Source organism: Pseudomonas frederiksbergensis (assembly GCF_001952935.1).
In the GTDB taxonomy this organism is placed as follows: Bacteria; Pseudomonadota; Gammaproteobacteria; order Pseudomonadales; family Pseudomonadaceae; genus Aquipseudomonas; species Aquipseudomonas frederiksbergensis.
On the sequence record NZ_CP018319.1, the window covers coordinates 4,734,353 to 4,957,730 of the forward strand.

Here is a 223,378-nt window from a genome sequence, read left to right on the forward strand (position 1 = left end):
GAACTTCGGCGGACTTGATACCCAGCTCTCGAAGCTCGCGGATCAGTTCATCGAGGTGTCCAAATGACTCAATTTCCTCATTGTCATTGACCAGGAAATAGCTTCTCCCGGCTTCCTTTTTGAAAAGAATGATCCACTCGTGCGTATTGGCCGGGTTGGCTATCACGTGCGTGTCGAAGTGCATGCCTTCACCGTGTTTGGTTTTGACGTCTTCGCGTTTCATTCGGGGTCTCCGGGCATATGTTTCTGCGCTCTCGCCACTGTATCTACAGGGTCGCTGGTGTCGTACGAGGCTAGGCCAATTGCTTTACTATTATCACTACGTGTGAATAGTATGCACATGCCACCAGCGCGAGGCTAGTCATGATTGCCATACGAGAAGCTTGGAAAGCGGGCTTGTTAGGGCGCAAGCACTGGCTTCGAAATATCGTCTCGGGGGTCATCGTCGGTGTCGTGGCGTTACCCTTGGCCATGGCGTTTGCCATCGCCTCGGGCGTCAAGCCGGAGCAAGGAATCTACACGGCAATTGTTGGTGGCTTATTGGTTTCGCTTTTCGGCGGGAGTCGACTACAGATTGCCGGCCCTACTGGGGCGTTCATCGTCATTTTGGCCAGCGTGACAGCCAAGTACGGCGTTGATGGCTTGCAGATCGCGACAATGATGGCGGGTGCAATATTGTTACTGCTTGGCATCACCAAGCTTGGCGCACTTATCAAGTTCATTCCCGATCCCGTGATCGTTGGGTTCACCGCCGGCATCGGTGTGATCATTTGGGTCGGGCAGTGGAAAGACTTTTTGGGCTTGCCGAACATCAGTGGCGACCATTTTCATGAGCGGCTTTGGCACCTCATCCAGGCTCTGCCCGGACTCCATCTGCCCACGACCCTATTAGCCCTTTTGAGCCTGCTGTTGGTGATACTCGCGCCTAAAGTACCAGGCGTAAGGCGTGTTCCTGGTCCTCTGATTGCCATGGTCGTTGTGACGGCGTTGCATTCCTGTTTTAAGTTCGATGGCGTGGCAACGATCGGGAGTGCATTCGGGGGATTCCTCAAGGACTGCCCAAAATTGGCCCTCCTGAAATAACGCTGCCGCAGGTCATTGAATTGATTGGTCCTGCGTTCGCGATCGCGATGCTGGGGGCGATCGAGTCGCTGTTGTCTGCTGTTGTCGCCGACGGGATGGCCGGCACCAAACATGACTCCAATCAGGAGTTAATCGGACAAGGCATTGCCAACCTGGTCACTCCTCTGTTTGGTGGTTTTGCTGCGACAGGCGCGATCGCTCGAACAGCGACCAACATCCGCAACGGTGGCAACAGCCCCATTGCGGGTTTTGCGCACGCCGTCACGTTGATTCTATTGATCTTCTTCCTGGCACCTCTGGCTTCGGATATCCCGCTGTGCGCGTTGGCTGCGATCTTATTCGTGGTCGCTTACAACATGAGCGAACTGAAGCACTTCACACGCATGGTCAAACGAGCCCCAAAAGCGGATGTTGCGATCCTTTTAATCACTTTCAGCCTGACCGTTTTCAGCGATCTGGCGATTGCAGTGAATATCGGGGTCATTCTCGCCATGCTGCAGTTTATGCGTCGGATGGCTGCATCTGTAGAGGTGCAGTTAATGGTCGAAAAAGAGCTGGAGGCAGAGTTGCGCTTGAATGGGCATGTACATCTTCCACCCGGTGTTTTGGTTTACACCATTGAGGGGCCTCTCTTCTTTGGCGCAGCAGAAACCTTTGAGCGCGTTTTGGCTCAGACGCACACCGATCCCGGGACGTTGATTATTCGTCTGAAACGGGTGCCGTTCATGGATATCACGGGCTTACAAACGCTGCTCGAAGTTATTGAGCAGTTGCGTAAACGCAGCATCGTCGTGAAGTTGTGTGAAGCCAACGAAAAAGTCCTTGGCAAGCTCGATAAGGCAGGGGTTCTTCAGGCACTCGGCTCACAGCATTATCATGCTGACTTCAGTGGTGCACTGGGCAGCTACGCCGAGATCGACAAGCCCCAAGGCTAGAGATGAGGTGCAAGAGAGTAGAAGGAGCGATGAGCAGGCATTCGTCGTGCCCGCTCATGCGCAGATGAATCACTTACCATTGGGCGCAGTTTTGCTTTTGGTGGCGTAGGACACGCCATGCGTCTCCAGATAGTCCCGAATAAGCTGACGAACGACCTGAGAGGGCGTCAGATCCTGAGATGCGCACAGTTCTTCAAGTGCTTTTTTCTTGACGGGATCAATGAGCACAGTTAGTCGTGCAGTCTTATTTTCCATGGAATTGCCAGTACCTTAAAACGGTCGATGTTAATCAAATTGTAATGGTCGGGGATTTATTTGTCACCGATTAGGTTCGTTACAGTTAACTGGATTGACCATGATCAGAAAATGGCGACGGTACGTCTACCAGAAACGGGTAAAAGAAGGGATAGATGGCCTCGCCCGAATCAATTGCCGCTCTAGCCACTGCTCCAGCTACCCCCGAATGCAGGCGCCCATCCAACGGCTTGGGAATAATGTAATCCCTCCCCAGCACCGCTGCAGGCGAGTACTGCGTGGGTCCATACGAGATGAGTGCGCACCCACGTTCAGCAGCAGCCTCACACACTCGGTCGCCGCACGCTCGTTGCGGCTGATTACCTGTAAAGCGGTAAACGTCGTCCGGATTTTTGGCTATCGCCAAGCAGGGCTGCGCGACCCCTGGGCTGTACGCCATTGCCAGGTCACCTACCGTTTCGACCCGCACCCTTGATTCGACATTGGTTTTTCCAAGTGGATAACCCTGGTGACGATACGCGGCTGTGTTTTTTGCCCTGTATTCATTGCACGCCTCAATTGTACTTTTATTATCATATTATGATAATGTAATTAGACCTTGATGTGTGTCTTTGAGAGCGCTTCATTTCAAGAACTTCTCCCATTTGCAGTACAGGCTGGTTCCGTAGATGAAGGCTTACCACGCTGGTTGGGTGATTTATTACTGTGAGTTGTCAGGCGTTGCAGCCTTCGCAGTGACAGGCACCCTGATGGCAGGGCGAAAATCGTTGGACTGGTTCGGTGTAATCACCATCAGTTTAGTCACCGCTTTAGGCGGCGGTGCCTTGCGTGACGTACTGATGGCACATTATCCGATCGAGAGGGTTTCCAATGAGAATGGCTTTTTGGTAGGGGTTAGTGCTTCGCTAGGAACCATGATTTGGGCGAGGACCTTGAAAACCTTCAACGAGAAGGTGTTGTTGGTAGCCGATGCATTTGGATTGGCTGTATTTACGGTCAGAGGAACAGATATGGCTCTTCAGCAAAACCTCCCTCCCACCATCGCAGTGATCATGGGTGTAGCTACCGCAGTCGCTGGGGGTGTGATGCGTGATGTGTTGTGTAACGAAATACCGTTGGTGTTTAAGCGTGAGGTTTATGCATCCATCAGTATTTTGGGTGCCGTCGCCTACATCACGCTGTTGGATTTGCAGATTTCTCTTGAAGTGGCGTCTGCAATCGCCATTGCGTTCGTTTTTGTCAGCCGTATTGCCGCCATTCGTTGGAAATGGATGCTACCCAGGTTCCATGTAGTCGATTGATCTTGTTGCCTGGCCGACAAAGCTACGCTCTATAAGAAAACATGAGTGATGCTTAGTCATCTCTGCCCCCCCATCCTTGAGGCTGCACCTGCAGCCTTTTTTTTCCTTCGCCATTAGATGATTACGCGTCAAGGGAAGGGCTGAAAAGCTGCCGGCACGTTTACTCGACATTATCTGGTAGGCCCCAGATCACCGCCTTCGAATTCGAGTGCGCACGCCGTCATATACAAGCGCCACGTGCGGTAGGTGGCCTTGCTGACGAACCCCAGCAGCTGATCTTGATTCGCCAAATTACGGGTGTTGGTGTGCTGGCAGGTATGGCAGCAACCGCTCAGTTTCATTTTTCACGACGGCATAGCACTCGCAGCTCAGTTGCTCGAGTTGCGCTCGGTCTATGACTTTGACGTGACCGCGGCTGTACTCGATTACCCCCTGTCTTTGTAGTTTGCCGGCGGCCTCGTTCACACTTTCGCGGCGCACACCAAGCATGTTGGCAATAATTTCCTGGGTCACGGACAAGTCGTTGCCCGGTAAACGGTCGAGGTATAACAGAAGCCAACGACACAACTGCTGATCGATCGAGTGATGGCGGTTGCAAACGGCGGTCTGCGCCATTTGGGTAATAAGTGCCTGGGTGTAACGCAACATCAGCAGGAGCATGTCGCCATGCCGATTGAACTCATCCTTCAGCCGACGCCGGGGTAGCCGGTATGCATGCCCAGCACTTTGAACAATCGCACTACTCGGTGTGCTTTCACCGCCCATAAACACGGCGACGCCGATCATGCCTTCGTTACCCACTACCGATATCTCTGCCGTGGCCCCGCTCCCCATCACGCAAAGCAATGAGACGATGGCATCAGTTGGGAAGTACACGTGGCGCAAGGTGTCACCTGACTCGTACAACACATTACCTAGCGGCAATGTGACGAGTTCAAGATGGCGCAGGAGACGGCTCTGAACTTGCGCCGGCAATGCGGCAAGCAAATGATTCTGTTTTGGATTGGGGGAGTCGGACATTTACGTTCCTGTTCAAGGAAGAAATTTCTAGCCGCATAGAGAGTGGCTGCGGTGATGAGCTACTTTGCAGAGCGGTCTTGCACCGCTTCGTTATCAGTCAAATGTGCCAGGCAGCCTGTTTTTGACTTTGCGTGTGCTCAAATTTGCGATCTGATCCGCAACACCGTTGATCGTGAGCGTTTGGCAGAGATCCGAACCGAAAAGCACGCAGGACCAATGACCACCCTGTTTCCTCACGCAAGACATGCCCTCGACCAAGGCAACGATGAGGTGACTCAGTGCGCCTGGCAGGGAGGGCGAAATTTTAACCACGCTGTCAGGGTTCGACGGAGATATGCACGCTTGATTATCACTAAGTGTGCGTGATTTGTCTGTGCGATGCCGAACATAGTCTCAGTGGGGTCAAGGACAAAATGGGGCGTCTATGGTGAGGAAGGACGATTTTGAGCACTCGACAGCCGCAGGAGTACGAGTCGGGCAATTTTGGCCATAAAATGGGTTCCCCCTACTTTTACCCCCACAAAAACGTCGGCTCTTGATGGACGTTCCTGGACTCTCGTAGAGCCGAACACCGCTGGAGCTCAAGTAAATACTAGCTTAGAAAAATCCAGAGTAAAATTTTGGAGTCTTTCAAGAAGTATGAAAAAGGAGATGGGGTGCTAGGGGTCGAGTGTTCGAATCACTCCGTCCCGACCATATAATTCAGTGTCTTAGGCCAGTGTTAACAGCACTGGCCTTTTTCATGTGCGTGACTTTTGCGTGACTTCTCTAATTTTCACGCCTGCTTCCTCTTCAGAATTGTCAGTACCGGTCCACGCGAATCGGTTGCTGATACCATGTTCGCAGCTTCAATCAGATGCCCGAGCTCAGCGCCCGAATAGTGACTGGTGATGCTGCCGTTCTTGTGGCCAAGAAGAGTCTTGCGGTCTTCCGCGGTTACGCCTGGTGCGCGCAGCCGACGACCAAATGTGTGTTTGAGGTCATGGATCCTTATGGATGCATAACCTGGGTGAGCGGGGCGAAGGTTTTCCTCCTGCCAGAGTTTCGCCGCTCTCACCCGCGCCTTCTTCCAAACAGAGTCATTCATTCGATGCATCGCGGTGCCGTTGTAGGGAAAAACCCACTCCTTACTTACGCCGCGTTGTTTCTCGATGATGGACTTAGCCACGTTGTTGAGCACGACCAGCCGCTCGTCACCGTTCTTCACTCCAGACCGTTCGTGTCTGCCGCCAAAATCAGCCGGAATCAGAAACACGCTGATGCCGAGCTCCGGCACCGAAATCTCCCAATCCCATCGCAGTTTGCAAACCTCCTGCTCCCGGGTGCCGGTGTTCACCTTGAACAACGCCATCGTTTGCAGGTGGGCCGGCAACTCTCCAAATAGAATCGACTGTTCCGGCCACGACATCGGGTACGGCTTGCGACTCGACTTCTTCTCTTCAAGCTTTGTGAGCATCGGTACGCTATCCAGGCCACGGCCTGCGCTCATCATCTCGCCACTTCCTGGCACACAACGACAAAACCCGAACCACACGCTCGATCGAGATATTCACCGTCCTGTTGCTGACACCTTTCTTTACCTTGCCGCCCTCAAGCTTCTTTGTCGCCAGCCTGTCCTTGATGAACGGCACCAGGGCCTGATCATCGATGTGGGTCAGCGGTATGTCGCCTATGAACGGGTCCAATTGAGAAAGGTGGTGCGCCGAAAGCTTGATTGAAGGTTGATCCTTGAACTCCAGCGGGAAGCGAGTTGCCGCCTCCCGCCAGATCCTGACCCTCTTTACGCCGTACACCTTCTGTTGCCGGATCTGCTCCAGCCGGTAGATCAGGTAGCGCTCCGCTTCTTCCCGGTCACCAGTTCCAGTGCTTTCGTAAAGTCGTTCTCCATTGATTTTCTTGTCGATATGCCAGATGCCTTCCCTCTCGGAGAGGCCCTGTGATCGATTTTCGCGCCATGATTTATCTCCTTTCTGGCGCTCGCTGCGGGGCGATTGTTGCTCCGAAGCGCCGTTTTTATCAATTGCCTTTGCTGCGACGTAGGCCGTAGCCCAATCGTCGAGCTCTTCCCGGTCGAAGCCAACACCGCGCTCACCGATCGGGAACTCGCTGACATAAGGGCGGACGGTTTTGTCGAACTCGGCTCGGCACATGCCCAAGTAGATGGGCGCGGCACCGGCACGGATGAAGCGGGGAAGGATGCTTTCGCGTCGGGGCCGGGAGGGCGCCTGCGCCAGTTCTGCAGACATAAGTGCTCCATGCCGCGCGTGGCGGCAGAAGGTGGGGAGGGGTTAGCGCTTGGAGCCGCCAATGATGTCGCCGGACATCGTCTTGACACTGCCGCTGATCGCGCTGCAAGTCACATCGCCCGACATGGTCTCGACGTCGCCGTGTACATCGCCGCATCGGACGTCACCACTCATGGTCTTGACGCGCTCGGCGGTTCCGGTGATTTCGACCTTGCCTGACCCGGTCTCGACGGATTCGGCGTTTCCATTGACCGTCACGCTGATGGGGCCGACCAGAGTGCCAGCCTGCTCTACACCGTCGATCATGTCGCCTTTGATGCTGATGCTGCGACGGGTGAATGTGCGGCCATCGATGGTGACGCTGGAGCCGCCAGTGTTGATTTTCATGTGCAGAATTCCTCGCCCGCCGTTCACCGGCAGGCTGTATGTGGATTAATGGGATACGCTGGAAAGCGGGCGGCGTGAGAATGCAAACGATCTCTCATCACGGATGAAATCAAATGAAACTGATTTGGTTAGTGCTTGTTGTTGGTCTGTTGGCTTGGAAGTTTTCCCCTGACGTACAGTCATGGACTGAGGCGAGGCTATCGAATCAACAGGTAACCTCCAAAGTCATGACTGCGCAGAAGCCCGTTGCGGCTCGATTCAATTGCGATGGCCGCAAGCGCTGTTCGCAGATGACCTCATGCGCAGAGGCCAAAAACTTTCTGCAGAATTGCCCGGGAATGGAAATGGACGGAGACGACGACGGGATACCGTGTGAGTCGCAGTGGTGTCGCTGACCGTTCTCCGGCAGGCTGTTATGGTTTAATGAAAGCAATTATCAAGGAGGATTTGCTATGGAAAAGGCGTTTCGAAATCCGTTGTTTCTGACAGGGCTATCGCTGGCAATCTGTGGTTTTGTGGTTATAGCGCCTGGATTGTGGATTCCTGGGTTAGTGTTGATGGTGTGCGGATTGGCGGCCGGAAAGAAACAAGCCTGAGGTTATCGCCCTGGCCCCGAGTAAATGAGCCAGGCCATGTAGGCGAGGGCGGCTACAGGGACGATCATGGCGTCACCTCACGGCGTGCCCACCAGCAAACGGGGCCATCGTCGGTGTCATGGATGGCCAGGCAGAACCAGCCTTCGCCATCTGGGCGATCTGGCTCCCAGTAGCTGCAGTCAGGGTCATGGGATTCGAAGTAGCGGTTGGCAATCGCTTCGCCTGCATACTCAAGGCTAACCATTGCCACGGCCAGGCCCTGCTCAGCGATCCAAGCCTTGCACTTGTCGCCATCACCCTCTTCGAAATCCGGCATGTCAGGGTGTTGGAACATTCCGTTTTCATCCCGCCTGACCGGCCACGAACGTATCAGGCCGACACGATCCAGACGCTCTATCTCTGCCAACAGCAGCGCTGAATATTGCAGTGCCACGATATACAGGCGAACATCCGCTTGAGGGTGTTACCGAAAAAAGCACCTAGCGCATTCACAAAGGGTGTGAAAGCTGGCTTGATTCGTTGAAGTGGGGTATTTGTGTTCGGCCCGGCACGGAGCCGGATCAAGGAGATCGTAATGGTGTTAGTGGATAGGCCGTACCCAGTTGTTTATGAGCATCGAGGCGTTAAAGCGAAGATTGATTTCGAATGGGATAGCGACAGTGATTCTGTGCCAACAGGACTTAGAATCGCTGTAGAGAACAAAGAAAGCCGGGTTGAAGCAATTCGTGAAAATGCCAAGTACAACAGCTTCAATGAGGCGTTAGCCCGCGGAAAAGCATTGGCGAGGCTAGACATCGATTTGACTCTTGGGCCTGATCTTCAGCTTGAAAACAGCGCTCAGCGCAATAGGTAAGGGTGGGTCAGGCAGCTGCGCGCTTCAGTTGCTCGATGAGCTGAGTCGGCAAACCGCGCAACGTCAGCGTGCCGCCGGCTTCGTCGAACTCAACCTTCGAACCGAGCAAATGTTCTTCGAAGCTGATCGACAGATCATCGATCCGGCCGGTGAAGCGCCGAAATTTGTTCAGGGTCTTTTTGTCCGGCGGGAGCGAAGCCGAAAGGCCGTAATCCTTGTCGCGGATGAAGTCGGCAAACGCCTTTGGCTGTTCGTCGTCGAGTACTTCGGACAATTCGTCGAGTGTGAGCGGCTCGCCCAGCCTGGCCTGAGCCATCGCATAGCTGACCAAAGTGTTGGTCTTCTCGCGGGCTGATTCCTCGCCAAGGTCTTCGCTTTCAACGAAGTCGCTGAACGCATTGAGCAGGGTGCGGGTTTCGCCCGGGCCGTCAACGCGCCAATGCAATGAAATCGCGGAAGTACTCGTTGAGTCTGCGGCCCTGCAGGTTTTCTCGTAGTCAGTTTTTCTTGGCTTTCGCCGTAACCACCTCAATCAACTATTGGCTGGCCTACAACGTCTCCGGATACCAGTCCATCTATCTAGCCATGGTCGGAGGCTGGTTTTTCGGCATGATGTTCGTGAAATTCGAGCCCAATAAGTAATCGTCGAACGACGCGCTTCGTGCCAAAGCTCCTGCTCGCCGAGTTCCTGTCGTTTCTCGGTCAACTTGGCTGTTCGATCTTCTTGGGTCACAGCCATGGCCAACCTGTTCTAAGCCACTGGCCGGCAGTGCCAGCCAGGATTGTCGTTTGCGTTGCTGATCATGATCAGGCTCCTAAACGATGGGCTTTGCGCCCTGGCTTTGTCCGCGACTTCATCAACCATGCGATTCAGTTCCAGGTTGAACTGGACCAGCTCTTTGTGCAGGTTGGCGATGTAGTCTTCGTTGCGTTGAATCGTCTCGATGTAGAGCTGACACTCTTCATCTTGGCGAGAATCGAACGACAGGAAGTCCCACCATTTCCGTCCCGTAACGAACATGCAGCCCTGAACCTGAGGCATGTGTTCCTCGGGCATGCCTTCGAGCCAAGTCCTGACGTGTATCGCCTCGTTGAAAGGGCACTTCGACTCGGTGCCACCGTCATCGTTGATCCGTCTGGCGAGCAATCGAGCCAGTCGTACTTCGGGTGGACGATGAACTCTGATGGTATGGCGATGTTGCCGGTCAACATCTCGTAGGCGTCCTGAGCCTTCTGTTCTTCGGTGTGGCCCCACTTCATGGAAGCGCTGCTAACGTTGTGCTTGGACTTCTTTGCCAGTCGCTCGAAGCACAGTTCGCGCATGTATGAGGTGCGCGCGCCCATAGGCTCGCGCTTCCCATTTTTGTCAGGCTTTCCCCAGGCCATCACATCTTTAAACCGGCTGGCTGTCACTCGGCCAGATCGGTCTGCATGCCACTTTTCAGTGCCCTGAAGTTCCGTTCTCACTACGCCGCTTCTTCGACCTGAGACAGGCCGTCGTTGTTGCCAGTCATATCGGTAAAGTCGCCATCAACGGTTGCTGCCATGTTCTTTAAGCACTTGTGGGCACTCGTTGCAGCGAGCACCAGTAAAAACGGCCATTTCACAAGGTCTTACAGGGGTACTGCGTGCATAGGGTGCTAGGGGGCGAGTGTTCGAATCACTCCGTCCCGACCATATTTTTCAAGGGGTTGCGAAATTTTATCTCGCGATCCCTTTTTATTATTCGGCGTTTTTACCCCCATAAAACCACTGGCTCTGGGTGGGGCTTATGGTTAGATCGGTGACGACGAATTCAGCTTGCCGTGTTGAAGCTCCGATTAAATTCAACTACGTCGTGATGAGAGGGATTTTTGGCGAACAGGGCAGGGAGTTGCGCATTGAACGCCTCTCGCTTCTGCGCTGCGACTCCCTTGACTGCGGCATTCAACACGGGACGCATCTCATCAGCGGTGTAATCGCAGCAGTACGCTGGCGTACAGGGTTGTTGGCGCCATGAGTCCTCCAGGCTGCCACTGTCGACTGGCTCGAATCCAACTTCATTGACAAGTTGCATCACGAGACGCTTATGATTTGTATCGTCACCAGCAACGGCGACTCCCAGACGGTTTTCCGCACCTTTTGGCTTACCAAGATTCTCTAGCGAATAAGCCAGAATATTATTGAATGCCTTGATCACCGGTCGGCCAAGCTGCTCGCTAACCCAGACGCTCTCCGTTTGACCATTTTCCAAAGCAGCGATGCGCTCGTCTCTCAGGCCTGGGTAGTAATTGCTCGTGTCGATCACTGGAACTGAAGATGGCAATGCCGCCAGCAGGTTCTTGGGAAGAGCTGCCATGGCCGGTTGGGGAATGGAAACAATCACAGTATCGGCGCCGTCGAAGACATCGTTCAAATCGCAAGCAATAGCACCCGCTTCCTTGGCAAAAGTGCTTACCGAGTCTTTTCCGCGAGAGTTGGCGACGCTGACCTCATGGCCAGCAGTGACGAGCTTTCGGGCAAGGGTTCCGCCGATAGACCCAATACCAACGATCGCGATTTTCATAATGCCTCCAGAGATTCAAAGTCCGGATACGTTAGTATTCGCACTGCAGTTTCCGCAAGAACCGACGATTTAGTCTGTAACCCACCAAAAGGTAAGTATCGATGGCGCGTGAGTGGGAATGTGAGAACCCTTTACGACGGCAGGCCTGGTCTGCCGCTATAAACGCTACGCTTCGCGTTTTGGAAGGAAAATGGAAAATTGTGATTATCAATGAGTTGATGGCCGCTAAAGGCCGGCCGCTTCGGTTCTCCGAACTGGAGAAGCTCATTCCCGATGTCACGCAGAAGATGCTCATTCAGCAATTGAAAGGGCTTCAGCAGGACGACATCGTTCAGCGTACCGTATACCCAGAGGTGCCGCCGCGGGTGGAGTACGCGCTAACGGCGCTGGGGCATGCACTCGGCCCGGCTATGACTGCCCTTATAGACTGGGCTGAGCTTCGTCATCAGCACGAGGCAAAGGGCATAAACCTGTCTAGCGTTAGCGACAATGAGCTGTTGGAACGCTAATGCGCCATGTTGGGCTACCCAAAACGCCAGCTCGTTTCAAATCTGATCAGCTGTGGTTTCAAAACGTAGATTTGTGACTATATATTTATTTGGTCACATTGTAAGTCCTCGATAGGGTGAGTAAGCTATTTCCATGAATCAGCCATCAATATCTTCGCCTAGCCCCCGTGGCCCAATCGATCACGAGATTCGCGATCAAATTGTCGCGGCGGCCAACGAACACTTCAGTCAATACGGCTATGGCAAAACCACGGTTTCCGACCTGGCCAAGGCCATCGGGTTTTCAAAGGCCTACATCTACAAATTTTTTGATTCCAAGCAGGCGATCGGTGAAGCCATCTGCGCAAATTGTCTGGCAGAAATCGTCGTGGCTGTTGAGCAGGCTATCAATGTAGAAGACCTGTCGCCGACGGAGCGTTTTCGACGTTTGGTCAAAACGGTGATCGCTACAGGTGTGAATTTGTTCTTTAACGACCGAAAACTCTATGACATTGCAGCGTTCGCAGCGTCGGAGAGCTGGCCTAGTACGCAGGCTTATGAGGCACAGATCAAACGCTTCGTGTTGCAAATCGTGCGAGAGGGGCGAGAGATTGGCGAATTTGAACGCAAGACTCCGCTGGACGAGACAGTAGAAGCGATACATCTCGCGCTGCGGCCATTCGTTAACCCCTTGCTGCTGCAGTACAACCTCGATTTCGTCGAGGAGGCGCCCACGCTCACCTCCAACCTCATCTTGCGTAGCCTCATGCCTTAACCTTTGGCTAAGGTTTATCGCATATCGCGGGTACCCGTCAGAATCTTCAATGGCTTTTCACTTTGCCCTTCTTCCATCCGTCGAAGGGCATTTTATTTATCTGCGATGTGACCATTTGTCGATTTCGTCACATGAATAAACAGGGCGGTTCCTCTCTTCTAATGCTTCATCTCGTCAGTCAGTGAGCGAAGCCCGCTCTCGGGTTGGGTAGTAGCTGAAGAGGAGGGGGCGTGCATTAAGTGCCGCGTCATCCGGTTAAGTCATCGGGTCGCTACAGGCTGGGCGTCAGGCGGTTGCCAGCCGCCACCAAGCGCTTTGAATGCCGCGACCGCCGCCCGTGCCGATTCCGTTCGTGCTTGCGCCCTTGCATCGGAAGCCTGCAGCATCGTCTCGTCGGCATGAAGGACATCGATCAGGCTGGCCGTACCTTTCTGATAGGCAATGAATGACGATTGGCGAGCTTGCGTCAGAGACGCCTCTCCCCCGGTGAGGGTGGTTGCTTGAGCTTCCCGATTTACCAGTGCGGAGAACGCGTTCTCGACATCCTCGGTGGCGCGCAGCACAGACTGACGGTAAGCGGCCAGGGTTTCGGCTTCCTGTCCCTTGGCTTGGTCGATCTGGGCGTTTATGCGACCGAAGTCGAAGAGTCTCCAGCGTAGCCCCAATACGCCCGCCGACTGGCTGGCTCCGCCGGTAAAAAGGTTGCCTGCGGATACAGCCGTGGCACTGCCCAGCAATGCGCTCAGGGAGAATTTCGGGTAGTACTCGGCAATCGCCTCCCCGATGCGTGCGTTTGAAGCTGCGAGATGGCGCTCAGCAAGGATGAGATCTGGCCTGCGGCGCAGCAGATCGGCCGGCGTTCCCGTGGCCTTTATCTGCGGCGCTACAGGAATGTTCCCCATATTTGCCAATTGCGTGCGGTGAGTGCCTGGCGGCGTGCCGAGCATGACATCCAGTGCATTCATGGCAGCATCCAGGCCGGTCTGCAGGGCCGGCACTGTCGCTTGGACCTGCGATAGTGCCCCCTCAGTCTGACAAACCTGATAGTTGGCGGCGAGGCCCTTGCTGTAGAGCAATTGGACTTTCTCTAGTAGCTCCTGCTGCGTTTTGACTTGTCGGTTCGCAATGTCCAACCGGGTCTGCAATCCGCGGATAGTGATGTAGATATCGGCGGTCTGCGCGGCGATGGTCAGTCGTGTGGCAGCGACACCCGCTTCGGAAGCCTGGTACTCGGCCAGTGCAGCCTCGCGTCCGCGTCGCAATCCGCCAAAGACGTCCACCTCCCAACTGGCATCGAGGTTGACCTCGTAGGAACTTCCGTACCGATCATAGCCAGGCGTTGAGTTCAACACCTGGCCGAGTGGGGTCTCGATTGACTGGTAGGAACGCGCGGCTTGGCCGCTGATGTTTCCCGAGGGTAGTAAAGCGGCATTTGCGGCGCCTAGTCCTGCCCGTGCCTGCGTTACTCGCGCCGACGCCTGCGCCAGATCCAGGTTCTGCTCAAGTGCCTTGGAGACGAAGTCGGCGAGCAGTGGATCACCGAAGCCTTCCCACCAGGCGACAAGACTGGCAGGCGTCGCCCCAGACCTCTGTTCGACAGAAGGCTGACCCAAGTAACGGTCCGAAAGCGGGGCGTCCGGACGGTGATAGTCCGGACCGACCGCGCAACCTGTCATCAAGCTGGCACTCACCAAGAGAGCAACGGGACGGAGGGGAGGCATTGAGGTTCCTTCAATTGAGCATGTTTGTGACCATATTACGTTATGGTCACTTCCTGTCAATCGACGCTTGTTCAGCCACGTTTGAGATTTGCTCAGTGTATTCGGCGATTCAACCGCTGGGGATGAGGGGGCTTAGAGCTTTGTAATGTGTGACCATTGACATAAATAGTCACTAGGCTGAGAATATTACGCCTGTCCTATTTGTTTAAGTAAGGGAACCTATGCGCCGGCTTCGACCTTTCCCCATTGCCGCTTGCTTGTTGCCTCTCGTCCTGACGGCATGTGGCGACTCATCCACCGTTGACGATCCACGCACGCATGCCCCTTTGGTGAGGTCCACTGCTGTTCAGGCTTCATCCGACGTCTCGCGTTCTTTCAGTGGTGTCGTGGTTGCCCGCGTCCAGGGCGACCTGGGCTTTCGGGTATCAGGCAAGGTGCTTGAGCGTCTGGTCGACACCGGTCAGACCGTTAAGCGTGGTCAGCCACTCATGCGCCTCGACCCAATCGACCTGGGGTTGCAGGCGCGAGCACAGCAAGAGTCGGTCATAGCCGCCCGAGCCCGAGCCAAGCAGACAGCAGATGACGAGGCGCGATACCGCAGTCTGGTTGCCGCAGGGGCTATTTCTGCGTCGGCCTACGACCAGATCAAAGCCGCAGCGGATACTGCAAAGGCGCAGCTCGGCGCTGCAGAAGCGCAGGCTGACGTTGCCCGTAATGCTTCTGGTTATGCGGTGCTGCTTGCCGATTCCGACGGCGTGGTGGTGGAGACGCTCGCCGAGCCCGGACAAGTTGTCAGCCCGGGACAGCCCGTGGTTCGACTGGCGCGGGCAGGACAGCGCGAAGCCATCGTGCACCTGCCCGAGACGTTGCGCCCCGCAGCAGGATCCACTGCGCAGGCAACGCTTTATGGCAATACCACGGATGCTGTTACAGCGAAGCTGAGGCTGCTGTCTGACTCGGCCGACCGAATGACACGCACGTTCGAGGCGCGGTACGTGCTTGAGGGCTCGCTGGCCAATGCACCGATAGGCTCGACCGTCACACTTCGGATCGCTGAAGCCATCACGCAAGGGCAGGGGCTGCAAGTACCGATCGCTGCCGTTTATGACCCAGGCCAAGGCACGGGCGTGTGGGTGATCGCCGGTACGCCGGCGAAGGTGACCTGGCGACCAGTACAAGTCCTGGGCTTGAGCGACGACACAGTGCGAGTCGCGGGCGACCTCAAAATCGGCGAGCAGATCGTAGCGTTAGGCGCACATCTGTTGCGCGAAGGTGAAGAGGTGAGATTGCCGCAACAGGATGACGAAAAAGTTGCCGGGGGGCGTCCATGAGCGAGGGTCGCTTCAATCTTTCCGCGATCGCCGTTCGTGAGCGATCTATTACGGTGTTTCTGATCTTCCTGATTGCCGTTGCAGGCACCCTGGCGTTCTTCCAGCTGGGGCGTGCGGAAGATCCTCCGTTTACGGTCAAGCAGTTGACGATCATTACCGCGTGGCCGGGCGCCACGGCGCAAGAGATGCAGGATCAGGTAGCAGAGCCACTTGAAAAACGCCTGCAAGAACTGAAATGGTACGACCGCACGGAAACCTATACGCGGCCCGGTCTCGCTTTCACCATGGTGTCGTTGTTGGATCGCACGCCACCCTCACAGGTGCAGGAAGAGTTTTATCAGGCGCGCAAAAAGCTCGACGACGAAGCCACCAAGCTACCGGCGGGTGTGATCGGGCCATTGGTCAACGACGAGTATTCGGACGTGACGTTTGCGCTGTTCGCCCTCAAAGCCAAAGGCGAGCCGCAGCGACTGTTGGTGCGTGATGCTGAGGCGTTGCGCCAACAACTGTTGCATGTGCCGGGTGTGAAGAAAGTCAACATCATCGGTGAGCAAGCCGAGCGCATCTTTGTGTCCTTCTCCCATGACCGACTGGCCACCTTGGGCGTTTCTCCCCAGGACCTCTTTGCCGCACTGAATAATCAAAACGTGCTCACACCCGCCGGTTCGATCGAAACCAATGGGCCACAGGTCTTCCTCCGGCTGGATGGCGCCTTCGATAAGGTGCAGAAGATTCGTGACACACCCATTGCGGTTCAGGGGCGCACGCTCAAACTCGCAGACGTGGCGACAATCGAGCGTGGTTATGAAGATCCCGCAACGTTCCTGGTGCGCAATAAGGGCGAAGAGGCCTTGTTGCTGGGGGTCATAATGCGCGAGGGCTGGAATGGCCTGGACCTGGGCAAGGCGCTGGATGCCGAGACGACGAAGATAAATGAAGGCATGCCGCTGGGTATGACGCTGACCAAGGTCACCGATCAAGCCGTGAACATTGACTCGGCTGTCGGCGAGTTCATGGTCAAATTTTTTGTCGCGCTGCTGGTGGTGATGCTTGTCTGCTTTCTCAGCATGGGCTGGCGGGTAGGCGTCGTGGTCGCAGCGGCGGTTCCGTTGACGCTGGCGATCGTGTTTGTGGTGATGGCGGCCACCGGAAAGAATTTTGACCGTATTACCCTTGGTTCGTTGATTCTGGCGCTGGGACTGCTGGTGGACGACGCGATCATTGCTATCGAAATGATGGTAGTGAAAATGGAGGAGGGCTACGACCGAATCAAAGCTTCCGCGTATGCCTGGAGTCATACGGCCGCGCCGATGCTTTCCGGTACGCTGGTAACGGCGATTGGCTTCATGCCCAACGGTTTCGCCCAGTCCACTGCCGGCGAGTACACCAGCAACATGTTCTGGATCGTCGGCATTGCTCTGATCGCTTCCTGGGTCGTCGCGGTGGCTTTCACCCCTTACCTGGGAGTGAAGTTGTTGCCGGACATCAAGAAGGTCGAGGGTGGGCATGCGGCTATCTACAACACTCCCCATTACAACCGCTTCCGCCGGGTTCTGACACGCGTCATCGCCCGTAAATGGCTGGTGGCCGGCACGGTTATCACGCTGTTTTTCGTGGCAGTTCTGGGCATGAGCCTGGTGAAGAAGCAGTTCTTCCCGACCTCGGACCGTCCCGAGGTGATGGTCGAGGTGCAAATGCCCTACGGAACCTCCATCGAGCAGACCAGTGCCACTGCGGCAAAGGTCGAGGCCTGGCTGCAACAGCAGGAAGAGGCAAAAATCGTCACGGCTTATATCGGGCAGGGCGCGCCGCGTTTCTTCCTGGCGATGGCGCCAGAACTGCCCGATCCATCGTTCGCCAAGATCGTGGTGCTGACGGACAGTCAGGAGGCGCGTGAAACCCTCAAGTTCCGTCTTCGCGAAGCGGTCGCTGCAGGCCTCGCCCCAGAGGCCCGAGTCAGGGCATCTCAAATTGTATTTGGTCCGTATTCGCCATTCCCGGTGGCCTACCGGGTGATGGGGCCGGACCCGACGAAGCTGCGCGAGATTGCGGGTCGTGTACAAGATGTCATGCAGGCCAGCCCGATGATGAGGACGGTCAACAGCGACTGGGGCCCTCTGACGCCGACGCTGCATTTCAGCTTGGATCAGGATCGCTTGCAGGCGGTTGGACTGACATCCAGTGCAGTCGCCCAGCAGTTGCAATTCCTGCTGACCGGAGTGCCGATCACGGCGGTTCGTGAAGGCATTCGTTCAGTGCAGGTGGTGGGGCGCGCCGCCGGGGACATCCGGCTCGATCCCGCCCGGATTGAAGGCTTCACCTTGGTGGGCGCGGCGGGTCAGCGTATCCCTCTGTCCCAGGTCGGAGAGGTGGATGTGCGTATGGAGGATCCGATTCTTAGGCGCCGTGACCGCACGCCGACTATCACCGTGCGCGGCGATATTGCCGAAGGCCTTCAGCCACCCGATGTATCGGGTGTGATCGTCAAGCAACTGCAGCCGATCATAGACAAGCTGCCTGCCGGGTACCGGATCGAGCAAGCAGGTGCGATCGAGGAATCGGGCAAGGCCGGTCAGGCGATAGTGCCGCTGGTTCCCATCATGATTGCCTTGACGCTGCTGATTATCATTGTCCAGGTGCGTTCTATCTCGGCAATGATCATGGTGTTCTTCACCTCGCCGCTGGGATTGATTGGCGTGGTGCCAACGCTGCTGATCTTCCAGCAGCCGTTTGGTATCAACGCCCTGGTCGGCCTTATCGCGCTGTCGGGCATTTTGATGCGCAATACGCTCATTCTGATTGGGCAAATTCATCACAACGCGCAAGAAGGGCTGGACCCGTTTCACGCAGTGGTCGAAGCCACGGTACAGCGTGCCCGCCCGGTACTGCTGACAGCACTCGCGGCAATCCTGGCGTTTATTCCGCTGACCCATTCCGTCTTCTGGGGGACGCTGGCCTACACCCTGATCGGCGGTACTTTGGTCGGAACCATCATGACATTGGTGTTCCTGCCAGCGATGTACGCCATCTGGTTCAAGATCCGTCCTGACAATACGGGTCAAACCGAAACAGCGAATAAGCAAGCACGCCTGGTGGATAGGACGCCATCCCGTCCTCTCGCCGCTCACCTCACCACAAAGCTTTAGCCATAGGCCATAGCGTGGGCGTCGACTGAAAAATGAAGAGGGTTCAATGATTAATCTCGAAGGTCAAAAGCGAATCGTGGTCACGGGCGTCGGAATTGTCGGGCCTCTGGGGTGCGGAGTAGAGGAAGTCTGGAAGAGACTGCTGGCTGGGCGTTCTGGCATCCGTAACCTGCCCGACGATATTACTGAGGGTACGGGCGTTGCAGTAGGCGGCCAGGTGCCGTCTCTGGAAGAGGATGCCATCGCGGGTTACGACCCGGAGCGCATCATCTCGGCCAAGGATCGCAAGAAGATGGATCGCTTCATCGAGTTTGCTCTTGTGGCGGCGCACGAAGCTTTGGAGCAGGCAGACTGGCATCCGATGGAAGTCACAGACCAGGAGCGGACCGCCACGATCATTTCATCGGGCGTGGGTGGCTTTGGCGCGATAGCCGATGCAGTGCGCACCACCGATGCGCGTGGTCCTCGCCGATTGTCGCCATTCACTGCGCCGTCTTTTCTCGCCAACATGGCGGCCGGGCACGTATCCATTCGGAACGGATTCAAAGGGCCGCTCGGCGCTCCGGTAACAGCCTGTGCTGCTGGAGTACAAGCCATCGGCGATGCGGCCAGAATCATCAGAAGTGGTGAGGCGGATATCGCCATATGCGGCGGTACCGAAGCCGCGATAGACCGTGTAACCCTGGGTTGTTTTGCGGCGGCCCGCGCGCTATCTACTGGCTTTGCCGAGTACCCACAGCAGGCTTCACGTCCCTTTGATCGCGACCGTGACGGCTTCGTCATGTCCGAAGGAGCCGGGTTACTGGTGATCGAGTCATTGGAGCATGCGTTGGCTCGTGGAGCCAAACCACTGGCGGAACTGGTCGGTTACGGCACCAGCGCCGATGCCTATCACTTGACGGCGGGTCCGGAGGACGGCAGCGGCGCACGCCGCGCCATGGAACAGGCACTGCGCCAGGCGGCTGTGAGTCCTGCCGATGTTCAGCATATCAATGCACATGCGACCTCCACGCAGGTCGGTGACAAAGGCGAACTGGCAGCGATTCGTTCGATATTCGGGAGCGACTCAAGCGTCGCGATCAGCTCGACCAAGTCCGCCACCGGGCATCTGCTTGGAGCGGCTGGAGGCATTGAAGCTGTGTTCACCGTACTAGCGCTTCGCGACCAGGTGGTGCCGCCCACACTGAATCTCGATCATCCCGATGAGGCGGCCGGCGGCCTTGATCTGGTCGCACTCAACGCTCGGCAGTTGTCGATCACGCATGCGCTCTCAAATGGATTCGGTTTCGGTGGTGTTAACGCCAGCGTGCTGTTTCGCCGTTGGGATCCGGAGTCAGAAGTGTGACGCTCAAATGACGACAACCGGAGCTGAGCAGTGGGTGCAGGGGATCCAGACAGCTTATGTTCGTATTACGGCGATCTGGTTTGGCTACATTCTGTCGCACACACACACACACACACACACAAATCCGACCTCAATGGGTATTGAACATCTCGCGAATCAGGTTGGGCGTGCTGCCGGTCCAGCGTTTGAAGGAGCGCCGGAAGTTAGCTGCATCGTTGAATCTCAGATAGTCCGCCACTTGTTCATTACTGAATCCCTTTATCTGATACAGGTAAAGCGCCACGTGCTTGCGCACCAAATCCACCTGCTGTTGAAATCCTGTGTCGTGTTTTTGCAGTTTGCGCTTGAGCGTGGCGGGACTCATGGCGAAGGCCTGGGCGGCTTGTTCGAGGTTGGGAGCTTGGCGCACGTGGCTTTGCAGGTAGCGGTTAACACAGTCGATGAAGCTTGAGGCAAAGCCCAATTGTTCGATTTGTCGGTGGGCTTCCTGGCGGGCGACCTGGCCCGCGGTGGCCGAGGCGTCGGGCCAGGATTGGGCGAGAAATTCCCGGGGGATGCGCATGAGGTCCAGCGGGCGTTTGAACTGTGTGTGCTCGCCCAGGTGCACCCAGTACTGCTCGACATAACGCGGTTCGGCATGGCTGAAGCTGCATTCCCACGGCAGGCGCTGGCCGCTCTGTGACCGGCTCATGGCAACGATTGAGGTCATGCTCGCCTCCAGCAAAAAACGCCATTGCTCGCCCGCGCCGCAGCTGTCCAGCCAGTAGAAATAGGCGTGCTTTTCATCCAGCACCAGCCGCGGCGTGGCCAGCGGGCAGAGCACCGCCTGCTGTTGCACCAGAGTGTCGAGGGCCTGGTGCAGGTTTTGCGCGTGGCGCAGGGCGTGGCTGGCAGGGCCGTAATGCCCCGGCAGCAACCGCTGGCCGAACAAAAAACTGCTGTCATCGGCATCCAGCAAGCGCCGGCTATTGCCGATCAACCCTAGAAATTGTTGCGGGCTGAGACGAGTCTGGCCGGCCAGGATGTCCTCATGAAACAGTCCAGTCCCGCGCAGCAGGCGATGGCTGTCAATGTCCCGGGACAGCGCCAGATCAATCAGGGTTGCGGGTTGGTAATGCCCGGGAATGAAACGGCTGTCGGTTTCGAACCAGGTATTTTTCAGGGTCATGAGCGGGCCTCAGGCAATTTTTGCCAAGGGCTGTTTGGCCCGGGCCAGTGCCAGGTTGAGGCGTTTGAGCAGGGCGTCCGGCGCTTCTTCCACGGCCATGACCACTGCCGTGCTGGCCGACAGGTGTATGCGTTCGCCGTGTTGTCGGGTTTTGTGGGCCAACCCTTGTACTGCCTGTTGCAGTTCCAGCGCCAGCAGGCGTGCCTGGCTCTCACCGGTGTTGGGCAACAACACCACGAAACGATCGCCGGCCAGTCGGCAGAGCAGGTCCTGGCGGCGCAGGTTGAGCAGCAGCAAATGACTGAGCGCCTGCAATACGGCATCGCCTTCGGCATGCCCGAACGCCTGATTGATCGCCGCGAAGTTATCGATGTCCAGCGCCAGCAATGACAAGGGTTGCGCTTGACCCTGGCTGTCCTCAAGGCTGCTGATCAACTGGCGCTTGAGGTAATCGGCACCGCCCAAAGGGGTGAGTTTGTCGAACAGCCGGTGTTCGCGAAAGAGCCTTTCGCGCTTTTCCATTTGCGCGCTGATCGCCAGTTGTTCGCGGTGCCAGTGATAGATGCCGAGTGTCAGCAGAATCATGCCCACCGGCATCGGCCCGGACTCCAGCCAGTGGTCCCAGGTAATGCTGTCGGGCAGGCGGATGAACTCGTCAAGGCTATCGATCCACCAGGAAAAAAAGATGCAACTCAAGCCCAGTGCCAGGTAATTGGTGACGCGCCCGGCCGGACGACTCTTGAGCACCAGGCCCAGCCAGACCAGCGCGAGCAGCGCGGATCCCCCTTCGCCGATGATGTCCAGCCAGACCCATTCGCTGACACTTTTCAGCTCACCGCAGGCCAGGTGCAGCAGCAATCCCATGTTCGCCGCCAACAGCAGCAGCGCGAGTTTCCAACGATGGGGTTTGAGCACTGAAAACATGGCCGTGATCCTTTGGCGAAGAGGTAATGCGCGTCAGCACAGCAGATGTTTGTGACAGCGATGTGACCGGGGTTTGAGGTCGAATCAGCTCATGGCCCTGCGCAGTTTTCTGTCTGCCGATGCCCTGAATACCCTCACGCAGCCTTCGGCAGGTGCGGGGAGTTGAGTGGTGGCTGGCGGTGACAGGTCAAATCAGCTCAATGTGTGCCGCAATACCGGTAAAAACCCCGGTTTAAAGCGCTTCCCGCCAACCTGTGTCACAGGACTGTCATCCGTCGACCCTAGCGTGCCCTCCCAGTTGCCGGGCCACTTGCCTGGCGTTTACAGGACTCTGGGGAGGACCACCATGTACCAGCGCAGCAGCACCGCCGGGATCGTCAGCTTTACGCTCACCGCCTTGGCCATGGCAATGGCCAGCGAACGCCTGAGCGCCGCTGAAACCGCACCCATCACTGAACACGTCGAAGTGGTCGGGCAGGCTGCGAGCATCGATCAGGCACTGAAGGAACAGCGCAACTCCGACAGCATCAAGAGCGTGGTGCATGCTGACGGCGTGGCTCAATTGCCGGACGAAAACGTCGCCGAAGCGGTGCAGCGGTTGCCGGGGGTCAGCGTCGAGCGTGATCAGGGCGAAGGACGGTTTGTCAGCGTGCGCGGTCTGGGGCCGGACCTCAACAGCGTGACCATCAACGGCACGCTGGTGCCGTCGCCGGAAAGCGAACGTCGCGCCGTGGCCCTCGATGTGTTGCCCTCGGAACTGGTGCAGTCCTTGTCGGTGATCAAGACCCTGACCCCGGACATGGATGCCAACTCGCTGGGCGGCACCGTTGATGTGAAAAGCCTCTCGGCCTTCGATCACACGGGCCTGTTCTACACCGGCAGCAGCGAAGCCAGTTATGACAAGAACACCCACCAGACCAGCCCGAAGTTTTCCGGCGCCGTCAGTGACCGTTTCAGTCTCGGCGATGGCATCGACAACTTCGGTGTCGCCGCCGCGCTGAGCTGGCAGAAGCGCGACTTCGGCTCGGACAACGTCGAAACCGGCGGTGCCTGGGATTTCGAGCAGGGCGCCAAACTTGAGGAGTTCGAGCAACGTGACTACGACATCAGCCGCGAACGTGCTGGCGGTGGCCTGAACTTCGATTACAAGCCTGATGACCTCAGCAGCTATTACCTGCGCACGCTTTACAGCCGCTACAAGGACAGCGAAACGCGTAACTCCACCAGCTTCGAATTCGCCGATCCACAGGCCGCAGGCGAATTGGGTGACGCCGAAGGTTCGCGCAAACTCAAGCAGCGCGAAGAGACCCAGGAAATCCAGTCCTACGTTTTCGGTGGCGAGCGCATGTTCGGCCTCTGGACTGTCAGCAGCCAGGCCGGTTACAGCCGCTCCAGCGAAGACAGCCCGGGCCACATCGCCAATGCCAAATTCGCCGGTATTGATAACTTCACCGACAGCGGTTTCTACGACAACGACAAGCCACGGCCGATCATTGGCCAGGCCTTCTACGACCCGAGCAATTTCAGCCTCGACAAAGTCGACTGGGAAAAACAGAAAACCACCGACACCGAGAAAAACCTGCGCCTGGATCTCGCTCGCGACTACGACTTCAAAGGCTACGCGTCCCAGGTCAAATTCGGTGGCAAGGTCAGCCGGCGCAACAAGGACAACAACCTCGACGCCTGGGTCTATGAAGACTTCGACGATCTCGGTTTCAGTGATGACCAACTCAATCTGACGCAATTCAAGAAGGGCAATGTCGACTACCGTCTCGGCCAGTTCGGGCCGGGTATCAGTGGCAGTGCGGTCAAGCAGTTGATCGGCGGCCTCAATCAAGCGGATTTCTATGACGAGACCGAATCGCGGGTCAACGACTTCAAGATCAGCGAGGACATCAACTCCGGCTACCTGATGAACACCCTCGATATCGACGACTGGCGCTTTATCGCCGGCCTGCGTTACGAGGGCACCGAGTTCAAAGCAAAGGGCACCGGCGTGACCGACGGCGAGTTCCAGTCCACCGAGACCAAGCGCCGTTATCACCACTGGTTGCCGGGGCTGCACGCACGCTATCAACTGGACAAGAACACTCAGGTCCGTGCGGCCTGGACCAAATCCGTGGTGCGCCCGACTTTCGGCCAGCTCGCGCCCGGGTTTGTCATCGACGATGACGAGGCCACGTTTGGCAACCCGGAACTCAAACCGCTGGAGTCGAGCAATCTCGACCTCGGTATCGAGCACTACATGGGCCGCGCCGGCACCGTCTCGGCGTTCGTGTTCTACAAGGACATCAAGAACTTCGTCTACAACACCGACCTGGCAGGCTCGGGTGCCTGGGTCGATTTCTCCGAAGCCCACACGTTCGCCAACGGCGACAGCGCCAAACTCTATGGCCTGGAACTGGCGTACTCACAGAAATTCGACTGGTTGCCGGCGCCCTGGAACGGCCTGCTGATTGGCGCCAACACCACCTTCAGCCGATCGGATGCCGAGATCAAAGGCTTCGACGCTGCCAGCGGTATCAATCGCAAGCGCAGCATCGATTTGCCCAATCAGGCCGATACGGTCGGCAACCTGATGCTCGGTTGGGAGGACGACAAGCTGAGCCTGCGCCTGTCGGCCAACTACAAGTCGGATTACCTCTTTGAGCTCGCCTCGATCAATGACAAGGCCCACGACCTGCACGTCGATGCCCAGACCTTTGTCGACTTCAGCGCTCGTTACTCGCTGACCAAAAACCTCCAGGTCAGCTTCGAGGCGCAGAACCTCACCGACGAGCCCTATTTCGTTTACACCGGCAACCGCTCCTACAACGGCCAGTACGAAGAATATGGCCCGACCTACAAGCTCGGCCTGACCTTCACCCACTTCTAAGCCCCGTTGCAGCTCTCTTACGACAAGGACTTTGCCTGTTCATGAGTATTTCGTTTCTACCCAAGCGCCACGTGTTGGCTGCATTGATTTGCCTGACCACCGGCCAGGTGCTGGCGGCTGCGCCGACCCTGTCTCTGAAACCCTGGGCACCGAACCTGTCGGTCGACGCCGTGGCGTTTCTGCCCGCCAGCCCCGACGGCGAACGCCTCGCCGCCAGCGAGCGTGACGGCTTGCTCTTGCTGGATGCGCAAGGCAAGGAACAGCTGCGTTTGCAGGGTTCATTCAATGGCGTGGACAGCCGCGCCGCCGGCCAACAAGTGTTGGTCGCGAGCCTCGACAACAATCGTCAGCAAGCGATGTTGGTCAGCCTTGATCCGCGCAAGCGCACATGGGGTCAACCGGTTTATCTGCCGCCGCGCGATTACCCGGTCAATGGTCTGTGCCTGTACCGCGACGATGCGAGCAACTTGTTCCTGTTTCTTGTGGGCGAGGAGGGCAAGGGTGAGCAATGGCTGGTGGGCAAAGGCGCGACGCTCAACTCGCAGCCACAACGAGTGCGCGGTTTGCCCCTGCCGCCTTCGGCAACGGATTGCCAGGTCGACGATGGCGCCAATCAGTTGGTGGTCAACGAGGAAAACGTCGGATGGTGGGCCTACCCGGCGCATCCCGAAGCTGATGTCACGCGCAGCCCGGTGGCCATGCGTGAACCGTTCGGCGAGATCAAAAAAACCGCAGGCGCCATGGCGTTGGTGCCGGGTGGCATCGTCGCGCTCGACCCGAAAGCGGCGCAATTGCACCTCTATCAGCAGCAGGATGAACGCTGGTCAGCTCAGGCAATCCTGGCGCTGCCAGGCTTGAACGAACCGGAAAACCTCGCCCTGCGCCCGACCGATAAAGGCCTGCAAATACTGCTGCGTGACGATGACGACGGCCGACTGTATCAAGGCGTGCTCGACTGGCAACCTACGCCGATGCCGTTGACGCCAGTGCTGCCAAGCGTAAAAGCGCTGAGTCAAAGTGATCCGGTCGGGCGCCAGGGCGATGCGGCGGACGATCCGGCGATCTGGATTCACCCGCAGCAACCCTCCCTGAGCCGCGTACTGGGCACCAATAAAAAGCAGGGGCTGCTGGCGTACGACCTGCAAGGCAAGTTGCTGCAGGACCTGCCGGTCGGACGCCTGAACAATGTCGACGTGCGACCGAATTTCAAACTCGGCCAGCAGACGGTCGACCTCGCCGTGGCCAGCAATCGCGATCGCAACAGCCTCAGCCTGTTCAGCATCGACCGTCATAACGGCGAGTTGCGCGAAGCCGGCGAGATCCCCACGCCGCTCAAGGACATCTACGGCATCTGCCTGTTTCAGCCACCGAGTGGCGAGCTTTACGCCATTGCCAATGACAAGGACGGCACCTTCCTGCAATACGGCCTGAGCGCGCCGAACGGCACGGTGCTCGGTGAGTTGGTGCGTCAGTTCAAGGTCGATAGCCAACCCGAAGGGTGCGTGGCCGACGACCAGCGCCAACGACTGTTTCTCGGTGAAGAAGATGTCGGCGTCTGGGCGGTGGATGCCCGCGCCGATCAACCGGCGACATTGAGCAGCGTAATCAAGGTCGGGCCGCAACTGCAGGCCGATGTGGAAGGACTGGCGCTCTATCAAAGTGCGGCTCACGACTACTTGGTGATCTCCAGCCAAGGCAACGATAGCTACCTGGTGCTGGATGCCGAGCCACCGTTTGCTTCGCGCGGCGCCTTTCGCGTCGGTTTGAACGCCGAGCTCGGCATCGACGGCGCGGCGGAAACCGACGGCCTGGAGGTCACTTCGGTGAACCTCGGCGGACCTTGGAGTCAAGGCCTGTTGGTGGTGCAGGACGGCCGCAAACGCATGCCCGAGCAGACGCAGAACTTCAAATTTGTGCCGTGGGCCGAAGTCACCCAGGCCCTGAAGTTGCCTTGACCCGAGCTGTCATCAACGCGTCATCCGTTTTTCATCGAATAGCTCAACGGCCGTCGCGCATCGGCGGCCCGCGAGCATCAGACAAGGAGTTTCACCATGCAGGCCACACTCGAACACATGACGATCTGGGGGTTGATCAGCGACGCCAGTCTGTTGGTCAAAGCGGTCATGCTTACCCTGTTGCTGGCCTCGTTGCTCAGTTGGTACTTGATCATCCAGCGCAGTCGCGTGCTGCAGCAGCGCGAACGGCAGATGAACGCTTTTGTGCAGCGCTTTCGCGACACGACGGATCTGCTGCCGCTGTACCGGGAGACGGCTGACAGCGAGAACGGCGTCGAGGCGATATTTCACGCCGGGCTTCACGAGTTCAATCATCTTCATCAGCACACGGGCAATGCCGCCGACGTGGTGCTCGAAGGAGTGGAGCGCGCGTTGTACGTTGCCATCAGCGAGCAGGAAGTGCAGTTGGAGAAAAGCTTGCAGTTCCTCGCGACTGTCGGTTCGGTCAGCCCTTACATCGGCCTGTTCGGTACCGTTTGGGGAATCATGAACTCGTTTCTCGGCTTGTCTCAGGTGCAGCAAGCAACGCTGTCGACCGTGGCACCGGGCATCGCCGAAGCGCTGATCGCCACGGCCATCGGCCTGTTTGCGGCAATTCCGGCGGTGATTGCCTACAACCGTTTTTCCTCCCGCAGCCAGACCTTGCTCACCCGTTACTACGCCTTCGGCAATGAGCTTCAAGTGCGCTTGCATCGCACGTTGCACGGCAAGTCGTTGAACCTGGCCGCCGCAGCCTGAGAGGAGAATGAAGATGTTGGTCAGACCGCAACGCAAGCACGGGCCGAAGGCCGAAATGAACGTCGTGCCGTACATCGATGTGATGTTGGTGCTGTTGGTGATTTTCATGGTCACCGCACCGATGCTGACTCAGGGAGTGAAGATCGACCTGCCCAAGGTGGCCAGTGAAGCCCTCGCCACTGACACGCGTCAGCAAATCCTGACCCTGTCGGTGAAGGCCGAGGGCGGTTACTACTGGAACCTCGGCGGTGAACTCGATACCCAGCACCAGACCGACAGCGCCGTGACACTCGACGACATGCGGGCAAAGGTCGCGCAGATTGTCAGTGAGCGGCATGACACACAGGTCTTTATCCGCGCCGACAAGGACGCCGGTTATGGCAGTGTGGTCTCGGCGATGGCGGCGTTGCAGCAGGGCGGGGTCAGCAACCTCGGGCTGGTGACCGAGGCCCCGCAATGACGGCGATGATCATGCACACTTCGACCATTTCGCTGCAGCGCAGTGTTCGCAGCGGCTTCTGGCAAAACAGTTTGGCGGCGGGGCTGGCCGGGGCGCTGCACGTCATTGTCCTGGCCTTATTGGTACACGGCTGGTCGCTGGAAAAAACGCCAGCCACGCAGCCGACTGTGTTGAGAACCCAATTGGTGATGTTGCCGCCGCAGCCACAGACACCCGAACCGGTTCCAGCTTCAGCGGAGCCAGCTCCACCCGAGCCCGTTGCTGCCGCCCCCGTCGAGTCGATCAAACCTGCTGTCGATCCGCAGCTCCAGATACAAAAAAAACTCGAACAGGCAGCCTTGGCGCGCAAACGGGTCGACGATAAAAAACGCGAGCAGCAAGCCGAGCAACAGCGCGAGCGTCAGGAGACGCAACGACGTAACCGTGAGGCCGAACAACAGCAACGCGAACTCGCCCAGCAGCAAGAACAGCAAGCACAGCGCGCCGAGCAGGCCCGACTGGCTGCCGAACGCTCGCGCCAACTGGCCGCACAGAAGGCTGCCGACAGTCGTCAGTATTTGCCTTTGAGCAAGGAAGCGCCGGACTATCCGCAGCGGGCTCTGGACAAGAACATAGAGGGTGATTGCTCTGTGGAATACACCGTCAACCCGCAGGGCAAAGTCGAGAGTCCCAGAGTGCTTGAGGGTTGCCATCCGCTGTTTATTCGTCCATCGCTGGCCGCCGCCAACACCTTCCGTTACCAACCGCGAATCGTCGACGGTCAAGCAGTTCCGGTGCCGGCCGTGCGCAATACGTTTCATTATCGGATCAAATAAGAAGGGCGCCGCATCAACGCCATGTCATGCGCCATGGCTGGACCCTGTTTCTGGCTTTTATTAGTCCGCTCGGCAGGGTCAGGTCCCTTTAACGGATCAATCTGCCGCTGAGTCTTTACCTGATATACGATAAATCATATATTCGGAAAGCCGTATATGAGCTGAGACTTCATCATGTCCAACAAAGCCCCGTGTCCTGTTCAGGTAGATCCGCCTTCCGTCACACCCTTCACGAAATTCATGAGCGCATCAAGATGTTCGTCCAGGTCAAAAATAAACACTGAGAAACGATATGGCTGACCATCTGACACCGACCACTGTTTTCAAATGCCTGGCTGACGACACTCGGGTGCGCACCATGATGCTCATCACTCGTGAAGGAGAGCTTTGTGTTTGTGAGCTGACCTGTGCGTTGAATGAGAGTCAGCCAAAAGTCTCCAGACACCTGGCACAGCTGCGTAATTGCGGTTTGCTGTCGGACCGTCGGCAAGGCCAATGGGTGTATTACCGACTGCACCCGAATCTTCCTGATTGGGTCCATCAAGTGCTGACCACTGTGCTCGAAAGCAATAACCATTGGTTGAGCCCTGACGCCAAACGCCTTGATGAAATGGGCGATCGTCCTGAGCGGGCACTCGCCTGCTGTAAAAGCTAGATCGTCGAAGTGGTTTCACCTACCGATAGAAGACGATCAATCTCCCGGCGAAGCATTCAAAACCGCATGGACGCAGCACCATCCGCTTCTCAGCCAATTCATCGGCCAGTTCGACACTCAGTCGAACTCTCACTGACTACAGATACGGAGCACAACCACATGACCATCAAAGTTGGAATCAATGGCTTTGGTCGGATCGGTCGCCTAGCGCTGAGAGCAGCCTGGAACTGGCCGGAATTCGAGTTCGTACAGATCAACGATCCGGCAGGCGATGCGGTAACCCATGCGCACCTGATCAACTTCGACTCGGTGCATGGTCGTTGGCACAGCGAAGCCAGCGCCGAAGGCGATAGCGTCGTCATCGACAGTAAGCGGATCAAAGTAACGACGAACAAAGCGATTGTCGACACCGACTGGTCGGGTTGCGATCTGGTGATCGAGGCCAGCGGCAAGATGAAAACCGTGGCGGTGTTGCAGGCCTACCTGGATCAGGGCGTCAAGCGTGTGGTGGTCTGCGCTCCAGTAAAGGAAAAAGGCGCGTTGAACGTCGTCATGGGCGTCAACCATCAGCTGTTCAAACCGGATGAACATCGCATCGTCACGGCCGCTTCGTGCACCACCAACTGCCTGGCGCCAGTGGTGAAAGTGATCCACGAAAAGCTGGGCATTCGCCACGGCTCGATCACCACCATCCATGACCTGACCAACACCCAGAGCATCCTCGATCAGCCGCACAAGGATCTGCGTCGTGCGCGTGCCTCCGGCATGAGCCTGATCCCAACCAGTACGGGTTCGGCCACCGCCATTGCCGAAATCTTTCCGGAGCTGCGTGGGCGCCTCAATGGTCACGCCGTACGCGTACCGCTGGCTAACGCTTCGCTGACGGACTGTGTCTTTGAAGTCGAGCGAGCCACCACTGTCGAAGAGGTAAATCAGTTCCTCAAGGACGCTTCCGAGAACGAGCTGAAAGACATTCTCGGTTTCGAGGAGCGTCCATTGGTGTCCATCGACTACCGTACTGACCCGCGTTCATCGATCATCGATGCGTTGTCGACCATGGTCATCAATGGCACCCAGGTCAAACTCTATGCCTGGTATGACAACGAATGGGGTTATGCCAACCGCACCGTCGAACTGGCCAAAATGGTCGGTCTGGCAGTCTAAGGAGCGGTCATGAAAGCGTTGTCAGCCCTCGCTCCGGAAGTGCGGCAGTACCTGCTCGTCACGGGCAATTACTGGGCCTTCACCCTCACCGACGGCGCATTGCGCATGTTGGTGGTGCTGCACTTTCACGCGTTGGGCTATAGCCCACTGCAAATCGCGGCGTTGTTTCTGTTCTACGAACTCTTTGGCGTTATCACCAACCTCGTGGGTGGCTACCTCGGCGCCCGTATGGGGTTGAACCGAACCATGAACATCGGGCTGGGCATTCAGGTCGCGGCGCTGCTGATGCTGACCGTTCCGGTAGCTTGGCTGACCATCCCTTGGGTGATGGGCGCTCAGGCACTGTCGGGAATTGCCAAAGACCTGAACAAGATGAGTGCCAAAAGCTCTATCAAACTCCTGGTCCCCAATGGGCAGCAGGGCAAGCTCTACCAGTGGGTGGCGATACTCACCGGCTCGAAGAACGCACTCAAGGGCGTCGGTTTCTTTCTCGGCGGAGCCTTGCTGGCGTTGATTGGTTTTAAAGGTGCGCTGCTGGCTATGGCCAGCGTCCTGACGCTGATTTGGATCAGCAGCCTGATCCTGTTGAAGAAAGACTTGGGCAAGGCCAAAGTCAAGCCCAGGTTTCGCGACATCCTGTCCAAGAGCCGGGCGATCAATATCCTCTCAGCAGCGCGGATGTTCCTGTTCGGTGCCCGCGACGTCTGGTTTGTGGTGGCCTTGCCGGTTTACCTGAGCAGTGTTTTCGGCTGGGACTTCTGGAAGGTTGGCGGTTTCCTCGCAGCTTGGGTGATCGGTTACGGCATTGTGCAGTCCTTCGCTCCGAACATTACCGGCAAGAAACGTGGGCACGTACCGGATGGTCGTGCGGCATTTCTATGGGCACTTGCCTTGGCAGGACTACCTGCGGCCATTGCGCTGGGGTTGAATGCTGGGCCGTCGCAACAGGTGGTGCTGTTGGGTGGATTGATGGTTTTTGGAGCGCTGTTCGCGGTGAATTCGTCGCTGCACAGCTACCTAATCGTGTCCTATGCCAAGGAAGAAGGGGTATCGCTGGACGTGGGCTTTTACTACATGTCCAACGCCATGGGCCGTCTTATTGGCACGGTGCTCTCAGGCTGGGTGTACCAGGTGTATGGATTGGAGGCCTGCTTATGGATATCGAGCGCTTTCGTGCTGCTCGCGGCCTTGATTTCTATCGGGCTGCCCAAGCATTCGGTGTAGAGCGACCTTTTCGTGTAATAAATGTCGCTCGGTGTCCTGAGAGGGGCGACAGCAGCCATTGCGCCTTTTTTTGTTTGTCCGTTCGTCCAATGCTTGGCACTTGCCAATACGTTGTCATCTCTCAAATACAAGCACGGACTTCCCGTGTATCAGAACGGAGAGCCAGCATGGACATTGATGAGAATGCTCCTGGAAATAAATCTCAGCAGGGCGTAACGGGCGGCACTGATAACGAAACAGGACATGATTCCAACGAGAAAGAACCTGAGGTTCCGCTGCCTCCAGACGACGAAGCGCCTGTCGATGAAGAAATGGCCGATGTGGATGCCACCAACTCAGTGTCGAGCGAGCATCCAGAGCCTTGACGCTTGCGTGTCGTTCATGAACCTGGCCCAAGCGCCGGTTTTTCAAGCCCGTTCATCAACTGGACTGCACCCCGCGCTAACGCAGAATTCAAATGTGTACGGCCCAGAAAAGCTGGACCTCAATTGCGAGGTGGGTATGTCCATTGATTCGAGTTTTGAAGATCAAACACAAGGTTCTGTTCCGTCCAAGCCTGAGCCAGGTTCCGAGGAGCCGCAGCGTCCTGATGATCCAGGCCAGCCCGATCCTTTAAAAAGGCCAAAGGACGAACGTCCTGAAGATTGGAGAGATCCGGCCGAGAGAAAACATGCCAGAGGCGGATGAAGAGACGTCGTCAGCTGACAATATGCAGTAACTGAGATAGCCCGACCGCTCCGGTGCACTTTCCCGTAATAGTGGTGTTGAGTGGCACCCAGGCAAGTGATTAATAGAAACGCGTAATTAAAGATTGACGGCAGATTCTGGAAGTCTATAATTCGCCCCACTTCCGGCGCAGTCGAAACGGAAAACTCCTTGGTAAACAATGAGTTATGCAGTTTTCGGCAGCGAGTTGCTTCAGTTCATCGAAGCCCAGAAGGAGTTGAGAGAGCAAGGTGGTTTGGCTCTTTTAACGATTCGATCTTCTCGGTCGAAAGCGGTGTAAAAGAGGTGTTGACAGCAGCGAGTAACGCTGTAGAATTCGCCTCCCGCTAACGAGAGATCGCAAGCGCAAGTGGTTGAAGTTGCAAAGGAAACTTTGAAAACTTCGAAAAATAACCGCTTGACAGCAACAGAGGCTGCTGTAGAATGCGCGCCTCGGTTGAGACGAAAGATCTTAACCAACCGCTCTTTAACAACTGAATCAAGCAATTCGTGTGGGTGCTTGTGGAGTCAGACTGATAGTCAACAAGATTATCAGCATCACAAGTTACTCCGCGAGAAATCAAAGATGTAACCAACGATTGCTGAGCCAAGTTTAGGGTTTCTTAAAAACCCAAAGATGTTTGAACTGAAGAGTTTGATCATGGCTCAGATTGAACGCTGGCGGCAGGCCTAACACATGCAAGTCGAGCGGCAGCACGGGTACTTGTACCTGGTGGCGAGCGGCGGACGGGTGAGTAATGCCTAGGAATCTGCCTGGTAGTGGGGGATAACGCTCGGAAACGGACGCTAATACCGCATACGTCCTACGGGAGAAAGCAGGGGACCTTCGGGCCTTGCGCTATCAGATGAGCCTAGGTCGGATTAGCTAGTTGGTGAGGTAATGGCTCACCAAGGCGACGATCCGTAACTGGTCTGAGAGGATGATCAGTCACACTGGAACTGAGACACGGTCCAGACTCCTACGGGAGGCAGCAGTGGGGAATATTGGACAATGGGCGAAAGCCTGATCCAGCCATGCCGCGTGTGTGAAGAAGGTCTTCGGATTGTAAAGCACTTTAAGTTGGGAGGAAGGGCATTTACCTAATACGTAAGTGTTTTGACGTTACCGACAGAATAAGCACCGGCTAACTCTGTGCCAGCAGCCGCGGTAATACAGAGGGTGCAAGCGTTAATCGGAATTACTGGGCGTAAAGCGCGCGTAGGTGGTTCGTTAAGTTGGATGTGAAATCCCCGGGCTCAACCTGGGAACTGCATTCAAAACTGTCGAGCTAGAGTATGGTAGAGGGTGGTGGAATTTCCTGTGTAGCGGTGAAATGCGTAGATATAGGAAGGAACACCAGTGGCGAAGGCGACCACCTGGACTGATACTGACACTGAGGTGCGAAAGCGTGGGGAGCAAACAGGATTAGATACCCTGGTAGTCCACGCCGTAAACGATGTCAACTAGCCGTTGGGAGCCTTGAGCTCTTAGTGGCGCAGCTAACGCATTAAGTTGACCGCCTGGGGAGTACGGCCGCAAGGTTAAAACTCAAATGAATTGACGGGGGCCCGCACAAGCGGTGGAGCATGTGGTTTAATTCGAAGCAACGCGAAGAACCTTACCAGGCCTTGACATCCAATGAACTTTCCAGAGATGGATTGGTGCCTTCGGGAACATTGAGACAGGTGCTGCATGGCTGTCGTCAGCTCGTGTCGTGAGATGTTGGGTTAAGTCCCGTAACGAGCGCAACCCTTGTCCTTAGTTACCAGCACGTTAAGGTGGGCACTCTAAGGAGACTGCCGGTGACAAACCGGAGGAAGGTGGGGATGACGTCAAGTCATCATGGCCCTTACGGCCTGGGCTACACACGTGCTACAATGGTCGGTACAGAGGGTTGCCAAGCCGCGAGGTGGAGCTAATCCCAGAAAACCGATCGTAGTCCGGATCGCAGTCTGCAACTCGACTGCGTGAAGTCGGAATCGCTAGTAATCGCGAATCAGAATGTCGCGGTGAATACGTTCCCGGGCCTTGTACACACCGCCCGTCACACCATGGGAGTGGGTTGCACCAGAAGTAGCTAGTCTAACCTTCGGGAGGACGGTTACCACGGTGTGATTCATGACTGGGGTGAAGTCGTAACAAGGTAGCCGTAGGGGAACCTGCGGCTGGATCACCTCCTTAATCGACGACATCAGCTGCTCCATAAGTTCCCACACGAATTGCTTGATTCATTGAAGAAGACGATAAGAAGCAGCCCGAAATTGGGTCTGTAGCTCAGTTGGTTAGAGCGCACCCCTGATAAGGGTGAGGTCGGCAGTTCGAATCTGCCCAGACCCACCAATTTTGTGTGGGAAACACCTGTAGAAATACGGGGCCATAGCTCAGCTGGGAGAGCGCCTGCCTTGCACGCAGGAGGTCAACGGTTCGATCCCGTTTGGCTCCACCACTACTGCTTCTGTTTGTTGAAAGCTTAGAAATGAGCATTCCATCGTGATGATGGTGAATGTTGATTTCTAGTCTTTGATTAGATCGTTCTTTAAAAATTTGGGTATGTGATAGAAAGATAGACTGGACGTTACTTTCACTGGTAACGGATCAGGCTAAGGTAAAATTTGTGAGTTGCTCTTTGGAGCAAGAATCGAATTTTCGGCGAATGTCGTCTTCACAGTATAACCAGATTGCTTGGGGTTATATGGTCAAGTGAAGAAGCGCATACGGTGGATGCCTTGGCAGTCAGAGGCGATGAAAGACGTGGTAGCCTGCGAAAAGCTTCGGGGAGTCGGCAAACAGACTTTGATCCGGAGATATCTGAATGGGGGAACCCAGCCATCATAAGATGGTTATCTTAAGCTGAATACATAGGCTTAAGAGGCGAACCAGGGGAACTGAAACATCTAAGTACCCTGAGGAAAAGAAATCAACCGAGATTCCCTTAGTAGTGGCGAGCGAACGGGGACTAGCCCTTAAGTGGCTTTGAGATTAGCGGAACGTTCTGGAAAGTACGGCCATAGTGGGTGATAGCCCTGTACGCGAAAATCTCTTAGTCATGAAATCGAGTAGGACGGAGCACGAGAAACTTTGTCTGAATATGGGGGGACCATCCTCCAAGGCTAAATACTACTGACTGACCGATAGTGAACTAGTACCGTGAGGGAAAGGCGAAAAGAACCCCGGAGAGGGGAGTGAAATAGATCCTGAAACCGTATGCGTACAAGCAGTGGGAGCCCACTTTGTTGGGTGACTGCGTACCTTTTGTATAATGGGTCAGCGACTTATTTTCAGTGGCGAGCTTAACCGAATAGGGGAGGCGTAGCGAAAGCGAGTCTTAATAGGGCGTCTAGTCGCTGGGAATAGACCCGAAACCGGGCGATCTATCCATGGGCAGGTTGAAGGTTGGGTAACACTAACTGGAGGACCGAACCGACTACCGTTGAAAAGTTAGCGGATGACCTGTGGATCGGAGTGAAAGGCTAATCAAGCTCGGAGATAGCTGGTTCTCCTCGAAAGCTATTTAGGTAGCGCCTCATGTATCACTGTAGGGGGTAGAGCACTGTTTCGGCTAGGGGGTCATCCCGACTTACCAAACCGATGCAAACTCCGAATACCTACAAGTGCCGAGCATGGGAGACACACGGCGGGTGCTAACGTCCGTCGTGAAAAGGGAAACAACCCAGACCGTCAGCTAAGGTCCCAAAGTTATGGTTAAGTGGGAAACGATGTGGGAAGGCTTAGACAGCTAGGAGGTTGGCTTAGAAGCAGCCACCCTTTAAAGAAAGCGTAATAGCTCACTAGTCGAGTCGGCCTGCGCGGAAGATGTAACGGGGCTCAAACCATACACCGAAGCTACGGGTATCACTTAGGTGATGCGGTAGAGGAGCGTTCTGTAAGCCTGTGAAGGTGAGTTGAGAAGCTTGCTGGAGGTATCAGAAGTGCGAATGCTGACATGAGTAACGACAATGGGTGTGAAAAACACCCACGCCGAAAGACCAAGGTTTCCTGCGCAACGTTAATCGACGCAGGGTTAGTCGGTCCCTAAGGCGAGGCTGAAAAGCGTAGTCGATGGAAAACAGGTTAATATTCCTGTACTTCTGGTTATTGCGATGGAGGGACGGAGAAGGCTAGGCCAGCTTGGCGTTGGTTGTCCAAGTTTAAGGTGGTAGGCTGGAATCTTAGGTAAATCCGGGATTTCAAGGCCGAGAGCTGATGACGAGTTACCCTTTGGGTGACGAAGTGGTTGATGCCATGCTTCCAAGAAAAGCTTCTAAGCTTCAGGTAACCAGGAACCGTACCCCAAACCGACACAGGTGGTTGGGTAGAGAATACCAAGGCGCTTGAGAGAACTCGGGTGAAGGAACTAGGCAAAATGGCACCGTAACTTCGGGAGAAGGTGCGCCGGTGAGGGTGAAGCATTTACTGCGTAAGCCCATGCCGGTCGAAGATACCAGGCCGCTGCGACTGTTTATTAAAAACACAGCACTCTGCAAACACGAAAGTGGACGTATAGGGTGTGACGCCTGCCCGGTGCCGGAAGGTTAATTGATGGGGTTAGCTAACGCGAAGCTCTTGATCGAAGCCCCGGTAAACGGCGGCCGTAACTATAACGGTCCTAAGGTAGCGAAATTCCTTGTCGGGTAAGTTCCGACCTGCACGAATGGCGTAACGATGGCGGCGCTGTCTCCACCCGAGACTCAGTGAAATTGAAATCGCTGTGAAGATGCAGTGTATCCGCGGCTAGACGGAAAGACCCCGTGAACCTTTACTATAGCTTTGCACTGGACTTTGAATTTGCTTGTGTAGGATAGGTGGGAGGCTTTGAAGCGTGGACGCCAGTTCGCGTGGAGCCAACCTTGAAATACCACCCTGGCAACTTTGAGGTTCTAACTCAGGTCCGTTATCCGGATCGAGGACAGTGTATGGTGGGTAGTTTGACTGGGGCGGTCTCCTCCTAAAGAGTAACGGAGGAGTACGAAGGTGCGCTCAGACCGGTCGGAAATCGGTCGTAGAGTATAAAGGCAAAAGCGCGCTTGACTGCGAGACAGACACGTCGAGCAGGTACGAAAGTAGGTCTTAGTGATCCGGTGGTTCTGTATGGAAGGGCCATCGCTCAACGGATAAAAGGTACTCCGGGGATAACAGGCTGATACCGCCCAAGAGTTCATATCGACGGCGGTGTTTGGCACCTCGATGTCGGCTCATCACATCCTGGGGCTGAAGCCGGTCCCAAGGGTATGGCTGTTCGCCATTTAAAGTGGTACGCGAGCTGGGTTTAGAACGTCGTGAGACAGTTCGGTCCCTATCTGCCGTGGACGTTTGAGATTTGAGAGGGGCTGCTCCTAGTACGAGAGGACCGGAGTGGACGAACCTCTGGTGTTCCGGTTGTCACGCCAGTGGCATTGCCGGGTAGCTATGTTCGGAATAGATAACCGCTGAAAGCATCTAAGCGGGAAACTAGCCTCAAGATGAGATCTCACTGGGACCTTGAGTCCCCTGAAGGGCCGTCGAAGACTACGACGTTGATAGGTTGGGTGTGTAAGCGCTGTGAGGCGTTGAGCTAACCAATACTAATTGCCCGTGAGGCTTGACCATATAACACCCAAGCAATTTGCTGACCCTTCTTTATAAATGAAAAGGGGCACCAGATTGCGGTGTGTGAAGACGATACAAAGTCGAAAATTCGAAACGAAACACACAAATCTATTACATACCCATTCGCTGGAGCGTGAACCGTAAGGTAAACGACCTGGCTACCGAATTTCTTGACGACCATAGAGCATTGGAACCACCTGATCCCATCCCGAACTCAGCAGTGAAACGATGCATCGCCGATGGTAGTGTGGGGTTTCCCCATGTGAGAGTAGGTCATCGTCAAGATTAAATTCCGAAACCCCTATCTGCGTATGCAGGTAGGGGTTTTGTTTTTGTCCGCGGGAAAGTGCGAACGGACATAGCCGGTACTTGATCGCATGCCGGCAGTTGCCAAGAAGCCCAACCTTTTCAGGTTGGGCTTTTTTTCAGGTCTGAAAAAGTGAATTCACTGATCCTTTTCGCAGTTCACCATCCACGACACACCAAATCGATCAACCAACATGCCGAAGCGAGCCGCCCAAAAGGTGGTTTCCAGTGGCATTTCAACCTTGCCACCATCTGACAATGCAGAGAACACCCGTTCAGCCTCCGCAATGCTGTCGACATTCAGTGAAACCGAACAGCCGCTCATTTCGTCAGTAGGGCGATCAGGTGTTGTGTCTGAGCCCATGATCGCCTGATCGCCCACTAGCAGGCGGGTATGGATGATCAGGTTGTGGTAGTCCGCCGGAAAGTGTTCGCGCGCGGGGCTTTCACCGAAGGTCATCATGACTTCGATCTGGCCTGGCAGGTTTTGGGCATAGAAGGTGAAGGCGGCTTTGCAGTCGCCGTTGAAGATCAGGTAGGGATTGATTTTCATGCTTTGCTCCCGTTAACGAGAAAGCGGAGGGAGGCTGAATTCACCTCAGGCTCCGCAGTGATTGGGCTCCCATTAGCAAAGCGTTAGAGGTGGTGACTGGCAGGAATTGTTTAGATGTTTTTTCTATTGAAGCAGCGTGGCTTATGGCTTTCGGTGCCAGTGTCGATTCGCGGTCACTGGGGAAATCGTCCTGGACCTCAAGCTGCTGCGCGTGGAGCCGAGGGACGCAGCAAACGTTCGATGGCTCCACTCACAAGACTCTCCAACAGCTCAACGTGCTCTCGCTCATCTAGAGAATGTTGCGCCAACCATCCGGGCGCACCGTTGAGTAAATTTGCGATTGCATGTCCGGCGGCCAGCAGACCCTGTTCACTGAAGCGGGACCGGGCGCCGAGCATCAGCAACAATTTGCGCTCGTATTGTTCGCGCAGTTGCCGAACCCGTTCCTGTTGCTCTTCATTCAGGCAGCCGCTGTCACGCTCTGCCAGACGAAAATGCCAGGGCATTTCCTGATGCAGGTTCAAATGCGCTCGGATAAGCGCTTGGAGTTTGTCACGTTTTGCCGGCGCCTTTTGCTCGATCCTCCCCAAGGTTGCCAACAGCTCTTCGTAGAACTCTTCGATCAGGTCGAGCAGCAAGTGCTGTTTGCTGGGGTAATGGTGATACAACGAGCCGGGAGCGAGTCCCAGGCAGGTCGCGAGCTCACGCATGCCGACCTGCCCGAAACCTTTGCAGGCGAACAGCTCCAGCACCTTGTCCCGGTACTCGGCAAAGCGCGAGCAACGCTCAGGCATAGGCATGGAAGCCACGCCCCGTTTTGCGCCCCAGATAACCGGCAGCGACCATTTCCTTGAGCAGTGGAGCAGGACGGTACTTGCTATCGTTGAAGCCGTCGTAGAAGGCTTCGAGGATCGCCAGCACGGTGTCGAGGCCGATCAGGTCCGCCAACGCCAGTGGCCCGATCGGCTGATTGCAGCCCAGGCGCATGCCGGCGTCGATATCTTCGGCGCTGGCCAGGCCTTCCTGAAACACCAGGATCGCTTCGTTGATCATCGGCACCAGAATCCGGTTAACCACGAAACCCGGACGGTTGCCCGCGGTGATCGCGGTTTTGCCGAGCGTGGTCGCCATGTCCAGCGCCAGGGCGTGGGTGGCGTCGCTGGTTTGCAAACCGCGAATCACCTCGATCAGGCCCATCACCGGCACCGGGTTGAAGAAGTGCAGACCGATGAAGCGCTCAGGCTGGCTAACGCTGGCAGCGAGTTGGGTGATGGACAGCGAAGACGTGTTGGAGGCAATCACGCAATCGTCGCTGACCTGCGCGGCGATCTGTTGCAGCACACGCAGTTTCAGCTCGAGATTTTCGGTCGCGGCTTCGATCACCAGTTGCACGTTCTGCAGGTTGCTGTAGTCGGTGCTGGTGCGGATCTTGTCGAGGGCGGCGAGTTTTTGCTCTTGCGTCAGCGTTTCCTTGGCGACCTGTCGATCAAGGTTTTTACCGACGGTTGCGACGGCCTTTTGCAGGGCGCTCTCGGAAATGTCGAGCAAGGTCACGTTAAAACCGGCCAAGGCGCAGACTTGCGCAATGCCATTGCCCATGGTGCCTGCGCCGATCACGCCGATGTTTTGCAGATTCATGTCCTGTCCTTCCGATCAAATCCCGCGATACCTTGGCCGCCGTAGTGGCCGAAGGCGTACTATTGGCCGCGAGTCTAGAGCCGGCAGGGCGGTTGTCCTATGCCGAAACTGTTCAACGGCACTGGTGTTTTTTGCCATTCGGGTGATGGGGAGAGAAGCGTTCACATGCGGGAAAAGGACTCGGTTTCTGCCTACTTCGTGCAGGCAATGATCCATGGGCTGGGAAACAATCCGCAACGTCAGAGGGCTGCGCTTGAACAGGCCGGCATCGATCCGGCGTTGATTACGCAGCCTACCGCTCGTATACCGGCGAGTGCGTTTGCCGCGTTGTGGCTGATTCAGATCCGCGAACTCAACGATGAATTCTTCGGGCTCGACTCCCATGGCATGCCGCCGGGCGGTTTCGCCCTGATCTGCCGGGCATTGATTCAGGAACCTGACCTGCACAAAGCCATGCGCCAGTGCCTGGCCAATTTCGCGCTGTTCCTTCACGATTTCCGCGGCACGCTGACAGTGCGCGGAAAACGTGCGGTGATCAGCTTGCAAAACCATTCGCCCAACAGCGACGTCAGTCGTTTGGGCGAGGAGACGTTTCTGGTGTTGATGATCAGTCTGCTCTGCTGGCTGGGGGGGCGGCGCATCCCCATCGACCGCGCAGATTTTCGCCATGAGCGTGTGTCGCTCAGCGATGACCGTTTACTCTGGGGACCGAACTTGACCTTTGGTGCCGAGCGCACCGAAATCGAATTCGCCAGTCATTATCTGCGTCTGCCGGTGGTTCAGGATCTGGCCTCACTGAAAGTGTTTTTGCGCACCGCGCCACAATGGCTGGTGATCCGTTTTCGTAATCAGCACGGACTGGCGTCGCAGGTCCATCAGCGCCTGCGTAACAGCCATTACAGCCAATGGCCAACCTTGCAGGCCTTCGCCCTGGAGCAACACCTGAGCCCTAGCACCTTTCGCCGAAAACTGGAGCGAGAAGGGTGTTCGTATCAGGAGATCAAGGACGAGGTTCGGCGTGGCGTTGCGTTTGAGCAACTGCGTCAGAGCAAGGCGAGTATCAGCGATATTGCCGAACAGCTTGGCTTTCAGGAGCCAAGCGCGTTTCACCGCGCGTTCAAGAAGTGGACGGGGGAAAGTCCGGGACGGTATCGGGCCCGGTATCAGGGGGAGCTCACTGAGTGAACCCCGTTCTTGATCGTTTCACTTCCTTACTCGACCAGGCGAGACGCGCGTTGCTACTGGTCTGGGCAACATCTCGCGGACTGTTTCTGGGATTGGTGCTGGCGACGCTGATCGCCGGTGTGCTCCCGGCACTGGCGGCCTGGTTAGGCCAGCGTATTGTCGATGCGGTCGTCACCGCCATGCAGTTACACGCACAACAGGGCAGTGCGCCGTTGTGGCCGGTCGTGCGTTATGTGCTGTTTGAAGCGGGCGTGCTCGCGTTGCTGTCCGGGACTCAACGGGCGCTGTCGGTTCAGCAATCGCTGTTGCGGGTGCAGTTGGGGCAGAAGGTCAATACGATGATTCTGGAGAAGGCCCAGACGTTATCGCTGGTGCAGTTCGAAAACTCCGAGTTCTACGACAAGCTGGTTCGAGTGCGCCGCGAAGCCTCGACCCGGCCGTTGGCGTTGGTGATGAAGTCGCTGGGGCTGATCCAGAATCTGATCGTGTTGCTCAGCTTCGGTGTGTTGCTGGTGCATTTTTCGCCTTGGGCTCTGGTGCTGCTGGTTATTGGCGCATTGCCGGTGTTCTTCGCCGAAGCGCATTTTTCCGGCGATGCTTTCAGACTGTTCACTCGTCGTGCGCCGGAGAGTCGACAACAGAATTACATCGAGACGCTGCTTTCCCATGAGGGCTACATCAAAGAGGTCAAACTGTTCGGTTTCGCGCCGCTGCTATTGCAACGTTATCGCGACACGTTCGCTCGGCTCTATGCCGAAGACCGGCGCCTGACGCTACGGCGGGATGGCTGGGGGTTTGTCCTCGGTCTACTGGGCACCGGCGCATTTTATCTGGCCTATGCCTGGGTCGTGGTCGATACCGTCCACGGCAACATCAGCCTCGGCCAGATGACCATGTACCTGGTGTTGTTCAAGCAGGGACAGACGGCAGTAAGCAGCAGCTTGAGCGCCATCAGCGGTCTCTATGAGGATGGCCTTTACCTCTCCAGTCTTTATGAATACCTGGCTGAACCAGTTGTGGCGGATACCGGCAACCTCACCATGGGCGCCGTGCCCGGTGATGGCCTGCGTTTCGAAAACGTCGGTTTCCGTTATCCGGGCGCCAGTCGCGCCGCGCTGGAAGGCATCGATCTACACCTTGTGCCCGGCCACAGTGTCGCGTTGGTGGGGGAGAACGGTTCGGGAAAGACTACGCTGATCAAATTGCTGACGCGGCTGTACCGTCCTGATCAGGGCCGCATTCTGCTGGACGGCAGCGATCTGCAAGCGTGGGAAGAAGACGCGCTGCGGCGGCGTATCGGGGTGATTTTTCAGGACTACATCCGCTACCAATTTTCAGTCGGCGAGAACATCGGCGTCGGTGACACCCTGGCGTTCAGCGATGAACAGCGCTGGCAGGAGGCCGCCGTCGCGGGCATGGCCGCACCCTTTATCGAGGGGCTGGATCGAGGGTATGCCACGCAACTGGGACGGTGGTTCGCCGGGGGCCAGGAGCTGTCCGGCGGGCAATGGCAGAAGATCGCGTTGTCGCGCGCCTACATGCGGCGCAACGCCGATATCCTGATTCTGGATGAGCCCACCTCTGCCCTTGACCCGGCAGCGGAAGCCGCGGTGTTCGAGCATTTCAGTGAGCACACCGAAGGCCGGATGACGTTGTTGATCTCTCACCGGTTTTCCAGTGTGCGCAATGCGGACCACATCATCGTGCTGGACCAGGGAGCGATCCTTGAACGGGGCGATCACGACAGTCTGGTGGCTGCGGGCGGACGCTATGCGCAGTTGTTTGATTTGCAGGCGCGCGGTTACCGATAGAACTCAAGATTCCTGAGAAACCCGATCCACGCCCGGCCCGGCCACCTGGGATGGTTTTGTTTTGATCAAGCCGTCGAGCGCCTGGCGATACTGGGTACCGCCCCGGCTCATGCTGTTGTTGTGCGTACCACCGGGCACCAATAACAGGTGTTTGGGTTCGTTGGCGGCATTGAACAACTGCTGGCTGAATCGCGATGGCATGAACGGGTCGGCCAGGCCATGGACCACCAGCAACGGCACGTTGATGTCGACGATCTTGTCGATGGAATCGAATTTCTGCGACAGCAGCCAGCGCACCGGCAACCATTTCACTGGCAGGTTGCTGTCGGCCACTTGCGCCACGGCATCGCCCAGCGAGGTGAAAGTGGACTCGATCACCAGGCCGCGTACCGGCACCACGCCATGCTCCTTTTTCGCCTGTGCGGCCAGGTTCGCCGCCAGGTCGATAGCCACCGCACCGCCCAGGGAATGGCCGTAGATCAGGCGCTTGTTGGCATCCGGTTGCATCTTGGTGAAACGCTCCCAGGCAGCTCGGGCGTCTTCGTAAACACTGGCTTCAGACGGCAGATCCCCCTTGCTCTGGCCAAACCCTCGGTAGTCGATGGCCAGCACCGAGTAGCCCATGGCGCGCAATTGCTCAATGCGCGACGCATGGCCCGTCAGGTTCCAACGCACGCCATGCAGGTAGAGGATCGACGGGGCGTCGCGACGCGCGGCCGGCCACCACCAGGCATGCAGACTTTGCCCCGACTTGAAGCTGGCGGGCTTGATGTCGAATTCCTGAACATCTTGCGGCAGGCCGCGATACCAACCCGCGTTGCCCGGCTCGATACGAAACAGCAGCTCGCGCTCGGTGTACTTGAGCACGCCGCAGCTCACCGGCAAGCCGACGATCAGCACGGCCATGCACAGCAGCGGCAGCCAGCGTCGGCGCAGACGAGTGAGAAGGGAAGAGGGCATGGATAGGACCATCAGCTCAGACATGAAGCTCGCTTTTTAACAGAAAGCGATCCAGGCGCAGTGAGTTTTTCGACAGTCGTACGGGCGCATTTGATGCAAATTGCTGCAACGCGCCGCTGTACCCAAAAGGACTAACCAGTGGCGAGGGGTTTACCCCCGTTGGGTTGCGGCGCGAACCCAGAGCCTGCAACCGCAGCCATTCAGGCAAATCAGAACCGCTGAGGCCATTAACTATAGTTGCCGAACAGCAACGCGTTCGCGACGCCCGGATTACAAGTTTTCAACAAAGACTGAATGGGGTTTTTCGAAACCCTGATCTAGACTCGTGCCGGTCAACGAAGACCCCAGCCTGGAGCGCGCAATGGAAATGCCGACAAAAGAAAAAGCCATCGCCAGCAACCGCGATGCCTGGAATGACTCTGCCCGACACCACAAGGACACCCCCGAATGGCAGGCCCGTTTGACGGCGGTCAGCCACCGGGATTTTTGCTGCATGGACGACACCCTCCGAGGTTTGCTGGAAGAGGTCGGTGTCGCCGGCAAAGACGTGGTGCAACTGGGCTGCAACAATGGCCGCGAAAGCCTTTCGTTGTTTGCGCTGGGTGCCGGCAGCGTCACCGGCGTCGATCAGTCCGAGGCGTTCCTCGATCAGGCGCGGGAACTGGCGTCACGCTCGCCCCATGCGCCTGAGTTCATCGAGGCAGACATCCATCACTTGCCGACAGAACTTCATGGCCGTTTCGACGTGGCCCTGATCACCATCGGCGTATTGAACTGGATGCCGGACATCGCTGAATTTTTCCGCCATGTCGCCCAAACCCTCAAGCCTGGCGGCAGTCTGGTGGTATATGAAACCCACCCTTTCCTCGAAATGTTCGACCCCGAGTCCATCGATCCGTATCGGCCCGACAGCTCGTACTTTCGCAGCGAACCTTTTGTGCAGGACCAGCCGATCGTCTACGAAGGCAAAGTCGATCAACAGGCCGCGACGTCCTACTGGTTCGTCCACACCTTGGGCGCGATCTTCACCGGCGCCATTGGGGCGGGATTGCAGATCAGTCACTTCAAGGAGTACCCGCATTCCAACCGCGAGGAACTCTATGATCGGTATGAGCAGCAGACGGCGCAGCTGCCGTTGTGTTTTACGTGGGTGGCCGTGAAGCGATAGGTTTCAGGCATTTCGCGGTGCCGCTACCGTCCGCTATCCTTGCTCCACGCACATCGAACGGTTTCCCCCATGCTTTCGGTCCAAGGCGTCTTCAAAAGCTACGCCACTCCCCAGGGCCCGCTGCCGGTTCTGCAAGGTGTCGACCTCATCTTGAAACCCGGCAGCAGCCTGGCGTTGATGGGGGAGTCGGGCAGTGGCAAGAGCACCTTGCTGCACCTGATTGCCGGGCTGGACAAGGTCGATCGCGGCAGCATCCGCAGCGGCGAGCATCGGCTGGAGCAGATGAGCGAAGGGCAACTGGCGAACTGGCGGCGGACCGAAATCGGCCTGGTGTTTCAGCAGTTCAACCTGATTGGCAGTTTGCGCGTGGAGGACAATCTGGCCTTCCAGGCGCGATTGGCGGGACGCCATGATCCGCGCTGGCAGGCGCATCTGGTGCAACGCCTGGGCTTGGCTGATTTGCTGCGGCGTTATCCGGAACAGCTGTCCGGCGGCCAACAGCAACGGGTCGCGCTGGGCCGGGCCCTGGCGTCGCAGCCAAAACTGCTGCTGGCCGACGAACCCACCGGCAGCCTTGATGAAACCACCAGCGATGAGGTCTTGAAGTTGTTGCTGGAGTTGCTCGACGATAGCCCCACCACTTTGTTGATGGTCACCCACAGCCCGCGGGTCGCCGCGCGGCTGGCGGAAAAAGTGGTGCTCCACGGTGGTCGTCTGGCCGGCGCGGACGAGCGCTGAAGTGCCGGTCTTTCGCGAGACGCTGCGGGCGCTGCTCAGTCATTGGCGGCAGCACCCGGTGCAATTTTTCAGTGTGCTGACCGGGCTCTGGCTCGCCACCAGCCTGCTGACCGGCGTGCAGGCGCTGAACAGTCAGGCGCGGGAAAGCTATGCCCGGGCCAGTCAGCTGATCGGCGGTGAACCCCAGGCCAGCCTCAGTGCGCCCAGTGGCGCGACTTTCTCTCAGCAAGTGTTTGTCGACCTGCGTCGTTTGGGCTGGCCGGTGTCGCCGGTCCTGCAGGGGCGGGTGACGCTCAAGGGGCATGACGACCAGCGCTTGCAGTTGATGGGCATCGAGCCAGTGTCGCTGCCCGCCGGTTCCTCGGTGGCGGGGCAGGCGTTGCCGATCGAGCAGGTTGTCGTGTTTTTCAGCCCGCCGGGCAGCACTTGGATTGCGCCGCAGACGTTGCAGGCACTGGGTCTTAACGAGGGCGAACGCCCGCTGACTTTGAGTGGTCAGGCATTGCCGCCGCTGCATGCTCAACCCGATATGGCCCCCGGTGTGTTGCTGGTGGACATCGGCTTCGCCCAGCAGATTCTCGGTCTGCCGGATCAGCTGTCACGCCTGCTGCTGCCGAAGGATTTCACCGCGCCGCTGCCTGAGCAATTCAAGGGTCAATTGCAGCTCAAGACCAGCGGCGAAGAGAACAATTTGGCGCGCCTGACCGAAAGCTTTCACCTGAACCTCGATGCACTGGGTTTTCTGTCATTCGTGGTCGGCCTGTTCATCGTCCACGCCGCGATCGGTCTGGCGCTGGAACAACGCCGTGGCTTGCTCAGAACCCTGCGTGCCTGCGGCGTCAGTGCACGGATGTTGATTGCCTGTCTGGCGGTTGAACTGGGTGGGCTGGCGTTGATCGGCGGACTGGTCGGCGTCGCCAGCGGCTACCTGCTGGCCAGTGTGCTGTTGCCGGATGTCGCCGCGAGTCTGCGCGGTTTGTACGGCGCCGAAGTGGCGGGGCAACTGAGCCTCAGTCCGTGGTGGTGGCTCAGCGGCGTCGGCCTGAGTCTGTTGGGTGCGTTGTTGGCGGGGGCCAACAGTTTGTTGCGGGCCGCACGCCTGCCGTTGCTGGCCCTGGCCGACCCGCAAGCCTGGCATCAGGCTCACGCGCGCTGGTTGCGACGTCAGGGATGGGTTGCCGTGATTGCTGCGATGGTCGCAGTGCTGGCGTTGATCTTTGGCGACAGCCTGAGCAGTGGCTTCGTGCTGATGGCGGCACTGTTGATCGGCGCTGCGCTGGCGTTGCCGGTGGTGCTCAACTGGGTGTTGAACCGGGTGCTGCACCGCAGTCGATCGGTGCTCGGCCAATGGTTTCTCGCCGACTGCCGCCAGCAACTGCCGGCCCTGAGCCTGGCACTGATGGCGCTGTTGTTGGCACTGGCGGCGAACATTGGAGCGGGCAGCATGACGGCCGGTTTTCGTGAGACTTTCAGCGATTGGCTCGAACAACGCCTGACCGCCGAACTGTACGTCAATCCGCGCAATCCGGCCCAGGCCACAGAGTTGCAAACCTGGCTCAAGCAGCAACCAGGACTCACCGCCGTGCTGCCCAACTGGCAAGTGTCGATCCAGTTGCAAGGCTGGCCGGCGGACGTCTTCGGCGTGATCGATCACCCGACCTATCGCCAGCATTGGCCGCTGCTGGAAGCCTTGGGCGACAACCCTTGGGACCGACTGGCCAAGGACGACGCACTGATGCTCAGCGAGCAACTGGCCCGCCGGCTGAAGGTGCGCCTTGGCGATCATTTGACGATTCCCACACCAAACGGCACCTGGTCGCCACGGATCGTCGGCATCTACGCCGATTACGGCAATCCCAAAGGCCATATTCTGGTCAACGTCGACCATCTGCTGCGCGGCTGGCCGCAGTTGACCCCGAACCGCTTCAATTTGCGCATCGACCCGACGTTGATCCCTGATTTCCTGACCGCGCTGCAAACCCGCTTCACGCTGGAGGACAGCCGCATCGTCGACCAGGCCCGGCTCAAGGGCTGGTCCACGCAAGTGTTCGAGCGCACCTTTGCCGCGACCGCCGCACTCAACAGCCTGACCCTCTGTGTGGCGGGCGTGGCGCTGTTCATCAGCCTGTTGACGCAAAGCCAGAGCCGCCTCGGGCAACTCGCCCCCTTGTGGGCGCTTGGCGTGACTCGCCGGCAATTGATGTTGCTCAATCTCGGCCAGACCTGGTTGTTGGCGGTGCTGACCCTGGTATTGGCGTTGCCGTTGGGGATCGCATTGGCGTGGTGCCTGGATACGGTGATCAACGTCCAGGCCTTTGGCTGGCGCTTGCCGTTGCGGGTGTTTCCGCTGCAGCTGTTGCAGTTGATGGGGTTGGCGCTGTTGGCGACGTTGTTGGCGTCGGCGTGGCCGCTGTACTCGTTGTACCGCACGCAACCGGCGGATCTGCTGAGGACGTTCGCTCGTGAAGATTAAGGTCGGTGTGTTGCTATTGGCGTTGTTGAGCGGCTGCGATGACTCGGCGCCTGTCGAGAAAGGTTTCGCCGGTCTCGGCAAGCAAGCGGCAGCATTCACCCCGGTGGTACCCGGTCGGGAGTTCAGCTTTCCGGAGGATCACGGTCCTCATGACGGTTTTCGCATCGAATGGTGGTACGTCACCGCCAACCTCAAGGACGATCAGGGGCGCGAGTTCGGCGCGCAATGGACGCTGTTTCGCAGCGCCTTGAAAGCAACGCCCGAGGTCGCTGGCTGGGGCAATCAAATTATCTGGCTTGGCCATGCGGCCGTGACGTCGGCGACGGTGCATCACGCCGCCGAACGTTACGCCCGTGGTGGCGTTGGTCAGGCGGGCGTGAGTCTCGCGCCGTTCAACGCGTGGATCGATGATTGGCGTTTCAGCAGTCAGGCTTCCGACCCTATGGCGGATCTTCAACTCAGCGCCCGGGACAAGCATTTTGGCTATCAATTGCGGCTGAGCTCCACGGGTCCCTTGGTGCTTCAGGGCGACAAAGGCTTCAGTCAGAAGTCCGAACAAGGGCAAGCGTCGTACTACTACAGTCAGCCGTTTTTCCAGGCCAGCGGCACGCTGCAAATCGACGGCAAAACCTATCGAGTCAGTGGCCCGGCCTGGCTCGACCGGGAATGGAGCAGCCAGCCCCTGACCGCCAACCAGACAGGCTGGGACTGGTTTTCCCTGCACCTGGACAGCGGCGAACAAGTCATGCTCTACCGCATGCGGCACAAGGACGGCGCGCCTTACCTCACCGGCACATGGATCGACGCTCAGGGCCAGACGCAGCTACTGCATGCCGCCGATATCAGCCTCACACCGCAAGACACCGCCAACGTCGCCGGACGTTCGATGCCGGTGCGCTGGTCGATCAAAATCCCCGACAAACATCTCGACATCACGATCAGCGCACTCAATCCCAATGCGTGGATGGCTTTGCGCATTCCCTATTGGGAAGGTCCGGTGCAATTGAGCGGCAGCCATGGTGGGCAGGGTTATCTGGAAATGACCGGGTATTGAGTCGGAACTCTCGGTAGAGCGATAGCCTCCTAATTCTAGAAGCCCGTTCACAGGAGACCGCCATGAGCGAAGACCTGAAACCGCCAGACCTTGATTCGTGGCAGCGTCTGTTCGAGGACAAGGCCTACTGGCAACAGTCCCCTGACGCCCATTACGTCGAACTGCTGCGGGTAGCAGACGACTTGCTGGGGCAGGGCGCCATTGACCTGGAACAATGGCAAGACTTGAAGGCCAAGGCGGATCAATCCCATAAAGATTCGCCTGCCGTGAATGTTGCCCATGAGGTTGACGATCCCGAAGCCTGAGGAGAACCCCCGATGAAACCAACTCCCACTGAGCACCCTGACGAACCGCGGCCACCGGGTGAAGTCGAGCGCGATAACGACGCCCTGCGCCCGACCGATCCGACCTGGCGCGAGGAAAGCGGCAAGGGTACAGAGAGCGGCGAATCCACTGCACAAGAAACTGCGAACACTCCCTGATCAGCGTCTATGCTCATCTGCACAAAGGGCGCTGGACGGTGGTCCAGCGCTCTTTGCTGCCTCCAATTCACAGGGAATGCATCGCTTATGAAACTTCATGCACTGACTAAAGCCATCACCCTCGCGACCTTGTTGTCTGCCGCCAGCCTTGGCGCCATGGCTGCGGACATTCCGCTGTCTGCCGTCGTGGTTGCCGATCAGGTCGTCACCAAAGTCGTCTCGGTCGATGCTGCCAAACATCAGGTGGTTCTGGAGGGGCCGGAAGGTCGTCAGGTCCATGTGCAATTGACCGACAAGGCCAAAAACCTCGGCAACCTGAAAGTCGGCGACCAAGTTGATGTCAAGGTGACTAGCGCTGTCGCCGCCTACCTCGACACCGATATCGACAAAGGCCTGCCAGGCACCGTCGAACGCGCGGGTGAAGTCCGTGCAGCCCCCGGCAGCGACAACCCGGGTGGCGAAGCCTACCGTCAGGTGCAGGTCCAACTGAAAATTTCCAAAATCGATGTGAAGAAAAACCAGGTGACCTTCGAAACCCCCGCTGGCGAATCCAAGACTGTCGACGTTGTAAGACCCGAAGTTCAAGCGAAATTGAAAGATCTGAAAGTTGGGCAGAGTGTCGTTGTGACCTATACCGACATATTGACAGTGACCAGCAAGCACGAAAGTTGAGTATTAACTCTATATATCGATTGTTCTTGTGCAACTTTTTTGTATAAGAACAATCAATTTTGATGGTCTAACTGGTGAGTTCTGATGATCGGTAAAAATAATATTTGGACCGACATTTAATCGAAAGTTGTTTCGATAAATTTCATGTTTATATACGCGGACATATTCGAAAACTTCCATTAAAATACTTCCCGTTCGCCCAGTGTCAGGGCTCTTTACCGGTGCATGGATTGCCAGGCCATTACACTGGGCGAACACCTTATCGAGGTTCGATACACTTCTCCCGCAAGCAATACGCTGTTTCGCTGAACTCCCCCCGATTGCCATGTCGCTTTCTCAAGCACACCACCAAACTTATCCGCAAGCGCGGTTATGCAGGCGTCTGTGGGGGTTAAGTACGAGGTTGAGGAAAGTTTGCTGACTTGAAATACATGAAACGGGCAATCATTAGATCGCCCGTTTTTTTGAGGGCGCCGGGTGGAAAATTTTTCATGGTGAAGCGCTTGAATCAACGGAACCGCAATGCGGCATTTGCATGCCGTGATGATATTCGGTCTGTCAAAACTGCTCGCTGAGACTGCTGCGCCAGTATTGCAACACTATTGACGGTTCAGTTCCGTCACTGGACCAGCAAGGTGAAAACTCTGGAAGGACAGAAACAACATCGACCAGCAGAGCTGGCCGATGCTTGAGACGGTCAGCCTGAGTCAGACGACCGGTTGACGCCAGTCATCGGAACCCGAAGTACCGGATACTTCGTGGGTCCAGGTGATTTTGCGGTAGGTGAATTGCACTTCTTCCAGGTGCGTGAAGTGCGAGTTCGACGGATCCTGGCAGTTGTGCATTTTGTTGTTGATGGCGACGATGATCGCGTCTTCCAGTTTGGTGGTGTAGTAGTGCTCTTGGGTACCTTGAGCCGAAGTACGGTACCACTGGATAACGATTTCGCTCATGCGCTCGCCGGAGGTCAGAGCGGCTTGCAGCAGTGGCGAAGCCTTGTCGTAGACCTTGGTGATCACGACTGGCTTGTGAACGCGCTGACCGGTCGGTTGGCCGGACTGTGGGTCACGCGGGATGATCACGTCGTGGCTGAAAGCCTGAACCATGACCTGGTCTTCGTGACCTTCCTGGTAGGTGTTGCCAACCGAGTCGGCAGTAAATGCGCCGGCAGTGATCAGACCTTGTTTCTCGCCAGTGACGGACATGTACGCGGGTGTAGCCATGGATGTGCTCCTTGCTAAAGTTAAGGGTGCCCGGGAGGCGGTATCGCCCCGGTGGGTGCCTGACTGTTATCAAGGTCCGTGCCATAAACGGTTAACGCTATATAAATCAGGTGGTTGAGAGTTTTTTTCGACCGAGTGAAGCATGTTCGGCAGCGATCGCCTGTGAATGTGCGCAAGAAGTTGCGCAGTACTGCGCAACTTCTTGCGCACTTGGCTGGAGCGCCTGCCAGGCCGGGCGATCAGCGGCCCCGAATGGGTTTTCTCAGCGTTGAGTGCGCAACTTCTTGCGCATCAAAGCGGTTGACCATCACTCGCTGCCCCGTCGTCTGATTGGCCAAAAACCGGTGGTAGAACCGCTAGGGTGACAGGTGCAACGAATGTGGCGGCCTGGAGGTCAAACTCAGCGCCGAGATCAATGAACATCTGCGAACTCAAGGAGCACGACATGAAAATCCTGATGGTTCTAACGTCACACGATCAATTGGGTGAAACGGGTAAGAAAACCGGCTTTTGGCTGGAGGAATTCGCCGCACCGTATTTCGCCTTCAAGGACGCTGGCGCTCAGTTGACCCTGGCCTCGCCCAAAGGGGGGCAACCACCGCTGGACCCAAAAAGCAACGAGCCGGGCGCGCAAACTGCAGCCACCGAGCGCTTTCGCAAAGACCCCGCCGCCCAGTCCGCATTGGCGTCTACCGCTCTGCTGAGCAGCGTGAGAGCTGAAGATTACGACGCGATTTTCTATCCGGGCGGCCATGGCCCGCTGTGGGATTTGGCCGAGGACAAAATTTCGATCGCTCTGATCGAGGCGTTTTACCAGGCGGGCAAACCAGTTGCGGCCGTCTGCCACGCCCCCGGTGTGTTTCGTCACGTCAAGGGCGCGGATGGCCAGCCGCTGGTCAAAGGCAAGCGTGTGACGGGCTTTACCAATTCAGAAGAGGAGGCTGTGCAACTGACGAAGGTTGTGCCGTTTTTGGTGGAGGACATGCTTAAGGAGAAGGGTGGTGTCTATTCCAAAGGTGCTGACTGGGCCAGTTATGTGCTCACCGATGGTTTGTTGATTACCGGTCAGAATCCGGCGTCGTCCGAGGCTGCCGCCGAGGCGTTGTTGGCGAAGCTGGCTTAAACCCCGGACGGCTAAATATTGGCCGGACACTTTCATGCGGCGAGGGAGCTTGCTCCCGCTGGGCTGCGCAGCGGCCCCGCTTTCTGCGAACGATTGCAGATTTTTGTGAGTGCTGCGCACTCAAGCGGGAGCAAGCTCCCTCGCCACAAGGTCAAGCCAGACTCGCCAATCCCATTGCCTCGCGGCATTCCTCGATCGAGCGTCGTTGCGTCTCGGCATACAACGCCAATTCATCAATTGTCGATCGCCCCAGCGCCATCTCGAACACCTGCCGGTTCGATTGCACGCCATAGTGGGTTTGCGCGGCATCTCCCAGGTTCGACTGAAAAATCCCCGCAGCGCTGACAGGCAGGAAATCTTCGTACACCAACGGCTCAACCCGCAAATAGCCGCCGCTGAGCAGATCCTCCAGCGACCAGGATTTCAATTCGTCCGCCCCCAACCCTTTTTCCGTGACGAAGTAGCGGAAGTACGCCAGTTCCTCTCGGCGCATGCCCTCAAGGGTGTCAGGGAATTGCGCAAAGTGCTGCGCCATCAGCGCGTTGTAACGTGCAGCATTGGCCTCACTGGGGAAGTCTTTCAGTTCATCACGGGCAGCGTTGAGCAATCGGTCGTAAAGCGCCCGGCCTTTGGGGGTGAGCGCCGCGCCGCGTTGTTCGATCTCGCCGAAACGGGCGCTGTGGCTGCCGTGAGTCCGGGTCTGATCGGTGAAGGCGACAGGCTCGTCCAGGGCTTTGAAACTGGTCTGGCGCAGCAGGATCGGGCACTGACGGCGGGGCGGGCCTTCGATCACCGCTTTGGGGGTGATGCCGTGAACAGGCATTTGCGCCTGGACGATGTCGATGTCCAGGGTGCGCGGCGTCAGGTGGTTAATATGCGGGCCGGTGAACGCTACCACGTCGGCGACCAGGCGATGCTGGGCGCAGAGCTTGCGGTACTGCTCGGCGGTCACGGTGGCGGTGTGGTGCCAGCGGAACGTTTCCAGTGCCTGTTCGACGAAGTCCCGGGCTTCCTGTTCCGTAAGACCGCCCTGGGTTTCGGCGCGGTCGATGAGGCTTAGCGCGGTGGGTGTGAAGATCGAACGCTTGTCCAGCACCGACTGGGCGAACGCTCGCAGTTCCAGGTCTTCGATCAGTTCCAGACGCAGCAGGGAGGTGAATACCCGGAACGGGCTGACCTGTAGCGCCGCCTCATGCACCGCGCGAAAAGCCGTGGAGTGGACCGGTACGCCGGCCGGGGTCAGGTCGTAATAACCCACCGGTTGCATGCCCATCACCGCAAACAGTCGGGCGAGGGTCGCCAGTTCATCGGCGGTGCCGACACGGATCGCGCCATGCCGCTCCAGGTCCAGGCGCTGGATTTCACCGGTGCTGTGCAACTGTCGGGCGATGTGCGGATCGCTGTCCAGCACGTGACGGTTGGTCTGTTCCACCAGTTCCATCAGCGCGCCATACAGCGGCACTTCTTCGCGGTACATGTCGGACATCGCTTTGGAAAAGCGTTGGCGGATCAGGTCAGGGCTGATGAAGTTCGGATGACTCATGAAAGAATTCCTGGCGCGGTGACGTAAAGGATGCGAGAAAAGATCGCAGCCTTGTGCGGCGCCGACAAACGAAGAATCTTACGAACTTCATTCTGCAAAGGACTGCATGTTCAGTGCAGCCGCTGATCCTGAGGGCTTTCAGAACGCAGTGATGCCAAAAATTCCCGGTACAGCCGTGCCGTGTTCGTCGGTTGTTCCACCATCGGCATATGGCCGGTGTGGTCCCAGACTTCCACTCGCAGATCGGCGATGCCTTTGCTCCAGATCGCCACGCTGCTGACATCGATCAAGCGGTCTTTGTGCCCCCACAGCAACAGTGCCGGGCACTTGATGTCGGGCAGTTTCGGCTCCATCGGCGGACTGGCACGGAAGCCGTTGAAGATTTCCTCCAGCTCATCGCGGCTCTGTTCATAGCGTTGCGCGATGGCGTCCAGCACCACTTTGGGTACCCACGGCGGTTCGGCCATGGTCATGGCGTAGAAACGCTGGAATTCTTCCCGCGAGTGAATCAGGAACGGGTTGTGGCCCTTGGCCAAATGCCGCTCCAGGTCGCTGGCTTCGGGGGCGGTGACACCTGCCGGGTCGATCAGGGCCACCGAAACAATGCGATCCGGGTACGTGGCCGCCAGCCACGCTGCCATGTAACCGCCCATTGAGTTTCCGATTACATGGACTTTCTCGACGCCGCAGACATCGAGCAACTGGATCATCCGCTTGGCCTGCAAGGGAATGTCGTAGCCGCCGCCCGTCTTGAAGCCGGTTTCGCCATGCCCGGCGATATCGGGGATGATCACCCGATAGTTGCCGACAAAGTGCCGGGCAAAACGCAGCCAGACATTCTTGTCGGCGCTGTAGCCGTGGAGCATCAGCACACTGCTGGACGCTTCGTACGGCCCGCCTTGCCAGGTCGAGACGGTCATTTCGGCGATCGGCACGACAATTTTGTGCAGTCCATACAGCTTCGCCTCTACCGACATGTTCAAGTCATAGAGCCAATGACCGATGGCCGGGTAACTCAACCAGCTCCAGGCCACGAAAACCGCGATTGCGACAACCAACAAAAGCATCAGGCATCTTCCTTTTACGTGATCAGGACAGCATGTGATCGGCGGGTTTCAGCGCTCTGGTCAACTGGTGATAGCTGAAACTGAACCCCGGAAACATCGCAATCACATGACCGCTCTTGCTTTGATACCAACTGTGGCAGCCCCCGGACTTCCATACCGTGCGTTCCATTTCCCGGTGGATCATTTCAGTGTAGGTACGTTCTGCTTCGGGGCGTACTTCGATGCTGCGCAAACCCTGTTCTTTTAACGTACGGATGCAATCAAGAATGTAGTTCATCTGAGACTTGATGATGAACAGCACCGAGGTGTGGCCGATGCCTGTGTTGGGGCCGATGACGATAAACAGGTTGGGGAAGTCGGGCAGGCTGGTGCCAAACATTGGGCGCCCGCCTCATGGCTATGCCTTGGTATTCAGGCCGCCCGCCGGTGATGGCTATTTGCCGCTTCCCTGATAGACTCTCACCACACTTGAACCCCTTGTGTTTTCAGGTTCCGTCTCAGTGGCGCAGAGGCCTCTATGGGAAAAACGGGAGGAAAAGGACTTTCACTGGCCAGGAGGCTCTATACATCGCGAATCCTGGGTTTAGCCTTGGGGCTGTTGCTCGTGAGCGCGGCGATGTATCCGCTCAACCCTGCACCGTGGGTCTGGGTGGCGATGCTGCTCAACGCCGCACTCTGGCCGCATCTGGCTTATCAATGGGCGCGTCGCGCGTCAGTGCCTTATCACGCCGAACACCGCAACCTGCTGGTGGATGCTTTTCTCGGCGGCTTTTGGGTCGCAGCCATGCACTTCAATCCGCTGCCCGCCGCGACCACCCTGGCCATGATGGCAATGAACAATGTGGCCATTGGCGGTTTGCGTTTCCTGTTGGCGGGAACCGTGGCGCAAGTTCTCGGGATGGGCGTCGGACTACTGATTTTCTCCCCCGCCTTCGTTCCGCAGACCAACCAACTGCAGATGTATGCCTGTTTGCCCTTGATGTGTTTGTATCCGCTGGCATTGGGCTGGATCTGCTTCCGCCAGGCCCACACCCTCGGGCGACAAAAGCGTGAATTGCTGGCCCTGAGCCGCACCGACAGCCTCACCGGCCTGTTGAATCACGGCGCCTGGAAGGATCAACTGGAAATCGAATTCCAGCGTTGCAAACGTCAGCAGAAGGGCGGGGCGATTGCGCTGATCGACATCGACCATTTCAAAACCATCAACGACACCTACGGCCACGTTGCCGGAGACGTTGTGCTGCGCCAGTTGAGCAAAATGCTCAAGCAGAACCTGCGCGCGGCGGATGTTGCCGGGCGTTACGGTGGCGACGAGTTCTGCGTGATCCTCCCGGACCTTCCGCTCACGAGCGCTGCAGCCGCCATGGATGCGCTGCGTGATCGCTTCGCCACCTTGGGCTATGAGCAGAGCCCGGCGCTGAGAGTCAGCCTGAGCATCGGCCTGGCCGCTTTCAACCCGGCCCACACCGACGCGACCCTGTGGCTCAACGACGCCGACCAGGCGCTCTACGAAGCCAAGGCCACCGGACGCAACCGCGTCATCTGTTGCAGCGACGGCGCACCGCATCACCCATTACTTGATTCGGTGTGAAACGTAATCGCTCCCACGCTCCCGCGTGGGAATGCCTCAACGGACGCTCTGCGTTCGGCTTTGGATGGGACGCGGAGCGTCCCGGGCTGCATTCCCACGCAGAGCGCGGGAACGATCAGTCCGTCGGAGGAATACGCGGAGGTCGAGAGCGTGGCGCCGCGGATTTACTTGTTGTCGCGGATGATTATGGAGTTGGACACATACTTATCTCACCGCTGATCGCTCCCACGCTCCCGCGTGGGAATGCCTCAACGGACGCTCTGCGTTCGGCTTTGGATGGGACGCGGAGCGTCCCGGGCTGCATTCCCACGCAGAGCGTGGGAACGATCAACTGACGCTGACCTGTAGGAGCAAGGCTTGCCCGCGATGGTTTCAACTCGGTCCAAAGCCGAACGCTCAGTGTCGCATTCGGTCTAGAGCCTTGCGCCGTAGTCAGGTAGGGTGTTTTTTATCCCCCGACACGAAACAAGGATCGATTCATGACGTTCAAACGCTCTCGCTCCCTGCTGGCCACCAGCCTTGGCCTGACCCTCGCTCTCGGCGCTTTTGCTCCCGCCGCCTTCGCCGAACCGCACAAACAAGTCCTCACCGATTCCGAACACTACAAGGGCGAAGCCCTGAAGTTACTCGAACGTTTGGTGAACATCGACTCCGGTTCCGGCCATGAACCGGGCCTGACGAAAGTCAGCGACATCGCCATCGACGAACTGAAAAAACTCGGCGCGACCATCGAGCTTGTGCCCAATACCCCGGACAAAAGCAGCCATGTGATCGCGACCCTGAAAGGCACCGGCAAGGCAAAAATCCTGCTGATGGCGCACATGGACACCGTCTTCAAGGAAGGTTCGGCCGCCGAGCGTCCGTTCCACATCAAGGACGGCCGCGCCTACGGGCCGGGCGTGATGGACGACAAGGGCGGCATCGTTGCCGGGATCTATGCGCTGAAAGTCCTGAAAAACCTCGACTTCAAGGACTACGCGCAAATCACCTTCCTGCTCGACGCCAGCGAAGAAACCGGCTCGGACATCGCCACCGACCTGATCAAGAAAACCGCCAAGGCCCATGACGTCACCCTCAACCTCGAACCGGGTCGTCCGGCAGATGGCCTGGTGGTGTGGCGCAAAGGCAGTGCCACCGCCGTGGTCGAGGTCAAGGGCAAGGCAGCTCATGCCGGTGTCGCGCCAGAGCTGGGACGCAACGCCGCCATGGAAGCGGCGCACCAGATTTTACAGCTCGGCAAATTGGGCGACGCGGAGAAGAAAACTACCATCAACTTCACCGTTCTCAAGGCCGGCGACCGCACCAACGTCATTCCGGATCAAGCCACCGCCAAGGCAGACGTGCGGGCGGCGGTGCCGGAAGAGTTTGACCGGATCGAGAAGGACCTGGCGCGGGTTTCGAAAGACAAGCTGATTGCTGACACAGAAGTCACCACCACACTTCAGCGCGGATTGCCGCCGATGCCGCAAACGCCGGAATCGGATCGGTTGATGGCGATGGCTCAGGGGATTTACGGGGAGATTGGTCGCAAGTTGACGGAAGAAGGTAGCGGTGGGGCTGCGGATGCCAGCCTGTCAGCGGGTGTGGGTACGCCGACGCTGGATGGGTTCGGGATTGTTGGCGGCAATATTCATACACCGGAGGAATACGCGGAGGTTGAGAGCGTGGCGCCGCGGATTTATCTGTTGTCGCGGATGATCATGGAGTTGGCCAAACGCTAATCCCACCACTGATCGTTCCCACGCTCCCGCGTGGGAATGCCTCAACGGACGCTCTGCGTTCGGCTTTGGAGGGGACGCGGAGCGTCCCGGGCTGCATTCCCACGCAGAGCGTGGGAACGATCAGTCCGTCGGAGGAATACGCGGAGGTCGAGAGCGTGGCGCCGCGGATTTATCTGTTGTCGCGGATGATCATGGAGTTGGCCAAACGCTAATCCCACCACTGATCATTCCCACGCTCCCGCGTGGGAATGCCTCAACGGACGCTCTGCGTTCGGCTTTGGAGGGGATGCGGAGCGTCCCGGGCTGCATTCCCACGCAGAGCGTGGGAACGATCAAAGTGGTGTGGCATCTGACGCTATCGCGAGCAGGTCAGTTCACCCGTCAAACGCACTGAACGGTTATTCCTTAACGCTCATAAACTCTTCCGCCCAACGGATGTATTCCTCAGGCTGCGTATAGGTATGAGTCAACTCGGTCGCACTCAGGTCCGATGCCTGCGTAAAGTACTGCCGTTGTTCCCGCAGGCTGTCATACGTGGCCTTGATCGCGGCGAAGTAGGCGCCGTGACCATCGATCGTGACCCGCACGCCGAGTTCGGCCAGGCGTTTGTCGTCGCGCAGCAACGGGTTGCCGTAGGTGACCAGCATCAGCGGAACGCTCAGGTGCTCGGCGATTTGTTCGAGGTGGTCGAAGTCCCGCACGCCCACCATGCAAATGCCGTCCGCACCGGCCTGCTGGTAATGACAGGTACGGCTGATGACTTCCTGCACCGGCAGGATTCCAGCGTTGGTGCGGGCGATGATTGCCATTTCCGAGTCGACCCGGGCTTCCAGTGCCGCACGAATTTTGCCGACGCCTTCCGCCACCCCGATCAGGTCGGTGGACTTGCGGCCGAACTGGGCGGGCAGGAGCGTGTCTTCGATGGTCAGGGCGGCGACACCGGCGCGCTCGAGTTCGACGATGGTGCGCATGACATTGAGCGCATTGCCGTAGCCGTGGTCGGCGTCGGCGATCACCGGCAATTGAGCAACGCGGCCAATGCGAGTGGCCTGCTCGGCGAACTCGCTGAGGGTGATCAAGGCAAAGTCGGGGGCGCCCAGTACCTGTAACGATGCGACCGAACCGCCCAGGATCCCTACCTCAAAACCCAAGTCAGCGGCAATGCGGGCCGACATCGGGTCGAAGACCGAGGCGGTGTGATAGCAGGCGCTGGAAGCGAAAAGCTCGCGAAAGTTACGGCGTAAATCTTGATGAGAAAGCCTGGACATATGAGTTCCACCACTGCAAAGGGCATGGAAGGGCTTGAGCAAAAGTGTCAACGCCGAAGGAACAAAAGGCTATCACGCGGGCGGGGAAAGGATGATGACGATTTTCAGAGGCGGATGGACCTGCGTCGGTCACGCCGCCACTGACTGCTGCTGTTGTTGATTAAGCAGTGGCACGGCGCGCACCGAATTGCCGGGTTGCAGTTGCAGGCGTTTGGCGGTGAGGCGGTCGACGATCAGGCTGTTGCCCACCAGTCTGGCCTGGGCGGCGGTGATGCGGCAGTTTTCCAGGCGACGGTTATGGATCAGCCACACCGGGGCCTGCTCGTCGGGCGTGCCGATGGCCAGCAGCAGCGGTTGGCTGTCGCGCACGGTGCGGATATTCGAGACCGGGGCTTCGATCACCGGGCCGGCGTCAAAGATGTCGATGTAACCCTTATGGGCAAAACCTTCGGCGGTGAGGATTTTCAGGGCCGGTTCGGTGTTCGGGTGCGCCTTGCCGATCACGGCCTGGGCCTGTTCGGTGAGCAGGCAAGTGTAAAGCGGTTGGCGTGGCATCAGTTCAGCGATGAACGACTTGCTGCCCAGCCCCGACAAGTGATCGGCGTGGCTGAAATCCATCTTGAAGAAGTGCCGGCCCAGGCTGTCCCAGAATGGCGAACAACCTTGTTCGTCGGCGCTGCCACGCAGTTCGGCGATGAGTTTGTCGCCGAACAGGTGCGGAAACTCGGCCACAAACAACAACCGCCCCAACGACAGCAATCGACCGTTACTGCCCTGGCGTTGATCGGGTCGCAGAAACAGCGAGCAAATCTCCGATTGGCCGGTCATTTCATTGTTCAGGAACAACGTCGGAATCTGTCGCCGGATACCCAGGTCCGGTGACGAACTGACCGTGAGCCCGACCCGGTAGTTGTACCAGGGCTCGCGCAGGCCTACGGCGCCGACCAGAGCGCTGACACCCACCAATTGCTGATCGTCATCCTCGAGTACGAAGAGGTAATCGGCATCGGCGCGTTCGACCTGTTCGGCGAAGGTTCGTTGGGCCCAGCGTACCCGGTGGGACAGGCGTTCCTCGTTGGCCGGCAGGGTAGTGAAGCCGGGGCCGGCCTGGTGCACCAGGTCCAGCAAGGCGGGCAGGTCGGTGACGCGAACCGGGCGGACAATCATGATGCAACTCCTTCTGCACGCCCGCTCGGGCGCTGTCGTTGGGCGCGGGGCCGGGTGATGCTCACAGGGCGATCAGCCGGATAGGGCTGCCTTCGGTCACGTTCAGGGCGGCGCACATCTCGGCGCTCAACCCCACAGGTTGCCCGGCCTGGTAATCCAGATCGGCAACGATGGCGCGGTAGTCCTTCAGCGAATCGTTGCTCACCAGATAGCTGCCAAGGGCATCGATGGTCGCACCCGGTTTCGCCGTGCCGGTCTGGCTCTGGGCGATGGAGCGGATGCCGGGAGTGCGCGCATACAACGTCGGACCGCCGTCGAACAGGTCGATGTAGCTGTTGGTTTCGAAGCCTTCGCGCTCGAGGATATCGAAAGCCTCCTGGCCATCGGGGTGGATGCGGCCGATGCAGTCCTGCGCCGCCTGGGGCAGCATTGGCACGTAGATCGGGTATTGCGGCATCAGTTCGGCGAGGAAGGTTCGGCTTTCCAGGCCGCAAAGTCGCTCGGCCTCGACGTAGGGTAGGTCGAAAAAGTGCTTGCCCACGGCATCCCAGAACGGCGAGTGCCCTTCATCGCTGCTGAAGCCGACAATCTCGGTGATGACGGCTTCGGAAAAGCGTCGCGAGTGGGCGGCGATGAACAATAGCCGCGCCCGGGATAGCAGTTCAGAGAACCGTGTGCGCACCAGCGCTGCGTCAATATGAAAACCGCGCAGCAAGGTATGGCCGCTGAGGTCGTGGCACAACGACAACGCGGGCACGCCGTGCTCGATGTTCAGCTCCCGCGAGGCGCTGGTGAAATGCCGGTTGCGCAAGCTGTAGAACGGCTCGCTGAAACCGGCGGTGGCCAGGATCTCCGAGCAGCCCACCAAGCGCTCTCGGGTCAGATCTTCCAGCACGAAGAAATAGTTCTCCGGGCCGTGACTCTCAACGTCTTTTTCGAACGAGGCGCAGGAGTCGAGAATCTTCTCGCGCAGGCATTCGGTATCGTCCGGCAAGGACGTGACGCCTACCAGACTGTCGCGCGCCAGTTGCTGCAACTGGGGCAGGTCGGTTAACTCGACTGGACGTAAGACCAGCATGGATGCACTCCTGTATCAAAGGGTTCAGCGGTTGGCACCGAACCTGACTATCACTGTCGGTTTCCACGCGTTCAATCGGCGGTCGCCTGAATTTTTGTCAGACGCCGCTCTTTTTCTTGTCAGCCGTTGCTTGGGTCGGGCAGTGCTGCACGGCTGCCCAGTTTGTTGAGTACAAACAGGTAGACCAGGCCCAGGGCAATCCAGATCAGGCCGAGTTTCTGCGCATCGACGCCCATGTTGTACATGATCGCCGCGACGATGATGAAGCCGATCACCGGGCAGATCAGGTGACGGATGACCTGGCCGGATTTCTGCCGGCGCCAGTAGTAGTTGATGACCGTCAGGTGCAGCAACATGAAACCGCTCAGTGCGCCGAAATTCACCAGCGAGGTAAGGGTGTCCACCGAGTTGATGAACAGGTAGCAGATCAGCAGCGACAGCACGGCCACCAGGTAGATGCTCACGTACGGCGTATTGTGTTTGGGATGAATCTTGGCCAGAACCTTTGGCAACTTGCCGTCCCGGGCCATGCCGAACAGCAGACGAGACACTGCCGCTTGGGAGGTGATTGCCACCGCCACACCCCAGGCCAGTGCGGTCGCCACGGCGGTCAGGGTGGCCAGCCAGCTGCCGGCCGCGAGTTCAGCGATTTCATAAAAAGCCGTGTCAGCCGTTTTGAAACCCATGCCGGCCGCCAGGTCTGTCGCAATCCAGGTCTGCACGACGAAGATCACGCCCATGACCACCAGCGTGATCAGCGCGGCCTTGCCGACGCTGCGGCCCGGGTCACCCTTGATCTCTTCGGCGAGGGTGGAAATCGCATCGAAACCGAGGAACGACAGCACCGCAATCGACACCGCTTGCATCAGCAGGGCGAAGTTGAATGTCTCGGGGTTGTACAACGGCGCCAGTGTCAGCTGACCGTTACCGCCGCCGCTGTGCAGTGCGTTCCAGGCGTAGAACAGGAAGATCCCCAGCACCACCAGTTGCGCCAGCAGAAAGATGATGTTCATTCGCGCGGTGAAGGTGATGCCGCGCAAGTTAACGAAGGTCGCGCTGACCAGGAAGGCCAGGATGAAACCGACCTTCGGAATGTCCGGGTACAAATGGTTCAGGGCCATGGCCGCGTACACATACAGCAGCGGCGGAATCAGCAGGTAATCGAGGAGCATCAGCCAGCCGGCGATAAACCCTGCGTGCGGGTTCAGGCCCCGTTGCGCGTAGGAATAAACCGAACCGGCAATCGGAAAGGCCCGGGCCATGCTGCCGTAACTCAGGGCAGTGAAGAGCATCGCCACCATGCCGATGATGTAGGCCAGCGGTACCAGCCCTGGCGCCTCGGCGTTGACGTAGCCATACACACCGAACGGTGCGATGGGGATCATGAAGATCATGCCGTACACCACCAGGTCGGTCAGCGACAGGCTGCGTTTTAACTCTTGCTTGTAGCCGAATTCTTCTATTTCCATGAAGCCTTTCTCCTTGGGATGAAAGCAGCTGCAAGCTGCGAGTTTGAAGCGATTGCTTTACAACAGTGGCGCCAGGTATTCGGTAAAACGACGGACATTTTCAGGCGTGCGCAGCAGGTCGTTGCGCACCTCGATCAACACCGATTCCAGCCCTCGTGCATCGCCATGGACCGGCACGGTCATGTCGCCCAGCGGGTTGATTTTGTACGGTTCATTACCGGCAACCTTCAATGGATGCCGGCGCAGGCCATCGATCAAACGCTGGGCATATTCCACGCCCTTGCCAAACAACACGCCGACTTCCAGCGCACGAGGCTGGTCGTGATAGACCGGTGTGAAACTGTGAACTCCCACCACCCGCACCGTTCGTCCTTGAGCGACACGCTCGTCGATCAAGTCAGTCAGACGCGAATGAAACGGCTCGAACAAAGATTGCCGACGATACTCGCGGGTGGCTTCATCCAGGTCCCGGTTGCCCGGCACCTGATAGATTTCGCTCTGTGCCGGAATGCTGTCCGGGGCTTGCAGCGGTCGGTTGAGGTCCACCAGCAGCCGTGAATAATTGGCCGCCAACAAGGTTGCGCCCAACGCTCGGGCCAAACCCTCGGCCAGCGCCAGGGCGCCGATGTCCCAGGCGATGTGCTCGCGGGCCGCCTCGTGACTCAAGCCCAGGTCATTCAACCCGGCCGGAATAAAACGGCTGGCGTGCTCGCACACCAGAATCAACGGGTGATCGGAGTCTTCCCGACTCAGGGTGTACGCGGGCCCGGTGTAAAGACCGAACTCAGCAGATTCAGTACAGGCGCGCATAGTGCTCACAGCGTTCGGCGGGCGACAGCTGTTCCGTCAGGGTCAGTTCCTCGGTTTTCAGGGCGAAGTAGGTGTCCAGCAACGCGCTCGGCAAGGCCTCGATCAGCGCCTCGCTATTGCGCAGGCAATCCAGGGCCTGGGCAAGGGACGCGGGCAGGGCGACGATGCCGCGTGCCTGGCGTTGTTCTTCGTTCAGGGAGTCGGGGACTTCATCGGTGATTGCGTTCAAGGCCAGGCGTTGCTCGATGCCCAGCCGGCCGGCAATCAGCAGCGCAGCCATGGCCAGGTGCGGTGAGGACGTGGCGTCCATGGCGCGAAATTCCAGGTTGTATTGTGACGCCACCGATTTGCCGCCCAGGCTTGTCGTCGGGCAGATTCGCAGCGCTGCTTCGCGGTTGCGTTGCCCGAGGCACGCGTAGGATGCGCTCCAGTGATGGGGCTGCAAACGTTCGTAAGATACCGGCGTTGGCGCGGTAAACGCACAGAGTGCGGGCAGGTAATGCAGGATGCCGGCGGCCCAGTGCTGGCCGAGAGTCGACAAGCCATTGGTGGTGCCGGCGTCGTACATCACTGGTTGGCCCGCCAGGTCCAACAGGCTGATGTGCAGGTGCACACCGTTGCACACCGCATGCTCCGAGGTCTTGGGCGCGAAGCTCAACGCCAGGCCCATTTGCCGGGCGATCTCGCGAGTGATTTCACGCACGTTCACCGCGCGATCGGCAGCGGCCACCCCAAGGGTCGGGCGGCAAGTGATTTCGTATTGATGCTTGCCGTACTCAGGCAGGAACATTTCCGGCTCGACGCCACCGGCCCGCAGGGCGCCGAGCAGCCAACCGCCAAACTCGGCCCCCTGACGCTGGGCTTGCAGGGAAAACGCCAGGTGTTCAACGTCGCCGGTGTTCAAGTTGAATTCATGCTCGAACGCCGCATTGATTTGCAAGCCCAACTCGACGCGATAACGCTCCACCTCGTTGCGCAACAACGTACGCGGGCAGGCCCCCCACGGGCGACCATCGGTTTCGCAAATGTCACTGTGCATGAAATCCAGTGCCGGGGCATTGGCATCCGGGCCGTTGTCGACCGTCACTCGACTGAGCAGGTCGGGCGTCAGCCGCAAATCACCATAAGCGCCCCACGGGTTGGTGTAGGCGATGATGTCTTGCGGGGTCAGCGCACTGTTGGCCGGCACCCAGCCACACCCCATCTTTAGATAGCGCTCGAGTTCGTCCGTGGGAAAGGAGCGTCCACGCGTCACGCCGATCAGGTCGGTGGTGACGAGAGTGGTCATGGGCAGTGGCAGCAGACGCTCGCTCATGCCTGCATCTCCTGCAACCGGCCAAGCACGGTCTGGGTGTCGGTGATCCAGCAGTAACCCCTGATTGCATTCAGGCAGGCCTGATGCCGCGCGGGCGTATAAGTCGCGCAGGCATCTTCCACCAGCGTCACCAGATAACCGCGGTCGGCGGCATCGCGCACGGCCATGTCCACGCACTGGTCGGTGACGATGCCGGCGATGATCAGGTGCCGCGTCCCGAGGTTGCGCAGCACGTAGTCGATATTGGTGGAATTGAAGACCCCGGACGAGGTCTTGGGCAGTACGATTTCGTTTTCTGCCGGGGTCAGGTCGTCGATGATCCGTGCTGGCGGGCTGCCCTTGGGCAAGTGCATGTCCGAGAACTTGTGGTCCAGCGAGCGGTCGCGGCCATCGGCGGTGAGGCTTTCGATGATCGTGTGCAGCACGTTTTGCCGGGCGCTGCGAAAAGCGCTGAGCAGCCGGCGTTGATTGGGCACCACTTGCATGTGGGTGCGGGTCAGGAAGTATTCGGCATCCGGCCCGTTGAGGTGCGGGTCGAACTGCGGCTCAAGCCAGGCGCGTTGCATGTCCACCAGTAACAGCGCGGTGTGATCGGTGACGAATGGCAAATCCCGAGGTGAGTGGTGGGGGAGCTTGAACATCCTTATTTTTCCTCCAGCAGGTGGGTGTCGAAGTCGGTCCGCAGGGCGTCGATGCCTTCCAGGCGATCGGCCAAGTCCGGACTGCGCAGGGTCAGGCAGGCGATCAGCGCTTCGACCTGGGCCAGCGCCGGAACCAGAGTGTCGAAGGCCGACACCGATTCCACTGGCGCACTGATGATCAGGTCGGCCATTTCCCGCAACGGTGAAGCATAGATGTCAGTGAACAACACCACGCGTGCATAGCGACTTTTCGCCGCATTGGCCACGCGCAGGGCCTGTGACTGATAGCGGCGATAGTCGAACACCAGCACCACGTCCTGGCGCTGCACGTCGAACAAACGGTCGGGCAGTTGCGCGTTGTCTTCCAGGGCGAAACAACCTGGGCGCAGCAAGCGCAAGTGATTGAGTAAATAACTGGCGAGGAAACTGCTGAAGCGCCCGCCGAAGCAATGCACCTGATGGCGGGCGTCGAGCAGCCATTCCAGTAGAATCCGCACATCTTCGGGTTGGGTCAGCGCATGGGTGTCCACCAGCGCTCGATGGCTGTGCGCCAGATATTGGCTCCAGGCGTCGCCTTTCTGAAGATGAGCACGGGGTTGCAACAGCGTGCTGGGAGAACGGAGGCGGTGGTCCATGTCGCTGAGCAGGGCATCCTGGAAATCGGCATAACCGCTGAAACCCAGTTTTTTGACCAGTCGCACGATGGTGGGATCGCTGACACCGGCATGTTCGGCCAAACGTGACATCGGGCCCAGTCCGTTACGCGGGTACTGGTCCAGCAACGCACGGATCACTTTGCGTTCCGACGGCGTAAGGTCCAGGCCGGGATCGGTGATCAGGTCTCTGAGAGAAGGCATCCGGGCTCCTGCTGGATGGATATGTCGGTTTCATTTCATAAATTGCTAAAACAGTATTTATGTAGCGGACTCAACATGTCTAGTGAATTTTTCAATGGATTTTTAACGCCAAAAAAAAGGGCAAAAACCCCGTGGGCCCTGGGCTACATGGAAGTCGACAGAGCTTGTAGGCCATCGCCCATAGTGGTGTCGGATATCGCTGATTTTTTCAGGCGGGTGTGGGTTGGAACCTGTGTTTGCCCGATCAAACGAAACGCCCTGGATCGCGCTTCTTGCGGCACAATTGGCCAATTGTTTGCGGCGTTTTGCCGTTTTCCATTCCATCGACAGAGTAATCCTTCGTGCAGGCAACCCGTTTGACTTTGATGTGCCACGCTCGAACCGTCGCACAAAAATTGGCGCGTTTTCCTACGAACGAGCCGATAGAAATGGATTGGCAATCGGCAAGGGGATCGCGTCGTGCTCAGTTCAAGGGGACGCCGCGACTGGTGTGTGGACCTGAACTGCGAACCCGGCAAACCGCCGAGCTGTTCGGCAGCGCCGTGGAAATTGTCGAGGCATTGAGGGATTGCGATTTCGGGCGCTGGCAGGGCGTGCGGATCGACGATCTGCAAAAAAACGCCGCCGAAGCGCTGCAGATCTGGCTCGATGATCCGCATGCCGCGCCCCACGGTGGCGAGTCGGTGATGCAACTCGCAGAGCGAGTAGCCGCGTGGCTGAAAACACTGGAGGCTACACCGGGACACATCGTTGCCATCACCCATCCATTTGTGATTCGCGCCGCGCTGACGCAAGTGCTGCAAAGCGCAGCGTTCAACCTGATCGATGTTGAACCGCTGTCGGCCATCGAGTTGCGGTTCAACGGCCGTTGGCGTTTACGCTTGTTGGGCACTGAGCCTGAAGGAGCCTATTGATGAAAAAACTTCTGGTCATCGGCATCGGCGCCGGCAACCCCGACTACATCACGATGCAAGCCGTGAAAGCGCTGAACCTCGTCGACGTGTTTTTCCTTATGGACAAGGGGCAGAGCAAGGACAAGCTGATCGACCTGCGCCGCGAGATCTGCGAGCGCTACATCACCGATCGCGACTACCGCTTCGTCGAAGCCCACAGCCCGGAGCGCGAACGCGGTGATGTGGACTACAAGGCCAGCGTGGAAGATCTCAATCTGGCTAAACAGCGGACGTTCGAACGGTTGATCAGCGAGGAAATGACTGACGAGCAGTGCGCCGGTTTTCTGGTGTGGGGCGATCCGGCGTTGTACGACAGCACCATCCGGATCTTGCAGGCGATTCTGGCCTCGGGCCGGTGTGTCTTCGAATTTGAAGTGATCCCCGGTATCACCAGTGTCCAGGCGCTGGCGGCGCAGCATAAGGTGCCGCTGAACCGCATTGGCCGCTCGATTGAAATCACCACTGGCCGGCGTCTGGCGGCGGGGCAGGTGAGCGATGCCGACAGCCTGGTGGTGATGCTCGATGCAGAAGATTCCTACCATCGGGTGGCGGATCAGGAGACAGAGATTTATTGGGGGGCTTACTTGGGCACGCCGGATGAGATTTTGATCAGCGGCAAGCTCAAGGATGTGGCGGATGAGATAGAGCGAGTGCGCAAGGCGGCACGGTTGGAGAATGGGTGGATTATGGATACCTATCTGTTGCGCAAGCCTTGAGAAAATTGGTGTCTGGGCTGGCCTCATCGCGAGCAGGCTCACTCCCACATTAGACCGCGTCCGTCCAGACAACTCGGTCAACTGTGGGAGCGAGCCTGCTCGCGATGAGGCCCTAAAAAACACCTCAAAAAATCGCCTTTGACTCCCGCCCAAACCGCTCCCGATACACCGACGGCGGCACGCCTACCACGCTGCGAAACGCCACCCGAAAACTCTCCACCGAGCGATAACCGCAGCGCTGGGCAATCTGGTCGGTGTTCTGGCTCGTGCTTTCAAGCAGCTCGCGAGCCCGGCCCAGGCGCTCATGCTGCAACCAGGCCTTGGGCGGCATGCCGGTGGCTTCAGTGAAGCGGCGCAGAAACGTCCGTTCACTCATCGCCGCTTCACTCGCCAGCTCGCGCACCTCCAGCGGTTCATGCAAACGCTCGCGTGCCCACTGCATGACGCGCGACAAATCGCTACGCGGCGTAGGACTGACCGGTGTCGGAATGAACTGCGCCTGGCCGCCGGTGCGTTGCGGCGACATCACCAGCCGCCGCGCCACCGAGTTGGCCACTTGCGTACCGAAGTCCCGCGCCACCAAATGCAGGCAGGCATCGATGCCGGCAGCGCTGCCGGCCGAGGTGATCAGTTGACCTGAATCGACATAGAGCACGTCCGGGTCCACCAGAATGTTCGGAAACCGCTCGGCCAATTCAGCGGTGTAGCGCCAGTGCGTAGTGGCGCCGTGACCGTCGAGCAAACCGGTGGCCGCCAGCACGAACACACCCGAGCAGATCGACAGCAGCCGCGCACCCCGCGCATGGGCTTGGCGCAGGGCCGCGATCAATGCCTCAGGCACCGGGGCGCTGCGGTCACGCCAGCCGGGAATGATGATGGTCCGGGCATCTTCGAGCAGCTCCATGCCGCCATCGGCCAGCACTTGTATTCCGCCCATGGCGCGCATCGGCCCCTGATCGACGGCGGCGATCCGGTGCTCGTACCAAGGGAAGTCGAACTCCGGACGGGCCAGGCCGAAGATCTCCACGGCGATGCCGAACTCGAATGTGCAGAGGCCGTCGTAGGCCAGAATCGCGACCAATCCAGGGGTGGGCTGCATTTGGCGGAAAGTTCCCGGTGGGTGTCTTGTGCGCCACTGTAGCCGCAAGCGTCGGGCGGATAAAGTCTTCTCACACCCACCGAGACTTTGGAGTACAGCCCATGACCAGCCTGGTCCGCGAGATTCCCGCCGCCCCATCAGCCGTCGCCCTGATGCATTTCAGCAATCGCCTGACATTCGAAACCGATTGTTCCGACGTCCACGGCAGCCAACAGGCCGGCGAAGTGGATTTTGTCCTGATAGACGTGCGCGGCCCGCTCGCGTTCGAGCGTGGCCATGTGCCGGGAGCGATCAATATTCCGGGGCGACTGCTGAACGCTGCAAGCCTGGCGGCCTACCCGAAAACCAGCCTGTTCGTGGTGTATTGCGCCGGGCCCCACTGCAACGGTGCCAACAAGGCTGCGGTGAAACTGGCGGCGCTGGGTTACCCGGTCAAGGAAATGATTGGTGGGGTGACCGGGTGGCTGGATGAAGGATTTAAGTTGAGTGTGAAGGCGCAACAGTCAGTGAATGCCGTGATCGGTTGTGAATGCTGACTGCCAGACCCCGCTGATCAACTGTGGTGAGGGGGCTTACTCATCCTCTGCTTTAGTGTGTGCCTGAAGAAGCAGCCCACCAGGCATCAAGCGTCACCTGCAACCATTCGAACACGGTTGCATAGGCGGCGCTGTCCTGTTGATCCCGGGGCAGCGGCGACTCGTCGGCAAAGTGTGCATTGAGCGTCGCTACCGATTCAGCCGTCCACTCCGGATGAAACTGCAAACCCAATCGCGTCGGCCCGACGCGATACATCTGCTGCTCGCACTGGTCACTGCTGGCCAGCAACTGCGCGTTTGGCGGCAGGTCGATGGCGTCTTCGTGCCATTCCAGCACTTGTAACGTCTGGCCATCGACAAAGGTCACGGGCGTCCAACCGGTCTCCCATCGATTCATCCGCCGCACATTCCCGCCCAGACTCAGCGCCAGTAACTGCGCCCCCAGACAAATCGCAAACACCGCCGCGCCTTGATCCAGGCTGCCCGCCAACCACTGGCGTTCAGCTTCCAGCCAGGCCGGCCCGGCTTTGGACTCATAAGGCCCGCCCAACAGAATCACCGGCGCTGCTCTGACTGGCGGCAACTGGCCGAGGTCGGCGCGAAACACGTTCAAGGTCAAACCTCGGGACGTGGCCCACGTGGCAATGGCGCCGGGTCCTTCGGCGGGGTGGTGCTGGATCAGGTTCAACGTGGGCATAAGGGCTCTCTTGTAGTTTCTGCTTGTAGGTTTTGTCTGAAAAAAGGACTTGTCCTACAGTCTTTGCACCGGCTTGGCGCACGCTTCAAGGGACTCGTATCCGCCGGCTGCTTTTCTATAAGTATTTGTCGCTTTAACACAATTGAACCTCCTTGAGCCGCTCTAGACTGCCGGCCACTTCGGTGCTCTCCAATCGGAAGCAGCCACCGAATGCCTATCGAAAGCTGCCAATAAAAGCCTCCGCACACAGGAGTTATAAATGAAGAAGCTAGTGATGTTCGGTGCCCTGGCACTGTCGATGTTGTCCCTGACGGCTGTGGCCGAAGACGCCAAGCCGATCCGCCTCGGTATCGAAGCCGGTTACCCGCCATTCTCGATGAAAACCGCTGACGGCAAACTCACCGGCTTCGACGTAGATATCGGCGACGCACTGTGCGAGCAGATGAAAGTGAAGTGCACCTGGGTCGAGCAAGAGTTCGACGGTCTGATCCCGGCGCTGAAGGTCAAGAAAATCGACGCAATCCTGTCCTCCATGACCATCACCGACGATCGCAAAAAGAACGTCGACTTCACCATCAAGTACTACCACACCCCGGCGCGCTTCGTGATGAAGGAAGGCACCGACATCAAGGATCCGCTGACCGAACTCAAAGGCAAGAAAGTCGGTGTGCTGCGCGCCAGTACCCACGACCGCTTCGCCACTGAAGTGCTGGTGCCGGCCGGGATCAACCTGGTTCGCTACGGCTCCCAGCAGGAAGCCAACCTGGACATGGTCGCCGGTCGTCTCGATGCGATGCTGGCCGACTCGGTCAACCTGGACGACGGTTTCCTGAAAACCGACGCCGGCAAAGGCTTCGCTTTCGTCGGCCCGACCTACGAAGACGCCAAGTACTTCGGCGGCGGCGCCGGTATTGCTGTGCGCAAGGGCGATACCGCTTTGGCTGAGAAATTCAACACCGCCATCAACGAAATCCGCGCCAACGGCAAGTACAAGCAAGTGCAAGACAAGTACTTCGACTTTGACGTTTACGGCCATTAATCACGCCGTTCAAAAAAGTGGCAACCGTTGACGCGGTTGCCACTTTTTTTATGCTCTTTCTCTGTTGAAATGAGATCCCTGTGGGAGTGAGCCTGCTCGCGAAAGCGGTTTTCCAGTGGTAAGTCTTTTGCCTGACACACTGCTTTCGCGAGCAGACTCGCTCCTACAGGTGATTTTCGCCGTTCAGATATTCAGGAGTTTCCATGCAACGCATCGACCATTCACTGCCCTGGAGTCACTTGGGCACCGAACGCACCCTCAGCGTGTTTCGTTATGGCACGGGCACTCGCAAGGTCTACATCCAGGCCAGCCTGCACGCGGATGAACTGCCGGGCATGCGCACGGCGTGGGAACTGAAAAAACGTCTGGCCGAACTCGAAACCCAGGGCCAGTTGCAGGGCGTGATCGAACTGGTTCCGGTGGCCAATCCCATCGGCCTCGATCAACACCTGCAAGGCAGCCACATGGGCCGCTTCGAGCTGGGCAGCGGCAAGAATTTCAACCGCTCCTTCGTCGAACTCAGCGCACCGGTGGCCGAGTTAATCGGTGATCGCTTGGGCAGTGACGCGGCGGCCAACATTGCGCTGATTCGCCAAACCATGGGCCAGGTACTCGACGATTTGCCGGCACCGGCCTCGCAGCTTGAAGCCATGCACCGTTTGCTGTTGCGCCACGCCTGTGAGGCCGACATCACTCTCGATCTGCATTGTGATTTCGACGCGGCGATTCATCTGTACGCCTTGCCGCAACACTGGCCGCAGTGGCAATCCCTGGCGGCGCGTTTGAAGGCCGGGGTGGCGTTGCTCTGCGAAGACTCCGGCGGCAGTTCATTCGATGAGTCGTGTTCAACCCCGTGGTTGCGCCTGGCCAGGGCTTTCCCAGAGGCCGCGATTCCGCCGGCCAACCTGGCGACGACGCTGGAACTGGGCAGCATGGGTGATACCCGCGTCGATCAGGCCCAAGCCAATTGCGAGGCGATTCTCGGCTTCCTCGCCGAGCAGGGTTTCATCAAAGGCGCTTGGCCTGCGGCCCCGAACGAATGCTGTGAAGGCATGCCGTTCGAAGGCACCCAATACCTGTTCGCGCCGCATCATGGGGTCGTCAGTTTTCTGCGCGATTCGGGCGAGTGGGTGGAGAACGGGGATGCGCTGTTCGAAGTGGTTGATCCATTGAACGATCGGGTCACCACTGTTTGCGCCGGGACCAGTGGGGTGTTGTTTGCGATTGACCGTGGGCGCTATACACAGCCGGGCACCTGGCAGGCAAAGGTGGCGGGGCGCGAGCCGATTCGGGTCGGAAAACTCATCAACGATTGAAGATCCTCACTGATCGTTCCCACGCTCTGCGTGGGAATGCCTCAACGGACGCTCCGCGTTCGGCTTCTGGGACGCAGAGCGTCCCGGGCTGCATTCCCACGCAGAGCGTGGGAACGATCAAAGGCCAAAAGAGGTGTTAGGCTCTGCCCCGAATCCTGCACTTGTGAAGGAAGGTTTATGTTGAAGTTTCTCGCTCTGCTGACACTCCTGGCGTCCACCGCCGTCCACCGCCGTCCACGCTCAAACCCCGCTGCAAACCGATCTGCCGCTCAAGTACCTGGAGCAGGCCAGCCCCGAATCGCGCCATCAGCCCCTGGTGATTTTCCTCCACGGTTTTGGCAGTAACGAAGAAGACCTGTTCGACATCAAGGATGAACTGCCCGCGTCATACAACTACCTGTCGGTACGCGCACCGATGGTGATAGAGGAGGGCCGTTATCAGTGGTTCCGCCAGAAAGGTGATGGCGCCTATGACGGTGAGACAGATGATTTGAAGGCCAGCGGCGCAGTGTTGCTGGATTTTGTCGCACAGGCGGCGAAGAAGTATCACACCGAACCTAATAAGGTATTCCTGGTGGGTTTCAGCCAAGGCGCGATGATGTCCTACGAGGTGGCCCTGCGTCATCCCGAGGCGGTGGGCGGGATCGCGGCGTTGAGCGGGCGGATTCTGCCAGTGCTCAAGTCCGGGTTGAAACCCAATGAAAAACGCCAGCAGCTGGCGATTTTCATTGGTCATGGCACCGCCGACACACTCCTTCCCTACAAGGACGGCACGGACGCTGACAGCCTGTTGCAAAGCCTGTCACTCAAGCCTGTATTTCATGCCTACCCTGGTGTCGGTCATAGCATCAGTGCCACCGAAATGCAGGACTTGAGCGCCTGGTTGCAGCGTCTCAATCCCTGACGCTTACTTGCCGCTGACGATCTGTTTGACCAGCGTCTCGTGGCCAGCGTTGTCACTGAGGCGGGAAATCACCTGAATGATCGCCATGCGCGTGTTGGACGCGGCCATCAGCGTGGTGTCGAGGGTTTTACCGCCGCCCTGGGTGGCGGTGCTGTCGATCTGCCGCAGCCCCAGGCCCGTGCCTTTCTGGGTCAGGCTTTTTTCGCTGAGCTTGGTGAAGTCCGGCAGCGCCGTGGCTTGTTGGGTGGCGAAGTCAGACGCCACGGAGTCGAGGAACTGACCGTCGTTGTCTTTGACGTTGAGGCCGCCGGGGATGGTGTTTTCAGCGGCGATCACGACAGTTTTAGTCGCCTGGTTGGTGTACATGGTGCCCGTTGCCCCGCCGGTACCGGTGGCCGCGTCGCCGGCAGGCAACGGGTTAGCGACGAAGCCTTTGGGCAGGGTGAACTTGAACTTGCCGCCGAGCATCGAGACTTTCTGTGCTGGCGCGGTATCGCTGGCAGTGGCCTTGGCGGCCTGCGCATTCAGCGCTCCCAGACTGGCAACCGCCGTCAACAACAGGACAACGGCTTTTTTACTCAACAATGACATTCAGAAACTCCAGGGATGGTCGCGCGTTCGGCGCAATCATCCCATGGAATCCACTTTCTGGCAGCCCTCAGCCCTGTAGCAGGGGGACAGCGGTGTTACGCCTGATTCTGCGGCAAGAGAGTTCTCTATTAAGACCATGGTGTTACGTGTCAGCGTTCTGCAAGTTCTTCGATACGGTCGAACTGTCTTTTGAACCCATGAGCAGTCTCTTCGTCACCAGCAACATCCCCAATGAAACCACCACTCCCATCGCGAATCCCCACCAGCCAAACTTCGGCAACGTCAGCGCCAACACCAGGCAAAACGCGGCGAACGAATACATCCCGGTTGCGGTGGCCCGCAACAATGCAGCAGTAAACGCCGGGCCGCGGGTTTGCTGGGAGAACACCGCCATCACGCTGCCCAGCACCGGGAACACCGCGAGCAGACCGCTCCAGCGTTCACCGACGGTGCTGGCCAGCAACGTGACGGCGAGGGTGAGCAGGGCACCGGCAATCATGCGCAACAGCAATTTGTCGGACTTCGGCGCCGGGCCCGAAACGATCGGCTGTACCGAGGGAAACAGATACGGCGCCGCCAGCAGAGCGGTCGCGGCGGCGATCACCGAGAACACCAGCGACGGCGGAATCAACGACAGCACAACGGCCGCCGTGGCCCAGACCAACAGCGAAATCACCAGCGCCCACGGCCACTTCGCGCGTTGTGCAACCTGAGCGTAGGTCACGCAAAAGGCAATCATCGCGAACATCGCCGACAGCGCTGCCGTCGCCGATTGAGCGGCGAACACCTGGCCCTGCTCGATGGCGAGAAAGAACAGAATCGGCCCGACCACCACCGGCAACCCCGACAACCAACCGGCGACACTCGGTCCCCAGCGTTTACCGGCCAGGGAAATCAGCAAGAGAAACCCTGGGATGACCAGCAGTTTGAGTAGCAGCACGCACGTACCTCCGACCTGAGTGAGGCGGCAACGTTAGCATTGCATGGGAGCGATTGCTCTATGGATGCCTTGATTTTGTATACAAAAAAAAGGTTTCGGGTTCCGGCGGGGTTGTGTTGATCGTTCCCACGCTCCGCGTGGGAATGCCTCAATGGACGCTCCGCGTCCGCTTCGGCAGGGACGCGGAGCGTCCCGGGCTGCATTCCCACGCGGAGCGTGGGAACGATCAGTCGTGCTTAAGCGCCTCAACCACAAAATCAATGAACACCCGGGTCTTGGCCGGCATCAACGTCCGGCTCGGGTAATACAGCGAAATCGGCCCCGCGTCGGCGTGCCAGTCGGGCAGCAGGCGCACCAGTTCGCCACGCTGGATATTCGCCAGCACATCCGGCAATACCAGCAGTGTCACGCCCAGGCCAAGTATTGCCGCTTGGCGCATGGCGGCCGGGTCGTTGAGCACAATGTGTTCGTTGAGATTGGCCGGTGCTTCGTTGCCCGCGCCATCGTGCATCAGCCATTGGCGAATCCGTCCGGTGCGGGTGCCGCGCATCACTATGCCGGTGTGTCCGCACAGGTCTGCCGGATTCTCGGGCAGGCTGCGTCCTGCGAGGTAGGCGGGAGAGGCGACTGCCACTACATGCGCCGCCGCCAACGTCCGAGAAACCACCCCTGGCATTAACTCGAAACCGCCGCCAATGGCCGCGTCATACCCTTCGGCAATCAGATCCACAGGGCGGTTTTCGAAGTGCCATTCCGGGCGAATCAATGGGTAACGCGCCAGGAACGCTGGCAGCAGCGGCAACACATGATCGATGCCAAAGGTCGGCGCCAGACTGACCTTGAGCACGCCCGCCGGCTCGCCTTGGTCGCTGCTCACCGCGCTGATGGCGGTCTGTAACGCTTGCAGATTGCCGCCGATGCTCGTCAGAAAGCGTTCCCCGGCTTCGGTCAGGGACAGCTTGCGGGTCGAGCGCTGGAACAGCCGCACGCCGATGTTGCGTTCGAGCATCGCCACGTTGCGGCTGACAGCGGCTGGGGTCAGCGCGAGCACTCGTGCGGCGGCGGAAAAACTGCCGGTTTCGGCACTGCGGACGAAGGATTCGAGGTTGGCGAGGGTTTCCATGGAAATCACCTGATAGTCATGCTTGAAGATCATTCAAGGCATTACCAGCTAATCAAGCGTTAATGGCAAGTGCAGTATTCACTCCAACGACAACCCACGGAGTGAACAACCATGAGCACCATCGGAATCATCGGCGCCGGCGCAATCGGCGCAGCCTTTGCCAGAGCACTGTCGCGTCAAGGCATTGAAGTGGTAATCGCCAACAGCCGTGGGCCGCAAAGCCTGGCCTCGCTGGTGGCAGAACTCGGGCCAACGGCGCGTGCCGGAACCCGCGAGGAAGCCGCCGCGCAAGCCATCGTGCTGGTCGCGGTGAACTGGTCGAAGCTGCCGACCGCGCTCGCCGGCCTGCCGGATTTTGGCGGACGGATTGTCATCGACGCCAACAACTCAATCGAGGCGCCATCGTTCAAAGCGGTGGATTTGCAGGGGCGCACGTCCAGCGAGGTGTTTGCCGAATGGGTGCCCGGTGCGCGGGTGGTGAAGGCGTTCAATCACCTTCAGGCGCATTTTCTGGAGAGTGATCCGACAGCGGAGGGCGGGCGACGGGTGCTGTTTCTTTCGGGTGATGATGCCGATGCGAAAGCACAAGTGGCAGCGCTGATCGAACAGTTGGGCTTCTTCGGGATTGATCTTGGGGAATTGAGCGTCGGGGCGCGGCTGGTGCAGTTTCCGGGCGGTCCTTTGCCGGTGCTGAACCTGGTGAAATTCGCCTGACGATAGACAAAAAGAACCCGGTGCGACGTGAGTCGCGCCGGGTGTTTTGCCAGACGGCGAACGGATATTCGTGGGTCCCCGCGCCATCTGTTGAACGCTGTTTGATCGTTCCCACGCTCTGCGTGGGAATGCAGCCCGTGACGCTCTGCGTCACTTCCAAAGCCGAACGCAGAGCGTCCGATGAGGCATTCCCACGCAGAGCGTGGGAACGATCCTTGTGACCGAAAAAACGTTTACGCCCGTTCGATCGCCAGTGCCACGCCCTGACCACCACCGATGCACAGGGTGGCGAGGCCTTTCTTGGCGTCACGCTTGATCATTTCATGCAGCAGAGTCACCAATACTCGGCAACCCGACGCACCGATCGGGTGGCCCAGGGCGATAGCGCCGCCGTTGACGTTGACCTTGTTGAGGTCCCATTCCAGGTCCTTGGCCACTGCCAGAGATTGTGCTGCGAAGGCTTCGTTGGCTTCGATCAGGTCCAGTTGGTCGATGGACCAGCCGGCCTTATCCAGGCAGCGACGAGTCGCGCTGACCGGGCCGATGCCCATGATCGCCGGGTCTACACCCGCGTTGGCGTAAGCGGCGATTTTCGCCAGCACGGGCAGGCCGAGGGCTTTGGCCTTTTCCGCGCTCATCAGGATCACGGCGGCGGCACCGTCGTTCAGGGACGAGGCGTTACCGGCAGTCACCGAACCGTCCTTCTTGAAGGCCGGTTTCAGTTTGCCCAGGGAGTCGGCGGTGGTGCCGGCCCGTGGTTGTTCGTCAACCTGGAAGGCGACCGGATCGCCCTTGCGCTGAGGAATCAGGATCGGCGTGATCTCGTCGGCAAACCGCCCGGCTTCGATGGCGGCCGTGGCTTTCTGCTGCGAGGCCGCAGCGAAGGCATCTTGCTGTTCGCGGGTCAGGCTGTACTTGTCAGCCAGGTTCTCGGCGGTGATGCCCATGTGGTAATCGTTGAACGCATCCCACAGGCCGTCGCTGATCATGGTGTCGACGATTTTCGCGTTACCCATGCGCAGACCAGTGCGCGCACCGGGCATGACGTAGTTGGACAGGCTCATGTTTTCCTGGCCGCCGGCAATGATCACGTCGGCATCGCCGCAGCGAATTGCCTGAGTAGCCAGGTGCAATGCTTTGAGGCCCGAGCCGCAGACCTTGTTCAGGGTCATCGCCGGCACGGTAAACGGCAGGCCGGCCTTGATCGCGGACTGGCGCGCAGGGTTTTGTCCGGCGCCGGCGGTCAATACCTGGCCCATGATCACTTCATCAACTTCAGCAACGTCCAGGTCGGTTTGCGCCAGCAGCTGACGGATTACCGCAGCACCGAGATCAACCGCGGACACGTTGGCCAGGGCACCCTGGAAACTGCCGATGGCAGTGCGGGTGGCGGCGACAATGACGACTTCTTGCATGGAATGATTCCTCACTGGGCAGCGAACTGCATTTCCGGAACGTGATCCGGCACGATCAGTTTACCGGCGGTCTTGGCGACAATCTCCTCGACGCTGACGCCCGGTGCACGTTCCTTGAGAATGAACGCGCCGTTTTCGATTTCCAGGTAAGCCAGGTCGGTCAGCACACGCTTGATGCACCCGGCACCGGTCAGCGGCAGGCTGCATTTGGACAGCAGCTTGGACTCACCGTCCTTGGAGGCGTGGGTCATGATGACGATGATGTTGTCTGCGCCGGCCACCAGGTCCATGGCGCCGCCCATGCCCTTGACCAGTTTGCCGGGGATCATCCAGGAGGCGATGTTGCCTTCCACGTCCACTTCGAACGCACCGAGTACTGTCAGGTCGACATGACCACCGCGGATCATCGCGAAGGACTCGGCCGAGGAAAAGATCGACGCGCCGATACGCGCGGTCACCGTTTGTTTGCCGGCATTGATCATGTCGGCATCGATGGTGTCTTCGGTTGGAAAGGGACCCATGCCCAGCAAGCCGTTTTCCGACTGCAGCATGACTTCCATGCCTTCGGGGATGTAGTTGGCGACCAGGGTCGGAATGCCGATGCCCAGGTTCACGTAGAAGCCGTCCTGCATTTCGCGGGCGACGCGTTGAGCCATTTGTTCGCGGGAAAGTGCCATTGTTGTTATTCCTTCATTCGGTCCGGGGGCAGGGGATCACTTACGCACGGTGCGCTGTTCGATGCGCTTCTCGAACGTGCCGCAAATGACCCGGTCGACGTAGATGCCAGGGGTGTGGATCTGCGCCGGGTCCAGCTCGCCGGGTTCGACGATTTCTTCGACTTCGACCACGGTGATCTTGCCCGCGGTGGCGGCCAGCGGGTTGAAGTTCTGGGCGGTGTGGCGGTAGATGACGTTGCCGAAATGGTCGGCTTTCCAGCCTTTGACGATGGCGAAGTCACCGGTGATGGATTCTTCCATCAGGTACTTGCGGCCATGGAATTCGCGAACTTCCTTGCCGTCGGCTACCGGCGTGCCGACGCCGGTGGCGGTGAAGAACGCCGGGATGCCGGCACCGCCTGCGCGCATTTTTTCGGCGAGGGTGCCTTGGGGAGTCAGGACCACTTCGATAGCACCGCTGAGCAGTTGCTCCTCGAACATTTTGTTCTCGCCGACGTAGGACGCCACCACCTTGCGGATCTGCCGGTCTTCCAGCAGCACGCCGAGGCCGAAACCGTCGACGCCGCAGTTGTTGGAAACCACGGTGAGGTCGCGTGTGCCTTTGCGCTTGATCTCGGCGATGAGGTTTTCCGGAATCCCGCACAGACCGAAGCCGCCAGCGATCACGGTCATGCCGTCTTCAAGACCTGCCAGAGCTTCCTCATAGGAACTCACGCGCTTGTCGAAACCTGCCATATGCACCTCTTTTATTCTTTGTGGGCGGCTGGCTAGCCGTATTGGGGTAGGAGTGTCGCGCTGCAGAATTCATCTGTTAAGTTGATTTTTAAGGTTGATTGATAGATAAAACTCACCAATAACCCCTGTAGGAGCGAGCCTGCTCGCGATGGCGATTTCAAGGAAGCCATTGCGGGTAGGCCGTGCTCCTGATTACTGGAGCAATTCGCACATGACAGTCAAGCAGATCCGCGCATTCCTGGCCGTAGCTCAGAGTCTGAGTTTTGCCGTGGCCTGCGAGCGATTGCACCTGTCGCAATCGGCATTAAGCCTGACCATCAAGGCGCTGGAGGAGGGGTTGGGCGGGCGACTGTTCACCCGCACCACGCGCAATGTCGCGCTGACAGCAGAGGGGGAATCACTGGTGCCGCTGGCACGTCGGCTGATCGCTGACTGGGATAACGCCGAGGATGAGCTGCGGCAACGCTTCACTCTCCAGCGCGGACGCGTGACGCTGGCGGCGATGCCCTCGTTTGCCGGCAACCTGCTGCCGCCGATCCTGAAAACCTTTCGGGCGCGCTACCCCAAGGTCAACGTCACAGTGAATGACGTGATCAACGAGCAGGTGCTGGAGATGGTGCGTGACCGGCAGGTTGAACTGGGAGTGGCGTTTGAACCGAATCAGAGTTCATCGCTGGCATTCACGCCGTTATACATGGACCGTTTCGTGGCTGTGGTGCCGAAAGATTCTCCTTTTGCCGAACGGCAAGACATCGATTGGCAGACCCTGCTCGAGGAACCGTTCATCACCTTGCAGCGACCATCGACGGTGCGGGTGATGCTCGAAGAGCACTTGCAGGCACGCGGGATGAAATTGCCGGTGGAGTTTGAAAGTCATCAGTTGGCGACGGTGGGGCGGATGGTCGCCAGCGGGTTGGGGGTGAGTGCGGTGCCGGCGTTGTGTGTCGGGCAGATGCTGGAACTCGGAGCGCGGTGCATCACTTTGCGCGACCCGGTGGTGGAGCGGGCGATCGGGGTGCTGACCAAGCCAGGGGTGGAACTGTCGGCGGCGGCGCAGGCGTTGTTCGATATCCTTAAAGCCGAAAACCTCGGCCAACGCCTCCATTGATCGTTCCCACGCGGAGCGTGGGAACGATCATTGGGACAGGTGTTGTGTCAGTAGGGGGAGTAGCTGCTCGCACGACGCCTCTATTTTCAAATCAAGAAGGTCATCCGCCCGTGTCTTTCCCAAATTGATCGCCATTAACGGCTTGCCCTGATCCGCCACCGCCCGGCATAACCGAAACGCTGAATACGCCATCAACGAAGATCCGACCACCAGCAACCCCGCCGCCTTTTCGACCGCCGCCATCGCTTTGGCCGCTGTCACCTGCGCCACGTTCTCGCCAAAAAAAACCACGTCCGGCTTCATCCGCTCACCTGCGCAGTACGGGCACTGCGGCACCTGAAACCGCGCCTCAAACGCCGCATCCAGCAGCGTGTCGCCATCCGGGGCTTGCACCGCATCCACGCCGGCCAGATACGGATTCTGCGTTTCCATCAATTGCTGGATCGAATCCCGTTCGCTGCGTTTTCCGCAGTCCAGGCACAACACTCGATGCAGGCTGCCGTGGAGTTCGATGACGTCATGGCTGCCGGCCTGGTCGTGCAGGGTGTCGACGTTTTGCGTGATCAGCCCGCTGATCTGCTGCGAACTTTGCAAACTGGCCAAGGCCTCGTGGGCCACGTTCGGCTGGGCCTGGCGCACTCGCGGCCAACCGAGCATCGCCCGCGCCCAATAGCGTCGCCGGGATTCGGGGGCGGATAGGAATTCCTGATACATCATCGGTTGCCGGCCACGCCGCACGCCCTGATTGTCGCGGTAGTCCGGAATGCCCGACGGAGTGCTGATGCCGGCGCCGGTCAGGACCACAAATGGCTGGTCGGCCATTAACTGTTGAAGGCGATCGAGTTGTTCGCGGATGAGGCTGTCGAGCATGTTCAACACTCCGGTGGACCATGAGTGTTTGCAGGGTAGCATTTGCCGACCACCCGGACAGGTTGCCCGTCCGGGTGATGTCAGGCACCTATTTACGCGCCTCCAGAATCAGGTTGAACGGCGTTTCCGTGGCCCGCCGGAACGTCTTGAACCCGGCCTCGGTGAAAACCTTGCGCAGCCGCGCCTCGCCAGCCTGGGCGCCGAGCCCGAGGCCGACTTCCTGGGACAGTGAGTTCGGGGTGCAGATGAAGGTCGAGGCGGCGTAGAACAAGCGGCCAACCGGGGTGGTATTGTCGTCGAGCGAGTCGTTGGCGAACGGTTCTACCAGCAGCACCGTGCCGTCCGGTTTCAGTGCGTCATAAGCATGCCGCGCCGCGCCCACCGGGTCGCCCATGTCGTGCAGACAGTCGAAATAGCAAACCAGGTCATAGTCATCGCCGGGGAAGCTTTTTGCCGTGCCCTGGAAGAACCGCGCACGCCCGGCCACGCCACCTTCTTCGGCGCGCTGGGTGGCGACGGTGACGGAGGGCGCGTGGTAGTCGAAACCGACGAATCGCGAATTCGGAAACGATTGGGCCATGATCACGGTGGATGCGCCGTGGCCGCAGCCGATGTCCGCCACTTTGGCGCCAGCCTCCAGTTTGCCGACCACGCCTTCGAGCGCCGGTAGCCATTCGGCGACCAAGTGCGCTTTATAACCTGGCCGGAAGAACCGCTCCGTGCCACTGAACATGCACGGATGGTGATCGCCCCAGGCGAGGGCACCGTCGCCGCGCATGGCGTTGACCAGTTTGTCCTTGTCATGGAAAAACGATGCGACCACCCCGATGCCACCCGCGATATAGACCGGTGAGTCTTCGATTGCCAATGCCAGGGCTTGCTCTTCGGGCAGGCGGAACTGGCCGTCGCGGTGTTCCATATAACCGGAAGCGGCGTGGGCGCTGAGCCATTCGCGCAGCAGGCGGGTGTTGCAGCCGGTTTTGTCGGCGAGGGTTTCAGGGGTGACTGGCTGGCTGTCGGCCATGGCCCGGTACAGTCCGAGCTCTTCGCCGAGGATGACGTTGGCGAGCATCGCTGCGCCGCCCATGTCGTTCACCAGTTTGCCCATGAAATCATTGAGTCTGGCCTCGTCCATCACATGTGCTCCTTCAGCAGGATCACAGTCCAGAGGCCTTGTTTTTCGAGGCGTTCACCTCTGAACGGTGGTCGTGGGAATGAACAGGACGATAAGCACGTCCTGCGTGCAGTAAGTTTAGTCCGGGGACCGTGGGCCGCTGTCTGGAGCGACGAAAGTGCCTGACTCACACGGGTCTCCTGTGGGATTTGTGTTGTGTATTGCACTGTATCTGACAGGCTTCCCGATACAGTTCCCCGCACTACCAGGGTATTGCCGAACACAGACCCGATACATCCTTTCGGTTAACTGTGATTCCGTCCTGGCAAACATTGAGATCGACACCCATGCAAACCCCCATCTCATCAGCAAAGGCGAGCGTCGGGCTCGGTTTGCGTCGCGGTTTAATGAAGGACCTTCAGGCAGCCCGTGCGGGCGATTTCGATTTTCTGGAAGTTGCGCCGGAGAACTGGATCGGTATCGGTGGCGCTCATGGCCATGCGCTGCGAGCCCTGGCCGAGCGCTATCCGTTGTCCTGTCACGGCTTGTCCCTGTCATTGGGCGGCCCGGCACCGCTGGACGTCGGCTTTGTGCAGGAAGTCCGGGTTTTCCTCGATCACTACAAGGTGCCGCTGTACAGCGAGCACTTGAGCTACTGCAGCGATGACGGTCACCTTTACGACCTGCTGCCGCTACCCTTTACCGAAGAAGCGGTGCATCACGTCGCCGCGCGAATTCGCCAGGCCCAGGACATTCTTGGTCGGCGCCTGGCGGTGGAGAACGTTTCCTACTACGCCGCGCCACAGCAAGACATGGACGAGCTGACCTTCACCAACGCGGTATTGCGCGAGGCCGATTGCGACCTGCTGCTGGACGTCAACAACGTCTACGTCAACTCGATCAATCACGGTTTCGATCCGCAGGCCTTTCTGGCCGGCATCGATTCGGCCCGGGTGGTGGCCATGCACGTGGCCGGGCACTTCGATGAGTCCGACACCTTGAAAATCGACACCCATGGCGCCTCGGTGAAACCGGTGGTCTGGTCGTTGCTGACCGAGGCTTACGCTCGCTTCGGCGCGCAGCCGACGCTGCTGGAACGGGATTTCAACTTTCCGGCATTTTCCGAACTGCTGGCCGAATTGCAGACCATTCGCCGCCTGCAAACCGAGGGGGTGAAGCGTGGATAAGCCGAGTCTGTTTCAGCAGCAAAACACCCTGGGCCTTTACCTGCGCGATCCCGATCATTGCGCGCCACCGGCCGGGATGGACGTGACGCGGGCGCAGGTTTACCGCGACCTGATTTTCGCGAACCTGTCGTCATTGCTCAGCGGGACCTTTCCGGTGCTGATCAAGATTGTCGGTGATGAACACTGGCGTTCACTGGTACGGATTTTCCTGCGCGACTACCGCGCGCGCACGCCGAAATTCGGCGAGATCGCCAAGGAGTTCGTCGAATTCCTGGCCTCGGAACCCCAAGCGTTGAGCGAAGGGGCGTGGCCGCCGTTCATGGTCGAGCTGGCGCATTACGAGTGGGTCGAGATGGCGCTGCAACAATCCGAGGCCGAACCGTTGCCGCTGAGCGATGCCGGGATGTTGCTGGACCAACCGTTGCAGGTTTCGCCGCTGGCCTGGCCGTTGGCGTACGCCTGGCCGGTGCAATTGGTGGGGCCGGATTATCAACCGCAGACATCGCCGGCTCAGCCGACATTGCTGTTGGTGCGTAGGGCGGAAGACTGGAGTGTGAAGTTTTCTGCATTGAGCCCGTTGGCCTGGCGGTTGTTGCAGCGCATTGAGGAATTTCCTCAACTGGACGGACGTGAACAGCTGCAAGGATTGGCGCTGGAGGCGGGGATGGCTGGAGCGCCGGAATTTATGGACAGTGGGACAGCGTTGTTGCAGCAGATGCATGAAGAAGGTGTGGTGGGCTTGGCATGATCGTTCCCGCGCAGAGTGTTTGATCGCTGACCGCTGACCGCTGACCGCTGATCGTTCCCACGCTCCGCGTGGGAATGCCTCAAGGGACGCTCCGCGTTCCAGCTCTCGAAAGGGACGCAGAGCGTCCCGGGCTGCATTCCCACGCGGAGCGTGGGAACGATCAGCGCCGCGGTGTGGGCCCGATCAGCGTCTCGACGAGAGCGATCAAGCGGGGGAAATCAAGTGTTGCTGGCAGTCCAGCACCAACCGTGCACCGCCGAGTTCACTGGTGCCGACTTCAAGCGTAAACCCATGCAAGCTGACAATCGCCGCAACGATCGACAGCCCCAACCCAAACCCGCTTTTCTGGTTGCCGCCCTCGGCACGATAGAAGCGCTGGAACACCGCCTCTCGTTCGGCCATCGGAATGCCAGGGCCCGAATCGAGCACTTCGATCCGCGTAAATCCCCCCTCATTGACCCCCCGCAAAATCACCTCGCCACCCGGAGGCGTGAACTTGATTGAGTTGCTCAGCAGGTTCGCTATCGCCTCAAACAACAATGCTCGATCACCGTTCAGCGAAGGTAACGACGTCGGCAGTTGCAGCTTGAAAACCAGCTCGCCTTCTTCCGCCAACGGCAGATAAAAGTCGTGCAGCTCTTGCAGCAACGGCAGCGGATCCAGCTGCACAAAACCCGAGCGGCGCTGACGATCTTCCAGCTCGGATATCCGCAGCAACCCTCGAAAGCGCGCCATCAAGGTGTCCGCTTCACCGAGCACCGAGTCCAGTTGCACCGCCAGCGTCGAACCCTCATCAGCCTGTTGCTGAATCCGGTACAGCTGTGCCCGCAGGCGCGTTAGCGGTGTGCGCAGGTCGTGGGCGATGTTGTCGCAGACGCCCTTGACCTCGTTCATCAAGCGTTCGATACGTTCGAGCATGGCGTTGACGATGGCGGCGAGCATGTCCAGCTCATCGCGGCGATCGGACAATGGCAGGCGGCGGGTGAGGTCGCCGGCGACGATGGCTTCGGCACTGGCCTGGATCGCACGAATCCGCCGCAACGGACGCCGCCGCAACAGGTGCCAACCGGCGATGCCGGGCAGGATGGTCAGCGTCACACCCCAGAGCAGCGCGTGCAGAATGATCCGGGTCACGGCAAACAACGAACCGTTATCCCGCACCAGCACCAGCCAGCGACCGTCCTTTGTCTGGGTCGCTACTGCGTCGCAGCTGTCGGCGGGCAGGCTTGGGTCGTCAGAATCGGCGCAGTCGCCGAGCATGTGAATCTTGCCATCCAGCGGCAGGCCTTTGGGCATGTGACGCAGCGCACCGCCGAGGTAGCGGTGCTGAGCATCGAACAGGCCATAAGCGTCGATGCCGCGAATGTCGAAGGTCATGCTGACGGCGAGGGCGTCGGCCAATTGCTCGCCCTGAAAGTGCGAAAACAAATGCTGGCGTTGCATCAGGGAGTGTTTGGCCAGGTTGTCCAGGTAGGTGGAAACCTCGTAGTACATGACCCCCATGAGAATCCCGCTCCAGAGCACGAACAGCGAACTGTAGAGCGCCAGCAAACGGCTGCTGGACGAACGCCAGCCGTTAGAGGGGTTCAGCAATGACATAACCCGAGCCTCGCACGGTCCGAATCAGTGGGACATTGCCTGGCGGGTCGATCTTCTTGCGCAACCGGCCGATGTGCACGTCGATCAGGTTGGTGCCGGGGTCGAAGTGGTAACCCCAGACCTCTTCGAAAATCATCATCCGCGACAGGATCTGCCCGGTGTTGCGCATCAGGAACTCCAGCAACTTGTACTCGGTGGGCAACAGCGTCAGCAACTGACCGTCGCGGCTGGCTTCATGGCTGATCAGGTTCAGCTCCAGATCCGCCACCCGCAACGTGGTGGCCTTGGCGGTCACGGTGTTCTGCCGGCGCAGCAGGACTTCGACCCGGGCAGCCATTTCATCGGTGGCGAACGGTTTGGTCAGGTAATCGTCACCGCCCGCCCGCAAGCCGCGCACACGCTCATCGACGTCGGAGAGGGCGCTGATCATCAGGATCGGCGTGACCACACCCATGGTCCGCAACGTGGTGACTATCGCCAGGCCATCGAGCTCCGGGAGCATGCGATCAAGGGTGATCAAGTCATAGTTGCCGCTGACCGCGCGTGCCAGGCCTTCGCGGCCGTTGTCGACCCAATCCACGTCGAGGCCGTGGCTGCTCAATTCGGCGACGATTTCCCGGGCGGTCACGGCGTCGTCTTCGATGGTCAAGATGCGGGTCATAGGGCGGGCCTGATTAGGAGTGCTCAACATTGAACGGCATTTTGCCAAGAAATGACCGCAGGCTTTCTAAATAAAACTTCATGTGAAACGAAAGGGATTTTTCCATTGAAAACACCGATCCCGGTCAGTGCATAAAACCCGCCGATACAGAGAGTTCCTTGCAAAATGCAAGGCCATTGAAAGTTCAAACTTTATAACTTATTGAAAACCAAAGATTTATTAAACGTCGGCGACTGGCACGGTGACTGCACTTGCTCCCTTGAAGAGTTGTAACACCATCTTTCCTGCCTGGAGCGATATCACAATGAATAGATCCTCTGATGGTTTCTATCCGGCCCTCGAAGAAACGAGCACGGTCTCTGGCGTGTCCTGGGGCGCGATCTTCGCGGGGGCCGCTGCGGCGGCGGCGTTGTCGCTGATCCTCGTGTTGCTCGGCTTTGGCCTGGGTTTTTCGGCGGTATCGCCGTGGGCCAATGAAGGGGTGAGCGCCAAGGGCCTGGGCATTTCAACGATTGTCTGGCTGGCCGCTACGCAAATCGTGGCGTCCGGGCTGGGCGGTTACATCGCCGGTCGTCTGCGGGTGAAGTGGGCGTACATGCACGGTGATGAGGTTTACTTCCGTGACACTGCCCATGGCTTCCTGGCCTGGTGCGTGGCGACGCTGGTGACGGCGATGCTGTTGGTCGGTTCGGTCAGCAACATCATCGGCGGTGGCGTGCAGGCCGGGGCGAGTGTGGTTGGCGGGGCTGCGAGTGCCGCGACTCAAGCAGCCGGTACGGCTGTCGGCAACGCAGACAATGATCAGTATGGATACTTCGTCGACAGTCTGTTCCGCGATGATCGTCCGGCAGCAGTCAGTGATGACGCTGTTCGAGGCACCGTGACACGCATCTTCGTGCGCAGCCTGAGGAACAACGGTCAACTGGCTGCCGAAGACCGCATCTACCTGGCGCAACTGGTGGCCCAGCGGACCAACCTTACCCAAGCGGACGCAGAACGTCGCGTTGATGAAGTGTATGCCCGCACGCAAAAAGCCGTGGCCGACGCCAAACTCGCCGCCCAGGAAGCTGCCGACACTGCCGCCAAAGTCGCGGCCTGGACGTCGCTGTGGATGTTCATTGCGCTGCTGATCGGTGCGTTTTTCGCCAGCCTAGCTGCCACCTTTGGCGGCCGTCGTCGGGATGCGGTCGAGTACATCGAAACCGACACTTACGTGACCAACACTTCCACCCCAGTTCGCTAAACCAGGAGAACTACCATGCGCTCATTACTGCTGTTCTTTCTCGGCGTACCGATCCCGATCATCATCCTGATCGCCCTGTTCATGTGACTTGGGTTGGGGCACAGGTCTTTGCCGCTTCTGCCTTGGGTGGAAGCGGCGTTTTTGTGTAATCGGGACTGACCTTGACTTTGATGTCGACTGTCATTGCGCTATCGCGAGCAGGCTCGCTCCCACAGTAGATCTGAGCGACACAGATCAAATGTGGGAGTGAGCCTGCTCGCGATGAGGGCATATCGGACACAACAAATCCATCTACTCAATTGGCGTACTGACAAAACCCTCAAGCCCTTCGGCATACGCGGTAAACGCACTGATCTGTGGAAAGCGATTTTCATCCACCTGATCCGGCACCACCAGATGCGTGAAACTCCAGGCCACCGCCAACGTAATCCCGTCTTGAGCAATCGTCCCGTCAGTCTTCAGCGGCTGCATTTCCAGCTCGCGCTCCAGCGCCGAATAGGCGGCCGCCAATTGTCCTTCGACCCGCTCCACCCACGGTTCAAACTGAATCTCCGCTGGCCGCAGATTGCGTTCGTAGTAGAGCTGTACGGACTTTTCACACGCCGCCAACGCCAGGCCGATCAGGCGCAACGAGCGCAAGCGTTGATCGAGATCGTCGGGCATCAGGCTCTTGCCGGGTCCGGCCAAGGCTTCCAGGTATTCGATGATCAGCGTCGAGTCGATCAACACCTCACCGTCGTCCAGCACCAGGGTAGGCGCCTTGACCACCGGGTTGATCTGTTGGAATTGCTCGAAATGCCGAAACACCGAGACCGGCTGGTGTTCCAGGTCTATCCCCAAGCATTTGGCAGAAATGGCGACGCGCCGCACATAGGGCGAATCCAGCATGCCGATCAGCTTCATTTAACCGCTCCTCCTTCAGATGTCCGTTTCAGGACGGACTACCTTAGCTGAGGTTCAGCGACCTGCAACTGGCGCCGGGCTAATCCTCGAAGCCGACCTGTTCGTGAATCTCATCGACCTTCAATTCAAGGCGATAGGCCACGGCAATAAACAGCGCCTGGCATAAACACAGTGTGGCACTCAGGGAACGGAAGGCAAACGAGCTGCCTTCGTTGACCAGCAGCACCGTGTTGGCGCGCTTGGCCAAGGGCGAGAGGTTGCTGTCGGTGATGATCAGGGTTTTAGCCTGGTTGTGTTGGGCAATACGCAGGCAGTGCTGGGTTTCCTTGCCATAGGGCGTGAAACTGATGGCGATCACCAGGTCATTGGCGCGCACGCTGCGCATCTGCTCGCGGTAGCTGCCGCCGAGCCCCGAGACCAGATGAATGCGCTTGTTGGTGTGTTGCAGGTTGTAGACCAGGTAATCGGCCACCGCGAACGAACGGCGCACCCCGACCACGTAGATGTTGTCGGCATTTACCACCAGGTCGACAGCCTTGTCGAAGGCCTGGTCATCGAGTTCCAGCCCCAGCCGTTCAATGCCTGACAGGGTCGCATTGATGCACTCGCGCGCCAGGTCGCCGCCGCTGGCCTTCTGCGACTTGTTGGCAATCATGCTGCGAATGCGCTGCTGGTAGTTCTGCACCGGCGTGGTCTTGTGGGTATAGGCCTCGCGGAACAGTGCCTGCATTTCGCTGAAGCCGCTGAAGCCGAAACGCTGGGAAAACCGCACGATCGCCGACGGGTGCACTTCGCACTCGCGGGCGATGTCGCTGATGCGGTCGACCATGATCCGGTCGCTCTGCTGGCTCATGTAGCTGGCGATGCGCTTGAGCTGGCGCGGCAGGCTTTCGTATTCGTTGGTGATCAGTTGCAGCAGACGCTCGGCGTTGATCGGAGGGCTGGCGAGATCGCTGTCGGGCGTGCTCTCGGTCGTCGCCGGCTGATCGGTGCGGGTCATAAGAAATCCTTCTGGCTTGTTCTTATGGGGACGACAGAGAGCGTCATCCCCTGACAATAGGTTGGCTGTGCGCAGTCTACAGGGTAGGCCGGAAAAAAATCTTGAGCTTGCGGTCAGTACGAGTTGTGCTGAAACGATGCACTGCCCCTGGAGCACCTGTGGCCAAGTTTATTGGAAAAAATATTCCACGTAAAAATTATTTGGAATAATTATTGATTGTTCGACCCCGGACGTTTTAGTCTGCATCCCACCAAGAGAGTGTTCGGCGCGGCCATCGCCCCGAACGCAGGCTGATAAAAATAACAGGAGCCAGCATGGGCCAGACTCGTTTTGCCAGTGGGCGTCAATTGGATCTGATTTGCCTGGGGCGCCTAGGCGTCGACCTCTATGCACAGCAAGTCGGGGCGCGGCTGGAGGATGTGAGCAGCTTCGCCAAATACCTCGGCGGATCGTCTGCCAACATCGCTTTCGGCACCGCTCGGCTGGGCCTTAAATCGGCGATGCTCAGCCGGGTAGGGGACGACCACATGGGCCGCTTCCTCGTTGAATCCCTGACCCGCGAAGGTTGCGACGTCCGCGGCATCAAGGTCGATCCGGAGCGCCTGACTGCCATGGTCTTGCTGGGTCTCAAGGATCGCGAAACCTTTCCCTTGGTCTTCTACCGCGAAAACTGCGCCGACATGGCGCTGCGGGCCGAAGACATCAGCGAAGCCTTCATCGCTTCCAGCAAAGCCTTGCTGATCACCGGCACCCATTTCTCCACCGACGGCGTCTACAAGGCGAGCATCCAGGCGCTGGATTACGCCGAGAAGCACAACGTCAAACGGGTGCTGGACATTGACTATCGCCCGGTGCTGTGGGGCCTGGCCGGCAAGGCCGACGGCGAAACCCGTTTCGTTGCCGACCAGAACGTCAGCTTGCATGTGCAGAAAATCCTCCCGCGTTTCGACCTGATCGTCGGCACGGAAGAAGAGTTCCTGATTGCCGGCGGCTCCGAGGATTTGCTCACTGCGCTGCGTAATGTGCGGCGCCTGAGCGTGGCGACCCTGGTGGTCAAGCTCGGCCCGCAAGGCTGCACGGTGATTCACGGAGTCATTCCGGAACGTCTTGAAGACGGCGCCATTTACCCCGGTGTCCGGGTGGAAGTGTTGAATGTGCTGGGCGCCGGTGATGCCTTCATGTCGGGCTTCCTTGCCGGTTGGCTGGAGGACGCGAGCGATGAGCGCTGCTGCCAGTTGGCCAATGCCTGTGGCGGCCTGGTGGTGTCGCGCCATGCCTGCGCGCCGGCGATGCCGACCCGCGCCGAACTCGACTATCTATTCAACAGCCCGGTGCCGATAACCCGGCCGGATCAGGACGCGGTGTTGCAGCGTCTGCATCAGGTCAGCGTGCCGCGCAAACAGTGGAAGCAACTGTTCATCTTTGCGTTCGACCATCGCGGGCAACTGGTGGAGCTGGCGCACAAGGGCGGTCGCGACTTGAGCGCCATCGGCGAACTCAAGCAACTGTTTATCAAGGCTGTGGAACGGGTCGAAGCCGATTTGCTTAAGCAGGGCATCGAGGCCGATGTCGGGCTGCTGGCCGATCAACGCTTCGGCCAGGACTCGCTGAACGCCGCCACCGGTCGCGGCTGGTGGGTGGCGCGTCCGGTGGAAGTGCAGGGGTCGCGGCCATTGGCCTTCGAACATGGGCGCTCCATCGGCAGCAACCTGATTGCCTGGCCGCAGGAACAAATCATCAAGTGCCTGGTGCAATTTCACCCCGACGACGAGCCGTTGCTGCGCCTGGAACAAGAAGCGCAGATCAAGGGTTTGTACCAAGCCTCTCAGGTCAGCGGTCATGAACTGCTGCTGGAAATCATCCCGCCCAAGGATCATCCGTCGACCCATCCGGACGTGCTGTATCGCGCCCTCAAACGGCTCTACAACCTGGGCATCTACCCGGCGTGGTGGAAGATCGAAGCGCAGAGCGCCGAGGAGTGGAAGCAACTCGACGAGCTGATCCAGGAACGTGATCCGTACTGCCGAGGCGTGGTGTTGCTGGGGCTGAATGCACCGGCAGCGGCACTGGCCGAAGGGTTTCAACAGGCCAGCCAGAGCCAGACGTGCCGCGGGTTTGCAGTCGGCCGGACGATTTTCCAGGAGCCGAGCCGCGCGTGGATGGCCGGTGAAATCGACGACGAAATGCTGATCCGTCAGGTGCAGGGCACGTTTGTTGAACTGATCGATGCCTGGCGCACAGCCCGCGCATGACGCAACACCGCAAAACCAATGTGGGAGCGGGCTTGCTCGCGAAGACGACGGCACATTCAACATCAATGTCGCCTGACACACCGCCTTCGCGAGCAAGCCCGCTCCCACAGGGGTTCAGCGTCGGTCTTACAGATTTGTAAAAACAATAAAAGGTGCAGCCATGCCCGCTATTCGAATTGGCATCAACCCGATCTCCTGGAGCAACGACGACCTGCCGTCCCTCGGTGGCGAGACGCCGCTGAGCACCGCCCTGAGCGAAGGCAAGGAAATCGGCTACGAAGGTTTCGAACTCAACGGCAAATTCCCCAAGGACGCCAAGGGGGTCGGCGATGTACTGCGCCCTTACGACCTGGCGCTGGTGTCCGGCTGGTATTCCAGCCGTCTGGCCCGCCGCTCGGTGGCCGAAGAAATTGATGCCATTGGCAGCCATGTCGAGCTGCTGGCCAAAAACGGCGCCAAGGTGCTGGTGTACGGCGAAGTCGCCGACTCCATTCAAGGCCAGCGCATTCCGCTGGTTGAACGCCCGCGATTCCACACCGAACACACCTGGCAGGAGTACGCCGACAAGCTCACCGAACTGGCGCGCTTCACCTTGTCCCAAGGTGTGCGCCTGGCCTACCACCATCACATGGGCGCCTACGTCGAATCCCCGGCCGACATCGACAAACTGATGGCGCTGACTGGCAGCGAAGTCGGTCTGCTGTTCGATTCGGGCCATTGCTACATGGGCGGCGGCGAGCCGTTGCAGGTGCTGCGCAAACACATCGAACGCATCTGCCACGTGCATTTCAAGGACGTGCGCAAACCGGTGGTGCAACTGGCGCGCAACAACCTGTGGAGCTTCCCGGACTGCATCATCAACGGCACCTTCACTGTGCCCGGCGACGGTGACATCGACTTCGGCGCCTTGCTCGACGTGCTGCTGGCAGCCGGTTACCACGGCTGGCTGGTGGTCGAAGCGGAACAGGACCCGGCGGTGGCGCCCAGTTATGTCTACGCCAAAAAAGGCTACGACACCTTGCGTGCGCTGCTCGACGAGAGGGTTGCGATATGAGCCTGCTGGTCAAAAGCAACGCCCGTGGCCGGACCATGGTCGAGCTGGGGAAAGGTGAATTGGAATACGTCGGCTTCGCCGCTTATCGCTTGAGTCTGGGCGAGACCTTGCCGGTGTCGGCCGGTGATAAGGAACTGTGCCTGGTGCTGCTCAGTGGTCGGGTCAGCATCAAGGGTGAAGCGCCGGGGCAGGGTGCGTTCGACTGGGACAACATCGGCGATCGTCAGTCGGTATTCGAAGACAAATCACCCTTCGCGGCGTACTTGCCACCCGGCAGTCAGGCGCAAGTGGTCGCGCTCAGCGATGTGCAAATTGCCGTCTGTGCCGCGCCCGGTTCAACGAGCAACGGCCTCGGCCCACGGCTGATCAAACCCGACACCATGAAGCGCAGCGTACGCGGCAAAGGCGCCAACACCCGTTACGTCTGCGACATTCTGCCGGACACCGAACCGGCCCATTCGCTGCTGGTGGTGGAAGTGCGCACGCCGTCGGGTCACTCGTCGAGCTACCCGCCGCACAAGCACGACACCGACGATTTACCGCACCAGAGTTTTCTCGAAGAAACCTATTACCACCAGATCAACCCGCCTCAGGGCTTCGTGTTCCAGCGGGTGTACACCGACGATCGCAGCATCGACCAGGCCATGGCCGTGGAAAACAGTGACCTCGTGGTTGTACCCAAAGGCTATCACCCGGTCAGCGTGCCGTACGGCTACGAGTCGTACTACCTGAACGTGATGGCCGGACCCAAACGCGTCTGGCAGTTCCATAACGATCCGCAGCACAGCTGGCTGTTGGATCTCTGAATTCCTACTTTTGCACGGAGAACACGATCAATGAGCAACGCCCCGATCATCGGCCATTACATCCACGGTCAAGTGCAAGACATCAATAGCGAACGGTTCAGCAACGTCTTCAACCCGGCCACCGGCAGCATTCAGGCACGCGTCGGGCTGGCCAGCCAGAAGACCGTCGACGAAGCGGTCGCCTCGGCCCTCAAAGCTTTTCCGGCCTGGTCCGAACAATCGTCCCTGCGCCGTTCGCGGGTGATGTTCAAGTTCAAGGAATTGCTCGACCAACATCACGATGAGCTGGCAGAAATCATCAGCCGCGAACACGGCAAAGTGTTTTCCGACGCCAAGGGCGAAGTCACCCGGGGCATCGAAATCGTCGAGTACGCCTGCGGTGCGCCGAACCTGCTGAAAACCGAGTTCAGCGACAACATCGGTGGCGGCATCGACAACTGGAACTTGCGTCAGCCGCTGGGCGTGTGCGCTGGCGTGACGCCGTTCAACTTCCCGGTGATGGTGCCGCTGTGGATGATCCCGCTGGCGCTGATCACCGGTAACTGTTTCATCCTCAAACCGTCCGAGCGCGACCCGTCCGCCAGTTTGCTGATGGCCCGTCTGTTGAGCGAAGCCGGGTTGCCGGACGGTGTGTTCAACGTGGTCCAGGGCGACAAGACTGCCGTCGACGCGTTGTTGCAACACCCGGACATCGAGGCGATTTCCTTTGTCGGCTCGACGCCGATTGCCGAGTACATCCACCAGCAAGCCACCTCCCACGGCAAGCGTGTGCAGGCGCTGGGCGGGGCGAAGAATCACATGATCGTCATGCCGGACGCCGATCTGGATCAAGCGGCGGATGCCCTGATCGGCGCGGCTTACGGCTCGGCCGGTGAGCGCTGCATGGCAATTTCGATTGCCGTGGCGGTGGGCGATGTCGGCGATCAACTGATTGCCAAACTGCTGCCGCGTATCGATCAACTGAAAGTCGGCAATGGCTTGAAGGCTGACAGTGACATGGGGCCGTTGGTGACGGCCGAGCACAAGGCCAAAGTCGAAGGTTTCATCGACGAAGGCGTGGCCCAGGGCGCGCAGCTGATTGTCGATGGCCGTCACTTCAAGGTGCCGGGCGCCGAGAACGGTTTCTTCGTCGGCGCGACACTGTTCGATAACGTCACGACCGAGATGAGCATCTACCAACAGGAAATTTTCGGCCCGGTGCTGGGCATCGTTCGGGTGCCGGACTTCGCCAGTGCCGTCGCGTTGATCAACGCCCATGAGTTCGGCAACGGCGTGTCCTGTTTCACCCGCGACGGTGGCATCGCCCGGGCCTTCGCCCGCACGATCAAGGTCGGCATGGTCGGCATCAACGTGCCGATTCCGGTGCCGATGGCCTGGCACTCTTTCGGCGGCTGGAAGCGCTCGCTGTTCGGCGATCACCACGCTTACGGCGAGGAAGGCATTCGCTTCTACAGCCGCTACAAAAGCGTGATGCAGCGCTGGCCCGACAGCATCGCCAAGGGCCCTGAATTCAGCATGCCGACGGCCAACTGATTCACCTGTGCGGAGAACAACAATAATGAGCAAGCCCCTGCGTTTCGCCCTGAACCGTATGGTCGCCCCACGTTTGTCCCTGCCCGCGTTCATCGAGTTGGCGGTGACCCTCAAGGCCGACGCCATCGAAATTCGCAACGACCTTAAAGGCGTCGAGATCGAAGACGGCACCGCACCCGAGCGCGTCCGTGAGTTGTGTGCTGCCAAAGGCATAAGCGTGCTGTCGATCAACGCGCTGTATCCGTTTGATGTGTGGAATGACGAGCGTCGTGCACAGGCCTTGAAGCTGGCCGCTTATGCCCGTGATTGCGGTGCTCAAGGGTTGGTCATGTGCCCGCTCAACGACCGTGCCGACCCGCGCACCGAGGCCGCACGTGCTTCAGGTTTGCGCACGGCGTTGACTGAGCTGGCGCCGATCCTGCGCGAACACGGCATTCTCGGTTTCATCGAACCGCTGGGTTTCGAAGAGTGCTCGCTGCGCCGCAAGCGCACGGCGGTGGACGCGATCAAGGCCATCGGCGGGCTGGATGTGTTCCGTCTGGTTCACGACACCTTTCACCATCACCTGGCCAGCGAGCATGAGTTTTTCCCCGAACTGACTGGGCTGGTGCACATCTCCGGTGTCGAGGATGCCGAGGCGCCGTTGGCGAGCATTCGCGACGGCCATCGGGTGCTGGTGGGCGAGGGCGACATCCTCGGCAACGCGGCGCAGATCGACAGCTTGCTCAGTAGTGGTTACAGCGGCTACCTGTCGTTCGAACCGTTTGCCGACAGCGTCCATGGCCTGGCGGATATCCGGCAGGCGATCGGCGCGAGCATGGATCACCTGCAAAAATCCCTGGCCTGACACTGTTATCAGGCTGATGGAGATCCAATGTGGGAGCGGGCTTGCTCGCGAAGACGGTGGCACATCCAACATTGATGTCGCCTGACACACAGCCTTCGCGAGCAAGCCCGCTCCCACAAGGTTTCTTCGTTTATTGAAGGATCGGTTATGACTACAACACGACTGACCATGGCCCAGGCCCTGGTGAAATTCCTCGATAACCAGTACATCGAGGTCGATGGGGTTCAAAGCAAATTCGTCGCCGGGATCTTTACCATTTTCGGCCACGGTAATGTGCTGGGCCTGGGGCAAGCCCTGGAGCAGGACAGCGGCGACCTGATCGTCCATCAGGGCCGCAACGAGCAAGGCATGGCCCACGCCGCCATCGGTTTCGCCAAGCAACACCTGCGGCGCAAGATCTACGCCTGCTCCTCATCGGTAGGCCCGGGCGCGGCGAACATGCTGACCGCCGCTGCGACGGCGACCGCCAACCGCATTCCCTTGCTGCTGTTGCCCGGCGACGTTTACGCCTGCCGCCAGCCAGACCCGGTGCTGCAACAGATCGAACAGTTCCACGACCTGAGCATCAGCACCAACGACGCGTTCAAAGCCGTGAGCAAATACTGGGACCGTATCAACCGTCCCGAGCAACTCATGACGGCGGCGATCCACGCTATGCGCGTGCTCACCGACCCTGCCGAAACCGGCGCGGTGACCCTGGCCTTGCCACAAGATGTGCAAGCCGAGGCCTACGACTACCCCGATTATTTCCTGCAAAAACGCGTGCACCGCATCGAGCGTCGTCCGGCGACAGAAGCGATGCTCGGTGATGCGCTGGCGCTGTTCAAAGGCAAGCGCAAGCCGCTGATCATTTGCGGTGGCGGGGTCAGATATTCCGGTGCCAATGCGGCGTTGCAGGCGTTTGCCGAGCGCTTCGATATTCCCTTCGCCGAAACCCAGGCCGGCAAGAGTGCGGTGGTGTCCAGTCACCCGCTGAACGTCGGCGGCATTGGCGAAACCGGTTGCCTGGCGGCGAATCTGTTGGCCAAAGACGCGGATTTGATCATCGGTGTCGGCACCCGCTACAGCGATTTCACCACCGCGTCGAAATCCCTGTTCCAGCATCCGGACGTGCAATTCCTCAACCTCAATATCAGTCCCTGCGATGCTCTGAAACTCGACGGCGTGCAGCTGCTGGCGGATGCCAGAGTCGGCTTGCAAGCCTTGGCTGAAGCTTTGGGCGATTACCGTTCTGCGTGGGGCGATCAACCGCGTCAGGCCAAGGCGCAACTGGACGAGGAAGTCGACCGCCTCTATCAGGTCGAATACCAGGGCAAAGACTTCATCCCGGAAATCAACGACCACATGGACCCGGCGGTGCTGCGCGAATTCATCGAGCTGACCGGTTCCTGCCTGACCCAGAGCCGCGTGCTCGGCGTGCTCAATGAGACCCTCGCCGATGACGCCGTGATCGTCGCCGCCGCTGGCAGTTTGCCTGGTGACTTGCAGCGCAGCTGGCGCAGCAAGGGCGTGAACACCTATCACGTCGAGTACGGCTATTCCTGCATGGGTTACGAGGTCAACGCCGCACTGGGCGTGAAACTCGCCGAGCCGGATCGCGAGGTCTATGCGCTGGTCGGCGATGGCTCTTACATGATGCTGCATTCGGAACTGGCGACCTCGATTCAGGAGCGACGCAAGATCAACGTGGTCCTGCTGGACAACATGACCTTCGGTTGCATCAACAACCTGCAGATGGGCAACGGCATGGACAGCTTCGGCACCGAGTTCCGGTTCCGCAACCCGGAAACCGGCAAGCTCGACGGCGGGTTCGTGCCGGTGGATTTCGCCATGAGCGCGGCGGCTTATGGCTGCAAGACCTACAAGGTGCACACCGTTGAAGAGTTGCAAGCCGCATTGGCCGATGCGCGCTTGCAGACGGTGTCGACGCTGATCGACATCAAGGTCCTGCCCAAAACCATGATTCATGGCTACCTGTCGTGGTGGCGAGTCGGCGTGGCGCAAGTCTCCACCAGCGCCCGCACCGATGCGGTGGCCAAGACCCTGAATGAACGACTGGCAAAGGCCCGTCAGTACTGATTGCCCTGAACGAACAACAACAAATCTAGGAGTCATTAAATGTCTTTGAAGCTTGGCGTCATCGGCACCGGGGCCATCGGCCAGGACCATATCCGTCGTTGCAGCCAGACCTTGCTTAATAGCCAGGTCGTTGCGGTGACCGACATCAACTTGCAGCAAGCCGCGAAGGTCGTGTCCGACCTGAAACTGACCGCCGAGGTCTATCCCGACGGCCACGCGCTGATCCAGGCGCCGGAGGTCGAAGCGATCCTCGTCACCTCCTGGGGCCCGAGCCACGAAGCGTTCGTGCTGGCGGCGATTGCGGCAGGTAAGCCGGTGTTCTGCGAGAAGCCGCTGGCGGTCACCGCTGATGGCTGCCGCAAAATCGTCGAGGCCGAAGTGGCCCACGGCAAACGCCTGGTGCAGGTCGGATTCATGCGCCCTTATGACGAGGGCTATCGGGCACTCAAAGCGGTGATCGACAGCGGGCAGATTGGTGAGCCGTTGATGTTGCACTGCGCGCACCGCAACCCGACCGTGGGGGAAAACTACAAGACCGACATGGCGATCACCGACACGCTGATCCATGAGCTGGACGTGTTGCGCTGGTTGCTCGATGACGATTACGTCTCGGTGCAAGTGGTGTTCCCGCGCAAGAGCAGCAAGGCGCTCGCGCATTTGAAAGACCCACAGATCGTGCTGCTGGAAACCGCCAAGGGCACGCGCATCGATGTGGAGGTGTTCGTTAATTGCCAGTACGGCTACGACATCCAGTGCGAAGTGGTGGGGGAGACCGGCATCGCCAAACTGCCGGAACCGTCGCAGGTTCAGTTGCGCAGCGGGGCGAAGTTGTCCAATGCGATTTTGATGGACTGGAAGGATCGGTTTATTGCCGCGTACGACGTTGAGTTGCAGGCGTTCATCGATGGTGTGCGGGCCGGGCAGGTCGGTGGCCCGTCGGCGTGGGATGGCTTTGCCGCCGCCGTCGCAGCAGACGCGTGCATCGAAGCCCAGAACAGCGGGGCCATCGTCAAAGTTGCCCTCCCTGACCGCCCACACTTCTACGGCTAACCCGATCCAATGTGGGAGCGGGCTTGCTCGCGAAGGCGTCAGTACAGTCAACATTGATGTCGCCTGACACACCGCCTTCGCGAGCAAGCCCGCTCCCACAAGGACGGTGTGTATCCAGTGAGCGGTTACATAACAATAAGAAGAAGGAATGCACACATGCGTATCGGACTTGTCGGTTACGGCCATGGCGGCCGGTTTTTCCATGCTCCGCTGATCAGCAGTTTGCCGGCGGCGACGTTCGTCGGTGTGGTCACCCGTTCAGCGGAACGCCGACAGTTGCTGGCGGTCGAGCACCCTGGGGTGCCAGCGTTCGACAGCATCGGCCAACTGGTGGAGGCCGGGATCGATTTGCTGGTGGTGTCCACGCCACTCAAGGGCCGTCCGGCACTGGTGCTTGATGGCATTGAACACGGTTTAGCGGTGGTCAGCGACAAACCGTTTGCGGCCGATGCGCAACAGGCGCAAACCCTGATCACCATGGCCGAGCGCCAGGGCGTGCAGCTCAGCGTCTACCAGAACCGGCGCTGGGATTCGGACTTCCTCACCGTACGCAAACTCATCGAATCCGGTGCGCTGGGCCAGGTCACCCGTTTCGAATCGCGGATCGAGCGTTACTCGCCGCAGGCGGTGAACAACGGCAGTGGCGGTGGTTTCCTGCGTGATCTCGGTAGCCATCTGGTGGATCAGGCATTGCTGTTGTTCGGCCCGGTGACACGAGTCTACGCCGAACTGGATTACCTGGAAAAAGGCCAGGTCTTCGATAACGGCTTCTTTATGTCATTGACTCACGCCAGTGGCGTCACCTCCCACCTGGGTGGCAGTTGCCTGCAAAACACCCCCGGCCCGCGCTTTCGGGTGACCGGCAGCCAAGGCTGTTACAGCGTCGATGGCCTGGACGGGCAAGAAGCATCGACGCTCGCCGGGCTCTCGCCGAAAACCGAAGGTGAACGCTGGGGCGTTGAAGAGCATCGCCGCTGGGGCTGGTTCGAACAGGGCGAAGTGCGCGAGCGGGTTCCCTCCGAGCGCGGTTGCTGGAATCAGTTCTATTTACAGCTACAAACCGCGTTGCAGAGCGGTGGCCCACTGCCCGTGGATGCCCGTGATGCACTGGCGACCACCCGCGTGCTAGACGCTGCGCGACTGAGTGCCGAGCGGCATCAGGCGGTGGAATTGAGCCCGTTCAAGAGTCATGGAATAAAATTAGAATAAAATTCTAAAATGAGTTGATATAGAAATTATATTCTAATAGAGTCATTTCCAGCGACCTGCCTCGCCACCTGTTTCAACCCTTTTCCCGCTTGCCTGCTTACTGAAATCGTCACGCCTCATCCATAAAACCAACAAGAATGTGGAGAAAGACTTTTCATGAAGACCAAGATCCGCTTCGCCTCACTTGCCTTGTCCCTGATGTTCGCCAGTGGCGCGGCGCTTGCCGATATGAAGATCGGCGTCAGCATGTCCCAATTCGATGACACCTGGCTGACCTACCTGCGCGAATCCATGGACAAGAAAGCCAAGTCCTACCCCGAGGGCGTGCAGCTGCAATTCGAAGACGCCCGCAGCGACGTGGTCAAGCAGTTGAGCCAGGTCGAAAGCTTCATCAGTCAGAAGGTTGATGCCATCGTGGTCAACCCGGTGGATACCGCCGCCACCAAAAAAATCACAGAAGCCGCGGTCAAGGCCGGCATCCCGCTGGTCTACGTCAACCGCCGCCCCGATGACCTGAAGCTGCCCAAAGGCGTGGTCACTGTCGCCTCCAACGATCTGGAGGCCGGTGAAATGCAGATGCAGTACCTGGCCGACAAAATGGGCGGCAAGGGCGACATCGTGATTCTGCTGGGCGACCTCGCGAACAACTCCACCACCAACCGTACGAAGGGCGTCAAAGACGTTCTGGCCAAATACCCGAACATCAAGATCGAGCAAGAGCAGACCGGCATCTGGTTGCGGGACAAGGGCATGACCCTGGTCAACGACTGGCTGACCCAGGGCCGCAAGTTCGACGCGGTCATCGCCAACAACGACGAAATGGCCATTGGTGCTGCGATGGCCCTGCAACAGGCGGGTGTCGAAAAAGGCAGTGTGCTGATCGCCGGTGTCGACGGAACGCCGGACGGTCTGAACGCGATCAAGAAAGGCAACATGGCCGTCTCGGTGTTCCAGGACGCCAAGGGTCAGGCCGACGGTTCGATCGACACCGCTGTGAAAATGGCCAAAAACGAACCGGTCGAACAGGCCGTGTGGGTGCCATACCGCTTGATCACCCCGCAAAACGTCGACACGTTCAAATAGCCCCGTCCGTTCAATAACAACAATAAACACGCAAGGTTGCGACCGCGACCTTGCTGATGGAGTACCTGATCATGTTCGCTTCAGCGACTGCTTCGAGCACCCCGTTGGTGGGTATCCAGCCAGCTGCAACACCTGTCGATGAGCCGTACCTGCTGGAGATCATCAACGTCAGCAAGGGTTTTCCCGGTGTGGTGGCCTTGTCCGATGTGCAGCTTCGGGTACGCCCCGGTTCCGTGCTGGCGCTGATGGGCGAAAACGGCGCGGGCAAATCCACCCTGATGAAAATCATTGCCGGCATCTATCAACCGGATGCCGGTGAATTGCGCCTGCACGGCAAACCGGTGGTGTTCGAAACGCCACTGGCGGCGCTCCAGGCCGGGATCGCGATGATCCACCAGGAACTCAACCTGATGCCGCACATGAGCATCGCCGAGAACATCTGGATTGGCCGTGAGCAGCTCAACGGTTTCCATATGATCGACCACCGTGAAATGCACCGCTGCACGGCGAAACTGCTGGAACGCCTGCGGATCAACCTCGATCCAGAAGAACTGGTCGGCAACCTGAGCATCGCCGAACGGCAGATGGTCGAGATCGCCAAGGCCGTGTCCTACGATTCCGACATCCTGATCATGGATGAACCGACCTCGGCCATCACCGACAAGGAAGTCGCGCATCTGTTCTCGATCATTGCCGACCTCAAGAGTCAGGGCAAAGGCATCATCTACATCACCCACAAAATGAACGAAGTGTTCAGCATCGCCGATGAAGTGGCGGTGTTCCGCGACGGCGCCTACATCGGCCTGCAACGGGCCGACAGCATGGACGGCGACAGCCTGATTTCGATGATGGTCGGCCGCGAGCTGAGCCAGTTGTTCCCGGTGCGTGAAAAACCGATCGGCGATCTGTTGCTGTCGGTGCGCGACCTGAAACTGGACGGCATTTTCAAGGATGTTTCCTTCGACCTGCACGCCGGCGAGATCCTCGGCATTGCCGGGTTGATGGGCTCGGGGCGGACCAACGTCGCCGAAGCGATTTTCGGTATCACCCCGAGCGACGGTGGCGAGATTCGCCTCGACGGCCAAGTGGTGCGCATCAGCGATCCGCACATGGCGATCGAAAAGGGCTTCGCGTTACTGACCGAGGATCGCAAGCTCAGCGGCCTGTTCCCTTGCCTGTCGGTGCTGGAGAACATGGAAATGGCGGTGTTGCCGCATTACGCCGGCCACGGTTTCATTCAGCAAAAAGCCTTGCGCGCCTTGTGCGAAGACATGTGCAAGAAGCTGCGGGTCAAAACCCCGTCGCTGGAGCAGTGCATCGACACGCTCTCCGGCGGTAATCAGCAGAAAGCCTTGCTGGCGCGCTGGCTGATGACCAACCCACGAATCCTGATTCTCGACGAGCCGACTCGCGGTATCGACGTCGGCGCCAAGGCCGAGATCTACCGGCTCATTTCTTATCTCGCCAGCGAAGGCATGGCAGTGATCATGATTTCCTCGGAATTGCCGGAAGTGCTTGGCATGAGCGACCGGGTGATGGTCATGCACGAGGGCGACCTGATGGGCACCCTCGACCGCAGCGAAGCGAGCCAGGAACGAGTGATGCAATTGGCCTCGGGTATGTCCCAGTGCCATTAATCAATGGTGAACACAGTCTCTGTGGCGAGGGAGCTTGCTCCCGTTCGAGTGCGCAGCACTCGCCAGATCTACGGTAAATCCGAGAGCTTGGGGCCGCTTCGCAGCCCAGCGGGAGCAAGCTCCCTCGCCACAGGGTATGTATTCGATGCCGGATTTTTTAGAAGGGTGAGTGTTTATGAACGCGATACTGGAAAACAAGCCAGCAACCGCACCGGTCAACAGTCGCCGGCGCTTTCCAACCGAGTTGAGTATTTTCCTGGTGCTGATTGGCATCGGCCTGGTCTTTGAAGTGTTTGGCTGGATCGTGCGCGACCAGAGCTTCCTGATGAACTCCCAGCGTCTGGTGCTGATGATCCTGCAGGTGTCGATCATCGGTCTGCTGGCGATCGGCGTGACCCAGGTGATCATCACCACCGGCATTGACCTGTCTTCCGGCTCGGTGCTGGCACTGTCGGCGATGATCGCTGCCAGCCTGGCGCAGACGTCGGACTTCACCCGGGCAGTGTTCCCGTCGCTGACTGACTTGCCAGTGTGGATCCCGGTGATTGTCGGGCTTGGGGTGGGACTGCTGGCGGGGGCGATCAACGGCAGCATCATTGCCATTACCGGTATCCCGCCGTTCATTGCCACTCTCGGCATGATGGTCTCGGCCCGTGGCCTGGCGCGTTACTACACCGAAGGCCAACCGGTGAGCATGCTCTCGGATTCCTACACGGCGATCGGACATGGTGCGATGCCGGTGATCATTTTCCTGGTGGTCGCGGTGATCTTTCACATCGCCCTGCGTTACACCAAGTACGGCAAGTACACCTACGCCATCGGCGGCAACATGCAGGCGGCGCGCACCTCGGGGATCAACGTCAAGCGGCATCTGGTGATCGTCTACAGCATCGCCGGTTTGCTGGCAGGCCTGGCGGGTGTGGTGGCATCGGCACGGGCCGCGACCGGGCAGGCCGGGATGGGCATGTCCTATGAACTGGACGCGATTGCCGCGGCAGTGATCGGCGGCACCAGCCTGGCCGGCGGAGTAGGGCGCATCACCGGCACGGTCATCGGCGCACTGATCCTTGGGGTCATGGCCAGCGGTTTCACCTTCGTCGGCGTCGATGCCTACATTCAGGACATCATCAAAGGCCTGATCATCGTGGTGGCAGTGGTCATCGATCAGTACCGCAACAAGCGCAAACTCAAGCGCTGAGCCTCAGATAAAACAGCTAATGCGCCACGCCTGACCCGCGTGGCGCAACCATTTGTCTTCTATATACAGCCGCTCGATTGAATTTCTTGCTATAAACGCACTCCGATTACCACCGCAAAGACTGCCATAGAGCACTTTCAGGGCTTTGTCGGACAAATTCGCTGTCTTTTCAGTTGCTGAGGCCTCAAGTCGGCCTTAGACTGCCGCCCCTCGTAAATTGAGTGCCGGGTGGCGCTTGGAATTAAACGGCGCCGTTCCGATGGCAGACCCAGGTCCGCCGGAACGCTCCCTAATTCGCCTTAATGCACGTTTTTTTATAGAGATATCAATGACAAAGGACAAGTTGCTGGCCATGCCGGCGGATGACTACATGAATGCCGAGCAACATGCTTTTTTCTCTGAGCTGTTGCAGAACATGAAAGTCGAAACCCATGAGCGCATCGAACAGAACCGCATCGCCATCGAAAGCCTGGACACCCCGGCCGATCCGGCCGACGCTGCTTCTGTTGAAGAAGAGCGCACCTGGCTGGTGAACGCGATCGATCGCGACCAGCGCATGCTGCCTCAGTTGGAACAGGCTCTGGAACGCATCAAGGAAGACAGTTTCGGCTGGTGCGACGACAGCGGCGAGGCCATTGGCCTGAAGCGCCTGCTGATCAGCCCGACCACCAAGTACTGCATCGAAGCTCAAGAGCGTCACGAACAGATCGACAAGCACCAGCGTCAGGCCTGATTTCGTAACGCCCCGCATCGCGGGCAAGCCTCACTCCTGTCAGGAGCAAGGCTGGCCCGCGATGCTTTTTTTCGTCTGCGAGAAACCCCCGCACTTCTATTGATCTGCTGCAATGCCCACTACTAAGGGACCATAGATAATGGCCTTGTAGTGGCGTTTAATGCCGATACAACAATCAGAATAATGGGTGACGAAGATGACGCGTGACGGATCTCTGGTTGCAGCATCGTCTGCACCCGTGCTTTTGCCGAAAAACCTTTGGTTGACGCCGACCCTGCAAAGCATCGCCTTGATGCTGTTGTTGTGCGGCATGACGCTGGGCGGCTGGTCGCTTTACCTTGGCCTGCCATTGGCCGTGCTGATTATCTGGCTACCTCGCTTGCGCTCGCGCGCCCTCCCTGAGGCAACCCCCGTCGACAGCGCCAGCGCGATTGCCGAGTTGACTCGCGATCTTTCCTACACCACCAGTCATAACGCGTTGTCTGCCGCCGGTGTGGCCTTCTCGGTCAAGCAACTGGCCGACAAACTGCAGTCGCAGCTCGGTGCTGCAGCGCAAATTGTCAGCAACGCCGAAGTGATGATCGCGACCGAACAAGCCACCTCGACACTCAGCCGGGAAGCCCTTAGTGCGGCCAGTGAGGCTCATCGGAGTAGCGCGGCAGGGCGTACGGAGCTGATCGAGTCGATCGCCCGTATGCATCAGCTCAGTCAGCGCGCCAGTAACAGCCGCGAACTGATCGAAGCCCTGAGCCTGCGCAGTGATGATATCCAGCGGGTCACCCTGGTGATCCAGTCCATCGCCAGCCAGACCAATCTGCTGGCATTGAACGCGGCTATCGAGGCGGCCCGGGCCGGCGAGCACGGTCGCGGATTTGCGGTGGTGGCCGATGAGGTTCGCGGTCTGGCCGCGCGCACGGCAACGGCTACTGGCGAAGTCGGGGACATGGTCGCTGATATTCAGCAACGCACCGCGCAAGTGGTGGAGCAGATCCGTCAACTGTCCAGCGACCTCGACACCGGGGTCGAGCAGGTCGAGCACACCGGTCAGCACCTCGAGAACATTGCGCGTCTGGCTGCCGGCGTCGAAAGCCAGGTCGGGGAAATCGCCAAAGGCGCCGACACCAACCGCGAACAACTCGATAGCCTGTTCCACGCCATCGAACAGATGCGCAGCGACCTGGCAATCAGCGATCAACAGACCCAGCGCCTGGCCCAGGCCGCCGTGCAAATGGAAGGTCAGGCCGAAACCATCAGCGAACGCCTCGCCGAAGTCGGGCTGGATGACTATCACCAGCGGGTTTATGACCTGGCCCGCGAAGGCGCGAGTCAGATTGCGGCACGCTTTGAAGCGGATATCGATGAGGGTCGCGTGAGTCTCGATGACCTGTTCGACCGCAATTACCAAACCATTCCCGGCACCAGCCCGGCCAAATACCAGACCCGCTTCGATCGCTACGCCGATCAGGTCTTGCCGGCGATCCAGGAACCTTTGTTGCCGCGTCATGAAGGCCTGGTGTTCGCCATCGCCTGTACGCAGCAGGGCTATGTGCCGACCCACAACAAGGTATTCAGTCAACCACTGACCGGTGATGCGCAGGTCGATACCTTGCAGAACCGCACCAAACGCAAATTCGCCGACCGTACCGGGATTCGCTGTGGCAGCCATCAACAGGCTGTACTGCTGCAAACCTACACCCGCGACACCGGTGAACTGATGCACGACCTTTCGGTGCCGATCATACTCAAGGGCCGGCATTGGGGTGGTTTGCGGTTGGGTTACAAGCCGGAAAGCCCTCGTTGATAGCCACCCACTGATCGTTCCCACGCTCAGCGTGGGAATGCATCCCGTGACGCTCCGCGTCACCAATGCGCAGGACTCAAGCCTTGTGTCGACAGCGGAACGCGGAGCGTCCCCGGCGGCATTCCCACGCGGAGCGTGGGAACGATCATGTGTACGAGCATGTTGGGAGATCAGGCCGGCCGGTAGGCCGCCTCGCTTTTGTTTTTGCGATGCGCGCCCCCTCAGGCCCTGAGCCTGTCCGTCAACCTGTGGCTACCTCCATCGGCGCCTCTATCAACGTTGCTCCGCGCCGCGAAACGGCATGCTCAAGTCGCGAAGAGGCGCAGGCGTGCAGGGCTGCCTGGTTGGCGCAACTGAACGCCAAAACACCCGACAGCCTGCATGGAATCAGTGGTTAGTGGATCTGATGCATACGCAGGTTCAAATCGTCGACCACCCGCGCCCAATCCGCGTCTTCACGCAATTGTTCTTTCAGGAAGCCTGCTTGCTGCGGGGTCCAGAACTCGGCATCGATGAGTTTCTTGTCGTCGGCCAGGGGTGAATGGTTGGCAATGAAATCGTCGATTGCCTTTTCGCTGGAGTCCAGACCGAGTTGGTCGAACAAACCTTTCAAGTCGTGTGTAGGTGAATCCATCTTCATCTCCTTGAGAGTATTCAGTCGCATCGAGTGCGCAATCGGCAGTGCAGCGTCATTGCATCTGAGGGAACCGCGCGCCAAGAGTTCGATAGGGGTTTAGCAGCTTTCTGTGGATTCGCCACCGTGATAGCACTGGGCTATTGCCTGTCGGGGTTCCACCGATTACGATGCCGTCGCGTTTTTGGCGTCACTGAGCCGCCATTCAAAGAGTTCGAACAAGGATGTAGGCGACACTCGGTCCCTCAGGTTTACCGCCGTTCAGTACTGAATTGCCCATCCCTTGCACGATTTTCTTTCGAGCCGACGCATCCCCGATCCCGCATGAAAAGGATGTATGCAGTGAAGCGTCTTGTTTATCTGATGGCCGTCGCGCTAGGCCTGTCGTTGACGGGTTGTGTGTCTTTCACCCCGCTGGGTCCCATCGGCGAACCCTTGAGCCCCGCGCCATCCACTCTTGATCGCAGTGCCGAGATCAGTGACGTGGTGATTTCCGCCCCCGAGCTGGACGATAAGGTGCGTGTCGCCGGTAGCCGGCAGTTGACCGAGCAGATCAGCACCTATGTCGACAAAAGCGATTACTTCAAGCGAATCGTGGTATTCCCGGCCAAGGCCGGTCAGGACGACGTAGTGCTCAAGTTCAACCTGACCTCGCTGGCAGGCAAACGCACCATGCATCCGGCTTACATTCCCGGTGCGCTGGTGACCTTGACCCTCTGGATCTGGGTTGACGGTCCGATCTACGTCGACAAATACGACCTCGCGGGCGAACTGGTCATCGAAGACCGTCAGGGCAAGCAACTGGCCAGGTCGGTCGAGCAGGTCAAGCTCGACAAGAATGTCGGCCTGTGGAACGCCGATTACCTCAATCCCCGCCTGGGCGGTACCCAGTTGCGTGAGTTGATCGCTCACTTGCTGGCGAGTGCTACCCCTCAATTGCGTACACCGTCAAAGGAATTGGCTGCACATGAATAAATACTTTTTGGTTTTACTGTTGATGGTCAGCAGCGCCCTGACGGGCTGCATTTCCTACTCCCAGCATGACTTGCCACCGGTGGATCAATGGCCACCGACCCAGGCCAGGCAAGACAAGCCCAGTGCTTATCTGCACGTGACCACTCAGCAGCAGTTCAACGGTGAACTGTCGGGGGGCGTGGGCAATGCGGCGCTGGTGGAAAAGAACATGCTGGAAACCTTTAAGGAATCCGGACAGTTCAAAAACGTGACCACCGACAAAGTCGACTCGAACCTGTACGTCACGAGTACCTTGACCAACAACGAGCAGGGCAATATCGCCAGTGCCTGGCTGACGGGGCTCACGTTGTTCGTGATCCCGACGACGTTCAGCAATACCTTCACGCTGGAAACAGTGTTCAAGGATCAGGAAGGCAAGGTGCTGGGTAAAATCGTCAAACAGGAGAGCACTCGCACCTGGATGCAGATCCTGCTGATTGTCGGGTTGCCGTTCAATGAACGAGGGGACGTGTTGCTCAAGCATCTGACCCAAAGCACGCTGGATGAAGCGGTCAAGCGCAAGCTGATCTGATCATTTGTCGACATGAAGGCGTGCAATCTGTGCAAGGTTTGCACGCCGCAGACACCTCATCGGCCGGGGTGTCGATCCTGCCGGCGAGACAGGCTCTGGTCTGTTACAGCACGCTGACGGTCATGAAAATCGCGCTGTTCCAGCGCAGCTCCCGGACTTGTCCACCCCATCTCAGGCCTTCAAGGCCCCTTCATCGACGGCAACCTTCAGCGCCTTGGCGGCATCCTGGGCAGCAACGGCAGCGACGTCCGAGGTCTTGAACCAGCGATCCTTCTCGACCTGGTGATACGTCACGGTAGTCAGCGGTGGTTTGGCGCGCATGATAATGACTGCCTGGAATTCGCCTTCGACTTCTCTGGCTTCGCCCCGGATAAAAAATTCACCGATATCAAATTCCGTCACGTAGCAGCCTTCCCTTGAAAATATTCTGTTGTTTTGAGCGCCGCCCACCCTGGGGACGGGTTTCATTGGTCGGGCAGTATGGCAGTAGTTGCATGCCGGCGGCTGAGATAAGTCGCCGGCATGACGAAGCGTCTATGGAAATGAACGTGGCGGAACCGTCAAGCGCGTAACTCGAGCGAGCGGGCAAGGGCGCAGGCGTCGTTATGATTGCCGCGGAAACCTCTGACGCGGCCGGTGGAAATTTCCTTGATATGAAAAAAGGCATTTCCGGCCAGAATGACCTGAAAGCGTGGCCGGGCAGCCTGTTCAGGGTAGTATTCATACGGTTGAAACATCCCCGGAGGCAGGGTCGTCGAGCTGTTCGTGTCAGGCGTCTGGGGGTGAGCAAAATGTGTCAGCGTGCACATATGAAGTCCTTTTCGTTGTTTTACCGACGTGCGTACGTGGTTTTGGGTAGTCTCGATGAGCATCGCTGCTCTAGAATCACCATCAGTGTCTGGCGATCGATGTTCATCTAAAGCAATTTTTTGCTGGCGATATGTCGGAAAAGTGCTTTTGTTAAAGAGATTTTTCCCTAAAGTTGGTAGTCCCGTTTTTCTGGCCGTCGGAAGGGATTTTTCCTTCAACCTCTGACGAACGCCAGGCAAGACGACGTGAGTGTTGTTCCAGTAGTCTTCTCAAGCCTCGCGATGGATGAGCCCTCTGCTCGTTTCAGGATTTCAACCCGGGTCTTTTTGCGACACCTTCGGCATTGCCGCTTTTTTCTGCTGTGCGCTGTTTTCCTGCGTGCAGCATCATTTTCAAATGTGGGGATGTTTCCTTGGCAGTAAGTAATCTCGATATGCATGCTTTGTTCGTGCTGGGTGATTTGCGCGCAAAGCTGGTTAAACAGTTCCAGTCACGTTTTGTTTACATCACCGAACAGAACGCTGAAGGCATTTATATTGCCGAGATCGACACCGAAGAGGCGTTGGTGGTCGATGACAAACCAGGGCTTAAGCTCAAGGTCGGCGATCATTTCAGCGCCTCCGTATTGCCCAGTCGCGAAGGCGGCAAGCTGGACATCAAGTTCCGTGAAATCAAACTGACGGTGTACGGCCTGGGTGATTACGCGTTCGTCACCACCGCTGATGGCCACGGGATCGTATTCAAGGAAGGTCATGGCGTGGTGATGGTGTTCGCCGCTCACCAGCAGTTGCAGGAAGGCCTGACCAAAACCCTGAAAGCCGTGACCGCCAAGGCTGCCAAGTGGCGCAAAGGGGAACTGGTGACCTTCAAGGCCAGCGAATAGTGACCCTGGCCCGCGCCGACTTCCACGAACTGCACCAGGCCCGTGCGCAAGCCGAAGCCCAGCGACTGTTCGACCAGAAGGCTGTTTTGCAAGGTGCATGGCTAGGTTGGGTGGCGTCACAGATCTATACGTTGCGTCCGGCGGAGTACGCCAGCATGGTACGAAGAGCGTTGGCGCACTTGCAGGAACTTTCCGAAAATTGATTGACCTCCCTCGAAAGCAGGAACCTCTACTACAGTCAGTTGACTGAGTATTCAGAGGCTTTGCGGTCTTCTGCCAGGCCATCCCGCTATTGCTGTGAACAGCACGAGGTGCAAAAGCATGAACGGATTTCGACGGTTGCTGGCCGCTACCCTGGCCGCTTTCGGATTGTTGGTGTCACCCGTTCCGGTGTCGGCTGCCCAGGCGCCAATCCACTTCGCCGACCTGAACTGGGAAAGCGGCAGCCTGATCACCGATATCTTGCGGATCATCGTCGAGACGGGCTACGGGCTGCCGACCGATACCTTGCCGGGGACGACGATTACCCTGGAGACCGCACTGGCCAACAATGACATTCAGGTGATTGGCGAAGAGTGGGCCGGTCGCAGTCCGGTCTGGGTCAAGGCTGAGGCCGAAGGCAAAGTCGCGAGTCTGGGCGATACGGTCAAGGGCGCCACCGAGGGTTGGTGGGTGCCCGAATACGTGATCAAAGGCGACCCGGCGAAAGGCATCAAGCCGCTGGCGCCGGACCTGCGCAGTGTCAGCGACCTGCCGAAATACAAGCACGTGTTCAGTGATCCGGAAACCCCGGGCAAGGGGCGCTTCCTCAACAGCCCGATCGGCTGGACGTCGGAAGTGGTCAACAAACAGAAACTCAAGGCGTATGGGCTGGACGACAGCTATGTGAATTTCCGCAGCGGTTCAGGGGCAGCGCTGGATGCGGAGATCAGTTCTTCGATTCGGCGCGGCAAACCGGTGCTGTTCTATTACTGGTCGCCAACCCCTTTGCTCGGCCGCTTCAAACTGATTCAGCTTGAAGAGCCGCCGTTCGACGCTGATGCCTGGAAAACCCTGACCGACGCCGACAACCCGAATCCGAAACCGACACGCTCGCTGCCCTCGAAATTGTCCATCGGTGTGTCGACGCCATTCCAGAAGCAGTATCCGCAGATCGCCGAGTTCTTCAGCAAGGTCGACTTGCCAATCGATTCATTGAACAAGGCGCTGGCCGAGATGAGCGAAAAGCACACTCCGCCACGGCAGGCGGCGCAGGCGTACATGAAGGCGCACCCGGACGTGTGGCAGGCCTGGGTGCCCAAGGATGTGGCCGACAAGGTGTCTGCAAAATTGAAGTAAAGGGTGGGCCATGGCGGCGCAAAGTCATCGATCAGCGCTGGTGGCCGTGCGCCATTGCTGACGAATACCCTTACAAAATTGTTCAAGGAAGTTCATTGTGCTGCGACATTTCACGCTGGAAGTCCGAACATGAGCCTATTGATCGCGCAATGGATGGCTGCCATCTTCCTGTTGATCAGTCTGATCCACCTGTATTGGGCGGCGGGTGGCAAGTTGGGTAGCGAGGCGGCGGTCCCGCGAATATCCGCAGAGGGCAGCGCGCAAGCCCGGCCGGCCTTCAAGCCTTCAGGCTTTGCCACGTTACTGGTGGCGGTCGGGTTGCTGCTGATTGCGATGCTGGTGTGCATGCGAGTCGGCCTGTATCTGCCGGCGGTGCATCACTGGTCGTTGCAATGGGTGATCAGCGCGATTGCAATGCTGATGTTTGCCAGAGCGATCGGCGACTCGCATCTGATGGGGTTCTTCAAGCAGGTGAAGGACTCGAAGTTTGCCCGGCTCGATACCTGGGCGTATTCGCCGTTGTGCGTGGTGTTGGGGGCGGGGTTGTTGGCCGTTGCCTGGATCTGAGTCGACCGGATTATCGCTATCGCGAGCAGGCTCGCTCCCACAGTTGATCTCTGTCAGATACAAAATCTGTGTTCACTGAGATCCAATGTGGGAGCGGGCTTGCTCGCGAAGAGGCCCTCACAATCAATACAAATCTGCGAACTTAACTCCCGCTCTCCGTGCGCCGACTGCTCACCTCTGCCGGCACATCATCCCCCGCCATGCGCTTGCGAAACAGCGCCGCCCGCGCCAGCAGCAGCGTGGTCACCGGCACCGTAATCGACAACAAAATCGGAATCAGCCAGGCATGCAGCACCGGCCCGGACTTGAGTGCCGAAAAATAAATGATCGAAGCCAGCGCCACGCACCAGGCGCCCAAGGTCGAGGCCAGTGCCGGCGGGTGCATGCGCTGGAAATAGTCCTTCATCCGCACCAGGCCAATCGCGCCGATCAGCGCAAACAGACTGCTGAGCACCAGCAGGATCGCCACTGGAATTTCAACCCACAGAGACAGTTCAGCGCTCATTCGATCACCTCGCCACGCAGCAGGAATTTCGCCAGGGCAAACGAGCCGACGAAGCCGAACAGCGCAATCAGCAGCGCCGCCTCGAAGTAAGTGTCACTGGCATAACGAATGCCCAGCGTAAGCATCATCAGCATCGCGATGATGTACAGATAATCCAGCGCCAGAACCCGGTCCTGGGCCGATGGCCCCTTGAACAGCCGGATCAGGGTCAGAATCATCGCCAGGGAAAAGAAGAACAGGCTCAGCAGGATTGCGTTCGACAGCAAGGCGCTCATTCGAAGATCTCCATCAAGGGGCGCTCGTAGGTCGCCTTGAAGTGCTGGATGAACAGCGCTTCGTCCTCCAGGTCGAAGACGTGCAGCAACAAAATGCTGCGATCCAGCGCCAGTTCCGACCAGACCGTGCCGGGGACCACGGTGCAGATCATCGACAACGCGGCCAGGCCGTTGGCATCGCGCAGGTCCAGCGGCACCTTGATGAAGCGTGAGCGCGGTGGTCGGCGGCCGGCGTTGAGCACGCCCCAGGCCACGGCGACGTTGGACACCACCACATCGCGCCCGACCAGAAAGAACAAACGCACAATCACCCCCGGCCGACGAATGCGGATCGGCAGTGGTCGCAGTTTGCGCATCATCAACGGCGCGCAGAACCCCAGCACCGCGCCCAGCAGCAGATTGCCGGGGCTCATCGACAGATTCAGCACCAGCCACAACAACCACAGGGCCAGCGACAACCAGGGAGCAGGAAACAGACGCTTCATGGTGTCAGCTCCGCTACCGCGGCTTTGGCTTCCGGACTTGGAATCGCACGGGTTCCGAGCACCGCCATCACGTATTGCTGCGGGTTGTTCAAGGCTTGGGCGGCCGCCTGGGTGTAGCGCAGCAGCGGTTCAGCCTTGAAGGTCAGCGCAATGCTCAACCCCAGCAACGCAATGATTGGCACGCATTCGAAACGTCGCAGCAACGGTGAAGGCCGCTCCTCGGGCGTCCAGAACCGCTGGATGCCCAAGCGCGAGAAGGCAATCAACGACGCCAGCCCGGACAGGATCAGCAACGCGAGCAAGCCCCACGCCGCGTTCGAGATCGGCTCATCGCTGCCATTGCCCAGGCCCAGCGGATTGAGCAGGGCGCTGAGCAAGCCGAGTTTGCCAATGAATCCCGAGAGTGGCGGCATGCCGATGATCAGCAGCGAGCAGGCAATGAAGCTCAACCCGAGGAAAGCCATGGTCCAGGGAATCACCTGGCCGACCACGGCTTTCTGCTCGTCATCGAGGTTGATGCCTTTGGGCGGCTGCAAGGATTCCATCGGTCGCGGCAGATCGCCGTCATCGAACAACGGCATTTCATTGGCCGAACGCGAACGCTCGATCAACTCGGCCAACAGGAACAACGCGCTCAACGCCAGGGTCGAGCTGACCAGGTAGAACAGTGCCGCGCCGATCAGGTTCGGCTGGGCGAAACCGATGGCCGACAGCAGAATCCCGGCGGACACCAGAATGCTCAGGCTGGCCAGGCGCTCAAGCCGTTGTGCGGCGAGAATCGCCACGGCGGCGCAGACGATGGTCGCCATGCCGCCGTAGATCAGCCAGTCGCCGCCAAAGTACGCCGACGCGCCAGCCTGACCGGAGAACAGCAGGGTCCACAGACGCAGCAAGGTGTAGACGCCGACCTTGGTCATGATCGCGAACATCGCCGCTACCGGTGCGCTCGCTGCGGAATAGGCCGGCACCAGCCAGAAGTTCAGCGGCCACATCCCGGCCTTGGCCAGGAACGCCACGGCCAGAATCCCCGCGCCGGCATGCAACAGGCCGCGATCGGCTTCCGGCACCAGCGGAATTTTCAACGCCAGGTCGGCCATGTTCAGGGTGCCGGTGACGCCGTAGATCAGCGCCGCGCCGATCAAAAACAGCGACGAGGCCAGCAGGTTGATCGAGATGTAATGCAGTCCCGACGACACCCGCGACCGACCCGAACCGTGGAGCATCAGGCCGTAAGAGGCCGCCAGCAGTACTTCAAAAAACACAAACAGGTTGAACAGGTCCCCCGTCAGGAACGCGCCGTACAGGCCCATCATCTGAATCTGGAACAGTGCGTGGAAACTCGAGCCGGCGCCGTCCCAACGGGCCATGGCGAACAGCAGGGCGCTGACGCCGATGATTCCGGTCAGCACCAGCATCAGCGCCGACAGTCGATCAACCACCAGCACGATGCCGAACGGTACTTGCCAGTTGCCCGGCAGGTACACGCCGATGGAGCCGGGGACGCCCGTTTCCTGAGTCCATTGCAGCAACATCACGGCAATGCCCAACCCCACCAGGCTGGAAAACAGGTTGATCCTGGCCTTCAGCGGACGGTGCTTCTCGCCCAGCATCAGCATCAGGGCGGCGGTCAGCAGCGGCAGCAGAATCGGTGCAGCGATCAGGTGCGGCATCAGATTCATTCTTTAGGCTCCCGGCCATCCACATGGTCGGTACCGGTCAGGCCCCGGGAAGCGAGCAGCACCACCAGAAACAACGCGGTCATGGCGAAGCTGATCACGATGGCGGTCAGCACCAGCGCTTGCGGCAGCGGATCGGTGTAATGCAACAGATCCTGCGGCACGCCGTCCTTGATGTTCGGTTCCTTGCCGATGAACAGACTGCCCATGCTGAAGATGAACAGATTGACGCCGTAGGACAGCAGGCACAGGCCCATCACCACCTGAAACGTCCGTGGCCGCAGGATCAGCCAGACCCCGGACGCGGCCAGCACGCCGATGGCGATTGCGATGACTTCTTCCATCAGACGGTTCCTTGCATGGCGACGGATCGAGGCAGGGCAGCGGTCTTGTGACCCCGTACCGATTGGTGAGCGAGCGCGGTAAGGATCAACAGGGTCGAACCGACCACCACGGCGTACACGCCAATATCGAAGAACAGTGCACTGGCGATGTGAATGTTACCGAACACCGGCAGTTCGAAATGCCAGGTGTGGGTGGTCAGGAACGGATACCCGACGGCCATCGCCCCGAGCCCGGTGACCGTGGCAAACAGCAAGCCGGTGCCCATCCAGCGCAGCGGTCGCAGGCTCATTTGCGCTTCGACCCACTGGGTGCCGGCGACCATGTATTGCAGGATGAACGCCACCGACATCACCAGGCCTGCGACAAAACCGCCGCCCGGTTGATTGTGGCCGCGCATGAACAGGTAGACCGACACCACGAACGCGATCGGCAGCAGCAGACGCACCAGCACCGCCGGCACCATCATGAACCCGAGCGCGGTATCGCTGGCGTGACGCGGGTTGACCAGATCGGTGACCACGTCCGGTGCCAGCAACCGCTGCTGGGCCGGTAACTGCAGGCTTTCTTTCGGAGGTCGGAAGCGTCGGAGCAGGGCGAATACGGTCAGGGCCACGGCCACCAGCACGGTAATTTCACCGAGGGTGTCGAAGCCGCGGAAGTCCACCAGCATCACGTTGACCACGTTGCTGCCGCCACCTTCGGGCAGGGCGCGACTGAGGTAGAACGAGGAAATATCGTTCGGCGTCTGGCGCGTCAGCATCGCATAGGCCAGCAGCGCCATGCCGCCACCGACCACGGTCGACAGCAGCAAGTCGCGGATACGGCGGATGCGCGCCTTGCGCAGGGTGCTCGGCAGCGGCGAGACCTCTTCGATCCGTCGCGGTAGCCAGCGCAGCCCGAGGAGGATCAACACCGTGGTCACGACTTCCACGGCCAATTGCGTCAGCGCCAGGTCCGGCGCCGAGAACCAAACGAAAGTGATGCAGGTCATCAGGCCGCAGACGCTGACCATGGTCAGGGCCGCGAGCCGGTGATACTTGGCCTGCCACGCCGCGCCGAGGGCGCAGGCAATCGCCAGCAGCCAGAGGGTCACGAACACGATCGAACCCGGAATCTTCGGCCGGTCGCCCCAGCTCAGGCTGCTGTGGAGCATCGGGATCAAGCCGGCTAACACGGCCGCGAACACCACCAGGAACAATTGGGTTTGCAGGCGCTTGGTGCTGATCCGCCGCTCGAGACGACGGGCCAGGCGCATCATGATTACCAGGCTGTGTTCGAACAGGCGCTTGCCGTTGAACCGGCCAATGACCGGCGGGTACTTGAAACGCCCGAGTTTGAGCTGATTGCGCAACAGCAGATAAAGCACAATGCCGCAGGACATGGCGATCAGGCTCATGATCATCGGCGCGTTCCAGCCGTGCCAGATCGCCAGGCTGTATTCAGGCAAGGTACCGCCTACCACCGGCAGGGCCGCCGCGGCCAGCAACGGGCCGACCACCTGCGCCGGGAAAATTCCCACGACCAGGCAGGCGAACACCAACAACTCCACCGGCGCGCGCATCCAGCGTGGCGGCTCGTGTGGGGTGTGCGGCAAGTCGGTGGCGGTCGGGCCGAAGAACACGTCGACGGTAAAGCGCAACGAGTAGGCAATGCTGAAAGTGCCGGCGATGGTCGCGACGATAGGCAACGTCATCTCGATCCAGGCCGTGGCATTGATGAACACGGTTTCGGCGAAGAACATCTCTTTGGAGAGGAAGCCGTTGAGCAGCGGCACACCGGCCATCGAAGCGCTGGCGACCATGGCCAGGGTGGCGGTGAACGGGATCAGCTTGATCAGGCCGCTGAGCTTGCGAATGTCCCGAGTGCCACTTTCGTGGTCGATGATCCCGGCAGCCATGAACAGCGAGGCCTTGAACGTGGCGTGGTTGAGAATGTGAAACACCGCGGCCACGGCGGCCAACGGACTGTTCAGGCCCAGCAGCAGAGTGATCAGGCCCAGGTGACTGATCGTCGAGTAGGCCAGCAGCCCTTTGAGATCGTTCTGGAACATCGCGCAGTAGGCGCCGAGCAACAGGGTGCAGGCACCGGCGCCGCTGACGATGTAGAACCATTGTTCACTGCCCGACAGCGACGGCCAAAGCCGTGCAAGGAGAAACACCCCGGCCTTGACCATGGTCGCCGAGTGCAGATAGGCCGATACCGGTGTCGGTGCCGACATGGCGTGGGGCAGCCAGAAATGGAAGGGGAATTGTGCGCTTTTGCTCAGTGCGCCGATCAGGATCAGGGGCAGCAGAATAGGGTAGAGGGCATGTGCGCGAATCAGATCGCCGGCGGCCAGGACCTTGTCCAGGTCATAGCTGCCGACCACATGGCCGAGCAGCATGACCCCCGCCAGCAAACACAAACCGCCTGCGCCGGTGACCATCAGCGCCATATAAGCACCGCGTCGCGCATCGGCGCGGTGGTGCCAGTAGCCGATCAACAGGAATGAAAAGAGGCTGGTCAGCTCCCAGAAAAACACGATCTGGATCAGGTTCCCGGAGATCACCAGCCCGAGCATGGCGCCCATGAACGCCAGGAAAAACGCGAAGAACCGCGGCACCGGATCGTCCGGCGACATGTAGTAGCGGGCGTACAACGAAACCAGAGTGCCGATGCCCAGCACCAGCATCGAGAACAGCCAGGCGAAACCGTCCATGCGCAAGACGAAGTTCAGGCCCAGGCTGGGCAGCCAGAAGAATTCTTCGCGGATCACGCCGCCATCGGCGATTTGCGGGTACAGCAGGGCGACCTGAACGGTGCCTATCAAGGCAACCAGGCCAGCCAACAAAGATTCGGTGTTACGCGCGTTGTGCGGCAGCAAGGCTGCCAGACAGCTGCCGATAAAAGGCAGAAGCAGTAGAACTATCAGGGACATAGGCTTCTAATCTGCGGAAGTTTGTGAAGCATCATACGTGCCAGTTCCCGGATCACCAAACGCCAAGCTGTCGCAGAATCCTACAAGGTAGGCGGAAAAAGCCTGATTCCCGTTGTTTCCAAGAGCCGGTTTCAACCGCTACGACCCCTTCGCGAGCAAGCCCGCTCCCACAGGGATTGCGCTAACCCTGTGGGAGCGGGCTTGCTCGCGAAGGCTATCTATCAGGCGTCACACATATTGCGGTTTAACCCTGTGTTTCCCGCTCCAACTCTTCCTCAGCCGCCGCATTTTTCCCCTTGGTCTTCAACTCACTGACAATCACCGCCGCCACAATCAATCCCGCACCCACCAGCGCAATCGCCGGCAACCGCTCTCCCGCTATTCTTCCGACAATCCCGGCCCACACCGGCTCACCGGCATAAATCAACGTCGCCCGGGTCGGCGAAACGCTCTTCTGCGCCCAGTTCATCGCCACTTGAATCGCCGCACTGGCTGCGCCCAGGCCCAATGCGCTGCACAACAGCAACCATGAGAAACCCGGAATCGCTTCCTGAGTCGGCACCACCATCAAAAACGCCAGCACCGAGGTGACCGCCAATTGCACCACCGTCACCCGTCGCACATCGACCTGGCCGGCATAGGTGCTGATCAGAATGATCTCCGCTGCAATCGCCACGGCGCTGATCAACGTGGCGATTTCACCCGGGCTGAAATTGAACGAAGCGCCGGCCGGTCCTGACAGCAACATCAATCCGGTAAACGCCAGCATGATCCCGATGCTCGGTATCAACCCCGGACGCCGCCCCAGCACCAGCCATTGCAGCAACGGCACGAAGGGTACGTACAACGCGGTAATAAACGCTGACTGGCTGCTGGGAATGCTCTGCAATCCGACGGTCTGCAAACCATAACCGAGCATGATCGCCACACCGATAAAGGCCCCTGCCTTCAATTCGAACAGCGTCAGGTCCCGCAGGTGTCGCCAGGAAAACAGCGCAACAATGATTGCCGCTGCGGCAAAGCGCAGGCCGACGAAGAACATCGGCCCGCTGACAGTCATCGCATGCTGCACCAGCAGAAAGGTGCCTCCCCAGACCATGGTGATCAGCACCAGCACGCACTCGGCCTTGCTGAACCGCGAGAAACGGGAGGAAGTGTGAGAGGGATTCACCGACGTCATGACCTTGCGCGCTACCTGAGGGGGACGCACAATGCGCCGAATGTTGCGCAGTATACTGCTCAACCCCTTCAAGTGAGCAATATAGTGCACAAAGATTCTACCCAGCGGGCTTCGGTCCTCCAGCACGTCAGCCAGAACGTTCGACGCTTGCGCCACGCCGCCGACATGAGCCAGGCGACGCTGGCGGAAAAGTCCGGGGTCAGCCGCCGGATGTTGGTGGCCATCGAGGCCGGCGAAAAGAACGTCAGCCTGACCACCCTCGACCGCGTGGCCGAAGCGCTGGATGTCGCATTCAGCGACCTGATTCAGGCCCCGGACGCACGCGATCCGAGTCGCATCAATGAAGTGGCCTGGGCCGGGAAGATTCCTGGCAGCAAAGCCGTTTTATTATCCAAAGCCACGGCTGTCCGCGAAGTGGAACAGTGGGAATGGTGCCTGCAACCGGGGGAAATTTACCCGTCGCAACCGGACGCCGAGGGTTGGAGTGAGCAGATCTACGTGTTCGAAGGCTGCCTGACTCTGATGCTGGGTGATACACCCCATGAGATCGCTGCCGGCGAGTTCTACATGTTCGCCAGCAACCAGCCACACGCCTATCGCAACGATGGGGCGGTGGCGGCGCGGTTTGTGCGAAATGTGGTGATTTGATCGGCGCTGATTTCGCACGTCTAACACATATATACCTGTTACTTCTTACAGTAGACGATTGGCCTCGGGTCCAGATATTGATGAGTGCACCGGTGGATGACGGTCCACTCCTCAACATTGGGTTCATAAATGTCTATTCATCACAGAAAGCCGTCAGCGCTTTTACCTGCACCCGTACTGCCGGTGGCCTGCGGCGACATTGTCTTTCTCGAAGATGTCGTAGCCGGCGCTCAGGTCAAAATTGTATTGAGCCGGGGTGTCTATCCGGGTATCCAGGTGACCCTCGAATACAACAATGACGGCACCTCCAAAACATTAACGACCCCACTTACTGGAGGTGGGGCATTATTTGTGATTCCTGCTTGCGCGTTTATTAACAGTGTGGGAATGCGGATTCGGTATTGGGTCGACGATCCATTCCAACAAAGCGAAGTGCTCGATTTAGGCGTGTCGACGCGCTTGTGAGGCAGACTTGGCTATTGGCAGGGCAACAGCGATTGAATATCTTGCGTTTTTTAGTGAGTCATTTTTCGTTGAATAAGTCATGCTGATTAATGACCCTATTAATAACTGGCACGACTTCTGTAACTGATCTGGGTATTCACCCGGACCCACGGAGTCGGCCCATGACAACTTCACCTATCACCGCCCATGTAATCCACTCAGATGCCGAGGCGATTATCGTCGCCCATAAGCTAGCCGCACGTTTTGCCATGGAGGCCAACGATGGGCCGGTGGCTACGCGGGTTTGTGCGTAATGTGGTGATTTAGCTGCTAATACCGCTCATCGGAAATGACGAGCTACCTGTTATTTCTGCCAGTAGACGGTTATTGGTCCAATCCTTAGTGTTGCCTTTGCAATAAGACGTACTGAAAAACTGGAGGCGTCCGCTTGGTCATCTCTCGCAGTGTCTTACTCTCGATCAACAGAAAAAGGAAGAATGTCATGACGACGGAAGAAGCAGTTACTTTCCATAAACTGGGCCGGAACTTACTCGCTCCTACCATTGTGCAAGCTGAGAATGAGTTCGTTAAACGGGAATTTTTGAAACACTGCACAGTTCATATTGCTATTTCATCAGACATCGGCCTTGGGGACTCAGTGCGTCCGGAATTGTATGTTGAACGGATGGGGACCTTTTCCAGAACGCCCTTTGTGGTGACGGAAGAGCAATTGGTTAAAGGTATTACCTGGCAACTTACCTCTAATCTAGTCGCTTTGCCAGGCGTCGCCGTCGAGGTTGTGTACTCAGTGAAGAAGAATGACGGCAGTTCCTTGGAGTCGCCAGTCAATAAATACAAAGTCAAGTAGTTGAATTGCTAAATTGAGCATTCAAGGCTTGATGTGGTGTTGGACCCTCCTGCTGTTGCCTGAGCAACAGTAGGAGGACAGTTTGTTTCGATTTTCCTAATCGACTGATGTTCTTTCTGAATGTAACTGACTGAAAAACAATAGAAAAGTGTGTTGGCACGACTTGTGTAACGGGTGTTTGGTACTTACCTGAAACCCCGGAGTCGGCCCATGACAGCCTCTGCCCAACCCCCTAGCACCGCCCATGTAATCCGCTCTGACGCCGAAGCCATCGCCGTCGCCCATAAGCTCGCTGCACGCTTTGCCATCGAGGCCAGCGTGCGGGATCGCGAGCGACGCCTGCCAATCGCCGAGCTCGATGAGTTTTCCGCCAGCGGCCTCTGGGGCATCACCGTTCCCAAGGAGTACGGCGGCGCTGGCGTTTCCTATGTGACCGTCGCTGAGGTGATCAAGATCATTTCCTCTGCCGATTCGTCCCTGGGTCAGATCCCGCAAAACCACCTCGGCGTGCTCGACATCCTGCTGCAAACCGCCACCGAAGAGCAGAAGCGTTACTACTTTGGCAAAGTCCTGAAGGGCTACCGTTTCGGCAACGCCTTCTCCGAATCCAAAAGCAAAAACGCCGGGGCCTTCGAAACCCGAATCCGTTTCGATAAAGACACCGCGCAAATCGACGGCGAAAAGTTCTACTGCACCGGCGCTCTGTTCGCGCACATCGTGCCAGCGGTGGCGGTCAATGAAGAGAACAAGGCCTTCATTGCCTTCATCGAGCGCGACACTCCCGGCTTGACCGTTATCGACAGCTGGGACGGTTTCGGCCAGCGCACCACGGCCAGCGGTGGTGTCACCCTGAACGAGGTGAAGGTCCCGCTCCGTGCTGTGATCCCAGCCCACAAGGCTTTTGATGAACCCACCGCCGACGGCCCGATTTCACAAATCATTCAGGCGGCCGTGGACACCGGCATTGCCGTCGGCGCCCTGGAAGAAACCAAACGCTACGCCCGCGAAGCCCGGCCATGGATCGACAGCGGACAGGATCACGGCTGGCAGGACCCGTTCAGTATCGCTGCGATCGGCGACCTCGAATGGCGGGTCCACGGCACCGAAGCGATCCTCAAAAAGGCCGGCCGCGCAATCGACCACGCCTTGCTCGACCCCAACGAAGACACGGTGGCCCGCGCTTCGGTGGTGGTTGCCCAGGCCAAAGTGTTGTCTGCCGAGATCGCCTTGCTTGCCAGCAGCAAACTCTTCGAACTGGCCGGTACTCGCTCGGTGCTCGGCAAGTACAACCTCGACCGCCACTGGCGCAACGCCCGGACGCACACCCTGCACGACCCGGCACGCTGGAAATACCACCTGATCGGCAACTACCTGCTCAACGGCGTGAAGCCTGCGCGCCACGCCTGGAACTGAGGAGCCCACCATGAATGCTTTGACCCAACCGATTGTTGCCGGGCAGCCCCTGGCCAAAAGTCAGCACGACCTGCACAACGCTCGCAGCGTGCTTGATACGACGTTGCGTTTCGTCCGCCAGCAGGCTCAAGCCACGGATGATCCTTTCGTCATCAGCCGCTTCGGCGACTTGCACATCCGCATCGAAGTCGCCGCTGCGCTGCTCGAACGCGCCGAAGACTTTCGGAGCAGCGTTGATGACGACACGGAAATCAGCGTCGCCATCGCCGAATCGCACCTGGCCAGCGCCGACGCGTTAAATGCCGTCAGCAACGCTGAATTCGAACTCACCGGCCAACGCACCGCATTGCCCGGATCACTGGATGATCCGCTGCGCTGGAAGCGCCACCTCATCGGCAACTTCCGCCTCAACGGCATCCATCCCCCTAGCGTTCGGAGTGTCGTTTGATGGCCCGTGAAATTCGTCTCAACGCCTTTGACATGAACTGCGTCGGTCACCAGTCGCCGGGTTTGTGGGCGCATCCGCGGGATCGCTCCTGGCAGTACAAGGATCTGGAGTACTGGACCGATCTGGCGAAAATCCTCGAGCGCGGCAAGTTCGACGGCTTGTTCATTGCCGATGTTCTGGGCATCTACGACGTCTACAACGGCAATGGTGATGCGGCGATCCGTCAGGCGACGCAGGTGCCGGTCAACGATCCGCTGCAATTGATTCCGCCGATGGCGCTGGTCACCGAGCATTTGGGTTTCGGCCTGACCGCATCGCTGTCGTTCGAACACCCGTATCCATTCGCCCGACGCCTGTCGACGCTCGACCATCTGACCAAGGGCCGCGCTGGCTGGAACATCGTCACCTCTTATCTGGAAAGCGGTGCGAAAAACCTCGGCCTGAAAAACCAGACCGAACACGACGCCCGTTACGACTTCGCCGAAGAGTACCTGGAGGTTTGCTACAAACTCTGGGAAGGCAGTTGGGAAGAGGGGGCGATTCTGCGGGATCGCGAGCGACGGATCTTCAGCGACCCGAGCAAAATCCTCGAAATCCAGCATGTCGGTAAGCACTTCCAGGTGCCGGGTATTCACCTCTGCGAACCCTCGCCGCAACGCACGCCGGTTCTCTATCAGGCTGGGGCATCGAGTCGCGGCAAGCAGTTTGCTGCTGAGCATGCCGAGTGCGTGTTTGTTGCTGCGCCGTCGAAAGTGCTGCTGAAGAAAACCGTTGCCGACATCCGCCGTCGGGCTGCCGAAGCCGGACGCGATCCGTCGAAGATCCTGATCTTCAACCTGCAAACCGTGATCCTTGGCGAGACCGACGCCAAGGCCAAGGCCAAGTTTGAGGAATACAAAACCTGGGTCAGTTACGAAGGCGCGATGGCGTTGATCTCTGGCTGGACCGGGATTGATTTCAGCCAGTTCAAGCCTGATGAGCCGCTCAAGCATGTGCACACCAATGCTATTCAATCGGCGGTGGAAGCGTTCTCCACGGCGGACCCGAACAAGGTCTGGACCCCCAACGAATTGGCTGACTGGGTGGGCATCGGCGGTTTTGGTCCGTTGTTTGTCGGCAGCCCCGAGACCGTCGCCGACTTGTTGCAGGAGTGGGTTGAGGAGACCGACGTGGACGGCTTTAACCTGGCCTATGCATTGACTCACGAAACTTTCATCGACGCTGTGGAATTGCTGGTGCCGGAGCTGCAGAAGCGTGGGGTCTACAAAACCGAATACGCGCCGGGGACCTTGCGCGAGAAGTTGTTTGGGGAAGGGCCGCGATTGCCGGAGATTCATCCGGGGGCGGGTTATCGAGACCTGGCGGCGTTGCGGCAGCAAGAGAAGAAAGTGGCGTCCGCATAGAAGACTCAAACACCACACAAATCCCCTGTGGGAGCGGGCTTGCTCGCGAAGAGGCCAGAACATCCAACATCAATGTCACCTGTAAGACCGCTTTCGCGAGCAAGCCCGCTCCCACAGAGGGCGGTACCAACCCTTCAGCCCAGCGGACCACCGCACGCTTTTGCCCATGAACAGGAGGTCAATCCAATGAGCGTGCACGAACTCAAACGTCCGCCAATCGCGGACACCACAGAGTGGCGGGTCGATCTGCCCAAGGCTTTGGAGCAATTGCGCCACTGGGCTCAGGTCAGCCCCTTGCAACCGGCCTTGCGGCACAAGCGCCATGGCCAGTGGTTCGTCTGGCGCTGGATCGATGCCTTGCGCGATGTCGAGCGTTTGGCCGACGGCTTGCGACAGCAAGGATTCACCGAAGCATCGCGTCTGGCGTTGAGCGGCGCCTTCGAGCCGAATCTATTGCTGCTGGCACTGGCTGCGCAGCACATCGGCGGTGAACTGCTGACGCTACCGGACAACCTCGATGCAGAAGCTCTGCACAAAACCCTATGGCGCAGTCGCCCCACTCACGCGTTTGTCCAGGCACGACAGACGCAACAGCTCTGGCTCAGCCAAGGCCAATCGCTGCTGGATTTCCCCGAACTGCTCGGCCCGGTCGAACCTCTGCAACGTCTCAGCCGTTGGTGGCAACGCCCGCAACTGTGGAGCGAAGAAGGCACCCAATGGCAGGCCGGTCTCAGCGTTTTGCTCGAACAATGGCTGACCAGCGGCCACGCCCTGGCGTTCCCGGAAAGCCCTGGCAGCGCCAGCCGCGACCGTCGTGAAGTGGCACCCTCGGGATTGCTGTTATCCGGTGAGCGCCTGCATCTACTGGCCGCAGAAATCGAAAGTCGTCTCGCGCCGCTTGGCACCTGGCGCCGACGCCTATGCGACTGAGTCATCGCCCACCCGGAAAAAGGCCTGCAACGCCTGATCAAAAACCGCGTTCGTCGACTGCTGGGCTTTCACAACCTGCATTTCATCTGGCAAGCCACGCGCGCCCCCGACGCTCAACCAACGCCTGCCTGGTTATCCGAATTCAAACGGGACATCGCATGAGCTCGACCGATTCCATCCTGCAAGTCAGCGGTATTTCCCTGTCCTTCAAAGGCGTAAAGGCGATCAACGAACTCTCGTTCGACGTACGTCGTGGCGAGATCTGCGCACTGATCGGCCCCAACGGCGCGGGCAAGAGTTCGCTGCTCAATGTGCTGAACGGCGTGTACCGCTTCGATGCCGGCTCGATTGTCTTTGAGCAGCAACCGTTTAAACGTATCGATCCGCTGACCGCCGCACAACGCGGCATCGGCCGCACCTTCCAGAACAACGCGCTGTTCAAGAAGATGAGTGGGATCGACAACATCCTCACGGGCTTGTCCCGGCACCTGCGCAGCAGTTTCATCGAACAGGCGCTGGGCTTGCCAAGAGCCCGCCGTGAGGCTGAAGACTTTCGCCAACAGGCTCAGGGCATTCTCGAATTCCTCGAACTTCAGGCTCACCGCGATGTGCCGGTGGGCAATCTGTCTTACGGCCTGCAAAAGCGCGTAGAGCTCGGTCGTGCCTTGATCGCGGGGCCGCGCCTGTTGCTGCTGGACGAGCCGATGGCCGGGATGAACGCCGAAGAGAAGCAGGAAATGGCGCGCTTCATTGCCGACGTCAACCGCGACCTCGGCACCACGGTGGTGTTGATCGAGCACGACATGAGCGTGGTGATGGGCCTGTCCGACCACGTGGTCGTGCTCGATTACGGACGCAAAGTCGGCGACGGCACACCGGCCGAAGTGCAGGCCAATCCCGACGTGATCGCGGCGTATCTGGGAGTGGTTCACTGATGACGTTCTTCTTGGAAACCCTGCTCGGCGGCCTCCTCGCCGGGACCATGTATTCGCTGGTCGCGATTGGCTTCGTGCTGATCTACAAGGCCAGCGGTGTGTTCAATTTCGCCCAGGGCGCGATGTTGCTGTTCGCCGCGCTGACCTTCGTCAGCCTGCACGATCAGGGCGTGCCGTTTGCTCTGGCGTTGTTGCTGACGGTGGCGGTGATGATCATCGGCGCGTTGCTGATCGAACGGCTGGTGCTGCGGCCCTTGGTCAATCGCTCGCAGATCACCTTGTTCATGGCCACCCTCGGGCTGTCGTTCATCATCGAAGGCCTGGCTCAGGGTTTGATGGGCTCGCAGGTGCGGGCGCTGGACCTGGGCATCGACGACGTGCCGCTGTTTATCGGCGGGCTGATGGTCAGCCAGTTCGACCTGATCGCCGCCGCCACGGCCATCTTGTTGGTGACGGTATTGGCGCTGCTGTTCAACAAAACCCGCATCGGTGTGTCCCTGCGCGCCGTGGCCGATGACACCACGGCTGCGTTGTCGATCGGTATCAACCTCAACCGCATCTGGCAGATCGTCTGGACGGTGGCCGGTGTAGTCGGGTTGGTGGCGGGATTGCTCTGGGGTGCGCGGCAAGGTGTGCAGTTTTCCTTGTCGCTGGTGGTGCTCAAGGCCTTGCCGGTGTTGATCATTGGCGGTTTCACCTCGATTGGCGGGGCGATTGTCGGCGGCCTGATTGTCGGTGCGGCGGAGAACCTCGCCGAGGTTTACATCGGCCCGCTGATCGGCGGCGGCATCACCCCGTGGTTCGCTTACGTCCTGGCTTTGGCCTTCTTGTACATCCGTCCCGCCGGCCTGTTCGGCGAACGCGCCATCGAGCGAGTCTGAAACCATGTCAATTTCCCTTACCCGCGAAACCGCACCGTCGGTGTTGATCCAGCGCCGTGTGCCACTTGGTCTGCTCGGCCTGTTGTTGATCGCTTTCGTCGTCGTGCCGCTGACCGGTAACGACTACTGGCTGAACGCGATTCTGATTCCGTTTCTGGTGCTGTCCCTGGCCGGGCTCGGCCTGAATTTGCTCACGGGTTACACCGGCCAGACCTCGGTCGGTGCGGCCGGGTTCATGGCGGTCGGGGCGTTTGCCACCTATGGATTTTTGCTCCGGTTGCCTGAACTTGGCCTGCCAGTCGCCTTGCTCGGTGGCGGGCTGATCAGCGCCGTGGTGGGCTTTGTCTTCGGCCTGCCGAGTTCGCGGATCAAAGGCTTCTACTTGATGGTCACCACGCTGGCCGCACAGTTCTTTCTGGAGTGGTTGTTCGTCAAATTCCCCTGGTTTTACAACTACGGATCGTCCGGGACCATTTCCGCACCCAAACTGGCGCTGTTCGGCCATGACCTGAACACGCCGTTGGGGCGTTATCTGCTGACCCTGACCACTGTTCTGCTATTGACCTGGGTCGCGGTGAACCTGGTGAAAAGCCAGATTGGTCGCAACTGGATGGCGATCCGCGACATGGACACCGCCGCCGCTGTGATCGGCATTCCGGTGGTGCGCTACAAGCACCTGGCGTTCGCCGTCAGCTCGTTTTACCTCGGCATCGCCGGGGCACTGTGGGCCTTCGCCTATCTGGGCACCGCCAGCGCCAGCAGCTTCGATATCAATCGATCGTTCCAGATCCTCTTCATCATCATTATTGGTGGCATGGGCAGCATCGCCGGCAACTTCGTGGGCGCTGCGTTTATCAGCCTGCTGCCGATCCTGCTCAGCCACGCCGGGCAAGCGTTGTTCGGCGGTTCGGTGGACGCCGGCCAATTGCAGAACCTGCAAAAAATCATTTTCGGCGTGCTGATCATCCTGTTCCTGATCAAGGAACCGGAAGGCCTGATCCGCCTGTTGAGCAACCTTCGTGAGCGGCTGAGCCACTGGCCGCTGCGCTTCTGAATTCCCCAACGATTAGAGAGACAACATGCGTGCATCCTTGAAACGTTCCCTGGTCGGCGCCGCCCTGACGCTGTCGGTTTTCGGCAGTGCGGTGCCGATGGTTCAGGCTTCGCCGGACCAGCAATTCTTCCCGTTGGCCACTTACCGTGTCGGCGCTTACGCTTCCAGCGGTGTGCAAGTGTGGGCCGGCATGCTCGATTACCTGAACTACATCAACGATGTGGAAGGCGGGATCAACGGCGTGAAACTGGTCTGGCAGGAATGCGAAACCGAGTGGACGGCGGAGAAGGGCATCGAATGCTACGAGCGCTTCAAAAAAGGTTTGGATGGCGCCCCGGTGGCGATCTATTCACCCAACGGCGCGCCGGCAGCCTATGCGCTGAGCGAGCGGGCGGAAGTCGACAAAATCCCGCTGATTACCCTCGGTTACGGTCGCACCGAAGCTACTGACGGCACGGTGTTCCCGTACAACTTCCCGGTGATGCTGACCTTCTACAGCGAGGCCTCCAGCCTGATCAACTACATCGCCCAGCGCGAGGGCGGCTTCGACAAACTCAAGGGCAAGAAGATCGCCACGGTCTATCACGACTCGGCGTATGGGCGTGAAACCCTCGGCCCGCTGAAGCTGCTGGCCGAGAAGTACGGCTTCGAAAACATCCAGATTCCGGTGGCCGATCCGGGCAACGAACAATCGGCGCAATGGCGACAGATTCGCCAGGTCAACCCGGACTGGGTGTTCCTGCGCACCTGGGGCGTGTCGACGCCGGTGGCGGTCAAGACGGCCGCGCGTTTCGGCTTCCCGGTGGACCATATCGTCGGCGACATCTGGGCCAGTTCCAGCGAAGACGTATTGCCCGCAGGCGCCGCTGCCAAAGGTTATCTGGCGCTGACGCCGTACCCGGCCGGCACTGATTTCGAGATCCACAAACGCCTCAAGCAGTCCATCCTCGACAAGGGCAAAAGCGACCTCAAGGACCTGAAGAATTTTGGCAGCGTCTACTACAACTCCGGGCTGGTGAACGCGGCAGTGATGGTGGAAGCGATTCGCACGGCCCAAGGCAAATTCGGCAAGCGTCCTTTGAATGGCGAAGAGGGACGCTGGGGTCTGGAACATCTGAATATCGACGACGCGCGCCTCAAGAACATGGGCTACCTCGGCCTGATGCAGAACCTCAAGCTGTCCTGCCGTGACCACGAAGGTGGCGGTTCAGCGCGGGTGCAGCAATGGGACGGCGCCAACTGGACGTTGATCAGCGACTGGATTGCGGCGGATCGCGCGTTGCTGCGTCCCTTGATCGATGAAAAATCCGCGGCCTTCGCCAAGGAAAAAGGCCTGAAGCCACGCACCTGCAACGGGGACGAATAACCCATGAGCCAAGCCGCCAGTGACATTGCTGCCAATGACCTGTTGCAAGTCAGCGACATTGAAGTGATCTACGACGGCGCGATCCTGGCCGTCGCTGGAGTGTCGCTGTCGGTGCCCAAGGGCGGCATCGTCGCGTTGCTCGGCGCCAACGGCGCGGGCAAAAGCACCACGCTCAAGGCGATTTCCGGGTTGGTTCGGGCCGAGCGGGCGGAGGTCAGTCGCGGGACGATCAAGTTTCTCGGGCATGACACGGCTGGCGTCGATCCGAGCCTGCGAGTGCGCCAAGGGATGGTGCATGTGCTGGAAGGTCGGCATGTGTTCCCGCAACTGACGGTCGAGGACAACCTGCGCAGCGGCGGGTTTGTCCGGCGCTTGAGTCGTCAGGACATGGCCCGTGATCTGGAGCGAATCTATGCCTGGTTCCCACGCCTGAAAACCAAGCGTAAAACCCAGGCCGGGCTGACGTCCGGGGGCGAGCAGCAGATGGTCGCCATAGGCCGGGCCTTAATGACGCGTCCTACTTTGGTACTGCTTGATGAGCCTTCCATGGGTTTGGCGCCTATTATCGTCCAGGAGATTTTCGAGATCGTCGCCCAGCTCAATCGCGAGGAGCAGGTGAGCTTCCTGATTGCCGAGCAAAACATTAATGTGGCGCTCAAGTACGCAACGACGGCCTACGTTCTCGACACCGGCCGAGTGGTGCTGTCCGGGGGGAGCGAGGCGCTGTTGGCGCGGGGCGATCTGCATGACTTCTATTTAGGTAAACACTGAGCAGTGAGAACGCCATGACTGAAACCCAAAGCGGACAGGCAACCGACGCCATCCGCCACGCGGACATCCTGATCGTCGGCGGCGGCCTCAGCGGCGCAATGCTGGCGGCGCAGTTGCTGCGCTTGCCGGGCAAATGCCAGGTGCTGGTGATCGAACCCCGCGCCGAACTGGGACGGGGCGAGGCGTACAGCGCGGTCGAACTGGGCCATACGCTCAACGGCAATGCGGCGCGGATGAGCGTCGATCCGGACAACGCCGACGACCTGACCCAATGGCTCACCGAATACATCGCGGCGGGTGGCTGGCCGGAGTCTGACGAGCAACATGTGCCGGTCAGCGAATTGTTCCCGCCCCGGGGGATTTTCGGCCTGTACGTGCAGCAGCGCCTGGCCGAAGCGCAAGCGGTGGGGGTGTTGAACGGGTCAACGGTCGAGCATGTGCGGGCCGAGGTGGTTGACCTGCAGACCCGCGACGATTCTGTGTTGCTGACGTTGAGCGACGGGCAACACTTGCAGGGCGCTTATGCGGTGTTGGCCACGGGGATGTTTCCCGCGGCGCGTACGCCACAGACCGAGTCCAGCGGCTTGAACGCGGCGGCGCTAGATCCGTGGGACGTCGCGGCCATGCAGCAACTCGATCCGCAGTCGACCGTGCTGATCATCGGTTCGGGTCTGACCATGGTCGATGCCGTGGTGTCGCTGGAACAGGCCGGGCATCGCGGGTCGATCGAAATATTTTCCCGGCATGGCTTGCTGCCTCATGTGCGTCGGCAGCCACCGGCCTGGGTGGATTTTCTCGCTGAGGATCAGAGCATTCGCACACCGCCACAGTTAATGCGCGAGCTGCGTCGGCATTGCCGGGACGCCATCGCCCAAGGCATCGACTGGCAGGCGCCGCTCGACACCGTAAGGGCGCACATCGGCCGTTTGTGGAATCAGGCAACGGATGTGCAGCGTCGACAGTTCGTGCGGCATGTGCGGCCGTGGTGGGAAAGTCATCACCATCGCTCTCCGCCGTTGAGTGCCGAACTGGTGGAGCGGTTGCACAAAGAGGGGCGGTTGCGGATTCAGGCGGCGTCGTTCAAAGGGCTGGAGCCCTCAGCGGACGGAGCAGTGAGCATCCGCATTCGGCGTCGCGGTGAAGCAGAAACCAGCGTTGTCAGCGGCGCGGCATTGATCAATTCCAGCGGCATCGAATACGACTGGCGACGCGTCGCCCGACCGCTGCCACAGCAACTGCTCGCCCGCGGACTTGTCCGGCCGGGGCCGTTGGCGCTGGGGATTGCGGCGGCAGTCGATGGCGCGGTGTTGGGCGCCGATGAACACATCGCCAACCGTCTGTTCGCCATGGGCCCACCGCTACGTGGCATGTGGTGGGAAAGCACGGCAGTGACCGACGTCGCGAGCCAGGCCAAGGCGCTCGCCACTCGCCTGACAGAAACGCCGCCCCTGTAGCAGCTGCTACGAATATCTCGAGCCTGTATTTCAACACTAAAGACAACAAACCCCGGGGAGATCCGATCTCCCCGGGGTTTGTTGTTTCAAGCGCAACGCCATTGCTCAATAACGCTGATACTTCGAGCCGAATTCAGGGCGGTTTTCAGCGACATAGAGAGTGCTCGCCTGGCTGTCTTTGTGATCAACACCAACGGCGTTCACGTTCAACGTGGCCGGTTGGCTGACTTTGGCCGCTGCAACGACCTGCGAGGTGGCGTGTGGGGCGGCGATGGCGGAGGTGGCGCCAAGAACCGAAAGAGCGAAACCAAGACCGATGATGCTTTTCATGAAGTTGCTCCAGAGTGTGGGGAGAAGATGGGGGCCACTGTAGTGCTGGAGCTGCGCGATGAAAAAACACTCTGACGCATAGTTGTTATCGAGAGCGATGATTCATTGTCTGCCCCACGCAAAGCGCGGGAATGATCATGGGGATCGCCAGGCTCAGCCAAAAGCCCTGGCAATCAATATCGTTGATATTTCGAGCCGAACTCGGCGCGGTTTTCCGCGACGACCACACCGCTGCGTACGGCGTTGTTCGGGCTGATTAGCGCCACACGTTCGCGCAGTTCTCGCAGGCGGTCGGCACCGCCTTCGGCCACACGATTCTCGATCATACGATCAGAGCCGCCCTCAACCAGCAGTTGTTTTACCTGGCCAGGAGACGCGTTTCATGATTCTGCGCCGAGCAATTCCACCGGGTAGGAGAACACGTAGCCTTCGTTGCGCACGGTTTTGATGTAGGTCGAGTCCCGTGAGTCATCCATCAATCGCTGGCGCAGACGGCTCACCAGCAAATCGATCGAGCGGTCGAACAGGTCGGCGTCGCGACCCTGGGTCAGGTTGAGCAACTGGTCACGGCTGAGTACCCGTTGCGGGTGATCGAGGAACACCCGCAGCAAACGGTATTCGGCGCCACTGAGGGCTACCATCGTGTCGTCTTCGTCGAGCAAGTGCCGGGCGGTGGTGTCCAGGCGCCAGCGACCGAAACCCAGCAATCGGCCCGTTTCGGTGATCAGCAGGTTGGGCGGTAGCATCCGGGTGCGGCGCAACACGGCGTTAATCCGCGCCAGCAGTTCGCGGGCGGCGAAGGGTTTGGTCAGGTAGTCGTCGGCGCCCATTTCCAGGCCGAGGATGCGATCGGTTTCGTCGTTGCGTGCGGTGAGCATCAGGATCGGCGTGGCTTTGTGTTTGCCCGAGCGCAATTCGCGGCACAGCAACAGGCCGTCATCGCCGGGCATCATGATGTCCAGCACGATCAGGTCCACCTGATTGGTTTCCAGAAAGCTGCGCATCTGCCGGCCATCGGCAACCACCGTGGTGCGCAGCCCGTTCTTTTTCAGGTAATTGCCGACCAGTTCGCGAATCTCCCGGTCGTCGTCGACGATCAGGATGTGGTCCACGTGTTCCATCGCTCAAGCCTCTTGTTGTTGGTTTTGTATCGCACTGTATCTGATGCCCCCGGAGACACCTTGCGCCTTATTAATTCCGGTACTACGACACATGGCAGATACCTCGGGCCGATTAAATGGGTTCCATCGAGACAAGATGACTTGCCTCACCACCACCGCCCATTGCCACCTAGAGGAAATCACCATGAACTGGAACGCACTGATTGCCGCCAGCTTCTTTGCAGTCCTGAACGTTGCAGCGTTTTCGGCCCAGGCCGATGTTCAAACGCCGTCGCAAGAAACTTCTCACGGCACTCACCTGGATATCAAGAAAGTGATTTCCGTCGTCGATAACGGCGATGGCAATTGCGGCATTGTCGATGCCCGCCTGACCTATCTCGATTCCAGCGGTATGCAGAAAGTCCTCGATTACAGCAAATTCGCAGAGTGCGGCAATCAGGGCGGCTGATCTTTCCTCTACGCTGATCGCTGTCAAAGACGATGACCGCGCAGTCTGCTCATCAGCCCGTATTGGCTGACTCACATCGTCCAGAACAGCAGGTCAATGACTTCCAGGGAAACCACCATGAAGATGAATGTGTTGAGCAAAAAAAACGACTCACGTCGTCGTTTCCTTGCCCCATCGGTCCTCGCTTTCGCGCTGATGCAGGCAGGTGCCTTTGGTGCTGCCCATGCGCAGGCCGCAACGCCAGAGCCAGTGTTGGCCAGCGCTGGCACCCTCAAGGCGGATTCGTTTGGCCCGCTGAAGCATGTCAACGCCGGATTGCTGAATGTGGCTTACGCCGAAGTCGGCCCCGCCGATGGTCCGGTGGTGATTCTTCTGCACGGTTGGCCTTACGACATTCACAGCTACAGCGAAGTGGCGCCCTTGTTGGCGGCCAAAGGCTACCGGGTGTTGATCCCGTATGCACGGGGCTACGGCGACACGCATTTCCTGTCCGACAAGACTGTTCGCAACGGCCAGCCCGCCGCGCTGGCCAGTGACGTCATCGACTTTATGGATGCGCTCAAGATCAACAAGGCGGTGCTCGGTGGCTACGACTGGGGCGCGCGCTCGGCGAACATCGTTTCGGCGCTCTGGCCGGAGCGGGTGGATGCGTTGGTCTCGGTGAGCGGCTACCTCATCGGCAATCAGGCGGCCGGCAAGAATCCGTTGCCGCCCAAGGCCGAGCTGCAATGGTGGTACCAGTTCTACTTCGCGACCGAACGCGGCCAGGCCGGTTACGAAAAAAATCGCCACGACTTCGCCAGGTTGATCTGGGAGCTGGCCTCGCCGAAATGGACGTTCGACGACGCGACTTTCGACCGCAGCGCGGTGGCCCTGGACAACCCCGATCATGTGGCTATTACGATCTTCAACTATCGCTGGCGGTTGGGCATGATTCAGGGCGAACCTCAATATGAAGCGCTGGAGCAGAGGCTGGCCAAGGCGCCGGTGATTACAGTGCCGACCATCACGATGGAAGGTGATGCCAACGGGGCGCCACATCCGGCAGCCGAGGATTACGCCAAGCGTTTCACCGGCAAATATGAGTACCGACTCATCAACGGCGGTATCGGCCACAACTTGCCGCAGGAAGATCCGCAGGCCTTTGCCAAGGCAGTGATCGACGCGGATCAACTCTGAGATCGCGGTATATAACACCAATCTACTGTGGGAGCGGGCTTGCTCGCGAAGGCGGAGTTTCAGTCACTATTAATGTCGACTGACACACCGCCTTCGCGAGCAAGCCCGCTCCCACAAGGGGTATGGCTGTTACGCAACCACTTGATAACACGGCACATACGCCGCGCCACCTGGCAGCTTCATCCGGTGCTGGGCGACGAAGGCCTTTAGCAGCTGATCCAGCGGTTGCATGACAGCCACATCGCCACGGATCTGGTACGGCCCGTGTTCTTCGATCAGGCGGATACCCTTGTCCTTGACGTTGCCGGCGACGATGCCGGAGAACGCGCGGCGCAGGTTGGCGGCCAGTTCGTGGGCCGGCAGGTTGCGGCTCAGTTTCAGGTTGGCCATGTTTTCGTGGGTTGGATCGAACGGGCGCTGGAAGCCTTCGTCGATCTTCAGCAGCCAGTTGAAATGGAACGCGTCATTGCGCTCGCGACGGAACTGTTTGACCGCCTTCAGGCCTTGAGTCATTTGACGCGCGACTTCAGCCGGGTCGTCGATGATGATCTCGTAGTGTTGCTTGGCGGCTTCACCCAGGGTGGCACCGACAAACGCATCCAGTTGCTCCAGATACGGCGCGGCATGTTTAGGTCCGGTGAGGACCACGGGGAAGGGCAGGCCGGCGTTGTCCGGGTGCATCAGGATGCCGAGCAAGTACAGGAACTCTTCGGCCGTGCCGGCGCCGCCCGGGAAAATGATGATGCCGTGGCCGACGCGGACGAAGGCCTCCAGGCGTTTTTCGATGTCCGGCAGGATCACCAGTTCGTTGACGATCGGGTTGGGCGCTTCGGCGGCGATGATGCCCGGCTCGGTCAGGCCGAGGTAGCGGCCGCCGTGGATACGCTGTTTGGCGTGGGCGATGGTCGCGCCTTTCATCGGGCCTTTCATCACGCCAGGACCGCAACCGGTGCAGATATCGAGGCTGCGCAGGCCCAGTTCGTGGCCGACTTTCTTGGTGTATTTGTATTCTTCGGTGTTGATCGAGTGGCCGCCCCAGCACACCACGATCTTCGGCTCGACACCCGGCCGCAGCGTGCGGGCGTTGCGCAGCAGGTGGAAGACGTAGTCGCTGATGCCCTGGGAGGTGCTCAGGTCGATGCGTTGGGCGTCGAGTTCGTTTTCGGTGTAGACAATGTCGCGCAGGGCGCTGAAGAGCATTTCCCGGGTGCTGGCAATCATTTCGCCATCGACGAAGGCGTCGGCCGGGGCGTTCAGCAGTTCCAGGCGTACGCCGCGGTCCTGCTGATGAATGCGGATTTCGAAGTCCTTGTAGGCTTCGAGGATGGTTTTTGCGTTATCGACATGGGCGCCGGTATTGAGGATTGCCAGGGCGCACTGGCGGAACAAGGTGTAGGTGCTGCCGGATCCGGCTTCGCTCAGTTGCTGTACTTCACGTTGAGAAAGGGTTTCCAGGCTGCCTTTTGGGCTGACCGAGGCGTTGATTACTTGTCGTTGGGTCATTCAATGATCCTTAAAACGATGCCATTCATACAGATAACTGGCATCCGAATAGTATGTATCCATGAAAGAAGATGGCACGAACTGCGCTGTATCGCCATTTCCCCGTTTGACGATGAAAAGATGAAAAGGAGCCCCAGCATAGCTAAATCCCCTGCAGAGGCGATAATGCCCCGCAGCCTTTTTACCCATGCCCTCAAGGAACCCCGTCGCGATGTTCGAAATCCAGCCGCAGAACCCCGAACGCTATCGAAGCCAGACGCGACGCAGCACGATAATCATAGCCTTGATTTTCCTGGCCCTGGCGATGGTGTTGTCCACCACGGCGGTGGCGCTGTTCGGCGAACCCGGCGGCGACAATCTGCGCTTTAACGTCGGCGGCGTGTTTGTGTCGGTGCTGCTGATGGCAGCGCTGATGCGCGGCACGTTCTGGACTCAACCGTGGATGGCCCCGGCGGTTTACGGCTGGCAGCTCAAGCGCAGCCTGATGAGCATCACCAACGTCATGCATCAGGTGACGGCGGCGGTAGAGAAGGAAGATCCGACGGCCATGAAGCTGCTGCGTTTCTACCATCTGGGGCTGAGTCAGATGCACGAGCTGGACGGCAACTCCAGTGATCACAGCCAATTGACCCGCGAGATGGATCAGCACAAGGCACGGATGGAAGCGCTGGGCATCGAGACTGATCAAACGCGATTGAATCCGGCCTGGATCGAGGCCGTGAAGCAGACGCCTCGGGATAAACCCTGATTCGTCGACAACCGCTGAACTGCAGCCTTGGCGAGCCGGAGGTGAGATTAGTTCTCGCGCAAATCAGTTTTCAGGTGTTTGATGAAGCATAGTTGCCTGTCACCAGGCGGCTCATACCCATCAGGGGTCGTAAAAAGGGCGAACGGGAAGATTCGCCCTGTGATCAATATTTCAGGGAACGTCATGGGTCATCCGTCCGTCAACAATCGAATTGAACAATCCCGCCATGGTGTGCCTCGGGTCGCCGAGCAAGCCGGGGCCACACTCAAGGTTCGCTCTGCGGTGATTCTGCTGGTCGCGGTGTGCCTGTCCATGGCGGCTATCGTGATTTGGGAAGCCTGGAACTCGCGCCAGTACCATCTGCACGACAAAGAAGTGGCGATGTCCAACCTTGCCCAGACTTTGGCCTCGCAAGCGCAAGCGTCGATCAAGCAAGCCGATATGTTGCTGTTGACTCTGGTGGATCGCCTTGAAAACGATGGCATCGACCAGGCTCGGGTACCCCGACTGGAGCGTTTGCTCAAGGCCCAGCGCAGTGAGTTGAGCCAGCTCCATGGCTTGTTTGTCTACGGCGAAGACGGGCGCTGGATTGCCAACTCCAACGGTGCCGTCATGCCCGGTGCCAACAACGCCGATCGTGAGTATTTCAACTTCCACCGCAATCATCCCGACCGTGGCCCCCACATCGGTCCCTCGATCAAGAGCCGTTCGAGCGGTGAATGGATCATGACAGTGTCCCGTCGTATCAATCATCCGGATGGCCGGTTTGCCGGCGTGGCGCTGGCAACGATTTATCTCAGTCATTTCCTCGGGCTCTACGACAGTATCGACATGGGGCAAAACGGCGTGATCAATCTGATCGCCGATGACGCCAGTATCGTCGTTCGCCGGCCGTTCAACGAAACTGAAATCGGCATCAGCGTCGCCAAGGGACCGCTGTTTACGCAACTGTTGCCCAAGGGCAATTCGGGCACGGCGATGGTCCCGTCCTATGTGGATGGCGTCGAGCGGGTGGTCGGTTTTCGCAGGGTCGACGGTTATCCGCTGATCATCTATGCGGCGCTGAATAAAGATGAAGTCCTGGCCGCCTGGCGTAATGAGGTACTGCTCAGTTCCGGGATCGTCTCGTTGTTCCTGGGGTTTCTCGGCGTCCTCGGTTATCGCCTGATTCGCCTCATGAAGCAGCAGAATCACGTGCAGGGCGTATTGCTGGACGCGCAGGAAAAACTCATCGAGGTCAACCGCAGTCTTGAGTTGCTGGCGCTGGAGGACGCACTGACCGGGCTGTCCAACCGGCGTCAGTTCGATCTGTTCATCCTCGCCGAAATGGGCCGCGCCAGACGCAACCAGACCCACCTCGCGCTGCTGATGATCGATGTCGATCACTTCAAGAGCTTCAATGATCTTTACGGCCATGTGGCCGGCGATGAGTGTTTACGCAACATCAGCACGATCATCAGGGACAACATCAAGCGCCCCGGCGATCTGCCTGCTCGCTATGGCGGTGAAGAATTTGCGGTGGTACTGCCCGGGACCGACTATGTGGGAGCGTTTCTGGTGGCGGAAAAAATCCGCCGCGCGGTCCAGCTGGCCGGCATCCGGCACAGTGAAGGGGTTGAAGGCACGGTGACGGTCAGCCTGGGGGTCGCCGCTTACAATCCGGCGTCACAAGCCCAGCCCAGCGACCTGGTGGGGGCCGCCGACAAGGCGCTGTACGTGGCCAAGGCCAGCGGTCGGAACATGAGCGTCATTGCCAATTGAATTCAAACAAGGCTGCCAACTGCCCGGATGGCTTCCAGCCAGGTGAGACCTTCAATCGATAACATGATCCGAACCGGCTTCAGGCTGCGCGACGCAACTTCCACCGTTTGATCAACCGAAGATAGACCAGCACGTTGATCACCAGCACGACGCTGCCCAATCCGATCTGGATCGCCGGCGTCAGGCCCGCCGGGTAAATGACCGGCCACACGTAATGTTCGATGAAACCGCCGCCATAACCGGTTTGCCCGGCTGCGTCGCGCATGAGGTTTTCCCATTGCGTCAGCGGGCAGGGCAAGTGGAAGACTTCCACCGACACGCCCCACACAGCCGCGGGCAGGTGCCACCAGGCCAGGGGATGCCATTTGAGCACCAGCAGCCCGCCGAACAGCACGAACAGAATGAACAACAGGTGGAACAGGACCAGCCCGTCGGCGGCGATTCGGTAAAGCATGTCGACTCCCTGACGCGTTATGCGAATGGCTCCATGGTACTCGGGCGGGTCGCTGATGCTCTATCGATTGCTGCTGTTCGGCGCTGCGAGCACGACGAGGGAACAGGCCGTGCCGTCCTGTTTGCCATGACTGTGGTGAATCAAGGGTGCAGCGGATCAAAGGCACAAGTGCGCAAGATCGTTCAAGCCAGCGGCCAGCGACTGCTGGCACAGTCTGGGGTCTTTCCCTGGTTGTAGAGCGTTATGTCCAATTCAATCATGCCGCGCAGCGCCTTTCTTCGCGGCGCCGCGGCGATCATGCCGTTGTCCCTGGCTACCGCGCCCTGGGGCTTGCTGGCCGGCTCCATGGCCATCGAGGCCAACCTCACGCCCCTGCAGGGCCAGGGGCTGTCGAGCATCGTGTTTGCCGGGGCGGCACAACTGGTGGCGATCGGCATGCTCAAGGGCGGTGCCGGGATCTTTTCGATTCTGCTGACCACGCTGCTGCTGACCTCCCAGCATTTGCTCTACGGGATGAGCATGCGTTCGGTGATTTCGCCGTTACCTGGACGCTGGCGTGTGGGGCTGGGTTTTTTGCTCACTGATGAGCTGTTCGCCCTGACCAGTGCGCATGACAAACAACAGTTCAACCGCTGGTACGCGTTGGGTGTCGGCCTGACGTTCTACATCGCCTGGAATCTCTTCACCCTGGCCGGCATCGTGCTGGGCAGCAGCATTCCGGGGCTGGAACATCTGGGACTGGATTTCTCCATTGCCGCGACTTTTATCGCCCTGATCACCCCGGTGGTGCGAAACGTGCCGACCGTGGTGTGCGTGGCGGTGTCGTTGTTTTGCTCGGTGCTGTTCAGTTATTGGCAATGGGGCTCGGCGCTGGTGCTGTCGGGGTTGGCGGGCATGACCGCGGGCTTTATCTGCAACAAATTCTACGGTGGACGCACATGATGGTCTGGGCGGTGATTTTCGGCATGGGGCTATTGGTGTTCCTCAATCGCTATGTGTTTCTGGAACCGCGGCTGCCCGTGCGCCTGAGCAGCAATGCGCGGCAATTCCTGGGTTTTGCGGTGCCGGGCATGCTGACGGCGATCTGTGGGCCGATCGTGTTCATGCCGGACAAGCAGCTGAATCTGCAATGGGATAACCCGTACCTGCTCAGTTCGCTGGTGGCGGTGGGGTTGGTGCTTTACACCCGCAATACCTTGCTCAGCATGTTGTTGAGCATGGGGTTCTTCTTTTTGCTGCGTTGGTGGTTCTAAGTCGTCCCTGTCGAAACTGTTCTACGCTTAAAAGGGACCCCTACAGGAAGAGAGGTGAGCATGGCTAATGATCCCAAGCGTCCGGACCCGGATGAAGAGGTGGATGACGAACCCTCGGAAGAGGAGATTGAGCGGCAGCGGCGTTCGACGCCGGACTGGAAGCATCCCGACGATGGGAAAGAACTGTCGGATCGCGATCAGGAATGGCCGTTGAAGCCTTGACTGCGCAATACCTGCGTTCGGCCTCTGGGAATGGGGCAAGCAGATCAAGTTCAAGATCAAGATCAAAAGCCGAAGCCTGACGCGGTACCTGTGGGAGCTAGCCTGCTCGCGAAAAACGTCCGGACACCGCGTTCATTCAGACAGCACACGTTATCGTTCACGTCTTTCGCGAGCAGGCTCGCTTCCACAGGATGCGCACTGGAACCAAACACTGTGTACCCTTATCCAACCTCGGCCCGCAGCAACCTGCGGGCCGACGAAGGATAAATGGGCAAAACATGAAACAGCTGTTCAAGGTTCTATCTGCACTCATCATCGCCACTGGGCTGGCGGGGTGCATCGCTTCTCCCATCGAAATGACGCCGCAGACCGAACAGCGTCTGAGTGAGCAACCGCCGATCCGTTTTCTGCTGACCTTCGACGACGGCCCCAGCGCCTCGAGTTTGTGGAATCCGACGATGACGGTGCTCGACAGTCTGGCCACTAACCCGGTGCAACCGAACCTCAAAGCGGTGTTCTTCGTGCAGACCGGTGCGCCACGTGCCGGCAACAGCGAAATCGGTCGCGAGGTCATGCGCCGTGAACACGCAGACGGGCAGATTCTGGGCTTCCACACGGCGACCCACTCGCACACCAATCACCGCTCCCTGAGCCCGGAAGAACTGGAGCAATCGCTGAGCAAAGGCAGCGCCGACATCGCCGCGATCAGCGGCGCGCCGCCGACCCTGGTGCGCCCACCATTCTGGAGCTATGACAAACGGGTTTTCGCCGCCTATCAGCAGCACGGCATGCACCTGTTGCTGACCGATCTGAGCGCCAATGACGGCAAGATCTGGGGCTTCAACGCCAGCCCTCAGCGGCGGGCCCACTTCTTGCGCGCAATGTCCGAAGTGCGCGAACGCATCGCCCTTGGTGAGTTACCGGTGGTGGACGGAGTGATTCCGGTGGTCGTGACGTTCCACGATCTGAATCGCTACACCGCCCGGCATACTCGCGAGTACCTGCAAATCCTCCTCGACAGCGCACGGGCTACCGGTGTGAAAACCGCAGAAAAGCCGTTTTACGACGACACGGCTGCGCTGCAACGGGCCGCGATGGCGCGGACCGTTCGCGACAGTTCAGAGCCGGTCAAATTACCGGGGCTCTGGAATTGGATCTGGGGTGCGGATTCTCACTGAAAGGTCGCCAAAATGAGAAACAGCTAACACTTATTCTGAGCATTAGCGGGCGCAGGATGGGGAAAGCCCATCTATGCTGAGCAAGTTGGATCCGATTAACTTGCCACGGAGGCGCCACTCATGGTTTCAGTTCCTGAGCTTTGCCGCATTGTCGAGTCGGGTTTTCAACCGCTTTCCTGTGCCTGCACGGTGAATCCCGACGGAACGTTACGGATTAAAGTCTACGAACCCGCCACCGGGCGCATTGCTCTGTTGATTACCGGTGTATCGCCTGAACGACTGACCAGCGTTCGCGATATCGCCAATCTGATAGGCGAGTTGCGCATCGAGATGCGCGCCGGTCGCCGGGCTTTTGCTGGCTGAAGCAGGTCGCATTGCGGATCAGGCCCGCGGTTGCAGTTCATCGATCATCTGCAAGCAATGATTCAACCCCGGCGATACGTCGCCCACGCGCCTGCTGAGAATGATCGGCGAGGTTGCGTTGTCTTCCAGCAGCGGCGTGAAACCGATGTCATCGCGGTGTAGCAGTTGCACCGAGGCCGGCACCAGCGTGACGCCGATTCCCGCTCCCACCAGACCGATGGCGGTTTGCAATTCGTTGGTCCATTGCGCCACATGAATGCTCACGCCATAGGATTCGAATAACGCAATGACGTGATCGGCATAGCTGGGCCGCGGGTTGCCGGGGTACAGCACAAAAGGTTCTTTCGCCAGTTCGCGAAGGCTGATCGGCCCGGCCAGTAATGGGTGCCCGGCGGGCAGGGCGGCGACCAGCCGATCTTCGGTCAAAACAGTCTGGATGATCGCCGGGTCATCGATGCGGATTCGGCCGAAACCAATGTCGATGCGCCCGGCCTTGAGCGCCTGCACTTGCTGCAGCGTGGTCATTTCCGAGAGCCCCAGCTCAAGCTCCAGGGGCTCGCCGCTGCGCAAACGGCGAATCAGTTCCGGGAGCACGCCGTAGAGCGTCGACGGTGCAAAACCGATGCCCAGCCAGGTCTTTTCGCCCAGACCGATCCGCCGCGTGTTGTCGCATACCTTGCTCAGTTGCTCGAGCAGGGCGGTGGAGTGCTCATGGAAAAACCGCCCGGCATCGGTCAGCTTCAGCGGCCGCCCGCGTTCCAGCAACAACACGCCCAGTTCATCCTCCAATTGCTGCATCTGCCGGCTCAGTGGCGGCTGGGCGATGTGCAGCAGTTCGGCGGCACGGGTGAAATTGAGGGTTTGAGCCAACACCTGAAAATACCGCAGGTGACGCAGTTCCATGGGGCCTCCAGTCGCAAGTCGGTTGCATACCTTAAAGGTATCAAGTCAGACCAATTCTATATTGGCTTCCCGAAAAAAGCCGTACCAGAATCGGTTCCAGAACTTTAAGAACCTGACAGGTATCGACATGCTTGCAACAGCCATTGAATCGATCGAGACGATCATCGTCGATCTGCCGACCATCCGCCCGCACAAGCTGGCGATGCACACCATGCAGAACCAGACCCTGGTGATCATTCGCGTGCGCTGCGCCGACGGCATTGAAGGCATTGGCGAATCCACCACCATCGGTGGCCTGGCCTACGGCAACGAAAGCCCTGACAGCATCAAGACCAACATCGACAAACACTTCGCGCCGCTGCTACTGGGCCAGGACAGCGCGAACGTGAATGCCGCGATGTTGCGCCTGGAGCGCAGCATCCGTGGCAATACTTTTGCTAAATCAGGTATCGAAACCGCCTTGCTCGACGCTCAGGGCAAGCGCCTTGGACTGCCGGTCAGCGAGTTGCTGGGCGGCCGCGTTCGCGATGCCCTGCCAGTGGCGTGGACCCTGGCCAGTGGCGACACCGGCAAGGACATCGCCGAAGCGGAGAAAATGCTCGACCTGCGCCGCCATCGGATTTTCAAACTGAAAATCGGTGCCGGCGAAGTCAACCGCGACCTGGCTCACGTCATTGCAATCAAGAAAGCCTTGGGCGACCGCGCCAGCGTGCGGGTCGATGTCAATCAGGCCTGGGATGAAGCGGTCGCGCTGCGCGCCTGCCGGATCCTGGGAACCAACGGCATCGACCTGATCGAACAGCCGATCTCGCGCAATAACCGCTCCGGCATGGCGCGCCTGAATGCCATGAGCCCGGCGCCGATCATGGCCGACGAATCCATCGAGTGCGTGGAAGACGCCTTCAACCTGGCCCGTGAAGGCGCGGCCTCGGTGTTCGCCCTGAAAATCGCCAAGAACGGCGGCCCGCGCGCCGTGCTGCGAACTGCGGCCATCGCCGAAGCGGCGGGTATCGGCCTGTATGGCGGCACCATGCTCGAAGGCGGCGTCGGCACCCTGGCCTCGGCCCATGCTTTTGTCACGCTGAACAAACTGGCGTGGGACACCGAGCTGTTCGGTCCGCTGCTGCTGACTGAAGACATTCTCAGCGAGCCGCTGGTTTATCGCGATTTTGAGCTGCACGTGCCGAAAACGCCGGGGCTGGGCCTGAATCTCGATGAAGAACGTCTGGCGTTCTTCCGCCGAGACAAAACGTCTACTGCCATTCATCAAGCCTGAGGAGAGCATCATGCTGTTCCACGTAAAAATGACCGTGAACCTGCCGGTCGATATGAATCCCGAAGCAGCCGCGAAGCTGAAGGCTGACGAAAAGGCCCTGGCCCTGCGCCTGCAAGAGCAAGGCAAGTGGCGTCACCTGTGGCGCATCGCCGGACACTATGCCAATTACAGCGTTTTCGACGTCGACAGCGTGCAGGAACTGCACGACCTGCTCATGCAATTGCCGCTGTTTCCGTATATGGCGATCGAGGTCGAGGCGCTGTGCCGACATCCTTCTTCCATTCGCGAGGATGACCGCTGAACCCAGCCTGTTCAGTTCGCTACGCTAATAATTACAAGATGAGGAACCCACCAAAATGAACGTCAAGATTTCCCACACTGCCAGTGTCCAGAAGTTTCTCGAAGAGGCCAGCGGCCTGCATAACGAGGCCGGCGATCCGCGGGTCAAGGCGCTGGTCTACCGCATCCTGCGCGATTCGGTGAACATCATCGAAGACCTGGCGGTGACCCCGGAAGAATTCTGGAAAGCCGTCAACTACCTCAACGTGCTGGGCGCGCGTCAAGAGGCCGGGTTGGTGGTGGCCGGGCTCGGTCTCGAACACTACCTCGACCTGCTGATGGACGCCGAAGACGAGCAGGCCGGCAAGGCCGGCGGCACGCCGCGGACCATCGAAGGCCCTCTGTACGTGGCGGGTGCGCCGCTGTCGGAAGGCGAAGCGCGACTGGATGACGGCGTTGATCCGGGGGTGGTGCTGTTCATGCAGGGCCAGGTCAAGAACACCGCCGGCGAACCGTTGGCCGGTGCGGTTGTGGACGTCTGGCACGCCAACACCGGCGGCACTTACTCCTACTTCGATACCACTCAATCGGCGTTCAACCTGCGTCGTCGTATCGTCACCGATGCCGAGGGTCGTTATCGCTTTCGCAGCATCGTGCCGTCGGGCTATGGCTGCCCGCCGGACGGTCCGACCCAGCAACTGCTCGATCAACTGGGCCGTCATGGGCAGCGGCCGGCGCACATTCACTTCTTCATTTCCGCGCCGGATCATCGTCACCTGACCACCCAGATCAACCTCGATGGCGATCAATACCTGCACGACGATTTCGCCTATGCCACCCGTGACGAGCTGATTGCCAAAATCACCTTCAGCGACGATCCACAGCGCGCAGCGGCACACGGTGTCAGCGGTCGTTTTGCCGAAATCGACTTCGATTTCACCTTGCAGACCTCCGCGCAACCCGACGAGCAGCAACGCCACGAACGGGTCCGCGCACTCGAGGACTGATATCCTCGAACAACAACCGGGCCACGAGATAACCGACTGTTTATCTCGTGGTCTTCGGCGTTTCGACCCTGGAATGGCCCGACGCAACCTATAACAACAATGAGAGTGACCCGATGATGCAAGCGCAACTGTTGAGTCAGCGCAGCACCGTATTCGACCACGCCGACCCTTACGCGGTGTCGGGGTACGTCAATCAGCATGTCGGTAACCATTGCATTCTGATGCCCCGGGCCGGGCGACCGCTGGCCAGCCTCAATCACCGCAAGTTTGCCAGCCTCGACCTGTGCCGCATCAGTTACGGTGGCATCGTGCGCGTCACATCGGGCGCGCTGGAAAGCATCTATCACCTGCAAGTGCTGCTGCGCGGCAACTGCCTGTGGCGCGGCCACGGCCAGGAACACTACTTCGCCCCCGGCGAGTTGCTGCTGATCAATCCCGACGATCCGGTGGACCTGACGTATTCCGACGATTGCGAAAAATTCATTCTGAAAGTCCCCACCCCGTTGCTGGAATCCGTATGCGATGAACAGCGCTGGCGCTATCCGGGGCAGGGCGTACGGTTTCTGGAGAACCGTTATCAGCTCAATGAGCTGGAAGGCTTTGTCGGTCTGCTGGCGATGATTTGTCAGGAAGCCGAGGCCACCGAGCAGATTCCCAAGGTGCAGGAGCACTACGCACAGATCATCGTCAGCAAGATGCTCAGCCTGATGAAGACCAACGTCAGCCGGATCAGTCTCGGCTCACAGACGGCCACGTTCGAGGTGATTGCCGACTACATCGCAGGCCACCTCAAACAGGACATCGACAGCGAAGAACTGGCACGCCAGGCGCGGATGAGTCTGCGCTCGCTGTACGGATTGTTCGAACGCAACGCCGGCACCACGCCGAAAAACTACATCCGGCAAAAACGCCTTGAGCGCATCAACGCCTGCCTGAGCGACCCGACCTGCAACGTGCGCAATGTCACGGAAGTGGCGATGGATTACGGCTTCCTGCACCTGGGGCGGTTTTCCGACAGCTATCGCAAGCAGTTCGGCGAATTACCGTCGGACACCCTCAAGCGCCGCCACTGACCTGGCAAACACCGCCCATCCCTGTGGGAGCATGGCTGCTGATCGTTCCCACGCTCCCGCGTGGGAATGCAGCCCGGGACGCTCTGCGTCCCAAAAGCGGACGCGGAGCGTCCGTTGAGGCATTCCCACGCAGAGCGTGGGAACGATCAAAAATCCTGCTGCACAAAACGGATACAGGTCTGCACCCAGCGGATAGTCCGCCCCATCCCCCCGTCCTAGCATGGCCCTGCCTGAATAAAAACAATGGAGGCGGCGGCCATGTCCCTGCGACCCGAATACCTTCACTCCCTGCTCGAAGATGACAAAGAACAGGGTATCTATCGCTGTAAGCGCGAAATGTTCACTGACCCGCGGCTGTTCGATCTCGAGATGCAGCACATCTTCGAAGGCAACTGGCTGTACCTGGCCCACGAAAGCCAGATCCCCAACAAAAACGATTTCTACACCACCACCATGGGGCGCCAGTCGATCTTCATCGCGCGCAACAAGGACGGTGAGCTCAATGCGTTCCTCAACGCCTGCAGCCATCGCGGCGCGACGCTGTGCCGGCACAAATCCGGCAACAAGAGCTCGTACACCTGCCCATTCCACGGCTGGACCTTCAACAACTCCGGCAAGCTGCTCAAGGTCAAGGATCCGGCCGAAGCGGGCTACCCGGCGAGCTTCAACTGCGAAGGCTCCCACGACCTGACCAAAGTCGCGCGTTTCGAGTCATATCGCGGCTTCTTGTTCGGCAGCCTCAAGGCCGACGTAGTCTCGCTGGTTGAGCATCTGGGCGAGTCGGCAAAGATCATCGACATGATCGTCGATCAGTCCGCCGATGGCCTGGAAGTACTGCGCGGTTCTTCCAGCTACATCTACGAAGGCAACTGGAAGCTCACCGCCGAAAACGGTGCCGACGGCTATCACGTCAGCTCCGTGCACTGGAACTACGCCGCTACCCAGAATCAGCGCAAGCAACGCGAGGCCGGCGATTGCAACCCGACCATGAGCGCCGGCAGTTGGGCCAAGCAGGGCGGTGGTTTCTACTCCTTCGACAAGGGCCACATGCTGCTCTGGACCCGTTGGGCCAACCCTGAAGATCGCCCGTTGTACGAGCGTCGCGATGAACTGGCCCAGGACTTCGGCAAGGCCCGCGCCGACTGGATGATCGAGAACTCGCGCAACCTGTGCCTGTACCCGAACGTGTACCTGATGGACCAGTTCAGTTCGCAGATCCGCATCGCCCGGCCGATCTCGGTCAATCGCACGGAAATCACCATTTACTGCATCGCCCCCAAAGGCGAAAGCGACCACGCCCGTTCGAGCCGGATTCGTCAGTACGAAGACTTCTTCAACGTCAGCGGCATGGCGACCCCGGACGACCTGGAAGAGTTTCGTTCCTGCCAGACCAGTTATCAGGGCAGCGTGACCGCCTGGAACGACATGTCCCGTGGCGCCGAACACTGGATCGAAGGCGCCGATGAGGCGGCCAGGGAAATCGACCTGCATCCGCTGCTCAGCGGTGTGCGCACCGAAGACGAAGGCCTGTTCGTGCTGCAACACAAGTATTGGCAGCAGACCATGCTCAAGGCCTTGGCCGCCGAGCAGTCCGAACTGATTCCTGTGGAGGCCGTGCAATGACCATCACCTATGACGCCGTGCGTGATTTTCTCTACCGCGAAGCGCGCTACCTCGACGACCGGCAGTGGGACGAATGGCTGGAGTTGTACGCCCCGGACGCGACGTTCTGGATGCCATCCTGGGACGACAACGACGAGTTGACTGAAGACCCACAACGGGAAATCTCGCTGATCTGGTACGGCAACCGCACCGGCCTGGAAGACCGCGTCTTCCGCATCAAGACCGAGCGTTCCAGCGCCACCATGCCGGACACCCGCACCTCGCACAACATCAGCAACATCGAGCTGCTCGAACAGGCCGACGGCTTCTGCAACGTGCGCTTCAACTGGCACACCCTGAGCTTTCGCTACAAGACCGTCGACAGCTATTTCGGCAGCAGTTTCTACACCCTCGATGTGCGCGGTGAAAACCCGCTGATCAAGGCCAAGAAAGTGATCCTGAAGAACGATTACGTTCGCCAGGTCATCGATGTCTACCACCTGTGAGGCAGCGGTCATGACTCATTCCATCGCATTCAATTTCGAAGACGGCGTCACCCGATTCATCGACGCCAATGTCGGCGAAACCGTGGCCGATGCCGCGTATCGCCAGGGCATCAATATTCCACTGGATTGCCGCGACGGCGCTTGCGGCACCTGCAAATGCTTCGCCGAGGCCGGCCGTTATGATTTGGGCGAGGAGTACATCGAAGATGCACTCAGCGCGGAAGAGGCCGAGCAAGGTTTTGTCCTGACCTGCCAGATGCGCGCCCAGAGCGATTGCGTGGTGCGCGTGCCGACCTCATCCGAGGTATGCCGCACCCGCCAGGCCAGTTACGACGCGACCATCAGTGCCGTGCGCCAGTTGTCCGACAGCACCATCGCGCTGTCGATCAAGGGCGAAGCCCTGAGCAAACTGGCGTTCCTGCCGGGGCAATACGTGAACCTGGGGATTCCCGGCAGCGAGCAGACCCGCGCCTATTCGTTCAGCTCGTTGCAGCGCGACGGCGAGGTCAGTTTCCTGATCCGCAACGTGCCCGGCGGCTTGATGAGCAGCTTCCTCACCGGCATGGCCAAAGCCGGCGACAGCATGAGCCTGGCGGGGCCGTTGGGCAGTTTCTATCTGCGCGACATTCGCCGTCCGTTGTTGCTGCTGGCCGGCGGTACGGGGCTGGCACCGTTTACCGCGATGCTGGAAAAAATCGCCGAGCAGGGCAGTGAACATCCGTTGCATTTGATCTACGGCGTGACCAACGATTTCGATCTGGTGGAAATGGATCGACTGGAAGCCTTTGCCGCGCGAATCCCGAACTTCAGCTTCAGTGCCTGCGTGGCCAACCCGGACAGTCAGCACCCGCTCAAGGGCTACGTGACCCAGCACATCGAGCCGCAGCATTTGAACGAAGGCGACGTCGATGTCTACCTGTGCGGCCCGCCGCCGATGGTCGAGGCGGTCAGCCAGTTCATCCGCGAAAAGGGCATCGCGCCGACAAACTTTTACTACGAGAAATTTGCCGCCAGCGCGGCCTGAGCCGCGTTGTTGTGGGAGAGAGAAATGAACAGATTCACAGAGAAAGTCGCGCTGATCACTGGAGCAGCCCAAGGCATTGGTCGGCGCGTTGCCGAGCGCATGGCGGCGGAAGGTGCGCGGTTGATTCTGGTCGATCGCTCCGAACTGGTGTTCGATGTCCAGCAGCAATTGGGGCAGGGCAGCCAGGTGCTCGCGCTGACTGCCGATCTTGAGCAATACAGCGAATGCAGCCGAGTCATGCAAACTGCCGTCGAGCGTTTCGGGCGTCTGGATGTGCTGGTCAATAATGTGGGGGGGACGATCTGGGCCAAGCCTTTTGAGCATTACGAAGCGTCGCAGATTGAGGCTGAGGTGCGCCGTTCACTGTTTCCGACGCTGTGGTGCTGTCATGCCGCGCTGCCGTTCATGCTCGAGCAGGGCAGCGGCGCCATCGTCAACGTTTCGTCCATCGCCACGCGCAGTGTCAATCGCGTGCCGTACGGTGCGGCGAAGGGTGGGGTCAACGCGCTGACCGCTTGCCTGGCGTTCGAAACCGCCGGTCGCGGGATTCGGGTCAATGCCACCGCGCCCGGTGGCACTGAAGCGCCGCCGCGGGTCATTCCGCGCAACAGCGCTGATCAGAGCGAACAAGAGAAGGTCTGGTATCAGCAGATAGTCGACCAGACGCTCGACAGCAGTTTGATGAAGCGCTATGGCACGCTGGATGAACAGGCAAGCGCAATTCTGTTTCTGGCCAGCGACGAAGCGTCTTACATTACCGGCATGATCATGCCGGTCGGTGGCGGCGACCTCGGTTGATTCACTTACAAGCGACGCTGAAACGCTTTGATGATTCTGAGCGTGGCGTTGCTGGTGTTCAGGTCCTGGACCGCGTCCAGCGGATACCAGATGCAATCGAAGATTTCGTTTTGTGGGCGGGCCTCATCCGCGTTCTCCACGGAGGCCTCGTAAACATGGTGTTGGGTGCTGGCCGTTTGCAATTCCATCAGGTACAGCATCCCAGCGACCCCAAGCCCGGTCTCTTCCTGGAGCTCTCGTGTGGCGGCGTCGGCAATGGCTTCACCACGTTCAACCTTTCCGCCGGGCAGCATCCACCGACTCCTTGGCTTGCGCACCAGGAGAATGTGTCGGTGTTGCTCGCAAATGACGGTCGCGCGTACTTTCATGTGTTACCCGATTGCTGTTTGTCATAAAACAGTCATAAAAATGCAATATTCGAGCCGAGGTGTCTGCCTCAATGGTTGGAGTGATGGACGAGGCTGGAAGTGCGATCGCGTTTCGAAATACTGGCGCGACGTCTGGTCGGCACTTCTTGAAGGGGCGGGTGTAAGGTATTCAAGTGAATCCAGGATCATCACTGCCGAAATGGAGGTGACTATGAGCGTTCCGATGCTGACCAAAATGCACATGAACGGTTATGACGTACTCAGCGTGAACAACGGCCCGTGGCGGGTGTGCACCAAAGGTGACCGGCTTGGAGCCTTTGGCAGTAGAGAGGAAGCACTGGCCTTTGCGGCCGCTCTTCCAGGCTACAAGGCCAGAGCAAGTCGGCCTGCACGCAGCCAGCAATCAGACAAATAGCACGCTTGAAGCCCTGGTTCGCCGGGGCTTTTCTTTGTGCACTTGATCCTTGCTCATGCCGGTCTCGCCCTTTGCAACCAGCGTTCGATCCCGATAAACACGCGATTCGGAGCTGCAGCCACCCAACGCCGCCAGTACAACGACCAGCGCGCCTGGAGGTTTGTGCATGGCAATGCTCTGCTATTGAGCTTTTGTTCGAGTGATGATCTTGGCCTTCACTTCCTCGGCATACCCCTTCAGTCGTTCTTCATCTCCCTGAAACAACTCGCACAGCTTCAGGATTGCTTGTGCATCCACGTCATTGCCAGTCAGGCGTAGCTGCTCTGCGATGCGTAAAAGCTCTACGGCTGACCATCTCAAATCCGACGCAAGCCCTTGCAGGTCACGCCGAAGTTCATTTTCAGATTCGTTAAGCCACATGATGACCTCCTGCCATTCTCCGCTACAAAATTTTAGTCCCATTTCCCGGGCCAGGGCGTTTTGTTCGTCTGGACCGTTGGTGCAACCTTCTGTCGGGAAGATGAACGCGAACCCGCAGATTTGATGTCGTAGTGAGGTAGTCAATTTTTGCTAGGGCGAGGCAACATCAAATGACGGCGACTGATGAGTTTAGATTTCATGCCCATGAGCTGATCGTTGATCTGGACGCGGCCACCACGGAAATGATGAAGCTGATTTCTGCACATCAGCTGAGCGGCCCGGAATGGGAGCGGGTCACTCAATGGCAGCACGAAGCGTATGAAAGATGGATGACTTATCTGAACGAGAGGTCATACCCGGAAACCGGCGATCACAACGCCCCTTGCTGAGTTCAGTGCAACGGATGGATGTCTGGACAGCGACACGCTACATTCCCCTTTTTTCGGGATAAGGAAGCGTCATGCGCAAATTGATTGGGGGAGTAGGGTTGGCGTTGCTGGCAGGCTGTTCATTGCCCGCGTCCCTGGTGCCGGGTGAACCCAACGTCAGCAAGTACAGCGACAAGGTGCCGAAAGACTATGCCGCATGCGTTCTGCCGGCGTGGCAGCGGGAGATACCCAATACGACCCAATCGGCGATTTCCAATGGCTACAGAGTCACGGCGCCGAGCATCATCACGGCCGACGAAATTGTCGATATCGTGAAATCCAAGGATGGCAGTCACGTATCGCTTTATCAGGGGCCGCCCTGGGCGAAATCCGGGGCGTTGCGTCAGGCAGTGCGTGATTGTCTTTAAGGTTTAGTCGGTGATTTCGGTGACCTGGATGATCGGGTCGGCGCTTGCCTGAGTGCTCGCATTGATTTTCTTTTCCCGACGATCGTTTATCCAGTTGTCCACCTGAGCATTGAATTGCGCCGGCGCTTTTCGTCCGACCTTTCTGGCGAGATCAAGAATGGTCTGCTGGGCGAGGGCGTCTTCCATGCGTTTTTGCGCGGTCATCATGACGGCATGCACCGAACATGGACCCGCCAGCGCCCACGCTGGCGCGGAACCTTCGAACAAAGCGCAACGCCCCCGAATCTCTCGGCAATCGAAGATGAGTTTCTGGCCGTCGATGGCATTGACGATATCCAGAATGCTGATTTCGTCAGAAGGCCGGGCCAGCTTGAAGCCGCCGCGTACGCCTTCAGTGGCGACCACCAGTTTTGCCTTGGCCAGTTTGGTGAAGATTTTTGCCAGATAGTCCTGTGGTACGCCTTGCAGCTCGGCAAGGTCTCGCACGCTCGCCTCACGGGTGTCGCCGCTGCTGCCGACCAGAAAAACCAGGCAGTGAATGCCGTACTCAACGCCTGCGCTGTAAAGAGACATATCAATCTCCGACCAAAGTAGTCGCAAATGCTAACAGCGGCACGCGAGCAGGGCAACGCGTCCTGTCGCTTCTTCATTATGCGTCGCGCGGCAGTTTTGGCTCTCGATAGGCCTTTTTCGGACAAATCAAACTTTTCGATACCAACCATCGGTAAATTCGCTTTGTGCCATGCAACTAGGATCAATATAGTCGCCGTTGTCAGGTCCGCATTGGAAAGCAGCCCAACCGAAGCGCGTGACCTTTAACGAATTCATCACTTGGTCTTTTCCCCGGAGTTAACAATGAAACAACACATCCTGGTTATTGGCGCAGGTTTCGGTGGCATGTGGACGGCTTTGAGCGCCACGCGTCTGTTCGACATTCATGGCCACAGCGACGTTGAAGTGACCGTTCTGGCTCCTCAGGCCGAGCTGCGAGTGCGTCCGCGTTTCTACGAGCCGAATGCGCACCAGTTGGCCGCACCGATCGGCGAACTGTTCGATGCGGTTGGCGTCCAGTTCATCAAGGGCTCTGCCGAAACCATCGACGTTGAGCAAAAACGGGTCGGCTACGTTGATGCGTCCGGCAACCAGCGGGTGTGCAACTACGACAAACTCGTTCTGGCGACCGGCAGCCGCCTGGCCTTGCCGAACACGCCAGGTGTGGCGGAACACGCCTTCGACGTGGATCAGATCGAACAGGCCATACGCCTGGAAAATCACCTCAAGTCCCTGGTCAACCTGCCAGAAAGCAAAGCCCGCAACACCGTAGTGGTGGCTGGCGGTGGCTTTACCGGGATTGAAACCGCGACCGAAATGCCTGCGCGGCTGCGCGCCATCCTGGGTGATCGCGCCGACATCGACGTGATCATCGTTGATCGTGGCGAGAAAGTTGGCGGGTCCATGGGCGCCGAGATCGCCAAGTCGATCGTTGAAGCCAGTATTGAAACGGGCGTGAAATGGCGCTTGAAATCGTCGGTCGTCGCCGTCGATGAAAATGGCGTGACCCTGACCGATGGCCAGCGCATCGATGCCAAAACCGTGGTCTGGACCACCGGTGTGCGCGCCAGCTCGTTGACCGAGCAGATTCCGGCCGAGCGCGACCACCTCGGTCGTCTTCACGTCGATGCGCACCTGAAAGTCATTGGTCAGGAAGACATCTTTGCCACCGGCGACGTCGCCTATGCCGCCAGCGATGACATCGGCAACTTCGCATTGATGACCTGTCAGCACGCGATCTCGCTGGGTCGTCATGCCGGCAACAACGTTGCTGCGCAGATTCTGGGCGTGGACCCGACCCCGTACAGCCAGCCGAAATACGTGACCTGCCTCGATCTGGGTGCCTGGGGCGCGGTCTACACCGAGGGTTGGGACCGCCAGGTGAAGTTGGTCAGGGAGGAAGGCAAGGCGCTGAAGACTCAGATCAACACGATGTGGATCTACCCGCCCGCGGCTGATCGTGTCACTGCACTGGCTTCGGCGGATCCGATGATTCCTGTCGCCTGAAACCTTGGCAGCGTTGCTTCGATAACGCTGTCTGTTTAGAAAAAATCCCGCCCGGGTTTTCTTGGGCGGGATTTTTTTTGCGCCTTGAGCGGTTGCGGGCGTGAAATTTAACGTGTAGTTTTTCATGAAATTATAAGTATAAAATTTCATGAGGGCCGTATGTTCCAGCAATCTACCCAGCACGTCTCCAGCTATTACGCCCACACCTGCGCGGATCGCTTGGTGGATCGAGCTGTACTTGAGGGCGAGCAGGACACCGAAGTGTTGATCATCGGGGCCGGCTTCAGTGGGTTGCATACGGCGTTGCGTCTGGCCCTGGCCGGTAAGCGCGTGACGTTGCTGGAAGCCAGTCGGGTGGCCTGGGCCGCCTCGGGGCGCAATGGCGGTCAGGCCATTCTCGGTTGGTCGTGTGACATGCCGCCGTTGGAGGAAGCGCTAGGTTATGAGCGTGCGCGCCGGTTATGGGACAGCATGCGTTGGGCTGCCCGGGAGTTGCGAGACTTGCCTGGCCGCCATGGTTTCGATTGTGACTATCGGCCTGGTCACCTGTGGACGTCGGTGATGCCGCGTCGGGTGAGTCTGCTGACAGAATGGCAACACGAGGCCAGCCACAAGTGGGGCCACGATGGTTTGCAGTTCATCTCGCGCGAGGCGTTGCCTGATTGGGTCGCCAGTGAGCGCTATCAGGCGGGCCTGTTCGATCCTGAAGGCGGGCATTTGAATCCGCTGAAACTGGCGCTCGGCCTCGCCGCTGCGATTGAACAGGCCGGTGGATGCATTCATGAACAGAGCAAGGCGTTGAGTTATCACGAAGAAGGCGATCGTTACGTGGTCACCACTGAACGCGGTCGCATTCGCGCCGACGTGCTGGTGCTGGCGTGCAACGCCTACCTTGATCGGCTTGATCCGCAACTGTCGAGTTGCGTGTTACCGGTCGGCACTTATCAGGTGGCCACCGCGCCACTTTCAAAGCAACAGGCGACCGCGTTGCTACCGAGCAATGTGTGCGTCACCGACAACCAGTTTGTCCTCGATTATTTCCGCCGTACACCAGACAACCGCCTGCTGTTCGGCGGTGGATGCACTTACCTGGGCGGCATGCCGAAGGACATCGCCGCTGCGACACGGCCCTATCTGGAGCGCGTGTTTCCCCAACTGAAAGGCGTCGAACTGGACTTTGCCTGGGGAGGGCACATCGATCTGACCCTCAAGCGCACGCCTGACATCGGTCGACGTGGCGATCTCTACTGGCTACAGGGTTACTCCGGACATGGCGTGCTGCCGACGTTGGCCGGGGCGCGTGCCGTGTCCGACGCGATCCTTGGCCAGCCCGATGAGCTGGCGTTGTACCAGGGTTTGATCAACGGCAGCTTTCCCGGTGGAAAGTATTTGGCAGCACCGCTGGAAGCCATCGGCAAAGCCTGGTATCGCCTGCGCGACAGCCTTTGAAACATCAATTTCTGGAAAACTTCTGATGGACATGCAAGAAGAAATCTCGGCGCTGGCGATCCTGATCCAGGACCTGCGCAAACACAAAAAATACACCCTGAAAGACTTGGCGGACAAAATCGGTCGTTCGGTGGGCTTTCTTTCGCAAGTAGAACGGGGTTTATCACGTCCCACGGTGGCGGACTTGACCGCCATCAGCGAAACCCTCGGCGTGCCGACCACCTATTTCTACAGTTTGCCCAAGCCCATGGCGTTGCCTTGGGTGACCCGTCCGGATGAGCGACGCACGCTGTATTACGCCGACGGGATCACCGACATCCTCGTCTCACCGAAGATGAGGGCGTCCTTCTCAATGCTTGAAAGCCAACTGGAGCCCGGCGCCAGCAGCGGTGACCGGCACATGAACGACAGCTCGGAGCAGGGTGGCTATGTCCTCGAGGGGGAGCTGACGCTATGGCTGGATGACGACAAACCGGTGACGTTGCGCACCGGCGACAGTTTCCAGCTGGCCAGTCACACACATTGCCGCTACGGCAACCTCTCGGATCGGCTCGCCCGGGTGCTTTGGGTTTACACCTGATAAAAACAACAAGGAACACTAATGATGGATGCTGTCTGCTCTGATCTGGTTGCTGAGGTTCGCGCGTTTCGCCAGCGCTTCCCGCAGGTGCGTTACGTTGACCTGATTTCCCTGGATATTCCCGGGCATTTTTATGGCAAGCGCTACCCGATAGAAATGCTCGAGAAGGTCGCCGCTGGCAGCGCGCTCAAGCTGCCGCAAAACTGTGTGTTGCTGGGTACGCAGGGCGGTCTGTTCAAAATCGGCGACTACTGTTTCAACGACGGCGACCCGGATGCTCCCCGCCGCCTGGTGCCCGGTACGCTCAAGCCCGTGAGCTGGGAAAAACAACTGCTGGGGCAGATGCTGATTACCTCGAGCGGTACTGAAAAGCCTATCGTCTTCGAGCCGCGCGAAGTGTTGGCGCAGGTGCTCGAGCGCCTTGGCCGAAAAGGGATTTTCCCCGTCGTCGCGTTCGAGCTGGAGTTCTATCTGTTCGATCGCCAGCTGCGTGACGGCTTGCCACAGTTCCCTCGCGATCAGCTGACCGACGATGCCGATGATCAGCCGAATATGCACATCGAACGGCTGTCGAGATTTTCACCGGTACTCGATGACATGGTCGAGACGGCGAGGGCGCAAGGCATTGATGCCACAGTGATCACTGCGGAGCTGGGCCCGGGCCAGTTCGAAATCAATTTCGGTCACCTTGACGATGGCCTGCGTGCGGCCGACTGGGCAGCCCTGTTCTGCCGCAGCACACGGGGCGTGGCCCTCAAGCACAATCACCGCGCCAGCTTCATGGCAAAACCCTATTTGCAGCATCCCGGTAGCGGCATGCATGTGCATGTGAGCCTTTACGACGAGGCGGGAACCAACCTGTTGGCAGCAAACGATCAGCAGGCGCTGCGCCATGCCGTGGCCGGTTGCCTTGAAGTGTTGCCGCATTGCATGCCGATCTTTGCACCGAATCACAACGCCATGCGGCGCTTGAGCGGCACGGTGAATGTGGCGACGCGCGCCAGTTGGGGTTTTGAAGATCGTGACGCCTGCCTGCGGGTGCCTGAGTCGGACGCGAAGAATCTGCGCATCGAACATCGCCTGGCGGGCGCGGATGCCAATCCATATCTGGTGTTGGCGGCGATTCTGGTCGGGCTGGAGCACGGGTTGGAAGTGGGTCGTGAACCGATTGCATCCCTCAATGAAGATCGTGGCAGCGGAATCGACTTCCCGCTGGAGATGCTGGAGGCCGTGCGTGCAATGCAAAACAACGTTCAGCTGCGCGAGGGATTGGGGGCTGAGTTTGTGGATGTCTATTGCGAAAACAAGCGCCAGGACCATTTGGCATTCCTGCACGACATCAGCGCGCGGGAGTATCGCTGGTACCTCTAAGTCAGCCCTTGTTAAGGTGCGTCCATAAAAAATGTGTGGATATTTAATGAGTTAGAAGGTTTAGTAACTGGTTGGTGAGTCAAAATATCTTGTTACAGACAGAAATATTAAGTAATATTCGCCCGCGTTCACCACCACGGTTTATGCATTTTGAGTCCCAGGCGTCCATCAGCTGCCTGGGATTTTTTTTGCCTGAAATTCGCGACAAATGTATATCCGCTAGCGTGAAATGATCCCGTGATCGATCGCGTATTTGACCAGGGCCGCGGGTTTGTCGATGTTGAGTTTGCGCCGGATGCTCAGGCGATGGGTTTCGACCGTGCGAACGCTGATGTCCAGTTCGCGGGCCATCTCCTTGTTGTTCAGCCCTTGAGCCATCTTGTACAACACCTGGCTCTCGCGCGGTGTCAGCTCGTTGTCGGTATTTTTATCGGCGATGAGCCGCTGGGCGATCTCGGCGCTGTAGAACGTGCCGCCACTGGCGATGGCTTCGATCGCCGCGATGATTTCCCGCGACGGTGAGTTCTTCAGGACATAGCCGCTGGCCCCCGCGCGAACGGATTCACTCACGTATTCGTTATTGTCGTACATGCTTAGCACCAGCACCTTGAGCGACGGGTACTGGCTGCGTAATACCCGGGTCAACTCGAGTCCGTTCATGTCCCGCAGGCTGATGTCGACCAGCAACAGGTCCGGCTGGCAGCGCCCGACCATTTCAATGGCATCCGCGCCACTCTCGGCTTCGCCCACGACTTCCAGGGGAGGCATGACCGCCAGCAGCGCTTTGATCCCGTCGCGGACCAGGGCGTGATCGTCGACCAGGGCGACGCGGATCGGGTAGGGCAGGTTCATCGCGGGTATTCACTCTTGTTGTGGGGGCGAGTCAGTGTGTTGTACCGGGCGTTTTCATTGGCAGCCAAACGTCCAGCTCGCTTCTTCCCGGCATTGAGATCAGATCGAATCGTCCACCAAAATGCTCGACACGCTCACGAATATTACGCAGGCCAATGCCCGCGTGACGACGTTCAACCTGGGCGACGTTGAAACCGATACCGTCATCGACCACCGTCAAACGAATGGAATCTTCGGACCCGTGCAGGGTAATGGAGACGTTTTTAGCCTGGGCGTGTCGTTCAATATTGGTCAGGCCTTCTTGCACGATGCGAAACAGCGAGACCGCTGCCCCATCGACCAGGTGGCAGTCGAATTCGTTGTCGTTAAAAGTCACCACCAGGCCGCTGCGTTGCTCGAATTCTGCGGCGAGTTGACCGATCGCCGCCGGCAGGCCCAGGGTGTCGAGCAGCGAGGAACGCAGGTCGTGGGAGAGGCTGCGAACCTCGCCAATCGCTTCGCCCAGGCGCTGCGTGGCGTCTCTTAGCGTACTCAAGCCCTTGTCATGTGCTTGGCCATTCTCGAGCAGGTGGCTGGCCAGTTCGAACTGAAACTTGATCGAGACCAGTAACTGGCTGATGCCGTCGTGCAGTTCACGGGAAACCCGTGAGCGCTCTTCCTCTTGCAAGCTGACGATACGCTGGGTCAGGCGCTGCAGTTTTTTGTCGGCCAGACGATGCTCGCTGACGTTCAGCGTCATGCCGCTGGCGAAGACAAACAGCACCGCCACGAGGGCCACCGCGGCAATCGCCAGCATGGTCTTGCGAATGCCCTGGGCCACTTCGTCACGCGCCTGTTGGGTCGCGCGTTCAACGTCTTCAAGGTAAATGCCGGTGCCGAGCATCCAGCCCCAACGATCCAGCATCACCACATAGGCGAGCTTGTCGGTCACCTGGCCGGAGGAGGGTTTGTTCCAGGCGTAGCGCTGAAAGCCTTCGCCCGATTGCGCACTTTTGAGCAATGCCTGGATCACCGGCAAACCGTGAGGGTCTTTCATGTCCCACAGGTATTTGCCCACCAGCTCCGACTGGCGAGCGTGCATCAGGCTGCGGCCTTCGTGGTCGTAGACGAAGAAGTAGCCATTGATGCCAAAGCTGAGCTTGCGCAGTTCTTCCAATACTTTTTGCTGGGCGTGTTCGTCGCCGTGGCCGTCGTCGTACAGCGGTTCGATCAGGCTTTGCGCCATTTCGACGTAGTTCTTAAGTTCTGCGCGCTTGCTCGCCAGAATGCTGTCTTCGATCAGTTGCGCCTGTTGTTCACCCAGTTGCCGGTTCATGGAAATCACCAGCGCACAGATGACGGCGATGGCCAGCATCAGCGGCAGAATCCCGAGCGCGACGATTTTGTGTTTGAGCTGCATCTGTGCTCCTGTCCGGACCGAGGGAAGGCGAAGGCCCGGCATCATATGCCAAAGATACGCGGGGCCAGTAGCGGTGCTGGACGGAATGACTTGTAGTAGCTGAGCTTGCTCGCGATGGCGGCCTGACAGCCGACCAATCTCTTTCAGGTGTACATATCCATTGCTGCGGTAACGGCGGCTAATGGTTTCGCCCTTACGGCGAGTCCCTTTTGTCAAACGCCACAAAAGGAACCAAAAAGTCTCGCCCCAGCGTCCGGCCCCTCGCTTGGGCTCGGCGTTCCTTCGTTCCGGTATTCATCTGGGGGCATCGCCTCCGGTCGGCTTCGCTTCGACCTCCTCTCGATGTGTTCGACTGCGTCGAACGGCGCTGCGCGCCTGCCCCCCAGATGAACACCTCCACTCAGCCTCCCGAAGGGGCGGGTGGATCAAGATCAAGAGCTGCAGGCGAGCTAACGCTCGGCCTGTTGAGTGGTGAGAAGCGAAAGGTGTACGCCGATCCCTTGTGGGAGCGAGCCCGCTCGCGATGGCGGCCTGACAGCCGACCAATCACTTCCTGCCAAACATCCAATCCCTGTGGGAGCGGGCTTGCTCGCGAAGGCGGCCTGACAGCCGACCAAATAGTCGCAGATGTACACCATTCCCCTGTGGGAGCGACCTCGCTCGCGATGGAGGTATATCAGACGACATCAATCTTGAATGACAACTCGCATTCGCGACCAAGTCGAATCGCTGCGCCGTCGCTCAAACAAGAAGCTCACCGTCATCTACGTAGAACTACGTAGGCGCCACGTACGTAGTAACGCGGATTTATTTGTAGACGGCATGCGGGGATATTGGGCCAGCTCCGCACAGCGGACACAATTATAAAAATTACCGCCGCAGTCCATTGGCTGTCGGCAGGAGACACGCTATGCCCCGTCTGGCTAAACACCTCGCCTGGTTTGCCGTGGCTGTCCTGGGAGCGTTTGCGCTAAGTGTCGTGGCCCTGCGCCGCGGCGAAGCGATCAATGCCCTCTGGATCGTAGTCGCAGCAGTCGCTATCTATCTCGTTGCATACCGCTACTACAGCCTGTTCATCGCTACCAAAGTGATGCAACTCGACCCCAATCGTGCCACGCCCGCTGTCGTTAACAATGACGGTCTGGACTACGTGCCGACCAACAAACACGTGCTCTTCGGTCACCACTTCGCAGCCATTGCTGGTGCGGGGCCGCTGGTCGGTCCGGTGCTGGCGGCGCAGATGGGTTACCTGCCCGGTACGCTGTGGCTGATTGCCGGCGTAGTGCTGGCCGGTGCCGTTCAGGATTTCATGGTCCTGTTCATGTCCACCCGCCGCAACGGCCGTTCCCTGGGCGACATGGTCCGTGAAGAAATGGGCCGCATCCCCGGGACCATCGCGCTGTTTGGCTGCTTCCTGATCATGATCATCATCCTCGCGGTGCTGGCGCTGATCGTTGTGAAAGCCCTGGCCGAGAGCCCGTGGGGTATTTTCACGGTGATGGCGACCATCCCGATCGCGATGTTCATGGGCATTTACATGCGCTACATCCGCCCGGGCCGCATCGGTGAAATCTCCATCGTCGGCGTGCTGTTGCTGCTCGGTTCGATCTGGCTCGGCGGGCAGATTGCTGCTGATCCGGTCTGGGCCAAGGCCTTTACCTTCACCGGGATCCAGATCACCTGGATGCTGATCGGCTACGGTTTCGTCGCCGCGGTATTGCCGGTGTGGCTGATTCTGGCGCCGCGGGACTACCTGTCGACTTTCCTGAAAATCGGCACCATCGTGGCTTTGGCGATCGGCATCCTGATCACCATGCCCGACCTGAAAATGCCGGCACTCACCCAGTTCGTCGACGGCACCGGACCGGTGTGGAAGGGCGGTCTGTTCCCGTTCCTGTTCATCACCATCGCCTGTGGTGCGGTTTCCGGTTTCCACGCGCTGATCGCTTCCGGTACCACACCGAAGTTGTTGGCCAGCGAAGGCCATGCCCGTTACATCGGTTACGGCGGCATGCTGATGGAATCCTTCGTCGCCATCATGGCCATGGTTGCCGCGTCGGTGATTGAACCGGGCGTGTACTTCGCCATGAACAGCCCGGCGGCGCTTGTCGGCTCTGACGCTGTTACGGTTGCTCAGACCGTCAGCAGCTGGGGCTTTGCGATTACCCCGGAAGCGCTGCAAGCGGTGGCCAGGGACATCGGTGAAACCACCATCCTGGCCCGTGCCGGCGGTGCGCCGACCCTGGCGGTGGGTATCGCGCAGATCCTGCACCAGCTTCTGCCGGGTGAGAACACCATGGCGTTCTGGTACCACTTCGCGATCCTGTTTGAGGCGTTGTTCATCCTGACGGCTGTGGATGCCGGTACCCGTGCCGGACGCTTCATGCTGCAGGATTTGCTCGGTTCCTTCGTGCCGGCGCTGAAACGCACCGAATCCTGGACCGCCAACCTGATCGCAACCGCCGGTTGTGTGGCGATGTGGGGTTACTTGTTGTACCAGGGCGTGATCGATCCGCTGGGTGGCATCAACACCTTGTGGCCGCTGTTCGGTATCTCCAACCAGATGCTGGCCGGTATCGCGCTGATGTTGGCGACCGTTGTGCTGATCAAAATGAAACGCCAGCGCTACGTCTGGGTCACCATGTTGCCTGCTGTGTGGCTGCTGATCTGCACCACCACCGCCGGTTTCATCAAGCTGTTCGATGCCAACCCGGCGATCGGTTTCCTGGCCCTGGCCAAGAAGTACAGCGATGCCTTGGCCAACGGTCAGATCCTCGCCCCGGCGAAGAGCATCGACCAGATGCAACACGTGATCTACAACGCCTACACCAACGCAACGCTGACGGCGCTGTTCTTGCTGGTGGTCTTCAGCATCCTGTTCTTTGCACTCAAGGTCGGTATCGCCGCCTGGGGCAGCAAGGAACGTACGGACAAAGAAGCGCCATTCCAGGCTCTGCCGGACGCTTGATCGAGGAGTGCAGCATGTTCAATGACTTGAGTCGCCTCGGTAAATACCTCGGTCAGGCCGCGCGCCTGATGGTCGGGATGCCCGACTACGACAATTACGTCGAGCACATGCAAACCAAGCACCCGGACAAACCGGTTATGAGTTATGAGGTGTTCTTTCGGGAGCGCCAGGAAGCTCGTTACGGAAGCAAGGCTGGGCCGAAGTGCTGTTGATGGACGGTGGCAGTGATGCCACCTGAATAGCTAATAAAAAACCCGGCTGATGAGGCCGGGTTTTTTTTTGAGTAGCTGATCCGTGTTGAGTCAGCTTGCGGGGATGGTTTCGAGCGTTTCGAGATCCAGCAGGGTGAAGTAACCACGGTCTGGTCTCCAGCCACCCGTATCGATGTGAATCACATTGCCAAGGCTGAGGGGCATATACAGCGGTGTATGCCCTACGACCAGTGCGCGCAGGCCTTCAACGCCATGCGCCTCCTGCTGATCGATCCGCCTTCGTGACCACATGCAGTAGTGTTGCACCTCCTGCAGACGCCTGTTGCTTTCCGGCGACTCCAGTTCCTTTCGCAGTTGCTGCCATGATGGAAATGGACAATCGGCGTGCACGATGCCGATCAGGCCGTAGGCTGTTTCGATTTCAATCGCGATAGGGAGCCTGGCGAACTGCGCCGCGAATGCCTGCTTCTCGAACAGCGGCAGCTCCATGAACCATGAACCGCCGTTGTCGATCCAGCTGTCGACGTCGCAGGTATCGAAGTACACCACGTAGTCGTCATGGTTGCCTCGCACCGGGTGGAACCATGCCTTGTCCAGCCACTCGAGTGCATCATGGCATTCGGGCCCACGGTCAATCAGATCGCCAACACTGAACAGGCGATCTACCGAGTGGTTGAACCCGGCTGCATCCAGCGCATCCTGCAACCGAGTGAAATGGCCATGAATATCCCCGACCGCGAAATCCCGGCCGGCAACGTTTGCAGCGAAGCGCTTGACGCGTGACATCTCTAAATTTTCGAGCATGGGAATGCCACTCCGGCAGCTCCCCAACGGGCTAGTCAGGTGAGTTTAGGCCAATAAGTGGTACCCGACCTTACCGCGCCGGCAAGCGGACCTTTTCCGCTTGCCCGACAAGCTGGCCGGATCAAACATTGTCAGAGCAAATAAGCCGTTGCTTGCCCGAAAGGGTTGTCCTGCACGCTGGCGATAAGGTGCAGAGGCATGTGTTGCGCATCCAGGGTTGGAACTTCGAAAGTCTCCACAATCTGGGTGTGGCGCTCACTCGGCCCGGTCGACGCTTCGACAAGAGCCTTGGCCATTCTCGCGTGGTTCGCTGCGATTTCGTTGAGAGTTGACACGTTACATCTCCCGGTGACTGACCAAGCGCATCGCTGGCGTCCTAAGCGTTAAGTAAGTGCTGTCGCGTCAGAATTACGTCGTTCTGGGGCAGCTAGGTGCGTCTTGTGCAAACCTTGAGCCAGTCATTGTCAAAAAAATCGCACCAGGTTTCTGATGCGACGAATGGTGGTGGCGGGGCCTTAACGGGATATTTCCTGAGCCTATAAGGCGGGGGAAAAAGGTGATTAGACGTGCAGAAGTAGTTTTGCTAAAAAAATAGTGCATGGTCGCTGTTGACGCGCCAATGCATCTCCATTCTGTTAGATGGAAATCGCCCAACATTGAGCTGGGCAACGATCAATGAGTCTGATGCCGATACAGGGATAAGTAACTGCGACTTTGGCCAACTGCTCGCGCACAGGCATTGGGCTCATTGATCCCCTTTTTTTCCACAGAAAGTCACCCCTTTCAGGACAAGGAAGTTAATCATGTGGATTTTGAAAGTAGCGGTGATTCGATCCATTTTCCGCCAATGGCTGATCGCTGTTTCTATCGGCCTTTTTGTGGCGGGCGGTGTACAGGCTCAAACCTCGCCACAGGCGAGCCAGGAGATAAAGGGCTTGCTGGATTTTGTAGAGCGCAGCGAGTGCAAGTTCGTGCGCAACGGCAGTGAGTACCCTGGACCTGAGGCTCGGGCACATCTTGAAAAGAAGCTGGATTATCTCGAAGGCAAGAACCTGGTGCGTAGCGCAGAAGACTTCATCGATCTTGCTGCCACTAAAAGCAGCATGTCTGGCAAAGCCTATCAAGTGCGGTGCGCAACTGGCGTTCAGCCGGCGAGCACCTGGCTGAAGACGGAGCTACAGAGACAACGTCAGCGTCATTGAGCGGGGTACATATCCGTTTCTGCGGTGATGGCGGCTGGCGGTTTCGCTCTTACAGCGAGTCCCTTTTTCAAACGCCAAAAAGGAACCAAAAGGCTTTGCCCCTCCATTCGGTGCCTCGCCTAGGCTCGGCATGCCCTCACTCCGGCATTGCTCCGGGGGGCCCGCCGCCATCGGCCATCCATGGCCGGGGGCGGCTACCGCGGCATCCTTGCCGCGGTGCCCCCTGCGCAACGCCTGCGTTCGGCCTCTGGGAAAGGGGCAGGCAGATCAAGATCAAAGCCAAAGCAACGGCAACGGCAACGGCAAGATCAACAGCTTCGCGAGCAAGCCCGCTCCCACATAAAGCAGATCGGCGTACAGCTTTTGTTCTTCACCACTCAACAGGCCGAGCGTTAGCTCGCCTGCAGCTTTTGATCTTGATGCACCGCCCCCTCGAGAGGCCGAGTGGAGGTTCTGCGCAGTGGGCAACCCGGCATGGATGCCGGGTTAGCCGCCCCCGGCCATGGATGGCCGATGGCGGCGGGCCCACGGAGCAGGACCGGAGCGAGGGCATGCCGAGCCTAAGCGAGGTACCGAACGAAAGGGGCAAGAGCCCTTGGTTACTTGGGGCTTTTCCAAGTGACTCGCTGTAAAAGCGAAACCAATAGTCGCCGTGACCGCAGAAACGGATATGTACCCCGGCATCAGCCCACACTTGCCGTACTTTTACGTTTCCGGGATTCATACACACACCCAGTTGTCATGAAATGAAAAGCCATTGTCGTCTGATGAGAAGCGACCCTGCAGACGGCGTCCTACAGTCCAATCAGCGCAATTCGACGCAGCACGCCCATCTTGCAGATTGGAGAATAAGAAAAATGGCCAAAGCCGTACGCTTCTACGAAACCGGTGGTCCCGAAGTCCTCCGCTATGAGGAGGTCGAAGTTGGCGACCCCGGTCCAGGCCAGGTTCGTCTTCGTCATGTGGCGGTCGGCCTGAACTATGCCGACACCTACTTTCGCAACGGCACTTACCCGATCCCGATGCCCAACGGCATGGGGGTTGAAGCTTCCGGTGTGGTCCAGGCTATCGGCGAGGGGGTTACCAATGTCCGTGTAGGCGATCGCGTCACCTACACCGGGTTTCTCAATACCTTGGGGGCCTACAGCACCGAACGCCTGATTCCGGCCGCGCCGTTGATCAAGCTGCCGGAAACCATCAGTTTCGAGACCGCCGCCGCCATGACCATGCGCGGCCTGACCTCTTCGTACCTGATGCGGCGCATCTACGATTTCAAGGCCGGCGACAGCATTCTGCTGCACGCCGCTGCCGGTGGCGTGGGCCTGATCGTTTCGCAGTGGGCCAAGCTGCTCGGCCTGACCGTCATCGGCACCGTGTCCACCGCGGTCAAGGGTGAAATTGCCCTGGCCCATGGCTGCGACCATGTCATCAATTACAGCCACGAAGATGTCGCCCAGCGCGTGCGCGAGTTGACTGATGGCGTGGGGGTCAACGTGGTGTTCGACAGCGTCGGCAAGAACACCTTCATGGGTTCGCTGGACTCGCTGAAGCGTCGTGGCCTGATGGTGTGCGTCGGCACGGCATCCGGTCCTATCCCGGCCCTGGATCCGGTACTGCTGGCGATGAAAGGCTCGCTGTTCATGACGCGTCCGGCCCTGGCCGATTACATTTCCGACCCCGCGGAAAAAGCGGCCCTGGCTGGCGAATTGTTCGACCACGTTGGCAGCGGTCGGATCAAGATCGAGATCAACCAGCACTATGCTTTGCAGGATGCCGTGCAGGCCCATCGCGACCTGGAATCACGCAAAACCACGGGCTCTTCGATTTTCGTCATTTAAGGGGGTTGTCCGCCATGAAAGTCGAACAATTGACCTGCAGCATTGGCGCCGAACTGATCGGCGTCAACCTCGCCGACGCGGTGCATGACGATGGTCTTTTTGCCGAGATTCGTGCTCAGTTGCTCAAGCATCGGGTGGTGTTCCTGCGCGATCAGGACATCACTCGCGCCGAGCACGTGGCCTTCGCCCGCCGCTTCGGTGAGTTGGAAGACCATCCGGTGGCTGGCAGTGATCCGGATCATCCCGGGCTGGTGCGCATCTACAAAAATCCCGACCAGCCGATGGACCGCTACGAAAACGCCTGGCACACCGACGCGACCTGGCGCGAGGCGCCGCCGATGGGCTGCGTGCTGCGCTGCGTGGAATGCCCACCGGTGGGCGGCGACACCATGTGGGCCAACATGGTCGAGGCCTATGCGCGCTTGCCGGAGGACGTGAAGGTGAAGATCGCCGACCTGCGCGCCCGCCACAGCATCGAAGCGAGTTTCGGTGCCGCCATGCCAATCGAAAAGCGTCTGGCGCTCAAGGCGATGTACCCGGATGCCGAGCACCCGGTGGTGCGTACCCACCCGGAAACCGGGGAGAAGGTGCTGTTCGTCAACGCCTTCACCACGCACTTGAGCAACTACCACACCCCGAGCGGGTGCGCTTCGGCCAGGACGCCAACCCTGGCGCAAGCGAGTTGCTGCGCTACCTGATCAGCCAGGCCTACATCCCCGAGTATCAGGTGCGCTGGCGCTGGAAACCCAACAGCATCGCCATCTGGGACAACCGCAGCACCCAGCACTACGCCGTCATGGATTACCCGCCGTGCCATCGCAAGATGGAGCGTGCCGGGATCATCGGCGACAAGACCTACTGATCGACCCCTACTGCATTCGCACTCGTAAACACGCCTGCCCGGCACGATCCCGGGTGGGCGCGACAATCATAAGAACAGGAGTAACTCATGCAATTCTTCGACGATTCCCTGCACCCGGAAAACATGGAAAAGGTGGTGATCACCGTGGCCCCCTACGGCCCGGAATGGATGCCTGAAGATTTCCCCGAAGACATCCCGCTGACCATGGATGAGCAGGTGCAGAAGGCGGTTGAGTGTTATGAGGCGGGTGCAACGGTATTGCACCTGCACGTGCGTGAATTGGACGGCAAGGGTTCCAAGCGTCTGTCCAAGTTCAACGAATTGATCGCCGGCGTGCGTGAAGCCGTGCCGGACATGATCATCCAGGTCGGTGGCTCGATTTCCTTTGCGCCGGAAAGCGATGGCGAAGCCGCCAAGTGGCTGTCTGACGATACCCGGCACATGCTGGCTGAACTGACGCCAAAACCGGATCAGGTCACGGTGGCCATCAACACCACCCAGATGAACATCATGGAGCTGCTGTATCCGCAATACCTGGAAGGCACGTCCCTGGCCAATCCCCTGTATCAGGCCGCCTACAGCGAAATGACCGTTCCGGCAGGCCCGGCCTGGGTCGCCGAGCACCTCAAGCGTCTGATGGACAACGGCATCCAGCCGCACTTCCAGCTGACCGGCATGCACGCCATGGAAACCCTCGAGCGTCTGGTGCGCAAGGGTGTCTACAAGGGCCCGTTGAACCTGACCTGGATCGGCATTGGCGGCGGTTTCGATGGCCCCAATCCGTTCAACTTTTTCAACTTCATCCACCGCGCGCCAGACGGATGCACCCTGACCTCCGAGTCGCTGCTGAAAAACGTCATGCCGTTCAACACCATGTCGATGGCCATGGGTATGCACCCGCGTGTGGGCAATGAAGACACTATCATTGATCACAAGGGCGATCGTTTCGGCTCGGTTGCGCAAATCAAGCAAACCGTACGCATCGCCCATGAACTGGGCCGCGAAATCGCCACCGGCAAAGAAGCCCGTGAGATCTACCGCATCGGCGTGCAGTACCAGAGCATCGAAGAAACGCTGCTGGCCAACGGCATGGCCCCCAACCGCAAGGCTGGGCAGAAAGGTGTGCCGCAACGCGGCTGATCGGCAGACGAAGCGGGGGGCAAAGGCCTCCCGCTCGCTGCACTGCAACACGCTTGATAACAACAATAAAACAAAGCTTTGAGGAGGCTGCATGGCCTTTCACCCAATCGCCGCAGACGATGACGACTGTAGTGGCGTCGGCGTTGCGCGCAAGTACGCCTGGATCGTCTTTGCACTGACGTTCGGGCTGTTGATTTCCGATTACATGTCGCGTCAGGTGCTGAACGCGGTGTTCCCGATGCTCAAGGGCGAATGGGCCCTGAGCGACGGCCAGCTCGGCCTGCTCAGTGGCATTGTCGCCCTGATGGTGGGGCTGCTGACCATTCCCCTGTCATTGCTGGCGGATCGTTTCGGCCGGGTAAAAAGCCTGGCGCTGATGGCTTTGCTGTGGAGCCTGGCGACGCTGGGCTGCGCATTGGCGCAGGACTATCAGCAGATGTTCATTGCACGGTTCATGGTCGGCGTCGGCGAAGCGGCGTACGGCAGCGTCGGCATCGCCGTGGTGATCTCGGTATTTCCCAAACACATGCGGGCAACCCTGGCCAGTGCGTTCATGGCGGGTGGCATGTTCGGTTCGGTATTAGGGATGGCGCTGGGCGGTGCAATCGCCGCCAAGCTTGGCTGGCGATGGTCGTTTGCCGGCATGGCGCTGTTCGGCCTGCTGCTGGCGGTGCTTTATCCGATCATCGTCAAGGAAGCACGCATTGCGCCGCAACGTGCCGCTCAGGTGGCGAACAAGGCAGCTGCCGCGGTCAAGCGTCCATTGCGTACGCTGTTTTCCAGCCGCTCGGTGATCGCGGCCTACATCGGCAGCGGCTTGCAACTGTTCGTCGGCGGCACCGTCATTGTGTGGATGCCCAGTTACCTCAATCGTTATTACGACATGGCCACCGACAAGGCAGGTGGCCTCGCGGCGATCATCGTGCTGTGCAGCGGGGCGGGGATGATCCTGTGCGGCATGCTCAGTGATCGACTGTGCCGTCATTCGCCGGAGCGCAAAGTGGCGTTGGCCATCGCTTATTGCCTGGGCAGTTGCCTGCTGTTGTCGGCGGCGTTCGCTCTGCCGGCGGGGCCTGGGCAATTGCTGCTGATCTGCCTGGGCATGTTGATTGCCGCCGGCACGACCGGCCCTTGCGGAGCGATGGTTGCCAACCTGACCCATTACTCGGTCCACGGCACGGCCTTCGCCACGTTGACCCTGGCCAACAACATGCTGGGACTCGCGCCTGGGCCGTTCATCACCGGCAGGGTGTCCGACCTGATTGGCTTGCAGGCTGCTTTTCAGCTGGTGCCACTGGTCAGCATCGCGGCGGCGGCCGTGTTCTTTTATGCCAAGTGTCATTACCACAAGGACATTGCCCGGCTTAAGGGCGAGCAAGTCCGAGATTCGATTAGCAAAGCGGTGTTAGAGGTGAAGTTGTGAGTGGTCGTCGTTTACGTATTGATGTGTTCTTCGATTTCATCTGCCCATGGTGCCTGATCGGCAAGCGTCAACTGGAGCATGCGCAGGTACAGTTTCGCAGTCGCCACCCGGACGTGCAGATCACCACGGTGTGGCATGGCGTGCAGTTGCTGCCTCAGTTGCCGGTAGAAGGCGAGCCCTTCGCCGATTTCTATCGCAAACGCCTGGGCAATGCCGACGCCATGACCATGCGCCAGGCCCAGGTACAGCAGGCTGCGGCGGCGGTTGGACTGACCATCGACCTCAGCCACATCGAGACGATGCCCAACACTGCAGACGCCCACCGTTTGTTCGAACGCGTCAGCGTACTGGGCAATGCTGCTCAGCGTGAAATGTTGCTCGAACGGCTGTTCGCCGCTTATTTCCGCAAACGCGAAAACCTGGGGTGCCGCGAGACTTTGCTCGCCATTGCCCGCGCCTGCGGCGTCGATACGGACGTGGTGCTCGATTGCCTGACGGGAGACGCCACGCCATTCGAAGGCTTGCCCGGCGCGACCAGTGGGGTGCCGAGCTTTCAGTTCGACCGCCGCATGACGGTGATCGGTGCACAACCTGCCCAGGCGCTGCTTGGGGCCATGAGCCAGGCACTGAAAGAAAGTGATAACGAGCGGCAACCGGCATGAACCGGCGTATCCCCGTGCCTGCCGGAAAACTCCCGCAGGCGGGCGGTCGTGCACTGTTCGAATTCGATGACAAAAGCCTGGCGTTATTCAACGTCGAAGGTGACGTGTTCGCCATCGACGACAGTTGCCCGCACCAGGGCGCCTCGCTGTGTGGCGGGCGCCTTGATGGACGGGTGATTCAATGCTGCGCCCATGGCCTGCGCTTCGATTTGCGCAGCGGTTACTTGCTCAATTCCACCGCAATCAAAGTCGCCAATTATCCGGTCGAGATCATCGACGGCCAGGCATTCATCGTTATCGTTGCCGAGGAGTCCGCGCCATGAGCGCCATCGCTCTCACCCGTATCCACAGCCGAACGCGCGAGCTGGCGCCAGGCTTTGTCGTTAGCCTGATCGTCGCAGCCGCAGCGTCCTTTTTGTCCGAGCACTATGGCGCGCCGGTAATGCTGTTCGCTTTGTTGCTGGGCATGGCGCTGAACTTCCTGGCCGGTGACGGTGCCTGCAAGGCTGGCATCGAGTTCACCGCACGCACCGTGTTGCGCATTGGCGTGGCGCTGCTGGGCATGCGCATCACGCTCGAACAGATTGCCGCGCTGGGCTGGAAGCCTGTGGCGCTGGTGGTGATTGTGGTGGTGGTGACCATCGGCGTCTCGGTGATCGCGGCCAAGGCGCTGGGCTTTCAGCGTTTGTTCGGCATGCTCACCGGTGGCGCCACCGCGATTTGTGGTGCATCGGCCGCATTGGCGCTGGCGGCGGCATTGCCCAATCATCCGCAGAAAGAACGCGCGACATTGTTCACGGTGATCGGGGTGTCGGCGTTGTCCACCCTGGCGATGATCGTGTACCCGATGATTGCCAACTGGCTGTCGTTGTCGCCACAAGTGGCGGGCGTGTTCCTGGGGGCGACCATTCACGATGTCGCCCAGGTGGTCGGTGCCGGTTACAGCATGTCGACCGAGACCGGCGATACGGCCACGGTGGTCAAGTTGATGCGGGTTGCCATGCTGCTGCCGGTGATCGTCTGTGCCGCCATGATCACCCGCATGCAAGGTGCCGATCCGGCCGGAAAACGGCCGCCGCTGCTGCCTTGGTTCGCCGTCGGGTTTCTGATCCTGGCCTGTATCAACAGCACCGGCTGGGTGGCCCCGGTGGTGCAAGGGTCGGTCAATGAACTGTCGCGCTGGTGCCTGGTGGTTTCCATCAGCGCCCTGGGCATGAAAACCCAGCTCAAGGAGCTGGCGGCGGTGGGCATCAAGCCGATCCTGCTGATGGTGGGGGAAACGGTGTTCCTCGTCGTGCTGGTGCTGCTGTTGCTGCGCTGGGGTATGTAGGCACACAACACTGTGGCGAGGGAGCTTGCTCCCGTTGGGGTGCGGAGCGCCCCCACCAAGAACACCGCGTTTTCTCAGAAACCACTCGGCGTCCTTTTTGGGGCCGCTGCGCAGCCCAGCGGGAGCAAGCTCCCTCGCCACAGAACTCCTCGGCCGGTGTCACGAACGCCGGTTTTTTTACGGCGACTGTGCCAGCAGTCGCCGTTTTTTTTGCGTCCCTTTCAGTCGTCCCGGGGTTCCGTGGTGCCGGGCAGGGTGCTCGGCTCGCTGGGTGCCTTGGGTTGTTTTTGCGCACTGCGCCATGCGGCGGGCGGCATGCCGAACTGGGTGATGAACCAGCGGGTGAAGGAACTCGCCATCGAATAGCCGAGCATGTCGGCGATCCGGCCCAACGAATAATTCGGGTTTTCCAGGTAGCGCAACACCAGGTCACGGCGCACGTCGTTGATCAGGTCGTTGAAGGCGCAGCCGTCGTCTTTCAGGCGACGTTGCAGGGTGCGTACGTTCATGCCCTGGGTCTGGGCGATCTGCTCGATGGTGGCGCGCCCCATCGGCAACAACAGGTAAATGGCTTTGCGCACCTCGAACAGCATCGACGGGCCTTCGTGGTGCAGCAGTGAGTCGAGGTAGCTCTGGGCGTAGCGCGCCATGGCCGGGTCGGCATGGGGGTTGGTCATGTCGAGGCTGGCATTGGGACAGACGATGCCATTGAACTCGCTGCCGAATTCCAGTTTGCAGCCGAACAGGCGGCGATGCAGTTGCAGGTTGTCGGGAGGCTGGTGCGTGAAGTTGACGCTGTAGGGTTGCCAGTGCGCGCCGAGCAGGGCGGCGCACAGGCGGAACATCACCCCGATCGCCAGTTCATTGGCTTGTCGGCAGGGCATCGGCGATTCGGTGACCACCTCTTCGCGAATGATCACCATCTTGCCCGCCTCCTCGATGAAGAGGGCCAGCGAATCGTTCATCAGATGACGGTAGTGCACCAACACTTGCAACGTGTCGCGCAGCGTACGCTGGTGGCTGAGCAACAGGCTGACCACGCCGAAGTCCGAGAGCTGGCGCGACTCGGCCATGCTCAGGCCGAAACTCTGGCAGCCACTGGCAACAGCCGAATCCTCCAGCAGACGCACGGCGGCATCGATGGGAATGCGATGTTCAGGGGCTAGCAGCTTGGCTTTGCTCAAGCCGACGCCGGCCAACACATCGCGTGGGTTGAACCCCAGGTATTGAGTAACCTCCAGGTAGTTGGTCAAGACGGCGGCGCGAACAAGCTTGGGCATGCGAAGGTCTTTCCTGGGCCAGTTGCGATTCAAATTTGCGTGGCGACTATATCCAGCACATCAACGATTGAACAGTTGTGACGTTGTCGGAGACGCTCGCCCAATGCTGTCCAAAATCACACCGTCGTTGTCCAGCAATTGACGCTCACCCATTGATTACAGTGAGCTGTAGAGAACCTGCGGGGATATTCGACCAATGGTCGCTGTGTGCCCGACACCTGGAAATCTGTCATGAAAAGAAAAGTGCCTGACGTCTAATGAAAAGCGCTTCGGGCGGGCGCTCTTTAATGTCAGTCCTACAAAAAGCCCCTGGCGAACAGAGCTAGTCGAGTCATCGAGAAAGCGAAGGTGTTGAAGTGAACAAACTGCAAACTGCAGCAACCGTTCTGATCGTACCGGGCCTGCGCGAGCACGTTGCCGAGCATTGGCAAACGCTGCTGGAAGCCAGGCTGTGCAAAGTACGCAGTGTGCCACCGCTGGACACCGACAAGCTCGATTGCGCCAAGCGGGTCGACGCGATCCAGCACGCGCTGGAGCAGATCGACGGGCCGGTGATTCTGGTCGCTCACAGCGCAGGTGTGCTGATGGTCGCGCACTGGGCGGCGCTGCACAGTCGGCCGATCAAGGGTGCGCTGCTGGCCGCTCCGCCGGACCTCGATGCCGAGTGGCCGCAAGGCTACCCCTCCGCTGAAACCCTGCGTAGCCAGGGTTGGGACCCTCTGCCCAAAGGCCGGTTGCCGTTCCGCAGCCTGGTGGCCGCCAGTACCAACGACCACCTCGCCAGCCTGGATGCCGCCACGCGCATGGCCGACGGCTGGGGCAGCGAACTGCTCAACCTCGGCGAAGTCGGTCACCTCAATCCTGCTGCCGGGTATGGGCACTGGCCACACGCCGAAGCCCTCATCCTCGAGCTGGATCGCTAGTTCAGGCGCCGGTTGGCCCGCGCCATCCGGCATTTGCCCTCATTCCTGAAACCGTAAACCCCTGGAACAAGGGGTTACGCGAGGGCGGCTGCGCTTAAAACAAATACAAAAAGGCGGAGACAACGCAATGCACAACAATAAGAGTCACGGGTTCGCACCCTCGCGTTACACCTTGTTGGCCTCGGCCATCTTGGCCGCAGCCGTGCCGGTCGCGCAGGCGGTCGAGCTCGACACAGGTAACCCGGACTGGACCGTACGTCTTGATAACACCGTGAAGTACAACTACGGCGTACGCACCGAAAGCGCTGACAAACGCATGCTGGCAACGCCGAACAACAACGACGGCGACTACAACTTCCGCAAGGCCGGGACCAACATCACCAACCGTGTCGACCTGTTGACCGAGATGGATGTGGTCTACCAGAACCACATGGGTTTTCGTGTCAGCGCCGCCAGTTGGTACGACAAGGCCTATGAGAACACCGGTTCCAATTCCAACCCGTTCGTCAACGGCAACGACGCAAGGTCGGGGCTGGTCGCCAACGACCCACGTCTGGCCGGGGTCACCGGTGACAACGTCGGCAACGGCAGCCCGCACCTGAGCAACTATGCCCAGCGTTACTACACCGGTCCGTCCGGAGAAATCCTCGATGCCTTCGTGTTCTACAGCACCGAAGTGGGCGAGGAGTCGCTGCTGAGCGTCAAGGCCGGTCAGCACAACGTGTTCTGGGGCGAGACCATTCTCAACCCGGTGCACTCGAACAGTTACGGTCAATCGGGCCTGGACCTGGCCAAACTGGCTGCCTCGCCCGGTACCGAAGCCAAGGAGCTGTTCGTTCCGCGTAACCAGTTGTCGATGTCGTTCACCGTCAATCCCGAGTTGACCGTGGGTGCCCAGTATTTCCTCGATTGGGACGCCGCGCGCCTGCCTGAAGCCGGTACTTACTATGGTGGTTCCGATCTGGTCGGTTTCGGTGCGCAGTCGTTCCTGCTGGGCAACACCAATGGCGTGGTGCCGGGCAGTCCGCTGGGGTGTGGCCTGGCGCCCTGCAATGGCTTGACCAATGTGCGTCGCGGTCATGACCTGACACCGGACAAGCGCGGTGACTGGGGTGTTATGGCCAAGTGGTCGCCGGCCTGGCTGGATGGCACCCTCGGCGCTTACTACCGCGAAACCTCGGAAATCCTGCCGCAAGCGTGGCTGGATGCCAGAGGCCTGAGTTCGGCCAACCCCAACGGCACCCGGCCGGCCGGGCAAGTGCCTGCGGTGGTCAATACGCTCAACTCGCTGAGCACCGCCACCTATCAAATGGCCTATGCCGACAACATCAAGATCGTTGGCTTGAGCCTGTCCAAGGATGTGGGCGGGGTGAGCGTCGGTTCTGACCTGAACATCCGTCACAACATGCCGCTGGCCAGTATTCCGGCGGTTGTCAGCACGAACAGTCCGCTGGGCCTGGGCGCGGGTCTTGGCCTGTTGCCGGCGCGTACGGCGGCCACCGGTGTGGTGTATGACACCCCGCAGGGAGGCGACAGCATGGCCGCCACCGGCGACACCTTGCACTGGACGCTCAACGGTCTGATGACCATTGCCAAAACGCCGGTATTCGATTCGGCAACCCTGCTGGGCGAGCTGTATTACAGCAACCTGCTCAAGCTCGATAGCAAGAACGAGGCGCTCTACAAGGGCAAGGACACCTATCGCGGCATCGACCAGCCGACCCGGGACAACTGGGGCATTGCGGTCAACTTCACGCCGACCTGGTACCAGGTGTTTCCCGGCGTCGACCTCAACGCACCGATGTCCATCAACGTCGGTCTCGACGGCGTGTCACCGGTCTCCGGTGGCGGTGCCAAAGACACCGGCAACTACGCCATCGGCCTCGGGGCGGTTGTGTACAACAAATACTTCATTGACCTGAAGTACGTGGACTCCTTCGGCAAGACCGACAAGTGCGACACCAGCGGTCTGAGCACCGGCGCGGCCAATGCCGGCAGCGGCGACGGTTCCACACCCAATGCCTTTAGCGGCAATGAAAACTACGCCTGTTACGGCGGTGGCTACTCAGCCTTCTCCGGTGGAGGGGCCACGACTGAGGACCGTGGCGCCGTTTACCTGACGATGAAAACCACTTTTTGATGCACCACTGATTTGCTCAATGCAAGCAGGAGAATAACAAGATGAAATTCGCAAAAACCGTGTTGGCCGCTTCGCTGGCCATGGTCCTTGCCGCCCAGGCACAGGCCGCTGTTTCACCTCAGGAGGCTGCCAAATTGGGCAGCAGCCTGACCCTGGTGGGCGCCGAAAAGGCCGGGAACGCTGATGGTTCCATCCCCGCCTATGAGGGTGGCTTGACCACGCCGCCGGCCAGTTTCAAAGCTGGTGATAGCATGCGCCCGGACCCCTTCGCCAACGAAAAACCATTGCTGGTGATCGATGGCAAAAACGTCGATCAGTACAAGGGCTTGCTCAGTGCAACCACGGCGGAACTGGCCAAACGTTTCCCGAGCTTCCACGTCAATGTCTACCCGACCCACCGCACCGTTTCGCTGCCCAAAGCCATCCTCGATAACGGCGTGAAAAATGCCAGCGGCGCCAAGTCCCTCGAAGGCGGTCTGGCCATCGATAACGTGCTGCCGGGCGTGCCGTTCCCGATCCCGCAGTCGGGCAACGAAGCAATGTGGAACTTCCTGCTGCGCTATCAAGGCGTGAGCATCAACTCCAAGTACGACTCCTGGAACGTCGACTCCGCCGGTGTGCCAAGCCTGGCGACCACCGGCCAGGCGTTCATTTCCTACCCGATCTACGAAAACCTCGCGCAGCCGATCAGCAGCGCCGACGTGTACTACCAGATGAAGCTGTCCTACACCGGCCCTGCGCGCCGGGCCGGTGAAGCGGTGATGCTCAAGGACGCCGCCAACCCACTGCAACAGCCGCGTCGCGCCTGGCAATACCTGCCTGGCCAGCGTCGGGTCAAGCTGGCACCGAACCTGGCTTACGACACGCCTAACCCCGGTACCGCTGGCGCGGGCACCTACGACGATGTTTTCGTGTTCAACGGTGCACTGGACCGCTACGACTGGAAGCTGGTGGGCAAGCAGGAAATGATCGTGCCCTACAACACCTACAAGCTGACCTACGCCCAGGATCCCAAGTCGCTGACCACCGCCAATCACCTGGCTCCCGATTATGTGCGTTGGGAAAAACACCGCGTCTGGGTAGTGGAAGGCAACCTCAAGGCCGGCGCCCGACACATCTATCAGAAGCGCCGCTTCTACCTTGATGAAGACAGCTGGACCGCTCTGGCTTCTGACCAATACGACGCCCGTGGTCAGCTGTACCGTGGCTCCTTCGCCTTCCTCAGCCAGAGCTACGACAAGCAGATCCCGGATTCCACGCCCTTCATGATCTACGACTTGGTAGGAGGCTCGTACAACATCAACGGCGTGGTCGGGCCTTACGGCGGCATCAAGTACATCGATCCGCTCTCCAAGGCGCAATGGTCGTCGGAATCCCTGGCCGGCAGCGGCATTCGCTAAGCCAACCGCAAAAAGCGCCCGCAAGGTCCACGGCTCACCAAGCGTGGATCGTGCGGCGGTCGGTGCACGCCGACCGTCGCGGGCGCCAGGTGTGAACGTCAGACACACGGATGTGTGTCCCGGCGCGGTTTTCCGAAGAGGACGCGGTATGTGTTCGTATAAGAATTATTTGCAGGTGGCGTTTGGTGTTGTGCTCGGCCTGTTGCAGGGCGTCACCCACGCGGCCGATTACGTCGATGTGCTGGACCTGCCCGCCAGGGTCAGTGCCTTGGCCATCAACAGTCCGTTGTCCGGCATGGCCCGCGCCGGTGAGCGGGTGATCGCCGTCGGTCAGCGTGGCCATATTCTGTTTTCCGATGATTCCGGTAAGCACTGGCAGCAGGCCGTGGTGCCGGTCAGTGCTGACCTCAATGCCGTGAGTTTTCCTTCCGCGACCCAAGGCTGGGCGGTGGGCGGCGACGGTGTGGTGTTGCACAGCAACGATGCGGGCGCGACCTGGCGCAAGCAACTGGACGGTCGCGAGATCGGGGCCTTGCTGGTCAAGCATTACGGTGCGTTGGCCAGTGCAGAACCGGGCAACGAACAATGGCCACTGCTGGTCGCCGAAGGTGAGCGCCTGGTGGCGCAAGGCGCCGACAAACCGTTGCTCGATGTCTGGTTCGCCAACGAGCGCCTCGGCTATGTGGTCGGGGTGTTCAACCTGATCCTGCGCACCGAGGATGGCGGCCAGAGCTGGACACCGTTCCAGGACCGCACCGACAACCCGCAGGGTTTTCACCTCAACGCCATCGCCTCCACCGGGGATGCGCTGTACATCGCCGGCGAGCAGGGCTTGTTGCTGAAATGGGATGACGCCCAACAGCGTTTCGCCGCCGTGCAGACACCTTATCAGGGCAGTTTTTTCGGGGTGCTCGGCAAACCCGGGGAAGTCCTCGTCTACGGCTTGCGCGGCAATGTGCTGCGCAGCACCGATGGCGGTCTCAGCTGGACCCCGCAGGACAGTGGCCTGCGCGTCAGCATCACCGCCGCAATCGTCGATGCCCAGGGTGATTACCGCCTGTTCACTCAGGGCGGGCAGATGCTGGTGAGCCAGGGGGCCGGTGCGCAAATGCACTGGTTGCAGCAAGCCGAGCCGGTCCCGGTGACGGGCGTCACGCGTGCCGCCAACGGTGCGCTGGTAGTGGTTGGCAGCCGTGGTGCACGGACGCTGTCCGTTGACAAGCCCTCGAACCCTTAGAGCGAGTACCCAGACATGGGCAATATCAAACAAGAAACCATGCCGGTAATCCGCGATCTGCGGGATTTCGACCGCCATTCCGGCAACCTGCTGGAGCGGTTGGTGTTCAACTACCGTCCGTTGTTCATGCTGCTGATGGCGCTGGCCACCGTGGTGTTGGGCTACATGGCTGCAACGCGCCTGGAGCTTCGCCCCAGCTTCGAAAAGATGATTCCGCAGAGTCAGCCGTACATCCAGAACTTCCTGGAAAACCGCCAGTCGCTGCGCGGTTTGGGCAACTCGGTGCGGGTGGTGGTGGAGAACACCCAGGGCGATATTTTCGACCCCGGTTACCTGGACGTGCTCAAGCAGGTCAATGACAAATTGTTCCTCACCGAAGGCGTCGACCGCGCCTGGATGAAGTCGTTGTGGAGCCCGGCGGTGCGCTGGACCGAAGTCACCGAGGAAGGGTTCCAGGGTGGCCCGGTAATGCCCGATACCTATGAGGGCAAGCCTGAGCAAATAGAACAGCTGCGCCAGAACATTTCCCGCGCCGGTATCGTCGGCAGCCTGGTGGCCAGCGACTACAAATCGAGCATGTTGATCGTGCCGCTGCTGGACAAGGCCACGGCCAGCGGTCAGCGCATCGACTACCACGCCTTTTCGCAGATGCTCGAAGAGCAGTTGCGCGACAAGATCGAGTTCGCCGGCGACAGCGCTGCACGCAAGGCCGGGGAGGAGGGCAAGGGCCAGTACAAAGTCCGGGTGATCGGTTTTGCCAAACTGATGGGCGACCTGATCGACGGCCTGATCCAGGTGATGATGTTCTTCGGCCTGGCCGTGGTCACTTCGCTGATCATCATTTATGCCTACACTCGATGCGTTCGCAGCACCTTGCTGGTGGTCGGCTGCTCGCTGATCGCGGTGGTCTGGCAACTCGGCATCGTCGCCTGGCTCGGCTATGCCATCGACCCGTACTCGGTGCTGGTGCCGTTCCTGATCTTCGCCATCGGTGTGTCCCATGCGGCGCAGAAGATGAACGGGATCATGCAAGACATCGCCCGCGGCACCCACAGGCTGATCGCCGCACGCTACACCTTTCGCCGCCTGTTCATTGCCGGTGTCACCGCGCTGCTGGCCGATGCCGTCGGGTTCGCGGTGCTGATGCTGATCGATATTCCAGTGATCCGCGACCTGGCGATCACCGCCAGCATCGGTGTGGCGGTGCTGATCTTCACCTCGCTGTTGCTGATGCCGGTGGCGCTGTCTTATGTCGGCGTCGGCGCCAAGGCTGCCGAGCGTGCGCTGAAAATCGACACCCGCGCAGAGGGGCACAAAGGCTTCGGCAAACTGTGGGACTTGCTCGACCGTTTCACCACGCGCAAGTGGGCCACGGGGGCGGTATTGGTCGCGCTGCTGATGGGTATCGGCGGCTTCATGGTCAGTTTGCAGCTGAAGATCGGCGACCTGGAAAGTGGCGCACCGGAGTTGCGTGCCGACTCGCGCTATAACCGTGACAACGCCTACATCACCAGCCACTACGCGCTGTCCAGCGACCTGTTCGCGGTGATGATCAAGACTGCGCCAGAAGGCTGCTTGAACTACAAGACGCTGGTCCTCGCCGACCGCCTGGCCTGGGAGCTGCAGCAGTATCCGGGCGTACAGGCCACGGCATCATTGGTCAACGCGGTGCGCCAAATCACCGCCGGCACCTATGAAGGCAACCCCAAGCTCAACAGCATCCAGCGCAATCAGGACGTGCTGAACTACGCCGCGCAGCAAGCCTCGGTCAACTCCCCGGAGTTGTTCAACACCGATTGTTCACTGATGCCGGTGATCACCTTCCTCAAGGACCACAAGGCCGAGACCCTGGATGCCGTGGTGGGCATCGCCGAAAAATTCGCTCGCGAGAACAACAGCGAAGATCGGCAGTTCCTGCTGGCGGCCGGGTCGGCCGGGATTGAGGCGGCGACCAACATCGTGGTGCGCGAGGCCAATCGCACCATGCTGCTTTACGTCTATGCGGCGGTCACGCTGTTCTGCCTGATTACCTTCCGCAGTTGGCGCGCCACGTTGGTTGCGTTGTTGCCGCTGGTGCTGACCTCGATCCTCTGCGAAGCGTTGATGGTCGCCATGGGCATTGGCGTGAAAGTCGCCACCCTGCCGGTGATCGCATTGGGCGTCGGCATCGGCGTGGATTACGCGTTGTACCTGCTCAGCGTGCAGTTGCATTACCAGCGTCAGGGCCTGCCGCTGAGTCAGGCGTACCGCAACGCCGTGTCGTTTACCGGCCGGGTCGTGGGCCTGGTGGGCATCACCCTGGCGGCCGGCGTGGTGTGTTGGGTCTGGTCGCCGATCAAGTTCCAGGCCGACATGGGCATCCTGCTGACCTTCATGTTCCTGTGGAACATGCTCGGCGCGCTGGTGCTGATCCCTGCCCTGTCGTACTTCCTGCTGCGTCACCCCGTTTTGCAAGCTCACGTGGCGCAAGCCACTGAAACTGACACCTCTCAACGCCAGGGTATGCCGCATGCCCTGACCATTTCCGAGTAAGCCAACCATGTCTGATTACAAAGCTCCTTTGCGCGATATGCGCTTCGTACTCAACGAAGTCTTCCAGGTGTCCCGGCTATGGGCCCGGTTGCCTGGCCTGGCCGAGGTGATCGATGAAGAAACAGCCGCTGCAATCCTTGAAGAGGCCGGCAAAATCAGTGGCGAAGTCATCGCGCCACTGAACCGCAGCAGCGACGAGCAGGGTTGCACCTGGAGCAATGGCGCAGTCACGGCGCCGGACGGTTTTGTTGCGGCCTACCAGGCATTCGCCGAAGCCGGTTGGGTGGGTGTGGGCGGCGATCCACAGTTCGGTGGCATGGGCATGCCCAAGGCGATTTCGGCTCAGGTCGAAGAGATGGTCAACTCGGCAAGCCTGTCGTTCGGCCTCTACCCGATGCTGACCGCCGGTGCGTGCCTGTCGATCAATGCCCATGCCAGTGAAGAGCTCAAGGAACGCTATCTGCCGAACATGTACGCCGGCACGTGGACCGGTTCCATGTGCCTGACCGAGGCGCATGCCGGCACGGACCTGGGCCTGATTCGCACCCGCGCCGAACCTCAAGCCGACGGCAGTTTCAAGATCAGCGGCAGCAAGATTTTCATCACCGGCGGCGAGCACGACCTGACTGAAAACATCATTCATCTGGTACTGGCGCGGTTGCCTGATGCACCCGCCGGCCCCAAAGGCATTTCCCTGTTTCTGGTGCCCAAGGTGCTGGTCAATGACGATGGCTCGCTGGGCGAGCGCAACTCGCTGTCCTGCGGTTCCATCGAACACAAGATGGGCATCAAGGCTTCGGCCACCTGCGTGATGAACTTTGACGGGGCGACTGGCTGGATCATCGATGCGCCGAACAAGGGCTTGGCGGCGATGTTCACCATGATGAATTACGAACGTCTGGGCGTGGGTATCCAGGGTCTGGCGTTGGGTGAACGTTCGTACCAGAACGCCGTCGAATACGCCCGTGACCGCCTGCAAAGCCGTTCGCCGACCGGTGCGCAGAACAAGGACAAAGGCGCCGATCCGATCATCGTGCACCCGGACGTACGGCGCATGTTGTTGACCATGAAAGCCTTGAACGAAGGCGGGCGGGCGTTCTCCAGCTACGTGGCGCTGCAACTGGACACCGCCAAGTACAGCGATGACGCCACCACCCGCAAGCGCGCGGAAGATTTGGTGTCGCTGCTGACTCCGGTGGCCAAGGCGTTCCTCACCGACATGGGGCTGGAAACCACGGTGCACGGCCAGCAGGTCTTCGGCGGCCATGGTTACATCCGCGAATGGGGCCAGGAACAACTGGTTCGCGATGTGCGCATCACCCAGATCTACGAAGGCACCAACGGCATCCAGTCACTGGACCTGGCCGGGCGCAAAATCGTCGGCAGTGGCGGGGCGCTGTACCGGCTGTTCGCTTCGGAAATCCGCACCTATACCGCCAACGCCTGCGCTGACCTCAGAGAGTTCACCCAACCGTTGAACGCCGCCGTCGACACCCTCGACGAACTGACCGCATGGCTGCTGGACCGGGCCCAGGGCAACCCGAATGAAATCGGCGCGGCTTCGGTCGAGTACCTGCACGTGTTCGGCTACACCGCGTACGCCTACATGTGGACGCGAATGGCCAAGGCGGCCATGAGCACGCATTCAAAAGACGATTTCTACGCCAGCAAACTGGCCACCGCGCGCTTCTACTTCGCCCGTCTGCTGCCACGCATCCACTCGTTGAGTGCATCGGCCAAGGCGGGCAGCGAATGCCTCTATCAATTGGACGCAGCGCAGTTCTGAGCCCACGTAAAAAAGGATCGGGAACCATAAATGATGGCGACAAAAATAATTCCGCCCGCCGACGGCGCCTATGCCTACCCCTTGCTGATCAAGCAATTGCTGCTGTCCGGCGTGCGCTACGAGCCGGGTCGGGAAATCGTGTATGCCGACAAATTGCGCTACAGCTACCAGACCCTCAACCAGCGGATCCGCCGGCTGGCCAATGCCTTGACCGCTGCTGGCGTCAAGGCCGGGGACACGGTGGCCCTGCTCGACTGGGACAGCCACCGTTACCTGGAATGCTTCTTTGCCGTACCGATGATCGGTGCGGTGCTGCATACCGTGAATATCCGTCTTTCGCCGGATCAGGTGCTCTTCACCATGAACCATGCCGAGGACGACCTAGTGCTGGTGCATGACGATTTTCTGCCGCTGGTTGAACAGATTCACGGGCAGCTCAAAACCGTCAAAGGCTACCTGCAGTTGACGGACGACACCGCCATCCAGACGTCGCTACCGGTGCTGGGGGAATATGAAAACCTGTTGGCCGGGTCGGCCGACCAGTACGACTTTCCTGATTTCGATGAAAACTCCGTGGCGACCCTGTTCTACACCACAGGCACCACTGGCGACCCTAAAGGCGTCTATTTCACCCACCGCCAACTGGTGTTGCACACCTTGAATGCCGTGGGCACTTTGGGCGTCTATCAGGGGTTGCCGCTGCTGCGCTCCGATGACGTCTACATGCCGATCACGCCGATGTTTCACGTGCATGCGTGGGGTGTGCCGTATGTCGCCACCCTGATGGGGATCAAGCAGGTCTACCCCGGTCGCTACGAGCCGAACAGCCTGGTCAGGCTGTATCGAGAGGAAAAGGTCACGTTCTCCCACTGTGTACCGACCATTTTGCAAATGATCCTGAACTGCGAGGAAGCTCAACGGACTCGATTCGATGGCTGGAAAATGCTCCTGGGCGGCAGCGCGCTGACATTAGGGATTGCCAGCGAAGCGAGCGCCAAAGGCATTCAGGTGCACAGCGGCTACGGCATGTCGGAAACCTGTCCGTTGCTGTGCCTGACTTACCTGCGCGACGAAGACCTCGAACAATCCCCGCAAGCCCAACTGGCTACCCGCATCAAGACGGGCACGCCTGTGCCGATGGTCGACCTGAAAATCATCGACGCCAGTGGCAATGAGGTTGCCCATGACGGCGAGTCTCAGGGCGAGATCGTGGTACGCGCACCCTGGCTGACCCAAGGCTATTTCAAGGAGCCGGAAAAGGGCGCCGAGTTGTGGCACAACGGCTGGCTGCACACCGGCGACCTGGCCTCAATCGACCCGTTGGGTGGAGTGGAAATCAAGGACCGCATCAAGGATGTGATCAAGACAGGCGGGGAGTGGATCAGCTCCCTGGAGCTGGAGAGCCTGATCAGCGAACACGTGGCCGTCATGTCGGTCGCGGTGGTGGGCATTGCGGACGAGCAATGGGGCGAACGGCCGATGGCGCTGGTGGTGTGCGAGCCCGGGCAGTACCTGGACCGCAAGATCCTGGAGGTGCACCTGCAAGGGTTTGTCGAGCGTGGCCGGATCAACAAATGGGCGATTCCCAAGCAGTTCAAGTTCGTCGCCGAGATCCCTAAAACCAGCGTCGGGAAGATTAACAAGAAGCTCATCCGGGAAAGTGAATTGGGCTGAAGCCCTGCGGATGTCCGTCAAGGACTTGCGCGGCCAGGACCCGCAGCAGCACGCGTGGTTCTGGCCGCCTCACTGATAGCGATAGAAAAAGCGCGCCCGGATTACTCCAGATGTTCTGGCTTGACCGGGTCGCCTGATTTCATATCCAGTTGCTCCCTCATGTCTTCGAACATCAAGTCGTAGAATTTGTGATTGGACCCAATGCTGCTGTGCACTTTGGGGATACCGTACTTTTCAAGGATTTTCGTGACATTCCTGGCGAAGTTGTAGGCTTGATCCTTGGGAAGGAAGAACGTTTCCTTCATCTCCTTGCCCTCGATCGAACCGTGCAATGTGAACTGCATCCCTTTGCCTTCCTTGGGATCCTTGAACACTTCATAGTCCAAGTGCAGGTTGTAGCTGACATCGTCCTTGGTCAGCGCGTGGCGCTCGATGTGCAGATGTCCGGGGTCGAACGTTGCCATTGTCGTCTCTCCTCACAAATAGGTAATGCCAGATGCCTTGGTGCTGATACGGGTGCCCGCCGTGCCCTGAACGATAGCCTCGATGTCCGCGAGTGAGCCGATTACCGCGACCTTGCCGGTATGGCGGGCGAACTCGCAGGCGGCCTGGACTTTAGGCCCCATGGACCCAGCCGCAAAGCCGAGTTTTTCCATCTCGTCGGGGTGAGCCTGAGCGATGGCTTTCTGGGTGGGTTTGCCGAAATCGATGTAGGCGGCATTGACGTCGGTGGCGATCACCAGCAGATCGCTTTCCAGCTGTTCAGCCAGCAGCGCCGAGCACAGGTCTTTATCGATCACCGCTTCCACGCCCTGCAGTTTGCCGCTGGCGCCGTACATCGTCGGGATGCCGCCACCCCCCGCGCAAATCACAATACTGTCTTTTTCCAGCAGCCACTTGATCGGGCGAATTTCAAAAATACGTTTGGGTCTTGGGCTGGCGACTACGCGACGGAACTTGTCACCATCCGGGGCAATCGCCCAGCCTTTTTCGGCCGCGAGTTGTTCCGCCTCAGCCTTGGTGTAGACCGGGCCGATGGGTTTGGTGGGATTCTGGAACGCCGGGTCATTGGCATCGACTTCGACTTGAGTGAGCAGGGTGGCGAAGGGCACTTCGAAGTCCAGCAGGTTGCCCAGTTCCTGTTCGATGATGTAGCCGATCATCCCTTCGGTTTCGGCACCCAGCACGTCCAGCGGATACGGCGAAACCGAGGTGTAGGCCGCGGCTTGCAGCGACAACAGGCCGACCTGCGGACCATTGCCATGGGCGATGACCAGTTGATTGCCAGGATGAATCTTGGCGATCTGTTCGGTGGCGATCCGGATGTTGGCGCGCTGATTGTCCGAGGTCATGGGTTCACCACGGCGGAGCAGGGCGTTACCACCCAGAGCAACGACGATACGCATAATGCAGTCCTTTCAGAAAGGGTGTGAACAACACGATGATCGTTCCCACGGTCCCCCGTGGGAATGCCGCCCGGGGCGCTCCGCGTCCCATGTGACGCAGAGTATGGGAACGATCACCGCATCAGCCGTTACAGGTCAGCCAGGGTCGACACCAGAATCGCCTTGATGGTGTGCATGCGGTTTTCCGCTTGCTCGAAGGCAATGCAGGCTGGCGACTCGAACACGTCGTCGGTGACTTCAATACCGTTGCTAAGGTGCGGGTATTGTTCGGCGATCTGTTTGCCGATCTTGGTGTCGCAGTTATGGAACGCCGGCAGACAGTGCATGAACTTGGTGCGCGGATTGCCGGTGGCTTTCATCAGTTCCGCGTTGACCTGGTAGGGCAACAGTTGCTTGATGCGTTCGGCCCAGGCTTCAACCGGTTCACCCATCGATACCCAGACATCGGTGTGAATGAAGTCCACGCCTTTGACGGCTGCTTTAGGGTCTTCGGTCAGGGTGATGCGAGCGCCGCTTTCCTCTGCGTATTTTTTGCAGCGAGCGACCAGATCGTCCGCCGGCCACAGGGCTTTCGGCGCGCAAATGCGCACGTCCATGCCGAGCTTGGCGCCGATCAGCAGCAGCGAGTTGCCCATGTTGTTACGGGCGTCGCCCAAATAGGCGTAACTGATCTCATGAATCGGCTTGTCGGCGTTTTCACGCATCGTCAGCACGTCGGCAATCATTTGCGTCGGGTGGTACTCATCGGTCAGACCGTTGAACACTGGCACACCGGCGAACTTAGCCAGTTCTTCGACGATTTCCTGCTTGAAGCCACGGTATTCGATGGCGTCGTACATGCGACCCAATACGCGGGCGGTGTCCTTCATGCTTTCCTTGTGGCCGATTTGCGAAGAGTTCGGGTCGATGTAGGTGACATTGGCGCCTTGGTCATAGGCTGCCACTTCGAAGGCGCAACGGGTCCGGGTCGAGGTTTTTTCGAAAATCAGCGCGATATTGTTGCCTTTGAGGTGTTGCTGCTCAGTGCCGGTGTACTTGGCGCGCTTGAGGTCGCGAGACAAGTCCAGCAGATAGCGTAATTCGCGAGGCGTGTGGTGCTCCAGGCTCAGCAAATTACGGTTGTGAATATTAAAGGCCATTTTGGATCTCCTTGGATGTCGGTTATCCCAACGCCTGTGCTTTATAAGCACAGGCGCAGGTGGGCAAATTAATAGTCGATAGGGTCGCGAATGATCGGGCACGTCATGCAGTGGCCGCCGCCTCTGCCGCGACCCAGTTCGCCGGCGCTGATGGTGATGACTTCCACACCGGCCTTGCGCAGCAGCGTATTGGTGTAGGTGTTGCGGTCGTAACCGATCACCACACCCGGCTCCACAGCGACTACGTTGTTGCCGTCATCCCACTGCTCGCGTTCGGCGGCGAAGCTGTTGCCGCCGGTTTCGACGACGCGCAGCGCTTTGAGATTGAGGGCCTTGGCCACGGTGTCGAGGAAAGTGGTCTCTTCGCGGCGGATGTCGATGCCCCCCGGTTTGCTTTCGTCAGGGCGAAGGGTGAAGGCCACAATCTGGTTCACCACTTCCGGGAAGATGGTCACCACATCGCGATCGCAGAAACTGAACACGGTGTCCAGGTGCATCGCTGCACGGGATTTCGGCAGGCCGGCGACAATCACTTTCTCCACCGCTTTGTTCTTGAACAAATTGACTGCCAGTTGGCCGATAGCCTGACGAGACGAGCGTTCGCCCATACCGATCAAGACCACGCCGTTACCGATCGGCATGACGTCACCCCCTTCCAGGGTGGAATTGCCGTGCTCCTTATCCGGATCGCCATACCAGATCTGGAAGTCGGCGTTGGTGAACTGCGGATGGAACTTGTAGATGGCCGTCGCCAGCAGGGTCTCCTGACGGCGCGCCGGCCAGTACATCGGGTTCAGCGTCACACCGCCGTAGATCCAGCAAGTGGTGTCGCGGGTGAACTGGGTATTGGGCAGTGGCGGCAGAATAAAACTGGAGTGGCCGAGGAAATCGCGGAACATTTCGATGGTCTTGCCACCGAAACTGGTCGGCAGGTCATCGGCAGACACCCCGCCAATCAGAAACTCGGCGATCTTGCGCGGCTCCAGGCTGCGCAGCCAGGAACCGGTTTCGTTGATCAACCCCAACCCAACCGAGTCGGCGGTGATCTTGCGTTCCAGGATCCAGTCCAACGCTTCGGGGATGGCGACGATATCGGTCAGCAGGTTGTGCATTTCCAGCACATCGACGTTGCGCTCGCGCATTTTGGTGACAAAGTCGAAATGGTCACGCTTGGCCTGGGCGACCCACAGCACATCGTCGAACAGCAGTTCGTCACAGTTGTTCGGGGTCAGCCGCTGGTGAGCCAGGCCTGGAGAGCAAACCATGACTTTACGCAGTTTGCCGGCTTCGGAATGGACGCCGTACTTAACTTTTTCGGTGGTCATTGCAGTGATCCTCCAGATGACAAAACACGTGGGCGTTACAGGGTCAGGAAGCCGTCATACAGCCCGTAGGCTGCGACCAGGGCGCCGACGACGACTGCTGCGAAAATCAACTTCTCGACGTTGGTGAAAACCGGTTTACTGACTTCAAGTTTAGCCTTGGCGAACAGAATGACGCCGGGGGCGTAGAGCAGGGCGGAGAGCAGCAGGTATTTGACGCCGCCGGCATAAATCAGCCAGATGGCATAAATCACCGCAATGGCGCCGATGAACAGGTCTTTCCTGCGTTCGGCCAGAGCGTTTTCATAGCTCTCGCCGCGGATCGCCAGCAGCAGGGCATAGGCCGCAGACCACAAGTACGGCACCAGAATCATCGAAGTGGCGAGGTAGATCAGCGACAGGTAGGTACTGGCCGAGAACAGCGTGATGATCAGGAACAGTTGCACCATCGCGTTGGTCAGCCACAAGGCGTTGACCGGCACCTGGTTGGCATTTTCCTTGCGCAGGAAGGCCGGCATGGTGTGGTCCTTGGCGGCGGCGAACATGATTTCCGCACACAACAACACCCACGACAGCAGCGCACCGAGCAACGAAATGATCAGGCCGACGCTGATCAGTACCGCGCCCCACTCACCGACCACGTGTTCCAGCACCGCGGCCATGGACGGGTTCTGCAGCTTGGCCAATTCCGGTTGGGTCATGATGCCCAGCGACAGGACGTTCACCAGCACCAGGAACAGCAGCACAGTGATGAACCCGATGACGGTGGCTTTACCCACATCGCTGCGTTTTTCCGCACGGGCCGAGAAGATGCTCGCGCCTTCAATACCGATGAATACCCAGACGGTGACCAGCATCATCTTGCGCACCTGGTTCATCACGCTGCCCAGGTCCGGGTTTTTGAGGCCCCAGATATCGGCGGTGAAGATATCCAGCTTGAAGGCGAAAATCGCGATCAGGACAAACAGCAGCAGCGGCACGATTTTGGCGACCGTGGTCACCAGGTTGATGAACGCGGCTTCCTTGATCCCGCGCAGCACGAGAAAGTGCACGGCCCAGAGCAACACCGATGCACCGATGATCGCAGCCACCGTGTTGCCTTCACCGAAGATCGGAAAGAAGTAACCGAGAGTGCTGAACAGTAAAACAAAGTAGCCGACGTTCCCCAGCCAGGCACTGATCCAGTAGCCCCAGGCAGACGAGAAACCCATATAGTCGCCGAAACCCGCCTTGGCGTAGGCGTAGACACCGCCGTCCAGATCGGGCTTGCGGTTGGCCAGCGTCTGGAAAACGAAGGCCAGGGTCAGCATGCCGACGGCCGTAATTGCCCAACCGATCAGAACGGCACCGACGTCAGCACTGGCGGCCATGTTCTGCGGCAGGGAAAAGATCCCGCCCCCGATCATTGAGCCGACGACCAATGCAACCAGAGCGCCGAGTTTCAGTTTTCCGGGGGATTCAGACATTGCATGACACCATTGCAGGGAGGAGAAACAGCATTTGGTTTCGTTATGTTCTTTCGATTAATGCATATCTATATTTCATTGTTATTTAAAGACTTACGAAAATAAGGCTGTTCGCAATAATCTTGTTGTTGTGAATATTTTTATGCTGAAAGACAGAAAATAATTGCTGACTTCACGCTAGTTGGTTTCCAGTGTTTGGCAAATTTTAATTGCTGTTTCATGGGTGCCCAATGAGGTGCTGATAATTACATTGCTGTTTTTATTGCGAAAAGTTATAAAAAATCTACTGCCTGGCGTTAATCGGTAACCCCTATTACGCTTTGTCAATTGGTTAATACCGACTATGAAAGTCCCCGCGGGTAAACGGAGGCGCAAAAAAATGACACAGCCGACGCAAAAGCTCCGCTTGAATGCGCTGATTGCCTTAGTAGTGGGATCGATGATTGGCGGCGGGATCTTTTCCCTGCCGCAAAATATGGCGGAGAAAGCCGACGTAGGCGCGATATTGATCGGATGGGCAATCACTGCCGTTGGCATGCTGACCCTGGCCTTCGTCTTTCAGACGCTGGCCAATCGCAAACCCGAGCTGGATTCCGGGGTGTATGCCTATGCCAAGGCCGGGTTTGGCGATTACATGGGATTTTCTTCCGCCTGGGGTTACTGGATCAGCGCCTGGCTAGGCAACGTCGGTTACTTCGTGCTGCTGTTCAGTACCCTGGGTTATTTTTTTCCGGTTTTTGGCCAAGGCAACACGCCGATCGCCATCGGCTGCGCCTCGATCCTTCTGTGGTCGGTGCATTTTTTGGTGATGCGCGGAATCAAAGAGGCCGCATTCATCAATCAACTGACAACCGTCGCCAAGATCGTCCCGTTGATCATGTTTATCGTCATTGCTGCCGTGGCCTTCAAGGCTGACATCTTTACCCGGGATATCTGGGGCCGCAGCAATCCGGATTTTGGCGGCGTGATGGATCAGGTGCGCAACATGATGCTGGTGACCGTCTTCGTCTTTATCGGCATCGAAGGCGCCAGTGTTTATTCGGCCCGGGCGGAAAAGCGTTCGGACGTTGGCCGAGCGACGGTCATCGGTTTCCTCGGGGTGTTGGCGCTGCTGGTATTGGTTAACGTGTTGTCGCTCGGCGTCATGAGCCAGCCCGAATTGGCCAAACTGCAGAACCCGTCACTGGCGACGGTGATGGAACATATCGTCGGTCATTGGGGGGCGCTGTTGATCAGCGTCGGTTTGGCGATTTCGCTGTTGGGTGCGTTGCTGTCATGGGCGCTGCTCTGTGCTGAAATCCTCTTTGCCACGGCCAAGGACAAGACCATGCCGGCCTTCCTGAAAAAGGAAAACGCCAACCATGTACCGGTCAACGCGTTGTGGCTGACCAATGCGATGATCCAGATTTTCCTGCTGATAACACTGTTCTCTGCCGGCACTTACACCAGTCTGATCTACCTCGCGTCGTCGATGATTCTGGTGCCCTACCTGTGGTCGGCGGCCTATGCGGTGCTGTTGAGCGGGCGCGGCGAAACCTACGAACACGCATCGGCCGAGCGCACCAAAGACCTGATGATTGGCGGGATCGCACTGTGTTACGCGGTATGGCTGTTGTATGCCGGCGGGGTGAAGTATTTGCTGCTCTCGGCGTTGTTGTATGCGCCCGGAGTGATTTTATTTGCCAAGGCAAAACATGAGCAGGGCGAGCCTTTGTTTTCGCCTGTCGAGAAAGGGATTTTTGCCTGCGTTATCGCCGGGGCCGGGGTGGCAGCGTATGGGTTGTACAGTGGATTGCTATCGTTGTGAGGTGCTCGATAACGAAAAAGCCCGGCGCCAGGCCGGGCTCTTTATACACGTGGCCAAATCCCTTTGGCTGCCTGCAGTGTGATTGGTCGGTGTGACGAAGGCATGACAGGTGGAAAGCCCGGCGTGGGGCAGACTATTGAACGATCGGCAAGCAGCTAGCCTGCCATTGCAATTCTCAGCGCCACCGCAGCCTCAAGCAGCTTATTCGCCTGATTCGAGACAGCCGTCGCCAGGGCATCGTTTCCATCCTCTTTCAGCATTGCTGCCAAATCGAGCAGTTTTCCAATCTCGATCTCAACTACCCGAACGGATTCGGTTATCTGGTATTGAAATGAGTGCGCCATGCCATCAACCCTCGTTCCAGATCCAAGACGGTATTCAATGAAGAACCCGGCGACTTTCACCAATCCTGATCCGGTCCAGCGCCCGGTTTAACGCATCCAAGGCATCGAGGAGGGCTTTAGCCTCGCTCTCTCGACCATCTCCCCACAGGCGTTCAGCCATTTTGTTCAGGGCTTGGATGGATTTCTCGATATCTGCAGCACTTGCTGCAGTGTCAACTGGCCGTTTCTTTGGCATTGTCAGAACTTTTGCAGGGCTCGCACGATGACGCCCACCCTCTGGCAGCATTCGTCAAACGGGTATCCACGGTTCAGCGGTTTTAAGAACAGCCTCCCGCCGTCGCTGACCTGCCGGGTCAATGAACTGCCGAAGACCTGGGAACCGGGACGTGATCAAATCTGGAAATCTCTTTGATCCAGAAGCGACGATATTTGGTTTGGTCTGGTGACAACGGTTTGTGATTTGACCAGGGATGCTCAGCTTTCAAGCTGGCGCGGTAAACCTCCCACTCTTTCTCCTCGGCCACTTCCTTGGCCCTTTTCTCGTCATCGAACCAACCCAGTACGTAAACTTCGCCCTGATCCATACCATGCTCGATCAGTAGATAGATATCTTTCATTAGCCTGAACTCACTACTACACGTTCTAAAATCCCATGATGCTGGGGCATTGTTTTGACTATCGGCAGGCACTTTCGATTATTTAGTTTTATCGATGAGTGTGCGAAATCGAGCCTGAGTCCGATCGCTTGACCGATTGCTCGATCAGCCTTCGTCTCGGTCAAGGGGGGTGATGAGCTCCCGCCCCTGATTTCGTACGTTGCCGACAGCATTGTCAACCTTGAACCACTCGAAGGCCTCGGCAGGTTCTCCCTCAAGAAGCACCATTTGCTCGGCGCGCTCTTTCGGCATGGCCGGGTCCAGCCATTCTCGTGCCAGCTCCGGGCTCAATGTCACCGGACGTCGGTCGTGAATGTCCACCATGCCTCCGGCGCTGTCGGCGGTGATGATCACGAAGCCGTCGTGCTCGTCCGGCTCACGCTCAGCAATGGGGTACTGACCGATCGCGGCACAGAGGATCGGCGTCCGGTCTCGGTGGCGAATGAGGTAAGGCTGTTTCTTCGGCCCGCCTTCATAAACCCACTCGAACCAGTTGTCGATCGCAATGATCGCCCGATGAGGCCAGATCGCTTTGAAGAACGGTCCGTGGGCAACTTTCTCAACCCGGGCATTGATCGGCGCGACGCGGTCTTTGGCCCAATTCGGGCGCCAGCCCCAGCGAACCATGTCAGCGCGAAGAAACTGACCTTCTTGGTGAATGAGGGCAAGCTGAGTGGTCGGAGCGGCGTTATAGCGCTCGAAAGGCTGGTCGCCAGCATAGTTGATCAGTGCATGGGGGATACTGAGCGCCGCGACGAAGTCGTGAATTCCCCGGTACTGTGAAAGGCGTCCGCACATGATTGAACCCTCCGGCTGTTCATTCAGGGTAGACCAGCGGGTGAAGGCTTCATTACAAAACCTCTTCCAGCGCATGTCTGGCAATCTTCATGGCGGCGGGGCAGGCGCAGAGCCGGCCAAATCGAGACGCAGCTATCGTGGCGCGGACGAGCTGTCGCTCCAGTTCACTCCGGGGTCATCAGGACGGCCAGTGTCAGCTTGATGAACTCCTCGTTCTTGTCGATGGTGTCCAATTCGGCGCGCACGTTGTCTGCAACGTCAGCCGAGCCGCGCACCTCGACCCAGTTGGAAATCTCCAGGATGGCGGCCTCCAGGGCGAGTTGGTTTTCGTTGATCTTGTACAGCAAGGAGGGGAGCAGGTCTGAATGTGGCATCGCGATTCCTCGGTTTTAAGGACAGCGTAGCACCGCGTTACATGATGGATGTTTAACGATCGGCAGGATGCCGGAGGAGGGTAAAAGCGGGTTGGTTCTGGAACACTGGCGCAATAGTTATGGAACCCATGCCGAGCGGCGCTGGGTTCAAATTCTGGGCCGATAGCGGGCACTCGGTCGCCATTAATACCGCAAGGGTCAGCTTGATGAATTCTTCGTTTCTGTCGATGGTTTCCAGCGCGCCGTCGGCTGCGCCGCAGGCCTCGATCCAGCTCGATAGGTCAATGACGGCCTCAATGGCGTACTGGCGAGATAGCCAGCAATCTATGGCGATAACTTCAATCGGAAAGTTGCTTCGTTCTCCAGCGCATCAAATCGACTTTGCAGGAACTAAAAATATCTCCAGAACCTGAGCCCCCCAACATGGAGTCACCTTCCCACTGACACTGTGCTTCCTTGAACTTCTCGAAAGCCTTCTGAGAGGCGAGCAGCGAGGTAAGGGCTTTGGCCGTCGCACTCGAATCGATTTCCTTTGTCTGAGCTTCCAATTTTTTGTAGGCGATTTTCATTTGTGACGTCGCTTCGCGAGCCTTGCGCTCAAGGCAAGGTTGCAACGCTGTCCGGGGCTGATCGCCAATGGCGTTGTAGCATTCGTTCAATGCTCCTGCTTGAGTGTCGCTGGTCACTGCGGTTTTTGCTGCGGTGTTAGTAGGTGTAGCGGTCATATTGACCGCGCCATTTGTGATTGCATTCATCTCATCTCTCGCGGGTATTTGAGCAAATGCCGTACCAATGCCAACTGAAGTAGCTACAACCACACCAATAATGATTTTTCTCATTTATCTATCCTTTTTAAAGCATTTATCGAGAGGGAAAAGATCACCTCTCAAGCGATAAGTTCATCAACCAGTTGCTTGCTCGGATTGCCAGTTCAGCCCTGTATTGCTGGCAGAGTTTGACTTTGGTCACGAGGTACATTTCTGATGCGAAGAACGTCTTCGAGTACTTCCTTGAAAATCGGTGCTGCAATCGCTCCACCGAAGTAACCTTTGGCGGTAGGCTCATCTACTAAAACAGCCATGATGAATTCCGGCGCATTGGCCGGTGCGATGCCCACGAACATGGCCCTGTATGTATTGCTTTGATAGCCACCACTGGATGCCTTGCGTGAGGTCCCGCTTTTACCCGCTATGACATACCCTTCGATTGCTGCACGCTTTCCGCCGGCTCCAGGTCCATCCACTGCGTGTACCAGCATGTCCAGAATGCTGTTGGCGACTTCAGGGTTCATGACCTTACGGGGCGGATGAGCTCGACCTTTAATTAACGATAATGGAACCAGGTGCCCGTCATTTGCAAAAACGGTATAGGCCTGAACCAATTGAGCTAAATTGACCGACAAACTGTATCCGTATGAAAGGCTTGCGGTGGCGATATCCGACCATACTCTCCGGGTTGGAACAGACCCGACACTTTCCCCTGGAAAGAACACCGAGGTGTTATTTCCAAATCCCAGATCCAGCAGTAGTTGCGAAATGGCTGCGCCGCCTGTCGATATGGCAATTTTACTCATGCCAACATTTGAAGAGCGACGAATGATACCCGGCAGGTCTAGCTGGTTATCCCTTCCCACATCACGAATGGTATAGCCATTGATCTTGATGAAACCTGGCGCTATCTGAATCATGGCATTTTTATCAACGATACCTGCCGTCAAAACGGCTGCCATGCTGAAGGGTTTTATCACTGAGCCTGGTTCATACACATCGGTAAATACGCGATTACGAATGACGTTTGTGCTAAAGCTGTTACGCGCATTGGGATTGAATGAAGGTACCGTGGATAATGCCAGTACCTCTCCTGTTTTGGCGTGTATCAGAATGGCGCTTATTGACCGGGCTGCATTATCTTTAAGTGCTTTCCATAATGCCTTTTCAACGTAGTACTGAAGGGTAGAATCAATGGTTAAATGAAGATCATCGCCGGGAGTGACAGCCGTGTGCACGAGGATTTCTCGTGTGACGCGCTTGTGTAGGTTTAAAGTTCGCTCCTCAAGACCAGAGGTTCCGGAAAGTTGAGTGTCAAACATTAACTCGATGCCTTCAATGCCTTTCTGATCAATGTTGGTAAAGCCTAATGTCTGAGCCATCATCGAAGATTGCGGATAGAATCGCTTATACTCCTGGCGTTCATGCAAGCCAGGAATAGACAGGTTTAGTATTTTGCTTGCCGTCTCTGGATCCACCCTCCTGGCTAAATAAGCGAACGACTTGTCTTCGTCATTTAATGTCAAATATCTAATCAGTGAAGCATCAATATCAAGACGCTCACTCAATACTGCTGCCTGCTGTTTAGTTGGGGCAAATTGTTTAGGATTCACCCACAAGGTGCTGACCGGGGTGGAAACCGCCAAGGGTTGATTGAATCGATCAAAAATAGTGCCACGCACGGGCATGGTTTCAATCAGTCGCGTTGAGCGTTTACGGCCTTCATTGTTCAAGAAATCATGGGAAAAAACCGCAAGGTAAGTAATTCTCGCCATAAGTACTATTACAAGGGCACAAAAAATAGTTAAAACTATTGTAAATCTTGGGTTTCGTGTTAGGAAGCTCATACAGCTTTTCTGGCTCTATACGTACGGCGGCATATAAGTCTAACTAACTTGTTGCTATTTTGCTTTGTAATATTAAGAAATAACATCGGGTATTAAAATTCGCCTAAAGGTTGCTTGTGTTGATATTGGATTTTTGAATTAGGCCCCAGAGGGCTCCTGATTCTGATTTCAGAGAACGTATTGACTGCCTGAATTAAAAAAAGCCGCTTTATGTTAGATGACAATAGGATTTGTATCCACAGCAACTTTTAGTCCATGCTGTTGCTTTTTGAGCAACGAAATCACTACGGAGCATCTTCGTAGAACTGGTAAGGCTTTGACGAGTAAGCCCGGTTCGCAAGTTATGACAGCCAAGGTGACGGCTCATTGCGCGGTGTCACCAGTTTGGCCTGATGAGCCGATCTCCGTATAGGATACGTAAGTAGATTCGCTCGCTGGATAGCAATATCCATAATGTGACTTCAGATATTTGTCATTATAAAAAAACTATAATTTCTGGAGTCTTATGTTGATTTAATATTATTGACCATTGCTTTGTTAAATATAAATATTCGCTCTTCGATCCATTTGAGAAGTTCTTCGGCGCCAACGGATTGCGGCTTCCTGAGTTTGACCAAGAGTCGAGCATGGATATTCTGGAACAGTGGATGATCGATTGACCGAGTCACCAGATCTCCGCTGGCCATATCGTTAAAGGCGGAGAATTCGCTCATCATTGTGACTGCATCTCCGTTCATCACATAGCGTCGCAGGGCGGTGAGGGAGTTCGTGACCAAGGCCGGCCGAATGGACAGGTTTTCTGCATGTGAAACGAGCTGGATAATTTGCCCCAACCCGTATTCAAGCGGCATCACTGCCAATGGGTAGCGCATTATCTCTTTGAAGTTCAATGGCTCACTGAGGCGCGTCAATGGATGACCTGCGCGCATGAGTAATCGAACAGGTTGCAGCGATGAGGCGCGATAGGTGACTTCAGGATGTGCCGGTGGATTGTATGCCAGGCCAATATGGGCGGCGCTCTGGGCAACTTCCTCGAGAACGCTGTTGACGGGAAGCACATCCAGACTGATACGTATGCCAGGATAGGTGCCCGTGAAATCGCGCAAGACATTATCGATCAGCAAGTCGATGAAGCCCTCGCTGGTGACTATGCGGATGTCACCCTCCCTTAACCCTTTCAGTCCTCGCAAGCGGTCTTCAAGATGCTCTTGTTGGGCCTGGCATCCACGCCAGAACTCCAGCAGAAGGTGGGCTGTCTCGGTAGGCGATACGCCACGTGCCTGCCGTTCAAACAACAGGGATCCTACTTCCTCTTCCAGCAGTTGAATTTGCCGGGTGATGACCGAAGGTGCGGTGTTCAGATTCTCGGCGGCCCCGCGAATAGAGCCGCTGGTAAGCACCTCATAAAAATAGCGCATTCGGCGTTGATTCAGATCTCTCACAAAAAATCCTGCCCTTGCGTGGCTCTGTTGCTTTCAGAGCAACGATACCATCAAAAAGTTGCTCTTGCTCGCCTGGCCATGGCACCTGAATATCGGTCAAACAATAAAACGCCTATAGCGGAGGGCAATATGCACAGGACCATCAATCCATCGAGCGAGCTTGCGGCCATCTATCGAAAGATAGACTGGCGGTTACTACCCTTTTTGCTCCTGTGTTACGTGGTGGCGTACCTGGACCGGGTAAATGTGGGATTTGCCAAACTTCAGATGCAAAGCGATCTGAACTTGTCCGATGCTGCTTATGGGCTTGGAGCGGGAATCTTTTTTATCGGCTACGCCCTATTTGAAACGCCTAGCAATTTGCTTTTGCCCAAGGTCGGAGCGCGCAAAACGCTCAGTCGGGTGATGATTTTGTGGGGTATTACCTCCGCGTGCATGCTGTTCGTCGAAAGCGAGCGATCATTTTATCTATTGCGCTTGCTCCTCGGAATTTTTGAAGCGGGTTTCGCTCCAGGGATGATTTTTTACCTTACCTATTGGTACGGACGCGAACGATTGGGCCGAGTGATGGCAATCGTGATGCTGGCAGGGCCGCTGGGAGGAATGTTCGGAGCACCTTTGTCCGCGTGGCTGATGACAACCTTCGCAGGCGTCCACGGCCTCGCCGGATGGCAGTGGATGTTTTTCCTGGAGGCCCTCCCGGCTGTGGTGCTAGGTGTCATCGCGCTAAAAGTGCTGAGTGATAAACCCGCTGTCGCGCCGTGGCTGAGTGCCCGGGAAAAACAGGTACTGCAAGCGCATATCGGTGAGGGTCAGGGGAAGCACCATTCGTTTGCACAGGTATTGAAAGATCCCCGTGTGTATTTGATGGCTGCCGGCTACTTCTGCTTGATTTGCGGCATCTATACGATGAGCTTTTGGCTGCCATCGATTCTCAAGGATGCGGGAGTCCAGGGCGTCATGCAGATCGGCTTGTATTCAGCGGTTCCCTACATCGGTGCGATGGCCGGGATGCTGATCTTCAGTCGTACGTCGGATCGGTTCTACGAGCGGCGTTGGCACACAGCGGTACCTGCCCTGATAGGGGCGATTGGCTTGGCTGGATCAGTGGTTTACAAGGATCACCTGGGGTTGGCACTCGCGTTTCTGACCCTTGCCACGAGCATGATGTGGGTTGCGTATACGGTGTTCTGGGCAATCCCTTCGCAACATCTCAAAGGTGACGCGGCTGCAGGTGGAATCGCAGTTATCAATACCATCGGACTGACGGGCGGGTTCATCAGCCCCGCGTTGATCGGTTATGCCAAAACCGCTACTGGCAATTCTGATTCAGGTCTTCTGATCATGGCCGCCGTTCTTGTGATGGGTGCTTTGCTCCTTGCCGCCAACAGACCGCAACCTGCTCAGCAAAGTACCCAAACTCCGCAGCCCATCTAAAACCTCTACGAGACGTCTTACTGCCATGACCTACCGAATTCTGATCGCTGGTTTTCAACATGAGACGAATACGTTCGCGCCCTCCAAGGCTGAATACGAAAACTTCGTCAGAGGCGAGGGTTTTCCTCAGATGGTAAGAGGCTCTGATATGTTGGAGTTGCGCAATGTCAATATTCCGGCAGGTGGGTTTCTAATCGAAGCCGACCGGCTGGGTTATGAAGTCGTCCCGGTGATCTGGGCCGGGGCCAGTCCCTCTGCGCATGTCACTGAAGAAACGTACGAGCGCATTACTCAAGAAATAATAAATGCCGCTGCCAGTGAAGCCATCGACGGTATTTATCTAGACTTGCATGGCGCGATGGTTGCAGAGCATACGGACGACGGCGAGGGCACACTTCTGGCTCGGTTACGAGCGGTCGTGGGCCAGGATATTCCGATAGTCGTGTCGCTGGATTTACACGCCAATGTTACAGAGTCGATGCTCAAACACGCTGATGCGATGGTTGCATTTCGCACGTATCCCCACGTGGACATGGCAGATACTGGTGCACGAGCGGCGAGATTGCTTGATTTGCGGCTCCGCTCCGGAAAGCTGCATTGCGAAAGCTTGCGCCTGCCTTTCCTGATTCCGATAAATGGGATGTGCACGCTCCTGGATCCAGCACGAAGCTTATACGAGCAGTTGGAGCGCCTAGAGTCCGACGGCGCTTCATTGTCATTTACCCCCGGCTTTCCAGCCGCTGATTTCGAAGAATGTGGGCCGGTCATCTGGGGCTATGGCATAGACAGGCAAGTGCTGAAGGAGGCCGTCTCAATCCTTTATGAAAAAGTAGTGGGCGAAGAAGATCAGTGGGAGGTGCCTTTCCTGCTCCCGGACGAAGCAGTGCTGCGGGCCATGGAATTGGCAGAAAACGCGCAACGCCCGATCGTCATTGCAGATACCCAGGACAACCCGGGAGCGGGTGGGGACTCGAACACCACGGGAATGCTCAAGGCCCTGATAAAGCACGGTGCTACCAACGCCGCCGTCGGATTGATTTGCGATCCAGCCGCCGTTCAGTCCGCCATTGCCGCCGGGATCGGTGGCTTCGTCGAAATATCGCTAGGGGGACAGTCGGGTGCACCAGGCGATAGCCCCTTGCAGGGTCGCTTTGAAGTGCTGCATCTATCCGACGGCCGTTGTCATTTTGCAGGCCCCATGATGAATGGAATGGAGGTTGATGTGGGGCCAGTTGCATGCTTGAAAATCGGCGGCGTGAAAGTGGCCGTCAGTTCTGGTAAATGCCAGATGCTGGACAGGAACTTGTATCGGCTAGCCGGTATACAACCTGAACAAATGAGTGTCCTGGTTAACAAAAGCTCTGTTCATTTTCGTGCTGATTTCGCACCGATTGCTGAGCAGATACTCGTTGCCAAGGCGCCAGGACCCATGACGGCGGATCCCGCGGACATTCCATGGAAAAGGCTTCGCGAGGGAATCAGGCTAAAGCCCAACGGGCCTTCATTCCGTAGCTGAATTGACGGTATATGCCACCTGCTGGGCGCCGGTATCGGTTGTTTCCGCACGTTCAATCGCAAAAAACAGTGCATCGACATTGACGTCAATACTCCGCATCCGCGCTCAACGACCGTAACGTCCCACATCAGGTTTTGAACACCATCGAATTTCGTTCCTGACAACAACAATAAGATAGGCACAAATATGACTTTATTGACCACCCAGCGGGCATCGCTGATGCTCGCGACGCTTTGCTGCGCTTCTCATTCGGCGGTTTATGCAGGTTTTCTCGACGATGGAAAAGGCAGTCTGGAGCTGCGTAATTTCTATTTTGATCGTGATTTCCACGGTGACTCCGCAACCCAGTCCAGACGCAACGAGTGGGCCCAAGGTTTTATGTTGAAGTTGCAATCCGGTTTTACACCAGGCCCGGTTGGTTTTGGTCTCGACGCCGTGGGCATGTTGGGCATTAAACTCGACTCTGCTCCGGATCGTTCCGGTACCGGGCTGTTGCCACGCGGAGCGGACAAACGGGCTGTCGATGACTATTCAAAGGCCGTTGGCACGTTCAAGGCCAAACTCTCGGAAACGGAGGTTCGAGTGGGTGGTCTCAGCCCTCAGCTGCCGTTGCTGGCTTCCAACTACAGCCGGCTATTCCCGCAGTGGTTCAACGGCGCCCAAGTGGTGAGCAAGGATCTGGACAAGTTTACCTTCACGTTCCTGGAGGTCGACTCCACCAAGTTACGTGACTCCACTGATTTCGAAGACCTGACGGCGATGGCACAGCAGGGTGCTTATTCCGCAACCGTCACCAGCGATCGGTTGTACTACGCGGGGGTTGACTATCAGCCGCTGAAAAATCTGACGCTGAGCTTGCATACAAGCCAGCTTGAGGATCTGTTTCAGCGTAATTTCGCCGGGCTCAAATTCAAGACGGGGATAGGGCCGGGTGATGCGTTCACCGAGTGGCGTTATTTTTCCGCCAAGGAGCAAGGCCGTGACTTGCTTGGCAAAGTCGACAACCGAACCTTGAGCACCAACTTCGGTTATTCGATCGAGGGACACACCTTCAGTGGAGGCTACCAGAAAGTAAGCGGAGGTACGGCTTACGCCTACGTGGGCGGCACCGACTCTTATCTGTTCAGCGAACAGCAGATCAGCACCTTCGCGTTGGCAAATGAACGCGCCTGGATGGCGCGTTATGACTACGATTTCGCCGCACTTGGAATTCCCGGGCTGACCTTCAACATGCGCTATGTGAAGGGCGACCAGGTAGATCCGACGAATGTCAGCAGCGTCAAGGCCCGCGCCTTGCGGGCCTCGGGTGGGAAGGGTGAAGAATGGGAGCGAACGACCGACCTTACCTACGTCGTCCAGTCAGGCGCTTTCAAGAACGTATCGCTGCGTTGGCGTAACGCAACCATGCGCTCGAACTTCGCTGATTCGACAGATGAAAACCGGGTCATCATGGGTTACACCTTTTTGTTTTAGCCAAGCCCGATAGCTGCCTTTTAGCCAGCGAGAGCATGAACTCTAGCTGTAAAAAAGCCCCGCACGATGCAGTCGGAGCGGGTTTTTTTTATGTGTTGTGTGGGGAGGGAGTCCCGTATCAATTTTTGTACCCATGACTGCGTTTTGGTAGGAGATTCTGAGTTTTGCCTGGGCATTAAGTCCTTGATTTCATTGCCCCTGATACCTTAGTAAACCCGGTTCCTATCTGTTGTGACGGGTAGGAACCGACCTGCAATGGACATCCGGCTAATAGAGAACAGTTTCCGATCCAGAGCATCGTCTGAACAGTAATATGCGGATGACTTTCTAACGGCTCCCATTCGTCCATGAAAGCAAAACCTTGTTTGAGATAGAAGTTCGTGGCTCTTGCATTGTCGGGTGATACGTCGAGAAAAACGCAATCAAAGCCTTGCGCGATAGCGCGAGCTTTTCCACTGTTCATCAGTGTATGCGGCAGCAGTTTGATAACTGACGCCAAATGCCTCTGGCCCAGAATGCGTAAAAACGCTTCGCCAAAATTGAAGTGTACGCGTCTACGTTAAATCTGAAATTTATCGGCACATGTCAGCAGATGTGGATTTCGCATAGAAGCGCGATTTCCAGTCCGGTTTTGAGTGCCTGTCGCGCTGAAAGACGTTTTCACAGCCTCAACCCATTGCAGCCGGTCAGATTGGCCATTCCGCCCCGTAAACCAGGCATGGCTGAAGTATGGGCTGTCGGACTTTTTCAAAAGACAGAAACGACAAAGCCCTGAAAAATCAGGGCTTTGTCGTATAAAGATGGCGGAGGCGATGGGATTCGAACTCATGGACCTGTTACAGTCGACGGTTTTCAAGACCGCTATTCAAAGCCGCTGAATTCGCGGCTTGTGGCTCTTTTTCGTTACATTACTTTTGTTTTACAGCCCCTCTGTAGACCGCGTTCTACAAGGGGCTCAGTTTGAGTTTTGTAACGCTTTTTTCGGCTATTTTGACGGCTTCGCAATGGCACCAATCCGACGGTAAACACGCTCCGTGATGTCGCCTTTGGTGTGACCCAGAAGCAGGCTCGCATCGCCGACGTCGAGGATTTCCGACGCAGCTTTTGGCCGGATATCGCGGAACTGGAATCCACTTATCTTTGTCGCTAGCAGCTCGTCGCCGATCTCGATCGCGGCCAACTTTGCTTTCTCGCGCGCAATGTCCCAACGCTTTCTCAGCATCGTCGCGGTCATCCGCTTTCCGTGCCTACTTACGATCAGATAGTTCGAGACGTGTTGAGCGTTGCGTTCGGATATCTCTGCGATCAGCCGGCCAAGACTGTTTGCTTCACCGCCGGCGGTCACCTGTATTCGAAGCTTCTTGTGCGTTTTGTTCTGCTGCACGCCCAAATATTTCCCCTCGACATCATCCTTTCGCATGACCAGGACATCTGCTGGCCGTTGCCCCGTCAGGTAGGCCAGGTCCATCGCGTCTTTCAGCTCTTGAGCTGCCTTCTTGTAAACCGCATCCCAAACCACATCATTTGCGTAGTAGTCCCGCGGCGTTTCCTTGTTCTTGCGCACACCCTGGCACGGATTCTCCTTGGTCGTGAGCCCCCATTCTCGGGCGATATTGAACACATGGGAGAGAGTGGCAATCTCGCGATTCGCCCGAACCTTTGCCGTCCGTGCATCCCGGTACCCGGCAATCGTGGCCGGGGTGATCGAGTCAATGGGAGCGCTGTCGAACATGGGCCGCAGCTGCTTGATCTCCGACAGATTGTCCTTCTGGGTGCGCGGCGCTTTCTTGGAGACGATGTCGCGGATGTACCTATCAAAGATCCCCTTCATGGTGCGCAGGTCAATTGGCTTTTCCTTGGCTTCGAGTTCTGCCCATTTGATCCTGGCCAGGTCCAGGTCTTTGCCCAATGGGATCGCCTTGCCGGTCATGTCCAGGTAGTAATAGGCAATCCAGTCCTTTCCGCTTTTGCGTGGCCGCGTCCATTGATACATTCGGGGCGGCAATTTGCGTGTTTCGGCCTTGCGGGGTCGCATATCAATTTACTCGCGAGAAGTCGGGCGTCCATGCCGGCGCGGCCGGCGGTGGGTTGGGATCAGCGATGGTCGGTGAGACCATGCCCAGCTTCATGCGGGCATACATCCGGCCAACCAGAGGACGCTTGCCGCGACTTTCGATAAAAACCCATTGGCGATCAACCAGCCAACGTCGCTGGTAGGCCCGGGCCTTGTAACCGGTGAGGTCCGCCAGCTCTTCGTCCGAGAGAATTTCATTTTCCATAGCAATGCTCCATGCCGCACGTGGCGGCAGAAGGTGGGAAGGGGTTAGGCGGTGGCTTTGGTGGCCAGCTCGCAGTCAGCGGCCAGTTTCAGAAGGTTGCGGGTGGTCGGTCTGAAGCTTCCGGTGTCGGGATAGCATTCAAACTCATGACCTTCCGGGAAGGATTCGAACGGTCCATGCCAAGGCCAATTGCTTTTCCAATCCGCCCATACGGTGTATGCGTCCTGACCTTCACCCCAGTAGTCGGTGCCGCCGCCGACACTCCATACGTGGCTAACGCGGGTGCGCTGCTTGTACGCAAGCTCGCTCGGCTCGTCTTTGTCGATCCAGACGCCAACGAATACCGATGGGGCAATTTCTACCAGGCGCTTGCTGAGCTTTTTCTCGATGCGGGCTTTCATCGCCGTGGCCCCGTGTAGATGAGCCAGGCCATGTAGGCGAGGGCGGGGAGGATCATGGCGTCACCTGTGATTTCAGATGAGCCAGCGCGAAAACAATCCCTCGGCAGTAGCCATCTTCCCCTTCCCAAACATCGAACGTGGCATGCGGGATATCGGTTTCGTATGTCCAACTGAACCCGTTCTGATCCCAAATAGCCTGGATGGACTCGGCACTCGCTCTGCGTTTTACGAAATCAGCGATCGCTTCATCGTCGTCATCATCAATCTGCGATCTATCCAGCAGGCCTTTGGCATCTATCCAAGCAGTGCCGCCGTTGTAGCAGCCGAACTCATCACGTATGGCGCCTTCGAATTCCATCAGATCATCGCTGGCGCCGAAGACGATCACGAGGCCGGCAGCTTTGGCCGCGATCTGGTCTTTGGCGATGGCGCGGTGCGCTGGGTACTGAATTCCGTTCAGTTGTGCTGCGAGCTGATCTCTAGGCATGACTGTTCCTTTGCCGCTATAGCGGCTGACTTTGAAGGGGTGTTTGTGGGGTAAAACGCGTTTGTATCAGAACATTTGAATCATTTGCTTTGGCCGTGCTCTACCGCCTGAGAGACAGCTGTTTCTCGATGGCGGTGAACTCCGCCCAGGTATTTGCAATGACATCGTTTGAAGAGTTTCGAATCAAATCCCATGGGCTGCTCATCGAGCTGGATGCAGCTACTACGGTAATGATGGCTCTTGTCTCATCGAGGCGTAATTCCGGACCTGAGTGGGATGTAGCGACAAAACGGCATCAAGAGGCCTATCAGCATTGGAATGTATTTCTCAATCTTCCAACCGGTCCTAAAAAACCTCCGGCCGATGGTTGACCGGCTATTTGAAAGTTACTATTTGCCTATCAATGGAGAGCTCATATGAGTCAGCGAGCAAACCTTTTGGCAAAAGCGTTAGCTGTGCACCAATCTTATGGGGAAGCCACAGACACGCTCGCTAGATTGCAGCGTCAAAACATGGCAGATGGGCCTGAATGGGTTGATGCATTTGACCGTCAGCAACAGGCATTAGAGACGTGGTCTAAGTTGTCACGAGCATTTGAATACTTCCGTGCTAGTGACTGATCCTTCATTCATTCCGGGCGCTTGTGATTTTGCCATGGGCGATCTCAAATCGACCCAGTGATAAGGCCAGATGAATTATTCGCTGTGCCCGCAGTCATTAACTTGAGGCGCAATTGTTCCTCAATGACGGTGAGCTCCGCTCAAGGATAAAGACCATGGCATCTATCGACGACTTCAGGGTCAAATCAAACGAGCTCCTGTTAGAGCTCGACGCGGCTACCATGGCAATGATGACGCTGGTGTCATCCAAATGCGTTTCAGGTCCCGACTGGGATGTGGCTACCAAAAGACAATGCGACGCTAATGCACGTTGGGACGCCTTTATAAATGTCCCCAGCGGGGTGGGTTCCGGTGACTCCCCGCTTGCCCTGTGACCGTTTAAAAGCCGTTCAATGTTGCTCTGTAGGCTCGCTTTAAAGCGGCGAGAATCAATGCGGGGAGCAGATATTTTTGGCCAGCATTGACGCTGGTTTTTGCTATTTGACGCAGTCACTTGAGAGTGATGTCAGAATAGCCTGATAGGCACATAGGCTCTATTCAGTGCCAGACCTATGACAGGCGCGCGCCCCAATGAGCAACTCAGATGATTTCCGCTTCCAGTCCCACCACCTTTTGCTTGAACTCGATGCTGCTACCAACCACATGATGATGTTGATATCAGCACGACAAGCTGCAGGTTATGCGTGGGATGAAGCTGCCAAGCGTCAAAAGCTGGCTTACGAAGCGTGGGCAGTTTTTTTATACGCCCCTCAAACTGATCCGATGCCATCCCTCGACGGTCGAGCAGCAGGTAGCTTCGGTCCGCTTGCAGACTGACGAATCTCCATCCATATCAGATCATGGGCATTCACAACCGTCATGCCGAGGCGTTCAGCGATCAGCACTTCGAGGCGGGCGCCCTTTGAGGTGGGCCAACCTGGCAGCCTGGCCACGGTGTCGCAGTCCATCAGGGCGGCGATGTCGCGGCGCATGCAGTCGTTCCAGGACCCGCCGTCAGGGTTGACCTCGGCGGGGTTGGTGACGGCGTGGCCAGCATCGCGCAGCTTGGCGGTCATTGCTGCGAAGGCGGGGAAGTTGAGGCCGGGCAGTCCGGTCATTGGCCCGCTGAGGTAGATGCGCTTCATGCGGCCACCTGCTGCTCATGACGCAGGGCTTCCTGCACCGCCTCGACGACACGGTGTAGGTACGTGAACTCGTGGTTGGGTTCGTTGGCTTTGTCCTGCAACGTGTAGTGCCATTCGTCACCGAACAGCTCGGCCAGGATCTTGTTGTGGTGCCAGCACTCGTTGGGTGTCTCGATACTGCTCAACGACTCGCAGTCGTTCCACAGTTCCCGGGCCTCTGACTTTGACAGCTCGCCGAGTTCCCAATCACGTCGCCCGGTCTGTTGCCGGCGGCGCTGGAGAATGCACAGACGAGCCAGTTGCTCTAGGGCATCGCCACTGAACTTGGTCGAACTGATACCGCGGTCCAGGCAATTGAGCACGTACTCGGCGTGGCAGTTGATAACGAACTGAGCCAAGGTGCGCTGACCCATGCCGCCCCAATAGGCGTTCCAACTCTTGTCCCAGCAGTTGATGGTGATCTTGCCTTGGCCGGACCAGTACAGCGGGTCCTGCTCGGTAGGGCAGTCGCGCCGCCCGAAGTCCTCGAGGAACACGGTGATCGGGTCGAGCCTTGGCGCGCCGGTGATGACCAGCTTCGTCACGGTCGAGCGCTCAACCTTCAGCGGCTCAGCGATTTTGTTTTCTGTGGGCATGGGGCGTCCTATGCCGGGTCATGCCCGGGCGGCTGGCGTGAAGTGACTTTGTGGGCTATTGGTTGATGATCCGGCATGAGGTCGGACCAAGGAGTAGCGCATGAGTGAAGGTTGGCCTCCCTATATCCACGTCTATCGAGAAGAAAACCTACTGATCTCATTTTCGGTGAGGGGGAATTACCAGAGGATTTTCATCTCTCCTGACCAGCAGCCCGATAGGCCCGCTGATAGTCAGCTGGTCGTGTACGATGTGATTTTTGGAAGCTGGCCGACGTATGAGGAGGCGCTTAACTCCGGTATTAAGGCAGCCGAGAAGTTCGTCGACGATCACTGGGCGACTTAGGCTGCCTGGCTTTCCTGCTTCGGCGGCCATTCCGCAAAGCCAACTTTTGGCGCCTTCGTTTTCGGGTTGATGATCGGCTTGCCCTTGGCGTCAGTCAGTACTGCCTTTGACCTGATCCGCATATCGCGGCATTGAAGCGTCTTGCGGGCCAGCTCGATGAACTGCTCGGCGTACTGAGGCGCATCAAACAGAGGGGAGAGCTGGCGCACCGTACCCCCCCATTATTTGCTCGGTCTTCTTCTCGACCAGAGCCAGCCATTCAACCAGAGGAATTTGCTCGACGCCGCCTGGTGCCTGAAGATTCTTGCGGGTCCCTTTTATGCGCTTCTTGGCTTCGGCGAAGGCGACTGGGCGGGTCATGCCAAACACTGCAAATGTGCTCATGGGTTATCTCCAGGCAGACGCCTGCCTCGCCGGCTGGCGTGATTCGTTAAGTAAATTGAGTAGAACTGACGGAAGGTGTCAGTGGCCAAAGCTGTGAAATTGGTGTTTGATAGCGATGGCGTTTTGATGCCTAACCAGCGGGAGTAACAATATGAGTGAGACTATTGATCACAATACTGGGCGCCCAATTGATGCCGGCGTAGTGGCCATCGGTGTCGGTGCATTGGGTGCAGCTGCTCATTTACTGAATCAAGTAGCACAGCACAAAGAGATGCTAGGTTCAGCCGGGTCGGTAGTGGTTGGAGCAGTCACGTCCAATCCGAAGGTTGTCTTGGGAGTCGCCGCCGCTGTAGGTGCCGGCTACTGTATTTATCGCCTCACTCAAAGTGGAACCAATTTTGAGTTTGGCAAACTCAAATACTCAAGGAAGTAACGCCACTTATACGGATGAACGACGTTCAAGAAGAATGTCCATCTGCGACGCGCCGTCGAGCCATGCTGCCGCGACTCGTCGTTCGGCCATTGCGGCATAGTCCGGGTTTAGCTCGCAGAGGATCGACTTGCGACCTTCCTGCATCGCGACCACCGCTGTGGTACCAGCTCCTCCGAATGGGTCGAGCACGATTCCTCCGCGTGGTGCGCCGGCCAAGATGCATGGCCGAATCAGGTCGGGCGGGAAGGTGGCGAAGTGGGCACCTTTGAAGCTGTGCGTCGGTACCGACCAGACGCTGCGTTTGTTTCGCTCGCTCGGCATCACCGCAAGGGCTGAGTTCATCGACTCGTTGTCTTTGATTCGCCCCCGATCGCGCTCTTCGCCGTCGGTGCCATGACCCCAGCCAACCCCATTCGATTTCCTGGCCACTGCTTTCATGTTGCCGTTGCTCTTCGCCCCGCCGTTGGCCCGCTCACTGCCGATCTGCGCAAGAACATCCTGCGAGAGCCGGTTGTGTGTGTTCGGTGAGCAGGGTTCGAGGATCGCGCACTGGTCGAAGTAGTACTTCTGTGACTTGCTCAACAGGAAGATGTATTCGTGGGACTTGGTGCACCTGTCCCGGACGCTCTCCGGCATTGGATTGGTTTGTGCCAGATGATGTCTTGGCGCAGATACCAGCCATCATCCTGGAGCGCGAAGGCCAGACGCCACGGCATGCCCATCATGTCCTTTACCTTGATCCCATCCGTCAGCGGCGCGCGATCTGGTGAGACGGCAGCTCGATCGCGGCGAAACGACAGATTGCCGGTGGAGCGCGCTGCGTAGCTGTCGCCCATGTTCACCCAGGCCGTGCCGTCGTCGCGGAGAACTCGACGCACTTCGCGGAACACTTCAACAAGGCGGGCAATGAACTCAGCTGGTGTTTGCTCCAGGCCTATTTGCCCGTCGACGCCGTAATCCCGCAACCCAAAGTAGGGCGGGCTGGTCACGCAGCACTGCACTGACTGGTCGGGCAGGGTCCGCATCATGTCGATGCAGTCGCCGACCAGTATCTGGTGGGAAGGGGTCATAAGTAATTTCCAGTCAGGCGCCGCCCTCCGTGACCGGATGCGCAGCGTGGGTAGTGTTTATTTCGGAATGTCGATCTCGTCGTCAGGCTCTGGTGGATCGTCGACGAGCGACTTCAATCCGGCCTCTATCAAAATGCGCGACACCTTTTCGCTAACGACAAAAGGTGTCGTGACACACTTGAGCATATGCGCCGCCGTTTCGAAGTCGGCGGCGATCACATTGCGCAGCAGGTTCTGATACACCTCCTGCTGGTTGTTGAAGCCATGCTCCTTCATCAGCCGCTTGAGGTCGGGCATGAACACGCCAGCTACCTCAACAGTGAATCGGCCGATTCCCTTCTTGGCATCTTCGGCGGCCTTCTTCTCGCGCTTCTTGCGCTGCTTGATGGCTTCCGCTGTTGGCTGCGGTTCTTCCGTCGGCAGCTGTAGTTCTTCGGCCATGGCCTACCTCTTCAATTCCGTGGGCCGGTAGATCCAGCCAGGTTTGTCGTTTGCGTTGCTGGACGCGGAACCGTCTCATGCCGCTGCCTTGACCTGACTCCAAGCCCCGACCGCTTCAAAAATCCGCGCTGCGTGAGCCTCGTCGAGCGATAGCGATTCAGGAATAGCTATCCAGCCAGAAGCCACCATCTGGCTTTGATTGGCTGAGTCGCGCAGCTTCTTGTAGCAATGCTCGATCACGTCTTCCAGGTGGTCGGAGAGATAGACTCCGTCCGGCGCCACCTCGATCGACTTGCTGTAGCGGTCGCCGCGAGCATCAATGCAGAGAGCGCTGAGGTAGATCGTCCAGCGGTGAGGGATCCCGCACACTGTTTGGCCAATCTTCCCTGGTGCGATGTTCTTCAGCGACTTGTAATTGATCATGCCCTGGTGCCCGCTGGGATCGATGTTCACCACCGCGACATGGTTGGTGGCCAGCAGCGAACGACACGATCGGTCGATGCGGGCCTTGAGGTTGTGCGGCTTGCGTTTGCTCATAATGCCTCCGCGAGTTTCCGCAGTGCCTTGCGCTCAGCTGCACTGATGGCGGGCCGGCGGCGCTTGAGGATGGTTCCGGGGTCGATATTTTTGGAACGCTCAGCCGGCGGTGGGTTGATTTGAGCAGCCTCCGATCGTGAGAAACGCCCGCCCGCGGCCATGTGCTGTTCGACCTGGCTGAAAAGCTCCAGCGCTTTCTCGCGCCGGAACGCGATGTCGTATTTCAGGTTGCTGATCATGCCGCCACCTTTACCAGCCTCACGCCGGCCATGCTGAACTTGGAACCCTGGTCCGCGACAAGCGCGTCGAGCGCTTCCCAGTTGACGGACAGAACCGAAAGAGGGGCTTGGCCGTAAGCCACGGCCTTGACCAGCGCCTCAAGATCGAAGACTTCAGCCTGCAAATTCGCAGGCTGGGTGACTGGCGCTGTCACCGGTTTGGATGCAGTCTGATGAGCTGCGGCAGCAACTCTTATTGGTGCTGGTGTCACAGCAGGTGCGGCTGTCACTACCGGCGCAGGTTCCACAACAACCGCGGCGGCCTGCTTCGCCTTGTCCTCGTCGGCGATCCGCTGCAGCTCTTCCTGACGAATCCGCTTGCGAGTGGCTTCGGCTTTCTCTTCCTCGGCCTTCTCATGTTCCGAGATCCGAAATTTGATCAACGTCACCAGGTCGTCATTGGCTTTTGTCACCAACTGCTGGATGTCGCTGAACAGGAATGCGTGATCGGCGGCCAGTTCGGCAAGGCTGGTCAGGTTCAAGCGAATGCAGTCGGCAGCTTGGCTGGCATCGATCTTCGCCCGGGCCAGTTCGGTATCAACAGCATCTTGCAAGCTGGCAATGGTGCGTTTGTTCTTCATGGCGCCAACGAAATCTGCGGCCACCGCTGGCAGCACGACCTTGCCCAGCGTCTTGTTGATTGCAGCCACGTGATCAGTCAGAGACTGTTCGGCCTTCTGCTTGATGTTGGTTTTGACCAGCAATTCCTGCGCCTTCACCAGCTTGTCGACTTTCAGGCGAGTTTCGCGGGCATGTGCTGATACCCGATCCAGAGACGAGAACAGTTCGTCAATGGTTGCGGTTTGCGACAGTGCTTGCTTCTTCGCGGCTGCGACAGCCTCTTCGACATCGCCGCACCACTTCAGGGCCTTCTTGGCGTCCGCGAAGTCCTGGTCCGTTTGCAGCGTGGTTTTCACCGAGTCGATGACCGCCAGTGCTGATTGCTCGAACAGCTTGAGGTTGCTCGCGGTAACCATGCCGGTGAGTTCGATACGCAGCGCTGGCAGTTCGTCGGGCGCCTTGCCGACGACGATCGAAGGGGCATCAGCCACTACATGGACGCCGAGGTCCGCTTCGAACTGCTTCCAGCCTTCGATCAACTGTTCGGCGCGGCCAGCGACCGGACGGTATTCCATGCTGACGAAGTTCTCGGCGGTGCCGTCTGAGCAAACGAAGATCACTCGCTCGGCGCCGCTGACCAGCAGCTGTTGCTCAAGTTGCCAGTAATAGTGCGGGGCCAGGTCTTCAGCCTTCACCTGGGCTACCAGCGATTCGTTCCAGAGCTTGTGCTCGAACAGTGTCTCGCCGAGCATCGTCGCGCCGTCCATCGAGGCCAGCAGGTTGCCCAGCGTGCCAACAACCGGATACAGCTCTTCGCCAATCATCACTTCGACCAGCGGGCGGGCCGCCGCTTCAGTGGCGTGGCCTTTGTCGAAGATGAACTGCTGCGACGGAGTCACGTCAGGGGAGATGCCGGTCTTCTTCAGGGTCAGCAGCTCGGTACGGGTCTGGTACTTCGAGGCGCCCTTCATGGCGGGGGCTTCGGAGGCGGTGAAGTGCTGGGCGCGCAGTGCGTGCCACTCGGCGGAGCCTTGAGCTACGTTATGGATTTTCATGCTGCTTCACCTTCGAGTGGCTTCAGTTTGTTGATGGAGTCGATTTGTTCGGCGGTCAGCGTGTATTTGCTGCTGACAGTGGCGATCACTTGTTCGGGCGACTTGCCGCCCTCGATCGCCTTCCGCCATTTCGGCAGGTTTTCTGCCAGCTTCTCGTCGGGATACGTCTCAAGCGCCGCCGGCGCCTCGATCTTGGCTACGCTCGCCAGTGGCTGGCCGGCCTCGCGCTCTTTCGGCATGTCCTGCAGCTCTTCGGCGACCGGCATGCCGCGCAACACATCAGGGAAGACGTCACGCAAGGCGAAGGCCCGGGCGCGCATCTGGCGCATGCGTTTCGGGTGCTGTGTCCAAGGGCCTTGTTTGCCCATCAGACCTGCCGTTTTTGCATCTTCCATGTCGAAGGTGCGCGCCTGCTCGTCTTCGCCGCGGCGCTTCACCCGGCAAGTGGCCGTGTGGCCGTCGTCGCTTTCGTAGACGTACTCGCACAGAGGTGAGCCGCGCACCAAGGCGATCACTGCGTCGCCCCAAAGCGCTGGCCGTCCGTTGATGACCGCGATGTTCTGCATCGCTTGCAGTGGTTGCAGGCCCAGCTCAAGCCCCCACTGGATGGCGACCAAGATGTTGCCCGGGTTGCCGAGAAACTCTTTCGGCACGATGGTCGACTTGGCCAGGATGTCGGCGAAAGCCATTGCCTCGGTAAGCGACGACGGCGTCAGGCTGAAGCTTTGCTTTGTGGTTAATTCGGACACGAGCGAATCCTTGCCGCGATGCACGCAGCGTTTGAAGGTGTGGGTTATTGAGTGAGCTGCGAGCAGTAAGCGCTTGCCAGCATCCAGGCAGCGAAGAAGAGCAGGGCGATGGCTGAGCCGCGCCAGAAGCAGTAGCGCTTGGCGCGCTGGTAGGAGGTCATGGCCGGACCCTCACCGCGATCCGGCCACCTTTCATGGTTGTAGCCAGGCGCTGCGGCAGGCTGGCGACCAGAACTTCCCGAGGTTTGCCAATCACCTCGTTGAAGGGAAGACCGAAGCCGAGCAGGATCAGCTTCGATTCGATCTCATCGAGCTGCTCATCGATGAGCGATTTAACCGGGGCAGTACTCATGACAACTCCTTGCGCTGCCGACAGACTTTCAGCAGGCGCTTGCAGTAGTGACTGAATTCTTCAAGGCTGATCAGGTGATCGGTCATCAGGTTGGTGATGATCTGCTGCACCAGAATGCTGTTGCCGGGAGGACTGTCAGGATGCTCCAGGCTATCCAGCGCCTCATCGATCAAGATGTACGGGCTCACGACTCGTCATCCTCGGCATCGGCGATCAGCCCGTCACTGGCGTAAGGCTCAAGTAGCGCCTCGGCGATCTCGAAAATCTTGCCGCTGACGTGGCCGCTCGGTCCGAGCAAGTTCGTGGCGAAGATTTTGACGTTGCCACCTACGTATGCCGCCGCCACCAGTTGCGCAAACCAATCCCCATCGTCGGCGCCGTCGATCTGCCGTTGCACCAGGTGTTCCTGAATTTTCGCGATGAACTGCTCTTGCGTGACCCCTTGCCAATGCCCGTGGCGGCGCAGGAACAGAACGTCACAACCCAACACCAACTGCTCGGCGTTGTTCTCGATCCAGCGGGTCACAGCTTCCTGATAACTCGAATCGTCTTCGGGCTCCGCGTTGTCGTGGCGAAGCTGGCATTTGAGTAGTGCGTTCATGGTCGCCTCCAGAGTGGCGGGTGTTGATTCAACAAAACTCGGCTGCACTCATCCGTTCCGCTGGTTGCCGTTGGGCGCGGAGGGGAGTGCATGCGGGTGGTGTCGGTGGAGAAAGTTACCCAAGCCCGCTGCTGGCGACGGCCTGGGTTTGCAGCATCAAGTTGTCTTCGTGTGCTGGGGTGGCCTACCGCAATTCCGGCCGATGCGCGGTGACATCGACGACCTACTGTCCGCTGCCTGAATGAGTGTTGGGCGCAGCCTTCAGACTTGCTGCGCCACGCGGGTGGATCGTTCAGCTACTTCATGGCGCATCCTCCACGACGTGGGCAACTCCCGAGCATTCCTCGGTAGTTGGTTGTGATGCAGGTGGGCGGTTATAGGCCGCAGTTTCGTCCGCATCGGTCTGCACTCAACCCAAGCTTCTTATGGGCGGCCTGCCAGCCACGTTATGGCAGTAACGCTGAGTGCAGACCGATGCGCTCTCAAGGAGAGGATCGGGCAGTTTTCGTCAGGCTGACGTGGCGCTGGTTTTCTAGTCGTCCACGTTGTAGCTGAAGTCGTCTTCGTCGCAGTCCACAACGATGGTCGCGGCACCGTAGTACAGGGCTGCTATGAGACGCTCCCAGCCGTTCCGGATACTGAGTTGCTTGCCGATTACATCGCCGTCGAGTTTGGCCGAGTAGACTTTGCCAACCTTGTCGCCGTCGTCGTTCTTGGCTTTGTCGTGGAAGTGAATGTGTACTGCGTTTTTCAGCGAATACACGCTGCGCTCTGATCGATGGGAATACCCGCCAGACCTGTGGGAGCTTTCTGGTTCGGGATCGAAATAGACATGAAGGAACGGCCCGTCGCTTTCGAAGCGAACCTCTGGGCGATCCCATCCGCTGCTATGCGCATCCTCTTTGTTGTCGTCGACGAACTGGTCGATCAGGGCCCTCAGGGAAACCTGAGCTGGAACTGCGCCTTCTGCGAGAACTTCGTCCATCGCCTCGTTGGCGCGTCGGAGCATGTCGCCTTCGATGCCGCTCGACAGCCAGCGCTCTCGAAGGGCGTTCCCGATCAGGTGGTTGTAGCGAGTTAGCTCGAACATGTCGCCAACGTTCGCGGGCATAGCTGCTTTGAAGGCCTCCTTAACTGCTTTGCCCATGTCGCCATAACTGCGAAAGGCGTCTTCGGCCAGATCCTTGAACATCTTCTCGACGTTTGCGTCGATGATTTCGCGTGGACGGTCGCTGGCGGCGAAGGTTTGAATTCGATCAGCGAGCATCTGTTGAAGTGTTTGTTCGCTCATTTGGTGCTCCGTGCTTGTTCGGTTGATTTCCCGTCTGGCCCTGTCGCCAAGGCCAGCCAGTGAAATCAAATAACCGCCGTCATGGTCTTGGAGCCGTCGCCATGCTCAGTGGTGAACATCATCGGGGCGGGGCGGCCAGCACGACGGATGAGGGCATTAGCTTGCGCAAATACTGGGTTTGGCTCGTCGTTGCCATCGGGCAGTAAAGTGCTGCATACCAAGCTGGAGCAGTCCTCTCCGTTCGGGCCTTCGCCGTCGTGGGCAATGTCGAAGCTCGCCATCATTGCGATGCCCTGGTCCTTGCAGATGCCGATGATTTGCTGCATGAGCGGGCTGATTTGGTCGTCGTAAACCTGTTCTTTATTCATCGTCATGCTCCGGTTGTTTTCCCAATGCCCCCGTCACCAGGTGCATCAGTGAAAATGTCCGTCAGTGCATGCGTTCCAGGTTCTCAGTAACTTGCTGCTCAACCAGATCTCCAATCTTGAATGTGTCGTCTATCGAGTAGTGCGGGTTGCATTCAGAGCAGTGGCCGGCCACTTCAATCTCGACGGCGTGCTGGACCAGCTCTTGGTCGCGGAAGCAGGAGGGGCAGCGAACAGCTTCAACGCCGCGCGCTTTAACCTTCCCGATGCAGCATTTCTCAGCGTCTTCCTTGTCGTCATGCGAATCCTCGCAAACGTCGCACAGCCAAACCTCGTTGATCTCAGGCTGGCAGCAGCTTTCCGCCTGATGGTGAAAGTCGTGCACCTCTTGGCAACTGCCACACTCATAAGCCTTTTTCGGCATCTCAATGCCCTCCGTTGATTTCCAATGCCGCCTCATCGAAGCGGCATCAGTAAATCTGTGGGTGCTTCATCTCCACCACGCGCATCGCCGGATTCATATCTCTGGCCGTCGTCGCACATTTCGTGTTCGGTGCTGGTACGGCTGGCTTGCGTGGTTTCGCGTACTCACATCTGGTAAGCACGGCCAGTTCCAGAGCTGGCGTGGCATCGACTATTTGTTGCTCGCACTTACCGGCTGAAACCCGGGGTAGTCGATGGCGAGGATCCTGAGTTGTTAAAGAGCGGCGGGTTTCTCGACCCTCCGCAGCTGGCCCCTGATTGGGTGCCGGTTGCGATGGAGTAAAAGTAGCACCGCTACTAAAACAAGTAAATAGCACTGCTAATATATTTTCAAGCGGACGTAAAAAAGCCCGCACGCAGCGGGCTGTCTGGGTAGGGAGTACCTTAATCGGTGATTGGGGAATATTTGCCGCTTACGGCATCCCTGAAGATAATTTCGCAGAAAAGCCTAGGGCCATCCCGTAGCGCCACCAGCGCTTCTTTCGCTTCATCCTTGGTTTCAAATGGGCCTGCGCCGACCGCCTGCCCTATCATCGAAACCACAGGGAATCCGGCTGTTGCAATGGCTTCCGCGGTGCGATCACGCTCCTCCTTATCTCTGCACGCGGTAGAGGCGACCCAGCCAGCCTTCAGCTGTGGAGTCTTGACCGCCTCAACATCAGCACCGCAATGCTTGCACTTGATGGCTGCGCTCTTGATCGATTCGGCACAAAGAGGGCAGAGGCGCGTATTTGCCTCAGCAGTCACCGACGTGCTGACAGCCTTTCCACCGAGCAATACCATGAGAAGGCCAGCCAGGGTGATCATCCCGCCGACAATCGTATGCACCTGGCGGTCAGCCATTAGTCCCAAGTTATTTACTCTGCCGCCTGCACCAGTTGCAACCGACACATCCATGCTCAGCGCGAATACCAGCCAGCAGATGCCGACGATCAACGCAAAAGTCCCAAATCCTTTCATTGGATCCCTCCCGTAATTGAGTACTGACTCTACCATTCGTGGCGCACTGCCACCATTGATCGGAATAGATCGTCGCCGCACTGAACATTTCGCCGATCCCGCCGATGAATACAGCATTGAATACTAAGGAAGGTCGCTATGCAGGCGGAAAAGAGAAAGGAAGCGCTGGAGACCTGGCGGGAAATACTCGACCAGTCAACGTCCTGGGAGGGTGCTGAAGAGCGGTACCACGAATTGGTGAGATCGGCGGATAAGATGGAAAAAGACGGTCTAATCAATAGTGACGAATGGCGTAAATTGGCGCGCAAGGCAGCAGTAGTTTTTGCAAATGTCTTAAATAACTGAGGTGATTGGTGCGGCTGGCCGCAGTCAATCCTCTGGATTTTCCTCTTCTTACGGCCTCCACCTGGCCATTAGATCTGCCATCAGCTCAGCTATGGCGTCAGTGCTGCCTTCCAGTACCTCTAGATGCGCGTTTATTCGTTTGGAAGCATCAGTTGAACCACGCTGGTCGATCCAGATGCCGATCTCCTCGATAGCAGACCCAAGAGCCATTACATTCTGATTGATGCGGTAGAGCAGGGCGGGGGTAGGATCGTCAGGCATGGGCTGTTCCTCCAGTTGTAGGGGGAAGCGTAGCAGGTGGGTGGTGGCGGAACGAAAAAAAACCGGCACTTGGCCGGACTCTCTGTAGACGGGGCCAAATCCCTTTGGCTGAATGCAGTGTGCTTGGTAGGTGTGACGAAGGCGTGACAGGGCAGATACGAAAA

General features: G+C 58.5%; 216 protein-coding genes, 2 tRNA genes, 3 rRNA genes and 14 pseudogenes (1 of these 235 only partly in view). 134 read left to right on the top strand and 101 right to left on the bottom strand.

The features are described from left to right. Positions 1-223, bottom strand: the 5' portion of a protein-coding gene (locus PFAS1_RS22140; RefSeq protein WP_046047630.1) for a hypothetical protein. Its footprint begins 8 nt before the window's first position; the window shows 223 of its 231 coding nt (coding positions 1-223); it begins with the start codon at positions 221-223; its stop codon lies beyond the left edge, outside the window. Between the two features lie 140 nt (positions 224-363). Here PFAS1_RS22140 and PFAS1_RS22145 point away from each other — a divergent pair. Then, positions 364-2,018 (top strand): annotated as a pseudogene (locus tag PFAS1_RS22145) (SulP family inorganic anion transporter). 69 nt (positions 2,019-2,087) lie between these two features. On the opposite strand, the gene PFAS1_RS22150 reads toward PFAS1_RS22145, so the two are convergent. Then, on the bottom strand, positions 2,088-2,273 hold the full coding sequence (locus PFAS1_RS22150) for a ribbon-helix-helix protein, CopG family (protein ID WP_076030519.1): 186 nt from the start codon (positions 2,271-2,273) through the stop codon (positions 2,088-2,090). Positions 2,274-2,941: 668 nt separating this feature from the next. On the opposite strand from PFAS1_RS22150, the gene PFAS1_RS22160 reads away from it, so the two are divergent. Then, positions 2,942-3,574, top strand: coding sequence for a trimeric intracellular cation channel family protein (locus tag PFAS1_RS22160; protein ID WP_076030521.1), 633 nt, complete (start codon positions 2,942-2,944; stop codon positions 3,572-3,574). 291 nt (positions 3,575-3,865) lie between these two features. On the opposite strand, the gene PFAS1_RS22165 is transcribed toward PFAS1_RS22160, so the two are convergent. From PFAS1_RS22165 to PFAS1_RS22185, 3 genes and pseudogenes are all read right to left on the bottom strand, one after another. Next, positions 3,866-4,594, bottom strand: a complete 729-nt coding sequence (locus PFAS1_RS22165; protein ID WP_076030522.1) for a Crp/Fnr family transcriptional regulator — start codon at positions 4,592-4,594, stop codon at positions 3,866-3,868. Between the two features lie 775 nt (positions 4,595-5,369). After that, positions 5,370-6,550 (bottom strand): annotated as a pseudogene (locus PFAS1_RS29585) (tyrosine-type recombinase/integrase). A gap of 332 nt (positions 6,551-6,882) precedes the next feature. Next, entirely contained in the window at positions 6,883-7,227 is a 345-nt protein-coding gene (locus tag PFAS1_RS22185) for a hypothetical protein (RefSeq protein ID WP_076030524.1), read from the bottom strand. 113 nt (positions 7,228-7,340) lie between these two features. Between PFAS1_RS22185 and PFAS1_RS30450 the strand changes: the two genes are divergently transcribed. Then, complete coding sequence (locus PFAS1_RS30450; protein ID WP_076030525.1) at positions 7,341-7,622, top strand: excalibur calcium-binding domain-containing protein; 282 nt, start codon at positions 7,341-7,343, stop codon at positions 7,620-7,622. Positions 7,623-7,887: 265 nt separating this feature from the next. Here PFAS1_RS30450 and PFAS1_RS22195 read toward each other — a convergent pair whose 3' ends face one another. After that, positions 7,888-8,157 (bottom strand): hypothetical protein, encoded by a 270-nt coding sequence (locus PFAS1_RS22195; RefSeq protein ID WP_076030526.1) that lies wholly within the window; start codon positions 8,155-8,157, stop codon positions 7,888-7,890. Positions 8,158-8,397: 240 nt separating this feature from the next. On the opposite strand from PFAS1_RS22195, the gene PFAS1_RS22200 reads away from it, so the two are divergent. After that, positions 8,398-8,676 (top strand): hypothetical protein, encoded by a 279-nt coding sequence (locus PFAS1_RS22200; RefSeq protein WP_076030527.1) that lies wholly within the window; start codon positions 8,398-8,400, stop codon positions 8,674-8,676. A 7-nt stretch (positions 8,677-8,683) separates the two neighbouring features. Here the strand turns inward: PFAS1_RS22200 and PFAS1_RS22205 are convergent. The 3 genes and pseudogenes from PFAS1_RS22205 to PFAS1_RS22220 all read right to left on the bottom strand — a co-directional run. Further along, positions 8,684-9,155 (bottom strand): annotated as a pseudogene (locus tag PFAS1_RS22205) (nucleoid-associated protein); the annotation flags it as partial. A 272-nt stretch (positions 9,156-9,427) separates the two neighbouring features. Continuing rightward, a pseudogene (locus PFAS1_RS22215) lies at positions 9,428-10,062 on the bottom strand (lambda exonuclease family protein). Between the two features lie 409 nt (positions 10,063-10,471). After that, the gene (locus PFAS1_RS22220; protein ID WP_076030529.1) at positions 10,472-11,221 is read right to left on the bottom strand and encodes an NADPH-dependent F420 reductase; all 750 of its coding nucleotides are present in this window, start codon (positions 11,219-11,221) and stop codon (positions 10,472-10,474) included. A gap of 101 nt (positions 11,222-11,322) precedes the next feature. Between PFAS1_RS22220 and PFAS1_RS22225 the strand changes: the two genes are divergently transcribed. Further along, the gene (locus tag PFAS1_RS22225; RefSeq protein ID WP_074875478.1) at positions 11,323-11,730 is read left to right on the top strand and encodes a winged helix-turn-helix transcriptional regulator; all 408 of its coding nucleotides are present in this window, start codon (positions 11,323-11,325) and stop codon (positions 11,728-11,730) included. A 133-nt stretch (positions 11,731-11,863) separates the two neighbouring features. Continuing rightward, the gene (locus PFAS1_RS22230; protein ID WP_076030530.1) at positions 11,864-12,484 is read left to right on the top strand and encodes a TetR/AcrR family transcriptional regulator; all 621 of its coding nucleotides are present in this window, start codon (positions 11,864-11,866) and stop codon (positions 12,482-12,484) included. A gap of 260 nt (positions 12,485-12,744) precedes the next feature. Here PFAS1_RS22230 and PFAS1_RS22235 read toward each other — a convergent pair whose 3' ends face one another. After that, a complete protein-coding gene (locus tag PFAS1_RS22235; protein ID WP_076030531.1) occupies positions 12,745-14,205 on the bottom strand; it encodes an efflux transporter outer membrane subunit in 1,461 nt (486 codons plus the stop codon). 221 nt (positions 14,206-14,426) lie between these two features. Between PFAS1_RS22235 and PFAS1_RS22240 the strand changes: the two genes are divergently transcribed. Genes PFAS1_RS22240 through fabF form a run of 3 tightly spaced genes read left to right on the top strand, consistent with a single transcriptional unit; the run spans position 14,427 to position 20,027 of the window. After that, entirely contained in the window at positions 14,427-15,536 is a 1,110-nt protein-coding gene (locus PFAS1_RS22240; protein WP_076030532.1) for an efflux RND transporter periplasmic adaptor subunit, read from the top strand. After that, positions 15,533-18,682: an efflux RND transporter permease subunit gene (locus tag PFAS1_RS22245; protein WP_076030533.1), complete on the top strand. Its 3,150-nt coding sequence runs from the start codon at positions 15,533-15,535 to the stop codon at positions 18,680-18,682. The genes PFAS1_RS22240 and PFAS1_RS22245 overlap by 4 nt, the downstream gene beginning before the upstream one ends. A gap of 46 nt (positions 18,683-18,728) precedes the next feature. Beyond that, positions 18,729-20,027, top strand: a complete 1,299-nt coding sequence (fabF, locus tag PFAS1_RS22250) for a beta-ketoacyl-ACP synthase II (RefSeq protein WP_076030534.1) — start codon at positions 18,729-18,731, stop codon at positions 20,025-20,027. Positions 20,028-20,157: 130 nt separating this feature from the next. On the opposite strand, the gene PFAS1_RS22255 is transcribed toward fabF, so the two are convergent. Beyond that, the gene (locus PFAS1_RS22255) at positions 20,158-21,195 is read right to left on the bottom strand and encodes an AraC family transcriptional regulator (RefSeq protein ID WP_076030535.1); all 1,038 of its coding nucleotides are present in this window, start codon (positions 21,193-21,195) and stop codon (positions 20,158-20,160) included. Positions 21,196-21,204: 9 nt separating this feature from the next. Beyond that, positions 21,205-22,119 (bottom strand): GGDEF domain-containing protein, encoded by a 915-nt coding sequence (locus PFAS1_RS22260; protein ID WP_074875492.1) that lies wholly within the window; start codon positions 22,117-22,119, stop codon positions 21,205-21,207. A 346-nt stretch (positions 22,120-22,465) separates the two neighbouring features. Between PFAS1_RS22260 and PFAS1_RS22265 the strand changes: the two genes are divergently transcribed. The 16 genes and pseudogenes from PFAS1_RS22265 to rrf all read left to right on the top strand — a co-directional run bounded on the left by PFAS1_RS22265 (position 22,466) and on the right by rrf (position 38,642). Beyond that, on the top strand, positions 22,466-24,994 hold the full coding sequence (locus PFAS1_RS22265; RefSeq protein WP_076030536.1) for a TonB-dependent receptor: 2,529 nt from the start codon (positions 22,466-22,468) through the stop codon (positions 24,992-24,994). A gap of 41 nt (positions 24,995-25,035) precedes the next feature. Continuing rightward, positions 25,036-26,949, top strand: coding sequence for a phytase (locus PFAS1_RS22270; protein WP_076030537.1), 1,914 nt, complete (start codon positions 25,036-25,038; stop codon positions 26,947-26,949). 96 nt (positions 26,950-27,045) lie between these two features. After that, positions 27,046-27,747, top strand: a complete 702-nt coding sequence (gene tolQ, locus PFAS1_RS22275; protein WP_076030538.1) for a protein TolQ — start codon at positions 27,046-27,048, stop codon at positions 27,745-27,747. Between the two features lie 13 nt (positions 27,748-27,760). Continuing rightward, entirely contained in the window at positions 27,761-28,207 is a 447-nt protein-coding gene (gene tolR, locus PFAS1_RS22280) for a protein TolR (protein ID WP_076031574.1), read from the top strand. Next, a complete protein-coding gene (locus tag PFAS1_RS22285; RefSeq protein ID WP_076030539.1) occupies positions 28,204-29,022 on the top strand; it encodes an energy transducer TonB in 819 nt (272 codons plus the stop codon). The genes tolR and PFAS1_RS22285 overlap by 4 nt, the downstream gene beginning before the upstream one ends. Positions 29,023-29,231: 209 nt before the next feature. Next, positions 29,232-29,306: pseudogene (locus PFAS1_RS30250) on the top strand (arsenate reductase ArsC); the annotation flags it as partial. 8 nt (positions 29,307-29,314) lie between these two features. Beyond that, positions 29,315-29,677, top strand: a complete 363-nt coding sequence (locus PFAS1_RS22295; RefSeq protein WP_076030541.1) for a metalloregulator ArsR/SmtB family transcription factor — start codon at positions 29,315-29,317, stop codon at positions 29,675-29,677. A gap of 159 nt (positions 29,678-29,836) precedes the next feature. Next, complete coding sequence (locus PFAS1_RS22300) at positions 29,837-30,841, top strand: ArsJ-associated glyceraldehyde-3-phosphate dehydrogenase (RefSeq protein WP_076030542.1); 1,005 nt, start codon at positions 29,837-29,839, stop codon at positions 30,839-30,841. Between the two features lie 9 nt (positions 30,842-30,850). Continuing rightward, on the top strand, positions 30,851-32,065 hold the full coding sequence (arsJ, locus tag PFAS1_RS22305) for an organoarsenical effux MFS transporter ArsJ (protein ID WP_076030543.1): 1,215 nt from the start codon (positions 30,851-30,853) through the stop codon (positions 32,063-32,065). Between the two features lie 167 nt (positions 32,066-32,232). Further along, positions 32,233-32,430: a hypothetical protein gene (locus PFAS1_RS22310; RefSeq protein WP_074875509.1), complete on the top strand. Its 198-nt coding sequence runs from the start codon at positions 32,233-32,235 to the stop codon at positions 32,428-32,430. A gap of 16 nt (positions 32,431-32,446) precedes the next feature. Then, a complete protein-coding gene (locus tag PFAS1_RS29590) occupies positions 32,447-32,752 on the top strand; it encodes a hypothetical protein (protein WP_156886744.1) in 306 nt (101 codons plus the stop codon). A 661-nt stretch (positions 32,753-33,413) separates the two neighbouring features. Continuing rightward, positions 33,414-34,952: ribosomal RNA gene (locus PFAS1_RS22320) — 16S ribosomal RNA — on the top strand. Between the two features lie 82 nt (positions 34,953-35,034). After that, positions 35,035-35,111, top strand: a tRNA-Ile gene (locus PFAS1_RS22325). 30 nt (positions 35,112-35,141) lie between these two features. Further along, positions 35,142-35,217, top strand: a tRNA-Ala gene (locus tag PFAS1_RS22330). Positions 35,218-35,465: 248 nt separating this feature from the next. Further along, positions 35,466-38,357 (top strand): 23S ribosomal RNA (locus PFAS1_RS22335). A 169-nt stretch (positions 38,358-38,526) separates the two neighbouring features. Then, positions 38,527-38,642 (top strand): 5S ribosomal RNA (rrf, locus tag PFAS1_RS22340). The 16S, 23S and 5S rRNA genes sit together here with 2 tRNA genes alongside, the layout of an rRNA operon. A 160-nt stretch (positions 38,643-38,802) precedes the next feature. On the opposite strand, the gene PFAS1_RS22345 is transcribed toward rrf, so the two are convergent. The 3 genes from PFAS1_RS22345 to PFAS1_RS22355 all read right to left on the bottom strand — a co-directional run bounded on the left by PFAS1_RS22345 (position 38,803) and on the right by PFAS1_RS22355 (position 40,854). After that, positions 38,803-39,216, bottom strand: a complete 414-nt coding sequence (locus PFAS1_RS22345; protein ID WP_076030544.1) for a VOC family protein — start codon at positions 39,214-39,216, stop codon at positions 38,803-38,805. A gap of 197 nt (positions 39,217-39,413) precedes the next feature. Further along, positions 39,414-40,016 (bottom strand): TetR/AcrR family transcriptional regulator, encoded by a 603-nt coding sequence (locus tag PFAS1_RS22350; RefSeq protein WP_076030545.1) that lies wholly within the window; start codon positions 40,014-40,016, stop codon positions 39,414-39,416. Then, a complete protein-coding gene (locus tag PFAS1_RS22355) occupies positions 40,003-40,854 on the bottom strand; it encodes a 3-hydroxybutyryl-CoA dehydrogenase (RefSeq protein ID WP_076030546.1) in 852 nt (283 codons plus the stop codon). The genes PFAS1_RS22350 and PFAS1_RS22355 overlap by 14 nt, the downstream gene beginning before the upstream one ends. 165 nt (positions 40,855-41,019) lie before the next feature. On the opposite strand from PFAS1_RS22355, the gene PFAS1_RS22360 reads away from it, so the two are divergent. Together PFAS1_RS22360 and PFAS1_RS22365 are read left to right on the top strand one after the other, a co-directional pair. Continuing rightward, positions 41,020-42,039: an AraC family transcriptional regulator gene (locus tag PFAS1_RS22360; protein WP_076030547.1), complete on the top strand. Its 1,020-nt coding sequence runs from the start codon at positions 41,020-41,022 to the stop codon at positions 42,037-42,039. Next, a complete protein-coding gene (locus PFAS1_RS22365; RefSeq protein WP_076030548.1) occupies positions 42,036-43,850 on the top strand; it encodes an ABC transporter ATP-binding protein in 1,815 nt (604 codons plus the stop codon). The genes PFAS1_RS22360 and PFAS1_RS22365 overlap by 4 nt, the downstream gene beginning before the upstream one ends. Before the next feature lie 3 nt (positions 43,851-43,853). Here PFAS1_RS22365 and PFAS1_RS22370 read toward each other — a convergent pair whose 3' ends face one another. Then, positions 43,854-44,810 (bottom strand): alpha/beta hydrolase, encoded by a 957-nt coding sequence (locus PFAS1_RS22370; RefSeq protein ID WP_076031575.1) that lies wholly within the window; start codon positions 44,808-44,810, stop codon positions 43,854-43,856. Between the two features lie 361 nt (positions 44,811-45,171). Between PFAS1_RS22370 and PFAS1_RS22375 the strand changes: the two genes are divergently transcribed. The 7 genes from PFAS1_RS22375 to PFAS1_RS22400 all read left to right on the top strand — a co-directional run bounded on the left by PFAS1_RS22375 (position 45,172) and on the right by PFAS1_RS22400 (position 51,397). After that, complete coding sequence (locus PFAS1_RS22375) at positions 45,172-45,978, top strand: class I SAM-dependent methyltransferase (RefSeq protein WP_076030549.1); 807 nt, start codon at positions 45,172-45,174, stop codon at positions 45,976-45,978. Between the two features lie 69 nt (positions 45,979-46,047). After that, complete coding sequence (locus PFAS1_RS22380) at positions 46,048-46,716, top strand: ABC transporter ATP-binding protein (RefSeq protein ID WP_076030550.1); 669 nt, start codon at positions 46,048-46,050, stop codon at positions 46,714-46,716. Position 46,717: 1 nt separating this feature from the next. Then, positions 46,718-49,189: an ABC transporter permease gene (locus PFAS1_RS22385; protein ID WP_076030551.1), complete on the top strand. Its 2,472-nt coding sequence runs from the start codon at positions 46,718-46,720 to the stop codon at positions 49,187-49,189. Next, a complete protein-coding gene (locus PFAS1_RS22390) occupies positions 49,179-50,243 on the top strand; it encodes a lipocalin-like domain-containing protein (protein ID WP_076030552.1) in 1,065 nt (354 codons plus the stop codon). The genes PFAS1_RS22385 and PFAS1_RS22390 overlap by 11 nt, the downstream gene beginning before the upstream one ends. A 62-nt stretch (positions 50,244-50,305) precedes the next feature. Next, positions 50,306-50,548 carry a hypothetical protein gene (locus tag PFAS1_RS22395; RefSeq protein WP_074875544.1) on the top strand — a complete coding sequence of 81 codons (243 nt, stop codon included), beginning with the start codon at positions 50,306-50,308 and terminating at the stop codon, positions 50,546-50,548. A 12-nt stretch (positions 50,549-50,560) separates the two neighbouring features. Then, complete coding sequence (locus PFAS1_RS29775) at positions 50,561-50,725, top strand: hypothetical protein (protein ID WP_198044922.1); 165 nt, start codon at positions 50,561-50,563, stop codon at positions 50,723-50,725. An 87-nt stretch (positions 50,726-50,812) separates the two neighbouring features. Then, positions 50,813-51,397, top strand: a complete 585-nt coding sequence (locus tag PFAS1_RS22400) for a hypothetical protein (RefSeq protein WP_076030553.1) — start codon at positions 50,813-50,815, stop codon at positions 51,395-51,397. 707 nt (positions 51,398-52,104) lie between these two features. Here the strand turns inward: PFAS1_RS22400 and PFAS1_RS22405 are convergent. Further along, complete coding sequence (locus PFAS1_RS22405) at positions 52,105-52,620, bottom strand: Hcp family type VI secretion system effector (RefSeq protein ID WP_076030554.1); 516 nt, start codon at positions 52,618-52,620, stop codon at positions 52,105-52,107. Between the two features lie 445 nt (positions 52,621-53,065). Here PFAS1_RS22405 and PFAS1_RS22410 point away from each other — a divergent pair, with 445 nt between their 5' ends. Beyond that, on the top strand, positions 53,066-53,743 hold the full coding sequence (locus PFAS1_RS22410) for a type 1 glutamine amidotransferase domain-containing protein (protein WP_076031576.1): 678 nt from the start codon (positions 53,066-53,068) through the stop codon (positions 53,741-53,743). A gap of 151 nt (positions 53,744-53,894) precedes the next feature. Here PFAS1_RS22410 and hglS read toward each other — a convergent pair whose 3' ends face one another. The 3 genes and pseudogenes from hglS to PFAS1_RS22425 form a co-directional block, all read right to left on the bottom strand. Further along, positions 53,895-55,286: a 2-oxoadipate dioxygenase/decarboxylase HglS gene (gene hglS / locus PFAS1_RS22415; RefSeq protein WP_076030555.1), complete on the bottom strand. Its 1,392-nt coding sequence runs from the start codon at positions 55,284-55,286 to the stop codon at positions 53,895-53,897. A gap of 110 nt (positions 55,287-55,396) precedes the next feature. Further along, complete coding sequence (locus PFAS1_RS22420; RefSeq protein ID WP_076030556.1) at positions 55,397-56,353, bottom strand: alpha/beta fold hydrolase; 957 nt, start codon at positions 56,351-56,353, stop codon at positions 55,397-55,399. A 22-nt stretch (positions 56,354-56,375) separates the two neighbouring features. Beyond that, positions 56,376-56,738, bottom strand: a pseudogene (locus PFAS1_RS22425) (flavin-containing monooxygenase); the annotation flags it as partial. 132 nt (positions 56,739-56,870) lie between these two features. On the opposite strand from PFAS1_RS22425, the gene PFAS1_RS22430 reads away from it, so the two are divergent. The 4 genes and pseudogenes from PFAS1_RS22430 to PFAS1_RS30020 form a co-directional block, all read left to right on the top strand. After that, positions 56,871-57,944 carry a diguanylate cyclase gene (locus PFAS1_RS22430; RefSeq protein ID WP_076030557.1) on the top strand — a complete coding sequence of 358 codons (1,074 nt, stop codon included), beginning with the start codon at positions 56,871-56,873 and terminating at the stop codon, positions 57,942-57,944. A gap of 36 nt (positions 57,945-57,980) precedes the next feature. Next, positions 57,981-58,163 (top strand): annotated as a pseudogene (locus tag PFAS1_RS30015) (hypothetical protein); the annotation flags it as partial. 260 nt (positions 58,164-58,423) lie between these two features. Then, positions 58,424-59,665 carry a M20/M25/M40 family metallo-hydrolase gene (locus PFAS1_RS22435; RefSeq protein WP_076030558.1) on the top strand — a complete coding sequence of 414 codons (1,242 nt, stop codon included), beginning with the start codon at positions 58,424-58,426 and terminating at the stop codon, positions 59,663-59,665. A gap of 41 nt (positions 59,666-59,706) precedes the next feature. Then, positions 59,707-59,877, top strand: a pseudogene (locus PFAS1_RS30020) (glutamate carboxypeptidase); the annotation flags it as partial. Positions 59,878-60,063: 186 nt separating this feature from the next. Here the strand turns inward: PFAS1_RS30020 and PFAS1_RS22440 are convergent. The 8 genes from PFAS1_RS22440 to PFAS1_RS22475 all read right to left on the bottom strand — a co-directional run bounded on the left by PFAS1_RS22440 (position 60,064) and on the right by PFAS1_RS22475 (position 68,270). Then, positions 60,064-60,933, bottom strand: a complete 870-nt coding sequence (locus PFAS1_RS22440; protein ID WP_076030559.1) for an isocitrate lyase/PEP mutase family protein — start codon at positions 60,931-60,933, stop codon at positions 60,064-60,066. A 129-nt stretch (positions 60,934-61,062) separates the two neighbouring features. Then, positions 61,063-62,100, bottom strand: a complete 1,038-nt coding sequence (gene astA, locus PFAS1_RS22445) for an arginine N-succinyltransferase (protein WP_076030560.1) — start codon at positions 62,098-62,100, stop codon at positions 61,063-61,065. Positions 62,101-62,161: 61 nt separating this feature from the next. Next, on the bottom strand, positions 62,162-63,178 hold the full coding sequence (locus PFAS1_RS22450; RefSeq protein WP_076030561.1) for an arginine N-succinyltransferase: 1,017 nt from the start codon (positions 63,176-63,178) through the stop codon (positions 62,162-62,164). Between the two features lie 119 nt (positions 63,179-63,297). Continuing rightward, the gene (locus PFAS1_RS22455; protein WP_076030562.1) at positions 63,298-64,647 is read right to left on the bottom strand and encodes an APC family permease; all 1,350 of its coding nucleotides are present in this window, start codon (positions 64,645-64,647) and stop codon (positions 63,298-63,300) included. 57 nt (positions 64,648-64,704) lie between these two features. Then, positions 64,705-65,457, bottom strand: coding sequence for an N-formylglutamate amidohydrolase (locus tag PFAS1_RS22460; RefSeq protein WP_076030563.1), 753 nt, complete (start codon positions 65,455-65,457; stop codon positions 64,705-64,707). Next, complete coding sequence (locus PFAS1_RS22465; RefSeq protein ID WP_076030564.1) at positions 65,441-66,772, bottom strand: type I glutamate--ammonia ligase; 1,332 nt, start codon at positions 66,770-66,772, stop codon at positions 65,441-65,443. Before PFAS1_RS22465 ends, PFAS1_RS22460 begins: the two co-directional genes overlap by 17 nt. After that, on the bottom strand, positions 66,769-67,413 hold the full coding sequence (locus PFAS1_RS22470; RefSeq protein WP_076030565.1) for a cysteine hydrolase family protein: 645 nt from the start codon (positions 67,411-67,413) through the stop codon (positions 66,769-66,771). Before PFAS1_RS22470 ends, PFAS1_RS22465 begins: the two co-directional genes overlap by 4 nt. A gap of 2 nt (positions 67,414-67,415) precedes the next feature. Next, complete coding sequence (locus PFAS1_RS22475; protein ID WP_076030566.1) at positions 67,416-68,270, bottom strand: MurR/RpiR family transcriptional regulator; 855 nt, start codon at positions 68,268-68,270, stop codon at positions 67,416-67,418. Between the two features lie 341 nt (positions 68,271-68,611). On the opposite strand from PFAS1_RS22475, the gene PFAS1_RS22480 reads away from it, so the two are divergent. Further along, on the top strand, positions 68,612-69,184 hold the full coding sequence (locus PFAS1_RS22480) for a histidine phosphatase family protein (RefSeq protein WP_076030567.1): 573 nt from the start codon (positions 68,612-68,614) through the stop codon (positions 69,182-69,184). Then, positions 69,184-69,939: a precorrin-6A synthase (deacetylating) gene (gene cobF / locus PFAS1_RS22485; protein ID WP_076030568.1), complete on the top strand. Its 756-nt coding sequence runs from the start codon at positions 69,184-69,186 to the stop codon at positions 69,937-69,939. The genes PFAS1_RS22480 and cobF overlap by 1 nt, the downstream gene beginning before the upstream one ends. 124 nt (positions 69,940-70,063) lie before the next feature. On the opposite strand, the gene ftrA is transcribed toward cobF, so the two are convergent. Continuing rightward, entirely contained in the window at positions 70,064-71,038 is a 975-nt protein-coding gene (gene ftrA / locus PFAS1_RS22490; RefSeq protein ID WP_076030569.1) for a transcriptional regulator FtrA, read from the bottom strand. 101 nt (positions 71,039-71,139) lie between these two features. Between ftrA and PFAS1_RS22495 the strand changes: the two genes are divergently transcribed. Further along, the gene (locus PFAS1_RS22495; protein WP_076030570.1) at positions 71,140-71,574 is read left to right on the top strand and encodes a rhodanese-like domain-containing protein; all 435 of its coding nucleotides are present in this window, start codon (positions 71,140-71,142) and stop codon (positions 71,572-71,574) included. Positions 71,575-71,626: 52 nt separating this feature from the next. Here PFAS1_RS22495 and PFAS1_RS22500 read toward each other — a convergent pair whose 3' ends face one another. After that, a complete protein-coding gene (locus PFAS1_RS22500; RefSeq protein WP_076030571.1) occupies positions 71,627-72,271 on the bottom strand; it encodes a type 1 glutamine amidotransferase in 645 nt (214 codons plus the stop codon). Between the two features lie 259 nt (positions 72,272-72,530). On the opposite strand from PFAS1_RS22500, the gene PFAS1_RS22505 reads away from it, so the two are divergent. The 3 genes and pseudogenes from PFAS1_RS22505 (at position 72,531) to PFAS1_RS22515 (ending at position 75,530) form a co-directional block, all read left to right on the top strand. Next, complete coding sequence (locus tag PFAS1_RS22505) at positions 72,531-73,310, top strand: ABC transporter substrate-binding protein (protein WP_074875587.1); 780 nt, start codon at positions 72,531-72,533, stop codon at positions 73,308-73,310. Between the two features lie 203 nt (positions 73,311-73,513). After that, positions 73,514-74,626: a succinylglutamate desuccinylase/aspartoacylase family protein gene (locus PFAS1_RS22510; protein ID WP_076030572.1), complete on the top strand. Its 1,113-nt coding sequence runs from the start codon at positions 73,514-73,516 to the stop codon at positions 74,624-74,626. Positions 74,627-74,803: 177 nt separating this feature from the next. Continuing rightward, positions 74,804-75,530: pseudogene (locus PFAS1_RS22515) on the top strand (alpha/beta hydrolase). Positions 75,531-75,533: 3 nt separating this feature from the next. On the opposite strand, the gene PFAS1_RS22520 reads toward PFAS1_RS22515, so the two are convergent. The 3 genes from PFAS1_RS22520 to PFAS1_RS22530 form a co-directional block, all read right to left on the bottom strand. Further along, a complete protein-coding gene (locus PFAS1_RS22520; protein WP_076030573.1) occupies positions 75,534-76,121 on the bottom strand; it encodes a DcrB/PsbP domain-containing protein in 588 nt (195 codons plus the stop codon). 142 nt (positions 76,122-76,263) lie between these two features. Then, positions 76,264-77,061 carry a hypothetical protein gene (locus PFAS1_RS22525; protein WP_076030574.1) on the bottom strand — a complete coding sequence of 266 codons (798 nt, stop codon included), beginning with the start codon at positions 77,059-77,061 and terminating at the stop codon, positions 76,264-76,266. Positions 77,062-77,287: 226 nt separating this feature from the next. Further along, entirely contained in the window at positions 77,288-78,184 is an 897-nt protein-coding gene (locus PFAS1_RS22530; protein WP_076031577.1) for a LysR family transcriptional regulator, read from the bottom strand. A gap of 111 nt (positions 78,185-78,295) precedes the next feature. Here PFAS1_RS22530 and PFAS1_RS22535 point away from each other — a divergent pair, with 111 nt between their 5' ends. Further along, positions 78,296-78,898 carry an NADPH-dependent F420 reductase gene (locus tag PFAS1_RS22535; protein ID WP_076030575.1) on the top strand — a complete coding sequence of 201 codons (603 nt, stop codon included), beginning with the start codon at positions 78,296-78,298 and terminating at the stop codon, positions 78,896-78,898. Positions 78,899-79,131: 233 nt separating this feature from the next. Here the strand turns inward: PFAS1_RS22535 and PFAS1_RS22540 are convergent, their stop codons facing one another. Genes PFAS1_RS22540 through PFAS1_RS22550 form a run of 3 tightly spaced genes read right to left on the bottom strand, consistent with a single transcriptional unit; the run spans position 79,132 to position 81,725 of the window. Further along, positions 79,132-80,313 (bottom strand): acetyl-CoA C-acetyltransferase, encoded by a 1,182-nt coding sequence (locus PFAS1_RS22540; protein ID WP_076030576.1) that lies wholly within the window; start codon positions 80,311-80,313, stop codon positions 79,132-79,134. Between the two features lie 11 nt (positions 80,314-80,324). Continuing rightward, a complete protein-coding gene (locus tag PFAS1_RS22545; protein WP_074875601.1) occupies positions 80,325-80,990 on the bottom strand; it encodes a CoA transferase subunit B in 666 nt (221 codons plus the stop codon). 36 nt (positions 80,991-81,026) lie between these two features. Continuing rightward, a complete protein-coding gene (locus PFAS1_RS22550) occupies positions 81,027-81,725 on the bottom strand; it encodes a CoA transferase subunit A (RefSeq protein WP_074875602.1) in 699 nt (232 codons plus the stop codon). Between the two features lie 211 nt (positions 81,726-81,936). Here PFAS1_RS22550 and PFAS1_RS22555 point away from each other — a divergent pair, with 211 nt between their 5' ends. Continuing rightward, positions 81,937-82,833 carry a LysR family transcriptional regulator gene (locus PFAS1_RS22555; RefSeq protein WP_074875604.1) on the top strand — a complete coding sequence of 299 codons (897 nt, stop codon included), beginning with the start codon at positions 81,937-81,939 and terminating at the stop codon, positions 82,831-82,833. A 27-nt stretch (positions 82,834-82,860) separates the two neighbouring features. Here PFAS1_RS22555 and PFAS1_RS22560 read toward each other — a convergent pair whose 3' ends face one another. Then, positions 82,861-83,703 carry an NAD-dependent protein deacetylase gene (locus PFAS1_RS22560; RefSeq protein WP_076030577.1) on the bottom strand — a complete coding sequence of 281 codons (843 nt, stop codon included), beginning with the start codon at positions 83,701-83,703 and terminating at the stop codon, positions 82,861-82,863. 88 nt (positions 83,704-83,791) lie between these two features. After that, positions 83,792-84,838, bottom strand: coding sequence for a class I SAM-dependent methyltransferase (locus PFAS1_RS22565; RefSeq protein ID WP_076030578.1), 1,047 nt, complete (start codon positions 84,836-84,838; stop codon positions 83,792-83,794). Between the two features lie 326 nt (positions 84,839-85,164). On the opposite strand from PFAS1_RS22565, the gene PFAS1_RS22570 reads away from it, so the two are divergent. After that, entirely contained in the window at positions 85,165-86,004 is an 840-nt protein-coding gene (locus PFAS1_RS22570; protein WP_076030579.1) for an HvfB family MNIO-type RiPP peptide maturase, read from the top strand. Further along, positions 85,997-86,752: an HvfC family RiPP maturation protein gene (locus PFAS1_RS22575; protein ID WP_076030580.1), complete on the top strand. Its 756-nt coding sequence runs from the start codon at positions 85,997-85,999 to the stop codon at positions 86,750-86,752. Before PFAS1_RS22570 ends, PFAS1_RS22575 begins: the two co-directional genes overlap by 8 nt. Before the next feature lie 204 nt (positions 86,753-86,956). Here the strand turns inward: PFAS1_RS22575 and PFAS1_RS22580 are convergent, their stop codons facing one another. After that, positions 86,957-88,351 carry a sensor histidine kinase gene (locus tag PFAS1_RS22580; RefSeq protein ID WP_076030581.1) on the bottom strand — a complete coding sequence of 465 codons (1,395 nt, stop codon included), beginning with the start codon at positions 88,349-88,351 and terminating at the stop codon, positions 86,957-86,959. After that, positions 88,329-89,012 carry a response regulator transcription factor gene (locus PFAS1_RS22585; protein WP_074875614.1) on the bottom strand — a complete coding sequence of 228 codons (684 nt, stop codon included), beginning with the start codon at positions 89,010-89,012 and terminating at the stop codon, positions 88,329-88,331. Before PFAS1_RS22585 ends, PFAS1_RS22580 begins: the two co-directional genes overlap by 23 nt. Before the next feature lie 304 nt (positions 89,013-89,316). Here PFAS1_RS22585 and PFAS1_RS22590 point away from each other — a divergent pair, with 304 nt between their 5' ends. After that, the gene (locus PFAS1_RS22590; RefSeq protein ID WP_076030582.1) at positions 89,317-90,255 is read left to right on the top strand and encodes a hypothetical protein; all 939 of its coding nucleotides are present in this window, start codon (positions 89,317-89,319) and stop codon (positions 90,253-90,255) included. A gap of 291 nt (positions 90,256-90,546) precedes the next feature. Here the strand turns inward: PFAS1_RS22590 and PFAS1_RS22595 are convergent, their stop codons facing one another. Next, positions 90,547-91,158, bottom strand: coding sequence for a glutathione S-transferase (locus PFAS1_RS22595; RefSeq protein WP_074875617.1), 612 nt, complete (start codon positions 91,156-91,158; stop codon positions 90,547-90,549). A gap of 79 nt (positions 91,159-91,237) precedes the next feature. Beyond that, the gene (locus tag PFAS1_RS22600) at positions 91,238-92,158 is read right to left on the bottom strand and encodes a MurR/RpiR family transcriptional regulator (protein ID WP_074875619.1); all 921 of its coding nucleotides are present in this window, start codon (positions 92,156-92,158) and stop codon (positions 91,238-91,240) included. Positions 92,159-92,472: 314 nt separating this feature from the next. On the opposite strand from PFAS1_RS22600, the gene PFAS1_RS22605 reads away from it, so the two are divergent. The 13 genes from PFAS1_RS22605 (at position 92,473) to PFAS1_RS22665 (ending at position 109,440) form a co-directional block, all read left to right on the top strand. Continuing rightward, positions 92,473-94,410, top strand: a complete 1,938-nt coding sequence (locus tag PFAS1_RS22605; RefSeq protein ID WP_076030583.1) for a bifunctional 5-dehydro-2-deoxygluconokinase/5-dehydro-2-deoxyphosphogluconate aldolase — start codon at positions 92,473-92,475, stop codon at positions 94,408-94,410. Between the two features lie 160 nt (positions 94,411-94,570). Next, a complete protein-coding gene (gene iolE, locus PFAS1_RS22610; protein ID WP_076030584.1) occupies positions 94,571-95,464 on the top strand; it encodes a myo-inosose-2 dehydratase in 894 nt (297 codons plus the stop codon). Then, a complete protein-coding gene (iolB, locus tag PFAS1_RS22615; protein WP_076030585.1) occupies positions 95,461-96,270 on the top strand; it encodes a 5-deoxy-glucuronate isomerase in 810 nt (269 codons plus the stop codon). Before iolE ends, iolB begins: the two co-directional genes overlap by 4 nt. Before the next feature lie 30 nt (positions 96,271-96,300). Beyond that, a complete protein-coding gene (locus tag PFAS1_RS22620) occupies positions 96,301-97,803 on the top strand; it encodes a CoA-acylating methylmalonate-semialdehyde dehydrogenase (protein WP_076030586.1) in 1,503 nt (500 codons plus the stop codon). Positions 97,804-97,828: 25 nt separating this feature from the next. After that, positions 97,829-98,650 carry a TIM barrel protein gene (locus PFAS1_RS22625; RefSeq protein ID WP_076030587.1) on the top strand — a complete coding sequence of 274 codons (822 nt, stop codon included), beginning with the start codon at positions 97,829-97,831 and terminating at the stop codon, positions 98,648-98,650. A 147-nt stretch (positions 98,651-98,797) separates the two neighbouring features. Continuing rightward, positions 98,798-100,729: a 3D-(3,5/4)-trihydroxycyclohexane-1,2-dione acylhydrolase (decyclizing) gene (gene iolD, locus PFAS1_RS22630; protein ID WP_076030588.1), complete on the top strand. Its 1,932-nt coding sequence runs from the start codon at positions 98,798-98,800 to the stop codon at positions 100,727-100,729. Positions 100,730-100,768: 39 nt separating this feature from the next. Next, positions 100,769-101,779 (top strand): bifunctional inositol 2-dehydrogenase/D-chiro-inositol 1-dehydrogenase, encoded by a 1,011-nt coding sequence (gene iolG, locus PFAS1_RS22635; protein WP_076030589.1) that lies wholly within the window; start codon positions 100,769-100,771, stop codon positions 101,777-101,779. A 156-nt stretch (positions 101,780-101,935) separates the two neighbouring features. Continuing rightward, entirely contained in the window at positions 101,936-102,988 is a 1,053-nt protein-coding gene (locus tag PFAS1_RS22640) for a Gfo/Idh/MocA family protein (protein WP_076030590.1), read from the top strand. A gap of 156 nt (positions 102,989-103,144) precedes the next feature. Then, positions 103,145-104,071 carry a sugar ABC transporter substrate-binding protein gene (locus PFAS1_RS22645; RefSeq protein ID WP_076030591.1) on the top strand — a complete coding sequence of 309 codons (927 nt, stop codon included), beginning with the start codon at positions 103,145-103,147 and terminating at the stop codon, positions 104,069-104,071. A 71-nt stretch (positions 104,072-104,142) separates the two neighbouring features. Beyond that, on the top strand, positions 104,143-105,708 hold the full coding sequence (locus tag PFAS1_RS22650; RefSeq protein ID WP_076030592.1) for a sugar ABC transporter ATP-binding protein: 1,566 nt from the start codon (positions 104,143-104,145) through the stop codon (positions 105,706-105,708). 175 nt (positions 105,709-105,883) lie between these two features. Continuing rightward, entirely contained in the window at positions 105,884-106,906 is a 1,023-nt protein-coding gene (locus tag PFAS1_RS22655; protein ID WP_076030593.1) for an ABC transporter permease, read from the top strand. 328 nt (positions 106,907-107,234) lie between these two features. Then, entirely contained in the window at positions 107,235-107,639 is a 405-nt protein-coding gene (locus tag PFAS1_RS22660) for a TraR/DksA family transcriptional regulator (RefSeq protein ID WP_007907888.1), read from the top strand. A 196-nt stretch (positions 107,640-107,835) separates the two neighbouring features. Beyond that, positions 107,836-109,440: a methyl-accepting chemotaxis protein gene (locus tag PFAS1_RS22665; RefSeq protein WP_076030594.1), complete on the top strand. Its 1,605-nt coding sequence runs from the start codon at positions 107,836-107,838 to the stop codon at positions 109,438-109,440. Between the two features lie 394 nt (positions 109,441-109,834). Here PFAS1_RS22665 and PFAS1_RS22670 read toward each other — a convergent pair whose 3' ends face one another. Continuing rightward, positions 109,835-110,074 carry a DUF2789 domain-containing protein gene (locus PFAS1_RS22670; RefSeq protein ID WP_076030595.1) on the bottom strand — a complete coding sequence of 80 codons (240 nt, stop codon included), beginning with the start codon at positions 110,072-110,074 and terminating at the stop codon, positions 109,835-109,837. 342 nt (positions 110,075-110,416) lie between these two features. Here PFAS1_RS22670 and PFAS1_RS22675 point away from each other — a divergent pair, with 342 nt between their 5' ends. Together PFAS1_RS22675 and PFAS1_RS22680 are read left to right on the top strand one after the other, a co-directional pair. After that, a complete protein-coding gene (locus tag PFAS1_RS22675) occupies positions 110,417-111,049 on the top strand; it encodes a hypothetical protein (RefSeq protein WP_074880617.1) in 633 nt (210 codons plus the stop codon). Then, a complete protein-coding gene (locus PFAS1_RS22680; protein ID WP_076030596.1) occupies positions 111,042-111,620 on the top strand; it encodes a YajG family lipoprotein in 579 nt (192 codons plus the stop codon). Before PFAS1_RS22675 ends, PFAS1_RS22680 begins: the two co-directional genes overlap by 8 nt. A gap of 171 nt (positions 111,621-111,791) precedes the next feature. Here PFAS1_RS22680 and PFAS1_RS22685 read toward each other — a convergent pair whose 3' ends face one another. Together PFAS1_RS22685 and PFAS1_RS22690 are read right to left on the bottom strand one after the other, a co-directional pair. After that, complete coding sequence (locus tag PFAS1_RS22685) at positions 111,792-112,022, bottom strand: hypothetical protein (protein WP_008151675.1); 231 nt, start codon at positions 112,020-112,022, stop codon at positions 111,792-111,794. A 158-nt stretch (positions 112,023-112,180) separates the two neighbouring features. Beyond that, positions 112,181-112,429: a hypothetical protein gene (locus PFAS1_RS22690; protein WP_076030597.1), complete on the bottom strand. Its 249-nt coding sequence runs from the start codon at positions 112,427-112,429 to the stop codon at positions 112,181-112,183. A 413-nt stretch (positions 112,430-112,842) separates the two neighbouring features. Between PFAS1_RS22690 and PFAS1_RS22695 the strand changes: the two genes are divergently transcribed. The 4 genes from PFAS1_RS22695 to PFAS1_RS22710 all read left to right on the top strand — a co-directional run bounded on the left by PFAS1_RS22695 (position 112,843) and on the right by PFAS1_RS22710 (position 115,218). Then, positions 112,843-113,313, top strand: coding sequence for a hypothetical protein (locus tag PFAS1_RS22695; protein WP_076031578.1), 471 nt, complete (start codon positions 112,843-112,845; stop codon positions 113,311-113,313). Continuing rightward, on the top strand, positions 113,313-113,516 hold the full coding sequence (locus PFAS1_RS22700; protein WP_076030598.1) for a hypothetical protein: 204 nt from the start codon (positions 113,313-113,315) through the stop codon (positions 113,514-113,516). Before PFAS1_RS22695 ends, PFAS1_RS22700 begins: the two co-directional genes overlap by 1 nt. 118 nt (positions 113,517-113,634) lie before the next feature. Continuing rightward, entirely contained in the window at positions 113,635-114,651 is a 1,017-nt protein-coding gene (locus PFAS1_RS22705; RefSeq protein ID WP_076030599.1) for an ABC transporter substrate-binding protein, read from the top strand. 129 nt (positions 114,652-114,780) lie between these two features. After that, complete coding sequence (locus PFAS1_RS22710; protein WP_076030600.1) at positions 114,781-115,218, top strand: DUF3995 domain-containing protein; 438 nt, start codon at positions 114,781-114,783, stop codon at positions 115,216-115,218. A gap of 142 nt (positions 115,219-115,360) precedes the next feature. On the opposite strand, the gene PFAS1_RS22715 is transcribed toward PFAS1_RS22710, so the two are convergent. The 7 genes from PFAS1_RS22715 to PFAS1_RS22745 all read right to left on the bottom strand — a co-directional run bounded on the left by PFAS1_RS22715 (position 115,361) and on the right by PFAS1_RS22745 (position 122,691). Beyond that, positions 115,361-115,723: a Na+/H+ antiporter subunit G gene (locus PFAS1_RS22715; RefSeq protein ID WP_033057651.1), complete on the bottom strand. Its 363-nt coding sequence runs from the start codon at positions 115,721-115,723 to the stop codon at positions 115,361-115,363. Beyond that, positions 115,720-115,998 carry a K+/H+ antiporter subunit F gene (locus PFAS1_RS22720; RefSeq protein ID WP_074875660.1) on the bottom strand — a complete coding sequence of 93 codons (279 nt, stop codon included), beginning with the start codon at positions 115,996-115,998 and terminating at the stop codon, positions 115,720-115,722. Before PFAS1_RS22720 ends, PFAS1_RS22715 begins: the two co-directional genes overlap by 4 nt. After that, positions 115,995-116,483, bottom strand: a complete 489-nt coding sequence (locus tag PFAS1_RS22725) for a Na+/H+ antiporter subunit E (RefSeq protein ID WP_076030601.1) — start codon at positions 116,481-116,483, stop codon at positions 115,995-115,997. Before PFAS1_RS22725 ends, PFAS1_RS22720 begins: the two co-directional genes overlap by 4 nt. Further along, a complete protein-coding gene (locus tag PFAS1_RS22730) occupies positions 116,480-118,162 on the bottom strand; it encodes a monovalent cation/H+ antiporter subunit D (RefSeq protein ID WP_076030602.1) in 1,683 nt (560 codons plus the stop codon). Before PFAS1_RS22730 ends, PFAS1_RS22725 begins: the two co-directional genes overlap by 4 nt. Continuing rightward, entirely contained in the window at positions 118,159-118,503 is a 345-nt protein-coding gene (locus tag PFAS1_RS22735) for a Na+/H+ antiporter subunit C (protein WP_007935994.1), read from the bottom strand. Before PFAS1_RS22735 ends, PFAS1_RS22730 begins: the two co-directional genes overlap by 4 nt. Beyond that, positions 118,503-121,421, bottom strand: coding sequence for a monovalent cation/H+ antiporter subunit A (locus PFAS1_RS22740; RefSeq protein WP_076030603.1), 2,919 nt, complete (start codon positions 121,419-121,421; stop codon positions 118,503-118,505). The genes PFAS1_RS22735 and PFAS1_RS22740 overlap by 1 nt, the downstream gene beginning before the upstream one ends. Positions 121,422-121,665: 244 nt before the next feature. Further along, positions 121,666-122,691 (bottom strand): DMT family transporter, encoded by a 1,026-nt coding sequence (locus PFAS1_RS22745; RefSeq protein WP_076030604.1) that lies wholly within the window; start codon positions 122,689-122,691, stop codon positions 121,666-121,668. Here PFAS1_RS22745 and PFAS1_RS22750 point away from each other — a divergent pair. The 14 genes and pseudogenes from PFAS1_RS22750 (at position 122,686) to PFAS1_RS22805 (ending at position 135,216) form a co-directional block, all read left to right on the top strand. Further along, positions 122,686-123,249 (top strand): helix-turn-helix domain-containing protein, encoded by a 564-nt coding sequence (locus tag PFAS1_RS22750; RefSeq protein ID WP_074875665.1) that lies wholly within the window; start codon positions 122,686-122,688, stop codon positions 123,247-123,249. The genes PFAS1_RS22745 and PFAS1_RS22750 overlap by 6 nt on opposite strands. Before the next feature lie 129 nt (positions 123,250-123,378). Next, positions 123,379-123,714 (top strand): hypothetical protein, encoded by a 336-nt coding sequence (locus PFAS1_RS29600; protein WP_156886745.1) that lies wholly within the window; start codon positions 123,379-123,381, stop codon positions 123,712-123,714. Between the two features lie 161 nt (positions 123,715-123,875). Further along, positions 123,876-124,007 carry a hypothetical protein gene (locus PFAS1_RS30180; RefSeq protein ID WP_257787311.1) on the top strand — a complete coding sequence of 44 codons (132 nt, stop codon included), beginning with the start codon at positions 123,876-123,878 and terminating at the stop codon, positions 124,005-124,007. 188 nt (positions 124,008-124,195) lie between these two features. Further along, positions 124,196-124,561 carry a hypothetical protein gene (locus PFAS1_RS22755; protein WP_076030605.1) on the top strand — a complete coding sequence of 122 codons (366 nt, stop codon included), beginning with the start codon at positions 124,196-124,198 and terminating at the stop codon, positions 124,559-124,561. 210 nt (positions 124,562-124,771) lie between these two features. Continuing rightward, complete coding sequence (locus tag PFAS1_RS22760; protein ID WP_076030606.1) at positions 124,772-125,974, top strand: SfnB family sulfur acquisition oxidoreductase; 1,203 nt, start codon at positions 124,772-124,774, stop codon at positions 125,972-125,974. Positions 125,975-125,984: 10 nt separating this feature from the next. Then, complete coding sequence (locus PFAS1_RS22765) at positions 125,985-126,422, top strand: acyl-CoA dehydrogenase (protein WP_076030607.1); 438 nt, start codon at positions 125,985-125,987, stop codon at positions 126,420-126,422. Beyond that, the gene (locus PFAS1_RS22770) at positions 126,422-127,825 is read left to right on the top strand and encodes an LLM class flavin-dependent oxidoreductase (protein ID WP_076030608.1); all 1,404 of its coding nucleotides are present in this window, start codon (positions 126,422-126,424) and stop codon (positions 127,823-127,825) included. Before PFAS1_RS22765 ends, PFAS1_RS22770 begins: the two co-directional genes overlap by 1 nt. A 186-nt stretch (positions 127,826-128,011) precedes the next feature. Next, a pseudogene (locus tag PFAS1_RS22775) lies at positions 128,012-128,917 on the top strand (AMP-binding protein). After that, the gene (locus tag PFAS1_RS22780; protein WP_076030609.1) at positions 128,914-129,690 is read left to right on the top strand and encodes an ABC transporter ATP-binding protein; all 777 of its coding nucleotides are present in this window, start codon (positions 128,914-128,916) and stop codon (positions 129,688-129,690) included. The pseudogene PFAS1_RS22775 and the gene PFAS1_RS22780 overlap by 4 nt, the downstream one beginning before the upstream one ends. Beyond that, positions 129,690-130,571, top strand: coding sequence for a branched-chain amino acid ABC transporter permease (locus PFAS1_RS22785; RefSeq protein ID WP_076030610.1), 882 nt, complete (start codon positions 129,690-129,692; stop codon positions 130,569-130,571). Before PFAS1_RS22780 ends, PFAS1_RS22785 begins: the two co-directional genes overlap by 1 nt. Positions 130,572-130,575: 4 nt before the next feature. After that, a complete protein-coding gene (locus PFAS1_RS22790) occupies positions 130,576-131,625 on the top strand; it encodes a branched-chain amino acid ABC transporter permease (RefSeq protein WP_076030611.1) in 1,050 nt (349 codons plus the stop codon). Positions 131,626-131,650: 25 nt separating this feature from the next. Then, positions 131,651-132,991: an ABC transporter substrate-binding protein gene (locus tag PFAS1_RS22795; protein ID WP_076030612.1), complete on the top strand. Its 1,341-nt coding sequence runs from the start codon at positions 131,651-131,653 to the stop codon at positions 132,989-132,991. 3 nt (positions 132,992-132,994) lie between these two features. Then, positions 132,995-133,762 (top strand): ABC transporter ATP-binding protein, encoded by a 768-nt coding sequence (locus PFAS1_RS22800; protein ID WP_076030613.1) that lies wholly within the window; start codon positions 132,995-132,997, stop codon positions 133,760-133,762. A 14-nt stretch (positions 133,763-133,776) separates the two neighbouring features. After that, positions 133,777-135,216 (top strand): FAD/NAD(P)-binding protein, encoded by a 1,440-nt coding sequence (locus PFAS1_RS22805; protein WP_076030614.1) that lies wholly within the window; start codon positions 133,777-133,779, stop codon positions 135,214-135,216. A 105-nt stretch (positions 135,217-135,321) separates the two neighbouring features. On the opposite strand, the gene PFAS1_RS22810 is transcribed toward PFAS1_RS22805, so the two are convergent. The 3 genes and pseudogenes from PFAS1_RS22810 to PFAS1_RS22820 all read right to left on the bottom strand — a co-directional run bounded on the left by PFAS1_RS22810 (position 135,322) and on the right by PFAS1_RS22820 (position 136,667). Then, positions 135,322-135,546: a hypothetical protein gene (locus PFAS1_RS22810; RefSeq protein WP_076030615.1), complete on the bottom strand. Its 225-nt coding sequence runs from the start codon at positions 135,544-135,546 to the stop codon at positions 135,322-135,324. A 173-nt stretch (positions 135,547-135,719) separates the two neighbouring features. Continuing rightward, positions 135,720-135,905, bottom strand: a pseudogene (locus tag PFAS1_RS22815) (phage infection protein); the annotation flags it as partial. A 21-nt stretch (positions 135,906-135,926) separates the two neighbouring features. After that, a complete protein-coding gene (locus PFAS1_RS22820) occupies positions 135,927-136,667 on the bottom strand; it encodes a response regulator (RefSeq protein WP_076030616.1) in 741 nt (246 codons plus the stop codon). A 184-nt stretch (positions 136,668-136,851) separates the two neighbouring features. Between PFAS1_RS22820 and PFAS1_RS22825 the strand changes: the two genes are divergently transcribed. Continuing rightward, on the top strand, positions 136,852-137,115 hold the full coding sequence (locus tag PFAS1_RS22825) for a DUF2790 domain-containing protein (RefSeq protein WP_076030617.1): 264 nt from the start codon (positions 136,852-136,854) through the stop codon (positions 137,113-137,115). Between the two features lie 117 nt (positions 137,116-137,232). After that, positions 137,233-138,294, top strand: coding sequence for an alpha/beta fold hydrolase (locus PFAS1_RS22830; RefSeq protein WP_076030618.1), 1,062 nt, complete (start codon positions 137,233-137,235; stop codon positions 138,292-138,294). Between the two features lie 129 nt (positions 138,295-138,423). Here the strand turns inward: PFAS1_RS22830 and ppnN are convergent, their stop codons facing one another. Then, entirely contained in the window at positions 138,424-139,797 is a 1,374-nt protein-coding gene (gene ppnN, locus PFAS1_RS22835) for a nucleotide 5'-monophosphate nucleosidase PpnN (protein ID WP_056744871.1), read from the bottom strand. 211 nt (positions 139,798-140,008) lie between these two features. Here ppnN and PFAS1_RS22840 point away from each other — a divergent pair, with 211 nt between their 5' ends. Then, positions 140,009-140,545, top strand: a complete 537-nt coding sequence (locus PFAS1_RS22840; RefSeq protein ID WP_074875683.1) for a DUF3087 domain-containing protein — start codon at positions 140,009-140,011, stop codon at positions 140,543-140,545. Positions 140,546-140,728: 183 nt separating this feature from the next. Further along, entirely contained in the window at positions 140,729-142,306 is a 1,578-nt protein-coding gene (locus PFAS1_RS22845; RefSeq protein ID WP_076030619.1) for a sensor domain-containing diguanylate cyclase, read from the top strand. 79 nt (positions 142,307-142,385) lie between these two features. Here PFAS1_RS22845 and PFAS1_RS22850 read toward each other — a convergent pair whose 3' ends face one another. Then, positions 142,386-142,760, bottom strand: coding sequence for a DUF2784 domain-containing protein (locus tag PFAS1_RS22850; protein WP_076030620.1), 375 nt, complete (start codon positions 142,758-142,760; stop codon positions 142,386-142,388). 243 nt (positions 142,761-143,003) lie between these two features. On the opposite strand from PFAS1_RS22850, the gene PFAS1_RS22855 reads away from it, so the two are divergent. From PFAS1_RS22855 to PFAS1_RS22870, 5 genes are all read left to right on the top strand, one after another. Beyond that, entirely contained in the window at positions 143,004-143,702 is a 699-nt protein-coding gene (locus PFAS1_RS22855; RefSeq protein WP_076030621.1) for an AzlC family ABC transporter permease, read from the top strand. Further along, positions 143,702-144,013: an AzlD domain-containing protein gene (locus tag PFAS1_RS22860; protein ID WP_162842873.1), complete on the top strand. Its 312-nt coding sequence runs from the start codon at positions 143,702-143,704 to the stop codon at positions 144,011-144,013. Before PFAS1_RS22855 ends, PFAS1_RS22860 begins: the two co-directional genes overlap by 1 nt. Positions 144,014-144,073: 60 nt before the next feature. Continuing rightward, positions 144,074-144,235: a hypothetical protein gene (locus PFAS1_RS29780; RefSeq protein ID WP_198044923.1), complete on the top strand. Its 162-nt coding sequence runs from the start codon at positions 144,074-144,076 to the stop codon at positions 144,233-144,235. A 278-nt stretch (positions 144,236-144,513) separates the two neighbouring features. Continuing rightward, entirely contained in the window at positions 144,514-145,413 is a 900-nt protein-coding gene (locus PFAS1_RS22865) for a polysaccharide deacetylase family protein (protein WP_076030622.1), read from the top strand. Between the two features lie 120 nt (positions 145,414-145,533). Further along, complete coding sequence (locus tag PFAS1_RS22870) at positions 145,534-145,776, top strand: DUF1652 domain-containing protein (protein ID WP_076030623.1); 243 nt, start codon at positions 145,534-145,536, stop codon at positions 145,774-145,776. Positions 145,777-145,794: 18 nt separating this feature from the next. On the opposite strand, the gene PFAS1_RS22875 is transcribed toward PFAS1_RS22870, so the two are convergent. After that, on the bottom strand, positions 145,795-146,679 hold the full coding sequence (locus PFAS1_RS22875; protein ID WP_008154539.1) for a LysR family transcriptional regulator: 885 nt from the start codon (positions 146,677-146,679) through the stop codon (positions 145,795-145,797). A 127-nt stretch (positions 146,680-146,806) separates the two neighbouring features. On the opposite strand from PFAS1_RS22875, the gene PFAS1_RS22880 reads away from it, so the two are divergent. The 8 genes from PFAS1_RS22880 to PFAS1_RS22915 all read left to right on the top strand — a co-directional run bounded on the left by PFAS1_RS22880 (position 146,807) and on the right by PFAS1_RS22915 (position 154,244). Continuing rightward, positions 146,807-147,955, top strand: a complete 1,149-nt coding sequence (locus tag PFAS1_RS22880; RefSeq protein WP_076030624.1) for a muconate cycloisomerase family protein — start codon at positions 146,807-146,809, stop codon at positions 147,953-147,955. 10 nt (positions 147,956-147,965) lie between these two features. Next, positions 147,966-148,256: a muconolactone Delta-isomerase gene (gene catC / locus PFAS1_RS22885; protein ID WP_074875701.1), complete on the top strand. Its 291-nt coding sequence runs from the start codon at positions 147,966-147,968 to the stop codon at positions 148,254-148,256. 55 nt (positions 148,257-148,311) lie between these two features. Next, entirely contained in the window at positions 148,312-149,241 is a 930-nt protein-coding gene (catA, locus tag PFAS1_RS22890; protein WP_076030625.1) for a catechol 1,2-dioxygenase, read from the top strand. A gap of 113 nt (positions 149,242-149,354) precedes the next feature. Beyond that, complete coding sequence (locus PFAS1_RS22895) at positions 149,355-150,314, top strand: AraC family transcriptional regulator (protein WP_076030626.1); 960 nt, start codon at positions 149,355-149,357, stop codon at positions 150,312-150,314. Between the two features lie 258 nt (positions 150,315-150,572). Next, the gene (benA, locus tag PFAS1_RS22900; protein ID WP_076030627.1) at positions 150,573-151,937 is read left to right on the top strand and encodes a benzoate 1,2-dioxygenase large subunit; all 1,365 of its coding nucleotides are present in this window, start codon (positions 150,573-150,575) and stop codon (positions 151,935-151,937) included. Further along, the gene (gene benB, locus PFAS1_RS22905; RefSeq protein ID WP_076030628.1) at positions 151,934-152,422 is read left to right on the top strand and encodes a benzoate 1,2-dioxygenase small subunit; all 489 of its coding nucleotides are present in this window, start codon (positions 151,934-151,936) and stop codon (positions 152,420-152,422) included. The genes benA and benB overlap by 4 nt, the downstream gene beginning before the upstream one ends. Before the next feature lie 10 nt (positions 152,423-152,432). Next, complete coding sequence (gene benC, locus PFAS1_RS22910) at positions 152,433-153,446, top strand: benzoate 1,2-dioxygenase electron transfer component BenC (protein WP_033057713.1); 1,014 nt, start codon at positions 152,433-152,435, stop codon at positions 153,444-153,446. A gap of 24 nt (positions 153,447-153,470) precedes the next feature. Next, entirely contained in the window at positions 153,471-154,244 is a 774-nt protein-coding gene (locus PFAS1_RS22915; RefSeq protein ID WP_076030629.1) for a 1,6-dihydroxycyclohexa-2,4-diene-1-carboxylate dehydrogenase, read from the top strand. 5 nt (positions 154,245-154,249) lie between these two features. On the opposite strand, the gene PFAS1_RS22920 is transcribed toward PFAS1_RS22915, so the two are convergent. Beyond that, positions 154,250-154,612, bottom strand: coding sequence for an NUDIX hydrolase (locus PFAS1_RS22920; protein ID WP_076030630.1), 363 nt, complete (start codon positions 154,610-154,612; stop codon positions 154,250-154,252). A gap of 211 nt (positions 154,613-154,823) precedes the next feature. Between PFAS1_RS22920 and PFAS1_RS22925 the strand changes: the two genes are divergently transcribed. Further along, positions 154,824-155,027 (top strand): DUF2188 domain-containing protein, encoded by a 204-nt coding sequence (locus PFAS1_RS22925; RefSeq protein WP_076030631.1) that lies wholly within the window; start codon positions 154,824-154,826, stop codon positions 155,025-155,027. A 180-nt stretch (positions 155,028-155,207) separates the two neighbouring features. Here PFAS1_RS22925 and PFAS1_RS22935 read toward each other — a convergent pair whose 3' ends face one another. Then, entirely contained in the window at positions 155,208-155,447 is a 240-nt protein-coding gene (locus tag PFAS1_RS22935) for a hypothetical protein (RefSeq protein ID WP_074875717.1), read from the bottom strand. A gap of 170 nt (positions 155,448-155,617) precedes the next feature. On the opposite strand from PFAS1_RS22935, the gene PFAS1_RS22940 reads away from it, so the two are divergent. After that, entirely contained in the window at positions 155,618-155,836 is a 219-nt protein-coding gene (locus PFAS1_RS22940; protein ID WP_074875719.1) for a hypothetical protein, read from the top strand. Between the two features lie 71 nt (positions 155,837-155,907). After that, positions 155,908-156,243: a hypothetical protein gene (locus tag PFAS1_RS22945; RefSeq protein ID WP_074875721.1), complete on the top strand. Its 336-nt coding sequence runs from the start codon at positions 155,908-155,910 to the stop codon at positions 156,241-156,243. Positions 156,244-156,246: 3 nt separating this feature from the next. Here PFAS1_RS22945 and PFAS1_RS22950 read toward each other — a convergent pair whose 3' ends face one another. Further along, positions 156,247-156,816 carry an RrF2 family transcriptional regulator gene (locus PFAS1_RS22950; protein ID WP_076030632.1) on the bottom strand — a complete coding sequence of 190 codons (570 nt, stop codon included), beginning with the start codon at positions 156,814-156,816 and terminating at the stop codon, positions 156,247-156,249. Between the two features lie 282 nt (positions 156,817-157,098). Here PFAS1_RS22950 and PFAS1_RS22955 point away from each other — a divergent pair, with 282 nt between their 5' ends. The 4 genes from PFAS1_RS22955 to PFAS1_RS22970 all read left to right on the top strand — a co-directional run bounded on the left by PFAS1_RS22955 (position 157,099) and on the right by PFAS1_RS22970 (position 161,701). After that, positions 157,099-158,301 (top strand): NAD(P)/FAD-dependent oxidoreductase, encoded by a 1,203-nt coding sequence (locus PFAS1_RS22955; RefSeq protein ID WP_076030633.1) that lies wholly within the window; start codon positions 157,099-157,101, stop codon positions 158,299-158,301. 159 nt (positions 158,302-158,460) lie between these two features. Further along, a complete protein-coding gene (locus PFAS1_RS22960) occupies positions 158,461-159,750 on the top strand; it encodes an NAD(P)/FAD-dependent oxidoreductase (protein WP_076030634.1) in 1,290 nt (429 codons plus the stop codon). Positions 159,751-159,775: 25 nt separating this feature from the next. Next, positions 159,776-160,330, top strand: a complete 555-nt coding sequence (locus PFAS1_RS22965) for a helix-turn-helix domain-containing protein (protein WP_074875728.1) — start codon at positions 159,776-159,778, stop codon at positions 160,328-160,330. Between the two features lie 24 nt (positions 160,331-160,354). Further along, positions 160,355-161,701, top strand: coding sequence for a glutamine synthetase family protein (locus tag PFAS1_RS22970; protein WP_076031579.1), 1,347 nt, complete (start codon positions 160,355-160,357; stop codon positions 161,699-161,701). A 219-nt stretch (positions 161,702-161,920) separates the two neighbouring features. Here PFAS1_RS22970 and PFAS1_RS22975 read toward each other — a convergent pair whose 3' ends face one another. Then, positions 161,921-162,553 carry a response regulator gene (locus PFAS1_RS22975; RefSeq protein ID WP_008154581.1) on the bottom strand — a complete coding sequence of 211 codons (633 nt, stop codon included), beginning with the start codon at positions 162,551-162,553 and terminating at the stop codon, positions 161,921-161,923. A gap of 31 nt (positions 162,554-162,584) precedes the next feature. Further along, positions 162,585-163,952 (bottom strand): cache domain-containing protein, encoded by a 1,368-nt coding sequence (locus PFAS1_RS22980; protein WP_076030635.1) that lies wholly within the window; start codon positions 163,950-163,952, stop codon positions 162,585-162,587. Positions 163,953-164,862: 910 nt separating this feature from the next. Between PFAS1_RS22980 and PFAS1_RS22985 the strand changes: the two genes are divergently transcribed. Continuing rightward, on the top strand, positions 164,863-166,920 hold the full coding sequence (locus PFAS1_RS22985; RefSeq protein ID WP_074875734.1) for a carbon starvation CstA family protein: 2,058 nt from the start codon (positions 164,863-164,865) through the stop codon (positions 166,918-166,920). 14 nt (positions 166,921-166,934) lie between these two features. Next, positions 166,935-167,132, top strand: a complete 198-nt coding sequence (locus PFAS1_RS22990; protein ID WP_046049791.1) for a YbdD/YjiX family protein — start codon at positions 166,935-166,937, stop codon at positions 167,130-167,132. Between the two features lie 90 nt (positions 167,133-167,222). Here the strand turns inward: PFAS1_RS22990 and PFAS1_RS22995 are convergent, their stop codons facing one another. Together PFAS1_RS22995 and PFAS1_RS23000 are read right to left on the bottom strand one after the other, a co-directional pair. After that, complete coding sequence (locus tag PFAS1_RS22995) at positions 167,223-167,936, bottom strand: metallophosphoesterase (protein ID WP_076030636.1); 714 nt, start codon at positions 167,934-167,936, stop codon at positions 167,223-167,225. A 131-nt stretch (positions 167,937-168,067) separates the two neighbouring features. Further along, positions 168,068-168,271: a hypothetical protein gene (locus tag PFAS1_RS23000; RefSeq protein ID WP_074875738.1), complete on the bottom strand. Its 204-nt coding sequence runs from the start codon at positions 168,269-168,271 to the stop codon at positions 168,068-168,070. A gap of 468 nt (positions 168,272-168,739) precedes the next feature. On the opposite strand from PFAS1_RS23000, the gene PFAS1_RS23005 reads away from it, so the two are divergent. The 8 genes and pseudogenes from PFAS1_RS23005 to PFAS1_RS23045 all read left to right on the top strand — a co-directional run bounded on the left by PFAS1_RS23005 (position 168,740) and on the right by PFAS1_RS23045 (position 176,393). After that, entirely contained in the window at positions 168,740-169,138 is a 399-nt protein-coding gene (locus PFAS1_RS23005; RefSeq protein ID WP_076030637.1) for a YfeK family protein, read from the top strand. Between the two features lie 857 nt (positions 169,139-169,995). Then, entirely contained in the window at positions 169,996-170,976 is a 981-nt protein-coding gene (locus PFAS1_RS23015) for a quinone oxidoreductase family protein (protein WP_076030638.1), read from the top strand. A 14-nt stretch (positions 170,977-170,990) separates the two neighbouring features. Then, positions 170,991-171,838: pseudogene (locus tag PFAS1_RS23020) on the top strand (TauD/TfdA dioxygenase family protein). A gap of 87 nt (positions 171,839-171,925) precedes the next feature. Continuing rightward, a complete protein-coding gene (locus PFAS1_RS23025; RefSeq protein WP_046049436.1) occupies positions 171,926-172,978 on the top strand; it encodes a beta-keto acid cleavage family enzyme in 1,053 nt (350 codons plus the stop codon). 91 nt (positions 172,979-173,069) lie between these two features. Continuing rightward, positions 173,070-174,401, top strand: coding sequence for an MFS transporter (locus tag PFAS1_RS23030; RefSeq protein WP_074877748.1), 1,332 nt, complete (start codon positions 173,070-173,072; stop codon positions 174,399-174,401). Beyond that, a complete protein-coding gene (locus PFAS1_RS23035) occupies positions 174,398-175,063 on the top strand; it encodes a DsbA family oxidoreductase (RefSeq protein WP_076030639.1) in 666 nt (221 codons plus the stop codon). Before PFAS1_RS23030 ends, PFAS1_RS23035 begins: the two co-directional genes overlap by 4 nt. After that, the gene (locus tag PFAS1_RS23040; RefSeq protein ID WP_076030640.1) at positions 175,060-175,386 is read left to right on the top strand and encodes a Rieske (2Fe-2S) protein; all 327 of its coding nucleotides are present in this window, start codon (positions 175,060-175,062) and stop codon (positions 175,384-175,386) included. Before PFAS1_RS23035 ends, PFAS1_RS23040 begins: the two co-directional genes overlap by 4 nt. After that, positions 175,383-176,393 (top strand): YeiH family protein, encoded by a 1,011-nt coding sequence (locus PFAS1_RS23045; protein WP_076030641.1) that lies wholly within the window; start codon positions 175,383-175,385, stop codon positions 176,391-176,393. Before PFAS1_RS23040 ends, PFAS1_RS23045 begins: the two co-directional genes overlap by 4 nt. A gap of 221 nt (positions 176,394-176,614) precedes the next feature. Here PFAS1_RS23045 and PFAS1_RS23050 read toward each other — a convergent pair whose 3' ends face one another. Next, the gene (locus PFAS1_RS23050; RefSeq protein WP_076030642.1) at positions 176,615-177,673 is read right to left on the bottom strand and encodes an AraC family transcriptional regulator; all 1,059 of its coding nucleotides are present in this window, start codon (positions 177,671-177,673) and stop codon (positions 176,615-176,617) included. A 356-nt stretch (positions 177,674-178,029) separates the two neighbouring features. Between PFAS1_RS23050 and PFAS1_RS23055 the strand changes: the two genes are divergently transcribed. From PFAS1_RS23055 to PFAS1_RS23085, 7 genes are all read left to right on the top strand, one after another. Further along, positions 178,030-178,596 (top strand): RBBP9/YdeN family alpha/beta hydrolase, encoded by a 567-nt coding sequence (locus PFAS1_RS23055; RefSeq protein WP_076030643.1) that lies wholly within the window; start codon positions 178,030-178,032, stop codon positions 178,594-178,596. A gap of 127 nt (positions 178,597-178,723) precedes the next feature. Then, positions 178,724-180,736 (top strand): DUF1302 domain-containing protein, encoded by a 2,013-nt coding sequence (locus PFAS1_RS23060; RefSeq protein WP_076030644.1) that lies wholly within the window; start codon positions 178,724-178,726, stop codon positions 180,734-180,736. Positions 180,737-180,777: 41 nt separating this feature from the next. After that, positions 180,778-182,136: a DUF1329 domain-containing protein gene (locus PFAS1_RS23065; protein ID WP_076030645.1), complete on the top strand. Its 1,359-nt coding sequence runs from the start codon at positions 180,778-180,780 to the stop codon at positions 182,134-182,136. Between the two features lie 148 nt (positions 182,137-182,284). Continuing rightward, on the top strand, positions 182,285-183,373 hold the full coding sequence (locus PFAS1_RS23070) for a WD40/YVTN/BNR-like repeat-containing protein (protein WP_076030646.1): 1,089 nt from the start codon (positions 182,285-182,287) through the stop codon (positions 183,371-183,373). 15 nt (positions 183,374-183,388) lie between these two features. Continuing rightward, positions 183,389-185,905: an efflux RND transporter permease subunit gene (locus PFAS1_RS23075; RefSeq protein WP_076030647.1), complete on the top strand. Its 2,517-nt coding sequence runs from the start codon at positions 183,389-183,391 to the stop codon at positions 185,903-185,905. Positions 185,906-185,912: 7 nt separating this feature from the next. Then, the gene (locus tag PFAS1_RS23080; protein ID WP_076030648.1) at positions 185,913-187,691 is read left to right on the top strand and encodes an acyl-CoA dehydrogenase C-terminal domain-containing protein; all 1,779 of its coding nucleotides are present in this window, start codon (positions 185,913-185,915) and stop codon (positions 187,689-187,691) included. Positions 187,692-187,721: 30 nt separating this feature from the next. Beyond that, positions 187,722-189,365 carry a fatty acid--CoA ligase gene (locus PFAS1_RS23085; protein WP_076030649.1) on the top strand — a complete coding sequence of 548 codons (1,644 nt, stop codon included), beginning with the start codon at positions 187,722-187,724 and terminating at the stop codon, positions 189,363-189,365. Between the two features lie 101 nt (positions 189,366-189,466). Here PFAS1_RS23085 and PFAS1_RS23090 read toward each other — a convergent pair whose 3' ends face one another. The 5 genes from PFAS1_RS23090 to arcD (PFAS1_RS23110) form a co-directional block, all read right to left on the bottom strand. Next, the gene (locus tag PFAS1_RS23090) at positions 189,467-189,829 is read right to left on the bottom strand and encodes a DUF5064 family protein (RefSeq protein WP_076030650.1); all 363 of its coding nucleotides are present in this window, start codon (positions 189,827-189,829) and stop codon (positions 189,467-189,469) included. A 12-nt stretch (positions 189,830-189,841) separates the two neighbouring features. Continuing rightward, entirely contained in the window at positions 189,842-190,771 is a 930-nt protein-coding gene (gene arcC, locus PFAS1_RS23095) for a carbamate kinase (RefSeq protein WP_074877722.1), read from the bottom strand. A 128-nt stretch (positions 190,772-190,899) separates the two neighbouring features. Further along, positions 190,900-191,910 (bottom strand): ornithine carbamoyltransferase, encoded by a 1,011-nt coding sequence (locus PFAS1_RS23100; RefSeq protein WP_074877720.1) that lies wholly within the window; start codon positions 191,908-191,910, stop codon positions 190,900-190,902. Positions 191,911-191,978: 68 nt separating this feature from the next. Beyond that, positions 191,979-193,235, bottom strand: a complete 1,257-nt coding sequence (gene arcA, locus PFAS1_RS23105) for an arginine deiminase (RefSeq protein ID WP_076030651.1) — start codon at positions 193,233-193,235, stop codon at positions 191,979-191,981. Positions 193,236-193,270: 35 nt separating this feature from the next. Then, on the bottom strand, positions 193,271-194,698 hold the full coding sequence (gene arcD, locus PFAS1_RS23110) for an arginine-ornithine antiporter (protein ID WP_076030652.1): 1,428 nt from the start codon (positions 194,696-194,698) through the stop codon (positions 193,271-193,273). A 379-nt stretch (positions 194,699-195,077) separates the two neighbouring features. On the opposite strand from arcD (PFAS1_RS23110), the gene arcD (PFAS1_RS23115) reads away from it, so the two are divergent. After that, the gene (gene arcD, locus PFAS1_RS23115) at positions 195,078-196,505 is read left to right on the top strand and encodes an arginine-ornithine antiporter (RefSeq protein WP_076030653.1); all 1,428 of its coding nucleotides are present in this window, start codon (positions 195,078-195,080) and stop codon (positions 196,503-196,505) included. A gap of 155 nt (positions 196,506-196,660) precedes the next feature. Here the strand turns inward: arcD (PFAS1_RS23115) and PFAS1_RS23120 are convergent, their stop codons facing one another. From PFAS1_RS23120 to PFAS1_RS23155, 8 genes are all read right to left on the bottom strand, one after another. Then, the gene (locus tag PFAS1_RS23120; protein WP_232252155.1) at positions 196,661-196,912 is read right to left on the bottom strand and encodes a hypothetical protein; all 252 of its coding nucleotides are present in this window, start codon (positions 196,910-196,912) and stop codon (positions 196,661-196,663) included. Beyond that, a complete protein-coding gene (locus PFAS1_RS23125) occupies positions 196,884-197,084 on the bottom strand; it encodes a hypothetical protein (RefSeq protein WP_076030655.1) in 201 nt (66 codons plus the stop codon). Before PFAS1_RS23125 ends, PFAS1_RS23120 begins: the two co-directional genes overlap by 29 nt. Before the next feature lie 118 nt (positions 197,085-197,202). Continuing rightward, complete coding sequence (locus PFAS1_RS23130; protein ID WP_074877703.1) at positions 197,203-197,466, bottom strand: hypothetical protein; 264 nt, start codon at positions 197,464-197,466, stop codon at positions 197,203-197,205. Between the two features lie 144 nt (positions 197,467-197,610). Then, on the bottom strand, positions 197,611-198,303 hold the full coding sequence (locus PFAS1_RS23135) for an SOS response-associated peptidase family protein (RefSeq protein WP_076030656.1): 693 nt from the start codon (positions 198,301-198,303) through the stop codon (positions 197,611-197,613). A 164-nt stretch (positions 198,304-198,467) separates the two neighbouring features. After that, positions 198,468-198,677, bottom strand: coding sequence for a hypothetical protein (locus PFAS1_RS23140; protein WP_076030657.1), 210 nt, complete (start codon positions 198,675-198,677; stop codon positions 198,468-198,470). A 338-nt stretch (positions 198,678-199,015) separates the two neighbouring features. After that, positions 199,016-199,516 carry a lysozyme inhibitor LprI family protein gene (gene umoC / locus PFAS1_RS23145; protein WP_076030658.1) on the bottom strand — a complete coding sequence of 167 codons (501 nt, stop codon included), beginning with the start codon at positions 199,514-199,516 and terminating at the stop codon, positions 199,016-199,018. Between the two features lie 92 nt (positions 199,517-199,608). Further along, positions 199,609-201,291 (bottom strand): peptidoglycan D,D-transpeptidase FtsI family protein, encoded by a 1,683-nt coding sequence (locus PFAS1_RS23150; protein WP_076030659.1) that lies wholly within the window; start codon positions 201,289-201,291, stop codon positions 199,609-199,611. Positions 201,292-201,794: 503 nt separating this feature from the next. After that, positions 201,795-202,733, bottom strand: a complete 939-nt coding sequence (locus tag PFAS1_RS23155) for a LysR family transcriptional regulator (RefSeq protein WP_076030660.1) — start codon at positions 202,731-202,733, stop codon at positions 201,795-201,797. Between the two features lie 129 nt (positions 202,734-202,862). On the opposite strand from PFAS1_RS23155, the gene PFAS1_RS23160 reads away from it, so the two are divergent. From PFAS1_RS23160 to PFAS1_RS23170, 3 genes are all read left to right on the top strand, one after another. Then, positions 202,863-204,170 carry an MFS transporter gene (locus PFAS1_RS23160; protein WP_076030661.1) on the top strand — a complete coding sequence of 436 codons (1,308 nt, stop codon included), beginning with the start codon at positions 202,863-202,865 and terminating at the stop codon, positions 204,168-204,170. A gap of 25 nt (positions 204,171-204,195) precedes the next feature. Continuing rightward, on the top strand, positions 204,196-205,686 hold the full coding sequence (locus PFAS1_RS23165) for a M81 family metallopeptidase (protein ID WP_076030662.1): 1,491 nt from the start codon (positions 204,196-204,198) through the stop codon (positions 205,684-205,686). A gap of 219 nt (positions 205,687-205,905) precedes the next feature. Next, positions 205,906-207,159 carry an OprD family porin gene (locus PFAS1_RS23170; protein ID WP_232252157.1) on the top strand — a complete coding sequence of 418 codons (1,254 nt, stop codon included), beginning with the start codon at positions 205,906-205,908 and terminating at the stop codon, positions 207,157-207,159. Between the two features lie 289 nt (positions 207,160-207,448). Here PFAS1_RS23170 and PFAS1_RS30035 read toward each other — a convergent pair. The 5 genes and pseudogenes from PFAS1_RS30035 to PFAS1_RS23200 form a co-directional block, all read right to left on the bottom strand. Next, positions 207,449-207,610, bottom strand: a pseudogene (locus PFAS1_RS30035) (GNAT family N-acetyltransferase); the annotation flags it as partial. A 534-nt stretch (positions 207,611-208,144) separates the two neighbouring features. After that, a complete protein-coding gene (locus PFAS1_RS23185; RefSeq protein ID WP_076030664.1) occupies positions 208,145-209,194 on the bottom strand; it encodes a tyrosine-type recombinase/integrase in 1,050 nt (349 codons plus the stop codon). 1 nt (position 209,195) lies between these two features. Further along, positions 209,196-209,438: a DUF4224 domain-containing protein gene (locus tag PFAS1_RS23190; protein WP_076030665.1), complete on the bottom strand. Its 243-nt coding sequence runs from the start codon at positions 209,436-209,438 to the stop codon at positions 209,196-209,198. Between the two features lie 44 nt (positions 209,439-209,482). After that, positions 209,483-209,839, bottom strand: a complete 357-nt coding sequence (locus PFAS1_RS23195) for a hypothetical protein (protein ID WP_076030666.1) — start codon at positions 209,837-209,839, stop codon at positions 209,483-209,485. Positions 209,840-209,891: 52 nt separating this feature from the next. Continuing rightward, a complete protein-coding gene (locus tag PFAS1_RS23200; RefSeq protein ID WP_076030667.1) occupies positions 209,892-210,326 on the bottom strand; it encodes a hypothetical protein in 435 nt (144 codons plus the stop codon). A gap of 158 nt (positions 210,327-210,484) precedes the next feature. Here PFAS1_RS23200 and PFAS1_RS23205 point away from each other — a divergent pair, with 158 nt between their 5' ends. Together PFAS1_RS23205 and PFAS1_RS23215 are read left to right on the top strand one after the other, a co-directional pair. Further along, a complete protein-coding gene (locus PFAS1_RS23205; RefSeq protein WP_076031580.1) occupies positions 210,485-210,697 on the top strand; it encodes a hypothetical protein in 213 nt (70 codons plus the stop codon). A 404-nt stretch (positions 210,698-211,101) separates the two neighbouring features. Continuing rightward, positions 211,102-211,320 carry a hypothetical protein gene (locus PFAS1_RS23215; RefSeq protein WP_076030669.1) on the top strand — a complete coding sequence of 73 codons (219 nt, stop codon included), beginning with the start codon at positions 211,102-211,104 and terminating at the stop codon, positions 211,318-211,320. A gap of 375 nt (positions 211,321-211,695) precedes the next feature. On the opposite strand, the gene PFAS1_RS23225 is transcribed toward PFAS1_RS23215, so the two are convergent. Both PFAS1_RS23225 and PFAS1_RS23230 read right to left on the bottom strand, forming a co-directional pair. Continuing rightward, a complete protein-coding gene (locus PFAS1_RS23225; RefSeq protein ID WP_083671757.1) occupies positions 211,696-212,070 on the bottom strand; it encodes a DUF4406 domain-containing protein in 375 nt (124 codons plus the stop codon). Next, positions 212,067-212,705 carry a phiTE_072 family protein gene (locus PFAS1_RS23230; RefSeq protein WP_076030671.1) on the bottom strand — a complete coding sequence of 213 codons (639 nt, stop codon included), beginning with the start codon at positions 212,703-212,705 and terminating at the stop codon, positions 212,067-212,069. The genes PFAS1_RS23225 and PFAS1_RS23230 overlap by 4 nt, the downstream gene beginning before the upstream one ends. A gap of 100 nt (positions 212,706-212,805) precedes the next feature. On the opposite strand from PFAS1_RS23230, the gene PFAS1_RS23235 reads away from it, so the two are divergent. Then, a complete protein-coding gene (locus PFAS1_RS23235) occupies positions 212,806-213,048 on the top strand; it encodes a hypothetical protein (protein ID WP_076030672.1) in 243 nt (80 codons plus the stop codon). Here the strand turns inward: PFAS1_RS23235 and PFAS1_RS30040 are convergent. Next, positions 213,045-213,257 carry a hypothetical protein gene (locus PFAS1_RS30040; protein ID WP_076030673.1) on the bottom strand — a complete coding sequence of 71 codons (213 nt, stop codon included), beginning with the start codon at positions 213,255-213,257 and terminating at the stop codon, positions 213,045-213,047. The genes PFAS1_RS23235 and PFAS1_RS30040 overlap by 4 nt on opposite strands. Beyond that, positions 213,232-213,432, bottom strand: a complete 201-nt coding sequence (locus PFAS1_RS30045; protein WP_076030674.1) for a hypothetical protein — start codon at positions 213,430-213,432, stop codon at positions 213,232-213,234. Before PFAS1_RS30045 ends, PFAS1_RS30040 begins: the two co-directional genes overlap by 26 nt. A 151-nt stretch (positions 213,433-213,583) precedes the next feature. Here PFAS1_RS30045 and PFAS1_RS23250 point away from each other — a divergent pair, with 151 nt between their 5' ends. Next, positions 213,584-213,865: a hypothetical protein gene (locus tag PFAS1_RS23250; RefSeq protein ID WP_076030675.1), complete on the top strand. Its 282-nt coding sequence runs from the start codon at positions 213,584-213,586 to the stop codon at positions 213,863-213,865. Positions 213,866-213,871: 6 nt separating this feature from the next. On the opposite strand, the pseudogene PFAS1_RS23255 reads toward PFAS1_RS23250, so the two are convergent. The 11 genes and pseudogenes from PFAS1_RS23255 to PFAS1_RS23305 form a co-directional block, all read right to left on the bottom strand. Beyond that, a pseudogene (locus tag PFAS1_RS23255) lies at positions 213,872-214,935 on the bottom strand (DNA-methyltransferase). A 57-nt stretch (positions 214,936-214,992) separates the two neighbouring features. Beyond that, positions 214,993-215,376, bottom strand: coding sequence for a hypothetical protein (locus PFAS1_RS23260; protein WP_076030676.1), 384 nt, complete (start codon positions 215,374-215,376; stop codon positions 214,993-214,995). Positions 215,377-215,451: 75 nt separating this feature from the next. Beyond that, positions 215,452-215,913, bottom strand: coding sequence for a hypothetical protein (locus tag PFAS1_RS23265; RefSeq protein ID WP_076030677.1), 462 nt, complete (start codon positions 215,911-215,913; stop codon positions 215,452-215,454). Then, positions 215,910-216,152 carry a hypothetical protein gene (locus PFAS1_RS23270; protein WP_076030678.1) on the bottom strand — a complete coding sequence of 81 codons (243 nt, stop codon included), beginning with the start codon at positions 216,150-216,152 and terminating at the stop codon, positions 215,910-215,912. The genes PFAS1_RS23265 and PFAS1_RS23270 overlap by 4 nt, the downstream gene beginning before the upstream one ends. Next, positions 216,149-217,807 (bottom strand): YqaJ viral recombinase family protein, encoded by a 1,659-nt coding sequence (locus PFAS1_RS23275; RefSeq protein WP_076030679.1) that lies wholly within the window; start codon positions 217,805-217,807, stop codon positions 216,149-216,151. Before PFAS1_RS23275 ends, PFAS1_RS23270 begins: the two co-directional genes overlap by 4 nt. Then, positions 217,804-218,556, bottom strand: coding sequence for a recombinase RecT (locus PFAS1_RS23280; protein ID WP_076030680.1), 753 nt, complete (start codon positions 218,554-218,556; stop codon positions 217,804-217,806). The genes PFAS1_RS23275 and PFAS1_RS23280 overlap by 4 nt, the downstream gene beginning before the upstream one ends. Before the next feature lie 157 nt (positions 218,557-218,713). Next, positions 218,714-218,908 (bottom strand): hypothetical protein, encoded by a 195-nt coding sequence (locus tag PFAS1_RS23285; RefSeq protein ID WP_076030681.1) that lies wholly within the window; start codon positions 218,906-218,908, stop codon positions 218,714-218,716. Continuing rightward, complete coding sequence (locus tag PFAS1_RS23290) at positions 218,905-219,096, bottom strand: hypothetical protein (protein ID WP_076030682.1); 192 nt, start codon at positions 219,094-219,096, stop codon at positions 218,905-218,907. The genes PFAS1_RS23285 and PFAS1_RS23290 overlap by 4 nt, the downstream gene beginning before the upstream one ends. Next, the gene (locus tag PFAS1_RS23295; RefSeq protein ID WP_076030683.1) at positions 219,093-219,509 is read right to left on the bottom strand and encodes a hypothetical protein; all 417 of its coding nucleotides are present in this window, start codon (positions 219,507-219,509) and stop codon (positions 219,093-219,095) included. Before PFAS1_RS23295 ends, PFAS1_RS23290 begins: the two co-directional genes overlap by 4 nt. A 532-nt stretch (positions 219,510-220,041) precedes the next feature. Further along, the gene (locus PFAS1_RS23300; protein WP_076030684.1) at positions 220,042-220,800 is read right to left on the bottom strand and encodes a hypothetical protein; all 759 of its coding nucleotides are present in this window, start codon (positions 220,798-220,800) and stop codon (positions 220,042-220,044) included. A 65-nt stretch (positions 220,801-220,865) separates the two neighbouring features. Continuing rightward, a complete protein-coding gene (locus tag PFAS1_RS23305) occupies positions 220,866-221,168 on the bottom strand; it encodes a hypothetical protein (protein ID WP_076030685.1) in 303 nt (100 codons plus the stop codon). Between the two features lie 91 nt (positions 221,169-221,259). On the opposite strand from PFAS1_RS23305, the gene PFAS1_RS29605 reads away from it, so the two are divergent. Next, positions 221,260-221,607 (top strand): hypothetical protein, encoded by a 348-nt coding sequence (locus PFAS1_RS29605; RefSeq protein ID WP_156886747.1) that lies wholly within the window; start codon positions 221,260-221,262, stop codon positions 221,605-221,607. A 425-nt stretch (positions 221,608-222,032) separates the two neighbouring features. Here the strand turns inward: PFAS1_RS29605 and PFAS1_RS23315 are convergent, their stop codons facing one another. Beyond that, the gene (locus tag PFAS1_RS23315) at positions 222,033-222,608 is read right to left on the bottom strand and encodes a hypothetical protein (protein WP_076030687.1); all 576 of its coding nucleotides are present in this window, start codon (positions 222,606-222,608) and stop codon (positions 222,033-222,035) included. A gap of 138 nt (positions 222,609-222,746) precedes the next feature. Here PFAS1_RS23315 and PFAS1_RS23320 point away from each other — a divergent pair, with 138 nt between their 5' ends. After that, complete coding sequence (locus tag PFAS1_RS23320) at positions 222,747-222,953, top strand: hypothetical protein (RefSeq protein WP_076030688.1); 207 nt, start codon at positions 222,747-222,749, stop codon at positions 222,951-222,953. A gap of 48 nt (positions 222,954-223,001) precedes the next feature. Here PFAS1_RS23320 and PFAS1_RS23325 read toward each other — a convergent pair whose 3' ends face one another. Continuing rightward, positions 223,002-223,214: a hypothetical protein gene (locus tag PFAS1_RS23325; protein WP_076030689.1), complete on the bottom strand. Its 213-nt coding sequence runs from the start codon at positions 223,212-223,214 to the stop codon at positions 223,002-223,004. Positions 223,215-223,378: the final 164 nt, after the last annotated feature.

Coding starts and splice junctions, on each gene's coding strand:
- PFAS1_RS22150 (WP_076030519.1), bottom strand. CDS start 2,273: ATGGAAAATAAGACTGCACGACTAACTGTGCTCATTGATCCCGTCAAG.
- PFAS1_RS22160 (WP_076030521.1), top strand. CDS start 2,942: ATGAAGGCTTACCACGCTGGTTGGGTGATTTATTACTGTGAGTTGTCA.
- PFAS1_RS22165 (WP_076030522.1), bottom strand. CDS start 4,594: ATGTCCGACTCCCCCAATCCAAAACAGAATCATTTGCTTGCCGCATTG.
- PFAS1_RS22185 (WP_076030524.1), bottom strand. CDS start 7,227: ATGAAAATCAACACTGGCGGCTCCAGCGTCACCATCGATGGCCGCACA.
- PFAS1_RS30450 (WP_076030525.1), top strand. CDS start 7,341: ATGAAACTGATTTGGTTAGTGCTTGTTGTTGGTCTGTTGGCTTGGAAG.
- PFAS1_RS22195 (WP_076030526.1), bottom strand. CDS start 8,157: ATGTTCCAACACCCTGACATGCCGGATTTCGAAGAGGGTGATGGCGAC.
- PFAS1_RS22200 (WP_076030527.1), top strand. CDS start 8,398: ATGGTGTTAGTGGATAGGCCGTACCCAGTTGTTTATGAGCATCGAGGC.
- PFAS1_RS22220 (WP_076030529.1), bottom strand. CDS start 11,221: ATGAAAATCGCGATCGTTGGTATTGGGTCTATCGGCGGAACCCTTGCC.
- PFAS1_RS22225 (WP_074875478.1), top strand. CDS start 11,323: ATGGCGCGTGAGTGGGAATGTGAGAACCCTTTACGACGGCAGGCCTGG.
- PFAS1_RS22230 (WP_076030530.1), top strand. CDS start 11,864: ATGAATCAGCCATCAATATCTTCGCCTAGCCCCCGTGGCCCAATCGAT.
- PFAS1_RS22235 (WP_076030531.1), bottom strand. CDS start 14,205: ATGCCTCCCCTCCGTCCCGTTGCTCTCTTGGTGAGTGCCAGCTTGATG.
- PFAS1_RS22240 (WP_076030532.1), top strand. CDS start 14,427: ATGCGCCGGCTTCGACCTTTCCCCATTGCCGCTTGCTTGTTGCCTCTC.
- PFAS1_RS22245 (WP_076030533.1), top strand. CDS start 15,533: ATGAGCGAGGGTCGCTTCAATCTTTCCGCGATCGCCGTTCGTGAGCGA.
- fabF (WP_076030534.1), top strand. CDS start 18,729: ATGATTAATCTCGAAGGTCAAAAGCGAATCGTGGTCACGGGCGTCGGA.
- PFAS1_RS22255 (WP_076030535.1), bottom strand. CDS start 21,195: ATGACCCTGAAAAATACCTGGTTCGAAACCGACAGCCGTTTCATTCCC.
- PFAS1_RS22260 (WP_074875492.1), bottom strand. CDS start 22,119: ATGTTTTCAGTGCTCAAACCCCATCGTTGGAAACTCGCGCTGCTGCTG.
- PFAS1_RS22265 (WP_076030536.1), top strand. CDS start 22,466: ATGTACCAGCGCAGCAGCACCGCCGGGATCGTCAGCTTTACGCTCACC.
- PFAS1_RS22270 (WP_076030537.1), top strand. CDS start 25,036: ATGAGTATTTCGTTTCTACCCAAGCGCCACGTGTTGGCTGCATTGATT.
- tolQ (WP_076030538.1), top strand. CDS start 27,046: ATGCAGGCCACACTCGAACACATGACGATCTGGGGGTTGATCAGCGAC.
- tolR (WP_076031574.1), top strand. CDS start 27,761: ATGTTGGTCAGACCGCAACGCAAGCACGGGCCGAAGGCCGAAATGAAC.
- PFAS1_RS22285 (WP_076030539.1), top strand. CDS start 28,204: ATGACGGCGATGATCATGCACACTTCGACCATTTCGCTGCAGCGCAGT.
- PFAS1_RS22295 (WP_076030541.1), top strand. CDS start 29,315: ATGGCTGACCATCTGACACCGACCACTGTTTTCAAATGCCTGGCTGAC.
- PFAS1_RS22300 (WP_076030542.1), top strand. CDS start 29,837: ATGACCATCAAAGTTGGAATCAATGGCTTTGGTCGGATCGGTCGCCTA.
- arsJ (WP_076030543.1), top strand. CDS start 30,851: ATGAAAGCGTTGTCAGCCCTCGCTCCGGAAGTGCGGCAGTACCTGCTC.
- PFAS1_RS22310 (WP_074875509.1), top strand. CDS start 32,233: ATGGACATTGATGAGAATGCTCCTGGAAATAAATCTCAGCAGGGCGTA.
- PFAS1_RS29590 (WP_156886744.1), top strand. CDS start 32,447: ATGAACCTGGCCCAAGCGCCGGTTTTTCAAGCCCGTTCATCAACTGGA.
- PFAS1_RS22345 (WP_076030544.1), bottom strand. CDS start 39,216: ATGAAAATCAATCCCTACCTGATCTTCAACGGCGACTGCAAAGCCGCC.
- PFAS1_RS22350 (WP_076030545.1), bottom strand. CDS start 40,016: ATGCCTATGCCTGAGCGTTGCTCGCGCTTTGCCGAGTACCGGGACAAG.
- PFAS1_RS22355 (WP_076030546.1), bottom strand. CDS start 40,854: ATGAATCTGCAAAACATCGGCGTGATCGGCGCAGGCACCATGGGCAAT.
- PFAS1_RS22360 (WP_076030547.1), top strand. CDS start 41,020: ATGCGGGAAAAGGACTCGGTTTCTGCCTACTTCGTGCAGGCAATGATC.
- PFAS1_RS22370 (WP_076031575.1), bottom strand. CDS start 44,810: ATGCCCTCTTCCCTTCTCACTCGTCTGCGCCGACGCTGGCTGCCGCTG.
- PFAS1_RS22375 (WP_076030549.1), top strand. CDS start 45,172: ATGGAAATGCCGACAAAAGAAAAAGCCATCGCCAGCAACCGCGATGCC.
- PFAS1_RS22380 (WP_076030550.1), top strand. CDS start 46,048: ATGCTTTCGGTCCAAGGCGTCTTCAAAAGCTACGCCACTCCCCAGGGC.
- PFAS1_RS22395 (WP_074875544.1), top strand. CDS start 50,306: ATGAGCGAAGACCTGAAACCGCCAGACCTTGATTCGTGGCAGCGTCTG.
- PFAS1_RS29775 (WP_198044922.1), top strand. CDS start 50,561: ATGAAACCAACTCCCACTGAGCACCCTGACGAACCGCGGCCACCGGGT.
- PFAS1_RS22400 (WP_076030553.1), top strand. CDS start 50,813: ATGAAACTTCATGCACTGACTAAAGCCATCACCCTCGCGACCTTGTTG.
- PFAS1_RS22405 (WP_076030554.1), bottom strand. CDS start 52,620: ATGGCTACACCCGCGTACATGTCCGTCACTGGCGAGAAACAAGGTCTG.
- PFAS1_RS22410 (WP_076031576.1), top strand. CDS start 53,066: ATGAAAATCCTGATGGTTCTAACGTCACACGATCAATTGGGTGAAACG.
- hglS (WP_076030555.1), bottom strand. CDS start 55,286: ATGAGTCATCCGAACTTCATCAGCCCTGACCTGATCCGCCAACGCTTT.
- PFAS1_RS22420 (WP_076030556.1), bottom strand. CDS start 56,353: ATGCTTTTGTTGGTTGTCGCAATCGCGGTTTTCGTGGCCTGGAGCTGG.
- PFAS1_RS22430 (WP_076030557.1), top strand. CDS start 56,871: ATGGGAAAAACGGGAGGAAAAGGACTTTCACTGGCCAGGAGGCTCTAT.
- PFAS1_RS22435 (WP_076030558.1), top strand. CDS start 58,424: ATGACGTTCAAACGCTCTCGCTCCCTGCTGGCCACCAGCCTTGGCCTG.
- PFAS1_RS22440 (WP_076030559.1), bottom strand. CDS start 60,933: ATGTCCAGGCTTTCTCATCAAGATTTACGCCGTAACTTTCGCGAGCTT.
- astA (WP_076030560.1), bottom strand. CDS start 62,100: ATGATTGTCCGCCCGGTTCGCGTCACCGACCTGCCCGCCTTGCTGGAC.
- PFAS1_RS22450 (WP_076030561.1), bottom strand. CDS start 63,178: ATGCTGGTCTTACGTCCAGTCGAGTTAACCGACCTGCCCCAGTTGCAG.
- PFAS1_RS22455 (WP_076030562.1), bottom strand. CDS start 64,647: ATGGAAATAGAAGAATTCGGCTACAAGCAAGAGTTAAAACGCAGCCTG.
- PFAS1_RS22460 (WP_076030563.1), bottom strand. CDS start 65,457: ATGCGCGCCTGTACTGAATCTGCTGAGTTCGGTCTTTACACCGGGCCC.
- PFAS1_RS22465 (WP_076030564.1), bottom strand. CDS start 66,772: ATGAGCGAGCGTCTGCTGCCACTGCCCATGACCACTCTCGTCACCACC.
- PFAS1_RS22470 (WP_076030565.1), bottom strand. CDS start 67,413: ATGTTCAAGCTCCCCCACCACTCACCTCGGGATTTGCCATTCGTCACC.
- PFAS1_RS22475 (WP_076030566.1), bottom strand. CDS start 68,270: ATGCCTTCTCTCAGAGACCTGATCACCGATCCCGGCCTGGACCTTACG.
- cobF (WP_076030568.1), top strand. CDS start 69,184: ATGAAAAAACTTCTGGTCATCGGCATCGGCGCCGGCAACCCCGACTAC.
- ftrA (WP_076030569.1), bottom strand. CDS start 71,038: ATGCAGCCCACCCCTGGATTGGTCGCGATTCTGGCCTACGACGGCCTC.
- PFAS1_RS22495 (WP_076030570.1), top strand. CDS start 71,140: ATGACCAGCCTGGTCCGCGAGATTCCCGCCGCCCCATCAGCCGTCGCC.
- PFAS1_RS22500 (WP_076030571.1), bottom strand. CDS start 72,271: ATGCCCACGTTGAACCTGATCCAGCACCACCCCGCCGAAGGACCCGGC.
- PFAS1_RS22505 (WP_074875587.1), top strand. CDS start 72,531: ATGAAGAAGCTAGTGATGTTCGGTGCCCTGGCACTGTCGATGTTGTCC.
- PFAS1_RS22510 (WP_076030572.1), top strand. CDS start 73,514: ATGCAACGCATCGACCATTCACTGCCCTGGAGTCACTTGGGCACCGAA.
- PFAS1_RS22520 (WP_076030573.1), bottom strand. CDS start 76,121: ATGTCATTGTTGAGTAAAAAAGCCGTTGTCCTGTTGTTGACGGCGGTT.
- PFAS1_RS22530 (WP_076031577.1), bottom strand. CDS start 78,184: ATGGAAACCCTCGCCAACCTCGAATCCTTCGTCCGCAGTGCCGAAACC.
- PFAS1_RS22535 (WP_076030575.1), top strand. CDS start 78,296: ATGAGCACCATCGGAATCATCGGCGCCGGCGCAATCGGCGCAGCCTTT.
- PFAS1_RS22540 (WP_076030576.1), bottom strand. CDS start 80,313: ATGCAAGAAGTCGTCATTGTCGCCGCCACCCGCACTGCCATCGGCAGT.
- PFAS1_RS22545 (WP_074875601.1), bottom strand. CDS start 80,990: ATGGCACTTTCCCGCGAACAAATGGCTCAACGCGTCGCCCGCGAAATG.
- PFAS1_RS22550 (WP_074875602.1), bottom strand. CDS start 81,725: ATGGCAGGTTTCGACAAGCGCGTGAGTTCCTATGAGGAAGCTCTGGCA.
- PFAS1_RS22555 (WP_074875604.1), top strand. CDS start 81,937: ATGACAGTCAAGCAGATCCGCGCATTCCTGGCCGTAGCTCAGAGTCTG.
- PFAS1_RS22560 (WP_076030577.1), bottom strand. CDS start 83,703: ATGCTCGACAGCCTCATCCGCGAACAACTCGATCGCCTTCAACAGTTA.
- PFAS1_RS22565 (WP_076030578.1), bottom strand. CDS start 84,838: ATGGACGAGGCCAGACTCAATGATTTCATGGGCAAACTGGTGAACGAC.
- PFAS1_RS22570 (WP_076030579.1), top strand. CDS start 85,165: ATGCAAACCCCCATCTCATCAGCAAAGGCGAGCGTCGGGCTCGGTTTG.
- PFAS1_RS22580 (WP_076030581.1), bottom strand. CDS start 88,351: ATGTCATTGCTGAACCCCTCTAACGGCTGGCGTTCGTCCAGCAGCCGT.
- PFAS1_RS22585 (WP_074875614.1), bottom strand. CDS start 89,012: ATGACCCGCATCTTGACCATCGAAGACGACGCCGTGACCGCCCGGGAA.
- PFAS1_RS22590 (WP_076030582.1), top strand. CDS start 89,317: ATGAATAGATCCTCTGATGGTTTCTATCCGGCCCTCGAAGAAACGAGC.
- PFAS1_RS22595 (WP_074875617.1), bottom strand. CDS start 91,158: ATGAAGCTGATCGGCATGCTGGATTCGCCCTATGTGCGGCGCGTCGCC.
- PFAS1_RS22600 (WP_074875619.1), bottom strand. CDS start 92,158: ATGACCCGCACCGATCAGCCGGCGACGACCGAGAGCACGCCCGACAGC.
- PFAS1_RS22605 (WP_076030583.1), top strand. CDS start 92,473: ATGGGCCAGACTCGTTTTGCCAGTGGGCGTCAATTGGATCTGATTTGC.
- iolE (WP_076030584.1), top strand. CDS start 94,571: ATGCCCGCTATTCGAATTGGCATCAACCCGATCTCCTGGAGCAACGAC.
- iolB (WP_076030585.1), top strand. CDS start 95,461: ATGAGCCTGCTGGTCAAAAGCAACGCCCGTGGCCGGACCATGGTCGAG.
- PFAS1_RS22620 (WP_076030586.1), top strand. CDS start 96,301: ATGAGCAACGCCCCGATCATCGGCCATTACATCCACGGTCAAGTGCAA.
- PFAS1_RS22625 (WP_076030587.1), top strand. CDS start 97,829: ATGAGCAAGCCCCTGCGTTTCGCCCTGAACCGTATGGTCGCCCCACGT.
- iolD (WP_076030588.1), top strand. CDS start 98,798: ATGACTACAACACGACTGACCATGGCCCAGGCCCTGGTGAAATTCCTC.
- iolG (WP_076030589.1), top strand. CDS start 100,769: ATGTCTTTGAAGCTTGGCGTCATCGGCACCGGGGCCATCGGCCAGGAC.
- PFAS1_RS22640 (WP_076030590.1), top strand. CDS start 101,936: ATGCGTATCGGACTTGTCGGTTACGGCCATGGCGGCCGGTTTTTCCAT.
- PFAS1_RS22645 (WP_076030591.1), top strand. CDS start 103,145: ATGAAGACCAAGATCCGCTTCGCCTCACTTGCCTTGTCCCTGATGTTC.
- PFAS1_RS22650 (WP_076030592.1), top strand. CDS start 104,143: ATGTTCGCTTCAGCGACTGCTTCGAGCACCCCGTTGGTGGGTATCCAG.
- PFAS1_RS22655 (WP_076030593.1), top strand. CDS start 105,884: ATGAACGCGATACTGGAAAACAAGCCAGCAACCGCACCGGTCAACAGT.
- PFAS1_RS22660 (WP_007907888.1), top strand. CDS start 107,235: ATGACAAAGGACAAGTTGCTGGCCATGCCGGCGGATGACTACATGAAT.
- PFAS1_RS22665 (WP_076030594.1), top strand. CDS start 107,836: ATGACGCGTGACGGATCTCTGGTTGCAGCATCGTCTGCACCCGTGCTT.
- PFAS1_RS22670 (WP_076030595.1), bottom strand. CDS start 110,074: ATGGATTCACCTACACACGACTTGAAAGGTTTGTTCGACCAACTCGGT.
- PFAS1_RS22680 (WP_076030596.1), top strand. CDS start 111,042: ATGAATAAATACTTTTTGGTTTTACTGTTGATGGTCAGCAGCGCCCTG.
- PFAS1_RS22690 (WP_076030597.1), bottom strand. CDS start 112,429: ATGTGCACGCTGACACATTTTGCTCACCCCCAGACGCCTGACACGAAC.
- PFAS1_RS22705 (WP_076030599.1), top strand. CDS start 113,635: ATGAACGGATTTCGACGGTTGCTGGCCGCTACCCTGGCCGCTTTCGGA.
- PFAS1_RS22710 (WP_076030600.1), top strand. CDS start 114,781: ATGAGCCTATTGATCGCGCAATGGATGGCTGCCATCTTCCTGTTGATC.
- PFAS1_RS22715 (WP_033057651.1), bottom strand. CDS start 115,723: ATGAGCGCTGAACTGTCTCTGTGGGTTGAAATTCCAGTGGCGATCCTG.
- PFAS1_RS22720 (WP_074875660.1), bottom strand. CDS start 115,998: ATGAGCGCCTTGCTGTCGAACGCAATCCTGCTGAGCCTGTTCTTCTTT.
- PFAS1_RS22725 (WP_076030601.1), bottom strand. CDS start 116,483: ATGAAGCGTCTGTTTCCTGCTCCCTGGTTGTCGCTGGCCCTGTGGTTG.
- PFAS1_RS22730 (WP_076030602.1), bottom strand. CDS start 118,162: ATGAATCTGATGCCGCACCTGATCGCTGCACCGATTCTGCTGCCGCTG.
- PFAS1_RS22735 (WP_007935994.1), bottom strand. CDS start 118,503: ATGGAAGAAGTCATCGCAATCGCCATCGGCGTGCTGGCCGCGTCCGGG.
- PFAS1_RS22740 (WP_076030603.1), bottom strand. CDS start 121,421: ATGTCCCTGATAGTTCTACTGCTTCTGCCTTTTATCGGCAGCTGTCTG.
- PFAS1_RS29600 (WP_156886745.1), top strand. CDS start 123,379: ATGTCTATTCATCACAGAAAGCCGTCAGCGCTTTTACCTGCACCCGTA.
- PFAS1_RS30180 (WP_257787311.1), top strand. CDS start 123,876: ATGACAACTTCACCTATCACCGCCCATGTAATCCACTCAGATGCCGAG.
- PFAS1_RS22755 (WP_076030605.1), top strand. CDS start 124,196: ATGACGACGGAAGAAGCAGTTACTTTCCATAAACTGGGCCGGAACTTA.
- PFAS1_RS22760 (WP_076030606.1), top strand. CDS start 124,772: ATGACAGCCTCTGCCCAACCCCCTAGCACCGCCCATGTAATCCGCTCT.
- PFAS1_RS22765 (WP_076030607.1), top strand. CDS start 125,985: ATGAATGCTTTGACCCAACCGATTGTTGCCGGGCAGCCCCTGGCCAAA.
- PFAS1_RS22770 (WP_076030608.1), top strand. CDS start 126,422: ATGGCCCGTGAAATTCGTCTCAACGCCTTTGACATGAACTGCGTCGGT.
- PFAS1_RS22780 (WP_076030609.1), top strand. CDS start 128,914: ATGAGCTCGACCGATTCCATCCTGCAAGTCAGCGGTATTTCCCTGTCC.
- PFAS1_RS22785 (WP_076030610.1), top strand. CDS start 129,690: ATGACGTTCTTCTTGGAAACCCTGCTCGGCGGCCTCCTCGCCGGGACC.
- PFAS1_RS22790 (WP_076030611.1), top strand. CDS start 130,576: ATGTCAATTTCCCTTACCCGCGAAACCGCACCGTCGGTGTTGATCCAG.
- PFAS1_RS22795 (WP_076030612.1), top strand. CDS start 131,651: ATGCGTGCATCCTTGAAACGTTCCCTGGTCGGCGCCGCCCTGACGCTG.
- PFAS1_RS22800 (WP_076030613.1), top strand. CDS start 132,995: ATGAGCCAAGCCGCCAGTGACATTGCTGCCAATGACCTGTTGCAAGTC.
- PFAS1_RS22805 (WP_076030614.1), top strand. CDS start 133,777: ATGACTGAAACCCAAAGCGGACAGGCAACCGACGCCATCCGCCACGCG.
- PFAS1_RS22810 (WP_076030615.1), bottom strand. CDS start 135,546: ATGAAAAGCATCATCGGTCTTGGTTTCGCTCTTTCGGTTCTTGGCGCC.
- PFAS1_RS22820 (WP_076030616.1), bottom strand. CDS start 136,667: ATGGAACACGTGGACCACATCCTGATCGTCGACGACGACCGGGAGATT.
- PFAS1_RS22825 (WP_076030617.1), top strand. CDS start 136,852: ATGAACTGGAACGCACTGATTGCCGCCAGCTTCTTTGCAGTCCTGAAC.
- PFAS1_RS22830 (WP_076030618.1), top strand. CDS start 137,233: ATGAAGATGAATGTGTTGAGCAAAAAAAACGACTCACGTCGTCGTTTC.
- ppnN (WP_056744871.1), bottom strand. CDS start 139,797: ATGACCCAACGACAAGTAATCAACGCCTCGGTCAGCCCAAAAGGCAGC.
- PFAS1_RS22840 (WP_074875683.1), top strand. CDS start 140,009: ATGTTCGAAATCCAGCCGCAGAACCCCGAACGCTATCGAAGCCAGACG.
- PFAS1_RS22845 (WP_076030619.1), top strand. CDS start 140,729: ATGGGTCATCCGTCCGTCAACAATCGAATTGAACAATCCCGCCATGGT.
- PFAS1_RS22850 (WP_076030620.1), bottom strand. CDS start 142,760: ATGCTTTACCGAATCGCCGCCGACGGGCTGGTCCTGTTCCACCTGTTG.
- PFAS1_RS22855 (WP_076030621.1), top strand. CDS start 143,004: ATGTCCAATTCAATCATGCCGCGCAGCGCCTTTCTTCGCGGCGCCGCG.
- PFAS1_RS22860 (WP_162842873.1), top strand. CDS start 143,702: ATGGTCTGGGCGGTGATTTTCGGCATGGGGCTATTGGTGTTCCTCAAT.
- PFAS1_RS29780 (WP_198044923.1), top strand. CDS start 144,074: ATGGCTAATGATCCCAAGCGTCCGGACCCGGATGAAGAGGTGGATGAC.
- PFAS1_RS22865 (WP_076030622.1), top strand. CDS start 144,514: ATGAAACAGCTGTTCAAGGTTCTATCTGCACTCATCATCGCCACTGGG.
- PFAS1_RS22870 (WP_076030623.1), top strand. CDS start 145,534: ATGGTTTCAGTTCCTGAGCTTTGCCGCATTGTCGAGTCGGGTTTTCAA.
- PFAS1_RS22875 (WP_008154539.1), bottom strand. CDS start 146,679: ATGGAACTGCGTCACCTGCGGTATTTTCAGGTGTTGGCTCAAACCCTC.
- PFAS1_RS22880 (WP_076030624.1), top strand. CDS start 146,807: ATGCTTGCAACAGCCATTGAATCGATCGAGACGATCATCGTCGATCTG.
- catC (WP_074875701.1), top strand. CDS start 147,966: ATGCTGTTCCACGTAAAAATGACCGTGAACCTGCCGGTCGATATGAAT.
- catA (WP_076030625.1), top strand. CDS start 148,312: ATGAACGTCAAGATTTCCCACACTGCCAGTGTCCAGAAGTTTCTCGAA.
- PFAS1_RS22895 (WP_076030626.1), top strand. CDS start 149,355: ATGATGCAAGCGCAACTGTTGAGTCAGCGCAGCACCGTATTCGACCAC.
- benA (WP_076030627.1), top strand. CDS start 150,573: ATGTCCCTGCGACCCGAATACCTTCACTCCCTGCTCGAAGATGACAAA.
- benB (WP_076030628.1), top strand. CDS start 151,934: ATGACCATCACCTATGACGCCGTGCGTGATTTTCTCTACCGCGAAGCG.
- benC (WP_033057713.1), top strand. CDS start 152,433: ATGACTCATTCCATCGCATTCAATTTCGAAGACGGCGTCACCCGATTC.
- PFAS1_RS22915 (WP_076030629.1), top strand. CDS start 153,471: ATGAACAGATTCACAGAGAAAGTCGCGCTGATCACTGGAGCAGCCCAA.
- PFAS1_RS22920 (WP_076030630.1), bottom strand. CDS start 154,612: ATGAAAGTACGCGCGACCGTCATTTGCGAGCAACACCGACACATTCTC.
- PFAS1_RS22925 (WP_076030631.1), top strand. CDS start 154,824: ATGAGCGTTCCGATGCTGACCAAAATGCACATGAACGGTTATGACGTA.
- PFAS1_RS22935 (WP_074875717.1), bottom strand. CDS start 155,447: ATGTGGCTTAACGAATCTGAAAATGAACTTCGGCGTGACCTGCAAGGG.
- PFAS1_RS22940 (WP_074875719.1), top strand. CDS start 155,618: ATGACGGCGACTGATGAGTTTAGATTTCATGCCCATGAGCTGATCGTT.
- PFAS1_RS22945 (WP_074875721.1), top strand. CDS start 155,908: ATGCGCAAATTGATTGGGGGAGTAGGGTTGGCGTTGCTGGCAGGCTGT.
- PFAS1_RS22950 (WP_076030632.1), bottom strand. CDS start 156,816: ATGTCTCTTTACAGCGCAGGCGTTGAGTACGGCATTCACTGCCTGGTT.
- PFAS1_RS22955 (WP_076030633.1), top strand. CDS start 157,099: ATGAAACAACACATCCTGGTTATTGGCGCAGGTTTCGGTGGCATGTGG.
- PFAS1_RS22960 (WP_076030634.1), top strand. CDS start 158,461: ATGTTCCAGCAATCTACCCAGCACGTCTCCAGCTATTACGCCCACACC.
- PFAS1_RS22965 (WP_074875728.1), top strand. CDS start 159,776: ATGGACATGCAAGAAGAAATCTCGGCGCTGGCGATCCTGATCCAGGAC.
- PFAS1_RS22970 (WP_076031579.1), top strand. CDS start 160,355: ATGGATGCTGTCTGCTCTGATCTGGTTGCTGAGGTTCGCGCGTTTCGC.
- PFAS1_RS22975 (WP_008154581.1), bottom strand. CDS start 162,553: ATGAACCTGCCCTACCCGATCCGCGTCGCCCTGGTCGACGATCACGCC.
- PFAS1_RS22980 (WP_076030635.1), bottom strand. CDS start 163,952: ATGCAGCTCAAACACAAAATCGTCGCGCTCGGGATTCTGCCGCTGATG.
- PFAS1_RS22985 (WP_074875734.1), top strand. CDS start 164,863: ATGCCCCGTCTGGCTAAACACCTCGCCTGGTTTGCCGTGGCTGTCCTG.
- PFAS1_RS22990 (WP_046049791.1), top strand. CDS start 166,935: ATGTTCAATGACTTGAGTCGCCTCGGTAAATACCTCGGTCAGGCCGCG.
- PFAS1_RS22995 (WP_076030636.1), bottom strand. CDS start 167,936: ATGCTCGAAAATTTAGAGATGTCACGCGTCAAGCGCTTCGCTGCAAAC.
- PFAS1_RS23005 (WP_076030637.1), top strand. CDS start 168,740: ATGTGGATTTTGAAAGTAGCGGTGATTCGATCCATTTTCCGCCAATGG.
- PFAS1_RS23015 (WP_076030638.1), top strand. CDS start 169,996: ATGGCCAAAGCCGTACGCTTCTACGAAACCGGTGGTCCCGAAGTCCTC.
- PFAS1_RS23025 (WP_046049436.1), top strand. CDS start 171,926: ATGCAATTCTTCGACGATTCCCTGCACCCGGAAAACATGGAAAAGGTG.
- PFAS1_RS23030 (WP_074877748.1), top strand. CDS start 173,070: ATGGCCTTTCACCCAATCGCCGCAGACGATGACGACTGTAGTGGCGTC.
- PFAS1_RS23040 (WP_076030640.1), top strand. CDS start 175,060: ATGAACCGGCGTATCCCCGTGCCTGCCGGAAAACTCCCGCAGGCGGGC.
- PFAS1_RS23045 (WP_076030641.1), top strand. CDS start 175,383: ATGAGCGCCATCGCTCTCACCCGTATCCACAGCCGAACGCGCGAGCTG.
- PFAS1_RS23050 (WP_076030642.1), bottom strand. CDS start 177,673: ATGCCCAAGCTTGTTCGCGCCGCCGTCTTGACCAACTACCTGGAGGTT.
- PFAS1_RS23060 (WP_076030644.1), top strand. CDS start 178,724: ATGCACAACAATAAGAGTCACGGGTTCGCACCCTCGCGTTACACCTTG.
- PFAS1_RS23065 (WP_076030645.1), top strand. CDS start 180,778: ATGAAATTCGCAAAAACCGTGTTGGCCGCTTCGCTGGCCATGGTCCTT.
- PFAS1_RS23070 (WP_076030646.1), top strand. CDS start 182,285: ATGTGTTCGTATAAGAATTATTTGCAGGTGGCGTTTGGTGTTGTGCTC.
- PFAS1_RS23075 (WP_076030647.1), top strand. CDS start 183,389: ATGGGCAATATCAAACAAGAAACCATGCCGGTAATCCGCGATCTGCGG.
- PFAS1_RS23080 (WP_076030648.1), top strand. CDS start 185,913: ATGTCTGATTACAAAGCTCCTTTGCGCGATATGCGCTTCGTACTCAAC.
- PFAS1_RS23085 (WP_076030649.1), top strand. CDS start 187,722: ATGATGGCGACAAAAATAATTCCGCCCGCCGACGGCGCCTATGCCTAC.
- PFAS1_RS23090 (WP_076030650.1), bottom strand. CDS start 189,829: ATGGCAACGTTCGACCCCGGACATCTGCACATCGAGCGCCACGCGCTG.
- arcC (WP_074877722.1), bottom strand. CDS start 190,771: ATGCGTATCGTCGTTGCTCTGGGTGGTAACGCCCTGCTCCGCCGTGGT.
- PFAS1_RS23100 (WP_074877720.1), bottom strand. CDS start 191,910: ATGGCCTTTAATATTCACAACCGTAATTTGCTGAGCCTGGAGCACCAC.
- arcA (WP_076030651.1), bottom strand. CDS start 193,235: ATGACCACCGAAAAAGTTAAGTACGGCGTCCATTCCGAAGCCGGCAAA.
- arcD (WP_076030652.1), bottom strand. CDS start 194,698: ATGTCTGAATCCCCCGGAAAACTGAAACTCGGCGCTCTGGTTGCATTG.
- arcD (WP_076030653.1), top strand. CDS start 195,078: ATGACACAGCCGACGCAAAAGCTCCGCTTGAATGCGCTGATTGCCTTA.
- PFAS1_RS23125 (WP_076030655.1), bottom strand. CDS start 197,084: ATGCCAAAGAAACGGCCAGTTGACACTGCAGCAAGTGCTGCAGATATC.
- PFAS1_RS23130 (WP_074877703.1), bottom strand. CDS start 197,466: ATGAAAGATATCTATCTACTGATCGAGCATGGTATGGATCAGGGCGAA.
- PFAS1_RS23135 (WP_076030656.1), bottom strand. CDS start 198,303: ATGTGCGGACGCCTTTCACAGTACCGGGGAATTCACGACTTCGTCGCG.
- PFAS1_RS23140 (WP_076030657.1), bottom strand. CDS start 198,677: ATGCCACATTCAGACCTGCTCCCCTCCTTGCTGTACAAGATCAACGAA.
- umoC (WP_076030658.1), bottom strand. CDS start 199,516: ATGAGAAAAATCATTATTGGTGTGGTTGTAGCTACTTCAGTTGGCATT.
- PFAS1_RS23150 (WP_076030659.1), bottom strand. CDS start 201,291: ATGAGCTTCCTAACACGAAACCCAAGATTTACAATAGTTTTAACTATT.
- PFAS1_RS23160 (WP_076030661.1), top strand. CDS start 202,863: ATGCACAGGACCATCAATCCATCGAGCGAGCTTGCGGCCATCTATCGA.
- PFAS1_RS23165 (WP_076030662.1), top strand. CDS start 204,196: ATGACCTACCGAATTCTGATCGCTGGTTTTCAACATGAGACGAATACG.
- PFAS1_RS23170 (WP_232252157.1), top strand. CDS start 205,906: ATGCTCGCGACGCTTTGCTGCGCTTCTCATTCGGCGGTTTATGCAGGT.
- PFAS1_RS23185 (WP_076030664.1), bottom strand. CDS start 209,194: ATGCGACCCCGCAAGGCCGAAACACGCAAATTGCCGCCCCGAATGTAT.
- PFAS1_RS23190 (WP_076030665.1), bottom strand. CDS start 209,438: ATGGAAAATGAAATTCTCTCGGACGAAGAGCTGGCGGACCTCACCGGT.
- PFAS1_RS23195 (WP_076030666.1), bottom strand. CDS start 209,839: ATGAAAGCCCGCATCGAGAAAAAGCTCAGCAAGCGCCTGGTAGAAATT.
- PFAS1_RS23200 (WP_076030667.1), bottom strand. CDS start 210,326: ATGCCTAGAGATCAGCTCGCAGCACAACTGAACGGAATTCAGTACCCA.
- PFAS1_RS23205 (WP_076031580.1), top strand. CDS start 210,485: ATGACATCGTTTGAAGAGTTTCGAATCAAATCCCATGGGCTGCTCATC.
- PFAS1_RS23215 (WP_076030669.1), top strand. CDS start 211,102: ATGGCATCTATCGACGACTTCAGGGTCAAATCAAACGAGCTCCTGTTA.
- PFAS1_RS23225 (WP_083671757.1), bottom strand. CDS start 212,070: ATGAAGCGCATCTACCTCAGCGGGCCAATGACCGGACTGCCCGGCCTC.
- PFAS1_RS23230 (WP_076030671.1), bottom strand. CDS start 212,705: ATGCCCACAGAAAACAAAATCGCTGAGCCGCTGAAGGTTGAGCGCTCG.
- PFAS1_RS23235 (WP_076030672.1), top strand. CDS start 212,806: ATGAGTGAAGGTTGGCCTCCCTATATCCACGTCTATCGAGAAGAAAAC.
- PFAS1_RS30045 (WP_076030674.1), bottom strand. CDS start 213,432: ATGAGCACATTTGCAGTGTTTGGCATGACCCGCCCAGTCGCCTTCGCC.
- PFAS1_RS23250 (WP_076030675.1), top strand. CDS start 213,584: ATGAGTGAGACTATTGATCACAATACTGGGCGCCCAATTGATGCCGGC.
- PFAS1_RS23260 (WP_076030676.1), bottom strand. CDS start 215,376: ATGGCCGAAGAACTACAGCTGCCGACGGAAGAACCGCAGCCAACAGCG.
- PFAS1_RS23265 (WP_076030677.1), bottom strand. CDS start 215,913: ATGAGCAAACGCAAGCCGCACAACCTCAAGGCCCGCATCGACCGATCG.
- PFAS1_RS23270 (WP_076030678.1), bottom strand. CDS start 216,152: ATGATCAGCAACCTGAAATACGACATCGCGTTCCGGCGCGAGAAAGCG.
- PFAS1_RS23275 (WP_076030679.1), bottom strand. CDS start 217,807: ATGAAAATCCATAACGTAGCTCAAGGCTCCGCCGAGTGGCACGCACTG.
- PFAS1_RS23285 (WP_076030681.1), bottom strand. CDS start 218,908: ATGAGTACTGCCCCGGTTAAATCGCTCATCGATGAGCAGCTCGATGAG.
- PFAS1_RS23295 (WP_076030683.1), bottom strand. CDS start 219,509: ATGAACGCACTACTCAAATGCCAGCTTCGCCACGACAACGCGGAGCCC.
- PFAS1_RS23300 (WP_076030684.1), bottom strand. CDS start 220,800: ATGAGCGAACAAACACTTCAACAGATGCTCGCTGATCGAATTCAAACC.
- PFAS1_RS23305 (WP_076030685.1), bottom strand. CDS start 221,168: ATGAATAAAGAACAGGTTTACGACGACCAAATCAGCCCGCTCATGCAG.
- PFAS1_RS23315 (WP_076030687.1), bottom strand. CDS start 222,608: ATGAAAGGATTTGGGACTTTTGCGTTGATCGTCGGCATCTGCTGGCTG.
- PFAS1_RS23320 (WP_076030688.1), top strand. CDS start 222,747: ATGCAGGCGGAAAAGAGAAAGGAAGCGCTGGAGACCTGGCGGGAAATA.
- PFAS1_RS23325 (WP_076030689.1), bottom strand. CDS start 223,214: ATGCCTGACGATCCTACCCCCGCCCTGCTCTACCGCATCAATCAGAAT.